At 47.6% G+C, this 230,686-nt stretch carries 189 protein-coding genes, 1 pseudogene, 1 riboswitch and 1 other annotated feature (2 of these 192 cut by a window edge); of the genes and pseudogenes, 38 read left to right on the top strand and 152 right to left on the bottom strand.

The window, feature by feature from the left end; all coding sequences use genetic code 11:
• From ACXX53_RS01905 to ACXX53_RS01915, 3 genes are all read right to left on the bottom strand, one after another.
• Positions 1–1,055: the start of an AraC family transcriptional regulator gene (locus ACXX53_RS01905; RefSeq protein ID WP_458566902.1), read on the bottom strand. It extends 1,318 nt beyond the left edge of the window; 1,055 of the gene's 2,373 nt are visible here — the first part of the coding sequence; its start codon is at positions 1,053–1,055; the stop codon falls past the left edge of the window.
• A gap of 163 nt (positions 1,056–1,218) precedes the next feature.
• Complete coding sequence (locus ACXX53_RS01910) at positions 1,219–2,715, bottom strand: leucyl aminopeptidase family protein (RefSeq protein WP_458566903.1); 1,497 nt, start codon at positions 2,713–2,715, stop codon at positions 1,219–1,221.
• Between the two features lie 63 nt (positions 2,716–2,778).
• Positions 2,779–3,783: an asparaginase gene (locus tag ACXX53_RS01915; RefSeq protein ID WP_458566904.1), complete on the bottom strand. Its 1,005-nt coding sequence runs from the start codon at positions 3,781–3,783 to the stop codon at positions 2,779–2,781.
• 237 nt (positions 3,784–4,020) lie between these two features.
• On the opposite strand from ACXX53_RS01915, the gene ACXX53_RS01920 reads away from it, so the two are divergent.
• Complete coding sequence (locus ACXX53_RS01920; RefSeq protein WP_458566905.1) at positions 4,021–6,285, top strand: helix-turn-helix domain-containing protein; 2,265 nt, start codon at positions 4,021–4,023, stop codon at positions 6,283–6,285.
• 67 nt (positions 6,286–6,352) lie between these two features.
• Here ACXX53_RS01920 and ACXX53_RS01925 read toward each other — a convergent pair whose 3' ends face one another.
• The 7 genes from ACXX53_RS01925 to ACXX53_RS01955 form a co-directional block, all read right to left on the bottom strand.
• The gene (locus ACXX53_RS01925; protein ID WP_458566906.1) at positions 6,353–7,945 is read right to left on the bottom strand and encodes an extracellular solute-binding protein; all 1,593 of its coding nucleotides are present in this window, start codon (positions 7,943–7,945) and stop codon (positions 6,353–6,355) included.
• A 123-nt stretch (positions 7,946–8,068) separates the two neighbouring features.
• The gene (locus ACXX53_RS01930; protein WP_458566907.1) at positions 8,069–8,980 is read right to left on the bottom strand and encodes a carbohydrate ABC transporter permease; all 912 of its coding nucleotides are present in this window, start codon (positions 8,978–8,980) and stop codon (positions 8,069–8,071) included.
• Positions 8,981–8,998: 18 nt separating this feature from the next.
• Positions 8,999–9,955, bottom strand: a complete 957-nt coding sequence (locus ACXX53_RS01935) for an ABC transporter permease (RefSeq protein ID WP_458566908.1) — start codon at positions 9,953–9,955, stop codon at positions 8,999–9,001.
• 648 nt (positions 9,956–10,603) lie between these two features.
• Entirely contained in the window at positions 10,604–11,926 is a 1,323-nt protein-coding gene (locus ACXX53_RS01940; protein WP_458566909.1) for a D-arabinono-1,4-lactone oxidase, read from the bottom strand.
• Complete coding sequence (locus ACXX53_RS01945) at positions 11,911–13,119, bottom strand: amino acid deaminase/aldolase (protein ID WP_458566910.1); 1,209 nt, start codon at positions 13,117–13,119, stop codon at positions 11,911–11,913. The genes ACXX53_RS01940 and ACXX53_RS01945 overlap by 16 nt, the downstream gene beginning before the upstream one ends.
• 248 nt (positions 13,120–13,367) lie before the next feature.
• Positions 13,368–15,356: an alpha-galactosidase gene (locus tag ACXX53_RS01950; protein ID WP_458566911.1), complete on the bottom strand. Its 1,989-nt coding sequence runs from the start codon at positions 15,354–15,356 to the stop codon at positions 13,368–13,370.
• Between the two features lie 96 nt (positions 15,357–15,452).
• On the bottom strand, positions 15,453–15,575 hold the full coding sequence (locus tag ACXX53_RS01955) for a hypothetical protein (protein ID WP_458566912.1): 123 nt from the start codon (positions 15,573–15,575) through the stop codon (positions 15,453–15,455).
• Positions 15,576–15,920: 345 nt separating this feature from the next.
• On the opposite strand from ACXX53_RS01955, the gene ACXX53_RS01960 reads away from it, so the two are divergent.
• Positions 15,921–17,111: an MFS transporter gene (locus ACXX53_RS01960; RefSeq protein ID WP_458566913.1), complete on the top strand. Its 1,191-nt coding sequence runs from the start codon at positions 15,921–15,923 to the stop codon at positions 17,109–17,111.
• Between the two features lie 318 nt (positions 17,112–17,429).
• Here ACXX53_RS01960 and ACXX53_RS01965 read toward each other — a convergent pair whose 3' ends face one another.
• Positions 17,430–18,905, bottom strand: coding sequence for a phospholipase D-like domain-containing protein (locus ACXX53_RS01965; protein ID WP_458566914.1), 1,476 nt, complete (start codon positions 18,903–18,905; stop codon positions 17,430–17,432).
• Between the two features lie 75 nt (positions 18,906–18,980).
• Positions 18,981–20,162 (bottom strand): cation:proton antiporter, encoded by a 1,182-nt coding sequence (locus ACXX53_RS01970; protein WP_458566915.1) that lies wholly within the window; start codon positions 20,160–20,162, stop codon positions 18,981–18,983.
• Positions 20,163–20,408: 246 nt separating this feature from the next.
• Between ACXX53_RS01970 and ACXX53_RS01975 the strand changes: the two genes are divergently transcribed.
• Positions 20,409–20,762: a winged helix-turn-helix transcriptional regulator gene (locus ACXX53_RS01975; protein ID WP_458566916.1), complete on the top strand. Its 354-nt coding sequence runs from the start codon at positions 20,409–20,411 to the stop codon at positions 20,760–20,762.
• Between the two features lie 80 nt (positions 20,763–20,842).
• Here ACXX53_RS01975 and ACXX53_RS01980 read toward each other — a convergent pair whose 3' ends face one another.
• The 3 genes from ACXX53_RS01980 to ACXX53_RS01990 all read right to left on the bottom strand — a co-directional run bounded on the left by ACXX53_RS01980 (position 20,843) and on the right by ACXX53_RS01990 (position 23,067).
• Positions 20,843–21,376, bottom strand: coding sequence for a YceI family protein (locus ACXX53_RS01980; RefSeq protein WP_458566917.1), 534 nt, complete (start codon positions 21,374–21,376; stop codon positions 20,843–20,845).
• A gap of 264 nt (positions 21,377–21,640) precedes the next feature.
• Entirely contained in the window at positions 21,641–22,261 is a 621-nt protein-coding gene (locus ACXX53_RS01985) for a DedA family protein (protein ID WP_458566918.1), read from the bottom strand.
• 254 nt (positions 22,262–22,515) lie between these two features.
• Positions 22,516–23,067 (bottom strand): nitroreductase family protein, encoded by a 552-nt coding sequence (locus ACXX53_RS01990; RefSeq protein WP_458566919.1) that lies wholly within the window; start codon positions 23,065–23,067, stop codon positions 22,516–22,518.
• Positions 23,068–23,230: 163 nt separating this feature from the next.
• Between ACXX53_RS01990 and ACXX53_RS01995 the strand changes: the two genes are divergently transcribed.
• Positions 23,231–24,208, top strand: coding sequence for an S-layer homology domain-containing protein (locus ACXX53_RS01995; RefSeq protein ID WP_458566920.1), 978 nt, complete (start codon positions 23,231–23,233; stop codon positions 24,206–24,208).
• 75 nt (positions 24,209–24,283) lie between these two features.
• On the opposite strand, the gene ACXX53_RS02000 is transcribed toward ACXX53_RS01995, so the two are convergent.
• The gene (locus tag ACXX53_RS02000; protein WP_458566921.1) at positions 24,284–24,559 is read right to left on the bottom strand and encodes a DUF3006 domain-containing protein; all 276 of its coding nucleotides are present in this window, start codon (positions 24,557–24,559) and stop codon (positions 24,284–24,286) included.
• The gene (locus ACXX53_RS02005; RefSeq protein ID WP_458566922.1) at positions 24,513–25,814 is read right to left on the bottom strand and encodes an MBL fold metallo-hydrolase; all 1,302 of its coding nucleotides are present in this window, start codon (positions 25,812–25,814) and stop codon (positions 24,513–24,515) included. The genes ACXX53_RS02000 and ACXX53_RS02005 overlap by 47 nt, the downstream gene beginning before the upstream one ends.
• Before the next feature lie 304 nt (positions 25,815–26,118).
• Here ACXX53_RS02005 and hmpA point away from each other — a divergent pair, with 304 nt between their 5' ends.
• Entirely contained in the window at positions 26,119–27,339 is a 1,221-nt protein-coding gene (gene hmpA / locus ACXX53_RS02010; protein ID WP_458567654.1) for an NO-inducible flavohemoprotein, read from the top strand.
• Here the strand turns inward: hmpA and ACXX53_RS02015 are convergent.
• The 11 genes from ACXX53_RS02015 to ACXX53_RS02065 all read right to left on the bottom strand — a co-directional run bounded on the left by ACXX53_RS02015 (position 27,297) and on the right by ACXX53_RS02065 (position 38,522).
• The gene (locus ACXX53_RS02015; protein WP_458566923.1) at positions 27,297–27,827 is read right to left on the bottom strand and encodes a Crp/Fnr family transcriptional regulator; all 531 of its coding nucleotides are present in this window, start codon (positions 27,825–27,827) and stop codon (positions 27,297–27,299) included. The genes hmpA and ACXX53_RS02015 overlap by 43 nt on opposite strands.
• A gap of 246 nt (positions 27,828–28,073) precedes the next feature.
• Positions 28,074–28,988, bottom strand: coding sequence for an N-acetylglucosamine kinase (locus tag ACXX53_RS02020; RefSeq protein WP_458566924.1), 915 nt, complete (start codon positions 28,986–28,988; stop codon positions 28,074–28,076).
• Between the two features lie 57 nt (positions 28,989–29,045).
• Positions 29,046–30,185: an exo-beta-N-acetylmuramidase NamZ family protein gene (locus ACXX53_RS02025; RefSeq protein WP_458566925.1), complete on the bottom strand. Its 1,140-nt coding sequence runs from the start codon at positions 30,183–30,185 to the stop codon at positions 29,046–29,048.
• An 82-nt stretch (positions 30,186–30,267) separates the two neighbouring features.
• Positions 30,268–30,972, bottom strand: coding sequence for a PIG-L deacetylase family protein (locus tag ACXX53_RS02030; RefSeq protein ID WP_458566926.1), 705 nt, complete (start codon positions 30,970–30,972; stop codon positions 30,268–30,270).
• A 2-nt stretch (positions 30,973–30,974) separates the two neighbouring features.
• Positions 30,975–31,943, bottom strand: coding sequence for an N-acetyltransferase family protein (locus ACXX53_RS02035; RefSeq protein WP_458567655.1), 969 nt, complete (start codon positions 31,941–31,943; stop codon positions 30,975–30,977).
• Between the two features lie 63 nt (positions 31,944–32,006).
• A complete protein-coding gene (locus tag ACXX53_RS02040) occupies positions 32,007–33,209 on the bottom strand; it encodes an anhydro-N-acetylmuramic acid kinase (protein WP_458566927.1) in 1,203 nt (400 codons plus the stop codon).
• 1 nt (position 33,210) lies between these two features.
• Positions 33,211–34,071, bottom strand: coding sequence for a carbohydrate ABC transporter permease (locus tag ACXX53_RS02045; protein WP_458566928.1), 861 nt, complete (start codon positions 34,069–34,071; stop codon positions 33,211–33,213).
• A gap of 20 nt (positions 34,072–34,091) precedes the next feature.
• Positions 34,092–34,994 (bottom strand): carbohydrate ABC transporter permease, encoded by a 903-nt coding sequence (locus tag ACXX53_RS02050; protein WP_458566929.1) that lies wholly within the window; start codon positions 34,992–34,994, stop codon positions 34,092–34,094.
• Between the two features lie 87 nt (positions 34,995–35,081).
• On the bottom strand, positions 35,082–36,527 hold the full coding sequence (locus ACXX53_RS02055) for an ABC transporter substrate-binding protein (RefSeq protein ID WP_458566930.1): 1,446 nt from the start codon (positions 36,525–36,527) through the stop codon (positions 35,082–35,084).
• 62 nt (positions 36,528–36,589) lie between these two features.
• Positions 36,590–37,504 carry an N-acetylmuramic acid 6-phosphate etherase gene (gene murQ, locus ACXX53_RS02060; protein ID WP_458566931.1) on the bottom strand — a complete coding sequence of 305 codons (915 nt, stop codon included), beginning with the start codon at positions 37,502–37,504 and terminating at the stop codon, positions 36,590–36,592.
• A gap of 154 nt (positions 37,505–37,658) precedes the next feature.
• Positions 37,659–38,522 (bottom strand): MurR/RpiR family transcriptional regulator, encoded by an 864-nt coding sequence (locus ACXX53_RS02065; RefSeq protein ID WP_458566932.1) that lies wholly within the window; start codon positions 38,520–38,522, stop codon positions 37,659–37,661.
• A gap of 349 nt (positions 38,523–38,871) precedes the next feature.
• Here ACXX53_RS02065 and ACXX53_RS02070 point away from each other — a divergent pair, with 349 nt between their 5' ends.
• The 3 genes from ACXX53_RS02070 to ACXX53_RS02080 all read left to right on the top strand — a co-directional run bounded on the left by ACXX53_RS02070 (position 38,872) and on the right by ACXX53_RS02080 (position 41,983).
• Positions 38,872–40,173, top strand: coding sequence for a 6-phospho-beta-glucosidase (locus ACXX53_RS02070; RefSeq protein WP_458566933.1), 1,302 nt, complete (start codon positions 38,872–38,874; stop codon positions 40,171–40,173).
• The gene (locus tag ACXX53_RS02075) at positions 40,170–41,183 is read left to right on the top strand and encodes an N-acetylglucosamine kinase (RefSeq protein WP_458566934.1); all 1,014 of its coding nucleotides are present in this window, start codon (positions 40,170–40,172) and stop codon (positions 41,181–41,183) included. The genes ACXX53_RS02070 and ACXX53_RS02075 overlap by 4 nt, the downstream gene beginning before the upstream one ends.
• A gap of 128 nt (positions 41,184–41,311) precedes the next feature.
• Positions 41,312–41,983, top strand: coding sequence for a hypothetical protein (locus ACXX53_RS02080; RefSeq protein ID WP_458566935.1), 672 nt, complete (start codon positions 41,312–41,314; stop codon positions 41,981–41,983).
• A 192-nt stretch (positions 41,984–42,175) separates the two neighbouring features.
• Here the strand turns inward: ACXX53_RS02080 and ACXX53_RS02085 are convergent, their stop codons facing one another.
• From ACXX53_RS02085 to ACXX53_RS02095, 3 genes are all read right to left on the bottom strand, one after another.
• Positions 42,176–42,685: a nucleoside kinase gene (locus ACXX53_RS02085; RefSeq protein WP_458566936.1), complete on the bottom strand. Its 510-nt coding sequence runs from the start codon at positions 42,683–42,685 to the stop codon at positions 42,176–42,178.
• A gap of 184 nt (positions 42,686–42,869) precedes the next feature.
• The gene (locus tag ACXX53_RS02090) at positions 42,870–43,970 is read right to left on the bottom strand and encodes an SGNH/GDSL hydrolase family protein (protein ID WP_458566937.1); all 1,101 of its coding nucleotides are present in this window, start codon (positions 43,968–43,970) and stop codon (positions 42,870–42,872) included.
• A 78-nt stretch (positions 43,971–44,048) separates the two neighbouring features.
• Complete coding sequence (locus ACXX53_RS02095) at positions 44,049–44,684, bottom strand: histidine phosphatase family protein (RefSeq protein ID WP_458566938.1); 636 nt, start codon at positions 44,682–44,684, stop codon at positions 44,049–44,051.
• Positions 44,685–44,897: 213 nt separating this feature from the next.
• Here ACXX53_RS02095 and yhbH point away from each other — a divergent pair, with 213 nt between their 5' ends.
• Complete coding sequence (yhbH, locus tag ACXX53_RS02100) at positions 44,898–46,052, top strand: sporulation protein YhbH (RefSeq protein WP_458566939.1); 1,155 nt, start codon at positions 44,898–44,900, stop codon at positions 46,050–46,052.
• A gap of 70 nt (positions 46,053–46,122) precedes the next feature.
• Here yhbH and ACXX53_RS02105 read toward each other — a convergent pair whose 3' ends face one another.
• From ACXX53_RS02105 to ACXX53_RS02120, 4 genes are all read right to left on the bottom strand, one after another.
• Positions 46,123–46,515: a gamma-glutamylcyclotransferase family protein gene (locus ACXX53_RS02105; RefSeq protein WP_458566940.1), complete on the bottom strand. Its 393-nt coding sequence runs from the start codon at positions 46,513–46,515 to the stop codon at positions 46,123–46,125.
• Between the two features lie 588 nt (positions 46,516–47,103).
• The gene (locus ACXX53_RS02110; protein ID WP_458566941.1) at positions 47,104–50,373 is read right to left on the bottom strand and encodes a UvrD-helicase domain-containing protein; all 3,270 of its coding nucleotides are present in this window, start codon (positions 50,371–50,373) and stop codon (positions 47,104–47,106) included.
• Entirely contained in the window at positions 50,366–53,293 is a 2,928-nt protein-coding gene (locus tag ACXX53_RS02115; RefSeq protein WP_458566942.1) for a PD-(D/E)XK nuclease family protein, read from the bottom strand. The genes ACXX53_RS02110 and ACXX53_RS02115 overlap by 8 nt, the downstream gene beginning before the upstream one ends.
• A 201-nt stretch (positions 53,294–53,494) precedes the next feature.
• Positions 53,495–54,382 carry a LysR substrate-binding domain-containing protein gene (locus ACXX53_RS02120; protein WP_458566943.1) on the bottom strand — a complete coding sequence of 296 codons (888 nt, stop codon included), beginning with the start codon at positions 54,380–54,382 and terminating at the stop codon, positions 53,495–53,497.
• Positions 54,383–54,607: 225 nt separating this feature from the next.
• Between ACXX53_RS02120 and ACXX53_RS02125 the strand changes: the two genes are divergently transcribed.
• Positions 54,608–55,657 carry a YeiH family protein gene (locus ACXX53_RS02125; RefSeq protein ID WP_458566944.1) on the top strand — a complete coding sequence of 350 codons (1,050 nt, stop codon included), beginning with the start codon at positions 54,608–54,610 and terminating at the stop codon, positions 55,655–55,657.
• Positions 55,658–55,979: 322 nt separating this feature from the next.
• Positions 55,980–56,594: a DNA-binding response regulator gene (locus ACXX53_RS02130; protein ID WP_458566945.1), complete on the top strand. Its 615-nt coding sequence runs from the start codon at positions 55,980–55,982 to the stop codon at positions 56,592–56,594.
• A 476-nt stretch (positions 56,595–57,070) separates the two neighbouring features.
• Here the strand turns inward: ACXX53_RS02130 and ACXX53_RS02135 are convergent, their stop codons facing one another.
• The 4 genes from ACXX53_RS02135 to ACXX53_RS02150 form a co-directional block, all read right to left on the bottom strand.
• Positions 57,071–57,262, bottom strand: a complete 192-nt coding sequence (locus ACXX53_RS02135; protein ID WP_458566946.1) for a hypothetical protein — start codon at positions 57,260–57,262, stop codon at positions 57,071–57,073.
• Positions 57,263–57,934: 672 nt separating this feature from the next.
• Entirely contained in the window at positions 57,935–58,609 is a 675-nt protein-coding gene (locus ACXX53_RS02140) for a restriction endonuclease (protein ID WP_458566947.1), read from the bottom strand.
• A gap of 79 nt (positions 58,610–58,688) precedes the next feature.
• Positions 58,689–59,282, bottom strand: coding sequence for a YqaA family protein (locus ACXX53_RS02145; protein ID WP_458567656.1), 594 nt, complete (start codon positions 59,280–59,282; stop codon positions 58,689–58,691).
• Positions 59,283–59,660: 378 nt separating this feature from the next.
• The gene (locus tag ACXX53_RS02150; protein ID WP_458566948.1) at positions 59,661–60,641 is read right to left on the bottom strand and encodes a phosphotransferase enzyme family protein; all 981 of its coding nucleotides are present in this window, start codon (positions 60,639–60,641) and stop codon (positions 59,661–59,663) included.
• A 184-nt stretch (positions 60,642–60,825) separates the two neighbouring features.
• Between ACXX53_RS02150 and ACXX53_RS02155 the strand changes: the two genes are divergently transcribed.
• Complete coding sequence (locus ACXX53_RS02155; protein WP_458566949.1) at positions 60,826–61,299, top strand: SRPBCC family protein; 474 nt, start codon at positions 60,826–60,828, stop codon at positions 61,297–61,299.
• Positions 61,300–61,393: 94 nt separating this feature from the next.
• Here ACXX53_RS02155 and ACXX53_RS02160 read toward each other — a convergent pair whose 3' ends face one another.
• From ACXX53_RS02160 to ACXX53_RS02180, 5 genes are all read right to left on the bottom strand, one after another.
• Positions 61,394–61,873: a DUF6530 family protein gene (locus ACXX53_RS02160; RefSeq protein ID WP_458566950.1), complete on the bottom strand. Its 480-nt coding sequence runs from the start codon at positions 61,871–61,873 to the stop codon at positions 61,394–61,396.
• A gap of 147 nt (positions 61,874–62,020) precedes the next feature.
• The gene (locus ACXX53_RS02165; RefSeq protein ID WP_458566951.1) at positions 62,021–62,980 is read right to left on the bottom strand and encodes a vWA domain-containing protein; all 960 of its coding nucleotides are present in this window, start codon (positions 62,978–62,980) and stop codon (positions 62,021–62,023) included.
• Between the two features lie 134 nt (positions 62,981–63,114).
• The gene (locus tag ACXX53_RS02170; RefSeq protein ID WP_458566952.1) at positions 63,115–64,236 is read right to left on the bottom strand and encodes an AAA family ATPase; all 1,122 of its coding nucleotides are present in this window, start codon (positions 64,234–64,236) and stop codon (positions 63,115–63,117) included.
• A 21-nt stretch (positions 64,237–64,257) separates the two neighbouring features.
• Positions 64,258–65,466 carry an MFS transporter gene (locus ACXX53_RS02175; protein ID WP_458566953.1) on the bottom strand — a complete coding sequence of 403 codons (1,209 nt, stop codon included), beginning with the start codon at positions 65,464–65,466 and terminating at the stop codon, positions 64,258–64,260.
• Between the two features lies 1 nt (position 65,467).
• Positions 65,468–65,947, bottom strand: a complete 480-nt coding sequence (locus ACXX53_RS02180) for a DUF6530 family protein (RefSeq protein WP_458566954.1) — start codon at positions 65,945–65,947, stop codon at positions 65,468–65,470.
• Between the two features lie 217 nt (positions 65,948–66,164).
• Here ACXX53_RS02180 and ACXX53_RS02185 point away from each other — a divergent pair, with 217 nt between their 5' ends.
• On the top strand, positions 66,165–67,607 hold the full coding sequence (locus ACXX53_RS02185; RefSeq protein WP_458566955.1) for a SpoVR family protein: 1,443 nt from the start codon (positions 66,165–66,167) through the stop codon (positions 67,605–67,607).
• A gap of 54 nt (positions 67,608–67,661) precedes the next feature.
• Here ACXX53_RS02185 and ACXX53_RS02190 read toward each other — a convergent pair whose 3' ends face one another.
• Complete coding sequence (locus ACXX53_RS02190) at positions 67,662–68,456, bottom strand: TIM barrel protein (protein ID WP_458566956.1); 795 nt, start codon at positions 68,454–68,456, stop codon at positions 67,662–67,664.
• 367 nt (positions 68,457–68,823) lie between these two features.
• Between ACXX53_RS02190 and ACXX53_RS02195 the strand changes: the two genes are divergently transcribed.
• The gene (locus tag ACXX53_RS02195; RefSeq protein ID WP_458566957.1) at positions 68,824–70,767 is read left to right on the top strand and encodes a heavy metal translocating P-type ATPase; all 1,944 of its coding nucleotides are present in this window, start codon (positions 68,824–68,826) and stop codon (positions 70,765–70,767) included.
• A 78-nt stretch (positions 70,768–70,845) separates the two neighbouring features.
• Here ACXX53_RS02195 and ACXX53_RS02200 read toward each other — a convergent pair whose 3' ends face one another.
• From ACXX53_RS02200 to ACXX53_RS02215, 4 genes are all read right to left on the bottom strand, one after another.
• The gene (locus ACXX53_RS02200) at positions 70,846–71,595 is read right to left on the bottom strand and encodes an amino acid ABC transporter ATP-binding protein (protein WP_458566958.1); all 750 of its coding nucleotides are present in this window, start codon (positions 71,593–71,595) and stop codon (positions 70,846–70,848) included.
• Positions 71,596–71,621: 26 nt separating this feature from the next.
• Complete coding sequence (locus tag ACXX53_RS02205; protein WP_458566959.1) at positions 71,622–72,266, bottom strand: amino acid ABC transporter permease; 645 nt, start codon at positions 72,264–72,266, stop codon at positions 71,622–71,624.
• Positions 72,267–72,378: 112 nt separating this feature from the next.
• Entirely contained in the window at positions 72,379–73,161 is a 783-nt protein-coding gene (locus ACXX53_RS02210; protein WP_458567657.1) for a transporter substrate-binding domain-containing protein, read from the bottom strand.
• Positions 73,162–73,429: 268 nt separating this feature from the next.
• A complete protein-coding gene (locus tag ACXX53_RS02215; protein WP_458566960.1) occupies positions 73,430–74,338 on the bottom strand; it encodes a helix-turn-helix domain-containing protein in 909 nt (302 codons plus the stop codon).
• 157 nt (positions 74,339–74,495) lie between these two features.
• On the opposite strand from ACXX53_RS02215, the gene ACXX53_RS02220 reads away from it, so the two are divergent.
• Positions 74,496–75,470 carry a phosphotransferase family protein gene (locus ACXX53_RS02220; RefSeq protein WP_458566961.1) on the top strand — a complete coding sequence of 325 codons (975 nt, stop codon included), beginning with the start codon at positions 74,496–74,498 and terminating at the stop codon, positions 75,468–75,470.
• A gap of 875 nt (positions 75,471–76,345) precedes the next feature.
• Here the strand turns inward: ACXX53_RS02220 and ACXX53_RS02225 are convergent.
• Both ACXX53_RS02225 and ACXX53_RS02230 read right to left on the bottom strand, forming a co-directional pair.
• Positions 76,346–77,920: an FAD-dependent oxidoreductase gene (locus tag ACXX53_RS02225; protein ID WP_458566962.1), complete on the bottom strand. Its 1,575-nt coding sequence runs from the start codon at positions 77,918–77,920 to the stop codon at positions 76,346–76,348.
• Between the two features lie 48 nt (positions 77,921–77,968).
• Entirely contained in the window at positions 77,969–78,130 is a 162-nt protein-coding gene (locus ACXX53_RS02230; protein WP_458566963.1) for a hypothetical protein, read from the bottom strand.
• Between the two features lie 387 nt (positions 78,131–78,517).
• On the opposite strand from ACXX53_RS02230, the gene ACXX53_RS02235 reads away from it, so the two are divergent.
• Positions 78,518–79,522, top strand: coding sequence for a LacI family DNA-binding transcriptional regulator (locus ACXX53_RS02235; protein ID WP_458566964.1), 1,005 nt, complete (start codon positions 78,518–78,520; stop codon positions 79,520–79,522).
• A gap of 353 nt (positions 79,523–79,875) precedes the next feature.
• On the opposite strand, the gene ACXX53_RS02240 is transcribed toward ACXX53_RS02235, so the two are convergent.
• The 4 genes from ACXX53_RS02240 to ACXX53_RS02255 all read right to left on the bottom strand — a co-directional run bounded on the left by ACXX53_RS02240 (position 79,876) and on the right by ACXX53_RS02255 (position 84,009).
• The gene (locus ACXX53_RS02240) at positions 79,876–80,892 is read right to left on the bottom strand and encodes a PfkB family carbohydrate kinase (protein WP_458566965.1); all 1,017 of its coding nucleotides are present in this window, start codon (positions 80,890–80,892) and stop codon (positions 79,876–79,878) included.
• The gene (locus tag ACXX53_RS02245) at positions 80,889–81,533 is read right to left on the bottom strand and encodes a bifunctional 2-keto-4-hydroxyglutarate aldolase/2-keto-3-deoxy-6-phosphogluconate aldolase (protein ID WP_458566966.1); all 645 of its coding nucleotides are present in this window, start codon (positions 81,531–81,533) and stop codon (positions 80,889–80,891) included. Before ACXX53_RS02245 ends, ACXX53_RS02240 begins: the two co-directional genes overlap by 4 nt.
• Before the next feature lie 100 nt (positions 81,534–81,633).
• A complete protein-coding gene (gene uxuA, locus ACXX53_RS02250) occupies positions 81,634–82,701 on the bottom strand; it encodes a mannonate dehydratase (RefSeq protein ID WP_458566967.1) in 1,068 nt (355 codons plus the stop codon).
• 42 nt (positions 82,702–82,743) lie between these two features.
• The gene (locus ACXX53_RS02255; protein ID WP_458566968.1) at positions 82,744–84,009 is read right to left on the bottom strand and encodes a glucuronate isomerase; all 1,266 of its coding nucleotides are present in this window, start codon (positions 84,007–84,009) and stop codon (positions 82,744–82,746) included.
• 308 nt (positions 84,010–84,317) lie between these two features.
• Between ACXX53_RS02255 and ACXX53_RS02260 the strand changes: the two genes are divergently transcribed.
• Positions 84,318–85,007, top strand: a complete 690-nt coding sequence (locus ACXX53_RS02260; protein ID WP_458566969.1) for an exonuclease domain-containing protein — start codon at positions 84,318–84,320, stop codon at positions 85,005–85,007.
• Positions 85,008–85,073: 66 nt separating this feature from the next.
• On the opposite strand, the gene ACXX53_RS02265 is transcribed toward ACXX53_RS02260, so the two are convergent.
• The 7 genes from ACXX53_RS02265 to ACXX53_RS02295 form a co-directional block, all read right to left on the bottom strand.
• Positions 85,074–87,029 carry an ATP-dependent DNA helicase gene (locus tag ACXX53_RS02265; RefSeq protein ID WP_458566970.1) on the bottom strand — a complete coding sequence of 652 codons (1,956 nt, stop codon included), beginning with the start codon at positions 87,027–87,029 and terminating at the stop codon, positions 85,074–85,076.
• Between the two features lie 206 nt (positions 87,030–87,235).
• Entirely contained in the window at positions 87,236–88,060 is an 825-nt protein-coding gene (locus ACXX53_RS02270) for an aldo/keto reductase (protein ID WP_458566971.1), read from the bottom strand.
• A gap of 84 nt (positions 88,061–88,144) precedes the next feature.
• Positions 88,145–89,068, bottom strand: a complete 924-nt coding sequence (locus ACXX53_RS02275; RefSeq protein WP_458566972.1) for an AraC family transcriptional regulator — start codon at positions 89,066–89,068, stop codon at positions 88,145–88,147.
• A gap of 255 nt (positions 89,069–89,323) precedes the next feature.
• Positions 89,324–91,852 carry an S-layer homology domain-containing protein gene (locus ACXX53_RS02280; protein ID WP_458566973.1) on the bottom strand — a complete coding sequence of 843 codons (2,529 nt, stop codon included), beginning with the start codon at positions 91,850–91,852 and terminating at the stop codon, positions 89,324–89,326.
• 218 nt (positions 91,853–92,070) lie between these two features.
• Complete coding sequence (gerQ, locus tag ACXX53_RS02285) at positions 92,071–92,472, bottom strand: spore coat protein GerQ (RefSeq protein ID WP_458567658.1); 402 nt, start codon at positions 92,470–92,472, stop codon at positions 92,071–92,073.
• Positions 92,473–92,789: 317 nt separating this feature from the next.
• A complete protein-coding gene (locus ACXX53_RS02290) occupies positions 92,790–93,218 on the bottom strand; it encodes a cell wall hydrolase (protein WP_458566974.1) in 429 nt (142 codons plus the stop codon).
• Positions 93,219–93,417: 199 nt separating this feature from the next.
• Positions 93,418–94,662, bottom strand: coding sequence for a hypothetical protein (locus tag ACXX53_RS02295; RefSeq protein ID WP_458566975.1), 1,245 nt, complete (start codon positions 94,660–94,662; stop codon positions 93,418–93,420).
• A 209-nt stretch (positions 94,663–94,871) separates the two neighbouring features.
• Here ACXX53_RS02295 and ACXX53_RS02300 point away from each other — a divergent pair, with 209 nt between their 5' ends.
• On the top strand, positions 94,872–95,687 hold the full coding sequence (locus ACXX53_RS02300) for a DUF368 domain-containing protein (RefSeq protein ID WP_458566976.1): 816 nt from the start codon (positions 94,872–94,874) through the stop codon (positions 95,685–95,687).
• 79 nt (positions 95,688–95,766) lie between these two features.
• On the opposite strand, the gene ACXX53_RS02305 is transcribed toward ACXX53_RS02300, so the two are convergent.
• The 17 genes from ACXX53_RS02305 to ACXX53_RS02385 all read right to left on the bottom strand — a co-directional run bounded on the left by ACXX53_RS02305 (position 95,767) and on the right by ACXX53_RS02385 (position 117,882).
• Complete coding sequence (locus ACXX53_RS02305; protein WP_458566977.1) at positions 95,767–97,128, bottom strand: FAD-dependent oxidoreductase; 1,362 nt, start codon at positions 97,126–97,128, stop codon at positions 95,767–95,769.
• 79 nt (positions 97,129–97,207) lie between these two features.
• Positions 97,208–98,875: a helix-turn-helix domain-containing protein gene (locus tag ACXX53_RS02310; protein WP_458566978.1), complete on the bottom strand. Its 1,668-nt coding sequence runs from the start codon at positions 98,873–98,875 to the stop codon at positions 97,208–97,210.
• 9 nt (positions 98,876–98,884) lie between these two features.
• Positions 98,885–99,520, bottom strand: coding sequence for a hypothetical protein (locus tag ACXX53_RS02315; RefSeq protein ID WP_458566979.1), 636 nt, complete (start codon positions 99,518–99,520; stop codon positions 98,885–98,887).
• Between the two features lie 84 nt (positions 99,521–99,604).
• On the bottom strand, positions 99,605–101,146 hold the full coding sequence (locus tag ACXX53_RS02320; protein ID WP_458566980.1) for an extracellular solute-binding protein: 1,542 nt from the start codon (positions 101,144–101,146) through the stop codon (positions 99,605–99,607).
• Positions 101,147–101,201: 55 nt separating this feature from the next.
• On the bottom strand, positions 101,202–102,080 hold the full coding sequence (locus ACXX53_RS02325; protein WP_458566981.1) for a carbohydrate ABC transporter permease: 879 nt from the start codon (positions 102,078–102,080) through the stop codon (positions 101,202–101,204).
• Positions 102,080–103,027: an ABC transporter permease gene (locus tag ACXX53_RS02330; protein WP_458566982.1), complete on the bottom strand. Its 948-nt coding sequence runs from the start codon at positions 103,025–103,027 to the stop codon at positions 102,080–102,082. Before ACXX53_RS02330 ends, ACXX53_RS02325 begins: the two co-directional genes overlap by 1 nt.
• A gap of 72 nt (positions 103,028–103,099) precedes the next feature.
• Positions 103,100–105,022, bottom strand: a complete 1,923-nt coding sequence (locus ACXX53_RS02335) for a hypothetical protein (RefSeq protein ID WP_458566983.1) — start codon at positions 105,020–105,022, stop codon at positions 103,100–103,102.
• Between the two features lie 408 nt (positions 105,023–105,430).
• Complete coding sequence (pgmB, locus tag ACXX53_RS02340) at positions 105,431–106,111, bottom strand: beta-phosphoglucomutase (protein WP_458566984.1); 681 nt, start codon at positions 106,109–106,111, stop codon at positions 105,431–105,433.
• Positions 106,112–106,197: 86 nt separating this feature from the next.
• The gene (locus ACXX53_RS02345; RefSeq protein ID WP_458566985.1) at positions 106,198–107,040 is read right to left on the bottom strand and encodes a carbohydrate ABC transporter permease; all 843 of its coding nucleotides are present in this window, start codon (positions 107,038–107,040) and stop codon (positions 106,198–106,200) included.
• A 13-nt stretch (positions 107,041–107,053) separates the two neighbouring features.
• Positions 107,054–107,953 carry a carbohydrate ABC transporter permease gene (locus tag ACXX53_RS02350; RefSeq protein WP_458566986.1) on the bottom strand — a complete coding sequence of 300 codons (900 nt, stop codon included), beginning with the start codon at positions 107,951–107,953 and terminating at the stop codon, positions 107,054–107,056.
• 61 nt (positions 107,954–108,014) lie between these two features.
• Positions 108,015–109,331: an ABC transporter substrate-binding protein gene (locus tag ACXX53_RS02355; protein WP_458566987.1), complete on the bottom strand. Its 1,317-nt coding sequence runs from the start codon at positions 109,329–109,331 to the stop codon at positions 108,015–108,017.
• Between the two features lie 22 nt (positions 109,332–109,353).
• Entirely contained in the window at positions 109,354–111,687 is a 2,334-nt protein-coding gene (locus ACXX53_RS02360; RefSeq protein WP_458566988.1) for a glycoside hydrolase family 65 protein, read from the bottom strand.
• Positions 111,688–111,911: 224 nt separating this feature from the next.
• Entirely contained in the window at positions 111,912–112,925 is a 1,014-nt protein-coding gene (locus ACXX53_RS02365) for a Gfo/Idh/MocA family protein (RefSeq protein ID WP_458566989.1), read from the bottom strand.
• 15 nt (positions 112,926–112,940) lie between these two features.
• On the bottom strand, positions 112,941–113,267 hold the full coding sequence (locus ACXX53_RS02370; protein ID WP_458566990.1) for a cupin domain-containing protein: 327 nt from the start codon (positions 113,265–113,267) through the stop codon (positions 112,941–112,943).
• A gap of 21 nt (positions 113,268–113,288) precedes the next feature.
• Positions 113,289–114,503: an MFS transporter gene (locus ACXX53_RS02375; protein ID WP_458566991.1), complete on the bottom strand. Its 1,215-nt coding sequence runs from the start codon at positions 114,501–114,503 to the stop codon at positions 113,289–113,291.
• 11 nt (positions 114,504–114,514) lie between these two features.
• Complete coding sequence (locus tag ACXX53_RS02380) at positions 114,515–116,737, bottom strand: alpha-L-rhamnosidase-related protein (protein WP_458566992.1); 2,223 nt, start codon at positions 116,735–116,737, stop codon at positions 114,515–114,517.
• A gap of 134 nt (positions 116,738–116,871) precedes the next feature.
• On the bottom strand, positions 116,872–117,882 hold the full coding sequence (locus ACXX53_RS02385) for a LacI family DNA-binding transcriptional regulator (RefSeq protein ID WP_458566993.1): 1,011 nt from the start codon (positions 117,880–117,882) through the stop codon (positions 116,872–116,874).
• Positions 117,883–118,218: 336 nt separating this feature from the next.
• Here ACXX53_RS02385 and ACXX53_RS02390 point away from each other — a divergent pair, with 336 nt between their 5' ends.
• From ACXX53_RS02390 to ACXX53_RS02410, 5 genes are all read left to right on the top strand, one after another.
• Positions 118,219–118,782 (top strand): class I SAM-dependent methyltransferase, encoded by a 564-nt coding sequence (locus ACXX53_RS02390; protein ID WP_458567659.1) that lies wholly within the window; start codon positions 118,219–118,221, stop codon positions 118,780–118,782.
• Positions 118,783–118,788: 6 nt separating this feature from the next.
• Positions 118,789–119,424 carry a phosphatase PAP2 family protein gene (locus ACXX53_RS02395; RefSeq protein WP_458566994.1) on the top strand — a complete coding sequence of 212 codons (636 nt, stop codon included), beginning with the start codon at positions 118,789–118,791 and terminating at the stop codon, positions 119,422–119,424.
• Positions 119,414–120,031 carry a DedA family protein gene (locus tag ACXX53_RS02400; protein WP_458566995.1) on the top strand — a complete coding sequence of 206 codons (618 nt, stop codon included), beginning with the start codon at positions 119,414–119,416 and terminating at the stop codon, positions 120,029–120,031. Before ACXX53_RS02395 ends, ACXX53_RS02400 begins: the two co-directional genes overlap by 11 nt.
• The gene (locus tag ACXX53_RS02405; protein WP_458566996.1) at positions 120,028–120,726 is read left to right on the top strand and encodes a response regulator transcription factor; all 699 of its coding nucleotides are present in this window, start codon (positions 120,028–120,030) and stop codon (positions 120,724–120,726) included. Before ACXX53_RS02400 ends, ACXX53_RS02405 begins: the two co-directional genes overlap by 4 nt.
• 85 nt (positions 120,727–120,811) lie before the next feature.
• Positions 120,812–121,825, top strand: coding sequence for a HAMP domain-containing sensor histidine kinase (locus tag ACXX53_RS02410; RefSeq protein ID WP_458566997.1), 1,014 nt, complete (start codon positions 120,812–120,814; stop codon positions 121,823–121,825).
• 28 nt (positions 121,826–121,853) lie between these two features.
• Here ACXX53_RS02410 and ACXX53_RS02415 read toward each other — a convergent pair whose 3' ends face one another.
• The 17 genes from ACXX53_RS02415 to ACXX53_RS02495 form a co-directional block, all read right to left on the bottom strand.
• The gene (locus tag ACXX53_RS02415) at positions 121,854–122,063 is read right to left on the bottom strand and encodes a hypothetical protein (RefSeq protein ID WP_458566998.1); all 210 of its coding nucleotides are present in this window, start codon (positions 122,061–122,063) and stop codon (positions 121,854–121,856) included.
• A 591-nt stretch (positions 122,064–122,654) separates the two neighbouring features.
• On the bottom strand, positions 122,655–123,644 hold the full coding sequence (locus tag ACXX53_RS02420) for a LacI family DNA-binding transcriptional regulator (protein ID WP_458566999.1): 990 nt from the start codon (positions 123,642–123,644) through the stop codon (positions 122,655–122,657).
• A gap of 128 nt (positions 123,645–123,772) precedes the next feature.
• A complete protein-coding gene (locus ACXX53_RS02425) occupies positions 123,773–124,753 on the bottom strand; it encodes a carbohydrate ABC transporter permease (protein ID WP_458567000.1) in 981 nt (326 codons plus the stop codon).
• A 6-nt stretch (positions 124,754–124,759) separates the two neighbouring features.
• A complete protein-coding gene (locus ACXX53_RS02430; protein WP_458567001.1) occupies positions 124,760–125,650 on the bottom strand; it encodes a carbohydrate ABC transporter permease in 891 nt (296 codons plus the stop codon).
• A complete protein-coding gene (locus ACXX53_RS02435; protein WP_458567002.1) occupies positions 125,643–127,952 on the bottom strand; it encodes a DUF5696 domain-containing protein in 2,310 nt (769 codons plus the stop codon). Before ACXX53_RS02435 ends, ACXX53_RS02430 begins: the two co-directional genes overlap by 8 nt.
• Positions 127,939–130,020: a YIP1 family protein gene (locus ACXX53_RS02440; RefSeq protein WP_458567003.1), complete on the bottom strand. Its 2,082-nt coding sequence runs from the start codon at positions 130,018–130,020 to the stop codon at positions 127,939–127,941. The genes ACXX53_RS02435 and ACXX53_RS02440 overlap by 14 nt, the downstream gene beginning before the upstream one ends.
• 12 nt (positions 130,021–130,032) lie before the next feature.
• Positions 130,033–130,908: a carbohydrate ABC transporter permease gene (locus ACXX53_RS02445; RefSeq protein ID WP_458567004.1), complete on the bottom strand. Its 876-nt coding sequence runs from the start codon at positions 130,906–130,908 to the stop codon at positions 130,033–130,035.
• A gap of 32 nt (positions 130,909–130,940) precedes the next feature.
• Positions 130,941–131,900 carry a carbohydrate ABC transporter permease gene (locus tag ACXX53_RS02450; protein ID WP_458567005.1) on the bottom strand — a complete coding sequence of 320 codons (960 nt, stop codon included), beginning with the start codon at positions 131,898–131,900 and terminating at the stop codon, positions 130,941–130,943.
• On the bottom strand, positions 131,884–134,937 hold the full coding sequence (locus ACXX53_RS02455) for an extracellular solute-binding protein (protein WP_458567006.1): 3,054 nt from the start codon (positions 134,935–134,937) through the stop codon (positions 131,884–131,886). Before ACXX53_RS02455 ends, ACXX53_RS02450 begins: the two co-directional genes overlap by 17 nt.
• Positions 134,938–135,026: 89 nt before the next feature.
• Positions 135,027–136,412, bottom strand: coding sequence for an ABC transporter substrate-binding protein (locus ACXX53_RS02460; protein ID WP_458567007.1), 1,386 nt, complete (start codon positions 136,410–136,412; stop codon positions 135,027–135,029).
• A 46-nt stretch (positions 136,413–136,458) separates the two neighbouring features.
• Positions 136,459–137,583, bottom strand: a complete 1,125-nt coding sequence (locus ACXX53_RS02465) for a Gfo/Idh/MocA family protein (RefSeq protein WP_458567008.1) — start codon at positions 137,581–137,583, stop codon at positions 136,459–136,461.
• 28 nt (positions 137,584–137,611) lie between these two features.
• Positions 137,612–138,367: a sugar phosphate isomerase/epimerase family protein gene (locus ACXX53_RS02470; RefSeq protein WP_458567009.1), complete on the bottom strand. Its 756-nt coding sequence runs from the start codon at positions 138,365–138,367 to the stop codon at positions 137,612–137,614.
• Positions 138,368–138,507: 140 nt separating this feature from the next.
• Entirely contained in the window at positions 138,508–139,743 is a 1,236-nt protein-coding gene (locus ACXX53_RS02475; RefSeq protein WP_458567010.1) for a glucoamylase family protein, read from the bottom strand.
• A 26-nt stretch (positions 139,744–139,769) separates the two neighbouring features.
• Positions 139,770–141,905 (bottom strand): beta-glucosidase BglX, encoded by a 2,136-nt coding sequence (gene bglX, locus ACXX53_RS02480; RefSeq protein WP_458567011.1) that lies wholly within the window; start codon positions 141,903–141,905, stop codon positions 139,770–139,772.
• 341 nt (positions 141,906–142,246) lie between these two features.
• On the bottom strand, positions 142,247–144,658 hold the full coding sequence (locus ACXX53_RS02485; protein ID WP_458567012.1) for a beta-galactosidase: 2,412 nt from the start codon (positions 144,656–144,658) through the stop codon (positions 142,247–142,249).
• Positions 144,659–144,999: 341 nt separating this feature from the next.
• Positions 145,000–146,271 carry a stalk domain-containing protein gene (locus ACXX53_RS02490; RefSeq protein WP_458567013.1) on the bottom strand — a complete coding sequence of 424 codons (1,272 nt, stop codon included), beginning with the start codon at positions 146,269–146,271 and terminating at the stop codon, positions 145,000–145,002.
• 195 nt (positions 146,272–146,466) lie between these two features.
• Positions 146,467–148,362 (bottom strand): PrkA family serine protein kinase, encoded by a 1,896-nt coding sequence (locus tag ACXX53_RS02495; protein WP_458567014.1) that lies wholly within the window; start codon positions 148,360–148,362, stop codon positions 146,467–146,469.
• 304 nt (positions 148,363–148,666) lie between these two features.
• Here ACXX53_RS02495 and ACXX53_RS02500 point away from each other — a divergent pair, with 304 nt between their 5' ends.
• On the top strand, positions 148,667–149,476 hold the full coding sequence (locus ACXX53_RS02500) for a DUF2161 domain-containing phosphodiesterase (protein ID WP_458567015.1): 810 nt from the start codon (positions 148,667–148,669) through the stop codon (positions 149,474–149,476).
• A 1,387-nt stretch (positions 149,477–150,863) separates the two neighbouring features.
• Here the strand turns inward: ACXX53_RS02500 and ACXX53_RS02505 are convergent.
• The gene (locus ACXX53_RS02505) at positions 150,864–152,072 is read right to left on the bottom strand and encodes an aminotransferase-like domain-containing protein (protein ID WP_458567016.1); all 1,209 of its coding nucleotides are present in this window, start codon (positions 152,070–152,072) and stop codon (positions 150,864–150,866) included.
• Between the two features lie 243 nt (positions 152,073–152,315).
• Between ACXX53_RS02505 and glpK the strand changes: the two genes are divergently transcribed.
• Entirely contained in the window at positions 152,316–153,803 is a 1,488-nt protein-coding gene (glpK, locus tag ACXX53_RS02510; RefSeq protein WP_458567017.1) for a glycerol kinase GlpK, read from the top strand.
• A 62-nt stretch (positions 153,804–153,865) separates the two neighbouring features.
• Here the strand turns inward: glpK and ACXX53_RS02515 are convergent, their stop codons facing one another.
• Positions 153,866–154,639, bottom strand: coding sequence for an alpha/beta hydrolase (locus ACXX53_RS02515; RefSeq protein WP_458567018.1), 774 nt, complete (start codon positions 154,637–154,639; stop codon positions 153,866–153,868).
• Positions 154,640–154,985: 346 nt separating this feature from the next.
• Between ACXX53_RS02515 and ACXX53_RS02520 the strand changes: the two genes are divergently transcribed.
• Both ACXX53_RS02520 and ACXX53_RS02525 read left to right on the top strand, forming a co-directional pair.
• Positions 154,986–155,396 carry a hypothetical protein gene (locus ACXX53_RS02520; RefSeq protein ID WP_458567019.1) on the top strand — a complete coding sequence of 137 codons (411 nt, stop codon included), beginning with the start codon at positions 154,986–154,988 and terminating at the stop codon, positions 155,394–155,396.
• A gap of 26 nt (positions 155,397–155,422) precedes the next feature.
• Positions 155,423–156,478: a phosphodiester glycosidase family protein gene (locus ACXX53_RS02525; protein ID WP_458567020.1), complete on the top strand. Its 1,056-nt coding sequence runs from the start codon at positions 155,423–155,425 to the stop codon at positions 156,476–156,478.
• 303 nt (positions 156,479–156,781) lie between these two features.
• Here ACXX53_RS02525 and map read toward each other — a convergent pair whose 3' ends face one another.
• The 3 genes from map to trmL form a co-directional block, all read right to left on the bottom strand.
• Entirely contained in the window at positions 156,782–157,528 is a 747-nt protein-coding gene (map, locus tag ACXX53_RS02530) for a type I methionyl aminopeptidase (protein ID WP_458567021.1), read from the bottom strand.
• A 240-nt stretch (positions 157,529–157,768) separates the two neighbouring features.
• Positions 157,769–158,017, bottom strand: coding sequence for an AbrB/MazE/SpoVT family DNA-binding domain-containing protein (locus ACXX53_RS02535; protein ID WP_458567022.1), 249 nt, complete (start codon positions 158,015–158,017; stop codon positions 157,769–157,771).
• 282 nt (positions 158,018–158,299) lie between these two features.
• Positions 158,300–158,764 carry a tRNA (uridine(34)/cytosine(34)/5-carboxymethylaminomethyluridine(34)-2'-O)-methyltransferase TrmL gene (gene trmL, locus ACXX53_RS02540; RefSeq protein ID WP_458567023.1) on the bottom strand — a complete coding sequence of 155 codons (465 nt, stop codon included), beginning with the start codon at positions 158,762–158,764 and terminating at the stop codon, positions 158,300–158,302.
• Between the two features lie 216 nt (positions 158,765–158,980).
• Between trmL and ACXX53_RS02545 the strand changes: the two genes are divergently transcribed.
• From ACXX53_RS02545 to ACXX53_RS02555, 3 genes are all read left to right on the top strand, one after another.
• Positions 158,981–159,421, top strand: coding sequence for a MarR family winged helix-turn-helix transcriptional regulator (locus ACXX53_RS02545; protein ID WP_458567024.1), 441 nt, complete (start codon positions 158,981–158,983; stop codon positions 159,419–159,421).
• A 2-nt stretch (positions 159,422–159,423) separates the two neighbouring features.
• On the top strand, positions 159,424–162,585 hold the full coding sequence (locus tag ACXX53_RS02550; RefSeq protein ID WP_458567025.1) for an MMPL family transporter: 3,162 nt from the start codon (positions 159,424–159,426) through the stop codon (positions 162,583–162,585).
• 148 nt (positions 162,586–162,733) lie between these two features.
• On the top strand, positions 162,734–163,447 hold the full coding sequence (locus ACXX53_RS02555; protein ID WP_458567026.1) for a response regulator transcription factor: 714 nt from the start codon (positions 162,734–162,736) through the stop codon (positions 163,445–163,447).
• Positions 163,448–163,553: 106 nt separating this feature from the next.
• Here the strand turns inward: ACXX53_RS02555 and ACXX53_RS02560 are convergent, their stop codons facing one another.
• The 5 genes from ACXX53_RS02560 to ACXX53_RS02580 form a co-directional block, all read right to left on the bottom strand.
• Positions 163,554–164,030 carry a hypothetical protein gene (locus ACXX53_RS02560; RefSeq protein ID WP_458567027.1) on the bottom strand — a complete coding sequence of 159 codons (477 nt, stop codon included), beginning with the start codon at positions 164,028–164,030 and terminating at the stop codon, positions 163,554–163,556.
• Between the two features lie 174 nt (positions 164,031–164,204).
• Complete coding sequence (locus ACXX53_RS02565; protein WP_458567028.1) at positions 164,205–165,830, bottom strand: hypothetical protein; 1,626 nt, start codon at positions 165,828–165,830, stop codon at positions 164,205–164,207.
• A gap of 25 nt (positions 165,831–165,855) precedes the next feature.
• On the bottom strand, positions 165,856–166,002 hold the full coding sequence (locus ACXX53_RS02570; RefSeq protein ID WP_458567029.1) for a hypothetical protein: 147 nt from the start codon (positions 166,000–166,002) through the stop codon (positions 165,856–165,858).
• A gap of 30 nt (positions 166,003–166,032) precedes the next feature.
• Positions 166,033–166,920, bottom strand: coding sequence for a carbohydrate ABC transporter permease (locus ACXX53_RS02575; protein WP_458567030.1), 888 nt, complete (start codon positions 166,918–166,920; stop codon positions 166,033–166,035).
• A gap of 22 nt (positions 166,921–166,942) precedes the next feature.
• Positions 166,943–167,911, bottom strand: coding sequence for an ABC transporter permease (locus ACXX53_RS02580; RefSeq protein ID WP_458567031.1), 969 nt, complete (start codon positions 167,909–167,911; stop codon positions 166,943–166,945).
• A gap of 415 nt (positions 167,912–168,326) precedes the next feature.
• Here ACXX53_RS02580 and ACXX53_RS02585 point away from each other — a divergent pair, with 415 nt between their 5' ends.
• Positions 168,327–169,070, top strand: a complete 744-nt coding sequence (locus ACXX53_RS02585; protein WP_458567032.1) for a molybdenum cofactor biosynthesis protein — start codon at positions 168,327–168,329, stop codon at positions 169,068–169,070.
• A 26-nt stretch (positions 169,071–169,096) separates the two neighbouring features.
• Here ACXX53_RS02585 and ACXX53_RS02590 read toward each other — a convergent pair whose 3' ends face one another.
• From ACXX53_RS02590 to metA, 23 genes and pseudogenes are all read right to left on the bottom strand, one after another.
• A complete protein-coding gene (locus ACXX53_RS02590) occupies positions 169,097–170,512 on the bottom strand; it encodes an extracellular solute-binding protein (protein WP_458567033.1) in 1,416 nt (471 codons plus the stop codon).
• Positions 170,513–170,621: 109 nt separating this feature from the next.
• The gene (locus ACXX53_RS02595) at positions 170,622–171,701 is read right to left on the bottom strand and encodes a dihydrodipicolinate synthase family protein (RefSeq protein ID WP_458567034.1); all 1,080 of its coding nucleotides are present in this window, start codon (positions 171,699–171,701) and stop codon (positions 170,622–170,624) included.
• Positions 171,701–172,717, bottom strand: a complete 1,017-nt coding sequence (locus tag ACXX53_RS02600) for an NAD-dependent epimerase/dehydratase family protein (protein ID WP_458567035.1) — start codon at positions 172,715–172,717, stop codon at positions 171,701–171,703. Before ACXX53_RS02600 ends, ACXX53_RS02595 begins: the two co-directional genes overlap by 1 nt.
• Before the next feature lie 128 nt (positions 172,718–172,845).
• Positions 172,846–174,210 carry a hypothetical protein gene (locus ACXX53_RS02605; RefSeq protein WP_458567036.1) on the bottom strand — a complete coding sequence of 455 codons (1,365 nt, stop codon included), beginning with the start codon at positions 174,208–174,210 and terminating at the stop codon, positions 172,846–172,848.
• 79 nt (positions 174,211–174,289) lie between these two features.
• Positions 174,290–175,384 carry a 3-phosphoserine/phosphohydroxythreonine transaminase gene (gene serC, locus ACXX53_RS02610; protein ID WP_458567037.1) on the bottom strand — a complete coding sequence of 365 codons (1,095 nt, stop codon included), beginning with the start codon at positions 175,382–175,384 and terminating at the stop codon, positions 174,290–174,292.
• 227 nt (positions 175,385–175,611) lie between these two features.
• Positions 175,612–177,036, bottom strand: coding sequence for a type I glutamate--ammonia ligase (gene glnA / locus ACXX53_RS02615; protein WP_458567038.1), 1,425 nt, complete (start codon positions 177,034–177,036; stop codon positions 175,612–175,614).
• 257 nt (positions 177,037–177,293) lie between these two features.
• Positions 177,294–178,235, bottom strand: a pseudogene (gene aroF, locus ACXX53_RS02620) (3-deoxy-7-phosphoheptulonate synthase); the annotation flags it as partial.
• A gap of 79 nt (positions 178,236–178,314) precedes the next feature.
• A complete protein-coding gene (locus tag ACXX53_RS02625) occupies positions 178,315–179,268 on the bottom strand; it encodes a 4-hydroxy-3-methylbut-2-enyl diphosphate reductase (protein ID WP_458567039.1) in 954 nt (317 codons plus the stop codon).
• 56 nt (positions 179,269–179,324) lie between these two features.
• A complete protein-coding gene (locus ACXX53_RS02630) occupies positions 179,325–180,812 on the bottom strand; it encodes a sensor histidine kinase (protein WP_458567040.1) in 1,488 nt (495 codons plus the stop codon).
• Positions 180,813–180,815: 3 nt separating this feature from the next.
• Complete coding sequence (locus ACXX53_RS02635; protein WP_458567041.1) at positions 180,816–181,502, bottom strand: response regulator transcription factor; 687 nt, start codon at positions 181,500–181,502, stop codon at positions 180,816–180,818.
• A 121-nt stretch (positions 181,503–181,623) separates the two neighbouring features.
• On the bottom strand, positions 181,624–183,240 hold the full coding sequence (locus ACXX53_RS02640) for a S1C family serine protease (protein ID WP_458567042.1): 1,617 nt from the start codon (positions 183,238–183,240) through the stop codon (positions 181,624–181,626).
• A gap of 203 nt (positions 183,241–183,443) precedes the next feature.
• On the bottom strand, positions 183,444–184,094 hold the full coding sequence (locus ACXX53_RS02645) for a response regulator (protein ID WP_458567043.1): 651 nt from the start codon (positions 184,092–184,094) through the stop codon (positions 183,444–183,446).
• Positions 184,087–185,187 (bottom strand): HAMP domain-containing sensor histidine kinase, encoded by a 1,101-nt coding sequence (locus ACXX53_RS02650; protein WP_458567044.1) that lies wholly within the window; start codon positions 185,185–185,187, stop codon positions 184,087–184,089. Before ACXX53_RS02650 ends, ACXX53_RS02645 begins: the two co-directional genes overlap by 8 nt.
• A gap of 6 nt (positions 185,188–185,193) precedes the next feature.
• Entirely contained in the window at positions 185,194–186,189 is a 996-nt protein-coding gene (gene liaF, locus ACXX53_RS02655) for a cell wall-active antibiotics response protein LiaF (RefSeq protein ID WP_458567045.1), read from the bottom strand.
• A 210-nt stretch (positions 186,190–186,399) separates the two neighbouring features.
• Positions 186,400–186,567 carry a hypothetical protein gene (locus ACXX53_RS02660; protein ID WP_458567046.1) on the bottom strand — a complete coding sequence of 56 codons (168 nt, stop codon included), beginning with the start codon at positions 186,565–186,567 and terminating at the stop codon, positions 186,400–186,402.
• Between the two features lie 126 nt (positions 186,568–186,693).
• Complete coding sequence (locus ACXX53_RS02665) at positions 186,694–187,287, bottom strand: 3D domain-containing protein (RefSeq protein ID WP_458567660.1); 594 nt, start codon at positions 187,285–187,287, stop codon at positions 186,694–186,696.
• Positions 187,288–187,915: 628 nt separating this feature from the next.
• On the bottom strand, positions 187,916–188,272 hold the full coding sequence (locus ACXX53_RS02670) for a DUF4870 domain-containing protein (RefSeq protein ID WP_458567047.1): 357 nt from the start codon (positions 188,270–188,272) through the stop codon (positions 187,916–187,918).
• 276 nt (positions 188,273–188,548) lie between these two features.
• Positions 188,549–190,513: a threonine--tRNA ligase gene (gene thrS, locus ACXX53_RS02675; RefSeq protein WP_458567048.1), complete on the bottom strand. Its 1,965-nt coding sequence runs from the start codon at positions 190,511–190,513 to the stop codon at positions 188,549–188,551.
• A gap of 412 nt (positions 190,514–190,925) precedes the next feature.
• Entirely contained in the window at positions 190,926–191,846 is a 921-nt protein-coding gene (ytxC, locus tag ACXX53_RS02680; RefSeq protein ID WP_458567049.1) for a sporulation protein YtxC, read from the bottom strand.
• 167 nt (positions 191,847–192,013) lie between these two features.
• Positions 192,014–193,165: a cyclic dehypoxanthinyl futalosine synthase gene (gene mqnC / locus ACXX53_RS02685; RefSeq protein WP_458567050.1), complete on the bottom strand. Its 1,152-nt coding sequence runs from the start codon at positions 193,163–193,165 to the stop codon at positions 192,014–192,016.
• A gap of 317 nt (positions 193,166–193,482) precedes the next feature.
• A complete protein-coding gene (locus ACXX53_RS02690) occupies positions 193,483–194,649 on the bottom strand; it encodes a trans-sulfuration enzyme family protein (RefSeq protein WP_458567051.1) in 1,167 nt (388 codons plus the stop codon).
• 3 nt (positions 194,650–194,652) lie between these two features.
• Complete coding sequence (locus tag ACXX53_RS02695) at positions 194,653–195,864, bottom strand: PLP-dependent transferase (protein ID WP_458567052.1); 1,212 nt, start codon at positions 195,862–195,864, stop codon at positions 194,653–194,655.
• 1 nt (position 195,865) lies between these two features.
• Positions 195,866–196,807 (bottom strand): homoserine O-acetyltransferase MetA, encoded by a 942-nt coding sequence (metA, locus tag ACXX53_RS02700; protein ID WP_458567053.1) that lies wholly within the window; start codon positions 196,805–196,807, stop codon positions 195,866–195,868.
• Between the two features lie 131 nt (positions 196,808–196,938).
• Positions 196,939–197,073, bottom strand: a riboswitch (SAM riboswitch).
• 567 nt (positions 197,074–197,640) lie between these two features.
• On the opposite strand from metA, the gene corA reads away from it, so the two are divergent.
• On the top strand, positions 197,641–198,576 hold the full coding sequence (corA, locus tag ACXX53_RS02705; RefSeq protein WP_458567054.1) for a magnesium/cobalt transporter CorA: 936 nt from the start codon (positions 197,641–197,643) through the stop codon (positions 198,574–198,576).
• Between the two features lie 75 nt (positions 198,577–198,651).
• On the opposite strand, the gene ACXX53_RS02710 is transcribed toward corA, so the two are convergent.
• The gene (locus tag ACXX53_RS02710; RefSeq protein WP_458567055.1) at positions 198,652–199,725 is read right to left on the bottom strand and encodes an HRDC domain-containing protein; all 1,074 of its coding nucleotides are present in this window, start codon (positions 199,723–199,725) and stop codon (positions 198,652–198,654) included.
• Between the two features lie 310 nt (positions 199,726–200,035).
• Between ACXX53_RS02710 and ACXX53_RS02715 the strand changes: the two genes are divergently transcribed.
• Positions 200,036–200,329 carry a DUF3055 domain-containing protein gene (locus ACXX53_RS02715; protein ID WP_458567056.1) on the top strand — a complete coding sequence of 98 codons (294 nt, stop codon included), beginning with the start codon at positions 200,036–200,038 and terminating at the stop codon, positions 200,327–200,329.
• A 785-nt stretch (positions 200,330–201,114) separates the two neighbouring features.
• On the opposite strand, the gene ACXX53_RS02720 is transcribed toward ACXX53_RS02715, so the two are convergent.
• From ACXX53_RS02720 to ACXX53_RS02770, 11 genes are all read right to left on the bottom strand, one after another.
• Positions 201,115–202,008, bottom strand: a complete 894-nt coding sequence (locus ACXX53_RS02720) for a 5'-3' exonuclease (protein WP_458567057.1) — start codon at positions 202,006–202,008, stop codon at positions 201,115–201,117.
• A 111-nt stretch (positions 202,009–202,119) separates the two neighbouring features.
• Positions 202,120–202,491 (bottom strand): arsenate reductase family protein, encoded by a 372-nt coding sequence (locus tag ACXX53_RS02725; RefSeq protein ID WP_458567058.1) that lies wholly within the window; start codon positions 202,489–202,491, stop codon positions 202,120–202,122.
• A gap of 52 nt (positions 202,492–202,543) precedes the next feature.
• Positions 202,544–203,509, bottom strand: a complete 966-nt coding sequence (locus ACXX53_RS02730) for an RluA family pseudouridine synthase (RefSeq protein ID WP_458567059.1) — start codon at positions 203,507–203,509, stop codon at positions 202,544–202,546.
• Positions 203,510–203,524: 15 nt separating this feature from the next.
• Entirely contained in the window at positions 203,525–204,115 is a 591-nt protein-coding gene (locus ACXX53_RS02735; protein WP_458567060.1) for a cob(I)yrinic acid a,c-diamide adenosyltransferase, read from the bottom strand.
• A 31-nt stretch (positions 204,116–204,146) separates the two neighbouring features.
• A complete protein-coding gene (locus ACXX53_RS02740; RefSeq protein WP_458567061.1) occupies positions 204,147–204,701 on the bottom strand; it encodes a bifunctional adenosylcobinamide kinase/adenosylcobinamide-phosphate guanylyltransferase in 555 nt (184 codons plus the stop codon).
• A 44-nt stretch (positions 204,702–204,745) separates the two neighbouring features.
• Positions 204,746–205,321, bottom strand: coding sequence for a hypothetical protein (locus tag ACXX53_RS02745; RefSeq protein ID WP_458567062.1), 576 nt, complete (start codon positions 205,319–205,321; stop codon positions 204,746–204,748).
• Between the two features lie 181 nt (positions 205,322–205,502).
• Positions 205,503–205,757 carry a Spo0E family sporulation regulatory protein-aspartic acid phosphatase gene (locus tag ACXX53_RS02750; protein ID WP_458567063.1) on the bottom strand — a complete coding sequence of 85 codons (255 nt, stop codon included), beginning with the start codon at positions 205,755–205,757 and terminating at the stop codon, positions 205,503–205,505.
• 148 nt (positions 205,758–205,905) lie between these two features.
• Positions 205,906–207,114 (bottom strand): aminotransferase class I/II-fold pyridoxal phosphate-dependent enzyme, encoded by a 1,209-nt coding sequence (locus tag ACXX53_RS02755; protein WP_458567064.1) that lies wholly within the window; start codon positions 207,112–207,114, stop codon positions 205,906–205,908.
• An 11-nt stretch (positions 207,115–207,125) separates the two neighbouring features.
• Positions 207,126–207,626, bottom strand: a complete 501-nt coding sequence (locus ACXX53_RS02760) for an Lrp/AsnC family transcriptional regulator (RefSeq protein WP_458567065.1) — start codon at positions 207,624–207,626, stop codon at positions 207,126–207,128.
• A gap of 230 nt (positions 207,627–207,856) precedes the next feature.
• Positions 207,857–208,267, bottom strand: a complete 411-nt coding sequence (locus ACXX53_RS02765; RefSeq protein WP_458567066.1) for a spore coat protein — start codon at positions 208,265–208,267, stop codon at positions 207,857–207,859.
• A 34-nt stretch (positions 208,268–208,301) separates the two neighbouring features.
• Complete coding sequence (locus ACXX53_RS02770) at positions 208,302–208,559, bottom strand: hypothetical protein (protein ID WP_458567067.1); 258 nt, start codon at positions 208,557–208,559, stop codon at positions 208,302–208,304.
• A 103-nt stretch (positions 208,560–208,662) separates the two neighbouring features.
• Here ACXX53_RS02770 and ACXX53_RS02775 point away from each other — a divergent pair, with 103 nt between their 5' ends.
• Positions 208,663–209,901, top strand: coding sequence for an NAD(P)/FAD-dependent oxidoreductase (locus ACXX53_RS02775; protein ID WP_458567068.1), 1,239 nt, complete (start codon positions 208,663–208,665; stop codon positions 209,899–209,901).
• A gap of 20 nt (positions 209,902–209,921) precedes the next feature.
• Here ACXX53_RS02775 and ACXX53_RS02780 read toward each other — a convergent pair whose 3' ends face one another.
• Positions 209,922–211,127, bottom strand: coding sequence for an MFS transporter (locus tag ACXX53_RS02780; protein WP_458567069.1), 1,206 nt, complete (start codon positions 211,125–211,127; stop codon positions 209,922–209,924).
• Positions 211,128–211,162: 35 nt separating this feature from the next.
• Positions 211,163–211,915 carry a polysaccharide deacetylase family protein gene (locus ACXX53_RS02785; protein WP_458567661.1) on the bottom strand — a complete coding sequence of 251 codons (753 nt, stop codon included), beginning with the start codon at positions 211,913–211,915 and terminating at the stop codon, positions 211,163–211,165.
• Between the two features lie 271 nt (positions 211,916–212,186).
• Between ACXX53_RS02785 and ACXX53_RS02790 the strand changes: the two genes are divergently transcribed.
• Complete coding sequence (locus tag ACXX53_RS02790; RefSeq protein ID WP_458567070.1) at positions 212,187–213,035, top strand: polysaccharide deacetylase family protein; 849 nt, start codon at positions 212,187–212,189, stop codon at positions 213,033–213,035.
• Between the two features lie 63 nt (positions 213,036–213,098).
• Here ACXX53_RS02790 and ACXX53_RS02795 read toward each other — a convergent pair whose 3' ends face one another.
• The 3 genes from ACXX53_RS02795 to ACXX53_RS02805 all read right to left on the bottom strand — a co-directional run bounded on the left by ACXX53_RS02795 (position 213,099) and on the right by ACXX53_RS02805 (position 216,613).
• Complete coding sequence (locus tag ACXX53_RS02795; RefSeq protein WP_458567071.1) at positions 213,099–213,632, bottom strand: hypothetical protein; 534 nt, start codon at positions 213,630–213,632, stop codon at positions 213,099–213,101.
• A 167-nt stretch (positions 213,633–213,799) separates the two neighbouring features.
• Entirely contained in the window at positions 213,800–214,219 is a 420-nt protein-coding gene (locus tag ACXX53_RS02800) for a DUF350 domain-containing protein (protein ID WP_458567072.1), read from the bottom strand.
• Between the two features lie 33 nt (positions 214,220–214,252).
• Complete coding sequence (locus ACXX53_RS02805; RefSeq protein WP_458567073.1) at positions 214,253–216,613, bottom strand: endonuclease MutS2; 2,361 nt, start codon at positions 216,611–216,613, stop codon at positions 214,253–214,255.
• A 263-nt stretch (positions 216,614–216,876) separates the two neighbouring features.
• Here ACXX53_RS02805 and ACXX53_RS02810 point away from each other — a divergent pair, with 263 nt between their 5' ends.
• Positions 216,877–217,239 (top strand): phage holin family protein, encoded by a 363-nt coding sequence (locus ACXX53_RS02810; RefSeq protein WP_458567074.1) that lies wholly within the window; start codon positions 216,877–216,879, stop codon positions 217,237–217,239.
• Positions 217,240–217,444: 205 nt separating this feature from the next.
• Positions 217,445–217,816, top strand: a complete 372-nt coding sequence (locus ACXX53_RS02815; protein WP_458567075.1) for a cupredoxin domain-containing protein — start codon at positions 217,445–217,447, stop codon at positions 217,814–217,816.
• 68 nt (positions 217,817–217,884) lie between these two features.
• Here the strand turns inward: ACXX53_RS02815 and ACXX53_RS02820 are convergent, their stop codons facing one another.
• The 4 genes from ACXX53_RS02820 to pheS form a co-directional block, all read right to left on the bottom strand.
• Entirely contained in the window at positions 217,885–218,493 is a 609-nt protein-coding gene (locus ACXX53_RS02820) for a CvpA family protein (RefSeq protein WP_458567076.1), read from the bottom strand.
• Positions 218,494–218,507: 14 nt separating this feature from the next.
• Complete coding sequence (locus ACXX53_RS02825; protein ID WP_458567077.1) at positions 218,508–222,329, bottom strand: hypothetical protein; 3,822 nt, start codon at positions 222,327–222,329, stop codon at positions 218,508–218,510.
• Between the two features lie 660 nt (positions 222,330–222,989).
• Entirely contained in the window at positions 222,990–225,428 is a 2,439-nt protein-coding gene (pheT, locus tag ACXX53_RS02830) for a phenylalanine--tRNA ligase subunit beta (RefSeq protein WP_458567078.1), read from the bottom strand.
• A 35-nt stretch (positions 225,429–225,463) separates the two neighbouring features.
• Positions 225,464–226,498 (bottom strand): phenylalanine--tRNA ligase subunit alpha, encoded by a 1,035-nt coding sequence (gene pheS / locus ACXX53_RS02835; RefSeq protein ID WP_458567079.1) that lies wholly within the window; start codon positions 226,496–226,498, stop codon positions 225,464–225,466.
• Positions 226,499–226,667: 169 nt separating this feature from the next.
• Positions 226,668–226,961 (bottom strand) — a binding site (T-box leader).
• Between the two features lie 153 nt (positions 226,962–227,114).
• Between pheS and ACXX53_RS02840 the strand changes: the two genes are divergently transcribed.
• Positions 227,115–228,377 (top strand): NCS2 family permease, encoded by a 1,263-nt coding sequence (locus ACXX53_RS02840; RefSeq protein WP_458567080.1) that lies wholly within the window; start codon positions 227,115–227,117, stop codon positions 228,375–228,377.
• A 64-nt stretch (positions 228,378–228,441) separates the two neighbouring features.
• On the opposite strand, the gene ACXX53_RS02845 is transcribed toward ACXX53_RS02840, so the two are convergent.
• Positions 228,442–229,509 carry a DUF4340 domain-containing protein gene (locus tag ACXX53_RS02845; RefSeq protein ID WP_458567081.1) on the bottom strand — a complete coding sequence of 356 codons (1,068 nt, stop codon included), beginning with the start codon at positions 229,507–229,509 and terminating at the stop codon, positions 228,442–228,444.
• Positions 229,509–230,686: the 3' portion of a GldG family protein gene (locus ACXX53_RS02850; protein ID WP_458567082.1), read on the bottom strand. It continues 214 nt past the right edge of the window; 1,178 of the gene's 1,392 nt are visible here — the last part of the coding sequence; its start codon lies beyond the right edge, outside the window — the gene reads right to left on this strand; the stop codon is at positions 229,509–229,511. The genes ACXX53_RS02845 and ACXX53_RS02850 overlap by 1 nt, the downstream gene beginning before the upstream one ends.

Raw genomic sequence — 230,686 nt, forward strand, 5'->3', positions numbered from 1 at the left:
TCCGCATACAGCCGTTCAAGCGGCCTGCTGTTCTTCCGTGAAAACCAATAGGCAAGCAGGAGAATAAGCGCAAGTGACAATCCGACGAGCGTGAAGGTCGTCTGCTTCATCTCCTCAACGCTCTTCAACACCTCCGCAGTAGGCTGTGCCGCAACAAACGTCCAGCCCGTCTTGGGTGATACGATCTGCGATACCAGCATTTCCTCTCCGACTACACGAGTTCTAAATTGCTCGCGCTCATTAGCTAGCTTGCTTATTAGCAATGCGGTTTCCTCTCTTGCTGGCAATGTGCCGCTAGAGCCGATTACTTGCTGATTCTCACCGACAATCTGAATCCACCCGCCATGCTGAACCGGCAGCAGCTTCTCAATCTCTTTGTGCGGGATAAGCGCAACGACTGCGCCTGGGTAGTAGCCTGGATAGCCTAACGATCTGACATAAGCGATCATCGGCTCTTTATTGATTCCATATTTCATTTCCACAGCGCCATAATAATCACGTGAATGGTAGGAGTTCAGAATCTTCTGTTCCCACTCATCCCGCGTCCAGCCTTCCACTTTCAACACATCATCATAAAATGTATCTATTAAATGCACTCGATCCGGCGATATGATCAGTCTGCTGTTCTTAAAAGCAATGAAGTAATCGAGCAGAAACTTATTGCTCGCACTATAATCACTTAGCGCTGAGCGCGTTGACATCACCTTAAACATGTTCGTGCCTTTGAACGGTTCGCGCACAACCTGAAAGCCTTTCACCTTTGGATGCTCGACCGTTTGCTGTACAATCGACTCCACCTCGTTCAAACGGGCATCCAGCAACACTTGGGCTTGCTGAAGCGTCTTGGCGTTTCGATTCAGCACCTCTTGCTCCAGCGCGTCGATGGTAGAATGATAAGCGAGCCAGCCCGTAAACAGTGTTAGCCCCAAGAACAACAGATACGGCAATAAGAAGCGCAGCCATATCCGGTCTATCCATTTGCGTTTCCAGGCTGCGCCGATCCGTTCGCTTATGTAACCGTTTCCATGATTGGTGGTGCGCTGCGGCTTTGACATGACTAGACCTCCTCTCGCCTGCTTCATCTGTTACTGCTAACACACTAGGTGTATACATATTTTAACATTTGATGAAGTGCTGTGATAGCTCCTGAATATCTTTACAAAAAAAGCGAATAACTTGTCAGTTATCCGCTTTACGAAGAGGTAATATGAGTATATTCTATTGCTGACTAGCTTGTTGGATCGCGTAATCAGCAAGCAAACGCGCGCCGTAACCGGATGCCCCCGCTTCCGCGTAGCCTACATCCGACTTGTACTGCGACGTCCCCGCCATGTCGATGTGAATCCACTTCATTCCTTCCGCTACGAAGCGGCGAATAAACAAAGCTGCGGTAATCGCGCCGGCAAGCGGCAATGAGCTCGTATTGTTGATGTCTGCATAATCGCTTCGCAAATAGGCTTCATACTCATCCATCAGCGGCATTGGCCACAGCCGTTCGCCGCATGCCTCACCGCACTGAACGAGACTGGCGCTCATATCCACATCACCCCATATGCCAGCGATGCCTAGTCCAAGCGCCGCGCCTACATTGCCTGTCAGCGTAGCGATATCGACTGCTTTAACAGCACCTAACGTTGCAGCGTGAAGCAGCGCATCCGCAAGGATCAGACGCCCCTCACCGTCCGTATTGCCGATCTGAACGCTCAAGCCGTTCGGATATCGGATAACAGCTGACGGCAGCACAGCCTTGGCGTCTGGAACATTTTCAACGACTGGAATCAACGCTGTAACATTCACCTTTGCTTCCATCGCGACTAGAATGTCCATTGCGCCGAGCACAGCCGCGGCGCCGCCCATATCCATACGCGCATCGCTTATATCCGAGCCGCTCTTCACGTTCATGCCGCCCATGTCAAAGGTAACACCTTTGCCGATCAAGGCCAACAGCGGCTTGCTCGGATCAGCGGCATAGCGCAGCTCGATCATGGCGGGTTCGTGGATGCTGCCCGCGCCGATCGTCTGAAGTCCGATCATCTGTCGCTCCTTCAGCTCCTCACCACGGTAGACATGTACTTGCACTGGTGTATCCTTGAACCGTTCGACGACTCGAGTCACCATTTCCGAAGGTACCAGCACGTTGGCAGGCTCGTTAACTAGATCACGAGCGAAAGAGTTTCCGCTGACTCGGATGTTCGCAATGCGCACCGCTTCATGCAATTGATCAGCCGTCCATTGCGGCCAATCAGTAGGATCCAGTATTAGCTTCACAGGAGCAGCCTGTTGGGAACGATACTGGCTGAATTGATACAATCCGAACAACCAGCCCTCCATCCATGCGTTCAACCAGGAGGTATCTGCCTGTTTAGCATCAGGACAAGCAGCGCCGGGCAGACAGCATACGAGTCTTACCGATTCTCGTCCTTCTCGTTGCGCAGTACGCGCAGCCTTGCCAGCCGCTCTCCTTACAGCTTCGCAGCTGCCGTCCGCTGCATATGAGCCCAAGTGCACGACGTACACGTCAGCTTCATCCTGCTTGCGGCTGCGATAGATCGTAACCTCTTCAGGCTTGCCAGCAGATGAAGAGCCTGATGATGCAGAGAATGGGTGCTGATCCTCACCAGTAATCGGCAGAACCAGCACCTCTTTGGATGAAATCGGATGCGAAGATGTTCCTATATGAATCATGTTAGTTTTAATCATGTTAGTTTTAATCATGTAATCGACAACCCTCTTTAATATCAACATTATTTATTGAACAGTGGAATGCATACTGATTTCCTATTCCCACTCGTATACCGCTTTGCGCATACCTACAATTCGACCGCCGTCATTGCGAATCTCATTTGGAACGAGCTTGCACAGACGATCAATCGTTTCTTGATTGTCATAACCGATGCGTTCCAATATGGTCGCGATAATGACAGGCCATACCGTCTCCGAGCCATCGGATACCTTCAGTGAGATTCCGATGCGCTCCTTGCGCAGGCCAATGCCGTACACTCCCTTGGCGCCGCCCTTAGCGGCAATGTTAGGATCCTTCAGCAATTCAGCGCATACAAACGCTGAGTCGGCGATCATCGTTGGATTCTCGTTCATCAGCTTTGCAATGTGCGACGCCGCTTCTCGGGTGCTTGCGTCTTCTATTAGATCTGGGCAAGCTAGCTTCAGATAAGCTGTGCCAATCGCGTGCAATGGCATCGCTTGAACGGGCAAGCCGCAGCCATCGACTCCTAATTCTATCTTCTCGCGTGGCACGCCTGCCAAGATTGATAGACCTTCTAGTATCTCCTGCTGAATAGGATGATCCGGCTCACTGTAAGTTGCTTCATCCCAACCTGCCAGCTTGCAGCACATAATCATTCCCATGTGCTTGCCTGAGCAATTATGGAACAGGCGGCGCTTATCTTCGCGATTGCGGTAGCGCTCTGCCTTCGCTTCTTCGTTCAGTGGATACGCTGCACCGCAGATAAGCTGCTCTTCACGAATTGCCGCCTTGCTCTTCATCGACTCAAGTGCATCAATATGATAAGCTTCGCCGCGATGAGAAGCAGCAAACAAGGAGGCTTCTTTTCCTGTTAAGCCGAAGGCTGCATCCACTCCACGCTTTATTGCCGGAAGCGCTTGGAACGGCTTAGCCGCCGAACGCAAGAACGTCATATGCTCTGGATCCCCGACATGGTGGATCACTTCGCCGCGATCATTTACGACACTGATTGCACCATAGTGCACATTTTCCAATACATCCGCACGATATTCATGAACCAGTACTTTAAAACCTTCCAATGCGCACACCTCTTTTATTTACTAGGTTTGCTGTCATGACAGCTCCCCCGTACATTTTAAATAATTCGAGGCTTACCGTTATCATTCCTTCTACTGAATTACCTGTAATTACCACTGTGAAAAAGTAACATTTTTCGCCAAAACCATATCACTTTTCGATAGAATATATAAGGATAACTATTTTTTATTGCGAGTAACATTTATATATTCTTCAAGGCTCATTAAGGAGGCTGTCAATTGAAATGGAACCGCTTTAAATCCAAAATATTGCTTAAGTACACGGTGTCATATCTTCTCATCTTTCTCGTTCCGCTGACCGTGGTGACGGTGACCGTCTTTAAGAACTCAGGGGATACGCTGCGTTCAGAAATCGAGCAGTCCAATCTGAATCAACTGACACAGGTTAAGATGTCCATCGATGAACGAATATCAAAGCTCAATGAAACAGCCGCCTTAATCTCATTCGACGAACAACTGACGCCGTATAATCTCCGAGACCCCTATTACAGCCGTGATGCCATAAAAGCATTAGATAGATATAGGGTAAACAATCCATCAGTAGAAGAAATATTTATATATATTCGAGGCGATGAAAATATCTACTCATCTCGGGGATTAACGAATACAAAGTCTTTATTTGAAGATACGTATCAATTTGAGAAATGGGCAGCCTCAGATCTGCTCCGAGAGCTGAACGAGGTCCAATATCCTTACTTGCGACCTGCGGAAAAAATGACTTCTTATTCTCGCGAGCAATCGTTGCTTGCCTATCTCGTACCTATAACACCGAATAGTCCGTATCCACATGCAACTGTCATGTACTTTGTAGATGAATCCTATTTGACAGGGCTGATGGATTCCATTTTGAACGATTTCACTGGAAACAGCTACATTTTCGATCAAAATGGGCAGATTCTTACTGAAAATAATCATGGCGATATATTGCCTGCAGAAGACCTTGAACAATTATCTGTACTTGAACCTGGTATTCACAGCTTGAAGCTGAACAATCGTATGCATTCGGTTGTTTCCGTACATTCTGAAGAGTTCGGTTGGACATATGTCACTGCGATGCCTAGCTTCCAATTTTACGACCGGATGATTCATGTGCAAACCTGGATTATCGCAATCTTCTTAATCGTTGTTCTGCTTGGCATCCCAATCGCTATCCGTGTTGCGAAGCAGCAGTACCACCCGCTTAAGGACTTGATGGAATTTGCGAAGCTAAATACGAATACAACCGTAGCGGATACAGTAAAATCACATAATGAATGGGATTGGATTCGGCAAACGATTAATGATTACAGCGCTCGTATCGATCTCCAAGAACCTTACGTTCGCAATCAATGCCTGATGCTGCTCCTCAAGCACGGCAAGCCGGATGATACCGAGATGGAGCAATTGATTCGTTCTCTCAAGCTCGAAGTGGACAATGGCCGTTACTTTGTCATCATGATGGCATGGGACACGCCTTCGGAGATATCTATGACGGATGAGGATCGCCAGCAAATCGCATCCATGCTGTATGAGCTTGAGCTGCCTACCCAGAAGGCGTATGCTTACGGCATTGAACAGTCTCATTCGGATCAGATCGCTATTATGATTAGCTTGGAACACGATCCCGAGCAGCCGCTTCCGCAGCGTAAAGAACAGATCGTCGAAACGATCAGAGCACTCGTGATGGAGAATTCGCATCTCATTCCTTCTATCGGAATCGGTACCAGCTATGATAAACTGGATGATCTGGTCGAATCCTACATTGAAGCTGCAACAGCATTGGAAATGCGAATCATCAGCGGCAATGGCAGTATCACTTATTTTGAGAAGCTAATTCATAATGCGGATGAGACGTATTGGATTCCGAAAAATGTACTGCTTAAACTTACACAAAGCTTGAAGCAAGGCAATGAAACGTTGGCCATTCATATGCTCGACACGATCATCCAAATGATACAGTCGCAAACGTTATCGGTAGCCCTCACTCGCTGCATATGCTTCGACCTGCTGAACACCATACTAAAAACGGCTTCAGAGCTCGATATGCACGATGTTGTAAATGATATTCCGAACATCACTTCTTTCGAATCGCTGACGGAATTGAAGCAGAAGCTTTCCTTATTAATGATGCAAATATGTGAGCAGTCCGTTCGCAAAACGGAAAGCGAACAGTATTCGCTAGTGGACGATATCGTCGCCTATATTGATCAATCGTATGCCGATTATACATTAAGCTTAGAACATGTTGCTCTTAAGTACTCCATCTCGACTTCTTACCTGAGCCGTACCTTTAAGGAACGGACAGGTTATAACTTTTCGCAATATATATGGAGGCGCCGTTTGGATGAGGTGATCCGTCTATTACTGACAACCAATGAACCACTGAAAGACATCATAACGCGTGTCGGATATCTGGATACACCGAATTTCATTCGTAAGTTCAAGAAGGAGACAGGCTATACACCAGGTCAATATCGGAAGCAATATTCTAAGCAAAATGAATAGCCGTATCTAAACCAAATCCCCGAGATAACCGAAGTTATCTACGGGGATTTGTACTATTGCAATACGATTAGTTAGCGTCCCAACGATCATATGCAGCTTGATAGATTTCTACCAGTCTGTCTCCGCCCATTTTCTTAACTTGAGCGAGGTAAGTATCCCATTTGCTCATTGGCTCTTGACCAGTTACAAATTTCGCTTCCATCGTCTTCACATAAGTGTCGAGGTCAGAACGCAGTTTCGCTACTTCTGTTTGCTCTTCTTGTGACAAGAATACGATTGGATAAGGTACTTTTGCGTAAGGAACCAATTTCGTTTCAGTTTGTTCATTGAGCCACTCGTCGAAATCGCCTTTCAAACCGTTATACAGCTCGTTAGTTACGAGACCTGGTGTAACGATACCATAGTCAGGTGTCATAGTTCCGCGGTATTCTTCGCGATCGCCGCCGCCTGGTACTGGAAGCCATTCTTTTTCTTTTGCATCTTTGTCTTTATACTGCCACAATGTACCTTCTGGACCATGTTCAAACAAAGTTTGTCCCTCATAGGAGTAATGGTAGTCAATCCAACGCATAGAAGCTTCTGGATTCTTGTTAGAGCTTGTGATTGCAAACGCACCTACTGACAGACCTGGATGCTTAGCAATTGTTGGCTCAGGTGACATAGGGCTTGATACAGGCTTGTACATTGGGTCAGTTTTATCTGGTTCACCGCCAAGCGTAAAGTACGCATGCCAGTCATTGAACAGACCTAACTGATTGTTTTCACCTTTAGCTTTCTTCTGCTCACCAGTTTGAGAGAACGTTTCTTTATCCAACAAGTCTTCGGACCACAGTTTGTTCATGAAAGTCAGATACTCTTTGTAGCCTTCTTCCATTGGTGTATAGTGAACTTTTCCTTCTTTGTCTGCGTAGTAGACTTCGTTGTAAATACCCCAAGATGAAAGCAACCACATACGAGTATCATCGAGCTTACCAGATGTAAATGGAATTTCGTCAGCTTTACCGTTGCCGTTAGGGTCTTCTGTCTTAACGCGCTTCAAGTATGTGTAAAGCTCATCAATGGTTTGAGGCTCTTCCATATTCAAAGCTTTCAGGAATTCACCGTTATACCACATTGGACCGCGGTACCATACTGCATCTAGATCAATACGCGGCAAGGCATAGATATGACCGTCTGGCGCTGTGATCGATTTACGGATGTCTGGATTCTCGTCAAGAACCTTCTTAAGGTTTGGTCCATAATTTTCAATCAGATCTTCTAATGGAAGAAGTACGCCCTGACCGCCATAGTTCACTTGCTCATCAGGCGTGATATTTGCAGCGTAGAATACATCTGGCAAGTCACCGCTTGCGAACACCAAGTTTTTCTTCGTATCGAAGCTATCCATCGGCGCGTTGCGGAATTCAACCTTGACATTTGTTAGTTTTTCCATTTCCTGGAATACAGGCATTTCTGCCCACTTTTTGATACCGGTATCCGGTCCCATCATGCTGATTGTGATCGGCTCTTCTACGATTGGGAAGCCTTCTTTTGCTACTTTGTCAGCAGAACCAGCTGCTGCTTCTCCATCTTTTTTGTCTGATGAGCCGCAGCCTGCAAGCAGACCGAACACCATAGTGACGGACAGCAACAATGCCCATGTCTTTCTCATTTTCTTCATTGCATTAACCCTCCCTGTTTTTCTTTTGCTACCGAAGACTGTCTAACATTTTTATAATAATCGAAGACTTAATGCCTTCAGTTATTATCACGCTAGGGTAATCTTTACGTATACGGGCTTCTATCAACCTTTAACTGAACCAATCATGACGCCCTGTACAAAGTAACGCTGCAAGAATGGATATACAGCTATAATCGGCAACGTCGATACGATCATGACAGCGTACTTAACTAGTGAAGCCACCTCTGCCTTGTTATTCATCGCTGTTGCCACAGATGCGTTAACTACCGCACCGGTTGTCTCTGCACTCATTTCCTGCAAGACGAGAATCTGACGCAAGACCATCTGTAATGGATACTTCGCATCATCGTTCAAGTAGATAAGGGCATTGAAGTAACTGTTCCAATGACCTACACCATAGAACAAGGCCATAACCGCAATGATTGGCGCCGACAGAGGCAATACGATCTTAATGAACAATCTCATGTTCGTACAGCCGTCAATGTAAGCGGCTTCTTGCAATTCTTTCGGCATCGTAGACTGGAAGAATGTGCGTGCTACGATAATATTCCATACTGACGCTGCTCCAGGTAAGATAAGCGCCCACATGCTGTCAATCAAGCCGAGGTTCTTGATAAGCAAGTAGCTCGGTACGAGACCGCCGCTGAAGAACATGGTAAAGAGGAACATTCCCATAAAGAAACCACGTCCATAGAAATCTTGACGGCTTAGCGCATATGCAGCAGGCAATGTTACTAGCAAGTTCACGGATGTACCGACTAACGTATATACAATCGTATTGCCATAACTGTTCCATATCGCCGGATTATCAAATACTAGCTTGTATCCTTCCAAGTTGAGGCCTTTTGGGAACAGCCACATTTCACCTGAGTTTACTAGCTTCGGATCACTGATCGATGCGCTCATGATGTACACCAATGGATAGAGCACCACGATAAGAGCCAAAGTCAAAAATATATAGTTGCAAGCCAGAAATATCTTATCTGTCTTTGATTCTTTTACTGCAATAGCCATGTAACATTTCCCCTCCTTCTACCACAAACTGTTTTCACTTGTACGTTTCGCAATGAAGTTAACGGTAACAAGCAAGATTGAGTTAACAACTGAGTTGAACAAACCGACCGCAGTTGAGAAGCTATACTGTGCATCGATCAAACCAGCACGATATACAAAGGTCGATATAACGTCGGAAGATTCCATATTAAGTGAGTTTTGCAGCAACAGGATCTTCTCGTAGCCAACACCCAAGATGTTACCCATGTTCAAGATCAGCAAGATTACAATAGTAGGAATGATTGCCGGAATGTTAATGTTCCAGATACGCTGCAAACGGCTCGCGCCATCCACAACAGCAGCCTCATGAAGCATTGGATCGACACCTGACAATGCAGCCAAGTAAATGATCGTACCCCAACCTGTACTTTGCCATACACCTGATAATACGTACATCGTCTTAAACCAAGCTGGGTCGGTTAAGAAATCAGGAGCATCGAAACCAAAGAACTCAATGATGTGAATAATGATACCTGTTGATGGAGATAGGAAAGTAATGATCATACCTGCCATTACAACGACTGAAATAAAGTGAGGTGCATATGTAACCGTTTGCACCGAGCGCTTAAAGAATCCATCCTTTATCTCATTGAAAGCTAACGCTAAAATAATCGGCAGCGGGAAGCCTACGACTAGTTCGTACAAACTGATACTGAGTGTATTCCAGAGCAAATCCCAGAAATAATAGGAATCGAAGAATCGCTCAAAGTGTTCGAAGCCCACCCATGGACTCCCCGTAATACCTTTAGTAGGGATAAAGTTTTTAAAAGCGATTTGAACACCATACATCGGACCATAATGGAAGATTAAGAAGTACAAAAATGCTGGAGCAATAAATAAGTACAGTTCCCAGTTCCGCCATATTTTCTTTTTAAACGTACTTTTCTTTTTAGGACTAACGTTCATTGAAAGGGCACCTTGACCATTTCCTTGCATCGCGTCCACTCCCTCCTTTCAAATTGCAACAATCTATCAGCATTAATCTGCAGCGCATGTCTTTTTTTAAGCCGCGGCGACTGCTAACGCTTACATTCCATATTGTAGGCTTCTTGTCCCACAAGTGAAATATGTCGAATACGTTCAGGGCTGTAAAAACGCCCGAAAACCGCGCCGCTATTGCAGTATACGCTTTCATAATTGTATTTGTACATCATATTTGACATGGTAATTATCGACATTCAATACTCGAAGGAACTCTAAACATGTCGATTTTTTTCTAAGATTTACATACAATTACTCCATTCTCACAGTTATTTTTGTTCGTATTTACAATCACAATCTCAGTTAATTCACCTTTTATAGTAGAGTTCCAGTACAATTAGAACGCAATCTAGGCATTACAGTCTATCTTTAATGATGTATTGGATATATTTGATATATTTCTCGGGAAATACGAATCGAATAATCGATTGTTATCGAAGCTAAACTCAACATTGTCATAAAAAAAGCCCCGCTTCTAACTCGAAGCGGAGCAAACCATTCTTGCTATTCATATGTAATATTTGTTCTGAGCTATTCGAACAACTCAAGAGATTCAAACGTCTGTTCAGCTGTAACCGTCCTCTTACTCCGATTGTCAGTTCATTACGCAACTCCGAACAGAGACTTTAAATAAGGATTAAGCAATACCCCTTTTGGATCCAAACTGCGGCGAACTTCTAAAAAATCATTCCATCGAGGATATAAGGATGCCAATTGCTCCGCCTTCTGCGTATGCAGCTTTCCCCAGTGCGGCCTGCCGCCATAGCTGAGGAGAATGTCTTCAATAGCCTTGAAATATTCCTTATAGGGCATCCCCTTGAACATATGAACCGCAATATAGGCGGAATCTCGCCCATACGCTGGGCTTATCCAGATATCATCGCCACGGACATAGCGACATTCAATCGGAAAATGAACAGCGAAGCGATGCTTCTCTACACATGCGCGTATGTCCTCAAGCGCTGGCTTCATCGCTTCGGCAGGAATATTATATTCCATCTCACTGAAACGAACTAATCTTGGCGTTGCAAACAGCTCATGAGCATAACCGACCTCTTCCATCATGGGTATAAGCGCAGCAGATAATTTGCTTGCTGGGGAAGTCAGTTTAGGGACTATTCGGCACGCTTGGGATAAGCACCAGAAGGAGTAATTCTCCAAAATGAGCTTATTAAAATGATTCCAAGCTCCATTTTTCGTCGGATGCTGGTTCGTTTCATTCATAATCTTGACCTGCACTTGATCCGTGTGCGGGAACCAGTAAAACTCAAAGTGCCGATTGTCTCTGTTTAGTGAGGAGAGTTCGCTTAATACTTGCTCATGAGTCATGCGATAGCTCTTAAAATGCATTCGAGAGGCCGGAATCACCTTCACTTGTACGTTGGTGATCACACCAAGCGCGCCAAGCGATACGAGCATCGCCTTGAACACATCCTGATGTTCGGCCTCACTGCATGTAATAACCTCACCGCTGCCTGTCACAGCGGTAATTTGTGCAATTTGCGTGGAAATAATTCCAAAGTCCGCGCCTGTTCCATGTGTGCCCGTACTAAACGCGCCGGCGATCGACTGCTTATTTATATCGCCCAGATTTTCTTGCGCATAGCCTCTCTTGCACAGTTCATCTCCAAGAGTATGCAGCTTCGTTCCCGCCCACACATCAGCCATTGAACGATCTTGATCAATGCCAGATATGCCTTGCATCTTGTCAAGTGATAGGTGAATATGATCTGTTTCCAGCAGCGGTGTAAAGGAATGGCCGGAACCCATAACGCGCACCGTTCTTCCACTGGCATTCGCTTCGCGAATAATTCCTTGCACTTCTTCTATTGATTCAGGATATACGAGCTGTTCTGGGGTGCTGTGGACGAGTCCTGACCAATTGCTCCAGGTACGTTGTTCTACCTTAATCACACAAAACACCATCCTTCTCCCCGATACGTCTTCATCGTGCCCGTTACTTGACCATTTGCGTATGTGTGCAGAACTGTAAATCGTTCACACAGCTCTCCTGCCTTGCTGTGGCGCATAAAGATCGGGTCGCCAAGCTTTAACGACTCCGTTCCTGTATAGTGAAGCGGCGTTTGCACTTCGCCCGCTCCTTCCATCGCCAGCAGTTTGGCTCCATCCGGAAGATAGGGCACAGGCAGCTTATCCGCCCCTGCTGCGCCGGAGCCGATATACCCTCCGCCATGGCAGGTATACACTTGCGGCTTCGGGCGGCGTACGATCTCAATTGCGAAGCCTGCGGCGGGACCGTTGCGGAAGTCTTTATAGTTGTCGAATAGGCCAGGCGAATAAAAGCCTGATCCGACCGTCACTTCCGTAACGTCTTCCTCTGCGCAGGTGGAGGCGATGCTGCCGGTTCCGCCGCCATTGACGAAGCGAACGGCGATGCCCTTCTCTCGCAGGCGCTGCAGTATTCGCGCTCGCTTCGCAGCGATCTCGACGATCGAGCGCCGCTTCATGTGGCGGATGAGCGCATTCTTCAGCGCCTTCCGCGGCGCCGCATCGCCGACGCCCGCGATCTGCGCTTCGTAGCCCATGATGCCGTCCAAGCGTACATATCTGGATGCGGCAATCCGTTCAGCCAGTTCTACTGCCGCTTCGACCGTCCTTACAGGTGAGCGCCATACGCCGAAGTGGATGCCGTATAAGTCAGAGGACATATCCACATCTAAGCATAACGGGATGACGACACCGCATTGTTCCGCAAGCTGCTCCAGGTGCTGAACCTGCTCCCATTCATCCACCATGAAGATGATCGTCTTGCCTTGCGTGATCATCCTTGCGGCTGACTTCACAGCCTCGGCTTCCCAAGCCGGATAGCCGATCAGCAGGTCATCCAAGCCGCGCTCGGCCAAGCATACCGCCTCGCGCGGTGAGTAGCACATCACTCCGCGAATGCGCGCATCCTGCCGCAGGATATACTGCAGCACCTCTACAGATCGAATCGACTTGCTGGCGATTCGAATCTGCTTGCTGCCGCTGCGGCGAAGGGCATCCTCGATATTGGACTGCAGGATGTCCATATCGAGGAAAGCATACGGCATTGGCACATGAGCAAATGCCGCCTTGTATTGCCCATACGACCTTCGGTTTAGCTCTAGCTCTGCCATATTCGGTTAACCTCCTATGCATTTCCGTCCTCTAACACTCGCTGAATATGCAATTGTTTCCATTTTAATCGATAACGAATGGAAATTCATTCTATTTTTTAGACCACCAAACTTAGCTAGTCGTGCACACACAAAAAGCCGCTCAACTGCATTTCTCTTACTCGAGACTGGCAGTTAAGCGGCTTATGCTTCAAGACTATTATCATGTAGTGTATTTTACAGCAAGCATCAGCTATGAGACCATGTTTCTATACTATAGGATCCATCACTTGCGATACGAATACGATATCGGAGCCTTCTTCTGGTAGATGAGAACAAAGAATCCCCTGCTCCATCAGGATCTCACCGGTCAACACTTGCTCTTCCATTCCGTCTAAGAATGTGAGCTTATAAACAGCATCCCGATCTAGACCAGTCAAGCGGAATCTACGCTCTGGCTCTGCCCCCTGCAGACGGAACAAGAACAATACGGCATCAGATCTATCCTTCGCCGTATATAAATAGCCATTCCACAGGTCGCCCCCTCCTTCACGCACCGGCTGATCACATAGACGATGCATGTCCTCATTTGCAACATATGTCCTAATCTTATCTTTGTATAATTGTATATGCTGCTTCAGCCGTTCAAGCGCCCACTCAGGCAGCTTCGGCAGCCGATATGACATCCCAAATCCATTCAACATATTCGCCCGCAGCATATAATCGAACCGATACATGGGCATATCATCCTCGATCGGATCCATACATACGTTATTGCCGCGATCTATCCGATTCTGAGACCATGTAAAATGAAAGATCGACGACGGATGCAGCATTAAGGACGCGCTCCAAAACAGCTGCAAATGATGATGTGTATAATCCGGATCGCTTAGAAAGGCTCCATGCGTGTGCTGAGCAATTCCGAGATCAATCCGATATCCGCCTGAAGAGCAGTTTTCCAGATAGACATGCGGGTACTGCTTGCGGACACGTTCAAGCAGTCTGTAATAGCCCCGATAGTGCTCATATAGTCCATCTCCAGCCCCGTGACCGTGATCTGTCTGATTGCATCCTGCCTTAGGATCCAGATTGAAGTCAAGCTTAATCCAATCTGCTTTATAATCCAAAATTAGATGTTCCAGCACACCGAACGCCCAGTCTACAGCGTCAGGATTGCCTAGGCATACATAGCCTATTGGTTGTCCTTCTCGTCTAGCGGCATATTCAGGGTGCTGCTCTCCGAGCTCCGCTTTCGCCCCAAGCGCTTCAATTTCACACCAGATTCCAAATTTCATCCCTTTATCATGCACATATTCAGACAGCGCCGCCATACCTGAAGGGAAACGTATAGAGTTAACCTTATGCCAATCCCCACGCTTGATGTACCAGTCTTCTTCCTCTGAAAATGCTGCATTCATCTTCTTGCTCTGTTCATCTGCTTCGCCAAACCAGCCAGCATCCACAACACATACCTCTACCCCAAGCTGTTCCGCTTGATCTACATTATCGCGAAAAGTTTGCTCGTTAATGCCCACATCTTCATAGGGCCACCAGTGATTCCAGACTACGGGCAGCTTATCATCATATGCAGGTTCAGGATACCAGTAAGTAATGCCCCAACGACCATATTCAACTGAGACATCGTCCTTCGTTCCATTTGGAATATACACGGACATGACATGAACAGCGTCTACTGTCTCACCCGGCTGCAGTATCTTATGGAAGTTCCACTGGTTCAAGCCGCCGCTTACTACATACCTTCCCTCGGCAGCAGGCTCAAACCTGGCGATCCAGTTCCCTGACCATGCAAAGGCACAAGCCAGTATGCCGCCTCCCTCTTCCTCCAAAGTAAAGAATGGATGAGAGCCGTATGAGGAGCGGCCTGAAGTTGATTCCATGATGTGAGTACCTTCCAAGCATGCACGAATCGGCGAAAACTCCTGTCCATTGCCGTAGCATTTATAGTAATCCAACGTATATTTGCCGCTCGGGATCGTATCATGAATAGAATCCAGCCGCTCCACTCGTATCGGTTCTGTAGAAGCATTCTTCACTTCGATCCATTGCTCCAGAACTCGGCTGTTAGGAAACGACTTGCAGCAATGTGTAACCACACTTGGACCACAATGATATTGAATGGTAGTGAGTTTAGCCCCTCTTTCTACTGTAACCGTATTCTCCGCACCCCATATGTATGCGCTGTCATCTTTCGTGAATAGTCGCCCATCGATTTGGACTGCAAATCCGTTATTCAACAATTCGTCTTCCCCTCCTCTTTCCTTCACTGTGCCTAATTTCAGCTTGTCTGAATGACATGTATCATCATTTCTTAATATTGAAACATACCAGCTTGTTCACTTTATATGCTGTGATCTCTTACACAGATCGGCGGACGTGAACAATTGTTTCAGCTTCACCTTCTTATCTGCCCACAACGGCTGTTCCAGCTTATACATCGGCATAATCTTGCTTGCCATAGCTTTTCCTAAATACCTACAGCATGTCCAGCCTGCCGGCTTCATCCACAATTGTGGGTACGGGAGAAGTATTACCTTTAAACTTTATCATACTTGGAATCCCCATCTCTTAAAATGTAATCGACACCCTGCCATCCGTAAGTATAATAGCTCCACATCGATTGATCCTTGTATGAATTCGTTTCGTTGCAACCGTCTACCTGCACATTATGGAGATGAATCGCCGCCATCTGAATAGCGCTTGCAATTTATAGTCATATTTTAACAATGCAATCTGGTAGAATAAATTTATAGACCTTGAACTGTCGATCAGAAGAACTAAATATTCGGGAAGGAGCCTCATCCATGCGCATATGGCAGGACTTTAAAGGCTTTATGAACATACGCGGGGCAAGAATACTTATCTTCATTCTATTCCTATATGGAATGGGCACTGGCATACTCGCACCGATGAACGCCATCTATCTGCAAGATTCCATTGGGCTCGAGAAGGCCCAGATCGCCAGCATCTTTGCATCCTCTCTGCTGCTAAATATGGTGCTTACCATCACGGTCGGCTTCTTCAGTGATCGGATGATACGCAAGAAGACGATTCCATTGATCGCATCGCTGCTGTGCATCACGGGGATACTCATCTACATGCAGGCGGATAGTTACGCTTCAGCACTCATCGGCATGATCATGGCTGTCGCGCCATCCGGCATGGTAAACGGGCAGCTGTTCGCGATGTCGCGCAATCATTTTACAAGATACGCTCCGAACCTGGTCGAGATCTCCCAGATCTGGCTGCGCGCTTCATTAAGCATCGGCTTCTTCCTCGGACTTCTCGTAGGCGCGAATCTGTTCCTGATTGCAACATTTCAGGGTGTGCTGTGGGGCAATCTGGCGGGGTATGCATCGCTATTCATCCTGCTGCTGTTCTATAAAGAGGTTACGATCGAAACAGCCGCCAAGAAGAGCGGCGGTGGAGAAGCCTTCTCGCTCCTCATGCTGTTCGCTATCCTGCTGTTATCCTGCGCAGACGCGATCCGCGGATTATATCTGCCGCTTGTCGTCAACAAGCTGTTCGGCGATCCGCGTCTCATGTCATACATATGGAGCATTCAAGCCGTATTCGAGCTGCTGTTCATGACGATGGCCGGCTACTGGGCGGCAAAATACGGCAGTAAGCCGATCATCTGGCTCAGCGCTGTGTTCGCGCTGGCTGTTTATTTAACTTACAGCAGCAGTACATCACTACTGAGCTTCTTCCTCGTACAGCCGCTGTATTCTTTCTTCGTATCTGTCTTATACGGAGTCGGAATGGGCTATGTCCAGCGGATGTTCATTCATAAAGCAGGCTTTGGCGCCAGCTTGTACGTATTCATCTCGCAGACCGCATCCTTGATCGGTTATTTTCTTCCTTTATTTATTGAAGGTGTAACACCGAGCATCTTCTGGATTCCGTCTGCCTTAATTATTGCCTCACTCGCATTGATGGGATATATTCTGATGCGAGATCGTACGCTTGGCGCCAACATGAAGATGAGCGGCTAATCTTTGCGGTTGAATTGGGACGCTGATCAGGTCAGGCTGCGCGCGCAAGGCCTGAGACGTAAAAAAATTACGTCTCAGCTTCAAAATCGGCTCGCCAGAAGGTTGAGACGCACAAATGTGACGTCTCAGCCATCAAAACCTCAGCGGCGAACCAAAAATAGGCCTGAGACGTAAAAAAATTACGTCTCAGCTCCAATATCGGATCGCCAAAGGGCTGAGATGCACAAATGTGACGTCTCAGACGCCAAAAAGGCTTGCCCTCATACATATAGGACAAGCCCCTTATAGCATCGCAAACGGTCATCTGCTATAACCACACTAAAGCAGAAATTTATACATCGGTGACAGAACAGATAATATTCCTACGCCAACCCTCTTGAATTCAGAGACTTCGCGCTCTGCCAGATCCTCATTAACTTCATATTTATTTTGTTCATTTACCAGGAGAGACTTGGCCTGGTACACATCCATCTGCTGCTCCAGCAGGTCTGCGAACTCCTCCCCATGTATAACCAACATGACCTCTGTGTTAATATAAGTGCTCCTGATGTCAAGGTTATAAGAGCCCACAATGGATAGCTCATCATCCACGACATAGGATTTGCCATGAATCGAGTGCTCCCCTTGGTATTCGTACAATTGAACCCCCGTACTGGCGATGCTCTCTCTTTCACCCACATAGCTAGAAAAGGCTGCCACATTCGGTGTGGAGGCTAGTGAATTCGTCAGCAAAGTATACTCATCGAGGTCGCTGCCAATCTCCGTCATCGTGTCCCGCATGGATGAATTAAGAACCGTATACGGGCTCTGTATCTTTACTTTGTCTTCCGCATTCAACAGCAGAGAGCTAATCTGATACCATACATACGGCTCCTTCTTGCCATTGTGGATCGGATTATGAATGAAGCTGATCTTATGAGTCGGAACGGTAACATCCATATAATCGAAACTTCCGTTGAATAGACTCGCCTTATTCGCCTTCAGTTCAGCATATTTATGCTTCAAACGAACCGCCTCTGCTTCGGCATCCCTTTGATGCTGTGCTGACAGATTACGATAAGGCTCCTTGCTTATGTCTAGATTCCATATTTCCTCAAAGTACTGTTTAACGGAGAATATAACGCTCTCCTTCACTTGATCCGTATCATAAGCTGTATTGTATACCAATACATCCCGATCCAAGCTTAAAGTCTTCTTATATCCTTCCGTATCAAAATATTTATCGCCTATGTTGCGTCCGCCTAGTATGAGAAGCTTGTCATCTGCAATCAAATATTTGTCATGCAGTCTGCCATTGAAGGTCCACGGTTTAAGAAACATAGGCTCATTATAAAATTTTAGTTCAATGTTAGGATGGATAGACAGCGCATGTGCAGCAGCTTCAGCATCCCTCTTCAAATGGTGAGCTACACCGTCTATGATAAATCGAACATGAACGCCGCGATCGGCTGCATCCAGCAATGCTCCCATGAAATATTCCGTACTATCGCCCCAATGTGTAGCGTAGCAGGATATCTCAATGGTGTCTTTCGCAGAATCGATGAGACGCAATCTAGCATCAAAGCCATCCTTACCATCTTCAACGATTCCCGCCCTGTCTACAGAGGGTTGATCTGTTCCGTAAAATTGCTCAACATTCGTGCTTTGACTAAATTCATCATTTACATCCAGATATGAAGCATAGGGAAGAATGCCAAAGGCAAGCACATACAGCATGTATACTGCTGCTAGAATGAATAGTACTTTACCTACATTATACTTTTTCAACGCCGCCTTAAATCTGTTCAACTTCAATGATCTTCCCCCGCTTATACTCTACCACGATGCTCATCATGAGTTATTATTACTTGCTCATATGAATTAGACGCCCTAAGCTTCTACTTCCCCTTCATTTATAATCTGCGGGCTTGACTGTCCTTTATCGCTCATCACAATCTTCAACAATGGAGGAGTCACTAGTGTAGTGATAATGACCATAATAACAACTGAAGTAAAATACTCCGGTTGCAGCAGCTTAGACTGCAATCCAGTTGCAGCGATAATTAACGCAACTTCTCCTCTTGATACCATCCCAGCGCCAATAGCTAAGGAAGAATGATTGTTGAAGCCTGTCAAACGAGCACCCAACCATCCACCTGCTAGCTTTGTGATTATAGCGACAACCGTCATCACGATCAGGAGACCGAGCTGCTCGCCAATCCCCGCGAATGATACATTTAATCCGATACTCACGAAAAATACAGGTACGAATATGCCGTATGCAATCGGCTCAATCTTCTTCTCTACCTCATGCTGGAACGGAGTTTGGGAAACGGCAATTCCAGCTGCAAATGCGCCGATAATGCCAGCCAGCTCCATCCAATCCGCAAAGTATGAAAATGAAAAGCAGACGATCAACGCCGCGCTAATCTTTGCCTCGGTTATACGAAGCTTAGACAGCCATTTCATAAACACAGGAACGACGAATACGCTGGCAAGCAGGATAATAACAAAGAACAGCACTTGCTTACCGACCAGGAGACCGATCGAGGTGTCCGAACCTTCACCCAGCAAACTCATAATGAAGGCTAGCAGAATGACCACGAGCACATCATCCACGACGGCTGCCCCCAATATCGTCGTGCCTTCTCGCGTACTGAGCTTATTCATTTCCTTCAGTACTTGTACAGATATACTTACTGATGTCGCGCAGAAGAGAACCGCGAAGAATAACGCATACGTCGACGTGAACCCGAACCCAATCGCAGTATAATATCCCCCGATAAACGGCATGATGATGCCGCCAACTGCTACCGCAAAGGATGATTTCCAATTTCGTCGCAGCTGATCCAGATCCGTCTCCAAGCCTGCGATGAACATAAGCAGAAGTACTCCGATCTCGGACATATAATGGATAAAGTCGTTGTTTTCGATCCAGCCTAGCACCGCAGGTCCAAGCAGAATACCAACGACGAGTTTGCCTAAGACAGCAGGCTGACCAAGTCTTACGGACAAGTCCCCAGCTATTTTGGTACTGAACAGAATTAAAGCAAGATACAACACAAATTCCATCTTAATTCTTCACACTCCTTATGGGTATTAATTGAAAAAAAGACAAAGAGGAGCCTGCAATGACAGGCTCCTCCAGATCAAACTAATTCAATTGGTTTTAATTATAATTAAAAATCCATGAATACTCAATATTATTTTCTCTTCTGGCAACAATTATCATTACATCAAATTGGATGCCGTGAAATATTGTTATATAATCACTAGTATAGCACTGTATAAATTATGTATAGGGGGCTCAGCCCGATAATGGATGCAGATTCTTCACAATGCAAGGTACCCGAAACCTTAAGTATCATCGCTGGAAAGTGGAAACCGACGATTCTGTACTATTTATATCGCAACGGTACGATGCGGTTTAGTGAGCTCAAGAATCAGATCCCGAATATTACGCAGAAGATGCTGACATCACAGCTCAGAGAGCTGGAGAAGGAGGATCTCATACAGCGAGAGGTTTATCCTCAGGTTCCACCTCGAGTAGAATACTCCATCTCTCAACACGGCAAGTCTTTGTTTCCGATCTTAGACGCGATGCACGCATGGGGTTTGACTCATCTCGAGCATATGAATACGAAACAATCGGACGATACAGAGGCATTATAATTATAGTCTGTATCTCTTATACCAATCGAAAAGCCGCAGACATCTCTGCGGCTTTCTGTCAATCTGAATCTATTATGTTATTAAGCTTGCTTAGCAGCCTCAACACCAATCGCAATCTTAACCGTATCCCCGATCAGAATACCGCCTGTTTCCAGAGCCGCGTTGTATGTCAGTCCATAATCGCTTCTATTAATACTTCCAGTACCACTGAAGCCGGCTTTCTCATTGCCCCATGGATCTTTGCCCGCACCTTCGAATGTCACGACAAATGTTTCTGAGCGAGTAACTCCGTGCAATGACAGATCGCCCGTAACATCGTAATCACCGTCTGCGCGTTTAACGATATTCGTCGCTGTGAAAGTCATCTGAGGGAACTTCTCGATGTCAAAGAAATCAGCCGAACGCAAGTGGTTGTCACGATCATTGTTGCGAGTATCAATACTCGAAAGATCTACTGAGAATTGAATGTCTGCTGTAGTTAGATCGCTCGGGTCTGCGTCTATTGTCGCTTCAAAGGAATGAAACGTTCCTTTCACATTGGCTACCATCATATGACGAATGGAGAAATCAAGACTGCTGTGCGCTGGATCAACTGACCATTTGGATTTATTCACTGTACATTACTCCCTTACATTAATTTTATCAGATAGTTACTTCCTGTAACTATAAGTATACAGCTCCTGCTTTGGTTGTGAAGTACGCACTTTTTTGTACGATAGTTACTTAAAGGATACTATTGCGTGAAGCTTGAGCTTAACTGTATATCTTATGGCAGAATATTTTATTCATACATAAAAAAAAGAAGCCGCACATCACAAGTCATATGCAGCCCCTCTATTATTCATGTAAACTACGATATCGTGTTAAACCTGATCCACTTACTTGTCTTTCTTGACAACTCGCTTGAAATAGTAGACAATTGCCGCGATAACAAATAATGCGACCAATACGTAAAGTGTGATGGATGAGTACGTGTCGATGTAACCCGCAATAACTTCCCAAGAAGCTCCGAAGAAGGCCCCCAAATAAACGAGCACGATGTTCCAGATGCATGTACCAATCGTTGTCAACAGCGTAAAGGTAATAAAATTCATACGTGCCATACCAGCCGGGATCGAGATGAGACTTCGCACGATCGGAATAAATCTGCAGAAGAATACGGTCGCTTTGCCTCGTTTAGCAAACCACCCTTCTGCCTTGCGGACATCCTCTACCTTGAGATGAAGCATACGCCCCCATCTGCTCTCCAACCAGCGTTCCAAGCGTTCTCTATTGAGGAACAGTCCGATGCAGTACAGCACAATCGCTCCAAATACCGATCCTAGCGTTGCAAACAAAATAACTCCCCAGACTTCCATGTTCGTATAAGTGGTCATAAACCCGCCGAAGGTCAATATGACCTCTGAAGGAATCGGAGGAAATAAATTCTCTACTGCAATGAGCAAGAATACCCCGAGGTACCCGTAATGGTTCATGATCTGAATAATCCAATCCTGCATTATTGAAATCTCCTTTACTGCGAATAAATGATATAGTCACACCAGCAGTTCTCCATTTCAAAATTTATCATATAAAGGATCATCATTTCAACCTACGCCGCTGAGCCCATGTTGAATCAGCAACTTAGCGTACTTTATCCCCGATCACATATCCATTAAAAAAGGGACGTCCCTTAGTTATGTACATAACTTGTTGAGACAATCCCTGTATCGTATGCATGTTATCTAAGACTATGAACTGTTCCTACTTTAAATTATAGCGATGTCGAATCAACAACCGTAAGCTTCTGCTCGATTGGCGTACGTTCACGCGGTTCAGGAAGAACATTCGGATAGCCCACTTGCAGAACACCGATGAGCTTCTCTCCGGCCTTAACTCCTACTTCCTCTAAAAAGCTAGGTGAGAAGATATATGGGCCTGTCTTCATGATCGATCCAATCCCTCTCTCCCAAGCAGCTAATTGAAAGTTTTGAATAAACATAGCTGCAGCGGTCTGATCCTCTTCCCGCTCCTTCTGGCGCGGATCTTGCTTCACGATAAAGAGCAGGAATGCTGGAATCTGGAGCAGAGGTTCCGGGTCGCTCTTCTTGGCTCCATTGTTGGCAATAGCGTTGGCGATAATCTGTTTACCCTCACCTGTGAACAGCACAACACGCCACGGCTCGCGCAATCCGTGATTGGGTGCCCAAGAGGCAATGTCCAGCAACTCGCTGATCGTTTCAGTAGGTACGGGATCTGTCTTAAACTGCTTGATGGAACGTCTAGTGCGAATAAGCTCTGCCATAGGATATGTTGTCGTTTGCATGTTTTCATTCCTTTTTTATCATGATATTGATATTCATTATCAGACTATTATACCTTACTTCATTAACAATTAAAATAGCTGCAACCTTTTTGGCTCGTTCACGTCAAAAATAAAACAAATTCCAAAAATTATGGTAAATTCACAATAAGGAGGAGTATCCACCATGAAGAAGCTCAAATTATGGCCTAGACTAGCTATGTTGATAATCATGGTCATCTGCTTCACGTTTAGCGGTACTGTATCGGCTTTCAGCGATGTGAAGAATGATCCCGAGAAAGAAGCGATCGAGCGTCTGCAGCAGCAAGGAATACTATCTGGGGACACATCCGGTTTATTTAAACCAGCTGCCAAGCTGAACAACGCATCCGCTATCGCACTAATTGTCAACGCGATGGATCTAAATCTCCATCACATTAAATTCGTGAAAGAGCCTAAAGCCAGCGACTATTTTACGAAGGTGAAGGATAACGTCTGGTACTCTCAAGCCTTCATCGTCGCCCTGCACAATAGTCTGAATCTGGATGAGGCTCTCGATCCTGCTGCAGAGGTATCCAGAGAACAATTCAGCCACTGGCTGTTTCAAGCGCTCAGCCGGAAAGGCGATTATGCTTGGAGTGAGGTGTATAAAATGATTAATGACGACAAGTCCATCAACCCTGCTTTTGCGGACAGCATTCAGAAGCTGCTGATCTCAGATATCGCCAAGCTGGACTCGAAGCAGAATTTTCGTCCGAAGGATACAATTACTCGCAGTGAAGCGGCAGGAATGATCGATAGAGCCTATCAATTTCTAAGCAAACATAATCCAAATGAGCCCATCGAAGAGAATCCATACGGCGTTAGTCTGACATCGGAGAAAGTTAACGATGATATTCTTCTCGTAACGATCTCCGCTACGCTGCCTCATCCGGGGTACGGGCTAGAAGTGTCCTCCATAGACTTTGACAAGAAGGAAGCCGTGATTAACTATCGGATTCTGCCGCCTGAACCGGGTATGTTTTATCCGCAGGTTATTAAGGAAGGGAAAGCGACGACCTATGTATCCTCCAGATATACTCCAAGATTGGGTGTCCTAGAGTCTGAGCTGCAGTTGATTCCTCCTCATCCAAATACACGTTCATCAGCTCCAGCAACGGAGTAAAGCCGTAACCCAAATACAGCAAAGGCTGTCGAGACTTCTCGACAGCCTTTAACTGCTTCATCGGTATTCACTATGTTAATCTTCCCATACATCATCCATCAGCTTCTTTATTTCCTGCGTTCGCCGCTCAGTCGCTGACTTATTCGTGATCCAGATTCCATTGAGAAATTCAACCACATCTCCTGAACTTACCGTTCGTGCGACTTGTTCTCTAGGGACATCCTTCATCACGCCTTCAATCTCTATGACAGCATATTTGTCCTCGAATCGATCAACGATCCCGATCACTTCTTGTTCCCTCCGATCATTGCGGTGTAAAGGAGACTTGCGCTTCACTCGACTTACCGTCATGCGTTACGGAGATATCTCCATTAACCGTGAATCCCTTGGAAGCTTTTCCAATCTCAAAAGTTAACGCAGCTTCTCCCTTGGCATTTGTGGTGCCTTCATAAGGAGTATCCTTCGATTTATAGTGCAGATTCAGCGCCACGTCCGCTCCGCTTACCGGCTTCCCCTTGCTGTCCTTCACTGTCACAGTTACCGTAACCGAAGAATTCTGCTTAGGTGTTTTGTCATCAATAATTGCCTTGACTGTTAAGCCGCCGTCAACCGTTTCCTGCTTCTTCGGTGCCGGTGCTATTGCTGCACTATCCGCCTTCTTGCTCTCCGCTTCGCCCGATGCAGCAGCCTGCTCATTCCATGGATTCACGGCAGCGGTAATTTTGTTTCCATCCGTCGTAAAGACGATATTTCCTTGCTCATCATTGCGATAAATCTTGATCCCTTTCTCATGCAGACGATTCAGCACTTCCTGCTCGGGATGACCATATTTGTTATCCTTACCAACCTGAATTACGGCATAGCTTGGATCGACCTTATTCAGAAACTGTGGACTTGTCGATGTCTTAGACCCATGATGACCTACTAGCAGAACATCGGATTGAATATCTTGACCTGAAGCTAACATATCCTTCTCGCTCTCTATTTCTGCATCCCCCGTAAAGAGGAACTTCGTCTGTCCGTATGTTAGATGAATAACAGCACTCATCTCATTTGGATCATCATAGGTATTGACTGGGGCGATCATCTTCACTTCAATACCGGGCTCCCAATCCAGCACCAAGCCCGCCTTCGCCGTCGTGACCTTCAGCCCCTTATTCTTGATGGATTGAAGCACAGATTCGTATGTTTTCGTGTTTGCTTGGATCTTAGGCATATATATTTTGCCGATATCAAAGTTGTCAATAACTTTGTCTAGTCCCCCGATATGATCCGCATCTGGATGAGTACCGACTAAAATGTCGATCTTCGAGACACCCATATGCTTCAAGTAACCTACTACCGTATCTTCCTGACTGTTGTCGCCGCCATCAATCAGCATCGTTTTACCCGTTGGTCCGATCAGAAGCTGCGACGCTCCCTGACCAACGTCGATATAATGAACACTAAGTTCTCCTTCCGCCTGCATACTGCCTGAAGCCGTGTTACCGCCTGCTTGGTCAAGCGGCTTCGTCTCATCCGCGGCGACTGAACAACCGGAAAGCAGCAGAAGGAGCAGCATGAACATTACAAACGGCCCTTTCCAGCGCCTATTGAAGCTTTTCATATCCTGTAATACCCCCTATTTCTTGATGTATACGCACTCTGCGCAGGGAGGATAACTCTGGTATAGAGTTTAGCCTTTATCACTCACTATTGTAACCTATGATATGAAACAATGTACATTGGTAGACATACACATACTTACTTTTCCGATCAGTTCAAATAAAAGCGAATAGGATAGCCTCATACGTTAATGGTCACAGATTGTTATTATTCAGTGTGATACAGATCACAATTGCACTTTCGCATGGATTCTATAATTTTTAATAGTTCATAAATAAACTATGCATGCGAAAGGGCGAATGAAGATGCTTAGTGAGAAGACGATACAAATAATTAAATCAACCGTTCCCGTGCTAGAGGTACACGGGCAGGCGATTACGAAACGATTCTATCAAATGATGTTTACCAATCATCCAGAGCTGTTGAATGTGTTCAACCATGCCAATCAGAAGCAAGGCAGACAGCAGGCGGCATTAGCGAACGCGGTATATGCAGCAGCCGCACATATTGATAATCTAGAAGCGATCCTCCCGGCTGTGAAGCAGATCGGACACAAGCATCGCAGCTTAGGCATTAAGGCAGAGAGCTACCCGATCGTCGGTGAGAATCTGCTGGCGGCGATCAAAGATGTACTTGGCGATGCCGCGACAGACGAGATTATCAATGCGTGGGCTGAGGCTTACGGCGTTATCTCAGATGCCTTTATCAGCGTAGAAGCCGAAATGTATAATCAAGCTGAGCAACAAGAAGGCGGATGGAGTGACTTCCGCGCCTTTACAGTCGCCAAGAAAGTGAAGGAAAGCGACGTCATCACTTCCTTCTATCTCGTACCGCAGGATGGAAAAGCTGTAGCTTCGTTTAGTCCAGGACAATACGTGACGGTTAAGATCAATATACCAGGTGAAGAATACACCTTTAACCGTCAATACAGCTTATCGGATGCGCCAGGCAAGCCTTATTACCGCATCTCGGTGAAACGCGAAGACACGAACCCCGACCTGCCTGCGGGCAAGGTTTCGGTTTACTTGCACGATTCCATCCAAGAGAACGATACCATGATGTTGTCAGCTCCAGCAGGAGACTTCACCCTTCATCAATCGGACGATCAAGAAGTTGTGCTGATCAGCGGCGGTGTCGGTCTGACTCCTATGATCAGCATGCTTAACACGCTAGTTGAACACCAACCGCAGAGATCCGTTAAATATATTCACTCCGCGATCAACAGCAGCGTACATGCGATGAAAGAGCATGTAGACGCGTTAGCACGCCAGCATCAACAGTTGTCCGTATACACCTGTTACGAACGACCAACTGAGCATGACGTATTCGGAACAGATTATCATAAGGAAGGATTCATCGATCAGAATTGGCTGCAGTCCATCATTTCTTCAACAGACGCGAAGTTCTATTTCACAGGACCGCGGCCATTCATGAAAGCTGTGTACCAAGCGCTGTTAGCGATAAATGTACCGGCCGAAAAAATTCATTTTGAATTCTTCGGTCCGGCAGGCAGCTTATTGGATTGAGCCCGCAGCAGGCGATTAACCGTTTCTCGACGCAAACCGATGAATTGCGCGATCTCATCCTGAGTTAATACATCCGTCAATTTGGCTGGAGCGATATAGCTGTCAAACCACTTCTGCAGCATCTCCAGCCTCTGCGCGGAAGTGACCTGAGTCAGCTGATCAATGCGCTGCTGCATCATTTTCAACTTGTCCTGCAGCATGATGGCGATGTCACAGTACTTCTCAGGATCCTGTGCCAGCATGCCATACCATTCCAGCGAGGTTATCATCTCGATCTCGCAGGGAACGAGCGCGATGGCTGTGCCATGATACGGATTAGGACTCACTAAGGAGTGGTGAGGAATAACTTCACCCGTGACGATAATGTTCATGAGAAGCTGATTCCCGTCTTCATGAATACGAATAATCTTTAACAAACCGCTCTTTACACGATATAAAGGACCGGTGTCCCCTTGATGAAATAACACTTCACCTCTATGCAAATGCATACTTATCACCTCGTTAGAAACAATGGAGCTATCTCGTATGTGGTTGAAACTACACGATGGGATAGCTCCTATATATGAAATTCATTAAGCAATACATTTATTATATTCGAGAACAGTCACTCTTCTCCAATCCACATACTTTTAAACGCAAAGAAGGACTGTCTGTTAGCCTTTAGTATGACTAATCGAACAGTCCGCAATATTATACAATCTATAGGAATAAGATTATACCCATCTTCTCTTGTGCTAACCTAGACTCTTCAACGCCATCAAGACAGCCCCGTATGAAGCATCCTTCTTCGGTGTCAAGCAATGTATATCAGGATAGTTCTGCATCAGCAGATCTATGAAGGCAGTTCGTACATACCCATTGTTGAGCAGCGCACTCCCGGCGATCGCAAGATCTCCTCGTTGCAGTGATAAGGCTTCTATGACGGGAAATGCCAATTCATACAAAGCATGAGCACTTTGATTCGCAATCTTCAACGCCGCTGGGTCACCCTTGGCGCATGCCTCTGAAAGAATCGGCGCTAGAGCCGCGATATCCTTCTTTTGTGTACCCTTGTCGTAGACAAAGCCAATCAGCTGCTGAACCGACTCCAGCTGCAGTTGGTCATATACCATTCGAGTGATCACGGTTTCGGGTATGCGGCCGTCATTCGACCGCACCACAGCAGAGATCAGATCACGGCCGATGCTGTACCCGCTCCCCTCGTCATCTATTAGATGACCGCAGCCGCCTGTACGGTGTATTTGACCGGATTCGTTATGTCCCAAGCAGATCGATCCTGTTCCCGCGATAAGAATGATGCCGTACTCGCTCTCATGTGCACCGTATAACGCGGTTTCATGATCTCCCTTCAGCAGCAGCCCGCCCCGGTAGCCGCATGTGCGAATCAGAGAGGTCAGTCGATCCCTGACCATCGGATTGCTGATGCCTGCCGTACCGATACAGATGTGTTCGCAGCGATCGAGATCTCCACATATGCTCGCAATCGTATTTACAATATCTTTCACATGGCGATGAATAATAGCCTCATCCGTTCCATTATAGTTAATGGCACCAGAGGTAAAGGTGCGTACCACGACTCCATGTATATCCGCCACCGTCACAGCCGTCTTAGTCCCGCCTCCGTCTATGCCGGCCACATATCTCTTCATCTCATCACGTTCCTCTCAAGCCTTTGCCTATGCGAGTTGATGTCAGTCATCAGTCACTTAATACAAATGATACTTCTGCTTGCGCTCAGCAAATTCCCTGCTCTCCTCGCGGAATTGTGCGAGCATCTCTGTCACGTCAATAGACTCATTTCGATACAGATTATCCCCGCATAACAGATCGATGAAAGGTCTGCCGTTCTCCCGAGCAGGAGGTAAGAAAGAGAATTCCTCGTATTGCTCCTTAATCGTATACATTAGCTTGACACCCGTGTCATAAGGCTTTAGGGAGCGCGCATCTGTAACGTGGAGCTGAACCCCGCCGCACAGCTCTCCCGTATGCTTCGAGAATGTCGGCTTAAAATAGGCAGGTCGAAACACGACTCCAGGGAGCTTCTTCTTGTTCATCTCGTCCGCCAGCTTCTCTGCTTCAATGAACGGAGCTCCGATCATCTCAAAGGGCGCTGTCGTTCCTCTGCCTTCCGATAGATTCGTCCCTTCAAATATACAAGTTCCCGGATACAGCAGAGCGGAGTCGAATCTCGGCAGTCCCATAGAAGGCATCACCCAGTGCTTGCCTGTGTCTGTGAACAGCATTTCTCGTTCCCAACCTGCACAAGGAACAACATGAAGGTTAGCGTTCCAGTTCATCTCGTCATTGACCATTAACGCGACCTCACCTGAAGTCAGCCCGTAGCGCACACATAAAGGATAGTTGCCTATGAAGGATTGATAGCCTTCCTTAAGCAAATTGCCTTCTACCGTCAAGCCATCCAACGGATTGAGACGATCCAGAACAACGAACTCCTTGCCTGCATTAGCGCAGTCCTCCAACGCATAGAGCATCGTATAGATGAAAGTATAATATCGAGTGCCTACATCCTGAATATCATAAACGACCACGTCGACAGCATCCAGCATCTCTTGGCTTAGCCGTTTCGAATCCTTTCGATATAAGCTGTACACCGTTACACCTGTATGCTGGTCTACATAGGTATCGACCATCGCTCCAGCGGCTAGATCACCTCGCACCCCATGCTCAGGAGAGAAGAGCGCAGTCAACTGATAATGCTCATGCAAAATGTTGATAGTCGATACGAAGTCGCGATTCAATCCGGTAGGGGCCGTAATCAGCCCCAGTCGCTTTCCTTTAAACAAGTGAGCGTACTGGTGGATACGATCAATGCCATTTTGGATCATATTCCGGAATCCCTCCCCATCTTATCGTGCATAACGGTCAAAATGACCGCAAATATACAGGTCACGGTCATTTAGGGTACGACTATAATTCAGTTTTAAGCACACGCATGCTTTCTTCCGGGATCATGAACGTTTCAGCATATTGCTTGCGAGCTTCTATCCCGCGAACTCTCGACAGATGCTTATAATATTCGAGATAAGGGAACGACTTGCTGCCTGTCACGAACCAATGCTGGGACACGGCCCGGATCCAGAGTTCGTATGCTTCTTCCGAAAAGTCCACGTAAATGTAGGGCTTATAACCAACAGCATCCTCCCAGTTCTCCGCATAGTACAATCTCGAAGCGAAGTGAGACGGCTTCTCCCGCTCGATCGTCGGCAAGCCCGCATAGAAGCGCGCGTCATTCACGATTCGATGCGTTGTCATATGATCTTTATGCATACTGTTCTTAAAATGCGTTATGAGAATATTAGGCCGAACGTCGCGAATGACATCGCATACTCTAAAGCGCAGCTCATCGTTGTCTGGAAGCTCGCCGTCAGGAATATCGAACACGATCGCTTCACCGCCTAGCATTTCGGCAAAGGCCTTCGCCTCATTCACTTTCTGCTCTCTGTATTCCGCTACGTCTCTCCCGGCAGGCGCTCCACGCTCGCCGGCAGTTAATGCTAACGTGACAATACGTCCGCCCTTAAGCGAATGGCTCGCTAATACCCCGCCTGCTGTCAGCTCCATATCCCCTACATGGCCGCCTATAGCTAGAATCGTTACTGGCTGATCACTCATCGTTACAGCTCCCTTCTCATAACTGAAAATTGCTTAACTATGGTAAAGCCAGCCTTCTCATAGATTCGAAGTGCTGGATTCGTACTGCCGGTATAGAGCGACATATATTCTGTGCCGATATTCTTAAAGGCCTCACACAGCTTGAAGAACAACAGACTGCCTAATCCATGCCCTTCATGATCAGGATGCACGCCGATTCCTGTGAAGTAACCGCGACCGTTCTCCTGACGGATGACAGGTCCCGCGAAGCCAACTGCCTTGCCTTGATGCGTTGCGATCACGACTGGCACACCGTTAGCTGTGCAGTCCGAGATCTCCCGCTGCCACAGCTTATTGTCGAAGCCTGCGAGCATCTCCGTTATGCCGCTGTGCTTGCTCGCGTCGAATAGCTCCACGCCGTAGCCATCCGCGCCTGTACGCGCTTCCTTCAGCTGTATCTCCTCTGGAATCGCGAACTCGGCCAGATGGAGATACATCGCGCATTGCCGCGCGCGCTCGTAGTACCCTTGCGACAGCAGAAACTCATGCAGCCTGCTGTCCACAGGCACGCCGGGAGCATTATTATGCTCATGCTGAGGCGTATTTGGTATGTACCATGGAAGCATCATCGGGTTAAAGAACAGAAGCTCCGCTTGCTGCTTCCCCTTCTGTCGAAAGCCATCTTCAAGTGCGTCAAGCATCATCCGATAGTGCTCAGATGAATTGCATTCACTAGCCAATATGATGCAGGTGATGTATCCTGCTACATTTCCGAGCGGCAGGTCATCGCCTGTGCAGCCGCAGGCAAAGCCTGTGACCCGATCCTGATCAAGCAAGACAAAGGTAAGGTTCAGATCGAAGTAAGGATTGTTCTCGAATATGCGCTGAAAGCTAGCTGCTGCCAGCTCCTTGTAGCCGTCTCGTACAGCTTCTTCATTCCACAACGCGATTACATCATTCATGTACTGACAATCCCAAGCTGCAATGTTCATCATTCGATCCCCCCTGATATCTCCAGAGCTGATACCACCTGGCAGCTTCGCACTCGCAGGAATCTAATACGATATTTTCCCCATAATGACCTGACGCTCCGCTCCCGTAACACTCGGCAGATTGTTAGGCTGCTTCCTCATCGTATAATCCGCGAGCAGAGCAAACGCGATGGCCTCCTTGGCATCGCTGTTGAAGCCGATCTGCTCCTGCGTCTTCACCTCTACGCCCATCGGCTCCAGCTCCTGCTGCAGCATCGCGAGCAGCACCGGATTATAGCTTCCGCCGCCGCCGACTAACATTAGATCAGCCGGATGCTGCTGGCGAATAAAGCTCCGATAGGCGTCAGCGATCGACCAAGCCGTGAGCATCGTGACCGTGGCCACAGTATCCTGTGGTGCGAGCCCCTGTTCACGCGCATAACGCAGCACTTCTTCGGCATACGCAGCGCCGAATCGCTCTCTGCCCGTCGACTTTGGCTGCGGCAGCTTGTAATACGCTTCTTGCTGCAGCCATTGAAGCAAACCTTCGTCGACACGGCCCGTTTTCGCGATCGCGCCGCCAACATCCATCGTCAACTGTCCCGGATATAGTCGCTCAACGACACCGTCAATCAGCATATTGCCGGGACCGGTATCGAAGGCATAGACCTGTTCGGGGGAGCAGTCAGCGGGAATAACCGTGATGTTGCCGATGCCGCCGATATTTTGCAGCAGCAGCGTCTGATTCGGCTTCCGATAGAGCAAGTACTCCGTAAACGGAACGAGCGGTGCACCCTGCCCGCCAACGGCCATGTCTGCGGCACGGAAGTCAGATACACAAGGAATCCCTGTTCGAGCAGCAATTATAGAGCCTTCTCCGATCTGCACCGTGTAATGCACATCATAGCCATACAACCGCACCGTATCCGGAGCATGATAGATCGTCTGCCCGTGAGAGCCGATAACTGCAACTTCACTAGGCTGTAATCCCGCCTTCTCGATGACGCACAGGGCAGCCTTCGCATACAGCTCTCCCAGCAGTACATTCATCCTGCCCACCCGATCTACAGTAGCTTGAGCAGGGTCGAATAACTCAAATATCGCTTGCCGAACCGAAGCCGGATAAGCAATATTTTCAAATGCCATCAGCTCAACAACCGATCGATCGTTAGACGATGGATCGCTAATCTGAATAACAGCCGCGTCAATACCGTCTACGGAAGTGCCTGACATGATACCAACTGCGTATCGACAATTAGCTCTCGCTGGATTATCGCGCTGCGTCATATCAGCCCTTCACCGCCCCAACGGTGACTCCTTCAAGGAAATATTTCTGCAAGCTGAAGAACAGAATGAACATTGGCAGCGCGGAGATCGCAGCACCCGCCATCATCGGCGCGAAGTACGTCGTATTCGCGAATCTGAAGTACTTCAAGCCTACCTGAATCGTCTGCATCTCCATCGAGCTCGTCATCAGGAACGGCCAGAAGAACGTATTCCAGCTGTCCATGAACGTAAGAATGGCCATTACGGCGAGCACGGTCTTGGATAATGGGAATATAATTTTCGTATAGATCTGGAATTGGTTGCAGCCTTCAATCTTCGCACACTCCAAGATCTCATTCGGAATGCTGCTCATAAACTGCTTCGCCAGAAAAATATTATATACAGTCACAATACCAGGCAATATCAAAGCGCCGTACGTGTCCTTCATATCGAAGATGTTGACCATCAGGATGTATAATGGCACTTGAGTCACCTGATAAGGAATCATCATCGCGACTAATAGAATCGAGAACAGGACTGCTCTTCCTTTAAAGCGTATCTTGGAGAAAGCATAACCTGCCATACTAGCAAAGATTACATTCGTAATCATGACAGTGGTTGCTATAAACAATGAGTTGCCAATCCACCTGAGCGAATGCTTGCTGTAGTCAAAGAAAAACTTATAGGAATCTAGCGATATCTTGGTAGGAAACAAATCATAGCTTATTGCCCCGGCTTCGACGGGATCGCCAAAGGAGGAAATGATCATGAAATAAATCGGGAACAGCGTTGCTAGAGCGAACAACAACAATACAGTCACGATGATCGTATTGCGGATATACTTTGCCTTTGCATTGCCTGTATGTTGGCTGTACAGCGACATATGGATGTCTCCTCCTCTCTTTAATACTCCACGTCTTTACCCAGATACTTAAATTGCACCAATGAAATCGTGGCGATAATACCCGCTAGTACGAGAGACTGAGCAGCCGCTTTGCCGAATTCAAAGTATTTGAAAGCGTTGTTAAAGATAAGCAAGCCTACCATGGTCGTGGCATTGTCCGGTCCACCGCCGGTCATCAGATACGCATTCTGGAACACTTGGAAAGAACCGATAACTCCTGTGACCAATAAGAACAATGTGGTCGGCTTGAGGCATGGGATGACGATATACCACAGCTTCTTCAAGAAGGATGCGCCGTCGATCTCAGCAGCTTCATAATACGTATTGTCGATTCCAAGCAGCGCAGCCAAGTAGATGATGATGCTCGTGCCGTGACTGGACAGCCAGGACATCAGCACTAAGGAGAACATCGCTGTCGCGCTTGATCCGAGCCAGTTCTGATTCGAAATCCCAAACTGGGCGAGAAGCTGGTTCAATATGCCGGTCGGCATCGGATCATAGATCCATAGCCAGACGACAGACAAGGCAACGCCCGATGCGACAGCAGGTAGATAATAGATCGCTTTGAAGGTAGTCTGCCATCTCTTCTTCAACGGAAGAATCAAAATAGCGACACCGAATGATAGAAGCAGATTCACTGGGACGGTTAACAAGGTGTACACGACGGTATTGACGATCGCCTTCCAGAACAGCGAATCGTTAAAGCTGGCCACATAGTTATCAAAACCGATGAAGGTAGAACCGAGCGGTTTATATTCCTGCAAGCTGATGACAAATGCACTGAGCACCGGATATGCGGTAAATAGTGCATACACAACTAGGGCGACAGCGATAAAAGCATATCCCCAAGCCCCATCGGTCATTTTAAACCGCCTCTTGCTTGACTTGGCAAGCTGGGTCATGTGACGAACCTCCTTTCAAGCACTCGTTTAATGAAAAATGTTCGGATAGCCGTATGAACATGCCACACGGCTATCCGAAACGTAAGCTTAGTCTTTAACTACTCCGTCTTCACCGAATGCTTGAATAGCTGCGGCTTTCACAGCATCATACATCGCTTCAGGTGTAATCTCATTCGCAAGCAGTGCCTGCAGCTTCGGAATGATGACCTCATCTTCGAGCTTGATTGCTTTCGCAGCCAGCTCCGTTGGGATGTCTGGACGAGCAGGAGTTGCATTAGCAAGCATCGCCTCAACAGCTGCTTTGTTGTCAGCGTCTCTCGTAACTGTCATGCTTTCTGCCGCTTTCTTAGCGCTATTCGTGATGTGTGCTACGAAGAGCTCGTTGTTCGTATGTGCCGCTACATTGCCGCTAGCAAGGAAGTACGCTGCTTTCACAACGTTAGCCTTGTGCTCTTCAGATGGCTCCTTCTTGCCACGGAATGTCACGAAGCCGTCAACAGCAGCGCTTGCTTGCTGCTTCTCACCAAGGAATGTAGGTACAGGCAACACAGTGTATTGTACTTCAATGCTATCTTTCACGGCGCTGCCGTCATTTGCTTTAATCTTGGCGTTGTTCTTATTCGCAGAGTTTTCGAATGTTGCCAGACCTTTACCTGTAATCATCGTTTGGCCTGTAAGGAACATATTCCAGCGCTTGCCGGCATCAACAGAGCTGAGCTCCTTCGGCATTGAGCCGTCGTCGATCATCTGGCGAACTGCTTTCAATACTTCCAGATAATTTTTGCTCGTATAAGCGTACTTAAGATCTTTCGTGAATGCATGCGGCATGCCTGCATTCTTCACGAGAATACCGAGATAGTCCTTACCGGTAACGCCCGCAGTCGCGAATACGAAGCCATAGCGTGTCTTGTCGCCTTCCTTGACAACACCCTTCTTGATCGCTTCACGGAACTCCTCGTAAGTCCAGCCATCCTTCTGAACCTTCTTCCAGTCAATGCCTGCCTTATCCAGGAATTCGCGGTTGCCGCCTAATGCATGGATCTCCATGTAAGCTGGGAAGCCGTACAGGCCTTCGCCTTTCTTCATGTATTCAAGTGGAACTGCGTCAAAGTCACTAATCATGTCTTTCGTTGCAATATCCTTGATGTCTATTAACATGTCTTGCTGCAGATACTTGGAGATGCCGTCAGAACCGATGAACGCAATATCAGGAGGAGAGCCCGCATTAACTTGTGTATCGAGCTTTTGAGTCATATCCTCCCAGCTTGCAGGTTCAATCTTCAGTGTCAAATTTGGATATAAAGCGTTAAAGTCCTTCTCTAGCTGTTCAAATGAGTCTTGGAACGTTGCAGAAACTGGAGGAAGAAGTGCTGTAATAGTGTCTTTCGCATCTGACTTGCCACTCTCGCCTGACTTGCCGCTTTCACCGCTGCCGGTGCTGCCGCTTCCGCTGCCGCCACCGCACGCTGCTAACACGGATAGTGCTAATGTTACTGCCATAACTGATGCCAATACTCGAAGCTTCATTTTCATCAAAATAACCCCCTTGATCCTATTTAAAGTTATCGTGAAACCGTACTCTACCGAGCCTCAAGTTAAGAAGTGCTGACATAATGGTGTATGGCTCTCTTCAAGCTGCCGTCGCTTGATTCCAACATTTGTTCAGAAGCAGCTGCATCCAAACCTGTCTTAATCATCATAATCGCTAACTTGCAGTTCATGGAAGCGTTTTCTAAATATTCAGCAGCAGTAGCGGCATCTACTCCTGTCGCCGACTGAATGATCCGTACGGAGCGATCATGCAGCTTGTAATTGCTAGCCTTCAAATCTACCATAAGGTTATTATAGGTCTTACCGAGTTTAACCATCGTACAAGTCGTTAGCATATTAAGTACTAACTTCTGTGCAGTGCCCGCTTTCAAGCGCGTAGACCCCATGATAACCTCGGGCCCAACGACAGGCGCTATACAGACATCGGCTGCATGCTCCAGCTTGGAATTGTTATTGTTGACAACACCGATCGTAGCGGCGCCCAGGCTCTTCGCCTTCTGCAATCCAGCAATAACGAATTGCGCGCTGCCGCTCGCTGTAATGCCAATCACGACATCCTTGCTCGTTACGCCGCAGCGTTCAATTAGTGCGATCCCCTCCTTCGCATTATCTTCAAAGCCTTCCACAGCTGTCCTCAGTGCGATATCTCCCCCAGCAATATGTCCTTGCACCAGCAAGGGATCTGTTCCGAAAGTAGGCGGACACTCAGATGCGTCGAGAACACCAATCCTGCCAGATGAACCAGCGCCGATGTAGAACATTCTGCCGCCATTCTTAAGGGCATGATGCAGAAGATCAACTGCCTTCGCAATTTGCGGAATAACGGCGGCTACAGCGGTCGGAACTTTTGCGTCCTGCTCGTTCATGAGAAGCAGCATTTGCTCCGTTGTACATTCATCTATCATGAAAGTCTTCTCGTTAATCTCTTCGGTTGTCAATCCCGCAAGGTACTCATCCATAGCTATCCTCCTATCAAAGTTTTCCATTTTTAATGCTATAGTAACGAAAAATTTCATATTGGTCAATATAGTTTGAAATTTTATTTTAGAATAATTCAACTCATAACCATAAAAAAACACCGGTTCCCTTGTGGGAAGCCGGTGTTGGCAAGCATTATTTGCGGTATTTAGTCGCGATGACATTGTGCGTCATCGTCAAATATTTCTTCACGTCATCGTACTCCGCGCTGGCAACACCAGCAAACAAAATATCAATAACCGTCAGCATCGCAATCCGCGATCCCATAGCGCCGCTTCGAATCGTGACTTCAGGTGTTGAAATATTGAGCACGATGCTGGCTTTCTCAGCCAACATGCTCTTATTGTATTTCGTGATCGCAATTGTGCATGCGCCATTCTTCTCCGCGAGCTCCAGCGCATCCAGTATATCTATGGTTTCACCAGAGTTCGAAATGAAGATCGCTACGTCGCCCTTCTCGAGCATCGTCGCGGCAGTCAATTGGCTATGCCCGTCTACATAAGCGTGGCATATCTTATTAATTCGAGAGAATTTCTGTTCCGCATCAATTCCGACCAAGCCGGAAGCCCCGATGCCGAAGAATACGATGCGCTTGCACTCGCGAAGCACCTTGACAGCACGGTCGACCTCGTTCTTGTCGATGACGCTCAGGGTGTCTTCAATTGATTTCATATTGTTTCTCGAAATGTTCGAGATAACGATAGACAGATCATCGCCAGGCTGAATATCCGTATATTGATCCTTCTCCTCATCGTCCATTGAGCCAATGGATGCAGAGATGCTGACGATGAAGCTGCGGTAGCCCGTATATCCCATCGTCTTGCAGAACCGCAGGACAGATGCGTCGCTCGTCTTCGTCAGCTGCGCCAGATTCTTGATCGATAGATGCGGGATGTCCTCTACATGGTCCAGCACGTACTCCGCGACAAGCCTCTCAACGGGAGTCAAGCTGTCCTTCATACCCCGAATCTTAATTAAAATGTTATCGTTGATTGACATATGTACTTTTACTCACCTCTGCATTCTGTGTGTATCATGCTCGATGCTGTATCTATGCTTTAAGCTGTATGAAACGTTCACTAAGCTGAACAACTCACCGCGATTGATTGTAATCAAACCTCAAAATCATTTTTATCATAAGCGGATTATCTCTGAAAAACAAGGATGTCTGTCCACTTGAAACAAAATAGATTTATCTGCTTTTGAAATTTTATTTCGAAATTAATTCACAATAATAATATTTTATTTCCAAAAGTTATTGAATATCTTCTTCTACCGGTGCTATAATAGCTCCGAAAAATGGTAATGATTAGTTCATTTTATTTCTCATAGAAGGGGCGTCATGTTCATGAATAACAAGTTGAAGATCGCGATCATCGGATCAGGCAGTACCTATACACCTGAATTGATAGAAGGCATGATTAAGCGGAAAGACAACTTGCCCATTGACGAGCTTGTCCTGATGGATATCGACGAGCGGAAGCTGGGTATCGTTGGCCGCCTATGCGAGCGTATGATTCAGGCTGCTCATCTCCCCTGCAAGGTTACGATGACGATGGATCTGGATGAAGCGCTGCGGGATGCTAGCTTCGTGCTGGCACAGATTCGTGTTGGCAAGCTGCCAGCGCGCGTGCTTGATGAACAGATCCCATTAACCCATAACATGATCGGCCAAGAAACCTGCGGCATAGGCGGGTTCTTCAAAGCTATGCGAACCATTCCGGTCATGCTTCATATTGCGGAACGCATGAAGGAGCTCTGTCCGGACGCCTGGCTCATTAACTTCTCTAATCCTGCTGGAATCATTACGGAGGCGTTGCTGAACCATAGCGAGGTTAAGATGCTTGGCCTATGCAATGTACCGTTTAATATGTTCAAGAGCATACGAGAAACGCTGCACCTCGAGGATCCTCGATTCACCTATATTGGGCTGAACCATTTGAGCTGGATAACCGCTATAGAGCAGGATGGAACGGATTATCTGAAGCAGGCTCTACAAATGGGACTCAACAGCGAGGCGATGAAGAACATTCCTTCCAGCGGCTTCAGCAAAGAGCTCATTCAGATGGTTGGAGCGATACCTTCCTCCTACCTCGAGTATTATTATTTCAAGAATAAGAAGCTGAACACGCTTCATGCTAGTGAACAAACACGTGGACAGAAGTGCATGCAGATAGAAGAGGAACTGTTAGCGATCTATGAAGATTCCGAGCTGCATACGAAGCCGGATCTGCTCTCCACACGCGGAGGCGCCAATTATTCGGAAGTCGCGATCAGTCTAGTGGATGCCATCTATAACGACAAGCAAGAGGTGCATGTCGTGAATCTGCTGAACAACGGTGCGTTAGACTTCATGGAAGATAGCGACGCCGTTGAAGTGTGCGCGATCATCGGCAAGGATGGAGCTAAGCCAATCAAGGTTCCTCACTTCGACAATCGCCATATCATCGACTATATGCGTATGGTAAAGGCGTACGAGCGCGAAACCGTTGCTGCTGCCGTCACGGGAAGCGAGGATACGGCCATGCGCGCGCTGCTTATGAACCCCTTGGTAGGCGATTATGATGCTGCTTATTCCTGTTTTCAGGAGATGAAGGAAGCGCATAAGGCATACCTCCCGCAGTTCTTTTCCGAGGCTGTGAAGTCATGATGGGCCTAAGCCGACAGTATGTCATCGGCGTTGACGGTGGAAACAGCAAGACAGATTACTTTCTGTTTGATATTCACGGCGGCTTCGTTGACCATATCCGTGCAGGCACTTGCAGCCATGAACAATTCAAGGATGCCTATGAAAGCTCCTACCGCATCATGAATGAGAACATTCAGCCCCTGCTGCAGCGTAATCAGCTCACGATGGCGGATTGTGCCGCGGGCGCCTTCGGCTTGGCTGGAGCTGATGTTCCTACGCAGAAGAGCAAGCTGCGCGAGGTGATCGAGCGAATCGGCTTTACCTTATATGCCGTGGACAATGATTCGTTCCTCGGCATTAAAGCGGGAAGCGAGAAGGGCTATGGCATCTGCTCCATCAATGGCTCCGGCACCTCTACCGGCGGCATCTCCCCGAGCGGGAACCGCCTTCAGGTCGGCGGCGTCGGCAGCGAGCTGTCCGGTGACGAGGCCGGCGGCTTCTATCTCGCGCGCAAGGTGATTCGCGCGGTGTATGACAGCTTCTACCGGATGGGGCAGCCGACTCAGATGACCGAGCCGGTTATGGCGCTGCTCCAGCTATCGGATCGAGCGGCGTTCATCGAGTGCGCGCTGGAAGGCGTGCTGAAGCGGACGCTCCCCAATACGGAGCTGATGCGGATTCTGTTCTCCGCTGCTGACAACGGAGATTCGGCAGCGCTCGATATCATCGACAATTGTGCGCAGCAGCTGGCCCGTTCAACGGTCGGCTGCATGCACAATCTCGACTTTGATCAGGACGTCGAGATCGTGCTGGCGGGCTCCGTGTGGGTCAAGGCGGAAAGTCCGCTGCTGCTGAATAAGTATAAGCAGGCGGTCGCGGAATTGACCGACCATCGCTGCCATTACATCATGCTGCACATACCGCCTGCGACAGGCGCTGTCCTATGGGCGTTGGAGCTTGCTTACGGGCATCCGGTAGATGCAGATACCCGCGAGCGAGTCATCAGCGCCGTCATGAGCCTGCAAACGTAGCAGCCCATGCCCTATTGTCAGGCGACGAAGAACGTCCCGTTACACTCTTATGAGTGCGAACGGGACGTTTTGGCGTTATGACGGCAATGCTGAATCAAACTAACCATTTCCAAGAGAGGATGATAGCAATGAACTTCGAAGAAGCACAAGCTTCGTTTCACGAGCACCATCTAGCAGCAAGGTCTGGTGAACGGCGCGGGCGTTTGGAACGAGGACAGCGGCACGCCGAAACCTTATTCCTGCGCAACGTGTGGTGGCCGCTGCAAGGCCATTTCCACGATCTTCATCCCGAGTATGAAGTTTTGGATTGGAGAGGAAGATCTTATTTCTCTGACTACGCATGGCTGCCGGGACATGTCAGGTTACTAATCGAGATCAAAGGCTACGCCTCTCACGTACGCGATATGGACAGGCAAAAGTATTGTAATGAGCTGAATCGAGAAACGTTCCTATACGCTATGGGTTATCACGTTATCTCCTTCGCCTACGATGATGTGGAACAGCGGCCCGAGCTGTGTTTGACCCTGCTGCGCATGGTGATGAGCAGACATCAGCCCTCTTCCACCTCTGTAACAAGAGCTCTCATGGCCGAGAAAGAAATGATTCGTTTTGCGATTCAGTTAGCTCGTCCCATTCGTCCAAAGGATGTGGAGCGACACTTTGAGATCAGTCATCGTACAGCGGTTAAGATGCTGCATCGCCTATGTCAAAAGGGTTGGCTATCGTCCGTTCACCGTGGCAAGGGAGTGCGAGTCGTTCAATATGAGCTAGCTCAGGATGTGCTGAAGTATTTTGACTAGTTGCTTAATGCAGATCGTGCAGTTAATTTACAGCATTCATTTTTATGGCACAGCTAACTGCATTTCCTACAGTTAATTCGCCCAACTTTCCGCCCAATCAACCAATACCTCTGAATTAGATGTACGATTTGCAGTTAATTCATCCCATTCCGCCATATGAAGCATAAATAACTGCACGAAATGCAGTAAGTCTCAAGCATATTGCAGAACCCATTTTTTAATTTGAGCTGCCACATCAGCTACGTCGGTATTCGTAGTATCTACGATCGGCATAGGCGGCGTATATTCTTTTTCCGCGTTATCTACCAACCATTTCGCAAAATTCTTATACTCTTGAATCATCTCATCCGGCCAGTTTCTTGCACGCAATCGTTTCTCGCGAGTATCATCATGGCAATGTAAATTCAGATAATAGACATGCTTAAAATAAGAATAGTCGGGGCACTTCTCGATATCCCACGTCATAGCAGTCCCACAAATAATCGTCTTCCGTCCGCTTTCAGCTGTATTTCGCGCAATACGCAGCCAGACGTTACGTATCTGCTGTTCATCTGTTACGCCTAGCTCGCGGAGATTATCGATATCGAAGATATCGTATTCCGGCAATATTTTGCGCAGCTCCGCAATAACGTAGGTTTTCCCTGAGCCGCTAGAACCCGTCACGATAAATAGGGGGATCTTCCGCTCCATGATCGAACTCATTTCGTTGCCCATTTACGACTCCACCTTTGCTGAAAATGTACCTGCTCCATTCATCTTATCTACACGGACAATCACGAACAATTGACTATATAGTTATAGTTAATTATTACGATCAGAACGCACAAAAGCGGCTTACCTCCCGACCTAACCGATCAGGAAGCAGCCGCTCTTTTCATTTTCTTATTTAGAGCCTTACCAGCTCAGCGATAATCGGAGTCAGCTTCTCCGCCATGCGCATAAATCCGAGGTCTGTCGGATGAACGCCATCTACAGTTGACTCAAAGTCTGTGCCGGCAATCTCTTCACCATCACAGAAATATAGATGCTCATCTCCCGCATTACGCAATTCCTCGATCAAGTCGATCTGGAACTGTTTGCGCTCTAGACGAAGCTCTTTGGCCTCTTTCTTCAGCACTTCGTCAGATATCGCAATCCTCGAGACTACCAGTATTGGCACTTCTGGATACTTCGATCGATAGATGCGAATAAATTCAGGCAGTGTCTGCTTGAATAGCGTTAAGTTAACGCAGTTTGCTTCATAATCCAACACGAGCAGGGCAGGATTCTCAATCTCGCAGATCAGCTTGGCGAGCTCAGGTTCTCCTTTGCCATTGCCAGAGAAGCCTAGATTGATATGCTCCAACGGTATCGTACGGCTCACGATGTTGGTATAAGCCATACCCGGTCTATTGGCGCATCCGCCTTGAGTGATCGAAGTTCCATAATAAATGACCTTCTTATCGCTCACGTATGGAATAGGCGCAGCAATTTCTGCCTCCCTGTTGAATCCGATATGTACTTCCTCCACACCCGAATACAATGGGAAATTCAGCGTAATATGCCGCATCTCAGCTTCCGGGATATCGATCAGCACGCACTCATACTCTTTATTGAATATGCTGAATCGAGTAGTCGAGTAATAACGCATATCGCCAATCGTGCCAATATAACAATCGAAACCGCATTGCCCTGTAGCCGGCATATGATCCATCAAGGAAGGTTCACTCAGCTTAACGCGCACACATAGCTTTGTCGCATTTGTTTGAAAACGAAGCTGCCCTCCAGCCGTACAATTCGCTAATAGATTAACCGGACCCGTGATGCCGTACTCATCATGTACAGGAAGTCTGCGGTAAGCGTGATCGCGCTCCCACCAAGCGAAACCCGCAATCTGTATGGGCTTATCCATTGGCGTCAGCCAGATCAATTCGGAATCAGACTGCTCATTGGTCTTCATATTCGAATCCAGATCGCTAATGCGTGTGACTTTCGTTGTATTAGACATGAAACAAGACCTCCATATCGTTATGTGAAATGAATGATATATAGTCTAAGCTTGTCGCTCCTCATGAGGCGGCACTTGCTAACGAACAGTGGGCTCTTCCTTATAATGCTGAATATCTCCATGCAGCAAAATATCAGGAATATGATCGGTCAGCTCAACCTTGCACAAACAAGCTGGATGTATATAAGGCGGATTCCAAATATCCCTCAGTTCCCGACCTTCAAAATAAGCCATCAGCACTTTAACGACGACGGTATGCGCGACAATTAATATAGTCTTACCTTGTTCCTCAGCAACGATCTGCTGAAGCTTACGAACGGCACGCTCAGATACCTCTTGAAAGGTCTCGCTCTTATGAACATGGAAATGTTCCGGGTCATTCCAAAAATAATGAAACTGCTCTTCGTCTTCACGCTCTGCAGTCTCTTGAGATTGGCCTTCCCAGACGCCAAGGTTAATCTCCTTCAAATCATCGCTTTCGATAATCTCCATGTCTCGCGGAGCGATAATGATTTCTGCTGTTCTGCGAGCTCTAGGACTTGAGCTTGAGTACACTGCATCAATCCGCTCATGCTGCAGGGATTCACCCAGCCACTCCGCTTGTCTAACGCCTAGTTCGGTTAAAGGAGAATCTTGATGACCCTGGAATCTGCGAGCAACATTCCACTCCGTCTGTCCGTGTCTCACCAACAATATGGTCGTTTTCTGCTTCACCATCCACCCTTCTTTCTATCCCAAATATTTCAATATCACCATATAGCTATTCGCCAGCATTTAGTAAATACCTTCATATTGCATGCTGTAACATCGGCAACCTTAATCTAGAATTACATCCTTCAGCTCCCTGCTCTCACATATCTCCCCCTCTCCTGAATACATTAAGTAACAACGCGCTTCGCGCGGTTTGAGCGCTGGGAGGTGTCAGGTATGGATAACAGCAGCTTCAGAAACTTTGTCGTGTCCCGCGAGGACTGGTCGCTGCATCGCAAGGGGTATCAGGACCAAGCCCGCCATCAGCAGAAGGTGCGCGAGGCGATCAAGCAAAATCTGCCCGATCTCGTAACCGAGGAAAATATAATAATGTCAGACGGCAAGCAGATCATTAAAGTTCCAATTCGCAGTCTGGATGAATTCCGTTTCGTATACAACTTTAATAAGAAGAAGCATGTTGGCCAAGGAGACGGCGACAGCAAGGTCGGCGACGTCCTCGGCACCGATAAGGAGCAAGGACCAGGTAAAGGACAGCAGGCTGGAGATCAGCCTGGCGTGGATGTAGTCGAGGCGGAAATTAGCATTGCGGAGCTGGAAAATATGCTGTTCGACGAGCTCGAGCTGCCGAATCTTAAGCCTAAGGATAAAGATCTCATCGAAGTGACGGATATTCGTTTCAACGATATCCGGAAGAAAGGCATCATGTCCAACATCGATAAGAAACGTACGATTCTAGAAAATATCCGACGCAATGCGATCGACGGCAAGCCGGGTATTCATCATATCAGCCCCGACGACCTGCGATATAAGACGTGGGAAGAAATCGTAAAGCCGCAGTCCAACGCGGTTATCATCGCGATGATGGATACGTCGGGCTCCATGGGCTCCTTCGAGAAATATTGCGCGCGCAGCTTCTTCTTCTGGATGACCCGCTTCCTGCGCCGCCAATACGAGAAGGTCGAGATCGTCTTTATCGCTCACCATACCGAGGCTAAAGAAGTGACCGAGGATGAATTTTTCACCCGCGGCGAGAGCGGAGGGACGATCTGCTCATCCGCCTACCTAAAAGCGCTGGATATCATCGATCGCCGGTATCCGCCTTCCAGCTACAACATCTATCCATTTCATTTCTCGGATGGCGATAATCTAACGAGTGACAACGAACGCTGCGTGAAACTCATCAAGGAGCTGCTGAAGCGCACCAATATGTTCGGATACGGAGAAGTGAACCAATATAACCGCAGCAGTACACTGATGTCAGCCTATCGCAATATCACATACCCGGACTTTATGTATTATGTGATCAAGGAGAAGGCAGAAGTGTATAAAGCGCTCAAGCATTTCTTCAAGAAGCAGCCAGTTGTTCAATAGTAATCGTGAACCTTAGGAGGACACACCCATCGTATACTGGTATATGGTGTGGTGTGTCCTTTTAGGTTACTTACTCATTTTCCGTACTCTTGAGCCAATCCCCAGTTCCGATCAGTTCAAGCTGTGAAGCCTGCTCCTCTAGGAAAATGTACGTCCAGACACGCATATCTCCTTGCTCCGTATGAACGGTGACGGACACACGCTCATACAGATTGCGAGGATCCCCCTTCGCATAGTAGTCCTCCAACTCATCCAACCGCTTCAGAGTAGGGGCATCTATCCGATACACCTCTCCTTGCACGCGTTGATGTCCTGACAGGGTTAGAGCAGGATAACCGCATCCGGTATCATACAACCTACCTCTCACATAAGCCTTTTCTGAAATGCATTCCGCATCCCGAAGCAGTCCCGCATTCACCTCATCTCTTCGCAATGTGCCGTACACAAATACTAGATCTATCATCTGATTACTCCCTCTCTGTGCTGTCTGTGGTCTCGCGATCTTCGGCTGATTCTACTGCGCTGTCTGCTCGGGAGTGGACACACAAGCCGTTATTTGTGACCAAAACCGCTATTTCGCCACATTCGCGGACCGTAGAGCCGCTATTTGACCCAAATCCACCGAAAATGGCTAGTTTTGATGCCAATAACGTCCTCTGTGTCCGCAAAACTCAAAATATGCCGCAAAAACCTAAAATAGCGTCTCCTGTGTCCGTTTCAGTAGGCTAAGCTACCTATTAACCACTTACTACCCAACGAAATAAGGCTTCCTGCTCGGTAGCGGACACACAAGCCGTTATTTGCAGCTAAAACCGCTACTTCGCCCTACTCGCGGACCGTAGAGCCGCTATTTGACCTAAATCTACCGAAAATGGCTAGTTTTAGTGCCAATAACGTCCTCTGTGTCCGCGAAACTCAAAATATACCACAAAAACCTAAAATAGCGTCCCCTGTGTCCGTTACACTAAGTAAAGCCGCCTATCAACCATTTGTTACCCCACTAAAAAAGGGAACCGGACAGCCAAGGCTATCAATCGGTTCCCGCCTCTACCTAGAGCACAATATATCGTCCTGTATCAATAAAATACAATCCCGCTTCCTTCACCGTTCCGCCAATCGTGCGCTCCCATTCATCCTTATAAGCAAGCACCTGCGGCTTGTAATACTCAACAAACTGCTGCTCTTGCGGCATATCGTACCGATCTGTCTTAAAGTCCACGATGACCCAGCCATCATCCTCCTCAAAAACGAGGTCTATGACACCTCGCAGCAGGGTAGGCATTGCCGAATCCGAACCGCTGACCTCATGAGGACGAGCAGTCATGAAAGAGAAATCGTGATATTTGCGCCGCGCATTCAAAGTACGCTTCCACAGCTCTGACTCTGCTACCTGCAGCACTGCTGCTTCTGCCGCTGAGAGCCACTCTGCTTCGAAGTCCTCATCCTTCTCTGCAGCCAAGCGGCAGAAGTCGTACAGATCGCTGCGCTCCATCCCTTCCCCCAGCGCCTGAAGGCAGCTGTGAACGAGCGTGCCGTACGCCATGCCCTTGCCGTCGGCGGAACGCTCCAGCACTATCTCGCTCGCCTCCTTCGTCAAGCCGGTTACGCCCGCGATCTGATAGCTGGGCTGCACGCTTGCCGCCAAGCGCTGCTGCCACTCAGCCAAGCTTCCCGCGACATCCGGGATCGCCGGCAGCTCCTCCGCGCTGACAGGCGCGATAGGTGGAATGTCCAGCTCCGACTGATTGCGCAGCGAGTCCGCGAGCAAGCCCCACGGATCGATGGCTGGACGCGTCGGATACTGGCTCACTATCAAGAGCTGCATCGCGCGAGTCGCTGCTACGTACAGCAAGCGTTCCGCTTCCGCGTGCATGAACTCCCGCTCCTTCTCGCCGCGCTCTGCCCAGCCAAAAGGCTGGGCCACGATCTCAGACGTGTACATGTCCCGCTGCCTCGAGATCGTGAAGTACCCGCGCTGCGGCTCCGCCATGCGGTCCACATGCTCTGCGGCATCGTGGTCCTTGTTGCCGCACGGGCATGCTAGCAGCACGACTGGAGCTTCCAAGCCCTTCGCCTTGTGCAGATTCATGATCCGCACAGCGTCGCCGCTGCCCGCGAACAGGCTCGAGGCTTCCATGCTGCCCCTCTCGGTCAGCTGCTGCAGCCGGCTCGTCAGCGCCTGCCAATCCACCGAGGCAGCCGCATCCCTTTGCAGCACCTCGAGCAGCTTGATCAATGTCCCGCTGCGAATGGCGCCTGACTCGCCGCAGGCCGCAGCCTGTACGAGTCCGATGTCATCCACGATGCGCATAAACGCCGCAAGCGCAGGAAGCTCCGCTGCCCAAGCCGCATATTGGCGCAGCTTGCCTAGCGCCTGATCGACCTTGCGGCCCTTTGCAGACAGCTTATCTGGGTCTGCCGCGATGTGCAGATGAATCTCGCAGCTCTCACAGCGGTAATGATACAATTCATCGTCGCTGATCCCGAACAGCATACCCCGAAGGACCGCTAACAGCGGGATGCGGTCTGTCGGGTCGCTGAGCGTCAACGCCAGCAGAGCCAGCGCGCGCAGCTCCTTCGTTACCGCTATACTGCCGGAAGTATCGGCAGCGATGCCGTACTTCTCTAGCCTCTCCGCGTACAGGTTGATATACTTGCGATACTTGAGCAGGATCATAAAGTCGCCCGCTCGTGCAGGCCGCATCATAGGCTTGCCGTCTGCACTGGCTCTCTCCGCGATCTTTAGATTGCCGGAGCAAGCCCAAGCTACATACCGCGCTAGCTGCTCGGCATCATAGTCCGCAATATGATCCTGCTTATCACGAACTTGCCCAGGGATGGTGACAGTATACACACCGTGCAGAGCGCCCTTGCTGCTCGGGTTGTTCCGCTGCGTAATCATTCGTACAAACGGAGCCTGGCTGTCAGTTGCAGCTCCAGGAATTGCAAATCTACTCTCGAATGCATAATTGACATAATCGCCGACCGACTTAACCGAGCGAAAATTGCGTGTCAGTTGCAGCACTTCCCCGCACTGCTCAATCCGCTGCTTTACATAATTGTAGGTGGATATATCCGCGCGGCGAAAACGATAAATGGCCTGCTTCGGGTCACCGACGACAAACAAGGAACCTTCTCGCGGCAGCTGCTTGCGCCAATCCGATTCCTTTGCGTCTGCTCCGGTCAAGAGCATCATCATCTCAACTTGAATCGGATCCGCATCCTGGAAATCATCGACAAACAATCGGGTATATCGCCGTCCGAAGTATGCTCTAACCTCTGGGTACGAACGCAGCAGCTCAGACGCCTTCATCAGCAGATCCTGAAAATTAAGCTTGCCAGCTTCCGTTCTCTTCTGTCTGCAATAGCGCACCGCAGGCAGGACGAAAGCGATCAGCTTCGGATGCACATACTCCCGCCAGCTCTGTAGAAAGGGCTTGAGTACATTAATTTTCCAATCCTGAAAATGCTGCTTAAACGCCTTGGCCATCTTGGCATCTGTCCAGCGATTCTGAGTCACATCCAGAGTACGGTCGAACAGCTTCGCCACCGACAGCACGTTCATGTCTTCCGCCATATCCTTGCTCCGCACATGACGCATCGCCTCCTGAATCGTCTTCTGCAGCGAGTCCCAGCCTTTCTCCGGCTCATTCGTGCCGATATATGGAGCAGCTGACTCCATCAATGAGAACAACGTATCACGAATCCGGTCAACATTCGGACGTTCGACTTCACATGTATAGATTTCAATATCCTCATATTCAGAGACTCGATTGTAAACCGATCGCAACACTTCAACATCGATCTGCAGCGCAGCGATCTCCGCTATCTGTTGAACGTCGCCGCGCAGGCGCATTTCCTCCAAATATTCATCCCAGCAGCGATCGCGAAACTCCTGATCCTCATCTTCTTCCATCTCGCGAAATGCGGGATCAAGCCCCGCCTCAATCGGACGTTCTCGCAGCAGTCTCCCACAGAAGGCGTGAATCGTCCCGATAAAGCACTCCGGCATTTGACGCAGCGCCGCTTCAAGCTTCTTACGCTCCTGTCCATTAACTGCCTGCGCCAGCTCCTTCTCCAACTGGATGCGGAATCTTCCCTTCAGCTCAGACGCCGCCTTATTCGTAAATGTTATCGCAGCAATGCTGCGCGCTTCCGCCCTGCCTGCCCGAATCAATGCGATCATTCGACCGACCATGGAGGTCGTCTTACCCGAGCCCGCCCCTGCTTCAACGAGAAATGTCGTATCCAAATCCGTCGCAATTCGATCGCGTGCAGCGGCGTCTTCCCTCATCAGATGTTCGGTGCTCACTTTAGACATATCGGTACACCTCCAAAATGTGGCGCAAGCGATCAGCATTTTCGGGAGCCTCTAGCTTCACTTGAAATTGCTCCGCATGACTTCCACATACATCCGCATAATTACACCATGCACAGCCTATCGGATCGCTTGCCGGCGGGTATAACCCCTCCCGCATCGCTTCCAGCATGTGATAAAGCAGATCGGCTAGATCACCTCTGCGCTGCTGCGATCGCGTTACTTCCTCGCCCATTCCGCGCTCCGTCGGAAACAAGTACGCCGAATCAACGACCTGCGCATCCACATCATAGCCCGTCTCAATCATCCACTGCTCAACTGCAGCACCGTACAGCGGAAGCTGCAGCTGTGTGCCCTTGGAGAAGCATTCATTTTGCTTATACATCTTGGGTTTGCCTGTCTTGTAATCGTATATCTTATATTGATGCGGTGCGATCTCATCGATCCGATCGACGATGCCTCGTAGAGGCAAGCTTATTCCATTCTCCAGCGCTAATTCAAAAGGCTTCGAATCTTGATGAAGCTGGAGCTCCGTTTCCTTATAGGTCGTGCTTGAAGCTCGCTTCCGTTCCCCTACTAGGAAGATCTGTACATCCTTGCGGATGCTCTCTGCTTCTTTGCGAAAAATGTGCTCGCTTGGCGCTGGTACAGCGTCTGCATATCGAGCGATGACGTTCTCGGTGATGTCGCGCAGCATTGAGGCATCATGGCTGATCGGACTATTCGAGGCTTGCTGTAGCTCCTTCATCGCCATCACATACTGATTAAAGATGTCATGAAGCAAGCTCCCCCGCTCCATCGCATCCAGCCACCTTGTACGATCGTAAACCGTGACCTCTTTCGCGCGAATGCCCAGCACTTCCTGATAGTAGTATTGAAGCGGACATCTACCGTACTGTTCCAGCTTGCTTACGCTGAAGGCATCTGAGTCCGCGCCTGGTTCACCAGGCAGCGCAATCGGGTACTGCGATGTGTCTATAATCCCATCGTACGGAGACACGCTTGCAGACAGCCTCGCCTGTGCAGCCTTCACTCCATCCATCAACAGCGGATATGCGGCATATAGGCTCTGCTGTGCAGACTTCAAGCCTGCATGCTCTGTCTGCAAAGCGCGCATCCAGACGTCAGTCGCTTCCGAATCCAATCCGGTCGGACTGCGATAATATCGCACAGCCTCTCCCATCGCTCGGTGCAGCGCGACATAATCTGCGTCGGCCTGCGCGGCGCTGCGTCGATAGGCTTGCAGCATTTCATGCGCTGGCATGTATTCCCTATGATCCGCCACGTTGTAAGAGCAATAGCTCAGCGTACAATGCCCCCCCAGCATGCCAAAGCGCTCATATCGTTCCTGCTGTCTTCGAGCCGCTATTTCGGAGCTCAGGCGCAGATTAGGACTGATGCGAGCGCGCTCCTCATCAAGCAGGACAGGATCTTGGCGCAGAGCCAACGACCAATTCGTCTCAGACATCCCCATGATGAAGCTGTATGGACGTCCGCTGTGCCCGCCGCCGTTCAAGGATGTTACATGAATCGCACCAGGTGCTGGAGTTGCTGCAACCTGAACCCGAATCCCCTCAACACTTTCCTGTATATAGAGCAGAGCCAATACACTGCTCATCACGATATCACCAGCTGCACCTATCGACTTCTGAAGCAGCTTTAACTGCTTGATAACCGATCCATCATACTTATCAAGCAGAACATACGATTCGACGAAGCGAATCAGCTCGCTAAGCAATCTGCTTGGTGAGTTGAGCGCTTCTTCTGTCAGCGGCTGCAGCAGCCTCTTGAATACGCGCTGCAGCAGGCTTAATACAGCCCGTCTTTCTTCAGAAATATGCTCTGCTTTCGCTAATTGCTCAAGAAGCGCGTATCGTTCTTTACCCCAACCGATCCCCGATTGCTCCAACTCATGAATGAGTAACGCCGATGAAATGCTGTTCGACTCGTCAACCTGAAAACGAACAACTCCTTGCTTCAAGGCTGTCAGAATCGGATTCAGATCGAATCCGGAACGCAGCCATTCCAGATACAGCTTCGCTGCTTTCCCTGCATTCATCACCCCAAGCGGCAGTCCATCTGCATAAGTGCATGGGATCCCTGTAGTTGCTGCAGCCGTAAATATTGCGGACACATTCGCATCATAATTAGAAGCGATAATCTCCACTTGATCCACCCGTAAATCCCTCTTCATGATACGGCGGATAACTTCGCGAGCTTCAGCAAGCGCCCCATTTGCGTGAAAGAATTCAATGGAGTCAGCATGAAGTATGAACTCCTGCTCCGCCTCAGGCGAAAGTGAACGTAGTGAACTACATTGCCCGCCCGTCGTGAGTATATGGAGCAGTCTTCTCTCGATCTCATTGCGAACCGCATGTTCATCAACGATGATAACGCCCTTTGACACGGTAAGCTGCGAGGCATAATCTAGGATTCGAGCCAGATCCACATAGCGATGCTGCTCCAGATAAGCCTCGTATCTTGTAAGCAGCTCCTTGACCAGCACGCCTTTGCTCTGCTGTTCGAACTGCCGCGGCTCCAGCTGCTCCGCCTTTACACCTGCTTCACGGAGCTCAACAACCGCTTGATGAAACACATTTGTTAACCCAGGCGTTAACACAATTCCTTGGATATAAGAAGCCTTGCCGGAAAGGGACATATCCTGAAGCAGCTTGCATACGATCCATTTCGATTCAGAGGATGTGAGATAGCTCAGCTTCTGTCTAGCCAATATCAGTCTGCTGCGCTCCTGCACCCATGATTCAAGTGTCCGTACTTCAGTATTGAAGACCGGACCATGGAGTCTCGTTATTTGTTCGAGCCATTGATGGCCCTGCGCATAACTGCTCACGAGCAGCCATTTTCGTTCGATCGGATTGCCGTTCATGATGTCGTACAATTGTTGAATGGTCGTATTCAACATACACGCATCAACGCTCCTCTTCATCTTCGGCATATGTTCATATTATTGTCTGTAATTTCGGCCTATGCCTAGTAGACTCTTGCTATTAAGAAATTGTCGAGGCGGCGTACCTTCCAACACAACAAAAAAGCCAGCATCGCACATGCACTACATGTCGTTGACTGGCTTGATCGTATTTAGATTCTAATCGATTAATTCCATTTAAATATCCAACTGACGCAGCTTCTGAAGAAATACCTTCATCGCCATAGTTGACGAATGCTTCGTACTTTGCAAAATATAAAACTGCCTAGCTGCACGAGGTCCTGCAATGTTCAATTGGCTCAGCTCGCCTGCTTCGAGCTCTCTGCGGATGACCCAGCGAGATAATATCGCGATCCCTAACCCCGCCATCACCGCCTCCTTCACACCCTGGTTGCTGCTAAACACGAAGCTTCGTTTTACATTAAGCTCTAAGTTCTGTATATATTGCTCGCAATAGGATCTTGTTCCCGAACCGCTCTCGCGCATAATCCACACCTGATGCTGCAGCAAGTCGGGATCTACCATCGGTATCGTGGATAACGGATGATTATACGGCGCAACTAATACCATTTCATCTTCCATAAAAGGCATCTTCACTTGTATATCCGGATAGTCGACTTGACCTTCTACAAGTCCCAGATCCAGTTCATCTCCGCGCACGGCTTGTGCGATGTCTTCCGTATTGGCTATCGTCGTCTGAATATCAACATGAGGGTAATCCTGCGAGAACTCCGCAATCAATCGCGGGAGTATATATTCGCCGATCGTATAGCTGGCCCCAATCTTCAATGCGCCTGTCACTTCATCGCGCAGCAGGTGAATCTTTTCCTTCGCTTCATCATAACGAGTCAACATCTCTTTAGCGCAATTGTATAGAATCTTGCCTGCCTCGGTCATCTTAACGTATTTGGATGTTCGATGCACCAGAGTTACACCGAATTCATTTTCCAGATTGCGAATATGTAAACTTACCCCAGGCTGAGACAGATTCAGTACTTTAGCTGCTCTAGAAAAGTTGCTTTGCTCCACTACAGTTACGAATACTTTCAGTGTGTCGACGATCATGCTCATTCCCCCTGTTCTTGCTTGTCAGCTTCCAAATGATGTGTAATACAAAGTTTACAGCTTGTACCATAAGTATTGTTAATACTTTAGATAGTATATCGGTATTTCCATTATGAAAGCATCCTCATTATAGTAATGGTTAAGCGAAGGATTCAAGTTCAATTTAAGTTGAGTGTTGGATTATTCGACTCTTATTACATGTTTTATACGGGAGATGTCGTTCATATGAGTTATGCAAACGATTATAAAGTAGTGAAACCGCAGCGTAAAGCAAGAATTGACTTTGCACTCGGTATTGGACTGACGCTGGCGATCTCGTTGGCGGCTAAGTACTTAGCCGGATTTCCATTTCTGAACATTATGGGGCAATTGGTCATCGCAATCCTAATCGGTATCACTTGGCGCGCAGTCATTGGTTTGCCTGAACAACTCGTCGCCGGGACCAATTATTCGAGTAAGAAATTGCTTCGACTAGGAATCATCCTCCTTGGGATGCGGTTGAATCTCATAGATATTGTAAATGCCGGACCAAAAGTATTTCTTATAGCTGTTATCGTTATCCTGTTTACCATACCTGTCGTATACGGACTGGCACGTTACTTCAAGGTCGAGAAACGCCTCAGTATATTGACGGCTTGCGGTACAGCTATCTGCGGTGCGGCTGCAGTTGTTGCGATTGCGCCTGAGATCAAAGCCAAAGACGACGAAACCGCGATCGGTGCGGCCCTGGTTGCTATACTGGGAACCATATTTACGTTGGCGTATACATTCTTGTACCCTGTATTAGGTTTATCTCCGACTGGCTACGGTATCTTCGCAGGCGCAACGTTGCACGAGATTGCCCATGTCATAGCAGCAGCTGATCCTATCGGTACCGAGGCTGTAGATATCGCGATTATCGTCAAATTAACGCGTGTCGCATTGCTCGTACCGGTTGCCATTCTCGTCGGGCTCTGGGCGAAACGCACGGATCCAGAGCGGAAGGATTCACACACGAAAACAACCTTGAAATCATTGCCTATTCCTTGGTTTATCGTCGGATTCCTGCTCGTCAGCGCATTCAACTCTCTTGGAATCGTTCCTTCACACGTCGCTGAAATGATCGTTACGTTGGCTTATCTGCTCATTGCGATGGCAATGGCGGGTCTCGGTCTTAATGTGGATCTCGTCGCCTTCAAACGCTTAGGCACGCGTTCCTTTGTAGCAGGGCTGATCGGCTCCGTGCTGTTATCGATACTCGGATTCGCATTGGTACATGTATTCGGGCTCGCTTAATGGTGGTTATTTAGCGCCCCCCCTCACTTCCCATGGTCGTATTCGATATTTTACGTTACAGAAAGCAAATACAGTTGTTTTATGGTAGGTATTATCTAAAAAAAGTCGAAATTTTTCCCTTTATTTAGGAGATTGGTTGTGCTACACTGAACTCATCTAAATAGTGGTTGTGAAGAACACACCGTCTAACCCTGAGGCTTTAGGTCTCTTTGTTGGCGGTGTTTTTTTATTACCTAGTCGAAGGGTGTGAGGATAAGTGTTTCAATCTATGTATGAAAGGTGGTATCAGGGGCACATCAAATTAAGCAGCGGCAATCGAAAAATGAGGCTAGTGGAAGGGCACGGTTATGCGGAAAAGTTATTTTTAGAGCGAGTATGGTTTCCTGCATTCAGAAGCTTTGATCGCCTGTATCCTGAATATGAAGTCGCCGACTTTCGTGATGGCAGCCGCTTTATCGACTTTGCTTATATCCGTTATCCGCTGCAGCTAGCCATCGAGATCGATGGTTATGGAACACATTCAGCAAAGGCTTCACGATGGCAGTTCTCAGACTCGCTCATTCGTCAAAATCATCTTGTCATAGACGGCTGGCGAATTCTTCGCTTCTCCTGCGATGATGTGGAGGAGAAACCTCGTATGTGTGAACAGCTGCTGCAGCAGTTTCTAGGGAGCTGGATCAGTGGTGAGCCCTCAAAGCTTGCTGATACATCGGAATTGTTGGAACGCGAGGTGCTGCGTTACGCCTTAAGCTTGAATCGCAAGATTCAACCTCATGACGTATGCGAACTGCTTAAGGTTAGTATAGACAAGGCCTATTCTATTCTGCACAGCATGCTTAGGAACGGCAGCTTGCTTCCAGGTGGCAAAGGTGAGAAGCGCACTAAGCTGTACGAGGTAAATAGAAGCTATATCGACAGGATGCGCTTGTTTAGTTAGATGACAACCTCCGGTACGCTTCTGGCGCTTCCCAGCGCTGTTACGGGGTAAAAACCTGTTACAGAACGTGCAGCTCCTCTTCCGCGATCCCCTCAAACGCGTGTAACACGGTTTTTACCCGCTATCTCACTCCAGCAGCCGCCTCCCAGCGCTGTTACGAGGTAAAAACCGGTTACAGACTGCGCGGCGATTCTGATGCGCACCCCATGCGCACGCGTAACACGGTTTTTACCCGTTATCTCACTCCGACAGGCGCATCCCAGCGCTGTTACGGGGTAAAAACCGGTTACAGAGCGCGCGGTTCCTCTTACGCGCTCCCCTCGCATGCGTGTAACACGGTTTTTACCCGTTATCTCACTCCGACAGGCGCATCCCGGCGCCGTAACGGGGTAAAAACCGGTTACAGAACGCGCGGCTCCTCTTTCGCGCTCCCCTCGCGCGCGCGAAACACGGTTTTTACCCGCTATCCCACTCCATCAGGCGCCTCCCGGCGCTGTTACGGGGTAAAAACCGGTTACAGACTGCGCGGTTCCTCTCACGCGCTCCCCATGCGCACGCGTAACACGGTTTTTACCCGTTATCTCACTCCGACAGGCGCCGCCTGGCGCTGTAACGGGGTAATAACCTGTTACAGACTGCGCGGCGATTCTGATGCGCTCCCCATGCACACGCGTAACACGGTTTTTACCCGTTATCTCACTCCAACTGGCGCTTCCCGGCGCCGTAACGGGGTAAACCTGTTACAGAGTGCGCGGCAAATCTTCCACGTACCCCTCGCGCACGCGTAACACGGTTTTTACCTGTTATCTCACTCCGACAGGCGCCTCCCAGCGCCGTAACGGGGTGAAAACCTGTTACAGATTGCGCGGCTCCTCTTTCGCGCTCCCCTCGCACGCGCGTAACACGTTTTTTACCCGTTATCTCACTCCAACAGGAGCCTCCCGGCGCTGTTACGGGGTAAAAACCTGTTACAGGGCGCGCTTCACCTCTTTCGCGCTCCCCTCGCGCGCGTGTAACACGGTTTTTACCCGCTATCTCACTCCGACAGGCGCATCCCAGCGCCGTAACGGGGTAAAAACCTGTTACAGACTGCGCGGCTCCTCTTACGCGCTCCCCTCGCACTCGCGTAACGCGGTTTTTACCCGCTATCCCGCTCCAACAGGCGCCTCCCGGCGCTGTAACGGGGTAAAAACCCGTTACAGTACCAGCGCAGCGTAGCGCAACTAGCTCGCCCTCTCACTCACACCGCGCCAAGCTCCCCCTCAGCGCCAGCGCATAACACAAAAAACTCCAGTACCGCAGCACATTCGCGGAACTGGAGTTTCATCATATCACTACGCTCAAATATCACTAGCGTACATTTGGATCCATTTGTACAAGGTCGCTCCATCAACTAACGTTATTGGTTTGTTCCGCACATAGTCCATGGCTTGAGCCGAGAAATGGCCTGCCGTAACGTAAAATCCTTGTTTTAAGCCCAGCTCAGCAAGACGTGAAGATAAATCCTCTACGTCCATAAGGCCAATCTCGGTGCCGTCTCCTAGGTTGCATTCGACCAGATACTGCACACTGCCCTTACGAAGGAGAATATCCTTGCCGCCATCTTCTACTGGATCAGTGGCCTCATTTCGATATCCCATAAGCACGAATAATTGGGCGACATATTGCTCAAAAACATACGGATCCAGCTCCATCAAACGTTCACGAGAATCCAAGTGACGCCATTCGTCTATAGCCCTTACAGCAAGTTGCAGCTCATCGCTGCGTTCCGCTTCCTCCTGGCGCCGCTTGATAATGCCTCGATACTTCATAAGCCCATAGACGGTCAGTAGTATGAACAAAAATACTACCGCCCATTCCAACAATGTCAGCCCATATAAGAAGTCTCTTGATTTATTCAGAAGTTCAATAATCTTCAATACTAACAAGCAAGTTAATAACAGTGCTCCAAATAAAAACGCAATTAAGACCTCTTGAGATTTATCACTGTATATTCTGCGTCTGCCGCGCGCCACAATGCATCCCTCCTATTCATGGATTATTGTTCCACAAATCAGAAAGATTTACACACGACATGTTACATTTCAATATATACTAGACAGGCTGGTCAGGTTCACTCTGCTTGATCTTTCGACTTGCCATCCTCCTCTTGGTGTACACGACTATCAACAAGATCGGAACCGCTATTAAAAAGATATAGATGGACACATTTTTAACCATGCCTTCAGCTGCCCGACCGTACAAATAGATTAAACCGCCGACCACATAGAACTTCACCGCTCTGCCGAATGCTGCATAGGCCATAAGCTTCCACAGCGGAAACTTCATGCTGCCCGACAGGATCGTGAACACCTTGAAAGGTATCGGTGTGAATGACCCGATGAGAATTGCAGCCTCGCCGTTCTTCTTAAACATCTTCGTAGCGCTGTCGATCCACTCTTGCTTAAGCAGCTTGCGAAGCACCTTTTCGCCTAACAATCTGCCGATCATATATCCGATTGGAGTTCCCATTAAGCAGGCGATATACCCAATCGTCGCCAACCACAGCGCATTCGAAGGATCCAACAAGCTTAACGACACTTGAAGTACAAATGCAGGTATTGGAAATATTATGGCATCAACGAACGAATGAATTGCTAAGCCCCAAGCACCAAAATCCATAAAGAAGTTAATAATATTCTGTACCAATTCGTTCATTGCCCCTTTTCACTAGATCGCATTGCTGTTGCACTCAAAAACCCACCTTAAACCATCAATCTAGTTGGGTTATATAATAAATTATACCTATTAATACCAAGGCGTACAACTAAAGAAATGCGTCAAAAGGTTAGTAAAAGGTTTCAATATCGTAATCTTTACGTATAACTTTTTACAAACTATTTACTTATAATACGTAATTGATCGAGCACAGCCCTTCAAGCGCAACACATTTAAATTTGAATATACAAATATACTTATCTTAAGAATATTATTTTTCCGGTATTAGTAGAACCTCATTTCACCATAAAACAAGACCGCAGGAACCTATCCTACGGCCTTGCACTGCTGAAATATACAGAGTACGGACTAAAATTGATAAAATATTCGTTCTCCCAATAGGAATGGCATGCAACGTTTGGCGCATAATTGCGGCATACGCTCACGCATCCACGGATGTACATCCTCATTTTCCATTTGAAATGCATAATAACCGAAAATACTTACAAGTATGAGTCCCTCCACTACCGTTAGATCTGCATCGCTTAATTGGCGCTGACCATAATACCCTTCGAGCAGTGCATCTCTCTTATCAGCCGGAACCATTGATGCTCCCATGGCAACATCCATAGCATAATATCCGTATCCAAAGAAGCCATAGTCAATAAAGCTGATATCTCCTGTAGGGGTCAAGAGTATATTGTTCTTTGCCAAATCAGCATGGATGATCCCCCATTGTTCCTCTGAACGACCTAGAGCTTCGAGTTGAGCATTAATCGCATGCATCGTCTTCTCCACAATTGCATAATCGGAAGGTGGAAATAACACCAACTCGACACCGCGGTGAATCTTATGAAGCATTACGATGTTGCTCTCGGTATCATAGTGCGGTCTTGTCTCAGGCTTCACGCGATGGTAACTTTGGAAGAAACGATGGAGTTCCGCTATTTTAGCCCCTATTTTCCTCACCAAAATGTCATCAGATACGTCATCCTTGTTCAGAATCTCCCCCTCAATCCAAGTGAGCAGGGAGCAGCAAACCTCCTTGTCACGGTATTGAAGCTTTGTGATATATTCTCCGTCGCAATTGCGAATGGGCGTCTGAACGATAAGGTTGGTTTGGTCTGCCATATCCTGCAGCATCTCTAGTTCACTTAATATACCGCTGTACGTATGCTGAAGATCGACCATATTCTCTTTCAAGGATTGATGAATACGAAATAAGTACGCGGCTCCGCTATTCGGATCTTCGACTTTATAAGTTCTATTTTCGTTGTGTCTAATAAATGTAATCTTCGGTTCATGAACTCCATATTTGCTTAGAATCTCGATCAGTACGTCATCCCTCACGCGGTAACATCCTCTCATTCTGAGTTGAAATAATAGTTCGTATAACTATAATCAATTCTTTGCGTTCCCACCAATTTCCTGCCCCATCAAACCTGTCAAGAAGAGAACTCGATTTACAAACACCAGCGGACATAAGACGTTATAATAGATAGAGAATTGTGTTTTGCTAAAAGGAGTACAAGATATGCCTACTATACATACATCCATTCACATTCATGCTCCTATTCAGATCTGTTTTGACCTGGCTAGAAGTATTGATATTCATATGGAATCCACATCTCAGACGCGTGAGCGCGCAATAGCGGGAAGAACGAGCGGATTAATTGAGCTGCATGAGACTGTGACTTGGGAAGCCGTTCATTTCGGTATTCGTCAGCATTTAACGGCTAAGATAACAGAGATGGAGGCCCCGAACTACTTCGTTGATGAAATGGTGTCAGGAGCGTTTAAGCGATTTCGGCATGTTCACGAGTTTATTCCGCAGCATGGCGGGACGATGATGCTCGATACCTTCGATTACACTTCTCCGCTCGGCTATATGGGCAAGCTTGCAGATGCAATGTTCTTGAAGAACTATATGAAGCGCTTCTTGCAGACTCGCAATGAGCATATTAAGAAGGCGGCGGAGGAGATTGTTAGCGGGAATAGGGGTATATAACTTGATTTCCTAATTTGCCCCACACATCTTCCAAGACAACAAAAAACCGGTCGAGAGATGTTCTCGCCGGCAAATATATCGATCAGAAAACATTTTAATATCCCATATCCTTTAATATTCTGGATAACATGCGCAAACGCTCGCCGATCATTTCATCATCGTCGCTCAGCGCTTGGCTGAACAGCTTAATATCTTCATTAATTCTCTCATTGTCCGTACATATAGCTACGGTCATGGCATCCCCCTGCAAACCAACCCGGTCGATAACGGGCTTTTCCGGGTCATATAAATCTTCGTAACGATAGGCTTCGCGAAAATGTTCCAAAGACCGACAAATTAGAATGGACAAATCAAGAACACGATGGAGAGGCAGCTCCTCCGATTGTCTTGACCATTTTTCACCCGTGTATCTCCATACCTTGGCCGAAATATCGACCTTGCCTCTATCGTTCCACTGGGCTAATCCCAGGGAAAGACCTTTCGCGTCCGTGTTCCCGGCCGTTCGTCCGTCAATCTTCTCATAATTTTCAGACACAACAACAGGTTTATGTTTTAACGTTGTAGGTATATTCATCTTCATTCCCTCATTCCGTTTATCAATTTACTAATTTACTAAACGACGGTTTCATCTTATCTTGAATTTTACTGCTAGTCAAATCTGTTATTGATTAGATCTAATGAATCACAAAACCCGCCAATGTATCAATTGACGGGCTCAGGATTACAAATACCGAGCAATAATCCGAACTAATTTTGCAGGGAACTCACGTAATTTCGTAATGTCCAAAAATCTTTCTTGACCATAAATCTCACTAATGACATCCTTATCTTGGCCGATTGCAGCCGCAAGGAAGGTAATGCCTTTCCGTTCATATTCCTCAATTGTCTGCTGCATATCTGTGACGGCATACCTTCCAGTATAATTGTCCATTGCTTTGGGCTGTCCATCACTAATGCTAATCAACAGCTTGGTCTGCTCTGGTGAAACAGCTAGCCGTTCCCCCATAATTCTAAGGGCCATTCCATCCCGATTATTGCTCCGAGCCTGAATCCGCATCAGCCTGAATCGATCGTCAGCATCCGGTTTATCGAAGTCAGCATAGGCAAAGATCGACATTTGTTCCATTTTAGAAACATCCGCAGTATCGCCATAGATTAATACAGGTATATTGCATATTTGACAAAATTCATACACCGCAATGACTGCCCGTTTGGCCGCTTCCAATCTCCCAAAGGCTGACATCGATGCAGATTCATCAACCCTTAGTCCAACCACAAGTGAAGGGGATTCGGATGGAGGCCGTTTTTTGGAAAAATACCTATAATCCCTGTACGCCACGTTGTCTGCCTGAAACTTACTACCATAATAACGATTTCGCTCAAATTCGGAAGACGTCTCATGTTCCAGTAGCGGAAGGGTCTTTCGGGCAATTTCCTGGACGACTGGCATAAGCTCCTTGCTTAGACGGACATATTCCGCTTGGAGTTCCTGATCGTAATCCGGACGGTGAACGATAAGCTTTACTCTATCATGAATGGATTCGGACACTATCACTCTTGCGGCCTGATTAAGCTTTTTACGAAAATCGCGCTCTTGTTGTATTGCCTCTTCAGACATGGGTTCGGGGTTGGCCTGATGATATTGCGGAGAACCATCTTCTTCGGTATCTGTACTTCTCATGTTAGTTGAGTCATCGGATACACGGGAAGAGCTTTCTTCACTATCGATAGACTTTTTTAGTGTGACCGCCTTATCATCTTCAATGTTCTCATTATCAACGGCAGTGGCGTCTATATCCCCCCATGGCTTGATTTCTATGGCATCATCGCGAGATTCTCGTTTTTTTTTACCTCACTCGTCACAGTTTCTAAACTGGTAATCAGACCATGCTTTTCGAGTGCTTCCTCCAAAATTCTGATTTCCTCTGAATCCGTAGTTATTTTGTAGATGACCTTATGATACAGAGACTCTTTGGCCGAGGCTCCTCCTGCAACTGCATCTGTCCAGTAGAATAAGGAACGCATGCCCGCCACACCCTTGATCGCATTGGCCCGGGCTGTTGAATCCAAAATCATAATCGTATCTGCCAACACGCTCAGTACCTTTTCATCCTGATAACCGGTTTTAACTTTTGCTCGTTCAACCATAACTTCTTTATTGGGCAGATCCATCTTCTCCGAGTGTTGGACTCTGTCCCGAAACGCTTCATTGAGCGGCCTCGCACCTGCATAACTTCGATTGGTTGTAATGACCGCAATGAAGTCCGGATGTCTGCGAATAATTTCAGTAGGAAGATTAATGCTGCCATCCAGTTCGAGCGCAGAGTTTAGCGTCATGAGTACCGCGGCATCCCGAATCACGTTAGGTTCTTGAATTTCGAGAAGATACCCTTTTTGATAGGCTCTGACGATCTCCGATGGGTAAAAGCGGTACTCCACAGCTTCACCGTTAGTCTGTTCCTCAGCAAGCTTCAGCAATTGCTTCATCTTTAATGCTGCTTGCTCCTGCGTAAGCCCCAATGCTTCCATTAAAATTTCTGTCGTGCTTTGAAAACCATCGCTTTCATATAGAGCTTTGAGAACGCTACGCTCTACAGGGTCCAGTTTCTCTAATTGATTAGAAGAAATTACCGGCAAAATAGCGCCAATAATATCCGATTTATCCATATCCGCAAAGCAGGTCACTTTCGTATAGGGCAACCCGAAATTAGCTGATAATGCTTTCGCTAATTGGGTTTTGCCGGAACCGGCATCCCCTTCTAACAGAATGTTGGTAATTTTCATTTCCCCGCGGTTCCAGTTCCGCTTTACTTCCTGACTAATGCGCCGTTCTTCCTCGCTAGTCTTATGAGATGCCGGCTTTTTCCAGACCAGCATTTTTTCTGCATCTGTTAATTGTCTCTCAGGTGACAAATAAAAATCTTTTTGTTCTTGCATTATTTTTCTCCTCCTTGCCTGTCATGCTGTCGGACCTGCCTCGGCTTTACTACTCTTTTTAACTACAATAGGGAGCAGAAAAAGCGCACCGATAACCACTAGCACACCACTCGCCGTAAATACTCCAAGTAAGGAAAACGTATCTTTCAGATAGCCGGAGATGAACATGCCGACCACCATCATTCCCATAAAAATAGGCGTAATCGCTCCTGATACCCGGCCAATAAACGCCCCTTCGGTGTTTCGCACAAGAAGCGTCTGAATTCCGCTTTGAATACAAGGGTAGAACAATCCGCTGATCACGAGCAAAACGATGGTCAGCCAGATTTGCTTTGACGCACCCATACTAACTGTACAGAAGGCATTGACAAGTAAACCGACCAACAGTAATAACTGTGGCTTCGCCTTCTTGGCGACCGCGATAATTGCGGCTCCGCCTACCAGCATGGCTGCCCCATTGGCCATCACGAGCCATTGCAGAAATTGTTTATCCCGCCCCAAATTCTCGATGACAAGGAAAATATGAAGCGGCTGAGTCAAGCCAGATGCCAAGCCGACTGCCAAGAATGTCATACTCAGCGTTCTTAAGGACTTATTAAACCCAATATAGCGTAGTCCATCCGTCAACTCCTTGATGAAGCCGCCTGCTTTCCCTGTCTTCGGTTCCTCCTCATCACGAGGAAGGGTCGATAAGATGAAGGAAGAACCAAGGAACATCGCTGCCGTCAAAATCAGAGAAACGTTAATACCAAACTTAATAAAAATAAACGTACCGATAACCGGCCCCAGCATTATAAAGACAGCGACCAGCGTTTGAGACATCGCCATGACGCCCTGCAATTGTTCAACAGGCACATGCCGCTTGTACAGTTTCATCGCCGAAGGCTGAGAAAATTGCGACAAGCTGGCAGAGACAAAGGATCCGATCAGAAGTGCAACCCAGCCGCCATTCATGACCGCCAGCAGCACGGCTCCGACGGACAAGCCGGACAACAAATCGCTCCATACCATCGTTCTCTTCGGCCGCCAACGGTCGGCAAAGGTCCCGCCAATCAGGCCAAATAAAAAGATCGGTGCAAATTCCGCAACCGAAATCAGTGATACATCAACCGGATTATTATGCGTCAATTCGGAAACATACAGAAGGACGGCATAATTCCGGATCCATATTCCCAGCTGCAGCAGCACCCGGGAGAGGATAATCGTTCGAACATATCGATTCGCAAACATTTTAATACCCCATATCGTTAAGAATTTGGGATAACGCGCGCAGGCGTTCGCTGATCATTTCATCATCATCGTTCAAAACTTGGCTGAACAGCTTAATATCTTCATTAATTTTTTCATTGTCCATAGAAACCGCTACAATCATGGCATCGCCTTGAAGAGCAATGCGATCGATTACCGGCTGCTGCGGATCATATAAGTGCTCATATCGATAAGCTTCTTGAAAATGAGCCAGCGTCCGACAGATCAGAATGGACAAATCAAGCACACGATGGAGAGGCAGTTCCTCCGATTGTCTTGACTCCTTTTCTTCCGTGTATCTCCATACCTTGGCCGAAATATCAACCTTCCCTCCATCGTTCCACTGGGTCAATCCCAAGGAAAGACCTTTTGCATCCGTGTTTCTGGCCAACCGCCCGTCAACATTCCCATAATTTTCTGACACAACAACAGGCTTATGCTTAAACGTAGTAGGTGTTAACATCTTATCACCTCTTCTTTTTTACTAATTTACTAATTTACTAAATTACTGATTAGAATCTTATCTTGAATTTCATCGTTAGTCAAGTCGATTTTCATACCCTTTTTTTGACCGGAACATGTAGGTGGAAGATAATACAACAGTCCCATATTGTTCATTTCCACTTCTTATCCGCATACATATGGTAAGAAACGCATTATGGGCACGGAGGGATCATGATATGAATCAAGACGATATGCGGCAGTTGGAACGGTCGATCGATGAGATTACGGAGATTGCTTCTGGATTCGGCCTCGATTTCTACCCGATGCGGTATGAGATCTGTCCGGCGGACATCATTTATACATTTGGCGCGTACGGCATGCCTACGAGGTACCATCACTGGAGCTTTGGAAAAACTTTCAATAAAATGAAAATGCAATACGATTTCGGACTCAGTAAAATCTATGAGCTCGTCATCAACTCCGACCCCTGCTATGCCTTTCTGCTGGAAGGCAATTCCCTCATTCAGAACAAGCTGATCGTAGCCCATGTACTCGCCCACTGCGATTTCTTCAAAAATAACTACCGCTTCTCCAACACCAACCGCAGCATGGTCGAGAGCATGTCTGCAACCGCTGAACGGGTATCGAACTATGAGCTCGAATACGGAGCGCAAGCTGTCGAGAGCTTCATCGATGCGGTGCTCGCGATTCAAGAGCATGTGGACCCTCAGCTTCACCGACCTCGCAAGCTGGATAAGAAGCAATACATGGAGTTGAAAACGCGTGAGCTGAAAGATAATCAGCCGAAAGCGCCTGGTCTCTACGACGATCTGTGGAACATGGATAGTACCGCTCAGGCCGCAAATAGCAGCAGTCGCAGCGATGCCTCAGAATGCCCATTCCCGCCGGAGCCTGAGAAGGATCTGGTCTGGTTCATTCAGGAATTCTCAACTGTGCTCGAGGATTGGCAGCGCGACATCATGTCCATGCTGCGCGAAGAGATGCTCTACTTCTGGCCGCAGCTCGAAACGAAGATCATGAACGAAGGCTGGGCCTCCTACTGGCATCAGCGCATCATTCGGGAGCTCGACCTCACGACCGACGAAGCTATCGAGTACGCTAAGCTGAACTCATCCGTCGTGCAGCCGTCGCGTCACAGTCTCAATCCGTACTATCTCGGCTTGAAAATATTCGAGGATATCGAGGAGCGTTGGAATAAGCCGAGTAAGTTGGAACAGGAGCGGCTTGGACGCGAATCTGGGCAAGGGCGCGCCAAAATATTCGAGGTCCGAGAGTTTGACTCGGATCAGTCGTTTATTCGCAACTATTTGACGAAGGAATTGACGGATAAGCTGGACCTGTACATTTTCGAGAAGAAGGGACCTGAGTGGAAGATTACCGACAAGTCGTGGGAGAACATTCGCGATCAACTGGTGTATGCACGGGTAAACGGCGGATTTCCTTACTTGGTTGTGCAGGACGGCGACTATCAGCGCACGGGCGAGATGTACTTGAAGCATCAATATGAAGGCATGGAGCTGGATCTTAAGTACTTAGAGCGCACGCTGCCTTACGTTTACACACTGTGGGGCAAGTCCGTGCATCTCGAATCGAAGGTTGAGGAGAAGAGCGTGCTGTTCACGTATGACGGCAAGAAGGTATCACGTAAATTTTTATAACCAAAGAGAGCCGAGAACCTATATGCCATAGGAACTCGGCTTTTGTCATTCATTTTATGACGAAGGAAGCATCCAAGCATACGCCTCACTGAAGCGGCGCAGCCCATCTGTTGGATCCTGCCCAGGCCGAGGCATATATTCCAATGTCAGCATATCATTATACCCTGCGGTGCGAAGCGCTTCGATCAACTCATCGTAATTCACTTCACCTTTGTCGAGCTCATGACGACCAGGATAGCCCGCAGCATGCAGGTAAGCGATCTGATCCAGATTGTCCGACATCGAAGCTAGTATATCCCCGCCATCTTCCGTCACGAGCTGGTGATACATATCGTACAGCAGCTTTACATGGTCACTGCCAACCTTTCGAATGATCTCGAATGCTTCATCTGATTCAGATAAATAATACCCTTGATGATCCACCTTCACATTCAACGGCTCAACAGCAAGACATACGCCCGCTCGCTCTAGCATCGGCACACACGCCTTAAGACCATCCACGACTGATTGATGCTGTTCCGCTCTCGATACTTCCGCTAGCTCAGGACCGACTTGAGTTATGACTCGACGGCAGCCGAGACGTGCGGCAACATCCAGAGTCTCCTCCAACCCACGAATATAGGCTTCTCTCTGTGTTGAATCCGTCAACGGAACAAAACGAGTGCAGATCGCGTGAATACCTACGCCAAGCTTGACTGCCTCCGACCGAATCTGTTCGATGTCACGATCCCACCAAGACCATAACTCAATCCAACGGAAGCCTAGGCGATGAACACGTCTCATGGCTTCCACGGTATCCAAGCCACCATTTCCACCATACACTGCATCTACACATACTGCTGCTTTCATACTCGTCCCCCTCCCTTTTTCTCATTCAAAATCAGCATATCGAATACAACCAGTATATCTAATAGTAAGCAACTGCTAAAGATTTCATGCTTGCAGAATGCAGAGACAAAGTACTTATTCAGTCGCCCGCATATGACAATGATAACCTATGTCAATTAGAATTTTTTTCAAGAAATATATATCTTAAATTGTGACCTTATGCTATAATACAACTAAGAATAAAGTTTCCTTTGTACAACAATTATGTACACCTGCAACAAATGATACTCATTCTCATTACATGCTGTTCCCGTTCGCGGGAGCAGCATGACGCATTTTAAGGGTACTAATATTAATTTTCATTCTCAATTGAAAGGAGCGTATGATCATGGCAATTGCCCAGCAACAGCAATCAGAAACCAAGTCTCAATCTCAGTCACAATCATCTCCAACTTCCACTAGCGGCAAGCAGCACTCATGGATTGCTCAATACGGAGAGCTCATCGCAGCACTTGCAGGAGGCCTGCTTACTGCGATCGGCTGGTTCTTGCACTCAGGATATCCTGCTGCAGGAATCACATTCTTCGTCCTCGCTTACATCATTGGAGGATATGCCAAGGCGAAGGAAGGCTTAGAAACACTCATTCATGAAAAGGATCTAGATGTAAACCTGCTCATGTTCGCCGCTGCAATCGGAGCCGCATCTATTGGATACTGGACGGAAGGAGCTGTGCTGATCTTCATCTTCTCCCTGAGCGGAGCCCTTGAGACGTTGACTATAGAGCGCAGCTCACGAGACATCTCGGCCTTGATCGATCTGAAGCCTGAAACAGCAATCCGTTTCTCGAATGGAGTTGAAGAAACTGTACTGGTTCAGGACTTGGCGGTAGGCGACATCGTAATTGTGAAAAATGGCGAACGGATCCCCGCAGACGGTACAGTGAAAGAAGGTGCCTCCTCTGTCAATCAGGCTTCCATTACAGGTGAAAGTATACCTGTCGATAAAGCGCCTGGCGACGAAGTATTCGCTGGTACTTTGAACGGTGAAGGCGCTCTGTATATCGAAGTAACGGTTTCCAGCGAATCTACGCTGTTTGCCAAGATTATTCGTCTCGTGCAAGATGCGCAGAGCGAGATGCCGAAGTCTCAGAAATTCATGGAGCGCTTTGAGCGCATCTATGCACGGGCTATCGTTGCGGTTACGATCTTATTAATTCTACTTCCGCCTTGGCTGCTCGGATGGAGCTGGACTGACACATTCTACAAGGCTATGGTCTTTCTCGTCGTCGCATCTCCGTGCGCCCTTGTCGCATCCATTATGCCTGCGATGCTGTCGGCCATATCCAACAGTGCGCGCAAAGGCCTGCTCTTCAAGGGCGGCGCGCATCTGGAGAATCTCGGAGGCGTTAAGGTTATCGCCTTCGATAAGACCGGTACGCTGACACTGGGTAAGCCAGCGGTTACCGATATTGTGACTTTCGGCAGCGAGAGCGAAGAAGAAGTGCTGGCCATCGCTTCTGCTATCGAAGCGTTGTCCACGCATCCGATCGCGCGAGCGATTGTGAAGGAAGCGGAGCAGCGCGGATTGAATTCAGAGCGCTGCTCCGACTTCCAGGCCTTGACCGGCCGCGGGGTGCAGGCTAACGTACGAGGCTTGATGTGGACGATTGGCAAGCCAGCGCTGTTCACCGCTGAACTCGAGAAGCAAGGCGCTGCCGCAGACATTCATCGACTGGAGGAGCATGGCAAGACAGTCGTCATTCTCGAGCAGGAAGGGCGCATCGTTGGAGCGCTCGCCCTGCAAGATCGCATCCGGCCGGAGGTCGTGCCGATGATCGCGAAGCTGCGCGGCTTGGGCGTTACGGTCGCTATGTTAACCGGCGACCAGAAGCTTACCGCTCAATCGATCGCTGAGGAGGCAGGCATCGACCGCGTATATGCGGAGCTGCTGCCGGAAGATAAACTCCGCATTATTAAGGAGCTTAAGGAGGAATTCGGCAGTGTCGCCATGGTAGGCGACGGCGTGAATGATGCGCCTGCGCTTGCAACAGCGACAGTCGGGATTGCAATGGGCGGCGCAGGCTCTGACGCTGCGCTCGAAACCGCCGACCTCGTGCTCATGAACGATGATCTGAATAAGATCAGCTTTGCGATCCATCTTGGCAGACGGATGAAGTCCATCGTGACACAGAACATTGTCTTTGCAGCGATCGTCATCATCTGCTTGATCGCTTCGAACTTCATCGCGAACATCCCGCTTCCACTAGGTGTAGTTGGGCACGAAGGAAGTACCATTCTCGTCATCTTGAATGGGCTGCGTCTGCTGCGTTAATCGTGAATTCCATGCAACAACAAACAAGACCACCGAGCATCCACATGGGATAATCGGTGGTCTTGCTACTTAACGTCTCTATTCCTCCTGCGATAATTGGCGCAGGAATCGCTGCGCCCGCTCTGTCGATGGCGCGCTAAAGAACGACTCTGGGTCGTTCTCTTCTACGATTCGACCGTCACTCATAAACACGATGCGATCCGCCACCTCGCGGGCAAATTTCATCTCATGCGTCACGACGATCATCGTCATGCCTTCCGTCGCAAGCTCCTTCATGACCTTCAGCACCTCGCCTACCAGCTCAGGATCAAGCGCTGATGTCGGTTCATCAAACAGCATGATATCAGGCTGCATCGCCAATGCGCGCGCAATTGCTACCCGCTGCTGCTGCCCGCCTGATAGACGAGAAGGATGCTCATCCTTCTTCTCTAGAAGCCCGACCTTGGACAGCAAGGGTTCCGCAATGGCAACCGCATCCGCCTTCGACATCCCTTTTACCGTGATGGGAGCCTCGATCACATTTCCAAGCACCGTCATCTGCGGGAATAGATTGAATTGCTGAAATACCATCCCGGTGTGAGCGCGAACTTGCTTCAGCGCCGCCTTGCGTTCCTTAGACTTCGTGCTAGCATTCCAGACTGTCGTACCGACTTGAATCTCTCCCCCGTCAGGCAGCTCCAATCCATTCAGGCAGCGGAGCAAGGTGCTCTTGCCTGAGCCGCTTGGGCCGAGCAGAACGACGATCTCTCCTTCCTTCACCGTCATGTTAATATGGTCAAGCACTAGCTGTGTGCCGAATTTCTTCTGTAAGTCCGTAACAGCAATCATGATATAACCGCACTCCCCTTCGTATCCTAGTAAGCCTTAGCCAGTTTCTTTTCGATACGGCTTAATATGGCTGAGAACCCTGTGCTCATGATCCAGTACATGATGGCGATCGCGATGTAAAATGGCATCGCCACATAGTACTGCGCGATTAGCAGCTGCGCAGATCGCAGCAGCTCCGTCGCCGTCACGAAGGAGACGAGCGACGTTTCCTTCAGCATGCCGATGAACGTATTCCCCATCGGCGGAATGGCGATGCGCGCAGCCTGCGGCAGCACCACGCGCTTCATCACCTGCCACGGCGACAGGCCAAGCGATGCTGCCGCTTCCCATTGCCCCTTCGGCACTGAAAGGATCGCCCCGCGGAACGTCTCAGACAAATAAGCACCCACATTGATGCTTAATGCTATATAGGCCGACGTAATGGGGTTCAGATTGATCCCATAATCCGGCAGTCCAAAATAAATAATAAATACCTGCACGATAATCGGCGTCCCGCGAATGATCGACACGTAAAATTGAGCAAGCAGCCGAAAAGGCTTACTTGCTTTCAATCGAACGATGGCGACAAATAGACCGATCAACAGTCCAAAAAACATCGATACCACCGTCAAATTGAGCGTCAAGTAAGCCCCCTGTAATAAAAATCCGAGGTTTTCTAACACGAGATCCATAATGCTCCGTTCCCCCTAATTAAACAATACAAGCGACGACAGCGCTGCTCTGTTTCGCTTAAAACCAACAGATCATGAACGCTATCGCCGCATCTTAACTTACATTAGTATATTACAGTGTTGGAGCAACACCAAACCATTTTTGATGGATGCTCGCCAGTGTGCCATCCGCCTTCATATCAGCAAGCGCCTTATTGATCGCTGCAAGCAATTCAGGCTGATCCTTGCGGATCGCTATACCAGCAACGTCTTCTTTAATCGGCTCTCCAACTGTTTTGATCTGCATATTGTTCTTATCGGCCAGCGGCTTCAAGGCAAAGAGGTTGTTAATGGTAGCGTCGATTCGCCCTGTGTTCAAGTCCATCAGAGATGTGAATACATCGTTGTAAGTCACAATCTCAAACTCTCCGACCTTAGGCTGCACAACATCACGCAAATACTTCTCATCATTCGTGCCTAATCCAACGCCTATTTTCTTCCCTTTAAAATCATCAACGGATTTAATCTCATTATTGTCGGCCTTCACGACAACACTCACCGCATTCTTAATATACGGGTCCGAGAAATCCATCGATTTCTTGCGATCCTCTGTAATCGTTACTTGGCTGACTAACGCATCGAATTTATTGCGCTGCAATCCTTCAATCAGACCGGAGAATTCACCTGTCACGATCTCTGCTTCCACACCGAGCCGCTTCGCGACTTCGCGAGCAATATCCGCATCATATCCGTCAATCTGCTTCTGTTCATTCATAAAGTTGTATGGCGGATAAGTGCCCATCATCCCGATAACCATCTTGCCATTCTGCTTAATCGTCTCAAGCGAATTCGCTCCTGCTGGAGCCGTACCCCCTGCAGATTTGCCTGCTGAGCAGCCTGCGGCTATAATGGTCATTATGCTCAATACGCTGATAATCAACAATCGTTTACTCCACAATCTATTCATAGTGCGCCCCCTAATGGTGTATATACCAACAAACGGATTTAATTCCTATATTCCGATAAGTGTAGTATGGATTATAACTCTTCTTTATGTTCATGACAATACTTTTCTCTGAAAATGTTTAAAAAATACCTTACCACCATTTTAGGTATTACTAAATTTGGTTTACCTTAAATAGAAAAGCCGCAACAGTCAGTATTCTGACAATTGCGGCTGCTTCTTATTTGACTAGCGGTCTTACCGGTCTAGCCTCTATATAACCTCGGTATCCCAGCGGTGCGAGCTGGAATCGCGGTGCGTCTTCATCTGCCCACTCAAAACCATATAGCTCAGGATTATAGGTGTTCATCGTACTCCACAATTCACCGATAGCTTCGCTGAACTTTTCATCGTCATACGGTTGACCCTGAAATACCATCATCTTGCATGGAGGCAGATCTATGATCTCGAATCCCTCCGGCACTGCTTCCGCATAGTCTGCCGCCATTTCCACACCTTGAACATAATGGGAAGTTCCCTCCGGCTGCAGATTAGCAGGTATCCACATTCCAATCGGCTCGTACAGCGCATCTTGGATACTGGTGAGTACGTCCCACACGTCACAACCGACCTCTTTACAATATTCAAAGTATTCTGCAGCCTTCATGCCCCGTTTCAGAATCACTTTTCTTGCCGGTCGATCAACGACTTGAACAAACACAGTGCTTGCCTTCTTCTGTTCGCTCATCTTTATCTCTCCTCCGTGCATAGTAAGGTAGTCTTCATGGATACGACTAGGAATAAACAGCTTAATGTCCGGAGTATGCTTGCTGTAATACAGAGGAGATACTCCAAATTGCTTCGAAAATGCTCTCGTAAAGCCCTCGTGGGAGCCAAATACGAAGTCAAATGCGACATCCACGATTCGTGCCTCTCTCTCTTGAAGCATCATGGCCGCATGCGACAGACGAAGAGCTCTTATATAATCGAAAGGCGCTTTACCTGTCAGTTCTTTAAATATTCTGGCTGAGTGCCAAGGTGAATAGTTTGCTGCTCTTGCCAGCATTTTCAGCGTGATCGTTTCCTTCAAATGGGTATGAATATAATCCTGCATCTGCTGTACAGCTTGAATCTTCTCCCATCGTTCCATATCCTCACCTCCTATTACAAGAATAGCTCATCCTCCAGCATCGCTTCTTGACTTACAGTGCGAACTCATGCGTTTCATATCTATATTAACTCTAGCGAATTTAACTATATTCTATAAATTCCATTGAAAATGAATCCACACTGTCTCATTATGGATTATGCAGCTGACTAAGTCATGTTTTCATCTTGTAGAGAAAGGCGGACAGGACTTGATGCATCTATTTCAGGAGGAGATAACGGACTGGGGTTCATGGGGAAATGTATATCAATCTATACCTGCATTCGCACCGCTCATTCAGGCAATCATGCTGAAAGAGACCGGAGTGGACTGCAAGGAGAGCATCGAACAGGTAACGCCTGGAACCAATGCGGTCTTTAAAGTAGGACCGTATGTACTGAAGATCTTTGCTCCGATTGAATCGGGGTTAAATACGGAGATTGATTATCATGCAGAACTTTCCGGTATGCGTAAAGCTCATGCGCTCGGGATACATGCACCTCGGATCATTGCGGCATCCAACATGCAGGATAAGTATCTATTTCGATACATCCTCATGGATTATGTTGAGGGGACTGCAGCAGGTGCTGCTCTGAAATCATGCGCTGAAACCGAACGAATGGAATTTGTGCGACAGCTCAGGTTGAATATGAGCAAGCTGAATATTTCAGCCTCGAATGAGCAAGAGCTTCCTAGTGTATACATAAGAGCCATGCATAATCCACGCTGGAACAGTTTTTCCAGTGTAGTTCGAGATCAAGTGCTTGCGCTGCTGCAAGCGTACGACACCTCAGAGCTCATTTACGTGCATGGTGATCTAACGGCCGATAATGTCATTATTAGCGGCGATGGCGACATTTATATAATCGACTATGCTGACAGCAGCATCGCTCCACTCGAGTATGAATATCCGCCCATTCTGTTTGATCTGTTCGACTGTGATCCAGACTTGATTCGGGCATTTGCTGGTGATACTGATCGTGAAGCTTTTGTGGAAAAATGCTTCTATGGCGTGTTGATGCACGACTATGGTGCGAACTTCGTCAAGCTGCTGCTAGAGAGGTTCACAGAGAAGGATGCATCGCAATTATCCGATATTCGCGAGATTAAAGCGATTATCGAGAGGCTTATTTAATGCAGTGGAGTCTGCGCACTTTTAGGTTCGAGACGTCGATTTCCGAAGTCTCAGCCCCGCTCGCGCCGCATTGAGCCGCTGAGACGTTCATTCTGACGTCTCAGATCTACAATGACGGGGTTGCTCGCGCGAGATTACTGGTTTTTTCCCCGTTACAGCGGGTGAAACTCGCTGGTTAGGTGAGTTAACAGGGTAAAACCTGGTTACAGAGTCGTGACTGTGTTCGGATCGGGAGGCCCCGCGCGTGCTAACTGGTTTTTTCCCCGTTACAGCACGCGAAACTCGCAGGTAAAGTGAGTTAACGGGGAATAACCCGGTTACAGAGACGAAGCTGTGTGCGAATCGGGTGGCCTCGCGCGTGCTAACTGGTTTTTTCCCCGTTACAACATGCGAAACTCGCATGTAACGTGAGTTAACAGGGAAAAACCCGGTTACAAAGTCGAGACTGTGTGCGCATGGAGAGGCTCGCACGTGCTAACTGGTTTTTTCCCCGTTACAGCGCACGAAACCCGCAGGTAAAGTGAGTTAACGGGGAATAACCCGGTTACAGAGTCGAAGCTGTGTTCGGATTGGGGAGGCTCGCGCGTGATAACTGGTTTTTTCCCCGTTACAGCGCGCGAAACTCGCTGGTTAGGTGAGTTAACAGGGATAAACCCGGTTACAGAGTCGTGACTGTGTGCGCATGGGGAGGCCTCGTGCGTGATAACTGGTTTTTTCCCCGTTACAGCGTGCGAAACTCGCAGGTAAAGTGAGTTAACGGGGAAAAACCGCGTTACAGAGTCGGGGTACCACAGTGATGGGGGCGCTCGCACAACAAAGGGGCCTTCCCTCAGGCGGCTTAGCGCATGCCGTCGAGAAAGCCCCTCAACTATCTATTATACCGCGTGAACCTTCGGCCATTTTAATTGAACGCCGGCTTGCACCAGCTGCGCTTGGAATGCTTCAAGCAATTCCCGCTGCGCGCGCACTTGGCGAGGGAGCACGTTGTTGTCGATGCAGAACGCCGTCAGATGTCCAACAGACTCGCCAATGTTCCACTCTACAGGGTGGAGGCGGTAACAGCCGTTCGTGATATGCGTCGTGCCGATATTTTTGCAAGCAGGAAGCAGATTGTTGACCCGCTTTGGAATAAAGCTGCCGAGCGGAATCTCAAACGGCAAGCTCGATACGTCAATGTAGTTGCGCAGTCCTGTGCTCGGATGCAGGTCAATCCGGTAGCAGCCGACGCCGACAGAGTCGTTGTAATCAGCCGCCCTGCCATCTGGTCTGCACGCTTCGCTCACATCCTGCTCCACTATCGTATATTCCGCCTGAATGCGGCGAGATTCACGAATGTACACGCTCTTCGCCAGACCGTCCTTCGTGCCGACGACATCTGCACGCAGACGTAATCCTGGGTATCCAGCACCGCCGTCTGAGCGCGGCGCTTCTGTCTGCATCCAGTACAGCAAGGACAGGCTCAATTGCTTCGCATTTTCCAAGTGCCGCGCACGTTCTTCTGGGCTCACATCGATAATCGAACCAAGCCAGTAGTCGTTGGCCGGCCAGTTAACAAGCGTAATATCGCTCTTATAGGTGCCTTCCGCATACAGTGTCTTATCTGCGATACGGCGATATTCCCATAAGGAGAAGTACACGTCATCAGGAAATAAACTGTATTGAACCGGTTCAAGTGTATGCGGCACGAGCCCCATCCAGCTGAGGTGTTGGTCAGGCCAGAAATCCGCTTTATATTGTCTCCAGAAATCATAGTTTTCCGGCTTCTCGATCGTATGGTCTTCGCCTTCGATATAATCCATCGCGAAGCAGTAGGTGAATGCTTGCATATCCTGTGGATCAGCCTCTCCATCCAGAGCGTGCGGCTCACCCGTTTGCGCCTTGGATTCAGAGCCTGTGACGTATTCAACACCAGCGAGCGGAAGCAGATCGCCCTCTTCGGTAGCATCGACGAAGTAAGGTGCTGTCAATACAATCTTGTCGCCGTCCGCCGCGCTGTGAACCGTAACCGACGCAACGTCATCTCCAGAAGTTTCAGCCGCACATGCTGTGTAGCCATACAGAATCTGTACTCGCCCGCTATTGACATGCGGAGCCAGCATCTCAAGCAGCACCGCAAGCGAAACGCGCGGTTCATGACTGATTCGGCTGACGATCGCGTTACCGGGATTGAAAGGCTTATAAGGATCAACCGATTCTGCAATCGGCATGACACGGCGATAATAATCGCGTACCTGTTGTCTAAACCGGCGATAGCTCGCGGTACAGCCAAATTCCTCTATCCAAGGATGCTCATCCGGTGGAACGGCCTGGCTCGTCAATTGACCACCGATCCAATCCGTCTCTTCTGTCATAATAACGGTCTTCCCCATCTGTGCAGCGGATAACGCAGCAGCACAGCCTCCTGTACCTCCGCCAATAATAATGACATCTGCACACATCGAATTCGTCATATCACAATCTCCCTCCACAGGCTTTAAATGATATCTGGCTTATGATTTCTATAACCACCGTTTTTCTGCAGCGTTGCCGTACAGATCTTGATATTCACTCGGAGTAATTCCTGCTGTTTTCTTGAAGGCTTTGCTGAATGAATGAACGGATTGATAGTGATTAAAGACGATACCTTGCTTCACATGGATTGGAATGTCGTCATCCATCATCGTTTTCTGGTTATGCCCTGATCCGAATCGTGCCTTCCTTATGAAGGACGATAGACTTGGAATCAGGCTTGTACAATGAAAAATTTCCAAACGGCGAATCCCATATGGCGTCCATACCGTCAGACTGATCAAAAATAGGTACCTATACTTTCTGTATCTATGGAAGATATCACATATTTTTTATCCTGTGAATGGATATCTTGTCAAAAATACCGATATTATGATTATAAGTAAAATATTATGGTATCGCCTTCAAATAAAAAGAACTCCCAAATTCCCTCGATAAGTGGATCTGAAAGTTCGAGTTACACATCATGTGTTAAAGGCATTTTGCTCAATAATCAAGTATAATGAAGAGTATTAAGTTTAGAGGAGCGTCACGATTCTATGGCGGTAACCATCAAAGATATAGCTAAAATATTGAACATTTCACATACAACCGTATCCAGAGCTCTGAACGACAGCCCGCTCATTAACGAAGACACGAAGGTCAAGATCAAAGCGCTCGCAAAGGAACTGAACTATGTCCCGAACTATAACGCGAAGAACTTGGTTCTCTGCAAATCACATAATATCGGTCTATTCTTCTCTACGATGAATCAAGAAACTTCTCACAGCTTTTTCTTTGAGACCGTTAGAGGGGTAAACAATAGTATTGGAGAAAACTACAATCTGGTCGTGAAATCGATCGATCACTATAACGACAACTTTACAACTATCGATTCGCAGCGTTTCGATGGGATCATTCTCATGAGTCAGAGTGAACAGGACAATTCATTCATCTACCATGTGTTAAGCAAGAAGATCCCTCTCGTGGTGCTGAATCGAGATATTAATGATAGTCAATTGATCAACATCCTGCCTGCGGACCGAAAGGGAGCATACGATGCGGTCAGCTATCTGATCGCGAAGAGGCATAAACGCATAGCAATAATTGAGGGCAAGAGCGGCTTTAAGGCGGCTGAAGAACGAAAAGAAGGATACATGAGAGCGCTGATGGACAACCATCTCCCTGTTGAAGGTGACTTGATGATAAAAGGAAGCTTTACCATGGAGAGCGGCTATACCGCGATGCAGCAGCTGCTTCAGATCTCTAACCGACCAACAGCTGTATTCTGCTGCAATGACGAAATGGCGGTTGGGGCTATGAAGGCTATACATGAAGCCGGCCTGCACATTCCGGACGATATTTCAATCATGGGCTTTGATGACAGCCCTTTTGGTTCATACATAACCCCATCGCTATCGACAGTCAAGCGATCGATCTGCAGCGTCAGTGAAGAAGGAGCGACGAGACTGCTGAAGATCATGCACCAGCCTAATTATCCTGGAGAGAAGATATTCATTGGCACGGAAATCATGGAACGAGCTTCAGTTGGCGAGCTCGATTAAGATTGGAGGCGGGTGGGATGGCGGAGATTGCGGGGATGGCAGACTAGCGGACACACGATCCCTTATTTGCTGACATTACCGCTTATTCGACGAGCTAACGGACCGTGGAGCCGTTATTTGCTCCAAATCAACCGAAAATGACCCCATCCGAAGCAAATAACGGATTCTGTGTCCGCCAAACTCCATATTTGCTCGATAATCCCAAAATAGCGGATTCTCTGTCCACTTCAACGGAGTAGGCTACCTCGCTGCTGCCTCTACTCGTGCAGCGCATAAAGAGCCTTTTTCCTGCATCCAGTCCGCTGATGAGATTCAGCCATATGCATAGGAAAAGGCTCTTCAATTACAACAAGCTATCGTTGAATCTTATACCCTTCGGTATTAAACGTGTCCTCGACCTCAGCAACTGCCGCAATAAGCGCATCACCTGGCATCGTATGCTTGATCGCCGCCGCTGCCGCACCGTACTCAACCGCATATGCGAACTCTCGTCCGGTGAGGTAGGCAAATAACACACCCGCAGCATACGCATCGCCGGTCCCGACTCGATCGATAATATCGAGATCATAGGCCTTGGAACGATACAGCACCTGTCCATCGAACAGCACACCCTGATAACGATTCCGCGAAGACGATATCATCTCGCGAATGCTGCAAGCCATTAACTGAATCTGCGGATATCGAGCCATAAATTTACGATAGAGATGCTCGATATAAGCAGCCTCCTCGCCTGTCACAAACTCGAAGTCCGGCTCTATACGAAGCAGATTCGTCATATCCAGATGCCCTGCAAACAGCACGTCTACCGAATCCAGTATGTCTAACATGCCGGCCCGCGCTTCTTCAAGTGTCCACAGCTTGCTTCGATAATTAACGTCGAAGCTCACGGGAATGCCCTTGCGCTTCGCCGCCGCAATGAACGCCTTAGCGATCTTTCTGGCATGCTCGCTAATTCCAAGCGTAATGCCCGACACATGAAACAAGGAGGCTCCTTCTAGAGCGCGGTCGATCTCAAACTCCTCAACCTGCGCTAACGAAACAGCCGAATTCGCGCGGTCATAGATCACTTTGCTCGGTCGAATCGAATAACCTTGCTCTAGATAATAGATACCTAATCTTCCTTTGCCTTGAACGATATATGAAGTATCTATTCCCGCAGATCGCAAAGCCTGCACCGCACTATCTCCAAGGGCATCCGCAGGAACCTTCGTAACATATGAGGCTGGGAGCCCCCAGCGACTCAGCGCGGTCGCAACATTGGCTTCGCTTCCGCCGAAGTGCACGTCGTAAGACTGACTTCCTGGGAATCGCTGATACGCCGGCGGCGAGAGACGAAGCATCAGTTCCCCGAAGGCTACGATGCGATTCATGCGATCCCCGCCTTAAGCCTGCTTCTCGCTTCGTTCACTTTTGCGACAAACTGCTCGGCGGTCGCTCGAATCTGTTCTGGGCTGCCCTTCGTCAATTGGCTGCCTGCACCAACCGCTGTGACGCCATGGCGTATCCATTCGCCGACATTGTTCAGGTCGACACCGCCAGTCGGCATGATTTGTGCGTGCGGAAGCGGCCCTTTAATGTCCTTCACGAAGGAAGGGGAGTAGGCGCTGCCTGGGAACAGCTTGATCACATCACAGCCGGCCTTCATCGCGCGAACGATATCCTCGATCGTCATGCACCCCGCCATATAAGGAATCCGATATAGATTACACATCTCCGCAACTTCCTGATCGAAATAGGGAGATACAACGAATTTTGCGCCTGCTAAGATCGCGATTCGCGCCGTTACCGCATCCAGCACCGTGCCTGCGCCAACGATTAAGCTTGGCTCCTCCTCGTTTAACTCACGGATAACTTCAGTTGCGCCAGGAATCGTATACGTGACTTCAATAAGCGGGATTCCCCCTTTCGCGCACGCGATTGAGATCTGCTTCGCTTCCTCTACCGTATTCGCTCTCACAATCGCAACTACCCCGATCTGTTCAACCATCTGCAGCACTTCGTATTTATTCAACACTATTCCTCCTCTATTTATGCAATAGGGGCAGTGCTCTTATACTAGGGTTCAGCCCCACAATGTCCGTAAACGATCGTTTATACCTCACATCCTCTATTTAGCGATTACGTTCCCGTTCTAGTGAATCCCATACTCCCCACAAATACATGATGCCGAGCGCGCGATCATACAGTCCGTAGCCTGGACGGCACTTCTCATTCCACAGATGTCTCCCATGATCCGGACGAACATAACCGTTGAACCCATTTTCGTGATAGGCCTTCACAACATCGGTGATATCGACTGAGCCGTCGCATGCGCGGTGCGATGTTTCTATGAAATCCCCGTTCTCATAGACGCGTACATTCCGAATATGCGCAAATGGAATGCGACTTGCAAATGTTCTAATGATGTCAGCCACATCATTATCGGGATTAGCGCCCAGAGAGCCTGTACACATCGTCAAGCAGTTGGACGGGCTGTCCACGAGATTCAGCATGCGCTGAATATTGGCTTTATTCGTAATAATTCTAGGCAGTCCGAAGATTGGCCACGGCGGATCATCCGGGTGGATCGCCATCTTGATGCCATTGACCTCTGCCACAGGAATGATCTGTTCCAAGAAATATTTTAAGTTGTCCCACAAATCGTCGAGGGAAACATCCTTATACTTTTCAAACATGGCACTCAGATGCTGCAAGCGCTCAGGTTCCCAGCCTGGCATTGTAAATGCTGAATTGTCCGCCACTTTATGTACCAGATCCATCGGGTCCATATCGTCAACGATCGCTTTTTCGAAAAATAGGGCTGTGGAGCCGTCCTCCATCTCCTTGAACAGCTCCGTGCGTGTCCAGTCGAACACAGGCATGAAGTTGTAGCAGATGACTTTAACCCCGGCTTGACCCAGCTTCTCAATCGTGCGTTTGTAGTTCTCGATATATCGATCTCGTGTCGGCAAGCCTAACTTAATGTCCTCATGAACATTTACACTTTCGACGACATCCATGTGGAAGCCATGCTTCTCGATGTGGGCCTTCTCCGCCATAATGCGTTCTAGCGGCCACTCGTCTCCAGCAGGCATATCGTGCAGCGACCACACGATCCCTTCTACGCCTGGAATCTGCCTGATCTGATCAAGAGTAACAGAATCATTGCCTTCACCATACCAGCGAAACGTCATCCTCATCTTGTACGCCTCCTCGTATCTAATCAGATGAATCTATGAGTTCTACTTCTTTACAAACCTCCAGAAATTGTTGGCTAACAGATCCTGAACATCCCGCTCGATCTCATGCTCCTCTAATTTCCAGCCCGTCCGCATAATGTCCTCGTACTTAGAGGTCAACACATCAGCAATAATCTCGCGTGAATGACTCCATTTGTACAACAGTTGCTCCAATACACGGCAGTCCGAATGCTGAGGAATGACGCTTGTGCCAAGCAGCTCGAAGCGCATCGCGGTCATTTCCTGAATCATGGACGGTACATTCAAGAACCACCAGCAGCCGAATACCATCAGATTGCGGAATTTGCGAGCAAGCACTGCCAGTTCATGCTGATTCTCGCGTGCCAGCATCGTGACCAGGAATCGATTGTGCGGAAAACGACGACATAGCCGCTCAACGGTCTCGATATCTGAACGTCCAAGCATGTCCCCGGCTAGCCGAAGCTCCGGATTCACATTCCGCTTGACGCCAATCATTAGGGCCATCGGGATATTAACCGCCGAGCACGCGGGTATGATGCAATGATCGATCAGCAGCGATCTCGTATCGTCAACAGGGTAAGCGAAGTCGCTCGGCAGGGAAACGGCCATGTAGAGCGCGTCCATGCGTCTTGCCCAATCGGTTAAGAAGCGGACAACCTCAGCGAGCGCATCGGTATCGTCAGCCGTGATCCGCTCCTTCACAACGTAGCCCCACGCTTGCAGCTTCTTATAGCTGTTAGGCCAGTCGTTTAGCAGCGGATCGATGCGCAGTGCCCGATGGAAACGGGCATCCTTCACCAGCTCGCTGTCCGTATCAGCCAACCAGAGCTCTCGCTCAGCATCATCGAACGGATCGTTGGTCATCACGACATCCTTAACATTCGCCTTCTCAAGTACGAAGCGAACAACGTCTTCAGTCGATTGATGATCATACCACTGGCGGTATGCTGCTAAGTCCCTTGTCCTCGTGTCGAGACCGAGCTGCTGCAGCGATGTCAACACGCCGCGGCAAGCCTCGCTGTAAGGGGAATGATCGAGGAACAGCGTCTGCCATATGTGATCGGCTTGCTCTCGTTTGGATAATGCCCAGTACTCTTCATAAGATAGCGAGGAATGGCGCAGCACTTCCGAGATCAAATAATGATACGTTAGCTGCTCATCCATACCGTACAGCAGTAAATTGTTGTATGATGGCGCATACAAATGCGTATGCATGTCTGTAACTGCTGTCTGCTTCACGGTTCTGAACACAAATCGTTTCAGATCAGTTGCATTGGATATGATCATGTCGATATGAACCTCCACCAGCGCATATTTTAAAATGTTAACGCGTGCATTTTTATTATTGAATATATCTTCTATATCTTAGTTATTAATGTATATCATATTGCACACGTTAACAATATTAAAAAATACTACTTATTCTCTTAACTGTTATTCTGCATATGTTCACAATATGCGGATATCTCTAATCACGTCATATGAAATGCCTTTGATAACCTATTTTTGTGGTTTACTAGTGAATTCCAATCCCTTTTGCTAGAAGGATGTGATACAATGGCACAATGCGAGGCGTACTGAAAGGAGGACCTAATATGCTAGCTATAGTCTACGATCTGGAGATGACCGTCACTCGCAAGAAAGGGCAAATATCTGAAATCATTGAGATCGGAGCCGTGAAAGTAACCGAAGAAGCGGGACGTCCGGTTATTATAGATCGATTTCAAGCGTTTGTGAAACCTTCCCTGACCCCCAAATTATCGCGTGACACGACTGCATTTACAGGCATCACCCAACAAGATGTGAATCAGGCAAGCGGTCTGCAGGATGTATTGGATCAGTTCATCGCATGGATCGATACAGATGAATATGCGTTATGTTCATGGGGCTTGGACGACAAGATCCAATTTATCAAAGAATGTCGGATGAAGAAGATCCCGCTGCATTGGCTGCGCAACTGCAATAATCTGCAGAAGCCGATCTCTACACTGATGGGACGCACAGGCAATCAACAGATTGGCCTCAAGCCGGCCTTAGAAGCTTTGAACATCGAATTTGTCGGTTCTCAGCATAGAGCCATCGATGATGCATACAATACGGGACTTGTTTATTTACACTTTGCCGATCGAATTGAATTGCAGCGCAATGAAACATCTGATCATGCCGAGTATGAATCCAATCTCATCTATCAAGACGCGTCTGATGAAGATACAGACGAGAACAACCCCTTTGCATCGCTTGCGATGCTTCGCTTCAATAACCCGGGCAACAGCTTGGACCGGTAGTTCACAATAATAAGTTATCATTCTTATCGTATGATGAACTGCCGGCCCATTGGGGTCGCCCTTGCTTTAATTAAGATTCATTTCTTTCCACTCTACCCCGTTTGGCAGCACTTCACGCACTTTCTCACGCACATGTTTATCCAACTGCATTTCCTTACCGAGTATCGCCACAACTCCATGATCTTCTCTCGAACGAATTAATCGTCCGATTCCTTGTCGCAGTCGAAGCAGCATGTAAGGCATATCCACTTCTTCAAATGGTGAAGCAGATGCTCGACGTTTGGCCGTATACACGGGATCATGCGGCGGGAACGGCATGGACCAGATGATCACATTGGATAACGACGGTCCTGGAATATCTAGACCTTCCCACAAGGTAACGGCACATAATATGCTATGCTCATCCTGCTGAAAGGCGGATATGATATGGCTTATTTCTCGATCACCTTCATACCAGAACTTCAGATTTGCGACATCAGGTCGATCTGTGATGAGTTGCTTGAATACCGCCATCTCCTCATGGCTTGGAAACAGGATCAGCGCTCTGCCTTCCGTTTGCTGCAGAAGCTTGATGGTGAGCTTGAGCTTGCTCTCTATTGACAGATCGCTTCCCGCAGGAGGAATGAAGAGCTTCATCTGCTCGGCATAGTCATAAGGCGATTCTACGGAAAATGATAAATAGTGCTCGATCCCCAAGCTGTCTGCTACATAGTCAAATGAACCGTCGAGCGACAACGTAGCAGAAGAGAATATGATCGGCTTCTGCTGCGAGAACACACGCTCCTTCAGTACTTCCTTAACCAGTCTTGGCATAATGACCAGCGTCAGACCAGATGAATCTTCTGTAAGCCACGAGATCAAGCCTTCGGATTGGCCGAATAAGCTCAGCGCGAGCCCCATCATCTCCAGGTGCTCCTCGACGATTCGCAGCTGATAGCTGTCAAGTGAGAACAGTCCGCTCTCAAATACGAGCTCTTCCTCAATCGCAGCAATCATCTCACGTAATCGGTTCATATCCGAGAGCAAAGCTTCATCGTAATGAATTTCTTTGCGGTCAGAGCCCGCAATATGCCGACTTTGACGGCTAAGCCGCTCAAATAAGCTGTCGCTGTGCATGATCGCTTCGTCTACTGCAACAGCAAGCTCTTCCCGTACTTCACCTTGGAGTAATCGCGAAACAATTTCCTCAAATGCCGAGTGCTTAAGCTTGTACGTCAATGCTTTCTGTGCGGCCGCTTCCAGCAGATGGCCCTCGTCAAAGATGACCGAGCTGTGCTCTGGCAAGAGCGGCAGTTGTCCTTCACGCTTGCGCCCCTCATAAGTCCACACATGCTCCATATAGAAATCATGCGAGCATATGATGAGATCCGTGGACTTGCGGTAATGTTCCCGCGATAACGTCTGCCCGCAGCGATGGCGCTTATCACACACGAGACAATCCTGGAATGGATCCCAGCCAATTCGCTTCCACTGCTCATCATTCAGATCTGGATATTCCTTGCGATCCCCATACGGATAGAAGGATTGCATCGTGTTAGGTGAGTAAACGAAGTCAGGAAGCTCCGCCTTGATTGCAAAATAACGCTCATCATCTTCCCCTTGGCCGCTGATCTGATCCAGCTTATTCAGACATACATATTGATCAGGCGATTTCCCTAATCGCGCATCGATCTGCAGATCCAGGTGACGCGCCAGCTTGGCGATATCACCTTCCGGCTTAACTAGCTGCTCAATTAGCGATTCGTCCGCGCAAGCGATGATCGCTGGCTTCCGGCTCTGTCTGGCATAGCACACGGCATACAACAGATAGACCAAGGTCTTGCCTGTGCCGACACCCGCTTCAGCGAATATCGTATTCTTCTCCGCAAATGCCCGCTCCATCTGAAACGCCATATAAATCTGCTCATCACGAACTTCAAAGCCCGCTTCAGGCAATAGGTCATAAAATACATCTGCTATCCAGTCGCTTACCTGCTGATGAAAGGATTCGGTCGGATTATATGCAAAAGGGTATCGTTCCACTACTATTCTAGCCTCCATTAAGACGGTACTTGATTCCATTAATCAAAACTTACTTCATAAGCATGCTCTTTAACAATGCTGGTCCAAACCCCTATTATTGCATACATTGATTTCAATACGCTACAGTAATATATTCTTATTTAATGGAAATAAAAAAGCAGACCCCCTGAATGAACTTCAGATGGCCTGCTATTGATATTATGATTCTAGACTGCGTTCATATCCTGCGGATCTGGTCCAACACGCTTGTCTTGGTTCAAGTCGCTAACTGCTTCCATATCTTCATTCGTCAATTCAAAATTGAATACATCGAAGTTCTCGCGGATACGAGCAGGCGTAATCGACTTCGGAATGACGATATTGCCAAGCTGCAGATGCCAGCGAATGATGACTTGCGCTGCAGTCTTATTGTATTTGCTGGCGATTGCCACAATCTGCTCATTCTGCAGGATGTCTCCGCCTTGCATCAATGGACTCCATGCTTCCAGGTAAATATCATGCTGCTTGCAGAATTCACGCATTTCGCGCTGCATCAAGCGTGGATGGCATTCCACTTGGTTCACCGCAGGCTTAATGCTCGTTTCTGACATTAAGCGCTCCAGATGGTGAATATGGAAGTTCGATACACCAATAGCACGAACGCGGCCATCAGCATACAATTGCTCCAGCGCCTTATATGTATCGACGTACAAGTCGCGCTGCGGTGTTGGCCAGTGTACGAGATATAGATCCACATAATCCAACCCAAGCTTGCTCGCGCTGACGTCAAATGCTTTCAGCGTTGCATCATAGCCTTGATCAGCATTCCACACCTTCGTTGTTACAAAGATATCTTCACGAGCGACCCCTGATTGCTTCAATGCTTTGCCTACGCCTTCTTCATTACGATATACAGCTGCTGTATCAATGTGACGGTATCCGGTTTGCAAAGCTGTCAGCACCGCATTCTCCACTTCTTGTCCTTCTGCCACGCGCCATACTCCCAAGCCAAGCTGCGGCATACGTACGCCATTGTTCAATGTAATGATCATAATAAACCTCCTAATGAAGTAGGGTTATAAGCTATTCCATATGATAATAGTATATGTTCTCAAATAATTGGAAGCAAATATGCTTTACATCAATACCGACTGCTTCTCACATGCTCGGAATTGTTCCTGATACTCGCTCGGAGTAACTCCTACCGACTTCTTAAACGCTTTGCTGAACGAATGAATGGATTGATAATGCAACGTTTCCGCTATCTTGGTTATGCTCAGTTGACCAGCTTCCAGCAGCTTCTTAGCTTGAAGTGTTCGTTTGCGTGCCCAATACGTTTGCAGTGTCTCTCCCATCTCTTCCCGAAATACATGCGACAGATGCGAGTAGCTGTACCCCAGAATCTCAGACATATGCTTGAGTTCCTTGGTCTTCAAGTTATGGTCATCCATATATCGAATCATTTGGTAGATCAGTTCTTTCTTCGAATCTATAGATGGAGATATATCCGTCCCCTGTTGATCCGGCAATGATTGCTCCGCGCGACAGATACGGATAATAATCTGACGCAGCAAGCTTTCCGCCATAGCGGGCGCGAACAAGTCTTCATTTGCCAGCTCCTTTAACAATTCAACTAACTGATCGTATAGCATTCCCGTATCTTTCCCTTGCAGGGGGCGCTCAACACTCGAGTGCATGCTGTCTACAATCTCCATTTCGATCGGGCTCATCCATTTATCTTGTATGTAAAGTGTAAGGATTCGCATCGGAGAGAAGGTGTTGCTGTTGATCAATCTCCACTTCGATGGAGCATCCACCAGAATATACTCCTGTTCATTCACAACCCATTCTTCATCTCCAACGGACAGTACACCCGCTCCAGAAACCATGTAGATCAATAGATATTCACTTTTCTTCAACGGATGACCTTTCATTTCATCAATTAAGCAAACATCCATCGCTTGATTCAGGATCATATGACCCAGCTTCAGCGGACGTTCCAAGTAGCTGTACTCGAACACAACTTGTTTATTGCGAAGATCAGATATGAAATCATCCATCCTATCCCTCCTTTGGTTTTTACTGTTATTTTGTTCGACGCTGCTTAGACCGAAAAGGTTTCTGTCTAGCTGCAATTTTAGGAAATAATTCATACAAATGTCCTGTTTCGACAGCATCTTCTGTTCGATTGCGTCGAATATTCAGTTAATTATTCTTATTCGATATCTCGATAAATCGGTACTAAAGGCCCGCAACTTTTATAAACACAAAAAATCCGGAAAAGACATTCGTCTCTTCCGGATTTTGCTTGATCATTAATTGAATACGTCTTTGAACAGGTTGTAGATCATCATTGCACTCTCTGCTCGAGTTGCAGTAGCCTTCGGCTCAAACTTACCGTTTGGATTGCCTTGAACCCAGCCTTTGCCTGCCGCGATGCTTACTGCTTCTTGAGCCCAACTGCTTATCGCATTAGCGTCTTTGAACTTCTGCTTCAGATTAGCTTGCGTACCATCAGCCTTTGCTCCAGAAGCTCTCACGAGCATCACGAGCATCTCCTCACGAGTAATTTGTGCGTTAGGTGCGAAGGTGTCCGCCGATATGCCTCTCGTTACATCAGCCGCATAAACTGCTGCTACTGCTTCTGCATACCAAGCGTTCTCGCTGACATCCTTGAACTTCGTCTTCACATTATCTGGCGCCTTCAACTCGAATGCTCTTGCCACGATAGCCGCGAATTCTGCGCGGGTGATCAAGCCATTCGGGCGATACTGTGTATCGTTAACGCCATTGACAATGTGCTTAGCAGTTAATGTACGAATCGCCATCGAAGCCCAGTGGCTGGATGGGACATCTGTGAATGACTTATTAAATTCATTTATTGCATATTCACCATTGCTCTGAAGGTTTGCTGTCAGCATATTGCCGCTGCGCTTACCGCCAACAAATGTGTCTGCCTTGTCCTTAACGATTGAATAGATTCCGAGGAATCGAGCATCTTTGCCTGTTGAAATCGGCATCAGCAGCTGAACCTGCTTCGAGTAATCCTTATAAGCATGTACTTTGCCGTTCTTCTCGATAACCGCCAGCTCTACCAGTACTACTCCGTTAGTCGTCGGCTTCAACGTAATTGAGAAATAATCGACTTTATCGGCCTTAAGCTCCAATTTATCCAGCATATCTTTAAGCATGCTTGCAGGAATTCTTAAAGTTGCTTCATCTCTCACAACTTCCAGTATTCCATCCGCCAACCACTCGATAGCACCAACAGGTACCAGCAATTCATGCTTGCCTTTCTCGAATGTAATGCTGGCTACACCATTCTTAAGCTGAAGCTGTTCTTTGGTTGCTTTCTGCTTGGCGCTATTGTCCACTGGAGGGAACCAGCCTCCACCGCCGCCAGTGTTTCCACCTTGAACGGTCAGTTCAAATGTCGCTTTGGTATCATCATATACAGCTTGAATTACTGTAGTACCATTAGAGGCACCAGTTACCTTGAGTCCGTCTATTTTGACGATATAAGAAGGATTTGCTGTTAATGTAACGCCTTCCTTGATCTCTAACGTCTTCAGATCTCCGCCAATCCAATAATCGGCGTATACTGCCGCATAAACGGATTCTTGAACGGAAATCGTAGTCTTAGGAAGCTTTATTTGTAAAGATTCAATGAGGTTTTCCGTGCTGTTGCTGACCCTAACCTTCAGCTTCGCTTGCTTCTCACCGTAAGTTGCCGTAACTACAGTGACGCCTTCTTTTACTGCCTTAACTTGGCTGCCGTCAATTTCAACGATGTTCTGAGGAGATGCTTCCAGTTTAACGAAGGAAGAGATGTCCTGCAGAACTGGACCGTATACAGCTTGCGTTACGACAGTGTGCTGTTCTCCTTCTTTAAGCCGCACATTTTCCTTATCCAGTTGGATGCCTGTAAAGGCATGAACCGTGACTGCTGGAACTTCAACTGCTTGACCTGAACCAAGTCCCTTGGCATAAGAAGAGACTTTGTATTTATGCTCTCCGACAGCAGGCGCATTAATGAGCAGTGATACTTCCTCATCTGCCTTCCCTTCGCCTTCCGCAACAATCGCTCCGTTCTCAGTTACTTCAATGACTGCATCCTGATCAGCTTTAACTTTAAGCTCGAAGTTAGAACCAGCAGCAAGATCTGCTGCTTTAACAGGATACACGACTTCTGTAACTGGGAGATCTGCTGGATCAACGTCAGTGGATACGGCTACATCATCAATATAGAATGATGCTGTATCTTCAACTGCGCTTGAGAAAAGTATTCTCATCGATTGCGCACCAGCTGGCGCGGTATTCTCGAGCTCAACTTTTTTCCAGTCATTTGAAGGACCGTCCACCACTGTGCTCAGCGTTTGATCATTAACAGAGATGACATCTCCATTGTTATCAAGGTATTGAACTTCGAATGCTATCTTATTGCTATTCTGTGGCTGCTCTGCATTCGTTGTTGATGTAGGATTAAAAGCATAGAAGTTAGCGCTTGTTACATATTTTCTTCCCGGCAGTACGTCGATCTTATCGGATTGCAGGGAAGCGTTAGCTGTAGTGCTTGTGTCTTTCAAATGTAAGCTCATGCTGCCTGATTTAAATTTCTCGGATGATACCGTCAGTGATGATTGCTCATCTTCTTTACTTGTCACTTCCCAGCCAGGAATCTTCTCACTGGCCTTCTCCTCAAATCCGCTGTTGCGAACCTTCAAGAGCGAATCCACTTTCGCCTGCTGCTCTTCTGCGAAGACAGGTTGCACGCCCCCGAGTCCCAGCACATTCATGCTAATCATGGCTACGGCTAGTGTCGCAGACAATCTTCGTTTAAACAATGATGAACTCTCCTCTCATTTGCTAAATGTAGTTAAGCTGATTCAACCTAGACATCAGCTCTCCCCTTATTGTATTGGAACTTTTTTCATATGTATTTGTCTTTCGTAACAGTCGATGTTGTTCAAAGTAGCAGTGATTGCGTTAGCCAACCTCTGCACACAGCAAAACAAGCCGAACCATTCGGTTGCGGCTTGCAGCTGGGAAAGCATACAGATTATTAAGACTGTTCGCTGATTCGAGTTGGAGGATTGCCGATAACACCAGGATATTGGTATGTGAGCGGTTCATCAAACGTGATGTAGTCAAGATTGATCATCAGCAGCAATATGCGTTGACCTGTTACAGGATCGCTAATAATGATATGATCGCGGCCAGCAGCTTCAAGCACGCCTTTGAATATTTTGGCATTCCATTGCGAGTTATTCTCATAGGTCATGTAGAAAGTGCCTACTTTGCCAAGGTTCAGACGCAAAATGTTTTCAACATATGACTGCTCATAGCCAGGTCCCGGAACAACGGTGCCGCCTGGCATGACGTAATCACCGCTGCTTACTTGCGGAGGCATAGATCCTGTCTGTGACTGCATGTGCATATGTGGATGCATCGGCATTTGCATCATTGGTTGCATCGACATTGGCATCTGTTGTTGCATTGGCATTTGCATCATTGGTTGCATCGGCACTGGCATCTGTGAACCCATCATTCCTTGAGGAACCATACCTCTTTGCTGTGTAAACATTGGCATACTGCTACCTCCCACTCTATTGCTGCAACCGCAATTTTTTGGATGTACTCCCACGAATCCGCCGCTTGCCTGCTGCGCCGGAAAATTGTAGGTCGTGTAAGACATTGTTGCTCTCTCCTCTCAGCACTCTGCTGTCTCTTGTTATTGGTCACACCTTATTAACACAATGCCGCATGTTAGGAAACATGCAATTAAAAACTATAAACTCGCGGGCAATCATCACCAGATGGAGCAAAGAAGCAGTGTGCTTTGAAACGTCCTGTATTTTCTTGATCGTACCAAGTTGGCGGACAGTCACCGACTGGTCGAAAAAACCATAATGCATTATTAGCAGGCCATGTGCGCTCGCCATTGATCGCTCTAGTCGCAAGTCGAATTTCCCTGTCTCTGGCACTTTGATAAAAATAGCTTTTCTGAACTGCTTCAAATCCTCCCGGATTCTGATATACCATATCCGGAATGCTGCGTATACCTATGAAGTCCAAACAATCGCCTAAGACACGATTAACGCCAACATTGCCTACCATCAGCATCCCCATCTCGCCTTCGCCTTCAGCCTCTGCACGCATGAGACGCGCCAACAATTTGGTGTCTTCCGAATTTGTTTTAATTACTGCCATGCCGCTCATTCCCCCCCTTTCACACGATATCAGTATATGTGTGTATGCCTATTTGGTTACAGGAACTTCCTACAGCATGGAGCAGCTAGTGTTCAAGATACTGTTGTTCATCATGCAAGCGTCCCACAATGAATAAGGCGGATTGCTGGAATGTGACATCCATGCAACCCGCCTTTATTGGCAGTTCTTTGACTATGTGTTATTCGTTATGCGTTTGAGCTGTGATGCTTTGTACTTGTCCGGAGGACTGGTATTGATTTGGAACAACATTTTGATGCGCGCCTTGGGTCTGTGAAGTTACACTTTGGACTTGTCCAGCTGGCTGATAGTTCGAATAAGCTCCAAGTTGATAGCCGCCAAAGGACTGATTGGCTGCATTCGAATAGTTATTAGCTGCCGCATTCATATAGCTGTTGTTCGCTGCGCTTGTATAGCTGCCGCTTGCTGTGTTCGCGAGGCTGCTGTTAGCAGCATTCGTGTAGCTACTGTTTGCTGCATTCGTGTAGCCACTGTTAGCTGCATTCATGTAGTTGCTGGTTGCTGCGTTCGTGTAGCTGTTGTTACCAGCGTTCGCGTAGTTGCTGTTTGTTGCGTTTGAATAGCTGTTGTTTGCCGCATTGGTGTAGCCGCCATAGGATTGAGCTGTCACGCTTGGCACGTACCCTGCCGATTGATAGCCGCTTGTCGCTGCATTTGTATAGTCAGCAGCTGCCGCATTCGTATAGCTGTTGTTCGCCGCGCTTGTGTAGCTGCTGCCCGCTGTGTTCGCGTAGCCGCCGTAAGCCGCATTCGAGTAGTTGTTGCTTGCCGCATTCTGATAGCCGCCATAGGTTTGCGCTGTCATGCTTGGTACCTGACCAGTTGCTTGATAACTGTTAGGCACTACATTCTGGTGTGCCCCATGAGTTTGCGCTGTCACACTTTGTACTTGTCCAGATGCTTGAAAGCTGTTAGGCACTACGTTCTGATGTGCTCCGTGCGTTTGAGCTGTCACGCTCTGTACTTGTCCAGATGCTTGAAAGCTGTTAGGCACTACATTCTGGTGTGCTCCATGGGTTTGAGCAGTAATGCTCTGTACTTGTCCAGATGCTTGAAAGCTGTTAGGCACTACATTCTGATGCGCACCATGAGTTTGAGCTGTGATGCTCTGTACTTGTCCTGCTGGATTAAATGAAGAATTCGCATAACCTTGAGCTGACATATTAGAAGCCTCGCTCGCAATACCACCGCTCAAGCTATGGCTTCCATATCCTGCAGATGCCATATTGCCGCCTGCATAGCCTCCTGCATAATTGGAAGTACCCATACCAGCTTGATTATAGAACCCTTGATTGCTCTGCGCTCCAGCATTATTGCCGCTATATGTACTAGCTACAATCCCGCCAGATAAACCTGCACCAAAGGCTGAAGCGCTACCTTGCTGCATGTTCTGTCCCTGAGACATTGTTATTCCTCCTTCAATGTGATAACACAGCCGAACCATAGCTCAGCTCTCGAAGTTAGTATGCATAATTGCTTGGGATATTTATGCACCATTCATTTCATTTACCACATTGAAAATGCCTTGTAAGGTTAGATATATACTTGGAAATCCCGAACATACAGTGTACAATCGATGTGAACAATTGATCGCGCAGCAAAGGAGATTCATGCATGTTTGAATGGAGCAACATATGGCGCGGGATGCTGATCGGTACGAGCGATCTGATTCCAGGCGTCAGCGGCGGTACAATTGCCGTCATACTAGGCTTCTATGATCGGCTGATCGCAGCGATAAGCGGCTTCTTCAGCAAGGATTGGAAGAAGCATATTGGGTTTCTACTTCCGCTTGGAATCGGAGTAGGCATTGCACTCGTACTATTAAGTAAAGTCATGAAATGGCTGCTCGAATACCATCCCCAGCCGACTTTCTTTTTCTTTATGGGACTTATACTCGGAATCATTCCGTTTCTGGTTCGAGCAGCGGACGTGAAGACCAACTTCCGTGCGGGACATGTTGGAATACTTATCGTTGCAGCTGTACTCGTCGCCCTAACTGGAGTATTTCGCCCTGATGAAGTGATGTCACAGACCATACCTCTAACATTGACCAGCGGAATCGGCTTATTCTTCGCTGGATGGCTTGCCAGTATGGCTATGCTGCTTCCAGGCATCAGCGGTTCGTTCGTATTACTGCTGTTGGGCGTATATCCAACTGCTATCGAGGCGTTATCAACGCTTAACATTCCGTTAATTATGGTGATTGGCGCTGGAGTCATCGTTGGCTTCGTCGTCAGCAGCAAGCTGATTAAGATGCTTCTCTCTCGGTGCCCTCATGTTATGTACGCCATTATCATCGGGATGGTGATTGGCTCTCTGTACGTCATCTTTCCAGGGATCCCGACGGAAATAGGAACGATTGTCCTCAGTGTGCTAACCCTGCTGCTTGGTCTAGGCAGCGCTCTGTATCTTGGAAAGCACGAATCCTAGACAACGCCAACCAACCTCTCGAGATCATCTGTCTCGAGAGGCTATTTGGGGTTCGCCTAAGGATAAACTACAATCAATCTCAAATCTCCAAATATGCACCTTGCTCCTTCAGTATCGTTTGCACTCGCTTGATATCTACATCCTGCACATCAACAGCATCTTTGACTGCGAGCGCTGCAGCAACCCCTCCGGCTTGACCTATGGCTCCCGTAGTCGGTGTGGTTCTCATCGCCGCCTGCGCCTCGAACGTCGCTGAGATGCATCTTCCGATCACAATCAGATTCTTCACGGTCTTCGTGATCATGCAGGAATAAGGAATGCTGTACATGCCGCCCCATTCCAGCTTCTGATACTTCGTTCCTTCTCCGTCAGGACTGTGTATATCAACCGGATAGCCGGAATGCGCAATCGTATCTTCAAACAGTCGCTGCCCAAGCAGATCCTCCACCGTAAGGGTATACATGCCGACGATTTGTCTGGAACTGCGCACGCCGATCGACGGACCTGTTGATTCTACGACAGCATGCTCAAAGCCCGGAATATACTTGCGAACGAAATATTCCAGCTCCCGGCACTGCCTGCGTCCTTCTATCTCCGCTCGGCTCAAGCTGAACGCATCTGTTGCATCATGACCGATGATCCGAGTCGTATTCAAGATCACTTCTCCTGCATTGTTGGTCTCGAAGAACAAAATGTTCTCCCTCGGGATCGATATCTCGCCTCTAGCCTTTGCCTTTTTGAACAGGCTGTCAAACCCTGCAATGGAAAGGCGAGGAGCTTTCTCAATTATTGATGTATCCCCTTTATAGTTCGGGAAGTCTTCCGGATGGGCATGAACGTAAGCCTTTACTCTCGGGATGTCCACATTATACATCTTCATCTTCAGCGTCAGTGGCTGCATAGCGCCATCCGATTCTCTGCCTTTCGTATACGCTGCTCCAGCACCGACAGACAGATCTCCGTCCCCGCTGCCGTCTATGAATACAGACGCTTCTATCTCGCTTAATCCGGACTTGTTGCATAGGGTTATGCTAATAATCCGTCCGTTCTCAGTCTGAACGCCGGTCAGCATTGTATGATAGAGAATATCTGCTCCCGCTTCCGTCACCATCAATTCTAGTTCATGCTTCATCGCTTCCGCGTCGAACGGGGTTACTGAATACGTAAAGCCTACGGTGTCGAAGATATGACCAGGAGACTTGTTCAGCTTCTTCAGCCGCTCGATCAACTGATCAGTGAAGCCCTTAATCACATGCTTCTCCCCTGCGTGAAAGGTCATCATGGGTCCTACTCCGTTTGCAGTAAGAGTGCCCCCTAAGAATCCATGCGACTCTACGATCAGCGTCTTTGCGCCTACCGCCGATGCTGCGATGGCGGCCATTGCACCTGAGATTCCGCCTCCCACTATCACAACGTCATACCTTTTATTAACGTTATTCATATCACTCTCACCTTTCGAATTCATCGATAAGCATTTGTAATATTCATAGCTGTAAATAAGTACTCTATCAGGCTTATTCCTACTCTATAACGTTGTTGACTCTGCATTTGGCCCGATAATCACCAGGCGTTAAGCCATGAGCCTTCTTGAACGTTCGGATAAAGTTCTGGGAGTTGTGATAACGAAGATGCTCGGCGATCTCAAAGATCTTCATGTCTGTGTCCTGCAGCAGCTCCTTCGCTTTATTCATTCGAAATAAGATGAGATAATCACTGAACGTAATACCCAGCTCCTCTTTAAACATTTGACTAAAGTGAGATGGCGGAATCTCAGCTATCTCTGCAAGCATAGGCTGGGAAAGATCCTCGTCATAGTGTTCGGAAATATAATGGAGTACGAGCTCCATCGTCTTATAGCTATGCTCCGTTCGCATCGATTGTATATGACCAGCTATAATTACAAACACATGCTGGTAGACCCAGTGCTGAATATGCTCCATCGTTTTCATTTCTCCTAGCTTGCCATACATATTGTAGTTAAAGAGTGCTGCTGCTTCTTCAGGTGCAAAGTTGTAGAACTCTCTTACGGCGTAGGAGATTAGCTGCGTGTACATCATTAATACTTGCGCAGCATGAAGATTCGGCGCTTCTCGAAGCTTGTTCGAAAACTGCTCCAGCAGCAGGCTTACTTCTTCTAAGTTACCTACCTTCATCTGCATCATGATCTGCTGCTCAATCTCATAGGGATACTCGTAGGTTCGATGTTCTTGCAAAGGCTCTACCTGATCCACGTAAATAACATGCCCAACGCCAATCACCAAGCGATATTGAAGCGCATTCCGCGCCTCCACAAACGACTTGCGTATATCGGTCCGTTCATAGCATCGGCCAATTCCAATAGTAGATTCTAGCTTCAATGCATGAGCAATGGCTTCCGAGATGTTCTCCCCATATTGAAACGCCGTATTCATCCTTGCTTGAGAAGTTGCGTCTCCATGGTTCATGATGATCACGAACTGATTAGGACCTATCTTGGTCAGTATGCCCGGCGATTCCTTCGGAATTATTTCTTCACATATATTAGTTGCTGCATAGACTAGCAGTTGAATATCTCGTTCACTTAGCTGCTCGTGGACATTAAGCTCAACACAGAAGGCCGTGTAATAGGGACTTATCTGCGGCAGATCAAAGTACTCAAACTGCTGCTCGATATCTTTCTTCCTTACGTGCTCTAGCAGCATCGTTTGGATAAAACCAGAAGCCAGAATAGGCTTCGATCGCTCCACCTGATTGTGCAAGGAGGTGTTGATCTCTTGAAGGGTATCCATATACGAATTAATAAACCCGATTTCATCCTTCTTGCCTGCAGACTCAGGCAACTGAGATTTACCGCGAATTCGATTAACAATCGAATTAATTCCATAATAGAAATTCCGAGATAAAAGTAAAGCAGCTACTAAGCAAATGACGATTAAGATAAAGCAAGCGATAAAGGTTATCTTCTTGATCTGATTAAAGTGCGGCAGCAATTCGGTCGTTGGTACGACGGACAAATAAGTCCACTGATTCAAAGGCGACTTCCAATAGCTGACTAGCATTTTTTTCTGATCCATATATTCATAAAAAGAGCTTTCAAACTGATGATGATTCAACACCTCAGAGACAAGCGGGTATTGAGATAGGTCATCTTGAAGTAAATCACGATTCCAATCTGAAAATACAGTGCCTGATGGAGTAACGATGAGCATTTCGCTTTGTCAATCACTATCCATCTTATTGTAAACTTCAAAAAAAGCACGGTCCTTTAACCGAACAATAATATAGCCTAAAGGCTTCTCTGCCGATATGGGTACAGCACGCACATATGTAATATTTTTGGCTTTACGGCGATGACTAGGGTGTTCATTGAGATCATCCACCCAAAAGTACAGCTCCTTATTCTGTTGAATCTTCTCATACAATAGCGGGTCCAAATATTGCTTAGCAGGACGGGGTCCTCCTTCGTAAAGAACGATCTGATCGGTTTTCGTTAGATACAAGGTGGCGGACTCTACATTATCTACTAGCACTTCAATTGTGCTCAATAAGGATTTCATTTCACGATATGTGACGTGATCACCCGTTACATTATCAGAAGTAAGAAACTTATCTAATGAGGTCGTGAATAGATGCTGAATAATATTTTTATTTAACGTAATAAGCTTATCATCAATACGCTGTTGAACCTGCTTTAATGTTTCGATCTTAGCTCGACCCAACTCCTGCTGCAGACTAGATGAAGTGATTGTGTAGGAGACCACACTAAAGATCAGAATCGGTATGATGGCAATTAAGCAGGTGCCTATTATAAATTTCAATCGCAATCTGCTAGTGAATGATAGCCACTTCAACATGTCACTCCCTCGTATACAGTGGGTGAAGATAAAATTAGGAAAAGAGGGAGAAGTCGGCTCCCTCTTTCCATTTATTGTCCTTTATTACTTATTCTTAGCATACCATTCATTTACTTCTTTTGTCATTTGTTCGCCGCCCTTGCTCTTCCATTCCGCTACAAAAGCATCAAACGAATCGATCGATTTTTCACCGGTTACGACTTTAATGGAGTACTCCATAGCAAACTTTTCGAGATCGGCCATTTTCTCTTGCATCGTCGGTGTTAAGACAGCAACCGCAGGATTCGTCACACCGAGCTTTTCGATCTTCTTCCACTCATCCAGTTGAGCTTGCGCGACTGCTTCAGGAGCACCTGGTGTCGTATAGTAAGGGTTGAATTTGTTGTGTGCGACGAGGTTGAGCACTCCGTCAGCCTTGTATTGATCTGTCAATACAGGGGCTCCATTCACCATATTATGGTGAACTCCTTCAACTCCTACACGTTTGAAATCAAGCGCATCCTGTGTTGCCTGCCAGTCCAGAACCTCCATAATCTTCTTCAGCTTCTCATCCGAAACCTTAGCGTTAATGACCCAGTGACCATAGAAGCCGTGGGATTGCATAACACCGTACTTGCCGGTTGGACCAACTGGCGGATCGATCATGATAATCTCTGCTTTAGGATTCAGCTTTTGAGCGTCAGCCACTTCTTGACCGTAGTTTGTAACGCCTGCGCCTATCATAATCCCCATCTTACCAGCAATAAACTTCTCATGAACTTGAGAATAATTCAATACAGGAAAATCCTTGTCAATAGCACCTTGCTTATACAGGTTGGCCAGCCAATTCAGCGAATCCTTGCGTCCTTGACTTACCAGCCAATTCTCTAGCGTGCCATCTTCCGAAGCTCTCCACATATTCCCCGCATCAAACGCCATCCACAGCTGATCCAGGAAGGTGAGCTGCTCACCAACTGCGATTCCAAATGTATCATCCTTTCCATTTTGATCAGGGTCCATCGTCGTGAATTTCACAGCAACATCAGCAAATTCCTCTACTGTCTTAGGAATTTCGAGGTTTAGTTGATCTAACCAATCTTTACGAATGAACACGGTGCTTGTTTGAAGGGGACGTGTTCTTGGGATGGAATACAACTTCTTATCTACCTTGACGTTATCAAATGTTTGCTGAGGTGTTTCCATAATGTTTGGATATTGAGTAACGACAGAATCCAGCTCTTTAAATGCGCCTAGACGAATGTATTTGAGAAGTTCTGGGTCAGGATATGTCGTCCATACCATAAGGTCTGGCAGCTCTCCTGAAGCAACGGTGAGTCGAGTCTTCTCCAAATAACCGCCTGATGGAATGGCAAGAAGATCCAACTCAACATCCAACTTGTCTTCCATCCACTTCCAAGCTTCACTCTTCTGCGGCGCATCGCCGTTAAGCGGATACATCATGCTAATCTTGAGCCTTTCCTTAGGCTTATTGTCTGTCTTATTGTCTGGCTTAGTTGTCTGCTCGGGCTTTGCTTCCGTTCCTTCACCTTTAGCATCCTTCGTGCTTTCCCCGCCGCATGCCGATAGTAGAGACAGCATGATAACTGCGACTAGCATGAACGCGAATTTCTTTCTGATTTGGTTCACGATTACCCCTCCTGTAATGAATGATCTATCAGAAAGGCAAATGTCCTAAAAACCATTAGCCTTTTACTGATCCAAGTAATACCCCTTTAGCAAAGTGCTTCTGTAAAAACGGATAGACGAATAGGATAGGTACGGTCGCTACGATAATGGCTGCCATTTTAATCGTCGTCGGCATAATTTCCAATGCTTCATTTGCAATTGCTGCTTGGAATTCTTCTGTTGAGCCTTGAATAATCATCTGTCTCAATATCACTTGAATCGGCCATAGCTTGGAATTGGTTACATACATAATAGATGAAAAGAACTGATTCCAGTGGCCTACAGCGTAAAATAGAGTGAATGTAGCCATCGCCGGCAACGATAACGGGAGAACGATGCGAAATAGAACCCCCATATTGGTACAGCCGTCCATCTTCGCGGATTCTTCCAGTTCTTCAGGAATCCCTTGAAAGAAGTTCTTCAATATAATTAAGTTGAACGCGCTAATGCCGCTTGGAATAATGACCGACCAAAAGGAATTAAGCAATCCAAGCCATTTCATGACGAGAAAGCTTGGAATCATCCCGCCTGAAAAAAGCATGGTGAACAATACGAGGAACAGCATCACTCGTCTGCCCTTTAATCGCTTCTTGGATAACGGATACGCCATAAGCACAGTTAACACGAGATTGGTAAGAGTGCCGACAGCCGTTAGTGATATCGTCATCCACAGTGCTCTAGTAAAGTGCGAGTTGTTTAGAATCAGCTTGTAGGAATCAAACGTAAATGTTTCTGGCCATAGAATGAGTCCACCTCGCATGACCTGCTCCAGCGGTGATAGCGAGACGGCTAGAATATACCAGAAAGGAAATAATGTGATTACCGCGCAAAATATAAGCACTACATAGTTCAAGCCATCAAAGGCGATCTCTCCACGGCTGCGAATCTTAATCATTAGTAAACTCCCTCCTCGCCAAACACTTTCGCTAGTTTATTAGCAAGTACGACGAGTATTAAGCCAATAACGGACTTGAATAGACCAATTGCAGTCGTATAGCTGTAGTTCCCTCCCACAAGTCCTTCTCGATAAACATAAGTTTCGAACACATCGCCTACACCATATGTTGTCGCGCTCAGCATAAGAAAGATCTGTTCAAATCCATTATCAAGCACGTGACCTAAGCGAAGAATGAGAAGAATGAGTATCGTACTGCGAATCGCCGGCAGCGTAATATGCCAGAGCTGCCTCCAGCGATTAGCACCATCCACTACTGCAGCTTCATACAACTGAGGGTCGACACCTGAAAGTGCCGCTAGAAAGATGATCGTTCCCCAGCCTGCTTCCTTCCATATGCTCTGCAGGATAATCAAGGGCCTGAACCACTCACTTGAGGTTAAGAAGTTCTGCGCTTGTCCGCCTATTTTCACAATGTATTCGTTTACAATTCCATCATGAGTAGACAGCAGCAAGTATGTCATCCCTGCAACGACCACCCATGAAATAAAGTGCGGCATATAAATAATCGATTGAACGATGTTTTTGAAATATTTTTTGCTTACTTCATTAAGCATTAATGCCAAAATGATCGGCACCGGGAAGAAGAAAGCTAAGTTAAGCATGCTAATAGCAAGGGAGTTGCAAAAAATCGACCAAAACCCATCATAATTCCAAAGTGTTATAAAATGCTTTAAGCCTACCCATTCACTTCTCCATATCCCTGCGAAAGGATTATAATCTTGAAACGAAATGACAATCCCCCAGATAGGCAGATAACGAAATAGCAGGAAGAAGATAATGCCTGGAATTAACATGAGATATAAATCTCCGTCGCTGAATACACCAAGACGTGATCGACGTCGCTTAGGCGATGGCGGAGTGATAATAGAAGTACCCTGCTGCATACGCTCGGCTCCTTTCTTAGAGGTATCTCGTGTACACTCATCATAAGAGCTGAACACGGGCTGGATATATAATCATTTAAAAAGATTATCTGGTAACGTGAGGCGAAACAGCTTGTTGCTTCTGTTAAAGTAGATGCGATGCTCCGCATCAATCGCGATATGGCCGACAATATCATCGGTGAAGGTGCGATGCTCCAGAGTATGAGGATCTAAGATGGTAATTCGCCGTGCTAACGTGGTGTACAACAGCCCGTTCTTGCCCCAGCGAACACAGATGGGCCGCCACTTGCTATAAGCATAAGCGGTAGGGTAGACAACCTTGCTCTTAACGACCTGATACGTTTCAGGATCTATTGCGAATAGGGTACCGTCATCAGCTCCCCAGATTAAGCCGTCCGGACCAAGCGACAATTCACCTATCATGAGCGGCTGTTGAACAGCATCGGGAATATGAGGAACAAACTCAGCTATCTTCCTCTTGTTCTCTACATCCCAAACAAATATTTTGGCTGGCCCCTCAACAGGAGGATTGCCAAGGCCTCCCCATACCGATGAGCTTCCGAACACATAACCATTCCAATAGGCTAGACCTAGTATGGATTGATTCTCTACCACCTGCGGAAACGTTTCCAGCGTTTCAGCTTCAGTGTCCCATACTGCAAGCGCACCACCGTGCCGTCCGTAATCAGGCACTGTCCCCGAGAATACATATCGGTCACCTGCAATCATTGTGAACGGTCGATCCTGTTTATGCTCAATCTGTCCTATCCAATCAGGATTGCTACCTTTGAACCAATCAAAATGCAGCTGCTTCTGTGGATCATATCTGTAGAGATGAGCATGCGTATAAGTGCCGAAGTATACCTGTCCGTCATGAAACGTCATGCCTTCTGTTTGCGGAAACAATCCGATCGTCCAATCTATCTTCTGTGACACTGGATCATATTTGGTCATCCCTCTATGATAGCCGCCTATGTATAGACAACCATCATCAGGACTTACCTCGAAGCATGTTAGCAGCAATGACTGAGGTTCAATTTTGAGCATACTACGCATGATACTCAGATCAGATAGACGAATAATGGCTTGCTCAGCGTTTACAGTAACGAGTGCGATATAATCTTCATTTTCATACTTTACCCATTCCAACGCCTTGCAGCGTCCAGTCGGCAGACCGCTATCGATGATCGTAACAGAGGTTCTGAGCTCCTTGTGCCAAGCGCAAAGTGTATCTCCAGCCTTATACAGTAAGAGCTTGGCGTCCTTCGGATGAGTAACCAACATCAGATTGTCGAAGTCAAACTGATCGATCAGCTCGTAGGTATCTAAGTCATAGACATACATATGGATGAAGTCTGATGCCACAAATAAGAAACGATCCACTATCCAGAGCCGGTCCAGAAAGCCAGATGTATGGGACAGCTTCTCAAGCATGATTTCCTCCTTCACTTGTGTGCGGAGGTTATATCGCATGAGGTACTTCGTACTTCCTGTGCTTAGATACAGCCAGTCTTCATCCCGAACGATGCCGCGAAGATAATCCTGTCCTTCTAATATCGTCCCGTAATCCTGATACTGCCCAGTTTGACGATCATAAGAAAACAACTTCGATTGGGGATAGGTTCCACCCCATATACATTGCTCATCAGGCACTAGATTGATCACCCATGGATTGGAAGGATTCTCGCCCAGCTGCTCTAGTTGTCCGGTAGTACGATAACGATATAATATCGAATCTATTGTGCCGCTGAAGTAAACCTCTCCTTCAGGAGTGCAGCAGATGCCCCATACACAATCTATTGGCGGCAGCGCTTGTGAAAACAGCAGCTTACCTGAAAATAACTCAAATTCATAAAAAACAGCAGGACTTCCATTGCTAATAAAGCAAATAGAGCTAGTTCCCTGTTCATGACGAATTGCTGCGCCTTGTCCAAAGCTAGCATGGACCATCGCTCCCAGATCCTCTACATACAATTCCTCAGTAATCACATTCATCAAGCCTCCTTATCTGTACTGCCCCCATTGTATGAGCCATGAGCTGTCACGGTAAATAATCAGTTAAGATGATTATCCAACACATAAATGAGCTTCCTGTAATAGAGCGGTTAGCTATCTACAAGGGCCGGGAGCGGACACAGGAGCCGTTATTTGACCCGAATAAGCCGTTTAGTGCTAGTTTTGAAGTAAATAGCGGCCCCTGTGTCCGTTCAAGGGCGGGTCATACGGCCTTACTGTCACCGTATGTGCTATCGGACAAAAAAACCGCTTACCCAGTCTCATCGACTAGGTAAGCGGCTTCTTATTGGTGTAGAAACAAACAACCTAAATAACTCAAAACAGCCCCTTAGGACCTTTAATCCTGAGAGGCTGTTTACTGGCCTTTATGTAACATCAATTCAACATTCACTTTGAAATAAATGACTCCTCTACATTCAACAAGAACGATAGCGTTAATGAAGCGGTTGTAGGCAGCACAATATCAGCACCCGAAGGCTTCAATACATGCTCTTCGCCAATTCCGACCGCAACCATGCGCGCAGCTTTAATCGCCTCTACTCCTGCTTGAGCATCCTCAATTCCAATGCATTGCTCAGGCCTAACGCCAACAGCTTCAGCCCCGCGAAGGAAAATATCTGGCGCTGGCTTGCCATGCTTAACCTCATCTGGATTGACGATGTAATCGAACATCTTGGTTAATTGCAAGGAGTTCAGGATCTGCGGCGCATTCTTGCTAGCGGATGCGACAACCGTGCGCACTCCTGCTTCCTTCAATTCAAGCAGCAGCTCCCGGATGCCCGGGTAAGTATCCTCAGGAGTTACCTGCTCCAGCAGCTTAATATACTCCTCATTTTTCTGAGTCGCCAATGTCAGCTTCTGTTCAGGAGTATATTGATGCTGGCATTGGCTATGACGCAGAATGCGCTCGAGCGACTCCATGCGGCTGACGCCCTTCAGCAGCTCATTGAACTGACGGTCGATCTCAATTCCAAGCTGATCTGCAAGCTGCTTCCATGCTATAAAATGATATTCCGCTGTATCTGTAATAACGCCATCTAGATCAAACAGTACGGCTCTAACATCCATACATAGTTCACTCCTTCCATCCAGCCGACAATCGTGCCGGATCCCAAGTCCAAGCCTACAACTTTTAAATGAGTCAATGAAACCTGCTATCCTTTCATCGCAGAAGAAATCGAGATCCCTTCAATAAAGTACTTCTGCGCTACGAAGAATACGATCAACACTGGCAGCATGATAAGAATAGTCGCGGCCATCAGCATGTTCCATTCAATGTTGTACATGCCCTTGAACATGGATAAGCCTAATGCGAGCGTATAGTTATCCGTCGAGTTCAGGTAAATCAACGGACCTTGGAAGTCATTCCATACCCCCATAAAGGTAAAGATCCCTACTGCGATTAACGGCGGCTTACTGAGCGGAAGCATGATCTTGGTGAAGATGCTCCAACGGTTCGCCCCATCCATGAATGCAGCTTCATCCAAATCCTTCGGAATGCCGCGCATAAACTGACGAATCAAGAAGATGTTAAATGCGCCGCCGCCGAAGAAGGCAGGTACGATCAATGGCAGGAACGAGTCCACCCAGCCAAATGATTTGAACAGCAAGAACATCGGAATCATCGTTACCTGACCTGGCAGCATCATCGTTGCCAATAGAACAAGGAACAGTCCCCGTTTTCCTCTAAATTTAAATCTGGCAAATCCGTACGCACATAACGCGGATGTGAACACCGTACCGATCAGCACCGGAATGAGAATAATAAGTGTATTACCTAAAAATTTGAAGAACGGTATGGCTGTAACGGCATCTTTATAGTTGCTCCATTGCCACACTTCTGGGAAGAAATTGTCGGCAAACACTTCAGCAGGCGTCTTCAGTGAGACTGAAAAAGTCCATAATAAAGGAACTAATATGATAGCAGTCCCGACGATTAAGATGAGAAACGCGATCATTTTAGCTATATTGTTTTTTAAATACAATTTGAAGTTCATGATCTATTCCCCCTCAGTCCCTATCATCGTCGCCATTGTAATAAACCCATGCGGATGAGCTCTTAATTACAAGCAGCGTGAATACTAATATGATTGCAAATAAGATCCATGATAGTGCAGAGGCATATCCCATCTCATAGCTTACGAACGCCTTATTATATAGGAACAAGTTATAAAACAAGGTTGAATTCAACGGTCCGCCATTCGTCATCACGAATGCTTGCGTGAAATATTGGAAACCACCGATTATCCCCATTATCAAGTTGAAGAATATCGTGGGAGATATCATAGGAACGGTCACACTTACAAAGCGGCGAATAACTCCTGCCCCATCCAGTTGTGATGCTTCATACAATTCTTCCGGAACTCCTTGCAGACCTGACAAATAAATAATGATTGTATTCCCTACTCCCCATAGACCCATAACGATAAGAGCACTCAGCGCATAATCCGGGTCCTGCAGCCAAGCCGGTCCTTGAATACCAATGAGTGCTAACGCACGATTCAATAACCCATATTCTGGATTCAAAATCATTAACCACATCATCGAAACCGCAACTGCCGGAATGACTGAAGGCATAAAGAATGCAAGTCGGAAAAATTTCATTCCTCTAGTTCGCATGTTCAACAGCATCGCAGCTAATAAAGAGGCGATCTGATACAAAGGAACTGACACTAATGCAAATACAAACGTAACCTTCAAGGATTGATAGAACAATTCATCATGAAATATATTTTTGAAGTTTTCCAAGCCTACAAATTCGATAGAATCTAGACCCGTTATTACATCCCACTGACTGAATGATAGAACTAGCGAGAAGATCATGGGTCCGATCGTGAAGATCAGCAACCCTAGAAACCAAGGCAGAATAAACCAATACCCAGTGCTTTCTGAACGAAGTTTGCTTTTCATAGCGACCTCCTTGAAGATAGAGGGTGAAGCTGAACCATCGCAGCTTCACCCCATGATTAGCTTACTTCTGTATTTTGCTGTCTATCGTTTTGGCTGCTTCGTTCAAAGCGTCTGCTACAGTCGCTTTATCAAGCAGAATCTTCTCCATAGCCTTATTGAATTCTTCAGTGAAGATTGGGCCGTAGCCAGACAACATCGTAACTGGCTTCTTAGCATAATCCATCATATCGATTACAGCTTTATCCGCAACTTCAGTCTTCTTCACTTCTTCCAGCTCATCAACTGTAGCTGGCAGAACGGTACCGCCTTCAGAACGAAGCTTCTGTGCTTCCTTACCGGACAACCATTTTACAAGCTCATAAGCTTCTTGTTTATGCTTGCTGTTAGCGTTAATCGCCCAGCTTGCGGAACAGATGATACCGTTGCGGCTTCCATCTTTACCCATAGGAATCATAGCTGTGCCATAGTCGATGTTGGAGCGATCCAGGTCGTATTTCACCCAACGGCCTGTTGTCATCATCGCGAGCTTATCCGTCATAAACATCGAGCTGTCTCCGCCCAATGTCTCCGCATCCTGAGGTGTCGGAGATACTTTATCCGCTCCCTTGGACATCGCTACATAGTCTTCAACCGCAGCAATTGTCTTCTCGCTGTTCATATAGCCTTCAGCTTTCGTGCCGTCCTCGTTTGAGATGTCTGCACCATTCGACCATAAGTAGGTGTATACGGCATATTCCCATTTGGCTGCGTTATAACCGAACTGCGTATATTTGCCGGAGTCATCCTTCTTCGTCAGCTTCTTCGCAGCATCATTCAGATCCGCCCAAGTCCAATTATCATTAGGATATTCCAATCCAGCTTCATCAAACAGCTTCTTGTTATACCATAAGGAGAGCGGATTAAAGTCTTTAGGCAGATAATACTGTTTGCCATTAATATTGCCCTGCTCTAATATTGCTGGATGAAAAATATCCGTTTTGAATTCTGGGTCATTAGCAAGATAATCATCCAGAGGCTCTACTACGCCTTTATCCACATATTTATAGTAGTCTCCTTCACCAATCAGAAACACATCTGGAGCATTGCCTGCAGCTAGAGAAGTCGTGAGCTTTGTCCCATAACCATCACCAGGAACCGGTTCGAACGTGACTTTAATGTTCGGATGCGCTTTGTTAAACTCTTCCGTTAATTTGGCCTCAGGATTATCTCCTCCAGGCTCGCCCCACACTGTGAATTTCAATTCAACAACTTCATCCTTCTTCTCAGGAGTCGTAGCAGCTGGGTCTCCTGCTTGTGTAGCATCGTCCTTACCACCACATGCCGATAATACAAACGTTGACATCATCGTTACCAATAACAAGACAGCTAATTTCTTCATTCTTAAAGACCTCCCTGAGTTCTTAGAGTTGAATATAAAGCTCTTTATGGAAAACAACGTTGTTACCTCGGATAATAAGTTCTACTTGCTTGTCACTTGCGGATTCAATCCTGACTGTATCGTGCGTCATCTCTACATCCATTCGAACGCCCTGCCAGTACAGAGGGAAGCTCAATGCGGACCAAGTCTTAGGCAATCTTGGATTCAAGTGCAGCGTGCCACCCAGCATGCGCAGTCCGGCAAAGCCCATGACTACACATTCCCATATCCCCCCAATCGAGGCGGTATGAATTCCTGCATCGGAAGAGTGCGGGTTTGGTCCTAAATCGATTTCGGTTGCCTTTTGGAACAGCGAGTATGCCAATTCATTGTCGCCAAAGTCGCCCGCCAGAATGCTGTGCGTCGAGAGCGATAACGAGGAATCGTGCAATGTCTTCGGCTCATAATACTCATAATTCGCTTGCTTTACCGCTGGAGTAAACTTATTCTCCAACAGGAAGAAGAGCATCATGATGTCCGCTTGCTTCGAGATCTGCATCTTGCACACTTGATCCAAGCTGTAATCATAGAACAAGCTGCCTACTTTCTTCTGCTGCTTGTACTTCGTCAGATCGATCGTTTCTAAGGTGAGATAAGTATCATCCTGCGGAACGATCTGATCTTCATTTGGCTGCGGCAGATAGATCTGATTGATCTTGCTAGTCCACGCCTCGTAAGCGGATTCAAGATCGAGTGTTCTGCCGATTCGCTCCAGCAGTTCAGGTCGAGCAGCCGCCAGTTCCTCATAATATTGAATGGCCAATTCTATATTGAAATGTGCCATGTAGTTCGTGAACGCGTTATTGTCTACATGCTCTTTATACTCATCTGGACCGATAACTTCGTTGATGTGGTAGCGCTTACGATCTTCGTTCCATTCTAAACGGCTGGCCCAGAATGTCGCTGTATCGAATAGAATCTCATAGCCGCAGCGGTCCATGTAGTCCTGATCACCAGTGGCCTTGTAATAATGCCATACCGCATACGCGATATCCGACGTTATATGCTGTTCTATAAATCCAGACCATATCTTCGTCTGCAAGCCGGTCACGATGTCTACCGCACCCCATACTGGAGTAACCTCGCCATCGGTTGGCCACGCTGCTTCCCAAGGGTACATCGCTCCCTTGTAGCCATTCTCCTTCGCTTTGCGGCGCGCGCCCTCTAGACCTTGATAGCGATATTCGAGCAATGATCGTGCAATCTGCGGTTGGCTGTAGATAAAGAAAGGCAGAATGAATATTTCCGTATCCCAGAAGGAATGCCCTTTATAGCCTTCACCGCTAAGCCCTTTTGCACCGATCCCCATTCGATTATCGTGCTCTGGAGCCATAACAACGAGATGATAGATTGCAAAGCGGATTGCAAGTATATCAAACGATTGTTCGGTCTTAATGTCAATGCTATATTTTTCCCAGATACGTGCCCATGCTAGCTTGTGACGTTCAAACAGCGCATCATAACCTTGCTCGTCTGCCTGCTTCAGCTCCTGAAGCGCTTTCTCGCGCATGCTGGAGAGATCATAAGCTTCAGCAAATTCTTTATCACGGCTAGTATGAATGCTGCTCACTTTGTGCATCGTGAACGTTTCACCTGCACGAACCGATTGCTTGTACTCAATCGAGATCTTGCGGCGATCGATTTCCATCTTAGGCGTCGGATCAATCGCAGCTCCATTAAGCTGAAAGCGATGCGCAGCATGTACTACGAAGTCTACCTTCGATTCTGTCGTCGTTTGATTGAGCTGCATGATTCTCTTGTCAAAGATCCGCTTCTCACCTTCATGAAAATGTTGACTGCCTGAGTTGGCCAGTTGTGCGTTAATGCCTGAACTAATCGTAAACTCAATGTCATCATTCAGAGGTGTAATCTCCAGCTTCATTCCGATCACATGGAGCTGGTCCAACGATACAAATCTGCGGAACATGAAGCGCATTCTCTTGCCTTCAGCGTTCTCCCATATGAAAGTTCTGACTAGTTCTGCGTGCCGCAGATCAAGTGTACGTGAGTACTCCTCAACCTTGCCGTTCTCTAAAGAGAAGCGATGACCATCTATAAACATATCCATTCGAGTCACATCTGCTGCATTCGGAAGCTCCGTTACTTCGAATTCGTCAAACTTGTTGAACGTTCCATTTACAAATACATTTCGCTTCTCACCTATGTAAGGTTCTTCTGTTGCCGAACGAAGTCCCATGTATCCATTGCCTAGCGACATGACTGATTCGCATTTAGCAAGATTCAAAGGATCAAACTTATCTTCACTGAAAGCCCAGTTCATTAATTCACCTGAACACTTCTTGTTGTAATTTAGCATAAGTCACTCCTTAATCCGAAAACGATTTCGCTTTCTGTAATAAAAAACGAAAACGATTTCGCATTATCCAAAAAAATATTTTTTGTATTTCGAAAACGTTTTCATTTCGATTATAGCATCCGATTTTATTTCTTGTCAATGTAATTAATCTTTCATTTTTATAATTTAAAATTGGTAAATGTTGTGGTTGAAATACATCAAACTACATCGATCAAGTTCTACTATTATACAAGCATAGAAGACGGCATAATTGTTTGCTTCTGTTTGGATGATAGATCTGTCGCGAGCAAAGTCGCCATCGTATACAGATTGTCTGCGCCAGAGATCGACGGCTGACGATCTTCACGAATGGAAGCTGCAAACTCGGATAGGACGGCATCAACAGACTCCTTTTCAAGCTTCAAGGTGTTAAGCTTGGTAACCTGCCCCTGCTCATCAACCATGTATACACCATGTCCTTGCCCCATATCCGCAAGATGCAATGAGCCTTGCTCGCATTGAATACGCCAGATGCCTTCCCATGGAGTCGCTAAGCCCTTGCTGAGCAAGCTGCCCGTATAGAATGCGGATAGCCCGTTCTCATATTCAAACATTGCATGAACACTGGGCTCGCCTGCATAACCGCTGTCTGTTGCATTCCAAGTCTTGCCCGTTAGGCTTGCTATGTTCGAATCCAATAGATAACGAATCATATCGATGTGATGTACCGCCATTTCCATAAGCATATAATGATCCATCTGACGTTGATAAGGCTTGCCGTCATGATAGTAGTAGAATTGTCCATCTACAAACTGAGGCTTGCCAGCGATCTCGCGAACGATAGCATCCTTCAATGTTACGACTGTCGGGAAATAGCGGTAGTTCTGATTGACCATAAGCTTCAGATGCCGCTCGTCAGCGATTGAAACGAGATCCTTCGCTTCTTCAAGTGTAACTGTAAACGGCTTCTCCACTAAGACGTGCAGGCCATGCTCCAATGCACATTTGCATATTTCATAATGAAGCGGCGATATGACTGCGATAAATACGGCATCCGCTTCACACTCCTGGAAAGCTTGCTTATAGCTAGAATAACAGTTGGCCTCGTTTACTTGAAAGGCTGCCGCTGCTTGCTTCAAGCGCTCTTGATCAATGTCCACTAGCCCTACGATCGAGAAGTCAGTTGATGGGACAATGACATGTTCAGCGATGCCATACCCATGAGCGCCTAGACCTACCTGAATGATCTTATACGTCATCTGAATAGCTCCCTTCTAGTTGTGTTCACGATGAAGATGACCGATTACTCCGTCTGCAGGCATGATTCCATACAAATATACGGCTATCATATCTTCAGTCACGATAAGCGAGTGTTCATCGCCTTCCTTTGTCAGCACCATATCCCCAGGACCGATCTCATATGTATCACCCTCTGTCGTGCAGGTTCCTCGGCCGCTGATAATAATCCAATATTCGTTGCAGTTATGATAATGAAGCTCAACCTCTTGTCCAACCTTGAGCATATTTATGCCGTATTGACTTACTTCACTCCACTCCGGAAATAACTCTCTTGGCTGATGATCCATTCGAATAACTGGCATGCAATCTCCTCCTAACAATAATTATAAATTGGTTTGAATGTTATGAGTATCAATTCTATTATATAAAAAGATGCGGTATATCCCATAACTGATCAAACAAAGAATCAATCCGACAATGAACAACGTTCTAATCTGAAAGGCTTCCATCACCCAACCGTACAGCACCGAGAATCCAATTCCAAACAGCGATTGTATGGATGCGAGCAGACCAAAAGCTGTATTCAGATTATTCCTGCTTACCGTTTGCAGGACAAGACGCTTGCCCACGATGAAGAGCAGCGGGTATGTCAATGCCTGCAAGATGCTTAGCGCGAGCACAACGACGAGCGAATAGCTCGTCCAATGCAGAATAAATCGTAGTGCATAGGCTAGGAGCATGAACAACATGATACTCCGCAGCGAATATCGATTAAATATACGATCAGAGTAGATAAATAGCGGTATTTCACATAGAGTCATTACCAGTGTATACAACCCTAGATAGCTAGAGTCTCCGCCTAGCTCTTGAATAAACAGCGGCATAAATCCGAAGATACCCTGGCACTGACCAGCAAAGGTCAAAAAGAGCACAACAGCAATAAACAGAGATCCAAACATTCCTCGGTACGATCCATTCACACTATGATTCTCTGCCTGATTGGAGCTGTCCGATTCACCACTCTCCGATACACACCCTGCTTGTGCTTCAACTTGAGCTGGTGATTTTGTCGAATACCTCATGACCGCGATCATCACCGCCATCGGAATGATGAACAGCACTGCATACAAGGGAAACATCGCCTCGAAGCCGAGCCATCCGATTAAGGTTCCCGATACGAGCGAGGAGAGTCCCCAGCCAAGCGAGCCTAACCCGCGAATGAATCCAAATCGAGCCGCCAGACTTTGATTGCCCGTAAGCGCCCATGTTTCACTTAATAGGGTAATTGGAGATTGCAGAAACACAACAGCTAGAATGAAATAGACACGCCAAGCGTCAGGAACTGCGTTAATGCTGAATGAGACACCGATCATCAGCAGCATGATGATGACTAGCAGCTTCGGAACGGAGACGCGATCCGCTATCGCGCCCCAGAACAGCTGCGCTGCTATGCCCACTATGCCGGACAGCGCTGTAAATAGACCTATTTCAAATGCAGTGTAACCCGACTCACTGAGATACAGCATAATATAGACGCTGTACACGCACATAGCGAAGTTAACACTGGAATAATAGAAAGAATATTGTTTAGTATTCATACTTCATTCATTTAAGCTAGTGAAAGTTCGATCATCGTATCGGTAGATCGATGTTCTTGTCCATTCCATACGACAACAACTTCATAGCCCGCTTCATTCTTCACTTCAATGCCCAGCTTTCCATCCGCTGCACACAGCTTGATGTCGAACCTAGCATCGCCTACGCGCACTTGCTTCAACGTCACGGTCTTGCCATACCATTCAGTTGGCAGATTAGGTGCAATCGTAACCGATCGTTTATGCGCTTCCGGTTGAACGCCAACGAAATGCACGATGGTTGGAACAGCCATTGCATATATCGTCCATGCCTGTACCACACACCCGTAATCAGGCGACATTTCGCTCATCGAGCCAGGCAAATTCTTGGAGAATGTGCGGCTCATTCGTTTAAGCAGATCAAGCGCAGCATCGGCTTCTCCGTACATAGCTTCTGCAACAGCGTGAACACCCGTGCTAATGGTCATCGTAGCTTGCTGGAATGTGCCCGACAGATAAGAACCATACTCGCCGATGAAGTCGGAATTGCGCATATTCTGAATAGCGAGCTTCCCTTTATCCAGATCCGCGATGCCCGCTTCCATCGGAGTTGAGATGACCCAGTTCTTATTAATGATCCAGCCTAGATCTACATTCACATCTTCAACGCGTGCAAGCTGCCGCTCTAGATAGCTCCGATAGCCTTCAATACCATTCTGTTCAGCCATGGAGACCATGAAGTCAACCTTCTCCATCACATCCTTCTTAGGCGCAACAGCATCCGCATACAGCTGCTGCTCTTCATCCCAATAAACATCATTGATCGCTTGAACAGCACGTTTCGCGATCTCATCATATCGAGCAGCCTGCTCTTCATCTCCCATCTCCGTGCATATTAACGCAAGAGATTGCAGCGCTTTCGCTGTATAAACTGCGGAATCAATCAGCTCCATATTCAGGCCGGCAATCTCAATGATGCCATATCCGGAAGGAAACAGGTCGCCGTCAGGGTCCATCTCATGAAGAAGCCAATTCATGCCAAGCTTGCAGTACTCATAATTCTCAAGCAGCAGCTCCTTATCTCCTGTCCAGCGGTACATATCCCACACCATGCATATATAATGAGCTGTCTCCTGCGTATTACCAGGGTTCGAGACTGCCCCCATCGTCGTGATCTCATGCACGATTCTCCCATTGCCATTATGGCGTTTCGAGGAGTCCAGCAATAAACGCATCGTATCCTTCGCAAGCTCATGGTCGCCAATCGCGAGCACGCCTTGCAGAGAATAGGAATTATCACAGCCGAACCACCATGGATAAGTCGGACTGCCTGCTGTTAAGCCGCGACCAATCCCATCTACCTTCTGCACGAGCCATTGGTTGTTCCATTTGAGCCATTTAAATATATCATTGAATTCGGTTTCGCCCTCAACTTCTAAACTGGATCGAGCTTGCACCGACTCATAAACTGCCAGCTTCTCTTGATACAAGCGCTCATGATGGTTTGAAATGGTATTGTAGGTCTGTTTGCATTCCTGCTCTGATTTATAGGAGCCTGCAATGAATAAGTTAAAGGACAAGCGCTCGTCAGCCTTAAGCGTAACCGTTGTTTCGAAGCGCATACCGCATCCATTGCCGCTCGTATATTCTGGACCGTACAATTCCTTTCCGATCTCATAAGCTTCACCCGGCAGGTCCGTACCTACTATCGCATACCAGTCATGATCGCAATCTTTTGCCAACATTAACCGATTATGAACCGCTTTCACTTCATCCTGCGCACCGTCAACGATACCAATCTCATCAGAAAACCACACTGGACGCAAATCCGTACGAGCGAGCAGCTCGAGCTTTAAACGAGTCTCGCCCTTGGCATAATTGTGTATTTCATAATGAGTAACAAGTCCCTTCTCGAGCTCCGGCGCGAACTGAGTTCGCTTAATCTCTACTGGAATGTGCCCTAATCCCGCATCATAACGAAATGAATTGCCCCAAGGGTACGTTTCATATTCGTCTGCTTTCGACCACACTGAGATGTTGCGATCCAGGTCTGTAACTCGAAGCCAGAATCCATCCAACAGTTTAATCGGATGCAGCCATATGCCGCCCATCTCATTCGCTATGTGATGTCCGAAGTCCGGGAAGTATCCATCTTGTGTGCCCGATGCTTTCATGTATTCTCCTGATGTCAAATAAACATTATACGGATGCCTGCTGTTCATGCGTCGCACGCCTGTTAGCTCCTTATTGTTATACATGCCCATTTCCCCTTATGGTTGGTATGATGTCTGAAGTATAAGGTCTGCGAAAACGATTTCGATTCTTATAAAAAAATAGAAACCGCCTTCAAATGCACAAGTTGAATCGTGTTCCGAAAACGTTTTCTATTTGATTATAGTTCTTTGATTGACTCTCTGTCAATAACCCTATACGGCATCATGATATGCTTTCCCTTTTCCTCTTTCTCGAGAATGCTAATCACCTGTTCGCACGCTCTATAGGCAAGCTTATGAAAGTTCTGCTGAATGGTAGACAGCTTAGGCGTCGTATAGCTTGACAGCACGATATCGTCAAAGCCCATAATCGATAGATCTTCAGGGATACGGATTCCCAATTCACGACAACGGTTCATAAAGCCAATAGCCATCAGATCAGATGCGAAAAATAGGGCTGTCACATCCGGGTTGTTCTGCAGATAGGATTCCGCCAAATCATAGGCCGATTCTTCGAGAAAGTCCGAATAAACAACGATGCTAGGGTCATAAGAAATTCCTTGCGACTCCAGCGCCGCTCTATAGCCTTTCATACGCTGACGGCTGACTACCGCAAAGTCATGACCGTTGATCATGCCGATTCTGCGATGGCCCTTCTGAATCAAGTATTCAACCCCAGCCTTCGCCGCGCTGACATTATCGGTTGATACCGAGCCTGTATGCTCACCCTCCATGTCCGCATCCAGCACTACGCATGGAAAGTCACTATTTACAATTTCCAGAAAATAAGGGTCTGTCGTCTTGAGCCCGGTAATAACAGCACCTGATATTTTATGATCCTTGCAAAATTTCCAATAGGACATATTCTTCTGTTCCGATAAGCTTCTTGTGTAGATAACTACTTCGTATTGATTAGCGACCGCCGCAGCGTAAATGCCGCTCATCATTTGGAACAGCACCCCGTCCTTGCCATTGGCAAACTCAAAGTTGGAGAAAATAAGCGCAATGGATCTGGATACCTTCTGCTTTAAATTTTTCGCAAGCATATTCGGGGTGTATTTAAGCTCTTCCGCTATCTTAAGAACTTTGCGACGAGTATCCTCACTCACATCAGGATAGCCATTCAACGCCTTCGATACGACCGTAATCGATACGTTAGCCTCTCTTGCTACATCTTTAATCGTTACCACCTGATCACCACCATCTTCATTCATTGTTAACAAGCTTAAGTTAATTTTTACATACCAAAGTGTATTAGAGCAATCTTTTTTCGATTCACTACTCTAAAGTCTCAGCTAACATCCATTATTTCACTGTTTATCGTAAGCGCATACAAAGAAATAAGCAAGCCTTTCGAGATTACAATTCAGGCACTCCGAAAAATGTACAAGTTCCTCAGCAACCTCCCAGCGGTCAAGTATTTCACTTTTCCGCTCCCCTTCAGAAATTATTCAGAAATTTCTTAGCTCGATCCGCAGAAATATTTCTTAGGATAAGGGTACTCAACTGAAGGAGGAAAATTTATGATGGAACATATTCATGAGAAGCTGTTGTTTCTATACAAATTTTCACGTGCGCCCAAACTAATCGGCAGCCTAACGCCAAGCTCGAGTTTTCTGGCCCTAAAGATGATCGAGCAGGTAAATTGGGATCAGGTCCAGCATATCGCTGAGCTTGGGGCGGGTACCGGTGCCATTACCAAATATATCGATGCAGCCAATTGGGAGAATGCGAAGGTGCTGTTGTTCGAGCAAGATACGTCCCTGCGCAGCAAATTAGCTAAACAGTTCCCTGCGTTTTCCTGTTACGCCGATGCATGTAAGCTCCAAGATGCGCTGCGTGCCGAACACATCGAGCACCTGGATTGCATTTTTAGCGGACTGCCGTTTTTCAATTTTCCGCAGCAATTGCGCTATCAGCTGATGAATCAAATCACGGCTTCCTTGAAGCCAGGCGGCTTGTTCATCGCCTTTCAATATTCGCAGCAGATGAGGAAACTGCTTAGCAGCTTGTTCGAGATAGAGCACATTCATTACGTCCCTTGGAATATACCGCCGGCATTCGTATACGTATGCCGCCAAAGGGGTTGATACCGGATGAAACAAAAGCTTATTGCCTATTCCCCATTGGCCTGGCTCCTTGCTATTCCAATCTTAAATGTGTTCTACGGTATCCTTAATCAAGGGAGCCCGCATGTCACTCAATTGATCACCGCATGGGATCATTTCATTCCTTTCGTACCTTCTTTCATTATTCCATATCTGATTTGGTACCCGTATATCTTCTTGATGCTCGTCGTTTTTTTCCGGAAGGACCGGAGCGTCTATTATCGCAGCCTGACACTTACCTGTATCGGCCTCGTCATATGTTTCCTCATTTATTCGATATTCCAGACGATGATGTTACGGCCGGAAATCGGCAGCGATGGCATGCTGAACTGGCTAGTCCGTTTCGTGTATTCGACAGATGCGCCCTATAACTGCTTCCCAAGTATCCATGTGCTGACTAGCCATATCGTCTTGAAGGCGGCCTATCAATGCAAGCTGAGTAGACGTGCAACAACAGCGACATTCATAACCTCCTGGATGATCATTTTATCCACCTTGTTTGTGAAGCAACACGTCTTGATGGATGCTGTTGGAGGTATTTTACTGTCGGAAATGCTCTATTATGTGATCGGGCGTAAAATATTCGGGTTTCGCAAGATGGAGCGTGTCAGTCATGAAATATGAGGCGTTGTTATGGTTCATTCAGCATTTCGGTTATGCAGCACTGTTCTTCGCTTTGTGGCTCGGCATCGTCGGCATGCCGATTCCTGATGAGGTTGTCGTGATGACAGGAGGGGCTGTGACGGCAAACGGTCTGCTTCACACTCTTCCCGCATTTGTTCTGACCTATTTAGGCGTTGTCTCCGGATTATCGTTAGGCTATGTGCTGGGCCGCTTGCTTGGAAGATCGGTGCTCGATCGCTTGCGCAGACGGAATAAAATGAACAAATATATTGATTTATCTGAGACACTTACGCATAAATATGGTAGTTTCTCCTTATGTATAAGTTATTTCTTTCCGATTCTACGTCATGTCATGCCTTACGTAATTGGACTTAACCGGATGACGTTCAGACGCTATGCCTTGTTCTCCTTTACATCGGGATTGGTCTGGACGGCGATCTTTTTCATCGTCGGCCGATTTGTCGGCGATCATGTGCAGGAAATCGGCGAATTCGTGTATCGTTATGGATTAAAGCTGCTATGGATACTGTTCGTGGTTGCTATCGTATATTTAATCATCCGCTATACTTCGAATCTGCATAAATGGCAAGGGAGAGATGAAGCATGACTCAGAAAGTGCTTGTCGTAGATGATGATCCGGAAATTCGCGATATCGTTCATATTTTTCTGCGAAATGAAGGGTTTCACGTATTAGAGGCTGAGGATGGCATGCAGGCCTTGGACATATTGCAGCGCGAAACGGTTGATCTGATCATATTGGATGTGATGATGCCTAATCTCGACGGGATGAGGGCATGCTTCAAGATCCGTGAAACGTTGAACATCCCGATCATTATGCTGTCTGCCAAAGGCGAAGATATCGACAAGATCACCGGACTCACGACGGGAGCAGACGACTATGTCGCCAAGCCGTTTAATCCGCTGGAGCTGATCGCACGGGTGAAGGCCCAGCTTCGCAGGCAGAAGCTGACGGGAGGGAGCAGCGGTAAGTCTGTGTCTGACAGCGGGATTATCGAAATTAACGAATTGATCATAGATAAACATCGCCATATTGTGACGGTGCGCGGCAGAGAAGTATCGCTTACACCGCTTGAATTCTCCATTCTAGAGCTGATGGCGAGCCACCGCGGTCATGTGTTTCATGTCGATAAAATATACCAGAGCGTATGGAAAGAGGACAAATTTCTATCCGATAATACGATCATGGTCCATATCCGCAATATTCGCGAAAAAATCGAAGACAACCCGCGAGAGCCGAGGTACATCAAAACCGTCTGGGGAGTGGGATATAAAGTTGAATAATAATTGGAAGAGCAGGATCCTTTCCAAACTTAGCGGAAGAAAAAATATTCGAATTCGAATGTTCTGGGCAGCTTTGCTGAGCTTTATGATGATGATAACTTTAATAGGGCTTCTCAATCTTGTCGACAATAGTTTGTTTGGGACGCTCGGTGATTTCATATTCATGGTTGCTTCATTTATGTTTTTCTTCTTTCTGTTCACGCGACCCATGGTGCGTTATCTGCGGATGCTCGCCGATGGTCTCTTGACCATCGCGGGCGGAAATCTGGACTATCGGCTGCCGATATCCAATGAAGATGAGCTAAGTGAGGTCGCGAAGAGCATCAATTATATGGCCGAGCAGCTGCAGGACAAAATGGAGCGTGAGCGCCAAATCGAAAACTCCAAAATGGAGCTGATTACGAATGTTTCGCATGATCTGCGTACACCGTTGACCAGTATTATAGGCTATTTGAATTTATTGAAAAATGACAACTACGAGAATCTCGAAGAACATAAGCGCTATATCAACAACGCTTACAATAAATCGCAACAGCTGAAGAAGCTGATTGATGATTTATTTGAATACACCAGATTAACGAGCGGATCGACGCATCTTTCTTTTACGAAGATGGACTTGACCGGTTTGCTTACACAGATCATGAATGAATTTGAACCGATTGCTCTGGAAAATTCACTTACGGTTCGTACGATTCACGATTCTAAACCCATCTACGGTTATATCGATACAGAGAACATGGTCCGTGCGATCGATAACCTCTTGATGAATGCGCTCAAGTTTTCGATCAAGCCCGGTGAAATTACGGTGCGGCTGTCCGTGGAAGAGCCGTATATTTATTTTGCGGTCGAAAATATCGGTAAACCGATAGCGGAAGAACAGGAAGAGTTGCTGTTCGATAGGTTTTATAAAGCAGATCCGTCGAGAAAAGACAATCACGGGCAGCCCGGCGCTGGTATGGGACTGTCGATTGCCCAAAATATCGTTGAACTGCATGGAGGGCGACTCGGGTTAAAGCATCACAACGGACACTTTATATTTTATATGGAGCTGCCCCGCATTTCAGAGAGAAGCGAGAGCATTGGGCTTAGTCATGTTTAAAACAATGTAATTCAAAATAGATGACCTCTCATCCTGTTAAGTGAGATGAGAGGCTGACTTTTTTCATATCCAGCCCATCAAGACAGCTTTCTAATCCTCCATTCTTGTCCAATTGACGAAGTTCATGATCAAACACATTGATCGTAAATTGCTGTGCTTTATTCAATATTCGTGAAAGATCCTCCACAATAACTTGGTGATGTTCAGCAGCATTTCTATAGCTGTTTGCTATGAACAAAGGCAGCCGCTCCTTATACTTGTGTAAATAAGCTTGATAGTACATTCAAAGCTTACGTCAACCCCGGCTTCTATTAGCTGAGTGATAGCAAGACCGTATAACCCGCGCTTGAACGGACACAGGGGCCGCTATTTCATGATTTCGGGGTATTTTTTGAGGGCTTGCGGACACAGATGACGCTATTTGCTTGGAATCTAGCTCTAAACTGCTTATTCAGGTCAAATAACGGCTCTACGGTCCGCTAGTATGGCGAATTAGTGGTGTTTGCTGCAAATAGCGGCTCGTGTGTCCGCTCCCGGCTAAAAGTTGGCAGAAGGATATTAGTAAGATCGATAATTAGGAATTTAACACAGAAGAGGATACGTGGACATGCGCAAATGGTGAAAAACTAATTTTCATTCGCAAAAGTAAGGAATGCACTGAGAGCACAGCAGTCAGGGCATAGCCTCTGAAACTGTTGTTTTTTTTGTTTTTGAGTAATTACGTAAAAAAGGAGCTTGCCCCTTAGGTAGAATAAATCTACTTTTGGGACAGCCCCTATAGCACTTGCTGCCTAAGCTCAAATATACAATTGTCGTACAATCTTGTTTCTTACAAAGGTTTGCAAGAATCGCGGATGATTAATTCAGTCTTCATCTGAACATACTGCTCCGCTGGGTGTCCCTCTAATCTCTGGAATATTAACCTGGCTGCAGCTGCCCCGCGTTCAAACTTCGGTTGTTTAATCGTCGTCAAGGCAGGTCTAATATGCTGCGCTAATTCAATATCGTCAAAACCGATAACGGAAATATCGTTTGGTACATCAATTCCGGCTTCGTGAAAAGCCCGAATCCCTCCAATCGCCATCTCGTCGTTCGCAAAGCAGATGGCGCTGGGAAGACGACCCTGAGCAATCAACAATTTAATAGAGTTATAGCCGCTCTCCATGTTGAATCCACTTAAAAAGTAGGATTGAGCTTTATGCCCGAGTCCATGTTCTTCCATCGCCCTTACGTACCCTTTATGACGCAGCTTCATCAGCCGAGACTCCACAACACCGCTCACATAGGCGATATTCTTATGCCCAAGCTCAATTAAATATTCCGTGGCTTGATGGGCTCCTGACTCATTATCGACGTCAATGGAGGTAATATACTCATGCTGTATGATCCGATCGAGCAGCACGATTGGAAATGACTGCCGCGCCGATTGGCTGATGATTTTTTCACTGATGTTATGAGCAAGAATAATGGCTCCATCGGTTCTCTTCTCCGTTAAATACTTGACCGCTGTCGAATGATCTCCCCCCATTGCACTGCAAACAACAAGGTCGTAACCATTAAACACCACCACTTCTTGAATGCCCTGCACCAGTTCCCGATAATAATGTCCAGCAAGGTCCGTTACCGTAAATAATATCGTTTTGGTACGATTCCGTTTTAAATCAGAGGCAAACCCATTTTTTTTATACTCTAATTGATCCGCCGCTTCCAACACCTTGTCCCGAGTTTCCTTGCTAATTTTGGGACTGCCGTTCAAGGCGTATGAAACGGTAGAAATTGAAACTCCTAGCATTTTTGCTATATCTTTAATGGTTGCCATATATTACCTCTGGTTTACTGTTAATATTATGAAAATCATATCCTAACCGATTCTCACTGTCAAATTTCTATTATACACTTAAGTAGATATACTCGTAAGCGGTAAATTTGCGTATATTCGTTGCGCGCTCATTCTCCCGTAATACCAGTCTTATCAATGACTTCGACAAACCATTTCTGTGCAAATAGATATAAGAATAATAACGGCAATATGATCAGCACGGTTCCCGCCATCTTGATCGATTCGTTAATGTTTGCCGCTGGGTTCGCCGTCATTTGGACTGAGGAGAACACTTTTTTGTACGAGTCTTCGAACGTCTGCAGCTGCAGCGGAAGCGTCGTCATACTATCGCCCAAGTATAACGAAGTCATATACGTCTCGTTCCAATTCCACACAAATGAGAACAGAAAGACAACGACGATCGCTGGAACCGAGATCGGCAAAATGATCTTGAAGAAAATTTTGAAATGCCCGTAACCATCAATTTGCGCCGCTTCTTCCAACGTGTCTGGTATCGTTCTGAAAAACTGCGTGTAAATCAAGATGAACAATGCACTCTTCAGTCCTCCGGCAAGAAGGGCCGGTGCGACAATCGGCAGCGGCGTTCCCAACATGCCGAACTGTTCAAACAGGACGAACAAAGGGACCATAACCACTTGAGTCGGAATGATGAACGTCAACAGCATCAATCCGAATAACACCGTTTTGCCGGGAAACTTAAATTTAGCAAATCCGTAACCGACAAGAGCACATGTTACCGTTTGGGCTATTGCCGGCAGCAGCGATAACAGGATCGAATAGCCAAGCGTCTTCGGATACTCGAGAACCTCCCACGCTCTGGCGTAGTTGTCCCAATGAATCGATTTCGGCAGCCACATGACTGTCGGATCGAGCAAATCTTGAAGCGATTTGAAGCTTTGCGAGATCATGTACAGAACTGGGTATAAGTAGACAAAGCCAATACTGATCAGCAGAGCATACGTAATCACCTTGAACAGCAATCCGTCACTGCCTTGTCGTCCCATCACAATCTTTTTCGCTTTAACTGCCGCATGGCGGAGCTCAAATGGCCGGCCTTTTCTAGAGCTAAGTACGTTGATCTTCTTCACGACCGATCACCTCCTTACCTTTCGTACGGATTTGATACTGTAGTTTTCGTTTCTGCCCAAGACCAACATGACCAGGAGAAGCACGACGAATATGATGGCGAAATAGATCCAGGCAAGCGCTGAGGCATAACCGAAGCCTGTGTCCACTTGGAACATCTGATCTTTAATTAATGTAATCACTTCGTTCATCGAGTTCGTAAACAAATCGACTATGGTGTAAATGATGTTGACCAGGATAAACGGTTTAATTTCCGGCAGCGTGATCTTCCAAAATATTTCCCAAGGCGATGCACCGTCAATTTGTGCCGCTTCATAAACCTGCGTGTTCACCTTCTGCAATCCAGCCAAAAAGATTAAGATCTGTACGCCGGAAAACCATAGTATCAGAATAAACTGCTCGATGATGGCGATAAGCGGCCCGGCCAATGCAGGACTCAAATTGTTCTGTACGAGTTCTACTACGCCGTACCGTTCGACGAGCGGAATCGTCGTTGCCCCTTGGTTAAACAGTTCATTAATCACTTGTCCGCTCGTAATGACGACCGGCAGGAAGAAGATGGCGCGAAAGAATCCTTTGAACTTGATCGGCTGGTTGATGAGCAGCGCCACAAAGAGTGAAAACACGATAACGATCGGTACCATGACGACGACTTCCTTCAAGAATCCAACCAGCACTTCGATAAACTTCGGATCGGTAAGAAAAGCGTATTGATAATTGCCCCACCCGAGCGCTTCAGTCTCTATACCGTCGGTCGTGATGTACACTTTATTGAAGCTCATAAACAAGGAGTAGATCATCGGATACGCCATGAACAACATAAAGCCGAGTACCCAAGGTGAGATAAACAGGAGACCTACGAATGTTTTTCGATTTCTTCGGAAAAACGACTTATTCATGGTCTCCCCCCTTGACAGCAAAATCCTGACCCTGAACTGTGATTCCATCAACTTGAACCGGTTGAGAATTATAGTTCACTATAATTTGAACGCCGTTAGAGTATGTAACGGAAACGACGCCCCAATCCCACACTTGACGATCGATCATTTCAGCGCCCTTCACTTGGCTCAGCGCCTCATTCATTTGCTCGTACACTCCATTGACCTGTCCTTCCCAATCCTCGAACGAAGAAGTGAATAGGGAGCTGGAAGGCGTATCCTTTAGCTTCCAAGACGGCTCATGCGTTAAGTAATACGATGGATAAGCTCCATACTCGATCATTCGCAGCATCTCTTCCTTCGGGCTGGCGTAAAAATTAGCGATCGGCGCGTAGTACTCGATATAACCGTGCAGCACGATCTGCAGGAAAGGTACTGTATCCGTTGCGAACATGAACTGAGAGGAGTTCATCGCCACATCGAATATTCGGTCAGCGTGGCCCCACATATATTCATTAGGTTCATACATCGAGACCCCTTGCATGCCGTCCTTCAACGTTCCTGCAAGATTCTGATACTGCTCGGCTGACTGCTTTCTCGTCATTTGGTTAGCGGTGTTGTAATCAGCGAACAGTGTGCCAGGCGTCTTATCAACGGCCAGATGCTCGATGCCAAGCTGATTAAACTGCTTGAGATCTTTCCCCGCTATTTCTGCAGCTACCTTCGGATTCATATAGTTTATTTTAGAAATTTCACGCAGCTTATCGGATAAAAACCAGCTTTGGTTCTTCAATTCAACAATTTCGTTGGAAGGCTTCCGAACCGCTTCATTTCCAACGGAGAAACCCTTTTGGCTGCCATATGCCTGTGTATAATCGGCATGCAGGTATAGCGGAATCCCCATCTCCTTCAGATCTTGCTGCAGCTTCTCCAAACCGTCATTTCCGCCCAGCTTCTTTTCCGCTGGAAACTTGCTTGGATTGCTTCCGGTCAGGCCGCCGCTGCCCCAGCCTCGGTACACCGCCACAATGTCATTGATTCCATCCGCTTGAAATTGCGTAAAGATGTTCTTCGCCTGATCGAAATCAGTCATCGGTACGAGCTCTGTTCCGACAAGTCCCGGTTCCACTTCCGCACCGAGCAGCTCGATCCGGATCGGCATGTCATTGGAAGTCACCTCTTGTTTGGCGAGTACACCGCGATCGACCAGATAATTGCGGTATGTCTTCGCCATTCCGATGTAATCCGCATCATCATCAGATAAGAACATATAGCGGAGCTGCTTGTCCTGCGTGTCCCGCTCCTTCTCGAACATCACGAAGCCGCCCATATTTTTGCTCGTAGGCTGATAATACGGTTCGCGGAATACAAAGCTCGCACCTACCCGGTAAAAGTCCGTGTTGATTCCGCTAGGATAAGCGATAATTTGCGCATTGTACTTACCGTCTTCGATCACGGTTACAAATGCATTCTGCTTCACCCCGTGCACGATGCCGAACACGGGAATCCGGACCTCCTCTGGATCGTTCCAGCCTTCCGACGTTTGAATCGCCTCGTTCGTTCCGTAGATTTTACCTTTGTAAGGCTCGTCATAATGCATATGTGCATTCTGAAAACGGATGAGTGCTCCGCTTCCATCTGGAATGAAGATATATCCCGGCACGGAGTCCTTATATACCGCTCCGAAGAACGGATACATCTGAACGGAAGCGAGCTTATACTTCCCTTCCTCCTTAACAGACTCATTCGACAAGTACACGACAAGGCCATCCTGCTCAAGACGCAGCTCGAGAGAAAAACTGACCTGTATTTTATTCAATTGAAACGTCCCGCGGATTCCACCTTCGACTGGAGCCGTTTCCGTCACCTGTCCGTCTAACGAGAAGAAGGTTCCTTCCTTGGCAAGCGAATCTTCCCCGAAGTATTCGACCATAAACGGAGATCGCACCGTTCTTTTCCACTCTTTGTTCAATTCCGCCTTATTCATCTCTTCTTCAGAAGGAAACGAACTCCACACATACCCGCTGCTCTTGTCCGTTACCGTAAAGGAAAATGTTGCTGGATCCACATGCAGCATTAACTTCTCGTTCTCGGCCACGAGCTCAAATCCGCTCGGAACCTTTCTATTTGGCAGCTCCGCTGTCATAGGCGTTTCGGGAGCTGTATAAGAGTTCACTTTGTTCTCAATCGTTTGCGGCGCTGTTTCCTGCTGCATCACAGGCGTTGTCTTCGCTTCATTATTACTGTAAGCGGCTGCGATGGTTGTAGCGAAAACGACGAAGCAGATAAGGCAGGCGAAGGACATCTTTTTATAAATGGACACGCAACTTCACCTCCTGGTAGATAGAAACGATGAAATCTGTTACCTGATTGGATAAACCGAATAAGATAAAGGCAATCATGCCCATTACCGCAATGCCGAATATCGTAAGGCCGATATTTTTGAACGATTCGCCGATTTCATAACCGTGCACTTCCTTCACTTTGATGAAGATAAGCAGAGCGCACCAGATCACAATCGCCATATTCGCAAAGTCATAGACGACGATCTCCATTTCGGTAAGCCCTTTGGACAGTATCGTTACGGGAACGGTAAAAATGATATAAGGACTCATGGCATAAATAGTTCCCTTGTACACATCTTTAAATTTACCTTCTCCGTCGTTGATCGTACTGACAAGGTAATTCGATACGACCCAAGCAAGCAATGGGATCACGATTATGCATACTTCAGACAACAGATTGACTTGTTTCAAGTCGACATTGGAAAATAGGAAGTTGGTCTCAAACACTTTAAATAAATGAACACCTACCATGACCAGCAGCAGGATTGTCGCGGAAAGCACCGAACCTTTCTTCTCCGCTTCTATCTCCCAGTAGCCGTCAATCGGGTGCCGCAGCATCCGGAACACTTGCAGAAGCTGAGCAACCAGCGTCCTGCTCCTGAATGAACTCCACCTTTTCACAATCGCATTCGCGATACCGTATTTGCGGTGCAGAGCTTTAAATATATACCACGCCACGATAGCGATAACAAACCCGATCATAAATTTCGACGCATTGCTCATTAGCCAAGTGCGGCGAATCTCCCAGTACGCATCGGAATAGTACGTCTTGTTATTCGCTACTTCAAATTGTTCCAGCGCCGTAGCATAATCTTCTTTCTTGAAAGCCGCCATACCGATGCCGGTGTGGGCTAGATCAAAAATGCTGTTCAGTCTCAGCACATCCGTCCACGGTTCCTCACTTTGCACGTATTTTCCGTCCAAATAGTAACCGATTGCCTCATGAACGAGACCGGTAAATTCAGTCGGTTTTAAGATTTGAAAGTTGTTTCTTTGCTTATCGAGCACGTACAGATTACCTTCTGAGCTGACGGCAATGCCGGAAGGAGATTTAAACAAGCCCATCCGCTGGTTTCCTGTGTCCGTTCCTCCGAACATAAACAACAGATTACCGTCCCGGTCATATTCATATACCCATCCCGATTCGCTGTCTACAGCGAAAATGTTACCCATCTTGTCGACGGTAATATCTGCAATCGACGTTTTATAGTTGATAGAGTATGATTTGGACGGCAATAGGTTTTTGCCAGCTACGTTTAAACGTTTAATTTCTTCGCTCTTTACGCCGACCGTACTCGTATAGACGAGCCCTTCATCATCTATCGCCACATTCGTTGCTGAAGGCGGAAGCTTCTTGATCATCCTGTCCAACTGAGCATCGGTATAGAATTTTTTTTGCAAATACCGTTTCAAGTCGAAGCCTGTCTGATTCCCACCGAAAAAACCGAGAAATTCGCCTTCCTGACTCATTTGAATTAATCCGTGCACAATCCCTTGTCCAACGATGTACAGATTGCCCCGCTTATCGACAATGACTTTAACCGGTTTAAATAGATTGTCTTTCCCGTACAAAGCGGAGTCCGGTTTTCCGTATTCTTTCACGACGTTACCTTCTTGATCGAAGCACACGACAGCACCTTTGCGTTCGTCAGCGACATAGATAAGTCCGTCGTCCGTGACGAATACGCCAGTCGGTTTCTTTAACACATCCTGTCCAAAAGAACGTATGTAGCGACCTGACGAATCGAACACGACAATTCGGGAGTTGTCCGAATCCGCGACGTAGACGCGATCCTGATTATCAATGAATATATCTTCCGGACTGGATAGCGGTATTTGAACAGCTTCACCTGTATCCGGGTCTATCTCGATAATCTCATAACCGTCGACGACACCTACTGGCTGATAGGCGGTTTGCGTTTGCACGATATCGTAATCGCTCGTCAAAGTCAGCGTTGTATAAGGAACTTGAGCGAACGCCGCAGTCGGACTGAATAGGAGCAGGACGGCCATGAGCAAGAATATAACCTTTTTCATTCGATTCATTACACGCCCTCCTTATTTCAGACCTGAGTGTGACATCGTATCGATCACTTTACTTTGCATGAAGATAAAGATGATCAAGTTAGGGATGAACATAATGAGTGCCGCTGCAGCAGCCATCCCCTGCCCTGCAACCTTATTGCCCATGTTGGATGACAAGGAGCTCATATAGAACGCGAACGTCTTCATACTTTCGCTGTTCATGTATATTTGCGAAGTTTCCGTGTTGTTCCACGCCAATTGAAACGATAAGATCGCTACGGTTGCAAGCGCCGGCATTATCATGGGGATAATCATTTTAGTGAATACGGTAAAATTGTTCGCCCCATCAATCTGCGCCGCCTCGATTAAGGCATCCGGAACCTGATCAATAAACTGTTTGATGAGGAACAGACCGACCGGCATAGCCAGCAACGGAAGAATGTGCCCCATCATCGTGTCGGTCAATCCCAACTTGCTGACGATAAAATATCTTGGAATGGTAACCGCCGCTGGCACGAACATGATCGCGATAATATTCATTTCAAACAACAGTTTCTTTGTCTTGAATTTCAATTTAGATAGAGCAAATCCAGCCATCGCACTGATAATAATGCTGAAAAATACGACACAAACTGTCACGACGATACTATTGAACAAGTACCGTATCATCGGAATGGCCGTTACACTCGTCGCTTCGAACAATTGAACGAAGTTATTCCATGTCGGCTTCTCTACCCAGAAACGCGGGGGGAATAGAAATAACTCATCCATCGGCTTCAACGACTGTGTGAAGATAAACACGATCGGAAGGATCATGAAGAAGGATAACGGGATCAGAAACAAGTAAAACTTGAACTGACTTCGATCAAACCTGCTTGGATTAATTTTACTTCCTTGGAATGAAGCCATCGTCGCTCACCTTCTCTACTAATTTCGCATCATCAATCTTTTTCTCCGAACAGCCTCCAACAGAATTTAGATAATCCGTACACGACGATGAGCAGCACAACCGAAACGGCGGATGCATACCCCATGTCGTATCGTATAAATCCATAGTCGTCGATATGGTTGATGATCAATTGACCCGCATATTGCGGTGTTGGATTCGATCCTGAGAGCTGAACCCCGATCGCGCCGGCCTGGAAAGTGCCGACAACAGCCATTACCGCACCGAACAGCATCTGAGGCTTCATATTCGGAATCGTGATATACCACACTTCCTGCAGCCTGTTCTTAATTCCGTCGATGTAGCCAGCTTCGTACTGCTCTTTGTTGATATTGAGAATACCGGCCATCATCGCTAAGAATCCTACACCCATGCTGTTCCACAGCGTGACAAGGATCATCGTCCACATAATATAATCCGGAGATTGCAGCCATTGGATCGGCTCGTTGATCATGCCAATGCTCATTAGAAAATGATTCAAATAGCCGGTTGCGTCGCCGCTAAATACGACCAGCCATACAACAGCCATCGCGACGGCTGCCGTCATGGAAGGCGAGTAAATGGCCAACGTCATGAGCATGCGCGATTTTTTGGGTATCTGCGTAAGCATCCAAGCGAGAAAGAACGATAGGATATATCCGCCGGGACCGACAATCAAGGAAAATTTAAAAGTGTTCGGCAGGACATGCATCATAAAGACGTTATCCTGCGTCAGCAAGTTTACATAGTTTTTCAGACCGATAAATTCAGGCGGCTGAACGGTATTAAAGTAAGTGAATGAGAGCACGATGGCGGCAATTACCGGGATGACTATAAATAATAGAAACATCACTACGAAGGGACCGACAAACAGATACGCGCTCAATTCCCTTTTAAGACCAGCCTTGAAGCTGGACTTCGTTCTTGATTTTGGCTTCAGCTGTTGATTTAATGGATTGCTAGTTGCCGTGTTCAACGTCATCCCCCCTTGCACCGTTGTATTCGATTGTCGGAACCGTTATGGTTTGTACCGTTTGTCCGTTCACGATATAACCGAACTCTTCCAGCTTCTTCTTGATCTCACGGTTAGCTAATAGAACCGCGTCCTCCAACGCCTTCCGCTGATTGTCTCCATCAAAGACTACTTTATTCCACGCATTGCTCAATTCCCGATCAAGCATGTAGTCGCCTGGAATATGCGGAATGTCCTTCAGCCACTCCCACTGTTCAAGGATGACTTGAATATCTTCTTCCGGCCAAGACAACTGTTCGAAAGCGTTCAGATTGGACGTGTTCCAACGATAGGATGAACCATAAATCGTTTCCATTGAGTTGCCGAAGATCACCTGTGTCTCTTCAGATGTCCACCACTTCATAAATTCCCATGCTTCTTCTTGTTTACTGCTGCTGTTAAACATAATGACCGACTGTCCGGTTCCCGGAGCCCAACGCACAACCTGTCCGTTCTCGTCCTCTATTCCAGGATATGGAGCAATCTTCCACCATCCGGCTAATTCCGGCGCCGCCGTTGTCAATTGAATGTACGTGTTAAAGTCGGAGATGCCGATCGGAAGGCTTCCTTCCCGGAAATGGTTATAGAAGTTCGGCACTTGAAGCGGCAAATTATAGATCGTGAACAGATCCGTCATCAATTTAAATCCGTCCAGCGCCTCTTCGCTATCGATCGCCGTCTTCATTCCGTCTTGGGTGAACAGTTCTCCACCCTGCTGATAAATAAACGGTGCTGTCAATCTGAACGATTTCATCGCACTCGCATCAGACAACGGAACAAAGAAATTCATACCATATCGCTGCAGCTTAGGCAGCATATCGAGTACATCTTTCCATGTATCCGGTACTTCCAGCTCGAGCGCATCCATAATATCTTGCCTGTAGAACAGCACCCAAAAGTTTTGAGTTTCCGGCAAAGCGTACTGCCCTTCATCAAACGTTAACGGCAGTAAGGCACCTGGTGAGAATCGTTCATTGATCTCTTCAAAATCAGGGAACTTCGTTAAATCGGTTAACGCCCCTCTCAAGGCCAAATCGTAAGGCAGCTGCTCGTTGACCCCCATGGCTAGATCGGGAGAATCGCCAGCCGCATTTGCTAGAATCAGCTTTTGCTCAGAAGGCATAAGCGAAAACGACACCTTTATCCCTGTCTTAGGTGTAAACTGTTGATCGGCCAGCTGCTGCATGAGCATGACGTATTGTCTAGGCCGGTTCACCCATATCTCGATGGCATCCTCATCATCGCTCGAGAATTTCGTGTAATCTGTCGTAAAGGTTTGGATGAAACCAGCTGCCGATGCCTTCAGCCCTTGCCAATACGTCGCGGTAGGCGAAGGCAGCTTTTGACCGGAATAAACGTAAAACTTGTCCAGTTGAAGCGGCTGGCTAGGCAGTGTTGTCAACAAATCTCCGAGCTTCTGTGTGACCGAACCTGATCCTTGCGCCAGCTGAGCGAAACGAACAGGAATTTCTTTCGGTTCAAGAGCAAGCTGCTTCAATTGCTCAGAGGCCAGCTTCAAGTTTCGAGCATCGTCCGGCTTCTGACCGCTTAACTGCTCCAGATACGCATATTGCTCGTCCAATCGTTCGGCTAATCCGTTTAACTGATCAATAACATCAGGAATTTGCTCCGTGATGTCCCAATCTCGATACACATCGAGCGTATTCCCCGTCGCCATTTGGATTTGCAGCGAGAGGTCATTCACATCAGACATGACTTCTCTCACGGTGCTAATGACTTGCTGATATGGCGCGGCATTGGCGATGAGCTTCATTTCATGCTCGCCTTCCGTTAGATAGAACCGGTAAGGTGCCCCATTTTTATCCGACAATATTTCGTTCTTCCAACTGGAACTATAGGCAAAAGGATAGTCCAGCATTTCGATAAAGGGAACCTGCCCGTCTAACTCGATCGTTCTGAATACGGGCATATTGATTTTCAAATTTTGCTTATATTTGAAAGCGATTTCATAATAACCTGTTTTCGCGACGTTTATTTTCCAAGTTACACTCTGGCCGCCATTCTTCCATGTATCTGCTCCAAGTGTGTTCAGTGTTATGAGCCCGCTGCGATTCGGCGTTACGCTCGGATCAGAGCTGGCTGCGACCTGAATGGAGGAGTCGGATTTCGTATACGGATGCTCCGCCTCATATATAGATAGAGACGATTCTCCATCTACCCCGTCATTAATCTGCGAGTAATCCTCGTAAGTTGGTACTACTGTAGGAGAACTGATCGTGACATTGCCCAATACGACGGGTTCTCTCACATACACCATAGATATTTCATTCTTTCCTTTCTTCAAATGAAACTTCAATGGTTCGTCAAACAAATAACTGGCGTCCTTCAAGCTTTCCTTCTGCCATCCGGCCTCTTCAACAGGATAGGAGAATAAATCGTTTCCGATCTCGTCACGGTCGAATTCCGCATTCTGGTCCTTCCATTTCTTCGGAAATACAACTCTTCGTGCTTCAAAATACGGGAATTTGCCATTGATCTTAATGCCTCGTTCAACTGGTGTCATCTTTCCCGGAAGCGTATAATAATCTATCTGCATTTCGTACAGCCCGTCTTCAGGAACATCTACAATCAATTTCACTTCATCGTTGTCCTTGTCCCACATCAACACAGGCTGCTCCAGCTTTTCGCCATTGAGCTCAGATTGCAGAGAATCTTGCTGCTTCACGATAAATTCGGAAGGGGGAATGACCGTTTTAAATGCGGTCTGCTGAGACTTTACTTCCGTGCTCCAACGGCTTAAGCTTGTCGAATAATGCTCTTCCACAACATTCTCGGTATGTCGCGCAGCATTTGATCGTTCTACCGTTTCGGCGGCCGAACGGTTTCCGTCCTTCCCGTCAACTCGCATGGATTCGAGAAATGCCTTTGTTGGGTCAGGACCGTCGGCGTTTGCAAACGGCAGTTGCCCCATCGGTTGATTCAATGTAACAACGAGTAGAGCAAGAACAATAAGAACAGCTGTAGCCATCTTTTTTCTCATGGGCCGCTCCTTCTAACCGTAATGTTGGATGTCCTCTCTCCCATTTCGGGAAAGAGGACATCACTCATACCTGTTTACAATTTATGAAACTACTTGTTAGCGGCCGCTTCGATCTGCTTCCACGCGTCATCGTTGATCGCCATCGCCTTTTTCTGGAACTCGTCTGCAAGATCTTCCGGCTTGGCCGTTCCTTCTTCGAACTGCGTCATGTATGGATTGATCATATCCATTACTTGCGGATATCCCGGCACTGACTTATGAGCATCAATAAATCCGTTTGGAATCATGTCTACAATTTCCTTCATGCCCTCCGGCACGTCCTCATGGTTCAGATAAGCATCCCAAAGCTCTTGATCCTTAATGATCGGCATCGAGCTGACCGATTCTTCTACTTCGAAACGGTTCTGCCAGCCTTCTTTGGAATAGCTCATCCACTTTACAAGCTCGAACGCTGCTTCTTTATGCTTGGAGTTCTTCGACATCCCGATATAGTCGACCACGAGCGGTACTCTTTGTCCTTCTCCTTTAGGAAGCGGCTTTACAACATATTCGAAGTCCAAGTTTTTCGCGTGTCCTGGGAAAGCCCAGTTGGCATCCAAGATCATACCTACCTTAGATACATTCCATGGCGAAACGTCTTTACCGTACCACTTCTCACGTTCTTCCGGAGTGTAGGCATCAGGTGTAACTTTGTCTTTATAGACCATATCGTTTACAAGATTGATAGCTTCCGCATAGGCAGGGTTGTCGAAGTTATATTTCTCCCCATCCCAAGTCTTCCAACCTAGTGAAGGATCGATTTGGGAAGCAAGCATATCGCGCAGTCCCCAATGACCTGACATCCCGAACTGATGTTCATTGTATTTCGTCAGCTTCTTCGCAATCGATTGGAATTCTTCGATCGTCCAGTCATTAGCAGGAATTGGAATGTTCTCCTTCTCAAACATATCTACGTTAAGCAGCATGAATTGCGCAAACAATCCGTGCGGCATGGCATACTGCTTCCCGTAATAGTTGGCCGTCTGCATGACATTGTCGTAAATTATTTCCGGACTATATTCAGGATCCTTCTCCAAGTAAGGCGTCAAATCTTCTAACCATCCGTTAACGACGCCCGGAGCGATGTCAAACACCCAAAATACATCGGGCATTTTTCCGGCTGCGGCTGCAGCTGACAGCTTTTCGTTCCATGGCCATGTAATGGATTCGTCGCGCTTGACCTTGATGTTTGGATGTGCAGCCTCAAACGCTTTAATTCGTTGATCTTCGACCTTTGGATCAGCCCAGGATGCGTAAGTGATCGTTACAACTTCATCGGATTTGGTCTCTTCCGACTTATTTTCAGTTTGAGCGCTTTCTGTACCCGTATCCTTCGATTGGCTGGAATCCGTACTGTTATTGCTGCTTCCGCATCCCGACAGGAACACGCTAAAACATAATATGAGAGCCATTGAAAGTGAATAAACCTTTTTCATAATTCTCCTTCACCTCTTCTATATAATGAAAATCACTTGCTAGCAGCTAAATGTCTAATGAACACGCAGCGGACATCGCGATCACTTCTTCTGCTGTCACTTCTCGGTTCAAACGATCCGACAAGTACACACCTTCGCTAATCAGCATCGTCTGCAGGGCGATCTCTGGAGTCGGCAGCAAGTCGACTCTTCCCTGCAGCGCAGCGATCCAATGATGCTGCGACGAATCGTAAGCATCCGGATTGTCCTGCAGTTGGTGCCAGCGGTAATTGGCTGCTCCCAGATCGAAGTGGCCGTCCATATCCATCCCGCATACGTTCGTATGGAAACTGAAAGGCACATGCTGTCCATTCACATTGCCTGGGAATCGGACGCCACCCAGCGTACCCGCCAGACTGTCGCCTTCAAATTCGTTCATATGAATCGCCCAAGATTCGATAATATCCATCGTCAGGCCGCCTTCAAAACGGACAAATCCAACACCGAGCTCCTCCACGTCAAAGCCGCTGATCTGTCTGCGCTTCTCATCCATATCCAGCTCTTGATAGATTTTTCCGGTAATGGTGCTTACTTTCGGCATCTGAAGCAGATAGAGCAGGCGGGAGATGTGGTAGACTCCCATATCGAACAAGGCGCCGCCGGCAGCGACTTCCTTCTGATTGAAATATTTCGTTGCGTAACCGTCAACGTACGGTCTCCCCCGGCGTCTGAAGCCGGAAGAACGAACATGGTATATCCGGCCTAGCTTCCCTTGATCAATCAACAATTTCGCTGCTTTCGTCTCCGGTGCAAATAGGAAACTAAGATGGATATGCAGCTTTTTGCCGTATGCCTTGGCCGCTTCTAGCATCGATAAACCGTCCTTGTAAGAGCCAGCGATCGGTTTCTCGCAGTATACATGCTTACCCGCTTCCAAAGCGGCAATCGTAGCTGGGGCATGGAGATTGTTATGCAGCGCAACATCGATCGCATCGATGTCGTCGCGTTTCAGCATCTCGCGGAAATCCGTATAGATATGAGGAATGCCGAATTGTGCCGCTACTCGTTGCAGTTCTGGCTCATCGATATCGGCCGCTGCCACGATCTCGACACCTTCGATGTTTTTGTAATTCTCTAAATGAACTTTTCCGATGATGCCTACGCCGATGATGCCTATCCGAATCTTATTCATGAGACCACTCCTCTTCGAATATCACCCGCTACAGGTTAAGCCACGTATTGCGAGCGGTTGCCAGCTGCCACGCGACTTGGCTGTATTCGTTCTTTTCTGAATGATGCTCAATCCCAAGGACGCCTTTGTAGTTCGCGTCTTTCAGAATTTGCAATTTCTCTTCGCATGCTGGGATCACCCAAGCGGCCAGATGTGTATGAAATGCATACTGGGCAGTTAAACGGTCGCCATTCTCTTTGTCGACGTCCCAGTTATCAAAGTGGAGCAGTATCCCGAATGACGGATGATCTACAGCCTCCACTAATTTCTTAATGTTTTCCGGTACGCGTGATATTCCCCAATGGTTTTCCGGTCCAACCTTAAAGCCGCAGCGTTGGCCAATTTCGCAATACTCCTTATATCGCATCACGATGTATGCCAATTGCTCATCTGTCATTTCCAGTCCGTGGCCGCCCATATCGATTCGGACCGTTTTCGCGCCTAGTATTTCCGCCGCACGCAGGTTTTTCAGCGCATTCTGATAGTTTTCTTCCCGCTTCTCCTGCGTCTCTTCCCATAAATGCGCGCCATCAACGCACAGGTTCGCGAGTGTCATCTCTTTCTCGTCCATCGCTTCTTTAATTTTCAATAGATATTCTTCTTCGTAGCTCGTTAACATACCGCTCCATATGTCGGCTGTGTTCAGGTGATACCGGTACTTTACTGTTTCTAAATAACCAAAAACGTCCATCATGCCCCGTCCTGCTAATCCGTGAAAAGAAAAAGATGCAATTGAATAATCCATTGTCTACTCCTCCTATCAATCCATTCCTAGTGAAAAAATAGATTTGACTAAGACCACCTGTTTCTTACGGTTTCTAATATTGCATGCGGTTACATACAGTTAAAGGATTCCCGGCGTCACCACCTTTCCTATGACCCTTGTTACAGCTTCTTCGTGAACCCGGTCAAGGCGATCCCGCTCTGTACGAACGGATTATTCATAAACGTTTTCCATACCAACTCCGTCCGGTAATTCTCAATCATTAAGAGCGTGATCCCTTTATCGATTCCGATTACATCACTCGCTACCCAAGCCGGCGACACGTCGAAATTATAAGCATCCTGAAATCCATAGGTCCCCCACAAGGAAGGAATGGTCGAGTAATGCATCAATGCTTCGATCGATTCATCTGGCGTGAACACGATGGAACCGGCCGCGCCGCAAGGAGGAATGGTACTATCGACGAAATCGTGTTCATTGATATTTGGATCGGCCCCGTAACCGCCGCTGTACCCTGTCGGTCCATCACAAGCCGTTAACCCCCATGAATTCGCTCCGAACGTCTTGTACTGTTCAGAACGGTCGATGCAGAATTGTCGGCTTGCGAGCGATGCGAGAACAGAATTCTGGAACCAATCGATTCCGTCGCGATCGACTTTATCCCTTAGATCAAACCACGCATGGGAAAACTGATAGACAAATATCGCCCCTTGACTGCTATGTATAATCGGGCCGATCTCGCCGTACGTTCCGAACCAGCGTTCAAACTGATAAAACATTTCCGGATCGATCGGGTGTGTCGGCGATGCCGCGCCCAGAAAATACATCATGAACTGCTCTGCGTAATGATCCCATTTTCCAAAGTGCGCGCCCTTCTCGTCGCTGTAGCCCATATAGAACTGATTCGTTTCCGGATTGCAATACCAATCCCACTCCACCTGCTCATAGAGCTGCTGCGCCTTCGTTTTCACCTCGCCGCCGAAATATTCGCCGGCAGATATAGCCCCGCATATGAGAATCGCCGTATCGATAACCGACACTTCGCAATCCCTGTATTGTCTTGCTGTGTTCATATCTAAAAAGTGGAAGTAGAATCCGTGGCGTCTATCAGCATGTTCCAGCAACGTGTTCAACGTACCTAATGCACGTGTATAAGCGGCATCTCTATCAACCCAGCCCCGCTCGACGCCGATCGTATAAGCTGTCAATCCGAAGCCAATCGAGGCGATGCTGGCCATATCCGGCCGCCCAGGCGCACGGTCACGGATCAATCCATAGCCAGGACTATCAGGAACCGTATTCACTTCGTTCCAGAAGAAATCGAAGCATGACCTGCTCTCTTTTTCTAATAGCTGCTGAACAGAATCTGACAATAATCTTTCATTTGAAATAGACATTGTTCGACATACCTCCGTTTAACCAACTAATAAACTTCCAATCTTCCTTCCAGCCCTTCCTCCGAATGAGGCCCGATCCATAAAGTGAAGTATCCAGGCTCTACGATCCGCTTCCCTTCCGGTGAAATAAAGCCTAGGCTTTCGTCATCAAGGGTGAAAGTGACTGTCTTGCTTTCCCCTGCTTTCAGGTTGATTTTCTTGAAGCCTTTCAGTTCTTTGACCGGTCGAGTTAAACTGGCGAACTCATCGCAAATGTATAACTGCACGATCTCCTCTCCGTCACGGTCGCCTTTATTCGAAACTCGCACGCTGACGGCAGCGCTTTCACGAATGCTTATCCGTTCTTTGGTTAGTGAAAGATCGCTGTACTCGTATTCTGTGTAGCTTAAGCCGTATCCAAAAGGATACAGTGGCGTATATTCGCAGTCCGCATATCTTCTCATCTGCGGTCTGCCTGTTTTCTTCATGTTGTACGAGATCGGCACTTGGCCGACCGTACGTGGAATCGTGACGACCAGCTTGCCGCTCGGGTTAACATCTCCGAACAGCACATCGGCTACGGCAGCGCCTCCTTGAATTCCCGGATGCCATGCCTCCACAATAGCCGGAACATGATCCTTCAGCCACGGTATCGACAGCGGTCTGCCGTTTATTAACACAACGACGACCGGTACGCCTGTTGCATAGACAGCTTCCAGCAGCTTCTGCTGAGGATCCGTCAAGTCGAGCGACACTCGGCTGTTGTTCTCACCGCTCATGTCCGCTGTTTCTCCAACTACGACTACAGCGATGTCCGCTTGTTTGGCGGTTTGCTCGGCTTCGGCAAGCTCCGCATCCGACCCTTCCCATATGTCGCATCCTTTGGCGTAAAGGATATCCGCCTCTTCAGACAGCGCTTCTTGAATGCCTTGAAGTACAGATACAGCGTCTTCGCTTCTGCCTTGACCGGCCCAGCAGCCGAGCAGCGCGTCTCGGCGATCGGCTAGAGGTCCGATGACAGCGAGCTTACGCACTGATTTGGACATTGGAAGCAATCGATTTTCATTTTTGAGCAGAACAATCGATTGACGCGCCATTTCTCTTGCCGTTTCTACATGAGAAGGATTCATCATAATGGAATCAATCAGCTGCGGATCGGTGTACGGCCGATCGAATAGCCCCAGCGCAAACTTAACTCGCAAGATCCTGCGGACCGCGTCGTTGATCACCTCTACGGACAATACCCCTCGCTCAATTAGAGCGCTTACATTTTCGCTATAGACTCTCGCGTGCATATCCATATGCACCCCTGCGACGGCCGCTCTCAATGCCGCATCTTCTCTTGTTGGAGTGTATCCGTGCTGCACCAGCTCGTCGATGGATTCCCAATCGCTGACGACGAATCCAGGGAATGCCCATTCCTTCTGCAATACATCGCGCAGCAGCCAACGATTTCCCGTACACGGAACACCGTTCAAGTCGTTGAATGCCGACATGATCGTTCCGGCTCCCGCATCCAACGCGTGCTGGAATGGAGGGAAGTACATCTCTCTCAACCGCGCTTCGGATGCGTCGACGGTGTTGTAATCCCTTCCCGCCTCGGCTATGCCGTATGCGGCAAAATGCTTCGGGCAAGCCGTAATCCAAGGCCTATCCGTCCATCCGTTGCGCTGAATACCAGCGACTCTAGCCCGAGCGATCTGTGATCCTAAGTATGTATCCTCGCCAGCCCCTTCGGCGATTCTGCCCCAACGGGGATCCCGGCAAATATCGACCATCGGCGCAAATATCCAATGGATGCCTTCTGTCGAAGCTTCCAGCGCAGCAATTGCTGCCGTTTCCTCCATGAGGGACAAGTTCCAGCTGCATGCTTCTGCAAGCGGAATCGGGAATGTCGTTCGGTAGCCGTGGATGACATCATCCCCAATGATAAGAGGAATTCCAAGCCGCGATTCTTCTATCGCGATCCGCTGCAGCTCATTGACATGGTCTGCACCTCTGAGATTGAGGAATGATCCGATCTTCCCTTCGCGAATCATCTGGATGTCGGTATCTTTCAACGATCCGCGTTGGTTCATCTGCCCGGTCTTCTCATCCAGCGTCATCTGAGCAAGAAGAGCATCTATCTTGCGTTCGTTTTCCGGATTGACTTGAAACCGATTCAGTTGACTTTCCATAGTCATAACGCATACACCTCGCACATTAAGCTGTGATTCTTCCTACAGTTCTTATTGCTGGGCTTGCGACTGATAATAGAGCATCTAAAGTAATACGATGTCAAAAATTATGTAAATTGGTTTGTTTTTTTCAATAATAAGGTGGGAGTAAGTAGAAACGTTTCACTTTACACATAGTATCACACTTCGAAAAAGATGAAAAGGCTTACAACTGAAAAAGACTCGCTTTATTTTCGAATTCAGCTGAAAACCTTCTCGATATTGGCAATATTTATGACGATAATACAGGATTTATATTATTCCATTGAAGAGAACTATAGTGAAAATAGCTTAGGTTTAGTGAAATTTCAATAAAATTGAATTGTGAAATGATCATCTACCTTGGCATGCTTGCATGAAGTGATCAGCAGCGAGTCCCCATTTCTCTCGACGGTATAATCATCACTTGGGACAAGGCTGCGTTTCGTTTCAATAGAGATCACATCCTGCGCTTGCGTAAGTCGGAATCCGATAGCCTCTGCTGTTACGCTTGTGATTTCTGCGGTGGAATAAACGATCTTCACGTCACCGAATGTCACATTCATCGGCAGCATAACCCCGTCATTACTCTGCAATAGCAATTTTCTACCGTCAAACAAGGCGCTGCCGTGTTCTTCGACCATTAGTTCCTTATCAAAGCTATCCAGATTGATCATATGAAGAAAACGTTCACCCTGTTGATTCGCCGTTGACGTCATGAAGATCCCATGCTGCGCAAAGTCATGACTTAACGCCGCCTTGGCTCCAAGTCGTTCCAATGCTTCTTTGAACAATGGAATGTCGCAATCGTAGCTCGTTGCAATCACGATCGCTCTTCCCTTTCCGACCTTCGCTTCAAAGCCGCATACTTCACCACTACCGTAGACACTTATTATCGATTCAGTGTCACCAGTCTTAAATAACTGGGCGAAGTTCGCTCGAATCTCAGGACGAGGAGCAGCCCAACCCTCCGCGCACACAGACAGGTAATGTTCAGGTCCAGAAGTAACTGTCCCTGCCGGTACTACACTGAGCGCATCAGCCAGAATCGTACACGGCATGCCTTCCATATCAAACAGCGGAACCTCGCCGTAAAGCAATACACCGCCGCCTTCTCGCATGTAATCAACAAGCTTCTGTTGAACTTGAGCGTGTAAATAACGGGCAGAAGCAATGGCCAGCACTGGCGTTGTACGCGGATCCAGCGTCTTGTTCTGGATATCGACTGAGCCAAAACGGTAGCCGCCGAGAAGCATAGCGCGGGCCATAATCTCCCAACCGCCATAACTGCGATTACTTTCGATATTTTGGATGATGTCATTCATTTTCGCGCTGCCTGGATAGCGGTATTCAGTCATGAAGTAATCCGGAATAAAGGCGAATGCGACATCATCGCGCTCTTCATCCATCGCGGCAATTTTGTTGGAAACCGCCATCATCGTTTGAATGACTCGGGCCATCCGCGGATAGGTATAGTTGATTTCACCTTCAGGGTTAATAGGAGCCGCAAAGCCATGTCGCTCCCCGGTAAAAGCGATTCTGTCATTTCCGTCATAAGTCTTTGGAGTCAAGCGATAGTTAATACCGCCGGAGAACAGATAATAGTTCAACATCCGATTGCCCTGCGCAATACACATTCTCGTCTTAAAATCAGCAGCGGACGTATCGTATCGGCCCCCGTAAGTGCTGCCGTAGTTGCCGTCCCCACATTCAAATTCGAGAGATGTAAGAGGCTGATCTGGAAGGTGGACAGCATCCATAAAGCCGTTGATCAGGTACAGATCCTGAAAGTTATTCATCGTTAAATTGCCAAAGTATATGTCGGAACCGGACATGTAACCCGGTGCTTGGGTGTATGATTCGTATAATTGGCTGATGCCGATCGGGAATCCAAAACCGCGTCCGCCTCCCGTACCGTGAATGTTCACGAGAAACGGAATGTCGGTAACGCCGGATTCCTCCGCATAAGCCCGTAATTCCGCGACGTAGCGAGCAAAGCGATTCCGCATAAAGTGCCCAAGATCATGAAGCAGTTCAGCCGCATATCCTTCCTCCGGCGAACGTAACGCAGTCTTTCGCGCTTGCGCATCGTTAAGATCGAATGGATATCGCCCTTTCAATGTCTCTGCATCATATTGTTTGTGCAGCCAGCCAGCGAAATCCGCAAGCAAGTGATCGGTCAAATCTGGACTATTACTGCACCAAGCAAGCATTCCGATCTCATTGTCGAGTTGAACTGCAATAGTGTTGCCGCCCTTCGTATACAATCGTGGCGCAAGGACAGCCATAACTTCGGCATACCAGTTGCGCGCCTCCTGCAGAAAGCCGGGAGCCATATAATCAATCGTTCTCGTCGGCGCCGGTTTGCCGTCCCAGCCGACCGGAATGATGTCCGGATGCTTCTCGTAAACCCAATACGGCAAGCCCTCATTCTTCATTTCCGCCATAATGAACGGACCTGGGCGTGCGATAAAATAAAGATCGTTGTCTTTACACATATCGATAAATGTGCCAAGATCCAGCTCCGGGCGAGTGGCTCCCGTCAAATCGACCTGACCTTCGAGCGGCTCGTGACAGATCCATGGAATATAGGACGCTACAGCATTGCAGCCAGCCGCTTTCAGTTTAGCAATGCGGTCCTGCCAATCTTTGCGTTCGAGGCGAAAATAGTGGATCTCCCCACACATGATTAGCTGGGGCTCTCCATTCATGATGATTTGCTTGTTCCGAATATCGATCATTTCGCATGCCTTCCCCTCAATTGGATTCGAGTAAACGCTTCCACAAAATCATGTTACTGCTAAGACTCGTTACGGAGCAGACAGCACAACACGAAAACCTTGGTTGAAACGTTTCACTTTAGCTTAGAGTTTAAATCAACAAATGCCCGAAAGCAATACCGTCAATTGTTACCGATTATTCCTGCTGTTTCCACCAAAGTGGCCATTCGCGCGGGATAACATCAGCTTTCGCTTTAGAACAAAGAAAAGGATAGAGCCTCGGATGTACTCCTAGAACTCTATCCTCTATCGATTTAATATCTACTGTAAAACCGCTATCATTTCACTTAAGCCATTGTTACTTACGATTTAAGTGGAATGATACTATTTTCGATCTGCTTCATGGCCTCGTCTCCTATTTGACCCAATCTCCATACAGCAGTCCCCTTTAATTGATATCGCTTTGCGAGACCTATCTTAGCTTGAATAGATTGAGCATTCTCACTGCCCATCGATATTCCCAACAACAGCTTATCTTTAGGCACTTCCTTAAGAGCAAGCTTGATCGCTTCGTTGACTTTAGCAAGCGGCTCAGGAGCGTGTTCGCCCTCATATGCATATGCCATGATGATCAGATCATCTGCCAACGTGGCCAGCGTCTTGTAATCATACCCTTGATAAGCACCGTTTAAAGGATGCAGCACAAGCGTCAGCTTGAGGTCAGCTGCCTTCGCCTGTTCAGAAAGCAGCTTCACAAAGTCATTATAGTCCTTCTTGGCCTTAGTCTTATCCCCTGACAATCCCAGCCCTTCAAAGTCAAGCACTATCCCTGCAAAATGGTTATCTCGAGCTAACTGAATGATGTTCTTAATTGCTGCCGCGCGCAGCTCTTCATCCTCTAGCATCTTCGTCAGTTCACCCTTGACATCGCCTGCAAACACCATTAAATAGGGGCTCGTTCCACCTTGCTCCGCTTCATTGACGATCACCTCTGGTGTAATATCACCAGCTGCTGGCGGCCAATAGAAGTCTCTGCCTTCCGTCGTAAGCGTGCCCTCTTCCGTGAGCCGCGCCCAACCAAACGCGACCATATCGAATTGCGAGATAAGATCCCGCTCCTTAAAAGAAGAGATGGCGTAGAACGCTGCACTATACATCTCCTGAGGCGGAGATTGTATCGAAACCGTCTTGGTCGATTGATCCCAATTCACTTGCGCACCGAACTGGGTGCTGAAGAAGCTCAACGGTATATAGCTCGTTCCTGCTTTGGAGAATGGAGCGATCGCAAGCTCAACTTGTTGCCCATCAACGATGGCTGTCTTCTTATTCAGCTGCAAGATTACATTCTTGCTCCCTTGCTTTGTCTTATGTGTAGCTGTGATCGTTTGCAGCTCCTGATTCCATTGAACAGAAATGTTCATCGCTTCTGCAATTCCACGGAACGGGACCATCGTATAGCCATTTGTAATGATAGGCTCAGCTGCAAATTCGAGCGGATAACCATCAAGCATTATAACCGTTCGCTGCGATTGGGTCGCCTGTGCTGCCGAGGTCTCTTGTGGAAGTAGAAGTCCGATGAATAACGTAATAATTAGCGTGGTAACACATATGTAGACATAACGGCGTTTAAACAATATTATCCCTCCAATATTGCTAGACTAATAGATAGAGCTTATTCTCTTATCATACATCCCGTTAACAAATACTGATAGAGAGCACTAAGACCTAGACAAAATGGACGTGAATACTAATCCTTATATACATATAGATTCAAGGGCCGCTCCAAAGCCATAATCATGGCTTTTGGGCAGCCCCTTTGGGTATAACATTTAACGATTCAACAAGCTGCCTACATATCGCAGCAGTTCGTTCGCGCACACTGAGCAATACCCATGCTCATCGATTAAGCGCGCCGTCACTTCATTAATTCGTTTCAATTGATTCTCATCCGGAGTCTTCGTGGATGTTGTAATCTTCACGATATCCTTCAAGTCAGCAAACAGCTTCTTCTCAATCGCTTCGCGCAAGCGATCATGGCTCGTATGATCAAACTTCCGACCTTTGCGCGAGTAAGAGGACAACCGGATCAGAATTTCTTCGCGGAATGCCTTCTTCGCATTCTCCGATACACCGATCTGCTCCTCGATGGATCGCATCAGACGCTCATCCGGATCCATTTCCTCATCCGTGAGCGGGTCGCGAATCTTCTTCCAATTGCAGAACGCTTCGATGTTGTCGAGATAGTTCTCGAACAGCGTCTTCGCCGACTCCTCATAGGAATACACGAACGCCTTCTGCACTTCCTTCTTCGCTAATCCGTCATACTCCTTGCGTGCCACAGAAATGAAGTTCAAATACTTCTCCCGCTCTTCCTTGCTGATCGACGCATGCTGATCCAAACCATCCTTCAATGCACGCAATACATCCAACGCGTTAATGCACTGAAGATTCTGCTTAATAAGAGCACTCGAAATCCGGTTAATGACATAGCGCGGATCTACGCCAGACATACCTTCTTCCGTAAATTCACTCTGCATTTCCTTCAGATCATTTTCCTTGAAGCCCTCCACTTCTTCCCCATCGTACATCCGCATCTTCTTCAGCAGGTCGACGCCCTGCTTCTTCGTTTCCTTCAAACGAGTCAGGATAGAGAATATCGCGGAGGCGCGCAGCGCGTGCGGTGCTATATGGATATGCCCCATATCGCTTTGACGGATCAGCTTATGATAGATCTTCTCTTCTTGAGTCACTTTCAGGTTATAAGGAATTGGCATGACGATCATACGCGACTGCAGCGCTTCATTTTTCTTATTTGAAATAAAGGCTTTGTACTCCGATTCATTCGTGTGAGCGACTATAAGTTCATCCGCCGAGATTAACGCGAATCTTCCAGCCTTGAAATTCCCCTCTTGAGTTAGCGACAGTAAGTTCCACAGAAATTTTTCATCACACTTCAGCATCTCCTGGAACTCCATCAATCCTCGGTTTGCTTTATTCAATTCACCGTCAAAGCGGTAGGCACGCGGATCGGACTCAGAGCCGAATTCGGTTATCGTCGAGAAATCAATACTTCCCGTGAGATCCGCAATGTCCTGTGATTTAGGGTCTGAAGGACTGAACGTTCCGATGCCGATTCGATTTTTCTCTGAAATGAGTACCCGTTCAACCAGCACCCGCTCAATATCTCCATCATATTCGGTATTAAGTCTCATCTGGCAGGAAGGACACAGGTTACCCTCAATGCGAACACCCAATAATTGCTCGACTTCCTCACGCAGCTCCGTCGGAATCAGATGGAGAGGTTCTTCGTGCATAGGACAGCCTTTAATGGCGTACACAGCCCCTTCCTCCGTACGTGAAAACTGCTCCATCCCTCGTTTTAGAAGCGTGACAATTGTCGATTTACCACCGCTGACAGGGCCCATTAACAGCAGAATTCGTTTGCGAACATCTAATCGCTTTGCTGCAGAGTGAAAGTATTCTTCAACAAGTTTTTCGATAGCGCGATCCAACCCGAATATTTCTTGTTCAAAAAATTTATATCGAGTATGGCCATCACCCGCTTCTGCTCCGTACGATGCGATCATTTCATACACGCGTGCGTGTGCGGTCATCGCTGGTCGAGGATCCTGACGAAGAATATCAATATAATCTTTGAACGTCCCGGTCCAGGCTAACCGTTCGCTTTCGGCGCGGTGCTCAGCAATCCGTTTGAATATATCCATCCCCGAAAACCTCCCATGCTCCCGATTTGCAACTTAATCCTCCATCGCCGTCATCTTCTATCTGCTCGTTCTGGTTGCACGAACGCTATGATTCTCGACAAGCAGCTTGATGCAAAGCAGCTCTTTACTCAGCTTAAATTCGATATCAAAGTGTACTACATACCTATGCGAAGGGAGTGGATTAGTTTCACGAAATTTTGCGCACATGGCTCCATATCATGAGGGAGTTGGACAGATTCTTCGATAACTGTCGTGATATAATGGCAGAAGGACTGTGTCGATTGAACATGGAGGTAACAGGCATATGAGTGAAACCAAGATGAAGGAGCGACGCAAGGAAACCGATCTGTATCTCCCGATCAAGGGCTATTGGGAAGCGCGCGGATATCATGTCAAGGCGGAAGTTCGTCATTGTGACATCGTCGCCCTTCATCCAGATGATCCTGAAAGTCCGGTGATCATCGAATTAAAGGCTTCTATTAATCTGACGCTCGTGCTGCAAGCGCTCGAGCGTCAGAAGAGCTCAGCGGCTGTATACATTGCTGCTGAGCTAAAACGCGGACAGGGCGCCGGCCGCAAGCGGCTGAACGCTATAGCCGTCCTATGCCGAAGATTGGGCATAGGCTTGATGACGGTGACGTTCTACGCGCGCAAGCCTGCGTTTGTAGAGGTGCACTGCACGCCGCATGGCGACAGCGGCGTGCTGTACAGCGCGGCCGCAGCGCAGCCTAAGCGTATGCGTGCGCGCACCTCGCGGCTCGTGCGCGAATTCGACGCGCGCAGCGGCGACTACAACGTCGGCGGCAGCACGAAGCAGCCGCTCGTCACGGCCTATCGCGAGAAGGCGCTGCGCGTCGCGGCTGTGCTGCAGGGCGGACCGAACCGCCCTGTCAAGGTACGCGACGCTTGCGGCGTTGGCGACGCCGCGGCCATTCTGCAGCGCGACGTATACGGCTGGTTCACGCGTGTGGAGCGCGGCATATACGCGCTCACACCAGCCGGCGAGGTTGCGCTCCGCACCTACGCCGACGTCGTAAGCGCAGCCCTAGCCGCCGCCCCGTTAAACATCGCTCCGCCGCCCGAACGCTCGCTCACCCATGGGCCGCGGAAGTAGTGAATCAGTCCTCCCCTCCCTTGAGTTCCTCAAGCAGTCGGAGGACTGATTCCTTTTCCCCGCCACCTATCACTTGTTTACTTGTATTTCACGCCTTCTCACTCGTCACCTCGAACGCAGGCACATCCTCCTCCGACTCCATTTGACCATTATCCCATTCGCTCAGATAGCTCCGATCCTAGTGCTCTACACTTACCGCCATTCTTTAATCTCTTCTCGCTAGTCACCTCGAACGCAGGCACATCCTCCTCCGACTCCATTTAACCATTATCCCATTCGATCAGATAGCTCCGATCCTAGTGCTCTACACTTACCGCCGTTGGTTCATTTCTTCTCACTAGTCATGCGAGCGCAAGCACATCCTCTTCTGACTCCATTTGACTATTATCCCTTTCGCTCAGATAAGTCCATCCTGAGGCCTTGGGAGATTGGCCAAACGCTTCTTAAGAGGTTCTCTCTGGGCTGAGAAAAGATTCTCATATTTGATCAATCGTGCCTGTATCGCTGACATTTCCACAACGAGCGCCATCTACATACTTTCCCACTCGCTCAGTCAGTGCCTTACCTGAGTCTTTGGGAGAATGGCCAAACGCTTCTTGAGAGGTACTCTCCAAACAGAGACTCGAGTCTCCTTTTGATTAACCGCACCTTTATCGCTGACGTTTCCACAACCGGCGCAATCTACATACTTTCCCTTTCGCTCAGCTGGTACCTTTCCTGAGTCTTTGGGAGAATGGCCAAACGCTTCTTAAGAGGTACTCTCTAGGCTGAGACTAGATTCTCATATTTGATTAATCGTACCTGTATCGCTGACATTTCCAGAAATAGCGCCATCTACATACTATCCCACTCGCTCAGTCAGTGTCTTTCCTGAGTCTTTGGGAGAATGGTCAAACACTTTCTGAGAGGTACTCTCCAAACAGAGACTCGAGTCTCCTTTTGATTAACCGCACCTTTATCGTTGACGTTTCCACAACTGGCGCAATCTACATACTTTCCCTTTCGCTCAGTCAGTGCCTTTCCTGAGTCTTTGGGAGAATGGCCAAACGCTTCTTAAGAGGTACTCGCCAAACAGAGACTAGAGTCTCCTTTTAGATTGATCGTGCCTGTATCGCTGACATTTCCACAACGAGCGCCATCTACATACTTTGCCACTCGCTCAGTCAGTACCTTTCCTGAGTCTATGGGAGAATAGCCAGACACTTCCTGAGAGGTACTCTCTTGCCCAGAGCAAAGGGGTGAATGGCTAATTGGGCACACCGAGGCGATATTGACATTGATATAGGGCAGAGCAGCTGAGCGCGACATAGGTTGCGAACACTTATCTGCAGGGTGGAGGGTATGATGGCCATTTCAAGTAATATCAGCATGTAAAAACGCTATCAGCTTACACTGAATAGCGTCCTAGGAACTCGCTCATGGCCTCGCTCAATCGCTCCATGCCGCGATGGATGATCGCAGGCTCTGCAAATGAGAAGTTAAGCCGAATTGTATTTTCTTTCTTATTACTCACGTAGAATGCTTCTCCCGGCACGAAGGCAACCCCCTTGCTAAGCGCGCATTTAAGCAAGGCTTGCGGTTCCAAGCCGTCAGGCAGCCTAACCCAGATGAACATTCCGCCCTGCGGCAGCTTCCATACGGCGTCCTTCCATACTTGATCATGCTGAAGGAAACTCACCATCGTCTCCATCCGTTCTTTGTATGCTTGTGTGATCTTACGAATATGCTCATCAATTGAGAAGGAGTCCAGTTTCATCAGCTCCGTCAATATGTGCTGGTCCAAGACACTGGAATGAAGATCTGCGGACTGCTTGCCGCGCGCCATCATCCGGATCACTCGCTTATCTGCTGCAGCCCACCCTGTACGAAGACCTGGCGCTATAATTTTGCTAAATGTACTCGAATATACTACAGTTCGATCCTTCACAGTTCCTTCAAGCGCGGCAATTGAGGGAACAGCTTCACCACTATAGCGAAGATCACTATAAGGATCGTCTTCAAATATTAAAGTTTGATACTGACGACATAGCTCCAGTAAAGCCATTCTCCGCTCTAGAGTCCACACTCGTCCAGTCGGGTTGCTGAAAGTCGGTACTACATATACAAACTTAGGCTTATGGGCCCTCAGCTTGGCTTCTATGTCCGATGGAATCATGCCATTTTCATCACTCTTTACGCTTATGATATTAGCTCCATACAGCCTCAACACCTGCAAACATGCTAGATATGTAGGATTCTCTACCAACACGACATCTCCAGGATCAATCATCGTCTTTGCTAACAAATCAATGGTCTGCTGGGAGCCTGATGTGACGATAATCTCATCTATTTCTGCTCTAATGTTGCGATGAGTAGTCATCCAGTTTGAGATTATGTGACGAAGTGCTAAAGAGCCTTCCGTTATACCGTATTGGAGCATCTGTGGTCCTTGAAGGAATACGCGTTCTGCAGCTTGCTTAATGGCCTCTATCGGAAAATGCTCTTCCGCAGGCAGTCCCCCAGCAAATGAAATTAGATCCTGACCTTGAGTCAGTGTCAATGTATCGCGCACCGCTGAGCTTTCCAGCCCTTTCATCCGACTCGAAAATGCATACATCCCGCACCCCTCCATGCCAATAATTCAATATTCGATACATTACAGCGAAATTTGATGCCCTTGTGAACCCAATCTTCAATTATGGAGTCATTATTCAAATAGTTGTCACATGTAAGCGCATCCGTTATCATATTAACCATAATATCAATTCTATGCGCAGGGTTATTCCCGCATTATTTATCAATGATAATGACACCTTGAGCCCCCTGCTCTTAATAGTTAGTCTATGAGGAGGAACGTCATGTGAGCAGTTATATCTTATCTATCGATCAAGGAACTACGAGCACAAGAGCAGCGCTTGTAGATACTCAAGGCTGTATTATCCACATTGCACATCAAGAAATCAATCAGATCTATCGTCATCCAGGGTGGGTGGAGCATGATGCCGAAGAATTGCTCTCCTCCGTTAATATCGTCATCGCTCGCTGCTTGGAGGAAGCTAGCGTACCGCCGTCCTCTATTGCAGCTATAGGCATTACGAATCAACGAGAAACCACCATCGTCTGGGATAAATCGACGGGCAAGCCGATCGGAGACGCAATCGTATGGCAATCGCGGCAGACACAACCGATCTGCCAAGCACTAAAGGACGCCGGCTTAGAGCATCTGTTTCGTGAACGCACAGGGCTTGTAATTGATCCGTATTTCTCGGGGACGAAGGTAGACTGGCTGCTGAATCAGCACGAGGGAGCTCGAGAGAAGGCCGTTCGAGGTGAATTGCTATTCGGTACCGTTGACACTTGGCTGATCTGGAACCTTACCGGCGGTAAGACGCACGTCACTGATCGATCGAATGCCTCTCGAACGCTCATGTACAATATTCATACGCACGATTGGGACGATGAACTGCTCGAGCTGCTTAACGTGCCGCGAGCGATGCTGCCTACAATATGCGGCAATGCGGAATTGATCGCTTCCATATCCGGTCATCCGCTTCTCCCGGATGGAACGCCGATCAGCGGCGTCGCGGGCGACCAGCAAGCTGCCTTGTTCGGGCAGGCATGCTTCAAGCCTGGAATGGCTAAGAATACATACGGAACCGGCTGCTTCCTGCTGATGAACACGGGAACCGATGCCGTCGTATCTGATCACGGCCTGCTGACATCCGTCGCCTGGGAGCTTCACGGACAAGTAAGCTATGTGCTCGAGGGAAGCATCTTCGTTGCAGGCTCTGCCGTACAATGGCTGCGCGACGGAATCAAGCTGATTCAGACCGCTGGGGATTCCTCCACGGCGGCAGCATCTGTCGCTTCGTCCGAAGGCGTCTACGTCGTACCTGCTTTTGTCGGACTCGGAGCCCCTTATTGGGAGAGCGATACGCGCGGAGCAATCTTCGGCCTGACGCACGGCACGAATGAATCACACCTCATTCGCGCGACACTAGAAGCCATCGCCTATCAATCAAAAGATGTTTTGCAGGCAATGGAGCAAGATGCCGGCACCTCGCTATCCACACTCCGTGTTGACGGAGGTGCAACCGCGAATGATTTCCTGATGCAATTCCAGAGCGATATCCTGGACGTTCCTGTGCAGTGCGCATTGAATCAAGATACTACTGTGCTGGGCGCGGCGTATCTCGCTGGTCTCGGAGTCGGCATCTGGAAGGATGTTTCGGAGCTCGATGCTTGCTGGCAAGCGAGCAGGTCCTATTCACCACAGATGGCCGCGAACGAACGCGAGCAGCTATATGCGGGATGGAAGCGTGCGGTTCGCGCTTCTATCGCCTACTAATACAACAAAGAGGCTGTGAGATTAAGCGTAATACCCGCTTACTAATCTCACAGCCTCTTTACTTATTTCAATGGAAGCCACTTCAATACATGTTGAATGTGCTCGTCCCAATATTCCCAGGTATGGTCACCTGGACCCTCATGGTATTCATGCTCGATACTCGTATCACGCACAGCCTCAAGGAAATCCTGATTCTCTGCATACAGAAAATCCTCCGTACCGCAGCACTGATACAGTTTAGGCTTCGGCCCTTCGGCTTTATCACAGGTTTGGAGCAGATGCAGCAGATCTTCCTCAGTGCCCTTCGGACTTTCTTCACCATAGATAAGCTTGAAGTCGTTCGAGAACAAGGCAGCATCCTCGCGTCGAGCCACATTCAGCGCGCCTGACAAGCTCGCGGCTGCCGCGATTGAATCAGGCCGGCGAAGCGCCCACTTGAATGCGCCGTAGCCTCCCATAGACAAGCCTGCGACAAATGTATCTTCTCTCCGTTCAGACAGCGGGAAGAATTGACGTGACAGCGCAGGCAGCTCTTCCGATAAGAACGTCCAGTAACGGTATCCGTACTTCATGTCCGTGTAGAAACTGCGATGGACCTGCGGCATTACGACCGCGATCCCCATCGATGATACGTAGCGCTCGATTCCCGTTCGACGCAGCCAGATGGAATGATCGTCTGACAAGCCATGAAGCAGATACAAGGTCGGATACTTCCCCTTGCGCGCTGCTGCACCTTCCAGTCCAATCTGACTAGTCGTCTCCTGCGGCAATATCACACTCATCGTTGTATTAAACCCTAACGCTTCTGAATAAAAATGACACTCCATTAAAGCCATAGTACGTGCCCCTCCGCTAGAAAGAATAATAGCAATAAATATGTACAGCATAGTCTGCTATCTTTGGTTGTACGGTACTCTACGCAAAATGTCAATGAACAATCTATTTATTCCCCAGCAATACTATTCATCTTTCATTCATTCCCATTACTTACCTTCCTTAAAAATAGTAACTTCCAACTGCTTACACTCGTCTAAAACAAGAGGCTATTAAACTGTCATCTTAGTCTTTTGGAGGAGATATCTCCTTCTTTTTTTGTCAATATAGGGCAAACATGATAGAATAGTAGGACAATTTTGAAGTAAAAGAGTCATTATTAGCCGACTTTTGTCAGAGGTGATTGCAATGAATTCTGCTGTAGAAGCCGAGCAAACAGCTACGCGCAGGGGCAACAAGAAGAACAAAGAGGTTCGTCCAGCAGCCTTCTTGCTCTTCTGGGCCATTATGATCGCGATTGGTGTCATAACAGCCTATTACTACAGTCAACACATGAAGCAGTCGATGCTTCAAGAGCTTGAAGCACAAACTGCCGCACAGATTCAGGAAGTACAAGCTTCTTACGAGAAGCAATTGAAGGATATTGATGCTAAGCTTACTCAGCTTCAGAGCAAGGTAGATTCCTTTAACGAGCTGCTGACCTTTACCAAGGATAACGCATCCGATAAAACAGACAACAGCAATAAGCTGTATACGCAGCTGAACCAAGTGATGAAGCAGATGGACGCTCTCAAGAAGGAGATGGATTTACTGAAGTAAGCGTGAAGTAAGAAAGGGTATGCATAATGAAAGTCAAAGTGATCAATCGAACCTTTATGATGATTACAGCGCCGTTTATAGGAATGATCATCTGGATGTTCATCTCTTCTTTAACGGTCGCAATGGAGCCCGTCAGTGTGGAGCTTCCCGCTGCAGACTCCATATATGAGAAGCAAGCCGCCATATCACAAGAACTGGATAAAGCCGCTGACATAGCCTCCTATACGATAGACTCCGTCAAACGTGTCTCCACACTGTACACAGAGACGACGAACACGATGAATCAGATCGTCAATACTGCATCAGCCCTAGCGAAGCGCCCGGAAGCTATCTATAACAAACGAATAACAGCCAAGCTCGGCACCCCTGTCGATCGTGTGAACAGCGACAGAATTACAGCTGAGCTGTACAAGCTGCATCAACCGACTTATTCAGGGTATGCGATGAAGGTCAAGCTAAAAGACCCTAAGGCGATGAAAATGACGCTCGGGAAGGATAAATTCGGCGGGGCAGAAACAACACTTGAAGCTGCGAACCGTTACGGTGCAGTAGCAGGAGTGAATGCTGGCGGATACGCTGAGAATGGCGGGAAAATATATCCACTCAGCACGACGATGATGAACGGCAAATATCTGAACGGCTTTGAGCCCAGCTTCAAGGACTTGTCCTTTGTCGGTTTGAACTCAGTCGGTAAACTGATTGGCGGAAAGTTCTACGATCAATCCGATCTCGACGATCTCAATCCGATCTTTGGCGCCAGCTTTGTGCCGCATCTGATTAATGACAGTGTCATGCTGCCAATACCAGCCAAGTGGAGCAATTCACGCGCGCCGCGTACGACAATCGGAAATTACAAAGATGATCAATTGCTCATTATGGTTGTCGATGGCTATGATGAGAAGGGCGGTTCCGGGGCAACACTAGAGGAAATGCAGCAGAAGATGCTCAATCTTGGAGTAACAGATGCTTATAATCTTGATGGCGGGGGTTCTTCTACGCTCGTCTTCAAAGGCAAGGTAGTTAACCATCCGTCTGACGGTCAAATGCGTAAATTACCAACGCACTTTTTGTTCTTTGAATAATATTATGGCATCATTTTATAGTGCCGAACCAATACTTATGGATAAACATTACATAATTCACATGTTTTACATTTATTTTTTGGAATGAATTGGGTATAATGTTATCAATCCATTGGAGGTGTGCACTTCATGTCAATGACATTCGTCATTATTATGCTGGTTCTCGTCATGTTTCTGCTTGCCATCTTCACTGCCGGCTATAACGAAGACAAGACAAGCGGTTTATAAGCGCTCGATTTAAGAGAAGCCTCCCTTCACAGGGAGGCTTCTTTCCTATCTCAGTATAAATGCTTGCTCTGTCGCTTATAGCTGCGTCAAGATGATCGGGCCTTCCGCTGTAATCGCGATCGTATGCTCATACTGTGCAGATAACCCTCCATCTATTGTTCGAGCAGTCCATCCATCTTTATCGACTTTCGCATGATAGCTGCCTGTATTCAACATTGGCTCAATCGTGAAGACCATGCCTTCCTTAATCCGTGGACCTCTTCCAGCCGGGCCGACATGCGGTACTTGCGGATCTTCGTGCATCGTTCGCCCAATGCCGTGTCCGATGAATTGACGAACAACGGAAAAACCTTGTGATTCCGCATACTTCTGAATCGCGAAGCCGATGTCCCCGATTCGGTTTCCGATAACGGACTGCTCGATACCAAGAAACAGACATTTTTCAGTTGCCGTGAGCAGCTTATCCGCTTGCTCCGAAACTTGGCCAACTCGATAGCTCCAAGCGGAGTCAGACAATCCTCCGTGAAGATTGACGACCATATCGATCGTTACGATATCGCCTTCTTTCAGCGGCTCATCTTTCGGAAAGCCGTGGCAGATCACATCATTAACGGATGCGCAGGTTGCATAAGGAAAGCCGTGATATCCTTTTTGCTCCGGCGTCGCCCCTCGATCTCGCATATATTTTTCAACAAATTGGTCAATTTCGGCTGTTGTGACACCCGGCTTGATCATCTGCTGAAGCTCCTGATGGATCTGAGCCAACAGCTTCCCGGATTTCCGCATATGCTCGATTTCTTCTTTACTCTTATAATAGATCATTTTCATTCCTCCTTCTCCCATCATAAACCACGTCATGATGTAAGAGACAGTTCTTAACGTATATGTTACTCCCAAAAAAGTGCTAACGGACCGAATTCATGCTGCACTATTCTCTATTCTACCAATAATTAAGCTCTTCATGTATGAAAAAAACATAAAGAAGAGGCATTCCCCGTCATTAGCACACGCTAATGGGGCTGCCCCTAACTTTTTACCTACCCCATCCGCACGATTCACGACCTAGCGCGGCAGATGAGCCATATCCATCATACATTGCGTACATATGTGACGTTCTTTAAACTCGGAGACCTCTTCCATTGAACCGCAGAACACACATTTGGGACGATAACGTTCCAATATGATGTGATCACCTTGAACCAGTATTTCGACAGGATCCCCTTCGTTCATTTGATAGCGCTTGCGCAAAGATTTTGGTAAAACAATGCGTCCCAATTGATCGACTTTTCGGACAACACCGGCAGGTTTCATCAGTTACACCTCTCTCGTATAATTTCTCTCTTATGATTGCGTTTGAGAACTCTGCCCCTATTAATTCGCTAAATGGGCAGGAATCCCTGCTGAAAAAAGTAATAAAAACTCATTTCATGTCATTTATATCGAAAAAGTGTACTTAATGCTCCACATTCACATGCTATGTCACTGCAATTCAATAAAAAAATAAACGAATCAGATAAGAAATCATATTGGGGTTCTAGTAGACAAGTCCTATCTGATTCGTCATTTAGCTAGTCATTCATACCCTAGCTGGAATCACGACATTCCGGGATAATCCAGCTGCCGCAGCGCTTCATATACGATGATCGCTGCTGAATTGGACAGGTTAAGCGAGCGAACCTTATCCGTCATCGGCATGCGTATACAGGTCTCGCGATTCATGGCAAGCAGTTCCTCAGGCAATCCCTTCGTTTCCTTGCCGAAGACGAAGAAGTCGCCATCCTGGAACTGAAAGTCACTGTAGCGTTTATCTGCTTTCGTTGTCGCATAAAAAAAACGCGCTCCCGCGTACTTTTCCTGCACTTCCAAAAACGAGTCATGATATTCAATCTGTACGGCATACCAATAGTCGAGTCCCGCACGCTTCAACGTGCGATCATCCGTATTAAACCCGAGCGGTCTTACCAAGTGCAGATGAATGCCCGTTGCCGCGCATGTACGCGCGATGTTGCCTGTGTTCGCCGGAATTTCCGGTTCAACCAGCACAATATGTAGAGCCATCTGTGTTCACCTCACATTCATCCTTATTATTATACATCATATGGCAACGCATGTCAGTTTACTCAGATTAGATAAAGCTTCACATTCAGGATTAGAAACATTTTTAATAATTTCATCATTTTGTCATTAAATATTATTTCATTGTAGAACTATTCGCGTATAAAACTAATATGGTAATATATTCTAAATGAATCATGAGATGCAGGAGTGACCCCTATGAGCAATTATAAACCGCATATTGATCGTTACATAGCAGCCCATTTCACCGTTACCAAAAGCATCTCCTTGATAATCGAACAGCTGCACCCGAAAGACATTACAAGCGAGCAGTTTCAAGTGTTAAACATTTTGCATGAACGCAAGAGCTGTACCTCTACCGAATTAGCAGCCGTGTTCTTGGTTGGCAAGAGCTCCATTACCGCTATCATCAATCGCTTGGTCGATCGCGGTCTCGTCTTGCGCACTCCGAATCCGCATGATCGTAGACAGATTGACCTCTCATTAACAACGGCAGGTCTGGATTTATTTCAACAAGTTGAAGCACAGCTTGTCGACATGATCTCTAAATGGTTAGTTCATTTTGAACAAGAGGAGATCGAGAGCTTCATCTCCAATTACGAGAAACTGGCTCACATTATTAGCAAAGGGAGTGTATAAGGATGAAAATGGTTTTAAAGGCGAGATGGTTTATCATGCTCGTCTGGGTCATCATGGCCGCAGCGCTCATGCTGACCGCCCCTTCGTTGAGCGAGTTGGTCAAGGAAAAAGGCAATCTAACCGTGCCTGAAGAGTATTCTTCCGCACGAGCAGCACATCTGTTGAACAAGGCAGCCGCCGGTACTGGAAAAGAGCATGAGGCGTCCATTGCTCTCGTCTTCCATCAGCCTGAAGGCTTAACTTCAGAGAGCAAGGAGCAGATCCAAAAGACTATTCAGGATCTCGAGCAAAATAAAGCGAAGCTTCATGTCGTCTCAATCCTAAACCCCTACAGTTCCCCAGAGCTTGAACAGAAGCTAGTTGCCAAGGACGGCAAGACGGTGTTGACTTCGATCACGATCTCAACTGCCGAAGTCGATGCCAGAGAGGTTCAAGCTGGGTTGAAGCAAGCATTGGAATCATCTCCTGTCGAACACTATATGACGAGCAACCATCAGATCGAACATGATCAGATTGTAAGCTCGCAGGAAGGTCTCAAGAAGTCGGAATTCATCACACTCCTCTTTATATTAACGATTTTATTCGTCGTATTTCGTTCAGTCGTAGCTGCGTTTATTCCTCTGCTGACAATTGGACTGAGCTATCTGATCTCCCAATCGATTGTGGCTATACTCGTAGACACCGTAGAATTCCCATTATCCACTTTCACGCAAATCTTTATGGTAGCCGTACTCTTCGGTATCGGTACCGACTACTGCATCCTGCTCATCAGTCGCTTCAAGGAAGAGCTCGCACAGCATGAACATACATGGGATGCGATAAGCGCCACTTACCGTTCGGCTGGCAAAACGGTGATGTTCTCCGGCCTAGCCGTACTGATCGGCTTCTCCGTTATCGGCTTATCGCAGTTCATTCTGTACCGTTCGGCAGTGGCAGTAGCCATCGGCATCGCGGTCATGCTGCTGGCGATTATGACCGTTGTTCCATTCTTCATGGCCGTGTTCGGCAAGAAGCTGTTTTGGCCGGCTAAAGGATCATTGGAGCATCGCGAAAGCCGAATATGGGGCGCTGTCGGCTCCTTCTCCCTTAAGCGGCCTTGGGCTGCGCTGCTGATCGTTGCAGCTGTGACGATCCCGCTTATCTTGACGCACAGCGGTAAAGTTTCGTTTAACAGCCTAGAGGAAATTAGCGATGACTATGAATCCGTCAAAGCCTTCAACATCATCTCAGAGAGCTTCGATCCTGGTGAAGCAATGCCGACCCAGATCGTAATTAAGAGCGACAGCGCGCTGTCCATCTCGGAATATACGATCTTAGCTGAACGCGTCAGCCGCGAGCTCGCCAAGGTTGAAGGCGTAAGCAGCGTACGAAGCTTGAGCCGCCCGGCAGGCGAGCCTATCGCTGAGTTTCAAATCTCGGAGCAAGCCAAGAGCCTTGAAGAAGGCTTGAATCAAGGCAAAAAGGGCCTGAACGAGATTCAGACTGGATTATCGCAAGCGGCGGCTTCATTAAAGACGAATGAGCCGCAAATCAAACAGGCGGTGGACAGTGTCGGCGAGTTGAACAAGGGCACCACCGCATTAAAGTCAGGTATCCAACAGCTGAACACCGGCCTCTCGGAGATTGAAAAGGGCATACGCAGCGGCTCCACAGGCGCAAGCAAGCTGAAGGACGGCTTGCAGCAAGCGAAGCTCAGCGCGCAGCAGCTAGCGAGCGCGCATGAGAAGCTGCTAGCCAGCTATCGCCAGCTTGGCGGTGGACTCGAGCAGCTTCAGCAAGGCATTAAGCAGATCGAGACACAACTGGGCGGAGCCTCACAGGCGCTGCAAAGCCTTAATGAGCGTTTCAGCAATCTGGAGAGCCGTTATCCCGCTCTGCTGACGGATGAAGATTACTTGACGATTCGCGGTACGATCAGCGAATCAAGCAAAGGCTTTGAGCAGCTGACAGCAGCCTTATCGCAGTCCTCCGCTAGCCTTGCGCAGTTGAGTGAAGGCATGAAGCAGGCGAATGCTGGATATGCGGAAGCTGCTGCCGGGCAGTCGCAGCTCGCGGGCGGGCTTAGCTCCATCGTGGCAGGACTTGAGCAGCTGGCATCCGGGCTGGATGAAGCGGCCTCAGGACAACAGCAGATCGTGACCAAGATCCCGTCCATTGTGACGGGGCTTGAACAGATTCAGAATGGGCAGACACTGCTGGCAGGCGGCTTCTCTGAATTCAGCAGCCAGCTGAATGAGCTTACATCCGGACTCGAGCAGAGCGCAAATGGCATCGGGCAGATCTCAGGCGGGCTTACATCAGCCAACGATTATTTGCGGCAGATTCAATCATCGTCTGACAGCGAGCTTGGAGGCTGGCTCGTTCCGGATGAAGCGCTGCAGAACGAAGCCTTTATGCAGGCAGCAGATATATACTTGTCTAAGGATCGTAAATTGATGACCTTGGACGTCGTATTTGCGGAGAACCCTTACGGCACACAAGCGATTGATCAAGTGGATCAACTTCAGACCGCCGTTGACCGCAGCTTGAAGAACAGTTCGTTGGAACAAGCAGAAACCGCAATCGGAGGGGTATCCAGCACCTACAACGACTTGAAGCATATGTCTGGCGAGGATTACAATCGTACCGTAATGCTCATGATGGCTGGTATTTTGCTCATCTTAATCGTGCTCATGCGTTCATTTATTATGCCGCTGTACTTGATTCTGTCCTTGCTTGTCACCTACTATGCTTCGCTCGGAGCGACAGAGCTTGTCTTCGTAGATCTGCTCGGCTATTCCGGCATTACATGGGCAACGCCATTCTTTGGCTTCGTCATGCTGATGGCGCTCGGTGTCGATTACAGCATCTTCTTAATGGACCGTTTCAATGAGAATAAGCAGATGAAGGTTAAGGATGCTATTCTATACGCCATGCGCAATATGGGCACGGTTATCATATCGGCGGTCGTCATTCTGGGAGGTACCTTCGCCTCATTCTATCCGTCCGGCGTATTGTCGATGATGCAGATTGCAACCGTTGTGTTAACGGGCTTAATCCTGTACACTTTCTTGCTTCTGCCATTCTTCATTCCTGTGATGGTGAGAATGTTCGGATCCGCCAATTGGTGGCCGTTTACGGCAAAGGAGCAGAACAACCCGCAGCAAAGGAAACAGAGCGCGTAATTGTTGCAATACGATAGTTGTCCGACTTGAATCGTAAATTTAACACCACGTTTACGTTACTTTAACATGACGCTGATAAACAACCTTCATAATGGAGACATCTGTTATTTCTGAAATGGGGATGGGATGTTATCCGTAGGAGGTCACGATGAAGCCTAAAATATTGGTCGTTGACGATGAACCGTCAATCTCGACTCTGATCGAGTACAATTTGAAATTAGCTGGCTATGACGTATTATGCGTTTTTAACGGCGAAGCCGTATTTGATGTGCTGCCTCTATTTCGACCGAATCTGATCATCCTGGATCGCATGCTTCCAGAATCAGACGGCTTCGAGGTATGCCGCAAGCTGCGCGAGCAGCAGAATATGGTTCCAGTTATTATGCTTACCGCAATACAGGATATTGAGGATAAGATCGCCGGCTTAGATATCGGGGCTGACGATTATATGACTAAGCCTTTCAGCTTAGGTGAGCTGTTGTCCAGAATAAGCGCAATCCTGCGCAGAGTTCGCTCGCTGCCTGCATCAGACGGCGGTCAAGTGTATGAGATCGGCAATCTGACCGTTAAAACTGATTTACGGGAAGTACTGCTGGATGGGCGTGCGATCGAGCTCACTCCGAAAGAGTTCGAGCTTCTGGCTTTCCTCTGTCGTCACCAAGGCAAAGTGTTAAGCCGCCAACAGCTGCTTCATGAAGTGTGGGATTACCACTTCGTCGGCGATACCCGGATCGTGGATGTCCACATCAGTCACCTGCGAGATAAGCTCGAGAAGAACGCTCGCAATCCGGAGTATATCGCGACGATTCGTAACGTCGGATATAAGCTGAAAGAACCGACCAAGCTGCACAGCTTAGCCTAGCATTATTTCTATTTCTTATTTTCGAATCGAGCAGGAGGGGGCGCCTAGCCCCCACTCTCACACCACTGTATGTACCGTTCGATATACGACGGTTCAAGGTATAACCCTAAATTTTGCTCACATTCGCATTCAGAATATTCCTGCATTTTCTAATTTTTTGTTTGATTTCCCGATTATCAAAAAAATAAACCTCTGTACCTGCCCATATAAAAACCCAACACACAATGCTTAAAACTCCTGCAAGATAGGCATAAGAATTTGAATACTTCAAGAATATCACCCCAACAATAATACCAAGCACAAACAAAATAATAGCCTTTTTTACATTTCTAGCATATGTATATTCTGCTTCGTGCAAGATGTCGGAAAATGTGTTAACCGTGGCAGCCTGCAATGACTTTTCGTCAAAATCATTCTGACCTAAAATAAATATTTCTACTTCTTTTCTTCTACCGCCGTGTAGCTTTGACATAATAAAATCTTCAAGATCAGAGCTTAGGTGAACATCATCTAAGCTATGGTATCTTGCGAACGGAGTATCCGTTTCATCCAAATAGATATTAATAGTTAATTCATCACTCACATTAACCATCCTTTAACTCCAATGTACGAGTTGAAAGTCAACCTTTTATCAGTATGGTCAATATAGCAACAATTCTTACGAGAACGCCGAAAAAACCGGAGTTTTTCTGCTTCATCTAACATACACAAGAAGGGCGCCTGCAAACGATGCAAGCGCCCTTTCTATACACAGATCTTATTGATCAAAAGTAATGGTCTTGCCATGCGCAGCGCCAGCTTGTTCTGCATAATGCGCAAAAATTGCTCCCCCGCCATAAGTGGTCATCAGCTCTTGACGGTACTTAGGCCAGTTGGATGCGTCTTTTTCATCGAAAATGATCTTAATTTGGAACTGGTTCATATTCTTACGAAGTGTACCAAGGTCCATGCCTTCTTTAACAGTCATCGAAGTTCCTACGCCTGGAACGATCTTGTAAGATTTCACTTTCTCTACGATTGCACGGTCACGATCCGTTTCATTAGGATCTACAACTTCCAAACCATAAACATCAGCAGCTCGCGGTGTGAACAAGCTGTAGATCTCTACAAAGTTGCCTTGATCGATGATGTCTGCTTTGTACGCATCTTGGTTAACCATGATCTTGTTGCCGTCTCGAGTATAATGCTTGCCTTCAATACCATACTCAGTCAACAAGAAGCCTTCTTCCCCCATCAGCCAATCAACGATCTCAATGGTCTTAGCTACTTTTTCATCAGAAGATTTGGAGCTGATCATGAATGGGTTGCCAGGTACTTTCTCAATCCAAGTACCTGTTGAAGCAAATGGGTTAAACGGCTGCCAGTCAACTGTTTGTACTCCTGTTACAGCTTTTGTTTGTACTTGCAGGCCATTAGGGTTGTTATCGAATGCAATGTTTTTAGTTGCATCCTGAATGATGCCGGCTTTGCCCTGAAATGCTTTCTCCAGATGCTGTCCGGACTTGTTCAATAACCAATCGGGATCAACAACCTTCAATGCGAGCATTTCTTTCACTTCGTTCAACACTTTCTCCATGCGAAGGTCAGTACGCGTATCGATGAACTTGTCGCCTTCCAGGATGAAGTCGCCGATCAAACCGTTCTTCACATACTGCGGGAAGTCAAGTGACATATTAGCTCCGCCGCCGAACGTAGTGAAGCCGTAAGTGTCATTTTTCGAGTTACCGTCTGGGTCATCAAAAGTAAAGGCTTTCATAACATTGATCATATCATCATAAGTTTCCGGCATTGGCAAACCAAGCTTATCCAACCAGTCCTTACGCACATAATAGGATCTGTAAATTTGCTTTTCAATCGGAACGGGTGCACGTGCAAATTTGCTTTGGACTTGGTAACGATCAAGTTCATCTTGATTCGTCCAGTACTTGAAGAAGTTAGGCATCTTCTCTGGAGTTACGAGGCCAGTCAGTTCTTTTGCTACGCCGTCTTTAATGTACTGGTTCGAGGCTACACCGTCAGAGTAGAACAGATCTGGTATATCATTAGAAGCAACGTAAGAGTTCAGCTTCGTCTGGAAGTCAGTACCTGCTTGCATGTTTTCAAATGTAATTTTAACATTAAACTTCTCTTCGATTGCCTTCTTAACGAAGTCCTTATCTTCACTTGGCAATTGAACACCGTTATAGCCTGGTACAAACCATTTTAGTTCAATTGGTTCCGCCTTTGGCGGGTCCGTCTTTGCCTCTGTCTTAGGTGTTTCCGTCGTTGGCGCAGGTGCAGTTTCCTTTGGCGTTTCGGCCTTGCTGCATGCTGACAACATCAGAACTGAGATCATCATCAACGCAAGCAGCATGTTTAACCATGCTTTCCCCTTCATTTTCAATGATTAGCCCTCCCCCAAAATGATTTCAATCTTGCAGTACCAGCAAAGCTTGTAATGCGATGACTTCCCTTTTGATATGTCTTGATGCTGCCGTTACCCTGCCTTCAGCTGCTGGATGATTCCCCCCAAACGCATTCAGCATCTGATAACGGCAAGCCGATACGATTCGCACGTATACAGCCCATCTATTAAGGTCAATGACTTAACCTTTGACTGCACCTAACAGCATGCCTTTCACAAAGTACTTTTGTAAGAACGGGTAAATGATAAGAACCGGAATGATCGCTACCACTACGGTTGCCATCTTGATCGTTTCAGGAGGCAGCGCATTCAATTCATTGACAGGCAGCGCTAATTCCTGACTGACGCTCGGTGACATAATCATATTTCGCAGCACGACCTGCAGCGGATACAGCTCCGGCTTATTTAGATACATGATGCCTGGAAAGTAAGCATTCCAATGGTTGACACCATAGAACAGAGCGAGCGTCGCCATAATCGGCATTGACATTGGCAGAATGATTCGAATAAGTGTCGCCATATCGCCGCAGCCGTCAACCTTCGCCGCTTCTTCAACTTCACTGGGAAGCCCTTCGAAGTAGGTCTTCATAATAAGCAAGTTAAAGGTTGAAACCAAGCCAGGAATGATAAGCGCCCACATCGTATTCATAAGGCCGGTTGCCTTTACCGTCAGGTAGAGCGGAATAATCCCACCTGAGAACAGCATTGTGAATACGATTCCCAGAAGCACCACATTGCGTCCAGGCAGATTCTTTTTCGATAATGGATAAGCAAGCATCGTAGATATAATCAAGTTTAGTGATGTACCAATTACCGTGATCTTGACCGTTGTCCATAATGCTTGAGGAACGACTTTGCTGCTGAAGATCGTGTCATATGCATCCCAGGTGACTTGGCTCGGAATGATAACAAAACCGCCTTTAGCCAACACTTCGGAATAAGGAGTGATCGATACGATCATGACGTACAGTATCGGGAATAGCGTAAGTAATCCAAATATGCTGAGTATCGTTATAATGATTCCATCGACAAACTTATCTCCTATGGAGCGGCCTATGGCTTGATTCATGATACTCCCTCCTTATCAGCGCTTACCATATGCCGGATCCCCCTAGCTTCTTGGCTAGACGGTTAGCTCCAATGACGAGAATAAGTCCGATTACGGATTTGAATACACCCATCGCTGCAGGCACACTGTATTCCATCTGCTCAATCCCTCGCCGAAATATCCAGGTATCGAATATGTCTCCAACCTCGTATGACCGAACATTTAGGAAGATATAGATTTGTTCGAAGCCGGCATCCATAATGTGACCTATTCGCAAAATGATTAACAGAATGAATACATCGCGAACACCCGGAAGCGTAATATGCCATAGCTGCCGCCATCTGCTCGCTCCGTCTACAACAGCTGCTTCATAGAGCTCATGATTGATTGTGGCTAATGCCGCCAGGTAGATGATAGCGCCGAAGCCTGTGCTCTTCCATATATCAGTTAGAATAATCAGTGGTCGGAATGCCGCAGCATTCTGCAAAATATCAATCTCGCCAAGTCCTAAATCGCGGAACAAGGTTGTAACTAAGCCGGAACTTGGTGAAAAGAAGGAAAATACGATGCCGTAAACGATAATCCAAGATAAGAAGTGAGGACCGTAAGTGAGTGTCTGGATGGTGCGTTTAAACCAACGAATTCGAATTTCATTGAGCATAAGCGCAAGTATTAAATCTGGGAGCATGTTGAACAGGATTCGGTAAATGCTGATGATGAGTGTATTTTTCAGGAGAATTCCAAAGTCAGGCGATGAAAATATCGTGTGGAAGTTATCAAACCCTACCCAAGGGCTGCCCGTTATACCTTTTAATAAGTTGTAATCCTTAAAAGCAACTACCAATCCAAGCATCGGGACATAATGATAGATTAAATAATATAGAATGCCCGGGATCATCATAAGGTATAGATATCGATATCTGAGCCAAATGCTCTTTCGCTTCTTAGGCCTAACCCTCTCTGTATATGGACTAGGTTGCAGCGCTTGCGCATCGATGACGGGATCGCTCAATAGGATTTCCTCCTTTCGGATGAAGAACATTCGATCCGGACGAGAATATGCTCGAGTATAATCCTCGAATCCACTAGTTCTACAACTCTGGCTCCTCCATTAAAGCTTTGGATGATTCTCATAAGATGTATCCCAGCCCCCTGATTCTTGTCTGATTTACATTCAAGATTGTAGTATGTCGACGTCCATATATCAGATGTATTTGTGATGCACCAATTATATAGTCGTATGAAAACGCTGTCAATATTAAAATTTGAAATATTATACAGTCAAAAACTGTGATTTGAACTAACATACAGCTTTATAATTTCCATCTGATTCCCCCTCATATATAGGCTTTTCGCTTAAATGTTGTGATAAACTGGTAGGAGCATGAAGTCAGTTCCATGTATAGTGGAAAGATTGGAGGAAATGTGTGAAATATAGTGTGCATTGCTTCGCAGGGTTAGCGGATCTTACAGGACAAGCTATTGTAATTCTTGACTCGAATCAAGCTTCTATGTCTGTCGCAGACATCAAGAAGCTGTTATCCGAACTGTATCCCAACGCTGCTCACGCGTTATCACGCGCGTTCATGGCTGTTAATCAAGAGTACGCCACAGATGATCGCATCGTTCAACCCACGGATGAATTGGCGCTCATCCCGCCTGTTTCCGGCGGAGAGGGTCATATAGAGGATTCTTCCACTGCCGAGCCGTCCATTCAAACAGAACACGGCCGCTATGTGCTTACATATGCACCTATTCATGTAGACGAGCTATCCGCTTATGTCGCGCATCCCGATCACGGGGCCGCGCTCACATTTGTCGGTACTACGCGAGAGCATACGGGTGGCTTACGCACAATCCGGCTGGACTACGAGGCATATGCTCCGATGGCTATCAAGCAGCTAGCTGCCATAGGTCAAGATATCGGAACACGCTGGCCAGGTACGAGCTCTGCTATCACCCATCGGCTCGGCACCGTACCTATTGGTGAAGCAAGCGTCGTCATCGCTGTATCATCGCCGCATCGCGCAGAGTGCTACGAAGCCAGTCGCTATGCTATCGAGAAGCTGAAGCAGGTTGTTCCGATCTGGAAGAAGGAAGTAGGCGAAGACAGCGCCGCATGGGTCGAGCCGCATCAAGGAGCATGGAACCCGCTTAGTCCGATAAATTAATACTTGTACAAAAGAAAGACACCAGCTTATTGGCTAGTGTCTTTCTTTTGTACAGAGCTCGAATTACGATCTAGGAGCTCCGCCAATTGCTGATGGAGTTCTGCTTCCTCAATAATGCCTGCCCAGTACTGCCTTAACGAACGCCGGAACAAGCGCAATTCCTCTAAGCGAAGACCAAGCTCCGCATGAGTGCGGTAGGAAGGGAACGTCTCTCGATACATTCGATATCGAGACGGCCGATACAACGGATCTATTTCCGGCTCTTTCACGTCCATCTTCACCGGAATACTTAAAGTGTGCTCCCGAATAAAGGCTTGAGCTTCCTCTGACGCTAGAAAGTCCGTGAATCTCCGTGCGGCTTCCTTAACTCGAGAACGCCGGACAACCGCCGCCCCGATCGTCAGCAGCAGCGTTTTCTGTGGTTCTCCCTTATGCAAGGATGGAACAGGTGAAATATTATATGAAAATGGCGCATCCGTCAGTTTATTCAAATTGTAGTAGGTAGCGAGTATCATCGAGACCTGTTCATTCTGAAACAATTGAATCGTATCATCATTTTCCTGAGCTATATATACCGGGAATATTTCACTGTTTCGAACAAGCTTGCTGAAGATGCGCAGGCTTTCCATCATACGTTCAGATAGGCGTACCTTGCCTTCTGCATCACGTGTAGTTTCCATCCCACCCTGCAGCAGAAAGACTGAAAACCGATTCTCTGAAGCAGGCATGAAATATATCCCGTGTCTTCCACGGTGACGAGCTAATTGTTCTGCCGCATGAATTAAGTCTTCCCAACTCCAGTAGCTGTCCGGTTCGGGTATTCCCACTTCCTGAAAATGATGCGGATTATAGCAAAGAACAACAGGAGAGAAGGTTATAGGACGCACCTTTAAACTGTCCTTAACGACAAACGCGTCTTCTATAATGGGGTAAACCGATCGATCATTTTCCAATGAGTCCAAATAATCCGACCAGCCATTCTCAAGCCACTCTTGAAATTGCAGGCTGTTCAGCATCACGCCATCCAGCATGCCATTCATGATCAGCTCATGTGAGGAGCAAATATAATTATTATAGTCAAGCGTGATTCTTCGAATTGCGATATCTGGATTCTTCTCTTCAAACAGCTGAATCAATTCGTCTATTCGTAGATCTGTAGGGAGAGTAGAGCTGCAGCCCCAATGTACGGTCACCCGTTCACGAGCAGGTTCATTTACCAAGCTGCCAACGCGATCAATCTTCGTAATCAGCCCTTCCTCTACCAGAACTTCAAGACCTTTACGAACTGACTTATTGCTCAAGCCGAACTCCTTCGCGAGAGCGCTTTCAGAAGGAAGGTAGCTTCCTGATTGGCGTATGCCGCTATGTATCTCGGTACGCAAGGCATCAACCAATCCGTTCAATTTTTCTTGAAATGTTTGACGGTTCGAAAATCGACTCATGATTCTCCCCTTTTTTCGTTCAGCTTAATCGTAGCTCTATTTTGAGGGAAGAATCATGAGAAGTCAATTTATTAATACATCAGATGGGAATCAACTACTAATCATATTTTTACAAGGAAAGACCTGATTTCCAAGCTTGCAGATTCTTCGCTACGAATTCATCATCCGTGAGATGAGGATAATCGCGCGTTACTCGATCCAACTCCTCTGCTTGACCAGGGGACAGCGTCTCATTCGGATTCAAGCACCATGTCCCTTCCAGTATGCCTTGGCGGCGAAGGATCTCATGAATTCCTGGAATACAGCCATGGAAATCATGGCTAACATCAAACACAACTCCGTTGCTGTCTGTCAATTCCACATTTCGTGTCAGCCACTCTTCTGAAATACTTCCTGTCGCTCTTGCTGCCTTCAGCTCCTCAAGCATCTGAACCGCTTGATTCGTCCACACTGCCCACTGGCCAAGCAGACCGCCGACTATGCGTTTCTCTACCTGCTGTCCATTGATGTTGAAGCGGAACTTCGTGAGCAGATCGTTAATGATGTTGTCATCATTGCCTGTATAGAGCGCAATCTCATCACGACGGGACGAAGCACATACCGCGCGCACGACATCAATCGTTTGATAACGGTTGAATGGAGCCATCTTGATCGCCATAACACCCGGAATCTCAGCAAACTCACGCCAGAAGTCGAAGCTCAGTATTCGTCCGCCTACAGCAGGCTGTAGATAGAATCCGAATACCGGAATTTCCTCAGCCACCTTAGCCACATGGTTGATCAGCTGAGACTCACTCCAGCTTCCAAGACCGCCAAGGCTAAGTAGACCAGCGTCGTAGTTGTATGATACAGCTGTAGCCGCTTCACCCAAGGCTTGCTCCGTCGGGCCGCATATACCTGCTACTTTTAAGAAAGGACGGTCCAGCTTAGCTTGTGATATTTCTTCAGCCGCCAATTCCAGAACACGTTCATAGAGGCGATGCTTCGGATCACGAATTTCGAATTGTGTGGAGTGAACACCGATTGCGATACCGCCTGCTCCAGAAGCTGCGTAATAGCGAGTCAGCAAGCGCTGTCTAGCTTCATCTAATTGTCTATCCGCATTCAAGGCAAGCGGATGCGCTGGAATTGCAAGTCCTGCTTGCACTGCTTGTTTAAGTTCCGGGCTCCATTCTTTACGATTAGCCATTAGAATTTACCTCCTCGCTCTTGGAAGTGCGTCGGTTTGTTGATCGTTTCTCCATCAAGCGCTACCCACTTCGCCGTCCATTCGATCATCTGCTGCAGCGATACGCTAGGATAGCCGTATTCCTTCATACAAGCTGACGAGTTGTTAAGCAGCGCGTTCTCGGATTCAACGCCTTCGAACTTAGGCTCTATGCCCAAGAGCGCTCCCAACTGTTCTGCAGCGTAACGAACGGAGACAGTTTCCGGTCCCGTTACATTCAAGATTTGCGGCGGAGTATTGCAGCGAAGCAGTGCGCGCAGCGCAATCTCGTTCGCATCGCCTTGCCAGATGCAGTTGAAATGACCCATTGCCAGATTGATAGGACGCTGTTCCTTAATCGACTTCGCCAGCTCCAGCAGCACACCGTAGCGAAGATCAATCGCATAGTTCAAACGATACATCAGCATTGGCGTTTTGTTCGTCTTGCTAAAATGTTCAAAGACTCGTTCCCGACCAAGGCACGATTGAGCATACTCACCGAGCGGAGAAGGAGGCGTTTGTTCCGTTGCACCACCGTATGCGACTGGAAGGAACGGATATATATTTCCAGATGAGAATACAACAATGTTGGAATTGCGGAAACGTTCAGACACTCTGCCAGGCAAGTAGCTGTTCATCGCCCAAGTCAAGCTTTCGCTTCCCGTTGTACCGAATTTACGTCCAGCCATATAGACAATATTCTCAACATCAGGCAGTGACTTCAGGCCTTCATCATCAAGCAAGTCACAAGCGATGGTCTTAACTCCGATCTGTTCCAGCTGTTCTCTTAGTCCTGCTTCCGAGAAGCGAGAAACTCCATAAACCGTCTTGTTCGTTCCAGATGCTTCGATCGCTCTCACAGCCAATCTCGCCAAGTCCGGCCCCATCTTGCCGCCAACACCAAGCAGCATAATATCACCATTCAGTTTACGAATATCTTCTACTAAGCGAGATGATGGCTCAGACATCTTCTGTTCCAATTGTGCTAGCGTTTCCATTTCGTTTCCCTCCTGTTCATATCCGTCGCATCACTGCAATCGTTTTACAACTTCAGTGTAATAGACGCAATCATTTAAAGACAAATCTATTAATCGTCCATAAATAACAGGAAAAATACAAAATTGAACTATCTCATCGCATCATGCAGAAAGGAAAAACGGTAAATATTTTTAGGGCGTCCGCGCTCTACCTTCTCACTGCCGACGATGCTTACTAGATTCGCATCCATCCATTGCACTAGCAAACGATGCGCAGATCGAATCGTAATCGACAGGATAAAAGCCAGCTCGTGAACATCCATGTCGAGATGTCCTTTTCGCGACACATGCGCGATCAGCTTGCTTAGGTACACGCTGTTCATGCCTGCCTCATTAGCCGCGGCCATCAGTTCTACATCCGCAAGAGAGATCGTAGCCTCAAGCGGCATCGTCATCTCCAAAGGACCAACTATCGTTCTGTCTTCACGTACGATGTAACAGCCGTTTCCACCGGCTGATTGCGCGACATGCAGCGCTTGTCTGGCGTGGGTTCCACTTTCATTGGCCGATCGTCCGAATCCGATTCCAACACTTAACGTGATGCCTAGATCCCGAAACAGCTCCGGAGCTAATCCGAGAACCTTGTAGCCATGTGTTTGACGTTCAAATATGCCGCGTGTCGTAAAAAACAGATACTCCGCTCCACCCAGATGTGACATAGAGCCATCCAGCGACACCACATAATCCAATAGATGGCGGTATAGCTCCAATCTTAATCGCTGAACTTCATGCTCCGATCCAAGCTTAGCCAACACCTGATCCATCTTATCGACATGAATAAGTCCAACTGCGATTTGCGCTTCTTTGCTCTTTCTCGATTCCGTGGATAGGAGCGCTCGCTCTAATGCGACGACCAAATTCGCTTCAGTCGGAGCCAATACCGCATGCGGTATCGCCTTCTTCTCCAGTTGCCTCGAAACAGCATAATCAGAAGTAATCGCCGCTTGCACCTTTCCCGCTTCATAGAGTGCAATATGTGCATCTGCTGTTGCCTGCGCTGTCACCTTAGTTGACATCTCACCATCCGTTACACCAGACAACACGTGAAACTGATCTTCGTCAACCTCCAGCTCCTTTAACCGGCGCTTCAGCTTAGACTGTTCTTTAACATCAATCGAGATGATTTCGCCAGCATCTAGGACATGCCTCATCTGAAAGAGAGCCTGAACAAAGCCCGTGTCCGTTAACGTAATACCGTGAACGGGAATTGCAGACTTCGTAACCATTTGAATAGGCGCAAGCCAATCCGCTTCCAGTATCAGCAGCACCTCATTATGCTCCATCAAGCGCTCCGCATGCTGTATAGCCTCATGGATATCCTCCGCCAACTCCATTTCCGGACGAAATGTAGGAAATGCACGCAAAGCACCCGTCACTCGCTCCAGCATCGGCGGCGTTCCTATTATTCCAATTCCGATCTTGGTAGCTTCATCCTTCACGTTATAGTTAAGCATCTCTAATGCCTCCTTATAGAAAGAGCAACCACGCTTGGCTATATAAACCATAAACGAGGTTGCTCTCTACTATAACATATTAGCTATTGATTTGTTGGAAATGCTTCATAAATTGAGCTAAAGCTTCACAATTTTCATGTGGTACAGCATTATAAATAGATGCCCGCAGGCCGCCGACACTGCGATGACCTTTAAGACCGATAAAGCCTTCTTGCTCCGATGCTTTGATGAATGCTTTCTCCAGCTCCTCATTGGCAAGACGGAATGTGACGTTCATCCGGGAACGGCTGCCTGCTTCCGCAACTCCACGATAGAATCCAGAGCTGCCGTCGATCGCATTATACAGCACGTTCGCTTTCGCTTCATTCATCGCTTGTAATCCAGCAAGTCCACCGCGTTCTTTAATCCAATGCAGGACCTGATTCACCATGTAAATGGAGAATGATGGCGGCGTGTTATATAGGGAATTGTTCTTCTTATGGATGCTGTATCGCAGCATAGTCGGAATCGACTTCGGACTATCGGTCAACAGCTCGTCCTTCGCGATCACAACCGTAACGCCTGAAGGACCGAGGTTCTTCTGAGCGCCCGCATAGATCATGCCGAACTTCGAAACATCAACTGGACGGCTTAATATATCACTTGACATATCAGCGATTAACGGAGTATTTCCCGTGTCTGGATAGGTCTGAAATTGTGTGCCTTCAATGGTCTCATTGGAAGTAATATGAACATACGCCGCATCAGCGGGAATCTGATCGCAGCTCAGTTCAGGGATGCGTTTGTAGCTGTCCGCTTCAGAAGAGGCAATGATGGCTGTCTCGCCGATCAGCTTCGCTTCCTCAAGCGCTTTGTTAGCCCAGCTGCCTGTTTGTACGTAAGCGCCCACTGTGCTCGGCTTCAGCAAGTTCATCGGAATCATAGCGAACTGTGTGCTTGCTCCGCCTTGAAGGAATAAGATATCATAGCCATCCGGAATGGATAGAAGTTCTTTCAGCAATTCCTTCGCTTCATTATGAACTCCTTCATACACAGCACCGCGATGTGACATTTCCATAATAGACATGCCGTTACCTCGGAAATCAACGAACTCTGCCTGCGCAAGTTCCAACACTTCTAATGGAATTGCTGCAGGTCCCGCGTTAAAATTTAATGCTCGCTCTCCATGTGCCATTGCTCTCCCACCTTCGATTTCTAGTCAAGATTTATTCGTTATGATAACAGTTAATGCTAAGCTCTTCAAGCAGTTAACGTAAAAAAGCATCAAAAGTCCGCATTGAAAACACTTTCATCTAAAATAGTAATTTAGTATTACTCGATGCAGAAAAAAAGTGCCCGCATTCATCTGAATGCGGGTGACAAGATAAGGGAAAAACGAGAACCATCTGAACATGTTCAGAACTAACAATCGAAATAAAGGCTGTATTCCTGCGGATGAATGCGAATCGCTACAGATTTCGCTTCAGTACGCTTGACTGAAATATAGTTGGCTATGAAATCATCCGTAAACACGCCGCCTTCCGTTAAGAAGTCGTGGTTCGCTTCCAGCGCATCCAGCGCTTCTTCCAACGTGCCTGGCACACTGCGGATTTCTGCTTTCTCCGCATCGGATAGCTCATAAATATTTTTGTCGAATGGGCCGTATCCAAGTGCTGTTGGATCCAGCTTGCGCTTGATTCCATCTAAGCCAGCCATCAGCATAGCCGCAAATGCCAAGTACGGATTCGCAGTGGAGTCAGGCGTACGGAATTCGATTCGACAGCCTTTAGGCGTGACTGCAGCGACCGGAATACGAACCGCAGCCGAGCGGTTACCCTTGGAGAACACGAGATTTACTGGCGCTTCATAGCCTGGAACGAGACGTTTAAAGGAGTTCGTGCTCGGATTCGTCAGTGCGATCAGGGACGGAGCATGATACAGGATACCGCCGATATAGTGCATCGCGGTTTCACTTAGGTTCGCATAAGCCCCTTTTTCATAGAACAGAGGAGTGTCGCCATCGAAAATGGATTGGTGAACATGCATTCCGCTGCCGTTATCACCAAAGAGGGGCTTCGGCATAAAGGTAGCCACCTTGCCAAACATACGCGCTGTATTGTGTACGATATATTTATATTTCATCAGATTGTCTGCTGTAGCAGTCAACGTATCAAAGCGAAAATTAATCTCTGCTTGGCCTGCAGTCGCCACCTCATGATGATGACGCTCGATGCGCAAGCCTGCTTCTTGCAGCAAGCGGCACATCTCACTGCGTAGATCCTGCTGTGTATCAACTGGAGCAACCGGCACGTATCCACCCTTGGTGCGAATCTTGAATCCGAGGTTGCCGCCCTGTTCCTTGCGATTCGTATTCCAGGACGCTTCTTCGGAATCAACATAGAAGGAAGCGCTGTTCATCGTGTTCTCATAGCGAACATCGTCAAATATGAAGAACTCAGACTCTGGCGCGAAGAATGCTGTTGTACCTACGCCAGCCGTTTGCAGATACTCCTCCGCTCGCTGAGCGATGCTGCGAGGGTCACGCTCATAACGTTCTCCATCCGGCGTATAGATGTTGCACATCACGATCAGTGTCGCATGTGAGGTAAATGGATCCACATATGCCGTTTCAGTATCCGGCATCATCACCATGTCAGATTCTTCGATGCCTCTGAAGCCTGGAATGGAAGAACCGTCAAATGCTACTCCGTTCACAAATGTTTCTGCCTCAACCTCTGTGGCTGGCAATGTGATGTGATGTGCTTTTCCGCTTAGATCAACAAAGCGGAAATCAACAAACTCGATACTTTTCTCTTTAATAATAGTTAACACTTGGTCGATAGACATGCTAATTCCTCCCCATATCCGAACATTGTAACCACATCATCAGCCAAATGTTCCGTTTTGTAACTTTGTTAATCACATTATAAAACCATTTATTCGCACCGTCAATACTCATGTAAGGTATTTTTCTATCCAATGTCATGTTTCCTAACATAATATTTTTTTCAGCATAAATACTTTGTTTTATGGCTATGAATATATAACAAACAGCCGCCCCGCGACGAGTAATCCGCAGGACGGCTGTTATCTATTGCTATGATTTAGTTATTCCACGCTTCAAAGTAAGACGCATCTTCCTTATGCGTATTGAATTGACTGCCGCATATGGATGCTAACTGCTCTAGCTCTTTCAACAAGCGGGCGAATTGATCCGGGAATAAGGATTGCACACCATCACCTGTCATCGAATTATTAGGATCTGTATGCATCTCAATAATCAATCCATCCGCGCCCGCCGCAACCGATGCCTTCGCCATAGGCTCCACTAGCTCGCGTCGGCCAGTTCCGTGGCTTGGATCAGAAATGACAGGCAGATGCGTCAACTGTTTCATCGCTGGGATAGCAGCCAAGTCCAGCGTATTGCGCGTATAAGTCTCGAAAGTGCGAATGCCGCGCTCACAGAGCATTACGTTCGGATTGCCTCCAGCTAGAATGTACTCGGCAGCATTCAGCCACTCATCATATGTTGCGCTGAAGCCGCGCTTCAGTAGTACCGGGCGATTCGTTTGCCCCAGCTTGCGCAATAGATCAAAGTTCTGCATATTGCGGGTACCAACCTGCAGAATGTCAGCATACTCCGCACAGATATCAACATATTCAGGCGTCATGACCTCCGTTATCGTCAGCAATCCGTGTTTCTTGCCGGCATCCGCCATCATCTTCAGCCCTTCAACGCCTATCCCTTGGAAGCTGTAAGGTCCAGTCCGCGGTTTAAAGGCGCCTCCTCGCAGGATCTGTCCGCCTGCCGCTTTAACCAGACGAGCAATCTCGTCGATCTGCTCTGGCGACTCAACTGCACAAGGACCGCCCATGACGACAAGATTGCCGCCTCCGATGCGAACATCCCCAAGCTCAATAATTGTATCCTCAGGATGATAATCACGGCTCGCCAGTTTATATGATTTGGAAATCTTCACTACCTTCTCAATTCCTTTCATTTGCTGCAGATGCTCAACAACCGCAGGTTCTACATTGTCAATAACAAAGAACCAGCAGGATGAACACTTGTCTTGTACCCAAGCATCATCCTGCGGGTTCTTATTTTTCTTCAGACATCACAGCCTATTTATCGCCGGCTTTTGTACGTACAGCAGGAAGCAGCTTCTTCATATTCACAGTCCGAACCTTTTCCCAAGTAGACTCGTCCTCAGGATCATACTGCTCCAGGAAAGTAACAACTTCCTTCGTGATCGGTGTTGGAGTAGACGCGCCCGATGTGACACCTACAACCTTCACACCTTGCAGCCAGTCCAATTCCAGCTCAGACAAATCAGAGATTCGATGCGCCGGAACTCCCGCGATCTCTTCCGATACTTGAGCGAGACGATTCGAGTTGTTGCTGCGCGGGTCTCCAACTACGATAAGGAGATCACATTCTGAGGCTTGATCAGCAACAGCTTGCTGACGCAACTGGGTAGCCATACAGATCTCGTTATGAATCTCCGCGTGCGGATACTTGGCAATCAGCAGATTCATGATATTCTTAATATCCCATTGGCTCATCGTGGTCTGATTGGTAATGATGATCTTATCATTCTCTACGTCCAAGCCGCCAATCTCATCTTCCCGTTCTATTAAGTGCACCTTGTCCGGAGCGACGCCGATTGCGCCTTCTGGCTCAGGGTGACCTTTCTTGCCGATATAAATGATCTCGTACCCTTCAGCCGTCTTCTCACGAATTAGATCATGCGTACGAGTCACGTCTGGGCAAGTAGCATCAACCGTTGTCAGGCCTTTCTCGCGAGCTTTCTTCCGCACCTCCGGCGATACGCCGTGTGCTGTGAAGATTACGGTCCCTGACTCCACTTGATCTAATATATCCAACCGATTGGCACCGTCTAGCGTAATGATGCCCTCTTCTTCGAACGCATTTGTGACATGGCTGTTATGCACGATCATGCCAAGTATATATATTGGTCGCGGCAGGTCAAGATTACGGGCCGTCTGCTGAGCCATGACCATGGCATCCACAACACCGTAACAATAACCGCGCGGCGTTATCTTAATGACATTCATACACACACCTGCTTTCAATGGTAGTTCCCTAACATTTCGGGAGTACTGCCCTTCTATTATACGTCAATAATCTCAGTCACGTCGACCTGTACCAAAGGAAGCCAGATTAGAAATGTAGTTCCTTCCCCTGGCTTAGTAACAACCTCAACTGAACCCGAGTGCTCATCTATAATCCATTTTGCAATGGAAAGACCAAGTCCTGTACCCGAAGTTACACCGCGGGAGACATCTGCACGATAGAAGCGCTCGAAAATATACGGAACTTCTTGCTCATTCATCCCGATCCCCGTATCTTGAACACGAAGTCCAATCAGATTGTCTTCATGAATCGCGGTTAAGGTTACTTTGCCGCTTGGTGTATATTTAAACGCATTTTCAATAAAGATGAACAGCATCTGCTGCAAATAATCCTTATTGCCGTTGACATACAATCCTTCCAACTCAGTAAAGTCGTCAAATATCCAATCTGCCTTCCGCTGCAGGAATTGTGCTCGACGTACGACTTCCTCCACCAGCGGCTTAATTGCGACATTTTCCTTGTCCATCATATATCCCGCATCAGCTCGTGCCAGCGACAGCATATCGTTAACGAGGCGGCTCATTCGACGCGCTTCATCCGATATGTCCTGAAGTGCCTCCATGGACATTTCTTCCCGTTCCTGTTCCGTCAGCGGCGATGGCTCAGTATCCCTTACCGACATGCGCCTCAACAGATCCACATTACCGCGAATCGTGGTAAGCGGAGTTCGAAGCTCATGCGAAGCATCCGATACGAATCGGCGTTGGGCGCGATACGCTTCATCAAGCTCGTTATAGAATATTTCCATACGCTGCAGCATGTTATTGATCGTCTCCGTCAGCTGACCGATCTCATCCTCAGGCGGTCCTTCTCGCGGGATGCGCATGCTAAGATCAGCGCCCTTCTGAACACGATTCGTCGCACGTATTATATTCTCGATTGGCCGCAGCGTCTTCTGCGCTAAGAACAGACCTAGAGAGAAGGCCAATACGACTGTCATCACTGACGCTACGAACAAAATATCTCGCAGCGTGCGCAAGAACGAAGCCTGCGCCTCCGAAAACATGCCGACCTGAACGGCGCCGATCACAGTGGTCTCCTTCGTTAACGGATTCAGATATTCGATCGGTTCTTCGTAGATTAGAAACTCGCCCAGATCACCAATATTCTCACGGCGGAATCCTTCTATAATCTGCGATGGATTCTCTCGCTTGCCAAAGCTCAAATCCCAACCTTCCAGATTACTCGATTTGGTCGTTACGCCATTCGTAAAGTTGTAAATAAACATGTACAGATAGTCATCCGTTATGCGCTTGTTGTCGAAAGCGGAAAGGTCTAAATTCAGACCATTCTGAAAATCGACCGACATTTGTATGGATATTTTGTTCGCAGTTTTCGTAATGCGATCTTCCAAATCACCATACAGAGTACTATCCAGAAAGATGTAGATGGTTATACCGAATAATAACAGCATGCAAGCAACTAACGAAGAATACCATAATGTAAGACGGAGTCGAATTGACATACCTTATGATTCTCCTCTAAGCACATATCCTGTCCCACGAATCGTTTGTATGATCCGCTTGTCGCCAAACTCCTCCGTCTTCTGACGAAGCATAGCAATATATACCTCTAGAACATTCGATTCACCGCTGTAGTCAAACCCCCATATCTTCTCCATAATGACATCTCGCGGCAGCACCCGCTTCGGATTCTGCATAAACAGATGCAGCAGCTCAAACTCCTTCGCTGTCAGCTCAATATTATGCTCTCCGCGCTTAACCTCCCGTGTATGAAGATCAAGAAGCAAACCATCATATTCTAAGCGATGATTGCCATTATCACTCTCTGAGCGACGGCGCAGCAAGGCTCGTACGCGTGCTAACAGCTCTTCGAGAGCGAACGGCTTCACTAAGTAATCGTCTGCACCAATATCCAAGCCCTTAACACGGTCCTGCACTTCATCCTTAGCAGTCAGCATCAGCACAGGCACAGCACTGCCCGCTTCTCGCATACGCCGGCATACTTCCCAACCATCTACTTCAGGCATCATGACATCCAGAATCAGCAGATCCGGCTCGCGAACGATCATTTCCTTCAAGCCTTGCGATCCATTCGTCGCCGTATTCACTTCAAACCCTTCAAACACAAGCGCTCTTCGAAGCATGGATATTATTTTTTCATCATCATCAACGATAAGTATATAGGGGCGCATTTTTTATATGTCATCCTCTCTCAAATAGCTTCACTTGCTATTGTACCATCTTCGACACCATTTGCGAAAAAAAGAGCTGCCTCTCGGTCTACCCAAGAGACAGCTCCTCGTTTATATTGCATTATTGCTCAGTAGGTTGGAATTTGTTCTTGTCGCCGATCTTAACATCTACGTCAATGGATTTTTTGTTGCGCTCTACAGTTAATGTAATAGTATCGCCAACCTTCTTACTCTGCACCGCTTCGATTAGTTCTTCTTTCGTCGTGATCTTCTTGCCATCTACTTTGGTAATCACATCATAAGCTCGCAAATCTGCTTCATATGCTGGAGAACCGAACAAAACTTGGTATATAAGAGCTCCCTCTGTATTAGGAATGCCAATCTGGTTCGCGACATCTTCCGTCATCGTGTACAGAGTAGCACCAATGAATGGAACCGGTTCTTTTGGAATTTCCTTGTTCTCTTTCAGATTATCGACTACTTTTGTAATTGTGTTGGAAGGAATCGCGAATCCGATACCTTGCGCTTCCTTAGATACCGCAACGTTCATACCGATAACTTCACCATTCATGTTCAAGAGCGGTCCACCCGAGTTACCTGGGTTAATAGCAGCATCGGTCTGAAGCAGATCGTTGTAGGTCTTCACTTTACCGTTATCATTAACATCAATGGAACGGCCTTTAGCGCTCAACCAACCAGATGTTACACTATGGTCAAAGCCTGAAGGGTTACCAATCGCAACAACCTGTTCGCCTACTTCTGCTGCATCCGAATCGCCAAGGCTAACAGTAGGGAAGCCTTTACCATCTACTTTCAGAACAGCCAAGTCAAGCTCAGGGCTTCTGCCCAACACTTTTGCTGTCAGCGGCTTTTCATAGCCTTCGATCGTAACTTGTACAGCTTCGCCGCCTTCGATAACGTGATTATTCGTTAGGATGTAGCCATCCGATTCAAAGATGAAGCCTGTACCGATTCCAAGCGGCTGCAGCTTCTTGGAATCCTTCGGCTGCGACTCCTGATTGCCTCTGTCACCGTATGAATCACCGAAGAATTGACGGAAGAGCGGATCCTCCATCCACCACATGTTGCTCGAGTTATTGCTTGGAGTTGCAAATGTTTCGATCTTAACAACAGCAGGACTTGCTGACTTCACGACATCGGATACGGAGTTCATGGAATGAGCTCCCGATGAATTGTTGGATACCGTCTGCGCGGTCCCGTTCGCACCTCTTGCGGAATCTTGAGTACTTCCACCAGTAAATAGATTCGTGTAATCCGCCGTGAACATGAGGCCCGAGATTACGATCGCGCCAGCCAAGAAAGAAGCAACGATTGATTTGAAGGAAGCACCCTTCTTCTCATTGGAAGGTTTGAAATTCCATTTGCCTCCATCGGATGGAGCAGAGCCTCCATTGCCGCCAGCACCATTACCAGTTGCTCCGCCAGGTCCATAGTTAGCATAGCTTTGACGAGTCGTACTTGAGAAAGGCATTGGCTTTACGGGTGCAGGCTGCGTTACTTGAACGTCGCTCGCTTGACCGTTTCCATCTACAGAAGTAGTTGCTTGTGCTTCTCCGCCCTTACCGGACTGATATGGGCCATAAGCGAAATAGTGTGATTTAGTAGTTTCCGATTGATCTGTTTCCGTTGTGTTTGATGGATTAGTAGATTCAACACCATTCATTTGTGTATTGTTATCCTGATCAGATGTTGAGTATGATTTACGTTGGTCTTCCATGATGAACCCCTCCTGAGGAATGTATGTGAATTGAATGTATAAGTAATAACCTTATGTCTATATAATGAACCCCGAACCTTAATTCTACATTAAAATCATCATAAAACGTGATAAATGATGAGATCATTCTTCCCATCATGTAAAAAAAGCTTGCGCTCCAACTGAATGCTGTCATTGGAGGCAAGCCGTATGAAAATGCTAAATTAATTCTTAACCAAACCGTTGCGGTGCGCGTACACAGCTAGTTGTGTGCGGTCCTGAAGCTCACATTTCATCAATAGATTCGATACATGTGTCTTAACTGTCTTTATACTTATATGAAGCTCTTCAGATATATCCTTGTTGGTTTTGCCGTCGGCAATGAGCAAAAGCACTTCTTTTTCGCGCTCTGTCAATCCCTCATCATCCGGCTGCGCAGCCCGTTTACGCAGTCCACGCGACAAGGCTTGCGATACATCACCGTTCATCACCGGCATGCCGCGGCACGCTCCACGAATCGCACAGATAAGATCCTCTGCGGATACTGTCTTCAAAACGTAACTGAGAGCCCCCGCCTGAATGGCGGCAACTACTTGTTCATCTTCCATGAAGCTGGTCAGCATGACGATTCGCAGCTTCGGAAATCGCGCAATTAGCTGTCTAGTCGTCTCTACACCATCCATATCCGGCATCATTAGGTCCATCAGCACTAGATCCGGCAGCTGATCAGGATTAGCGCTGATCTTCTTGATTGCTTCCATCCCCCCGCTTGCTTCACCGGCAACCTCGATCTCTGGATCGAACATCAAATACGTGCGCAACCCCAGCCGCACCATCTCGTGATCGTCAACGAGAAAAATGTTCATTTTACTCATCCGTTTCGCCTCCGTCCAGTTCCTCTGCCACATGCTTAATTGCTGGTTGGTCTCTCTCTTCTTCTACTTGTTCAAATAAAGGTATATGTACTCGAATGGTTGTTCCTGCTCCAGGTTGGCTAATAATGTCCATCGTCCCGCCCAGTTTATCGCACCGTTCTCTCATTGTAGTTAATCCATAGCTTCCCGCATGGGTGTTCTTATTGATGTTGAAGCCCTTGCCGTCGTCCGCAACAACGAGCAGCACACGCTGCTCGATTTCATGCAGCGACAAGTTTACATGCTTCGCTTGAGCATGCTTCACCACATTGGCCATCGCTTCTTGAATCATTAAGAAGCACTGATGCTCCTTCGCTTCAGACAGCCCTGCATTCAATTGGATCTCAATCTTCCCCTGCAATCCGTTCTGATTGCAATAATCCGGGAACCAACGTTCCAATGCTTGCTGCAGCGTTCTTCCGTCCAGCTCGATCGGACGGAGCTGTGCAATCAGTCCTCTCATCTGTCTCTGCGCTGAATGCGAGATCTGAATCAACTGGCTCACAACCATATGAGCCCGCTCCATATCCATCTCCATGACCTTGGGAAGCGATGAAGAAGCCATATGCATAGCAAATAGCTGTTGGCTGACCGTATCATGCAGATCACGAGCCAATCGCTTGCGTTCTTCCTGAACGATCGCTTCGCTTTCACGCTCATGATCAACGACCTGCTGTTCCGACAGCTTTTGAAGCAATTTAAGCTTATGCTCCATCGTTTGAATCATAACATTAAAGTCCGAATATACTTGAAAAAAAGCATCTTCATCATTATCCCGAATCCGAACGGACCAATCGCCTTTCGTTACCTGCATCATGCCTTCATGCAAAACATCCAGTCTGCGCTGCAGCCGGACGCCCGCAATATATCCTGTTAGGATGGAAACGATGAGTACGGTTACGATGCCGAATACCCACCAATTCCATCCTTCATACCACATACCGTTAACCAGCCCTAGCCATAGCACACTTATGATAACACAACCCGAGACAATGAAGGTAAGGAGCAGTTCCCATTTGACACTTCGGGCATTGCGAAATAATTTCTGTACCATAGTATACTATCCCACCTTCTTCACTCTTACATCACCGATGAAGGTGCTGACAACGATGCGAACTTTCTTGCTTGCATCATGATAATACGGGGATTCAACGTTAGTCGTCCTCATGAATCCACTTTCCTTCTCATCAAGTACACGCACATCGCCAATAAATGAACTGGATGTAACAGTGACGCCAAGATCCATATCGCGTGGTATATATACCTTTACGTCGCCGATAAAGCTGGAGACGGTAATCTTAGTCTCCCCGTATGGAACTTGAGCTTTCGTCAGATCGATCGTCGAGTCGCCGATAAAGTGAGAGATATCCATTGGTCTCAGTTCCCAATAATCCTGTCCGATGTGAAAGTCACCGATAAAGGTTGACTTGTTAATCTTATTTTTCTTGGAGCCGTGACTACCTGCGCCCATCCCGAACTCGAACTCCCATGAAGTGGTTGAGCTTTCCTCATTAGTTCCTTTTTTCGGTTTGCTTGAGGTCTCGACATCTCCATATACCTCTTTATTGAATATATCCTTCGAATAATCAACATCCTTAAATGGATCGGGGTAGTTAGGATCGCCGTAGTCTGGAATGGATGAAGATGCTGGAGCCTGATTTGACATCTTCTGCTCTTGCTTAAAATCATCATTCCAGTTCTTATTGTTCCCTTGCCAATCGCTGTTGTTGCTTCTAGACTTCCGCGGCTTGAACAATACCCATAGACCACCGACTATCAGACCAAATGGAAGCGCATAGCTCATGAAGTCAGACCAGCTTAATGTAATAATATTGAGATTTCTCAGTAAATAGTAAACACCTATACCTAGCGGGAATATCCCCCAGAATCCCCCTTGGAGCAGACCGCTCAGCCCTACAAACACCAATATGAGCGGCCAGAACGTACGAATCATTTCACCAAGGTCAAAGCTAATATATCCCATCTGCTGCAGCAAGAAGATTACACCAGCGCCGATTAGAATAAAGCCTAACATCCATCTCTTTCCTAGATTCATATTAATCCCTCTCTTTGAATATTGCTTTCGTTTATCTTATATCTGTATTGTATAGCACACACAGCCAAGTAAACAGCGGCGAGGGATTGAACTTGGCATCAGTCTCTAGACTGAGCTGCTGTAAATAGAATCCAATACAAGCATGCACAAAGAGACTGCCTGCAGGCAGCCTCTTACTTCCATTATGTCATCATCGAATCTGAGACGACATTATTGTTGAGCATTTTGGTTTTGGCCTTTAGATGCTTTATTAGATACACCAGCAGTACCTTCGTTTTCAACTGCAAACTCAGCGTCGAAGTTTTGATTTGCTTGGTTCTGACCGAACTGCTGCTTTCCAACCTGTTTGGAATTATACTTCGAACTTTGCTTATTCATCACATTTCACCTCCCTCGTGCCACACCATCCGCATTAGAGCGGCTAGTGAACATTCCGAGAAAACAACTGTTTCCCCAAGAAGTATTATGCGATGATCCCAAAGTCGCTATGCATGGGCAAAACTGTTAAAGCATCGTCTCTGGAATCCTGTGATGCTTCATAACAGCTTCATTCAGCTCTTGCAGAAACTCCTCTGTAATCTTTCCGTTGCCCTTCTTAATGACCTGCACGTCGACGTTTTTCTTGCCCCACTGCGAATAGACCTGCTTTGTTGTATCAAAATATAGATCGATCTTCTTTCCTTTGATGGCTGAACCAATGTCAGCTACGATCCCATACCCATAACCCGGCACATAGAGAATGGTGCCAATCGGAAATTCTTTAAGGTCAGCGGCAATAGTGGAGACGTAGTCGCGTCTTACCTTGACACCGGAATACGTTATTCCATACTCTGGATGACCCGGTTTCTTCCCTGTCGATTCAACGCCGGCTGTATAGCCAGTAGCTGTAACCTCAACTTCATTCAATACTCGCGTTTGTTCCGGTGCGAGTAGATCATCCGTGAACAGTATCTTGCTATTAGCAGCTACTGCGTTCGTCTTAGCAGCGGAATCTGGATTGGCAGATTGAGTATTAGTTGGTGTTAATAAAGAGGCCAATCTTGAAGCATTAGCACCAGGCATGTCGACATAAACGAACAGATTCGAACGCAATTCCATTTCAGGATTCACTGCTGATTCAAGTTTATTGCTTCGGTTCAACATCTCCATTACTTCATACGCATTGACGTTATTACCTCGCTGCAGCTTCTGCAATCGAACCTGTTCCGAAATTACATGCTGTGGCATACCGCTCCATAGAGCAGATTCGTATATCCGATCTCCATAAATGATACTGTCTGTACGCATACGATCCCAATCATTCATCTCAGCGAATGAATAATTATCTTGCTGTTGAATGTGAATGGCCTTCTGTATATTCCAAGTTGATAAAGCGGCTTGTAATTCATCATTGGATGCTTGCGCGTAAGCGACTTGTCCATAACCCGTGATCATCAATAAACCTGTTACGGCGATTAGACATCCCGTTTTGAACGACAACCTGCTGTATTTCACGATCCTGCCACTCCGCTTCTTTAATGTGTTATTGCTGTTCCCCTTTTCAAATGTAAGCATTTGGTTATCCCCTCCTAGTCGGAAGGATGTCCGCTATAGCCTACAATTATTCATAATCGACAAAAATAGAACGTCTACGACATAAACAAAACGGCGACCGCACTCTGATTGTTAATCAGGAAACGGTCGCCGCTGCGTTTAAATCATAGATCAATCGATGCTGTCTAGAGCATCACATCCTATTGACTTGTTTTTCTGCTATATCACCAACTATTGGGAGCTTGAACCATTTTCCTGAATACGCTTTCACCATAAGCACGATCCACAGAATGACACCTATTGGATAAATGACAACAGATAATATCCACCCTAATATCGGTATAAATCCTAGTACGATATTCAGTACGAAGAGTCCTCCAAACACAAGCAATGACTGCATCGCATGAAACTTAATGAATCGATTGTTCTTTTCTAGTATTAAGAAAATGATTCCCGTAACCGCTCCAAGCAGATAGCATAATAAGCCTGCAATATTCTGATCCAGACCTGTAGAAGACTGTTTGTTATTATTCAGATTCCTCTGATTCAAACTTACCACTCCTTGAGTAATATATTTTCCTCGCAATAATGCTATGAGAGTTATTGGTATAATATTCATCTCATTCTATATGCGATACTACTCAAGATAGTTTTCCTCTTATCTCACTGCCTCTTGCCTGCCTTGGTTGCTGTAACGGGTGTTTCAGCCACATGAAAAAGAGGCTTGTCCCTAGGTAGAGTAATCTACCTGTGGGACAGCCCCTCATATCATACGGCGTACTTTCTACGCTAACAGCGAGAAAGCCCCCTTATGCTTCAATAATGCTTATTCCTCAGAAGACTTAGCATCCGGCACTTTGCGTGTACGAATCTCTTCGTCCAGCATTGCGATTGCATCGGACAGCGGCATCATGCCGAGATCGCCGTGACCGCGCTTGCGCACGGAGACAGAACCGTTGTTCTTCTCGTTCTCACCGACAACGAGCATGTAAGCCATCTTCTCAAGCTGCGCTTCACGAATCTTGTAGCCCAGCTTCTCATTGCGAAGATCTGCTTCTACACGAATGCCCGCTTGACGCATCTGTTCTTCCACTTCCTTCGCATATGCTTCATACGTAGGTGAAACTGGCAGAATCTTCGCTTGCACGGGTGCGAGCCACAACGGCAGCGCGCCTGCGTAGTTCTCCAGCAGAAATGCAGTCATACGCTCCATCGTACTGATAATACCGCGGTGGATAACGACTGGGCGGTGCTTCATGCCGTCTTCGCCGACATATTCCAGCTGGAAGCGCTGCGGAAGCAGGAAGTCCAATTGAACGGTACCCAATGTTTCTTCCTTGCCAAGTGCTGTCTTGATCTGTACGTCAACCTTCGGACCGTAGAACGCAGCTTCGCCTTCTGCTTCGAAGAACGGCAGACCGAGCTCGACAACAACCTCACGCAGCATGCGCTGGGACATCTCCCACATTTCATCGTCCTGATAGTACTTCTCTGTATCCTGCGGATCGCGATAAGACAAACGGAAGCGGAATTCCTTGATGCCGAAATCCTCATATACCTTCTGCAGCAGATTGATTACGCGCGCGAATTCATCTTTAATCTGATCCGGACGAGCAAAGATATGAGCGTCGTTCAGCGTCATTCCGCGAACGCGGTGCAGACCAGTCAAAGCGCCGGACATCTCATAGCGATGCATCATGCCTAGCTCTGCTATACGAAGCGGAAGATCACGATAGCTGCGCAGCTCGCTCTTGTACACCATCATATGGTGAGGGCAGTTCATTGGACGAAGAACAAGCTCCTCATTATCCATCGCCATTATAGGGAACATATCCTCTTGATAGTGATCCCAGTGCCCTGAAGTTTTATACAGCTCTACATTAGCCATTATTGGTGTATACACGTGGTTGTAGCCAAGACGTTCTTCCATGTCTACGATATAGCGCTCCATTGTACGACGAAGTGTCGCACCATTAGGCAGCCAGATCGGTAAGCCTTGACCCACTTCTTGAGAGAATGTGAACATCTTCAATTCTTTGCCGAGCTTGCGGTGATCGCGTTTCTTCGCTTCTTCCAAGTAATGTAGATGCTCCTCAAGCTGAGCCTTCTTCACGAAAGCTGTACCATATATGCGCTGCAGCATCTTATTCTTAGAATCGCCTCTCCAGTAAGCGCCAGCCAGGTTCATCAGCTTGAACACTTTCAGCTTGGATGTGCTTGGAACGTGAGGTCCACGGCAAAGGTCAAAGAATTCGCCTTGCTCATAGATCGTAATCTCCGCATCTTCTGGCAGATCGTTAATGAGCTCCAGCTTGAGCGGATCGTTAATGTCTGTATACACACGCAAAGCTTCTTCTCGGGTTACGACTTGACGGCGGATCGGCAAGTTTTCGTTGACGATGCGTTCCATCTCTTTCTCAATCTTCGGCAGGTCTTCCGGTGTCAGCGATATATTCATATCGATATCGTAGTAGAAGCCGTCTTCAATGACAGGTCCGATACCAAGCTTTACGTCTGCATCTCTGTACAAGCGTTTAATGGCCTGAGCCATTAGATGCGCAGAGCTGTGACGGATCACTTCCAGCCCTTCTTCAGAATCAGGCATAACGATTTCTACAGAAGAATCTGCTTCGATTGGCGTGTACAAGTCAACCACCTTTCCGTTCAGCTTGCCTGCTACTGCATTTTTCTTCAAACCGCTGCTGATCGAACCTGCAACATCTTCAATTGTAGTGCCTTGCTCGTATTCGCGAACAGCACCATCTGGTAAAGTAACTCGTACCATAGACATGTGTAAGCTCCTCCTTATACGCTAAATTAGCAACAAAAAAACACCCGCCCTATAAAAGGGACGAGTGTTATGTTATAACCCGTGGTTCCACCCTCATTCAATATATACATAAGCGTCTATGCTTCGCTTGCGCCATATATGGTGAAGCCGCATTCCAAGTATATATCCTTGAGCATTCTATAACGGGAATGAACCGTTGCATGATAATGAGAAGCGAATCCTAGCAGCTTCCGTTCCCATACAAAGCTCCGAAGGGGTAAATGCAAGTAATCGCCGAAGGGACTTTCAGCCGAGATCCCTCTCTCTGGACGGTTACAACCCTGCATCCATGGCTTCGTCAACGCCATATTGCTTGATGTAATTCAATATGGCATATTATATGCGATAACATCCCTGTTGGTCAAGGGCAATATCATGTGCATTGATCCTGTGAAGTCCAGTTTGGATTTAGAAATGCGGCGCACGATGGGCAGTAACCGCATACATGAACTCTGGCTTCAAATATTTGTTCAATCGTCTTGATCACTTGAGATTCTGGTTCACATGTGTGAATGACGATATGGCCTGGGGAGACATGAATAAGCGTGCTCACAATCATATCCTCCATTTCCATATCACAATCGATCGTCTCGACAACCATCCCGTCCATAATATGGGATGATTCCAATGGAAGCCACTGCTCATTCAGCAGCGTAAATTCGTGTCCGCCCTTATGAACGAGATGAGCTAACGGTATTTTGGTGTCCTGTATAAACACAAAATATTTTAACAAACTGATGAATTCCTGATACTGTCGTTCCAGCACATACTCATCCATGGCATATGCTACAACTTCACGGAGTTCTGTCACATAGCTGTCCAATCGAAACCGGATAAACCCATCGATGTGGAGCTGTGTATGTTCCTCCAAATAATGAAACAACACTTTCCGAAGCTTCATACAGCGCCGTTTTCGAGCTTCATGGTGAGTGCTGTCATCCATGCCGTTCAAGAGTTGGATGCAATACGCTTCAATCTTCTCTACATCAGACGGATCGATGTTTTTTTCTTTCTTGATTAATTCACGCAGCAGCGGAAGCTCCTTCACAGATAAAATGTATTCTGCAAGCGCTCTTGCAGCGCGATTCCACACATCCTGAGCTTGTAAAGCCAACTGGAAACCAGGGAGTCGACCTGAGCAAGTAATACTTGCCGACGAACCGGAATCAAACTTTTCCAATATAACGCCATTCGCCTGTGTATGTAAATCGTCCATTTCCTGCATCAACAGCCGAGACAACGATTCCAGCTCATTTCGAGCTCCATTCGATACCGATATGGTGAACAGCTCCATGAACTCACTCCTTTCTGTTCCTTATTCAGTATATGGGGGGGACGAAACAGATATACGAAGTGAGTATTGGTAATCCGAAGGAGCTTATATTGTCTGGCTTTTACATAGAAAAAGCGCAACGAGGACAGATTGCTCTGCTCCCCAATGCGCTTTATTAGATCGGTATATTAATTTTGCATAATAAAGTCCCGTTCAATCGTGTTCTGATCTTCATCAAATACGCGAAGAATATTGTATTGCGTATCACGCTGCGCAGGGATCTTACCCGCTTCACGGATATGGTCAAGAATGCTGCCGATGTTTACTTTGTGAGTCGCTCCAGCAGCAGACACAACATTCTCCTCAATCATCGTGCTGCCGAAGTCATTGCAGCCATACGAAAGCGTCATCTTGCCAATTTCCGGTCCCATCGTCACCCAAGAGGATTGGAAGTTCGGAATATTGTCCAGGAACAAGCGGCTGATCGCGAGAGTCTTCAAGTATTCTTCCGGCTTGACACGCTCCGCCTTCTTGATGGCTGTGTTGTCCGGTTGGAACGTCCATGGAATGAAGGCAAGGAAGCCTTTCGAAGGATACTTGCGCTCTATGCATTCATCTTGCGCAATACGCGTACGTTCCAGATGAAGCGCCCGCTCTTCCATCGACTCACCGAAGCCGATAACCATCGTCCCTGTTGTCGACATCCCTACCTGATGAGCAGTCTGCATCACATCCATCCACTCGCGCCATGTGCCTTTCAGACGGCTGATCTTGCTTCGAGTGCGGTCGTCCAGAATCTCTGCTCCACCACCCGGCAATGAATCTAAGCCCGCTTCATGAATCTGGCGGACAACTTCTTCAAGCGATAAACCGTCAGACACAGTCTTCATCTTCCAGATCTCCGCTGGAGAGAAGGAATGCATCGTAATGTTAGGGAAGCGCTTCTTAATGTTGCGCAGCAGCTCTGTATAATATGAAAATGGCAAATTCGGATTCGTTCCGCCCTGCATTAATATTTCTGTTCCGCCAACATCTATCGTTTCCTGAATCTTCTGGAAGATTGCTTCATCAGGAAGCACATATCCTTCCTTCGATCCTGGAGGTCGATAAAAAGCGCAGAAGCGGCAGTATACGTCGCATATATTCGTATAGTTAATATTTCGGCCGATAACGAAAGTTGTAATCGGTTCTGGATGCCACTTCAACATGACCTGATTCGCGGCATGCCCCATCTTCTCAATCTGATCGGATTCAAACAAAGTGATACAATCATCCGTAGTCATGCGCTCTCCGCGCAATACTTTATCCAATATGCGATCCACTGGAGATATCATCGTCATGGTCACTTCCCCTCTATGTTATTTTATACACAGGATGGGTCTACTCGAACCGCCCTGCTTATGCCTCTAATTGGTCTATACTCTTTCAGCTCATTAATTATGGTAATATCATGCAATAATGATTAAAGTCAAAGAACCATTACCCATCGTATCACAGTTTATCCATATTGTTAATCACTTGTTGTTCATCGTATGACGTATGCATGATGGAATTATTCCCATCGCCAAATAGCCGTTTCAGCACAAAACAGGAGTCCAAGGGCCACCCCTTGGACTCCTGTTCATTAGCTGCCACGAATGCTTCGCCTCAGGCAGCATCACAATGCTTGATCGAGATCCTCGATCAAGTCTTCAATATGCTCCAAGCCTACAGAGAAGCGTAGCAATCCATCCGTAATGCCGCGCTCATGACGCACAGCTTGCGGCATAGCTGCATGCGACATCATTGCTGGATAGGATAAGATGCTCTCAACAGCGCCTAGGCTTACGGCAACGAGCGGCAGCCGAACTTGATTCAGCACCTTCTTGGCACGCTCGCCAGAGCCGACATCAAAGGATACAACGGCGCCGTATCCTTTCGATTGACGCTCATGAATCTCGCGATGTGGATGGCTAGCCAGCCCCGGATAATAGACATTCGCAATATCCGATCTGCTGCTTAACCACTCAGCCAATCGGCGAGCGCTCTGCTCGCTGTGTGCCATCCGCGCCTCGAGCGTCTTCATACCGCGCATTAACAGCCAGCTATCTTGTACGCCGAGCACGGTACCGAGCCCATTTTGCAGCGCCTTAACTCGATTACCCAGCTCCTCATCATGAGTAACCGTTAATCCAGCCAGCACATCGCTATGTCCGCCCAGAAATTTCGTTGCGCTATGAAGCACGATATCAACACCCTGCTCGATCGGCCGCTGGTGATAAGGGGTCATAAAGGTATTATCCAATAAGGTGATAAGTCCCTTCGACTTCGCCCAAGCGCACACGGCGGCAATATCTGTGATCTTAAGCGTTGGGTTGGACGGCGTCTCCATCAAGACGCCTCTCGTGTTCGGTCGCAGCGCCGCTTCCACTCGATTCAGATCGGTCATGTCCACGAACGTCGTTTCAATCTGCAATCTGCTGAGAATTGTAGATAATAAACGATAGGTCCCTCCGTAGACATCCTCTGTTACGATCAGATGGTCCCCAGCGGAGAATAACAGTAATGTCGATGAGATGGCCGCCATGCCTGAAGCAAAGGCGAAGCCTCGAGTCCCGCCTTCCAATACAGCAATATATTGCTCCAGCGTTTCGCGCGTCGGATTGCCGGAACGAGAATAATCATGCTTAGGGGGATTATAGATGTCTTCGTGATGAAAAGTTGTCGCTTGAATGATGGGCACGCTGGATGCCCCTGTATGTTCGCAGATCTCACCGCCAAAGTGAATCAGCTTGGTCGCGAAGCGATCTGAATTCGGTTGCGTTGGTTCATTCGATTGGCTCATCTTCTATGCCTCACTTCCTACCGGCTGCTGTTCCTGCTGCGATACTTGCTCCTGTGCACAGCGGATCGCTTGATCGAGATCCGCTATCAGGTCATCCACATGCTCGATGCCTACCGAGAAGCGCAGCAGCTTATCATCCACGCCGACAGCATCGCGCACTTCCTGTGGAATGTCCGCGTGCGTTTGAACGGCGGGATACGTCATCAGCGATTCGACGCCTCCCAAGCTTTCCGCGAATGCGATCAGCTTGATCGAGGATAGGATCGGAGCGACGTAACGAGCATCCTTCAAGCGGAAAGAAAATATGCCGGTATTGCCCGAGCATTGCTTCTGCTGAATCTCGTATCCTTGATGCTTAGGCAGCGCTGGGTAATAGACCGTTTCAACCGCTTCATGCGCCTGCAGCCATTCCGCGATGCGAATGGCGTTATATTCATGGCGCTCCATTCGCAGTGCCAGCGTCTTCATGCCGCGCATGAGCTGATAGCTGTCCGTCGGTCCAAGACATGTGCCGATGGAATTGTGCAGGAAGGCCATTTCCTCGGACAGCTCTTTGCCCTTCGTCACGATGATGCCAGCTAGCACATCATTGTGTCCGCCTAGATACTTAGTCGCGCTGTGAACGACGATGTCAGCACCAAGCTCAAGCGGACGCTGAAAGAATGGTGTCATCAGCGTATTATCGACGATCGTGAGCATGTCATGCTTCTTCGCCCAGCTTGCCGCGGCCTCGATGTCCGATATCATCATCAGCGGATTCGTAGGCGTCTCGATAAACACCGCGCGAGTCGCTGGAGTTCGTAGCTTCTCCATCGTCTCGAGATCATTCGTGTCGACATATGAAGCTGTGATGCCGAATCGAGCAAGTATTCTTTCCAATATTCGATAAGTGCCGCCGTACAGATCCAAGGAGGCAATCAGATGATCACCCTGACTGAATAGAGCAAATACATTCTGGAGCGCGGCCATCCCCGAGCTGCAGGCGAAGCCGGCATCGCCTTGCTCCAGCAAGGCGGCGGCATCTTCAAGCACTGCTCGAGTCGGGCTCTTCGAGCGGGAATAATCATATCCCGTGCTCTGCCCGAGCCCTGGATGGCGAAATGCTGTCGCTTGATAGATCGGAAAGTTGATCGCTCCCGTCTTCGGGTCTTGGATGGATCCGATCTGAGCTAGTTGACTTTCTATGCGGTAGGAGCGTTCATCTCGTTCGATCATATTAGATACCGGCTCCCTCTTTGCGAGATTTAGCCGAGCTGAGAACATACGGTGTCTCTTGATATACGTAGTAGTTCAGCCAATTCGAGAACAGCAGATTAGCATGTGCTCTCCATGTGGAATATGGTGTTTGACTTGGATCGTTATTCGGGTAGTAGTTGATCGGAATATCCATCTCCATACCCTTGGCTATATCACGATCATATTCCCATTTCAGTGTATAAGGATCATACTCGGAATGACCCGTAGCAAATATCTGCCGTCCATCCTTGCTCGCAATGAGATACACTCCTGCTTCTTCCGACTCTGACAGAATGATAAGGTCTTCTACCTTAACGATATCTTCCTTTCGAACCTCCGTGTGACGGGATTGCGGAACAAGAAAACGTTCATCAAACCCGCGTGTGAGTCGAATATTCTCGGCTGTTAGAGAATGTGGAAACACACCGAAGCATTTCTTCTCAAGCGGAACCTTAGGGACACCGTAATGATAGTAAAGGCCTGCCTGTGAAGCCCAACAGATATGGAACGTTGAAGTCACATTTTCTTTCGACCATTCCATAATGCGGCACAGTTCTTCCCAATAGGTAACTTCTTCGAAGTCCATCTGCTCGACCGGAGCTCCCGTAATAATCATGCCGTCAAACTGCTCTTGCTCAATATCCTCAAATGTCTTATAGAAGCTAATCAGATGTTCAGCAGATGTGTTCTTGGATACATGTGTCGCAGGATGGAGCAGCGTCACATCCACCTGCAGCGGCGTATTGCCGATCAAACGAAGCAATTGCGTCTCCGTCGTTTCTTTCGTCGGCATTAGATTAAGAATAACAATTCGCAGCGGCCGGATATCCTGCTTATACGCGCGGGATTCAAGCATGACGAATATGTTCTCCTGAGTCAGTATTTCTTTAGCTGGTAAAGTATCCGGAATTTTAATCGGCATGACGTTCTCCTCCTTTGGAATGTGGTCTCAAATGAGACAATCAACTTGACAGGCATGGAAAGGACTTATGATCGCAAAAAAACCTTTCTCAATTCTTGAGAAAGGTTCATGTTAATAGAATTCATGCGCCTCTCTCATCTGTCAGCCCGTATCGGGATCTCCCCCATTCGGTTCTGCAAGAATTAGCACCGCTGCTTTATAGCTTGAGCTATAAGCCGGTTGCCGGATTTCATCGGGCTTGTCCCTCCACCTGCTCTTGATAAGATTGCCGTTGCATATTTAGTTCGGTCTTCATTTGGACTTGGTAATAATTTAAAGCATGCATGAGCATCCCGTCAAGCACTAATTCACAAAAATTTGAATTACTCCATATTCTAATTAAGGAATTGGTTGGCACAATATTTTGGTTGAAAGCCATTTTCATGAGGGTTATACTATACAAGTGCTTGGCATAGTCAAGCAACTAAACTTCACTAATAGAGGTGAATTCGGATGGATGGCGACCCGAGGCCGCGCCTAGGTATGAGCAAACAACCGAAAACGACGATTCGACGAGTGTGCAGGACTTGTTCAAGACCTGACGATTGTCGTCTGCCTGCATGGGTATCATGCACAGGCTGAGTAAGTCTATCTACCTATAACCATAGGGACCGACGCTAAGCCTAGTGTATGCGCGTGTCCGATGTGTACTTACCACGTCACACCTCGAGCTAAGATTCCCCATGACAACAAGGACGGCTTCGTTTGTCATGATTCATCCTCCCTCGCATGAATTGTCATTACAATGACAACACAAGCTACCTATATTATGGTGGCGAGAAGGAGTGGTGAACATGAAGATACGTCTCGTCCACGAAGGTGTATTTACACCTGTCGAAGACATTCAACTCACATTAACCCCGCCCGAGCAAGGTTTTTATTGGATCGACGCAGATTTAGACGATCTTGTTGTGCTGCAACCGCTGTTTAACATGCATGATCTTGCCGTTGAGGACTGTCTAAGCGAAGATGAACAGCGTCCAAAGATGGAGATTTATGAAGATCACTACTTTATAGTGGTAAACAGCATTCGATTCGATGACGAAGAAATCTTCTTGCGTGCACTCAATATTTTCTTAGGCAAGCATTACTTAATTACGGTTACAAGACAAAAGATCAACGAGCTCCGCACCATCAAACCCCTCTTATGGGAACAAGAAGTAGATACGTCGGATCGTATGCTTTATATTCTTGTCGATACGGTAGTGGATAGCTACTTTACGGTTGCTGATCGCATTGAAGCGAAAATCGATAATCTTGAAGAAGTCGTGCTGGTAAACGCCAAGAAATCACATCTGAACGAAATCATTAATCTGCGAAGCGAAATTCTGTGGCTGAAGAAGGGTCTTGGACCGCAGAAGGATGTGATCTTCGTGCTATATAACAAAGATCTGCGTTTGATTGATGATGATCTGCAGAAATATTTCCGAGACATTTATGAAAATGCCGTCAAAGTGGCTGAAACATTCGAAACGTTCCGCGACCTGATGGCGAACTTACGAGAATCTTATCATTCCAGCACTGCCAATCGCGCGAATGAAATTATGCGCGTATTCACCGCAGTAACAACGATCTTCATGCCTTTGACCTTTATTACCGGATTCTACGGAATGAACTTTGATTTTATTCCATTTCTACACCAGGAAAATGGGGCTGTCTATGTTGGCATCTTTATGCTTATTCTTGGATTGACCATGTTCTTCTGGTTTCGCAAGAAGGATTGGCTCTAAACGATTAGGTATCATTCAGAGGGGCATTCCCTTCATCCTGGTTACACGCCTCGATGATAGGGAATGCCCTTTGCTTTATGCGCTTTGTTGATTGCTTGCTCGTTTGCGGCTAGTTCTCGACGATTGTCCACTTGCTGCCGAGTCCATGGTAAGACGCAGCAGACGAATGCGCTCATATCGGCGCTGCAGCTCCGAACCAGTGCCCGTCAGCGCTTCTTCGCCGTATATGCGTACGAACACTGGCTTTAAATACTCTGGACCAAGCTCAGTCAAGGCATTGCGAATCGCCAGAAGCTCCTCCTCTGGAGTATCTGCCAGTTCTATGTTTACAAATGAAAGCACGTCATAGCCTTCTTCAGCTAAGGTTTCGATGCGCATCAGCAGTTCACGACGATCCACCTCCAGCCGCTCCATTAGCTCTCCAGCGCCCAAACCGTCGCGCACCCCCTCCAGCAGGACACGGCGCTGCATTAAACGGCTTAACTCCGCATCCATCTTCGTCCGTTCCTGTTCGTATACCCACTGGACAAATGCAGTCTCTGTAACCGCCCCTTCCACCCAATCGAGCGGAAAGCTGGTGCTGCGCTCTACCGTCTTCGTAATCGCTGTAATCGCATCCGCGAAAGATTTCACCTTGGCTTCCCCGAAGCCCGGGAGCTGGCGGAGCTCTTCTGCATTATGCGGTACGAAGGCGCTCACCAGACGAAGCATCCGATTCGTCGCGATCCAGTACGGCGCTCGTCGCAGACTGCTTGCCGTCTCTCGGCGCCATTGCGCAAGCCGCTCGTAGAGCTTATCATCGGAATGCAGCTCGCCATAACAGCTGATCCATTCATTCCGTTCCTTCATCCGCCGCTCATGAAGATTCGTATCCGGCATAAATCCAAGCGCCGGCTGATAACCTTCTCGCAGCAGTCGTGCAACTCCCCCGCGAAGCGCTGCCCGCATCTCCATCCATACGCTTCCCTCATACCATGTACCAGACGTGTCTACATCTGCTGCTTGCTGTGCCTCATCATGCCCAACTGCTTCATCCGGCTCCCACAGTACAATCCACTTTCCTGCTTCTTCACCTGCACTCAGCAGGCCTGAGCGAAGGCTTTCACCTTCAACCTGTTTTTCCATTCGTGCCATCCATACAACTTGCATATCCCATACCTCCATATGATCAGTTTCACAACGAGACAACAGAGTGAGGAGGATGAGCTTCTATAGGAATAGAAAAGCACCCCTTCGACGCCTTCTGCCGTCAAAGAGGTGCTTCCTCGTTCTAGTTATGAATTAATAACATTATAGCACGATACTCTTATCTGTCAATGTTTGGAATATGATAGAGTTGATAGAGTTGATAATAACTAGGACCACACTTCCAACATATGGTGACATCCATTATAATGATGAGTAGGATTTCAACGCTGTGTTGATGAATTGCTGTGTTCACTGAAGAGGGGGCATCAAGATGAGCCAAGATCTGGACTTTTTATCCGATCATACAGAAGATACATCCTGCCGCTTCGTCACCTTTATCGGCGAAAGTATGCGTCGGTTCGATCTATGTGTGACAACAACGAGCCGTTTCTACGGCAAGAAGCTGGTTATGGATCTTCAGACGGGTTTGACTGCGATTCTAGGTCAAGACGACTTAGAGGAAGAAGGATACTTGGAATCCTTCTATAAGCTGACGGAGGAGGAAGCTGAGGATCTTCGACATTTCTTGTACATGGTAGTTGAAGAGGCTCACTTCACCGACTAATCTTTACAGTTCAGCTTGAATAAGTGCGGTTCGTGAGGCTATTTGCTGGACCGCTCCTTCATGGATGCTATCCATGACAATAACCTCCAGTATCGCCATTCGTGCGGTGACGGAGGTTTTTTAGCTTTCATCAATAGATACCATCTGGTAACCCTACATAGTTATCAGAAGTTTCAAAGGGACAACCTTTTCTTATACGTCTTAACCGGCACAATCACCTCGGCATGCTGGAAATTTGCCCGAGACGTCGAAAATTTGCATCTCAGCTCCAAACCCAGCTCGCACGGAGGCTGAGATGTAGAAAATCGACGTCTCAGCCTTCATAATCGGCTTCGCAAGCCGAATATCATGCCTGAGACGTCGAAAAATTGCATCTCAGCTCCAAATTCAGCTCGCTCAGGGGCTGAGATGCAGTAATTTGACGTCTCAGCCTTCATAATCGGCTTCGCGAGCCGAATATCATGCTTGAGACGTCGAAAACTTGCATCTCAGCTCCATATTCAGCTTGCGCTGGGGCTGAGATGCAGATAAACGACGTCTCAGCCTTCGAAATCGGCTTCGCGAGCCGGATATCATGCCTGAGACGTCGAAAACTTGCATCTCAGCTCCAAATTCGGCTCGCTCAGGGGCTGAGATGCAGAAAATCGACGTCTCAGCCTTCAAAATCGGCTTCGCGAGCCGGAATTCTGCCCGAGACGTCGAAAAATTGCATCTCAGCCTCCACAGCCCGCGTGCGAGCCAAAAAAGGCTTGTCCTAATACTTATAGGACAAGCCCCTCAGGCACTTATGATGACTGCGCGATACCAGTCAGCGTCAGCACACTTTTCATCTCCAGTCGCTCACAGATGGAAACGACGCTCTCCGGATTCGGAGCGAACCGGCAGCTATCCACTTCACAGCTGATCGGTACATCACAACGAATACGAGCAAGCTGGCGAGAAAGATGCAGCATCTCCATATCCGCTTCAATCTTCGCGCGAACTCCCTTCGCAAGGCTTGTCATATTGGCAAGGACACCTTCGATCGAGCCATGCTCATGAATCAGCTTATGGGCTGTTTTCTCACCAATTCCGCGTACACCTGGATAATTGTCCGAAGTATCGCCCATCAGGCCTTTCACGTCAATTACCTGTTCCGGCGTCAGTTGACGTTCTTCCATCAAGTAGTCCGGGGTATAGATAGCATAATTGCCATGACCCTTCTTCATGATGATGACTGTTGTATGTTCATGAACCAATTGCAGCATATCATGATCCCCGGTAAGCACATATACATCGTGTTCATCACGATACTGCTTTGCCAAGGTGCCGATGCAATCGTCTGCTTCATATCCTTCACTCGACACATTCGGTATGTTGAACGAGTCCATCACTTCACGTATGAGCTCAAACTGCGGTACGAGATCCTCCGGACATTCCGGACGATTCGCCTTATAATCGCTAAACTGCTCCGAGCGAAATGTCTTGCTGCTCAGATCCCAGCAGCATGCGATATGGGTCGGTTCGAACTTCTCAACCACATCCCAAAAATAACGCATAAATCCATAAACCGCATTCGTCGGTGTTCCATCCTTCATACGGCGAATGGAGCCACCGTATGCTGTCGCAAAGTAAGCTCGAAACAGCACCGCCATTCCATCAACCAACAATAAACGAGATCGATCTTGTTGCTCAATCATCAATATATGGCTCCCTTCTATATCATTAATTCGACTCTGTAAAGTATATCACAACTACGTAGACTGAAAGCTGTCGCATTCTGCCAACGTTAGTTCAGATTATCTATCAGCTCAATGAACGCTTGCTGCAGCCCAAGCTTCCTGATAAGTTTCTTCCTTGAAGCCTACAGTCACTCGCTTGCCATCTGTTACGATCGGACGCTTTAGCAATCTTCCGTTAGAAGCGAGCAGTTCAATCCGTTCTTCCTCCGTCATCGTTGGCAGCTTGTCCTTCAGATTCATGGCTTTATACACTTCGCCAGATACGTTAAAGAATTTCTTCAGCTCCAACCCGCTCGCTTGAACGAGACGCTTCAATTCGGAAGCCGAAGGCGGCGTATCGAAGATCGGAATCAATTCCAGCTCATGCCCTTGCTCCTTCAGCCATTTGACCGCCTTGCGGCACGTACCGCATTTGGCATATTCATATACTGTCAACTTCATGTTCATCCCCCAGTTGCAATCTTGATCGAGATAACCGTCTCACTATCAACCTTCATTGATATGTCAACAAACGCTCCAAGCGCACCAAGTCATCCGGCAGCGGTGCTTCGAACGTCATGCGTTCACCAGTCATCGGATGAAGGAAGGACAGCTCACCTGCATGCAGCGCGTGGCGTTCCATATCCAGCTGCACCCTCGATTCAGGATTATAGAATCGATCGCAGAGCAGCGGACAACCGATATAGCGCATATGCACGCGAATCTGATGCGTGCGCCCTGTTTCCAAAACGCAGCGTACTTTGGCTGCGTCAATCCCCTCTGCCGTGCGGTAGACTGCGATCGTTTCATAGTGCGTGATAGACGGATAGCCGTCTGGTCTTACGACACGCAAATGCCGCTCCACGTCATCACGATCGATAGGCGCATCTACCGTACCGGCTTCTGGCTGCGGTATTCCTTCTACATATGCCGTATACCGCTTGTGCACCTCACCTCGCTGCAGCTGCTCAGACAGCTGCTGATGCGCAAAGGCGTGCTTAGCGATCAGCAAGACACCGGAAGTGTCCTGATCCAGCCGGTGCACAGGCCGAAAACGCGTCTGCTCGCCTCGGCTGCGCCAATAGTGCACAACGCCGTTCGCCAGCGTGCCTGATGGATATCCCTTCGTCGGATGCACGACGATGCCTGGTGGTTTATTCAGCACCAGTATGTCTGCATCCTCATAGATGACATCAATCGGAATCGGCTCGGGCGGAATCGTCTCCAGCTGCTGCTCCGCAATTCGAATTCGCACCACATCTCCGACGGACAGCGCCTTATGATTCCACAGCCGCTCCCCATTCACCGTTATGCCGTCAGGCATCTGCTTCAGGCGCGTAATCAGCCTCCTGGACATGCCCAAACGCGACAACATAACAGTACGCAGCAGGATGCCGTCTTCATCTCCACCTACTGTATAGGTCAAGGAAGCGGCATCCCATACCTGCTGTTCTTCTTTCGAATCATCATGCTCCATCATGAATCGTAATTAACCTCAATTCTCATCCTTATGATCTTTCCGTCGGAATACAATCGCGCTGCGAGCGTATTCAATATCCGGTACGCCCGCGAGAGCGTTGGCTCGACGAGAAGCGGCGAAGAAATAATCCGATAAGCGGTTTACATATTGCTTTACCTCAGGATGAATCTGCTCTTGACGCGCGAGCGAGACAATCTGTCGTTCTGCTCGCCGGCATACCGTTCGGCATACATGCAGCGCTGCGGCAAGCGGTGTTCCGCCTGGCAGGATGAAGCGCTGCAGTGCCGGATTATGGCGCTCGTGCTCATCGATCCACTGCTCCAGCCGTTCGATCATCTTCTGATTCACCTTGAACACAGCCCGACCCTGCTTCTCTTCTGCAAAGGCTAAGTCTGAGCCGCAATCGAACAGCTCGTGCTGAATTTCCAGCAGCTGCTCAGCGAGCTCCGCTAAGCTATCATCTTTGCAGTGGGTAAGAGCTGCGCCAACAAATGCATTTAATTCATCCAGTTGACCATAAGCTTCAACGCGAAGATGATCCTTGGAGACGCGCCCGCCCTTGAGAGACGTCATCCCTTCATCGCCCGTTCTAGTATATATCTTCATTCTTCTTCCCTCGCTCAGCAATATTTCATTCCTATCGCTCGCTGCGGCTGCGAAGCTCTATCGCCATGCCGGAAGACATCCAGAACCATTGATGACTGTGCTTAGCTGCATGGCGATTGAATGCCGCGAGCTGCTCATGAAAGCAGCGCTCTTGATCAGACATGAACGGCGTCAGTGACGCAGGCTCATTCGAAACGATGAACAGCATGCCCTGATAAGAAAAAGCTGCGTTCTCAAGTTGCTCGCGATAAGCGCTCATCCGTTCGCGATAAACCTCAATTCCCGCTTCTGTTTGCATAATCAGTCTATGACAGGATGCTAAATAATCTGCAACGCTCTTAATAACGACGACACGACGATCAGCACGAAACAGATTGGATTCCCGATTTATTCGCTCCAACACAGCTGGCAATTCGATATCACTCGTTACGGTCTTCCAGCGAAAGCTTCCGTTACCCGGCAGATCAACTGGAAGTAAAGCATGACCGACTGTTACGACAAGTCCTTCACGGCCAAATGACGCAGCATAGCGGAGTATGTAAGAAGTCTTGCCACTTCCTACATGGCCAGTAACTCCGATTATCACCTGTCATCCCTCCCGTATCAGTCTTGCCCTAGTTCTTATATACATTAAGGCTTCTCTGCAAGCAACTGCATGATTTTCACCGATTGCTCCATGTTAGGTGTTGTTCCCGGTATAGCAACAAACCATTCTTCTTGTACGAGTCCGTGCTTCTCCATTAACGGAAGCTTAACTGTCGGCAATGCATATAGGTATTCACCTGGATGATCGACATACTTCTCTTCTTTCTTCTTAGCGCCATCTACCTTTTCAACCCAGTATCCATCCATTACACCTTCTTCATATTGGGCCTTATCGAAGTAATCATCGAGTGGCATATGAGCGCCATTTTCAGTATAGTTCTTAATATCTTTATACGGCAGTACAACAATTCCGTCTTCTCCAGCAGCATATTCAAGCATAATCTTTGGAGCACTGTACAACGGAGCTGATATGACATCTACTGTGAACTCGCCGTTTAACTTTTCGTTCAAATCAGCTTCCAATGCGGTGATACTCGCTTCTGGGATTTGATATTCATGCGACATAAAGATATTAATATCCGCTTTAGGACTACCACAGCCAGCTAATACAGAAACAAACATGAAGACAACAATCATTCCCATCCATTTCTTTCTATTCATAGAAGTTCTCCTCTCTCTCTATCAATTCAATACAATCTACTTAATATGTTTCATGATACCACAAACAATCACGCCAGAAAACGAACGTGAATAGAACAAGAAAAGGCATGCCTAATTGATTATCAATTGGCATGCCATAGTTATACTTTAATAGGTCTTCCTATATAAACAAAACGTACATTCAGACATTGGATTTCATATATTCGTTAATCTTAACATCCAGTGCGCTGCTAATCTCAATAACATTCTTAGCTGTAAACGAATTCTCCTCTTGAACCAAGAGCTCCATCTGCTTGCGCAATACGCGAATCTCATGTTCAAGATCAACCAGTCTGGATGATACGTTTCTTGCTTTGCTAGACCACATAGGTTGAGTACGGTTATCCCTTAACAATTGTCCTGAATAAGGTGACAATGTATAGTCCGAACAAAACAAGCCACTTCTCCTCCTTCAAATGCTGAACCTGATATCGTATGCGCTATCGATTATCCTATATTTATCGATAAATAATTTGAATATATCACGTATATTACCATGGTTTCAGTTGGAAAACTAGTGGTTTTTAGAATTATATACTATTTTTTCACATTTCTTGATTGATTTTGCGGATAAATTTACCGATTCGTTCGATAGCTTCCGTCAATTGAGTGACAGAAGTCGCGTAAGAGCAGCGAAGGAAGCCTTCACCACCTAGACCGAATACAGTGCCAGGAACGGCAGCCACCTTAGCTTCATATAGCAATCGCTGTGCGAACTCTTCGGAAGTCAGACCAGTCGATTGGATAGAAGGAAACGCGTAGAAAGCCCCTTGAGGTTCATGACATTCCAATCCAACCTCTCTGAAGCCCTTAACGACCAATCGTCGGCGCATATTATACGCCTCCATCATACGATCCTTCTCTTCATGTCCATTCTTCAGCGCTTCCAGGGCAGCGACCTGCCCCATAATCGGTGCGCACATAACCGTGTACTGATGGATCTTCAGCATCGCAGAGATCAACTCACGATGAGCGCACACATACCCCATCCGCCAGCCAGTCATCGCAAACGCCTTAGAGAAGCCACTGACTAAAATCGTCCGATCCTTCATGCCAGGTATTGAAGCAAAGCTTACATGCTTCTGGTCATACGTAAGCTCAGCATAGATCTCGTCCGAGATCACGATCAGATCATGCTCTTCAACAAGCTTGGCAATCGGCAAATAATCTTCATACGTCATGATACCGCCTGTTGGATTGCTTGGATAACAAAGAATAAGCACCTTCGATTTAGGTGTAATCGCTGCTCTCAGTGATTCTGCCGTCAGCTTGAACTCATCCTTCGCAAATGTCTCGATGCCTACCGGCACGCCTCCGCCAATGGATACGATCGGCGAATAAGAGATGTAGCTAGGCTCTGGAATCAGAATCTCATCACCAGGCTCAACAAGTGCGCGAAGCGCCAGGTCGATGGCTTCAGAGCCGCCTACCGTAACGATCATTTCCTTATCCGGATCATAGGTTACGTCGAATGACTCGTGAAGATATCGCCCAATCTCCTCACGCAGCTCAGGCATCCCTGAGTTGGATGTATACCGTGTCATGCCGCGCTCCAAGGAATACACGCAGGCTTCACGCACATGCCACGGCGTGCTAAAGTCCGGCTCACCTACGCCCAGTGTTATAATGTCTTTATTTCCGCTTACTAGATCGAAGAACTTGCGTATCCCTGATGGTGGAATATCCCGTACCAGAGGGTTTAGATATCGCTCCATCGGTCTTGTTGATTCCTTAGTGAATACTTCATTAGTCATATTCCATCACCTCACGGAGAAATTACAAGGCGGTGGTCGTCCTCATGATCTTCGAAGATGATGCCGTCCTGCTTATACTTCTTTAATATAAAATGCGTCTTGGTTGACAGCACAGATTCAATTGGGGACAGCTTATCCGATACAAAGTTTGCTACTTCACGCAAGCTCTTTCCCTCTACCTCAACCAAGAGGTCATATGCTCCCGACATCAAATAAACGGACTTTACTTGTGGAAACAGATAGATTCGTTCCGCAATGCTGTCAAAGCCTCTGCCTCTTTCCGGCGTAATCTGAACTTCGATCAGCGCAGTTACTTTCTCATCGTCAACCTTACTCCAGTTCACAACTGTGGCGTACTTAACGATGACATGATCAGCTTCCATTTCCTCAATCGCTGCACGCACCTCATGTTCTTCTGCTCCAAGCAGCGTTGCGATAAGATCAGGAGTGCGGCGCGCATCCTCCTTGAGCAAACCCAAGATCTTCAAGTTTAACTCGCTAAGTTCCTTCATTATTGCCCTCCCACGATTTATTCCGCTGTCAATTATGCCATTAATCGATATTCTCCATGCGAAACAAACCGATTTGTGATATGCAATTATGATACACCTATTGTATCTTCATGCCAAGAACCTGACTTGCATTGGACTCTAATAATTTGCCGCTTTAATGCGTTCAACCTATCTAAAAAAAGATCAATCAGCGCTGGCTGATTGATCTTTTTACGTAACCCGACCATTGTCTACATATACGAATGCCCGCCGGAAGTGTTATAACGCTGATCTTGCCCTGCGGATTGATTCTGGTTGTATGAGCTAGGATGCGCTGCATGCTGTCCCTGATTCGATTGCCCCAGCTTCTGCTGTACAAACTGCTGACTCTTTTGCTGCATCTGCTGATTCTGCTGATAAGCCTGCTCTACCGATTGCCGCAGCGCAGGTGAAGAAAGTGAGTACATATTCTGTTTCTGCATCAAATTATACAGATCGCCTTGCATGCGCAGCGTGCTGTTCGTCAGGTCCGTGAACATTTGACGGACAACAGGGCAATTCGCTTCAGTCGCTGCTGTCACATACTCTCGAACCGTCCTCTTCAAGTCAGCTAGAATCGTGTACATAAGATCTTCTTCTTGCATAAAGTTTGATGTATTCATGGGCTGTTCTTCTGGCTCCTTTCGAATAAGATTGTTATTGCTGCATATTGCTTTGCTGAGGATGGGTCGGCGCCATCTGGGTGTGATGCTGCAGAGCATTCAACAAGATGCTCATGTGCTGTTGATGAACCTGGACCATACTTGACAGCGCCTGCGCATTGTTTGATTGAGCGATGCAGGCAGCAGTAGCGGCGCATTGCTTCAACAACAGATCTTCGTTAGACAAAGAATCTGTAATATACTCCAGTTCCTTCGGCGTTAACGGCTTTGCATTCATTCCTGGATTGTGCATATCTTACATCTCCTTTCGTGCATGAACATGATGTATTATGCTTCAACAGATGGGGAATTATGTAATCGTTACCCACCAAAGTTAAGGAGAGGAGATCATTCCCATGGATCTGAAGTCTGGTACATTCCCTTGGATAGGGACCCTAGAGCCGAAATACACCTATCCTACGCTGGATGAAGATCTTAAGTGCGATACCGTGATCATCGGCGGCGGGATGAGTGGAGCGATACTAGCTTATGAATTAAGCAAGCAAGGCCAACAAGTTGTGCTGCTAGAGAAGCATGCGATTGGTACCGGCAGTTCTTCTGCGAATACGGGTTTACTACAATTTTGCAATGATAAATCAATATCTTCCTGCATTCATACCTTTGGAGAGAAGCACGGCATTAGATTCTATCAATTATGCAAGGAAGCCATTGATAAGCTGATCGCCCTTAAAGATGAACTGCTATTCGACACTCAGCTCATACTTAGAAGCAGTCTGTATTATGCCAGCTGTGAGGATCATGTTAAGCTTCTGAAGCAGGACTATGACATTCTTGTTCGTAACGGCTTTCCTGTCGAGTGGTGGAACGCTGAAGATGTCGAGCGGTCGTTTGGCTTTAAGAAGCCTGCCGCTATCGTTTCGCATGGTGATGCGGAAGTGAACGCATTCCGCTTTATCCATGCCCTGCTGCTGACAGCAGTAAAGCGTTATGGACTAAGAGTGTATGAGCATTCCAAAGTGAACCGTCGCACCAATACTGCAGATTCGATCGTCGTTACTACTGACGGCAGGCATCATGTGACAGCTCAACACGCTATCTTTGCTATGGGCTATGAGACGCAAGAGCTTAAGCGTGATCGCAATGCGAAGCTCGAAAGCACATTCGCAATCATGTCTGAACCGATTGAAGGACTCGATCAGGTGTGGCATGAACGCATGCTCATCTGGGAAACGGCGCGACCTTATTTATACATGAGAACGACGCCTGACCACCGCATCGTAGCGGGCGGACTAGATGAGTCGACCATGAATCCTGCGGAACGAGACCGCATGCTTCCACAAAAAGCGAAATTACTAGAACAAGAGGTCATGAAGCTGTTTCCATCGCTTGCACCGATTCGATTCTCACATGCTTGGAGTGCAGTATTCTGTTCTACGCATGATGGCTATCCATACATAGGCGCACATCCCGACTATCCGCGATGCTATTTTATTGAGCCCTACGGGGGCAACGGAACGGTCTACTGCATGATTGCGGCAGAGATTATTCCTGCCTTAGTCACACAAGGCAATCATCCTGATGCAGATCTGTTTCGCCTTGATCGATCACCGCACCCGTCACCATTTTCCGAATAAGCTATGGAAGATTTCTCGTGCTAAGACTTAGCAGCCCTTCTCGATGCAATCAGATTCTTCATGAACCATGCACTTGCTACTGGGACGCAGCCGATAATCGCCAGAAATAACACGATGACATGTATCTCAGTGGACCAGCTGACGACCATAATAAATATTCCGATTGAAATGATTCGACCAACCAATAACCCGGATTCTCGTACAACGGTTAGTTCCACGCGATTCTGAGCCGCTTGATCGCTCTCTCCCATCAAATCAAACGTGACAGAGGTCATCGGTATCGTAAAGAAAGGAGAAGCAAGCGCCATTCCGATTCCGAATAGCAACAGGTTAAAGTAATTGACTCCGAAAAAAAGAGGAATAACGGTTAAAGCCATGACCGTAGATCCCCACAGCATCCCATTACCTCGATAGTGTGAGCTGAGCCATTTGCCAACAACATAAAATGAAACCAGAGCCGCGATTGAGGTGAACAGCGTATAGTTCCCTAGCTTGACCTCATTGGTTGTAGCTACGAACACGATTAGCCCTATTAAAAAGCCGTAAGCTCCATCACGTACGCCCTGAAGAGCTAATGCCAAGCTCGTTACTCGCCATGGGCTCTTAGCATCCTTCCAGACACGCAGGGGAATGGACCAATCATACTGTCCTTCCGGAGGCCGCTTCTTCAGCCAAAAGCTAAGTACAACCCCAAAAGCAAAAATGATCAAAGAAGCGGAGAACATCAACTTATACCCTCTGCCGCCGAATGCACCTATTAGTAGACCTGATGCCCAAGGAGCAATCATCGATGAAGCTGAGCCGATCAACCCTACCCAGCCATTAAAGCGATCTCGGTTATCCGCGTTTGTAACTTCAAAGTAAACGACATTAAAGGACAGCCAGAAGGCACCCAACGCCGCGCCCATCAGCAGTCCTAACAACCATATCCAATTCACGGCATCTTTCCCTAAGAAGAGAACAACAGCATAAAACAGACCTGCTAATATGATGCCGGTACGCAGAACATTCATTTTATTGTGTTCCTTCACCCATTTGCCGCCAATGACAAAAACTGCTCCTAAAGCGAACTGCTGCACTAACGCAAACCAGCCAATAAGGGAGTAATCCGGCTTTACCTTCCACAGAAAGACGTTTACAAACGTTCCAGACAATGCGTTAGCGCAGGCAAATAAACCAAATACGATCAACAGCAGCCATGATTGACGATCTAGACGAGCTTGCATGATACCCCCTCCTCATTTCCATATTTGCTGGAGCATTATTTGGAATCGGATTGCGAATCAACAAGCTGTGACCCAGAATGTTTGAGCAGTTCAGTGACAGTTACAAATTGAAAGCCTTGCTTCTTAAGCTCAGGCAGTATGATCTCCAGCGCCGCCTTCGTCTGCGAACGACCGCTCACAAAATCGTGAAACAGCACAATATCCCCATTGCGCGCATTATTCAGCACCTTCTCCGTAATCCGATTCACACCAGGCAAGCTCCAATCCCTTGTATCTTGATGCCAAGACCACATAATCGACTTCAGCGGGATACTCTTCGCCGTATTTACGATAAGATCGTTGTACATCCCCCCAGGAGGTCTAAACAATGTGGGTTCGTAATTAGCCGCTGAACGTATGGCCTGTTGTGTCTGCTCCAGCTCTTGTCGGATCCTCTGTTCACTTGTATGGCGATCAAAGTAAACGTGGTTATACGTGTGGTTAGCGATCTCGTGTCCATCCGCTAATATGGTTCGAACAAGCTCGGGATATCGAGCTACTCGTTTTCCAATTACGAAGAATGTGCTTTTCGCTCCATATTGATTAAGCAGTTTCAATATCTCGGTCGTTTGACGCGGATCTGGACCGTCGTCAAAGGTCAGGGCGATCAGCTTCTGCTTGGTCTTGACCTCCCAAATAATATCCCCCCGCTTTTCATAATAAAGCCTATCCTTCTTGGCAGGCGCGCTGTATGCGGGAGTGCAGATTAACATGAAACATAGCGTAAACATGACCATCTTTTTAAGCATATCGTTCTCCTTACTCACTGTGATATCGTTCCCAATAAGCTGGGATGCACAGACTTCTTGCTGTAGATCAAATGCGATTGTATTATTTTGCGTCAAATAGCTTATTTCAGTCATGGCCATTTATTGACACTACGGTTAAAAGCAAATCAGCTTGTGAAAGGTATAAGTGAGCAGAATTGCAGCTATATACAATATAACGTCCATCTAAGATTGGTTGCCGTGAATGGTTATCATTTAGGGATAGAAAATGTTCAAAGGAGCCGCTAATGCGATGTTACGTAGAGGAATTGCAGTATTATTAGCATTTATACTTGTCTCAGTTGTTTTCCCGATTGCCGTGCATGCGAGCGCCAAGCCATTGTACAAGGATTCTGTTGCTGTGCTCATGTATCATCACATTCACGATCAGAATAAGAGCTCGAGCACAATCGAAACGAAGCTGTTTCGAGAGCAGCTTATGTATTTGAAGAAACGGGGATTTCACTTTATCTCGATGAGGGAATTTCGCCAGTATATGAATGGAGCTAAAGTACCTCCTAATGCGGTGCTGGTTACATTTGATGACGGATATGAAAGCTTCTACACCCATGTATATCCGATCTTGAAGGAATTCAATATTCCCGCAGTAAACTTCTATATTACCAAGCATTTGAAGGGAGCGTATCCTAACGGTGTACCTCATATGCGGCAACATCATTTGGCTTATTTGAAAAATAATCAGCTTGGAAACGAGGTCCAATGTCACACGCATAACATGCATCATAAACAGAACCGTAAATCAGTAGTGGTTAGACAGTTGGCCGTATCAGCCACAGAACGAGAAAGCCGCCAATCCTACCACCAACGCTTAATCACAGATACGTCAACCTGTATAAAGCTGCTGTCCCCGTACAATAACAACCCAATCGACAGTCTGTCTTATCCATTCGGTCAGTACTCAGCAGAAGCGTCCCGCTTCATGCGCATGTCGGGTATTCGGTATGCATTTACGATTGAGCCAGGGCTCGCTGTCCGATCTGCACATACGATGTTCATTCCGCGCATCAATGCAGGGAATCCCGCTATTACTCCCGCTATGCTGGTTAATAAGATTGCCGCACAAGTGACTCGCAGAAATTAAAACGCCAGAGTTATGGTCTCAAATGAGAACACAGCCCTGGCGTACTTTGAGATATGTCAGTAATTATTGATCAGATTCACTTAACTGGCGAATCTGTTCCTTGAGCGAATCACGTTCATCTTGCCCTAGACGTTTCGTCACTTGGAAACAGGAAGAGCACACATATACATCTAATTGAAATGGAGCCTGCACCATTCCTGTCTTGCATCCTTCTCGGACATGCGGCTCAAACGATTGCTGGCTCACCGTCTCGCGGCCAATCAGCATCATATATTCTCTGCATTGTGAGCATTCCGGTACATCCAACTGCTCCTGCAGCACCCGGTCCACGCCTTCTTGATACTTCATATCATCTGCAGAGGCGAATAGCATCGCTTCGTCTCCCCATCCGAAGTTAGACCAACCCTTCTCCTCAGGTTCATCCTGTTCATCTGCAGCATCTTGCTTCATGTCATCCTCGTCTACCTCAATCGGTACATTCAAGGAACGATATTCTTGCAATTCATTATGACAGTATGGGCATTCTTCTTCTGGACCAAGCACCTCATCCCATACTATTTCCGTAGAGCACCATGGACAGACTGTATGTGTTGTCATGTTTCATTCACCTTCCATTGTCAATCTTGACTAAATGTTTATCCAATATACGATCCCAATGATAAAAAATACTGCGGCCAATGCAAATAATGTCCCCCACAAATATTTCATGCGCAGTCTTCCTCCACCTTAAAGTCGATAGCATCAAACATACAAGCCAGCGTTCATCACTTCAAACTCGCGCCAATAATGTAAGACAACGACACGGATATAACCATTGCGAGCAATCCAACTGCTCGATTATCCTTCGATATCTCCTTATCCAAACGAAAGAAAGGCATCAGATATCCGAACAAGAAGTATGCAATCAACAACAGCACATATCCGACTATCGCCCAAGATAAGGATGCGTACAACGATTCATGAGCTTCTATACCGAAGCGAAAAATGTTGCATATACCGAATATTTTTCCGCTAGTAGCCATGGCGACGCTGATGTTGCCTTTCTTGATCTCATCCCAGCATTTATAGGGGGTGACCAATTCAAAGATCGACAGCAGGATCACCAAGGCTAAACATGCTACTGAAAAATAAGCGGCCATCGCAAAGTAAGGATTACTCAACCATTGCTCAATCACCTGTCCCATCCTTCCCCTCCCATCGTCAACATGGAACGACCGTTACTTAATCTCCGCTACTGTAACCCCTGCTCCGCCTTCACCATAATTGCCTAGTCGGAAGCTCTTCACGTGCTTATGTCTGCGCAAAAACTCCTGAATTCCTGTGCGGAGCACACCAGTGCCTTTGCCGTGAATAATATAGACTTGCCCCAGGTTGGACATAATCGCTTCATCCAGAAAACGATCCACTTCCATGATCGCCTCTTCCAGATTCTCACCGCGCAGGTCAAGCTCTGTCCGTGTATTCTCATCTCGGGTACGCTTAACCGTTGTTGCCGTCTGCTGCTTCTTGACGGGCTGCGCTTGAACAGGAGTAACGAGCTCAAGATCATCCTTGCTGACCTTCATCTTCAAAATGCCAAGTTGAACTACGGCTTCGTTATCGCTCATCTCAACAACATGGCCCTTCTGATTCAAGCTGTAGACCCTCACTTCATCTCCAGGGCCGATCTTACGCGGCGCTTTGGCAGGACTCGCTGACTTTACACCAAGCTTCTTGGCTGGCGCTGCTTCATCCAGACGTTTGCGCGCTTCGGTCAGCTTATGTTCCTTGTATTCGGCGCCTTCCATAGCTAGCTGGCGAAGCTCTTGAATGATCTGCTCCGCTTCCTTGCGCGCCTTGTCAACAATGGTCCGCGCCTCTTCTTCAGCGCGTTCAACACGCTTCTGCTTATCAGCCTCGAACTTCTCCTGCTGCTCCTTCAAGCCGCGCTGAAGCTGCTCATTCTCTTTCCTCAGCTGCTCTGCGGATGCATGCTCTTCTTCCGCACGCTTACGGTTCGATTCAAGGGAAGCGATCATCGTTTCTACGCGTGTATCTTCTTCCGTAACCTCGCCGCGCGCATATTCAATAATAGCTGTGGATAATCCGAGTCGCTCTGCAATCGCAAACGCATTGCTTCGTCCAGGAACGCCGATCAGCAAGCGATAAGTAGGACGCAATGTTTGCACATCGAATTCCATACTCGCATTAATGATGCCTTGGCGCTCATAGGCATACGCTTTGAGCTCAGGGTAGTGTGTCGTAGCGATAATTCGACAGCCCATTGAATGCATATGCTCCAGAATGGAAATCGCAAGCGCCGAGCCTTCCGCAGGATCTGTACCGGCTCCAAGCTCATCCAAGAGCACGAGGCTCTTAGGCGTCATTTGTCCTAATATTCGGATGATATTCGTTAGATGGCTTGAGAACGTACTAAGACTCTGTTCAATGCTCTGTTCATCGCCAATGTCCGCATATATTCCGTCAAAGACGCACATCTGGCAGCCTTCGTCAGCCGGAATAAACAAGCCTGACATCGCCATCAGGCTCAGCAGACCTACTGTCTTCAGCGACACGGTCTTACCACCTGTATTCGGTCCTGTGACGATGATGGATGTATAGGAGTTGCCTAGCTCTAGATCAGTCGGTACAACCACGTCACGCGGAATTAATGGATGACGACCGCGCTTCAGCTTGATGAAGCCGCGATCATTCATAATCGGCTTCGCGGCTTTCATCTCGAAGCCATAACGCGCCTTGGCGAACATAAAATCAAGCATGCCAACGAGCCCTGTATCATACAACAGCGCTTCAGCTTGTTCGCCAACGAGATCTGTCAAACGGGACAAGATCCGTTCGATTTCCCGCTCCTCACGCAGCTTCGTTTCACGAAGCTTATTGTTCATGGCCACAATTGATTCCGGCTCGATAAACAAAGTCGCACCAGAGCTTGATTGATCGTGGACGATACCGCCAAAGTGAGAGCGGTATTCCTGTTTAACCGGAATAACATAACGGTCATTGCGTATCGTCACTAGCTGCTCCTGAAGCATCTTCGCCGTACTCTGTGAGCGAATAAGCGATTCCAGCTTCTCACGAATACGCGTCTCTCCGATTCGAAGCTCACGGCGTACTGTAGCAAGCTCTGCACTCGCCTGATCAAGCACTTCACCTTGTTCGTCCACACATTGGCGAATGGCATCCTCCAGAGGCTTCTGCTCACTGAATTGCTCCACTACATGCTTCAACAGCTCAACAGGTTCTTCATCATGCACACTTTCAATATGTCTGATCAAGCGTCGAGACGCATTCGTCAACGCCGATATGTCCCATAATTCAGATGGGCTCAAAATACTTCCGATTCTGGCACGCTTTACTGCTGGGCGAATATCCTTTACACCCGCAAACGGAGCTCCGCCTTTCAGACGATCAACCGTTAAAGCTTCGTCAGTTGCTTGCAGCCTGCGCTTTACTTCATCCAGCATGATGCTTGGTGTGAGCTCCAACACCAACTGCTCTCCTAATGATGTAGCTGTATGCTTAGCCAGGCTTTGCAATATTTTATCATATTCTAAAGTTTTAAATATTTTAGGATCCAATCGCAGTCACGACTCCTTTCGTCAAACTCATTATAGCCGAATCAAACCTTAAGAGCTATGTATAGCTGTGTCGGCTAGGTTATGTTGTCCATGCATACATAGTTCGTACAACCCGGGATACACTAATTGTTGCACAAACTGTCCCCTTAATAATCAAGAATGATTGAACTGTGAGCGAACTGTACAAATAATGGCGAGCTTATATTCAGAAGCTTACCTTGCTCACTAAGACAATCAAATTTAACACAGAGGAGGTTAATGATATGAATTTTCTCGGTCATGTAGTTCGATTTATCGTATCCGCTCTGGTGCTGATGTTCACATCATGGCTTGTACCAGCCTTTTCAGTCGGTGGTTTCTGGAGCGCCTTGTTCCTTGCATTGATTATCGCGCTTATCGGCTGGGGTATCGAAGCATTATTTGGTACCCGTGTGACTCCGTTTAGCAGAGGGGTCGTCGGTTTCCTCGTAAGTGCCCTCGTTATATACGTCGCGCAATTTTTTGTCGGCGGTGTCAGTGTATCGATGATCGGTGCGCTGTTAGCGGCGCTTGTAATCGGTCTGATTGACCTGTTCATTCCGATGGGCGCACCATACGATCAGAAAGAAAATAAGGAACAAGTATAGATCTAAACAAGCATAATTTGTCGGTGATGTAAATCACAAAAATAGCGATCGTCACATAATTGTAACATCATCCTTCCAATATTCGACAGGATTTCTAGGTGTGAATGCGTATATTTATTTCATATACGATGATTCAGCCGTTCTGTTGAAGCTCATTTCACGGACAATGGCTGGCCGTAGAAGTGACATGGGAGGATGCACTATTATGAACAAGAAAGTAACGATCGCTGCAGCCATGATGGCACTTGCCTTAGCGCTGACAGCATGCGGCAGCGAGAATAGCGCTTCATCTGCTGAACCATCTGCAAACGAAACGGCTGCTTCTGAAGTTGTCATTAAAGCCGTCAATTATAAGTTCGAGCAAGAGGAATACCGTGTCAAAGCTGGTGAGCCCATCAAGTTTGTGTTGGAGTCTACTGGCAATCACGGACTAAAGATTGAAGAATTAGGGCTCGAGCTTTCCCCTAAAAAATCCAGCCAGGTTATCACTCCTAAAGTTGGGACATACGACTTTAAATGCAACATATTGTGCGGCCCCGGACATAACGGAATGACATCAAAGCTAATTGTCGAGTAAACTGCAATGCGCAAGCCGTTCGCTCTTTTGAAGCAGAGCGGGCGGCTTGCGCATATATGGTTCAACCTTTACAACCACTGAGCCCATTGAACAGCCTCTGCAAACCAGATCGGCAGCCATTCTCCCGTTTTCGCGAACCAATAAGAATCTGCTGCAAGCGAACGTACATTGCCACTTGGCCAAGCCATCAGCAGAATGTATATGATACACCATAAGCATATAAATTGTCCGATGCCGAGCAGAGCTCCTGTGTATCGATCGAATCGTCTGATTGGGCGCATCGATGTCATCTTAGTCAACAAATGCCTAATCAGCCATAATCCCAACAGGATAAAGGCAAACAGTATGCTAAAGGCGATGACAGCATGCAGAACATGCTGTGATGCGGCCTCACCTTGCTCAAGCGCACTGATCGTTGATGAAGTGGATACCTCGTTCGTAAATATTCGTTTACGGACCCAAGGTATCAAGTATTCATAATTTTTCGCAGCGATGATAAATGCAGCCGCATAACCGAACAGCGACAGAACCAGCGAGCGCAGCCCTCTGTATGCGCCCCAGATGATGCACAGGATCAAGCCGATTAGTATAAGCCAATCCAGCTCGTTCCACGCTGCGAACAAATTCAATACAGAATTCCATATATGAACCAATTGATTTACAACAGCTTCCCACATCTCAGCAGTCCATCCTACTTACCAAGATCCATCATTTCCAACCATTCGTTAAACTCACTCTTAAGCTTGCCGTATTCATCCTGCAATGCTTTCAGATCCTGTTCAACAGCCGCAGCCTTCTTCTGCTCCAGCTCACGTTCGATCATCGAGAGTCTGTATTGGTGAGATATCATTTCAAATTGCTCCTGCAATTCCTGCAGATCCGCTTCATTGATGGTGCTTGTCGCAGCCGCTGCTTCTCTGGCAGCTGTCTCAAGCTGAAGTTGAGCTTCTTCAAGTCGTTGCTCCGCATCTTCAGCCAATGCTTGATAGCGAGCCGTACTATGAGCGGCTTCTTCATAAGCTTCTCTAAGCCCGTCCAGCTCCGCTTTCGTTGACGTAAACTCGGCTTGAATCTTCGCCAATTCGGTACGAGCATCTGCAAACTCGCCATTCATGTGCTCGATATCACTCGTTGACTTTTCGTGCTTTGCCTGCAGTTGATTTATCCGTTCTACTTGAGCATCTCTCTCTTGTACGGTTTGCTTCAATTGTTCTCGAATCGATGCTGCCTCAGTTTCCAGTTTAGTCAGCTTGTTGGCGTAATCTTCTTCAAGCTTGCGCGTCTTGATCTCCATATCGTGATTAGTTTGAGCCATGGACTCATCCACTTTTTCCTGCAAATCATGCACACAGCGTTCCATTGTTTCAAGCAGCTGACGATGGTAAGCTTCCTTCGCCTCGGCAAGCGCTTGTTCGTGTACTTCCTGCTCGCGCGCTGACGCTTCACGCGCTTCGTTAAGCTGCGCTTGCAGCAATATGTATGCGTCGCGATCTGCTTGAGTCTGCGCTTCCAGCTGCTCGATTGTTTCATGCTCAGCTTGCATTTGTGCTTCTAGCTGCTCACGCTCCTCGCGTTCAGCCTGCATCCGCGCCTCCTGCTGTTCGCGCTCTTCCAGCGCTGCCAGTACCTGCGCTTTTAGCTGCTCACGCTCTTCGCGCTCCGCCTGCATCTGCGCCTCCAGCTGCTCGCGCTCCTCCAGCGCTGCCAGCACCTGCGCTTCCAGCTGCTTGCGTTCCTCGCGTTCCGCCTGCATCTGCGCCTCCAGCTGCTCGCGCTCCTCGCATTCCGCGTGCATCCGCGCTTCCAACTTCTCGCGCTCCTCGCGTTCCGCCTGCATCCGCGCCTCCTGCTGTTCGCGCTCTTCCAGCGCTGCCAGCATCTGCGCCTCCAGCTGCTCACGCTCCTCACGTTCCGCCTGCATCCGCGCCTCTAGCTGCTCGCGCTCTTCCAGCGCTGCCAGCACCTGCGCTTCCAGCTGCTCACGCTCTTCGCGCTCCGCCTGCATCCGCGCCTCCTGCTGTTCGCGCTCCTCAAGCGCTGCCTGCACCTGCGCTTCCAGCTGCTCGCGCTCCTCGCGTTCCGCCTGCATCCGCGCTTCCAGCTGTTCGCGCTCTTCCAGCGCTGCCAGCACCTGCGCTTCAAGCTGCTCTCGCTCCTCGCGTTCCGCCTGCATCCGCGCCTCCAGCTGCTCGCGCTCCTCGCGCTCCGCATGCAACCGCGCTTCCAACTGCTCGCGCTCCTCGCATTCCGCGTGCATCCGCGCTTCCAACTTCTCGCGCTCCTCGCGTTCCGCCTGCATCCGCGCCTCCTGCTGTTCGCGCTCTTCCAGCGCTGCCAGCATCTGCGCCTCCAGCTGCTCACGCTCCTCACGTTCCGCCTGCATCCGCGCCTCTAGCTGCTCGCGCTCTTCCAGCGCTGCCAGCACCTGCGCTTCCAGCTGCTCACGCTCTTCGCGCTCCGCCTGCATCCGCGCCTCCTGCTGTTCGCGCTCCTCAAGCGCTGCCTGCACCTGCGCTTCCAGCTGCTCGCGCTCCTCGCGTTCCGCCTGCATCCGCGCTTCCAGCTGTTCGCGCTCTTCCAGCGCTGCCAGCACCTGCGCTTCAAGCTGCTCTCGCTCCTCGCGTTCCGCCTGCATCCGCGCCTCCAGCTGCTCGCGCTCCTCGCGCTCCGCCTGCATTCGCGCCTCCTGCTGTTCGCGCTCCTCCAGCGCTGCCAGCACCTGCGCTTCAAGCTGCTCACGCCCCTCGCGCTCAGCCTGCATCCGCGCTTCCAGCTGTTCGCGCTCTTCAAGCGCTGCCAGCATCTGCGCTTCCAGATGCTCACGCTCCTCGCGTTCCGCCTGCATCCGCGCTTCCAGCTGCTCACGCTCCTCGCGCTCCGCCTGCATCTGCGCTTCCTGCTGTTCGCGCTCCTCCAGCGCTGCCAGCACCTGCGCTTCCAGCTCAACGCTTGCTTCCTGTTCAGCCGTAAGCTTGTCCGCAAGCTGCTCTCGGGCTTGACGCTCAGTCTGCAGTTCTCCCTGCGACTTCTTCAGCGCTTCTTCCCACTTAGACTCGGTCTGAGCTTTCTGTGCAACAAGCTCATTACCTCTATCCTCAAGCTCCTTAATCAGCGCTTCATAGGTTACTCGGTCTTCCTTCGATTGCTCTATCGCTTCAGCCTGACGCTCTAGATCTGCTTCCATCAGAGCAGCCTTCGCCTGCATATCTTCGATTTCCTGATTGGCTTCGTCACGAGCACGCATCAGTCGCTCCATCTCAACCTGCCGCGCACGGTCTAGTTCCTCCGCTCGGCTAAGATGACCTTCGAGCTGTTGGATACGATTCTCCGCTTGCTTCCAGCTATTATCCCACTCATCAATCATTGCAGCTTCATGCTCGTCTCTAGCAAGCTTCAGCGATTCCAATGCTTGATCATGCACAGCTTGGAGCTCTTCCACTTCTTTCTTATGCGCAGCTTGAAGCCCATCAATTGCCAGCTTATGCGTACGCTTCAACTCTTCAACAGCAGCAGTATGCGACTGCTTAAGCGAATTAAGCTCCTGTACGGCGGCGGACAGCTTCTTCTGCCACTCTTGCTCCTTCTGCTTCAGCATAGCAGCGTGCCGCTCCGCAGCCCCTTGAGCTGATGAGGCATGCTTCGACTCCATCAGCTTCAGCGCTTCAGCCTGCTCTTGCTTCAAAGCATCGATCATCGCTGTATGCTGGACAAGAGACTGATCAAGCTCTTGCTTATGTGCTGCTTGAAGCTCATCCACAGCCGATTTATATGCCTTCTGCTCCGCTGCCAGCTGCGCTTCATATTGCTCGGCTGATTCGACAGCAGCCTTCTCCAAGCTATCCTTTACAGAAGACAATGCTTGCTCATGCTGCTTATTCAACGCGGCTACTCGATTAGCAAGCTCCTGCTGATGTTCCCGCTTCTCCTTCTCCAACTGCTCGTGGGAACGATTGAGCTTCTGCTCGCCTTCCAACAGCTTGCGCTTCAAGTCTTGTTCTCTGCTGTTAAGCGTTTGTACTTTACGATCCAGCTCCTTCTGCTGCTCTTGCAGCTTCATGAGGCGCTCTTCGAGCGCTTGCTTGTCTGTCTTCAATTGATTCGCCGTATCTACCGCTTGCTTCTCCGAAGCAATCAGTCGGTTCAGCTTTACTTCGTGCTGCTGATTCAATTCCTTTAGCGACTCGGCATGTCGACTCGACAGCTGAGCTTGCTCTTCTTCCAAACGCTGAGCCGTTTCCTTCAGCATCCGTTGCTCTTGGTTCAGCTCACTAAGCTGAGTGCTAAGCAACTGATTATTGTCCTTGAGCCGCTGCACTTCTTCGGCGATATGTACTGCTGATAGTACGGCAATGCGCGGGATATCGAGGCGCGGGTTAGCTTCAGCGATTCCTCGCATATGCTCGTCCACAGACTCTGCAATACTCCGCATATATTCCTTGCTTGTCGTACCTATAATTTTGTATTGTGAACCATATATCTCAACTGTGACCCGATGTTTATCAGATGAGGTCATACGTACGTCCTCCTTATAACCGTTTCCTATATACGAGATGACAATCGTCATCTAATGCTGTTCTTGTGCGATAATTCCAACCTGCTGCTTATGCGAATATCAGACCCAAGTGGACATACGATCCGTTATTTGCCGCAAAACCGTTATACTGCCATACTTGCGGACCGTGGTTCCGCTATTTGCACGAAATAAGTAGAATAGCATGCAAACGGAAGCGAATAACGGCTTCTGTGACCGTTAATGTCCAAATAATGCCGTTATATTGCAATATAACGGATCCTGTGTCCGTTTCAACGGGGATGATCGCCTAACGATAAACAAATTTTACTGACTACCGCTAATTGTCACCACTGCTTCAAACATATTCTCACTTAGCACTCAGCGCCAGCAAGGCATTGGAATTATGAAAATAACTCTTTTCTTCAAATCTATTTTAATCTCTTGTAATTGTTCGATACCCATAAGTATATTTCCTCCTGCTAAGCCCCAAACTTATCGCTGTAACAAGGGAAATATTTGTTGGATGAGCCTACTCACGGTACCCCTACTACCATCTTGTATGATAACGGCAAAAAGGGCAACCCCCTCCCCCCAGCATATGTAAAAACAATATCTGGATAAGAATGGGTTGCCCTCTAAAACACGGGTCACGCCTACCTATTATTTTCTTAATTCTACGCCTTCAGCCTCTAGCGCAGCAACGACACGGCCGTGAAGCTCCGTAATCTCTTCGTCCGTAAATGTACGGTCCGGATGACGATATACGAGCGAGATCGCTACGCTCTTCTTATCAGCAGCAATTCGATCCCCTGTATAAACATCAAATACTCCAACTGAATCCAGCAAGCTGCCAGCTTCAGCTTTCGCCTTGTTGAGCAGATGCCCGATCTCAGCTCCACGATCCATCACGAGCGCCACATCACGCTCAACAACCGGGAAGCGAGGAAGCGTACGGTACTCGATCTTGAAGTCAACAGCGTCGATGATCGGCGCGATAAGCACTTCTGCCACGTAAGTTTCACCAAGATCCTTGCTCCGCTGTACATCTGGATGGATCTGACCCACAGTACCGATGAGTTGCTCGCCTTCGCCATTGCTCAGATAGACGGAAGCAGAGCGTCCTGGGTGGTAGCCTGCTGGACGATCAGCGGCATAACGGATTCGATCTGTCAGCCCAAAGTGTGCGAACAAGCTTTCCAGCGCCCCCTTCATATCATAGAAGTCAACCTTCGCAGCTTGAACATTCCATTGAGAAGCGGAGCTCTTTCCTGTCATCAGCATAGCCAGCACCGGCGTCTCTTCCGGAAGCTTAGACAATGTATCTTCATCCGTCATATAGACGCTGCCAATCTCGAACAGCGCAACATCTTCAATCTTGCGATTGAGGTTATAGGAAGCTACATCAAGCAAGCTAGGAATAAAGCTTGTACGCAGCACGCTGCGATCCTCACTCATCGGCATGGACAACGCAACTGGCTTAACATCGCCTGACAACGCCGTAAAGAGAGTCGTATCAGCAGGATGCGTGAAAGAGTACGTGATCGCCTCATGAAGACCGCCTGCAGTCAATACACTGCGGATTTCGCGGCGGATGCGCTGCGATGTCGTCAGACGACCAGGTGTCGTTGCTCCCTCGATTGGTGTAGTCGGAATGTTGTCGTAGCCATACAACCGCGCAACTTCTTCGATCAGATCCACATTCAGCGTAATATCGCCGCGGCGCGCAGGCACACGCACTTCAAATGTATCACCGTCAGCCAGCGTCGCATCGAATCCGAGGCGGTTCATAATGCTCTGAATATCTGCCGCTGTGAGCGCTGTTCCCAGCATCTGGTTCGTCTTCTCAACGGTCAAATGAATGATAGTCGGTTCCTGAGAAGCGTTCTTCTCCTCAACGATACCAGCAGAGATAGTGCCCCCTGCCAATTCGCGCATCAGTTCCGCAGCGCGGTTCAGCGCAGGAATTACCGCTTCAGGGTTCACTTCCTTCTCGAAGCGCTGTGAAGCTTCCGAACGAAGACCCAATTGACGGGACGTCTTGCGCACGATACCGCCATCGAACTTCGCGGATTCGAGCAGGATGTTGACCGTTCCATCTGTCACTTCAGAATTAAGACCGCCCATCACGCCTGCAAGCGCGACTGGCTTCTCTCCATCTGTGATGAGCAGCATATGCGGCTCCAGCTTGCGCTCTTGATCGTCCAGCGTAACAAGTACTTCATCCTGATGAGCCATGCGAACTTCAATGTGGCCGTTAGCAAGCTTATCTGCATCGAACGCGTGCAGCGGCTGACCGTATTCGAGCATCACGAAGTTCGTAATGTCCACAATGTTGCTGATTGGACGAATGCCTGCAGCAAGCAAGCGATTCTGCAGCCACAGCGGGGAAGCGGCTACTTTAATGCCGGAGATATAGCGGGCAGCATAATGGCTGCAGCCTTCCGGCGCGCTGATCTTAACCGAGATATGTGCGGAAGCAGCGTCGCCCGCTTCTTCCACCTTGCTCTCTGGCAGCTTCACTTCACGATTAAGAATAGCGCCTACTTCATACGCCGCGCCCAGCATACTCAGACAGTCGGAGCGGTTAGGTGTCAGATCGAACTCCAGCACATGATCGTTCAGCTCCAGCACTTCAGCAATGGCTGTTCCGATCTCTGTGTCAGCTGGAAGTACGAGAATACCTTCCTGCATTTCTTTAGGCAGCAGCTTGTCGTTCATGCCAAGCTCTTTCGCTGAGCAAATCATACCCTGCGATTCAACGCCGCGCAGCTTCGCGCGCTTGATCTTCATGCCGCCTGGCATAACAGCGCCGATCATGGCTACCGGCACCTTCTGTCCAGCGTCCACATTTTTCGCGCCGCATACGATCTGCAGCTTTTCTTCCTGACCTACATCCAATGTACATACACTGAGCTTATCAGCATCTGGATGCTGTACACGCTCTACTACATAACCAACTATAATATTGTCGAGCCCTTGATTGCGGTTCTCTACTACATCGATTTCGATTCCCGCTCGAGTGATCATTTCCGCCAATTGCTCCGCATCTACGCCAGAGAGATCGACATATTGCGATAACCATTTATAGGATACGTTCATCGTTTGTCCCCTTCCTTTCTCTTCGTCCCTGAACCTTACAAGCGATCAAACTGCTGCAAGAAACGGACATCATTGGTATAGAAATGACGAATATCGTCAATGCCGTATTTCAACAAAGCGATCCGTTCAACGCCCATGCCGAACGCGAAGCCGGAGTACACTTCAGGGTCATAGCCGCCCATCTCAAGCACCTTTGGATGCACCATACCGCAGCCGAGAATTTCAAGCCAGCCTGTATGTTTGCACATCCGGCAGCCGTCGCCGCCGCATTGCACACAGGTTACGTCCACTTCAGCGCTTGGCTCTGTGAACGGGAAGAAGCTCGGACGCAGACGAATCTGCATGTGCTCGCCGAACATTTCACGAACGAACTCCAGCAGGGTGCCTTTCAGGTCGCTCATACGAATGTTCTTGTCGATAACCAAGCCTTCGATCTGATGGAACATGAAGGAATGCGTTGCGTCGTCGTCATCGCGGCGGTATACCCGTCCAGGGCAGATAATCTTAACTGGAGCATCGCCTTTCATCTTCTCCATTGTGCGAATCTGCACAGGTGAAGTCTGAGTACGCATCAGAATATCTTCTGTAATGTAAAATGAATCCTGCATGTCGCGCGCAGGGTGGTTCTTCGGAAGGTTCAGAGCTTCAAAGTTATAATAATCGCTCTCTACCTCCGGTCCTTCAGCTACTTGATAACCCATTCCGATGAAGATATCCTCGATCTCCTGGATAACTTTGTTCAGAGGATGAACCGCTCCGCTTGCCAATGGACGCCCTGGCAAAGTAACGTCAACCTTTTCGGTTTGCAGCTTGCGCTCTGTCTCCTCGCGAATGAACGCTTCCTGCTTCGTATTGATTACCTCTTCAATCGCGCTGCGCACATCATTGGCCACTTGACCGATAAGCGGACGCTCCTCCGCGCTAAGAGCTCCCATCCCGCGCAGTATTTCTGTGAGCTCCCCTTTCTTGCCCAGCACCTTGATGCGTAAATCGTTCAGCTGCTGAATGTCCTCAGCACCTTGCAGCTCCGCGAGCGCACGATCGCGCAGCGCTTGCAAACGCTCCTTCATCTTCAGTTCCTCCTTTAGTTCCTAGCAATTTTTCAGAAAAATAAGCCAAATACGAAAAACTTCATTCGAAGTATTTTCAACATTATGCGGCCGCTAATTACGGCAAATGTATTGCGATTAGAAATGGTCAACAGCTTCTGTAATCGCAAAAAAGGCCCTCCCGTCTCCATAAAGGGACGAAAAGACCGTGGTACCACCCTAATTAGACATCAGCTTGCATCGTATAAGCAGTGGAAGATCCACTAGATATCGAGCGCTTATATGTCTCACTCAGCACGACGATAACGGATCGCTGCCGGGATACTCTACAAGAATGGCGGACTATTGGTTAGTCTCGGCTGTTCGTTCAAGCTCCTGCTCCGGAGTGAATTTCGGCAAGTCCTACTTCAAGGATGCTCTCAATCTTCGGCAACCTTTCCCTGTTAAGCGGTACATGCTTACTTGTCTCCATCACTGCATGTCAGTTCACTCACACAATGTGTAAGTATAATATCATGAATACCCCTTATTATAAGCAAGATTCGCACTTTTATGCAATAGGCATGTTCTCGCGCCTTTCGTGCAACACTAAAGAAGATATTTTCTGGTATTGCACGGTTAATAAGGAGGATCACTTATGGTCAATTGGCGGAACGAGATCATAGCGGGCTGCGTGAGCTTTTTCGCGGTTATGTACATTATCATCGTAAATGCTACAATTCTGGTGGACGCCGGAATTCCACTGCAAGCGGGAATGATCGCTACCATTATAGCCTCCGCCGCAGGAAGTATTCTGATGGGCTTGTGGGGAAAGGCGCCTATCGTGCTTATACCAGGTATGGGCATTAATGCGATGTTCACCTACACGCTCGTTAATGGTATGGGACTATCCGTCTACCAAGCACTGTTCACCGTGACTGCTTCGGGTGTGCTGTTCGCTATTATTGTATTCACTCCGCTCCTAAACAGATTGCAGTCCGCACTGCCTGAATCATTGCTTGAAGCCGTTACCGTCGGCATTGGCCTACTGCTCGTACTTATCGGATTGAGCAAAGGCGGCATTATCACTTCGAACCCAGCCAGCATCATCGCACTGCGCTCCTTTGCTGAGCCTGAACCGATCGTCACGATGATAGCTCTGCTTATCACTAGTATCCTCTATATTCGCAAGATTCCCGGCGCGCTGCTGATCGCCATCGTGCTGGGCACCGCGCTTGCTTATGCGGCGGGAATTCGCCCAAGTTCCGGCATATCCGGGAACATCCAAGCCGGTTGGAGCGAGTACGGCGCGGCATTCGGGTCACTTTCACCAAGCGGAATGCCGTGGCTCTCCTTTGCGGCAGGCGTATTCGCGCTGACACTTGTGCTGTTGTTCGAGCACATCGGACTGCTGCACGCCCATCTACACACCAGCGGCACTTCGGATCGCATGCGGCCTGCCCTGCAGGCATCTGCGATATCCGTTATATTCAGCGGCATCGCCTCCACCAGCCCGACGGTTTCCGCGGCGGAATCCGCGGCGGGCGTATCGGCGGGCGGCCGTACCGGTTGGACAGCCATTACAGCCGGCCTGCTGTTTATCGTCAGCCTGCCTACTCTGCCTCTCCTGCTGCTTATTCCGGATCAGGCAGTTGCGCCTATTATCATTTTTATCGGTGGATTAATGATGCCCCCTGTACGCAAGATACCATTCGAGACGCTGCATGAAGGCATTCCCGCCTTCTTCATCATTGCCTTTATTCCGCTTATGAACAGCATCATCGACGGAATGGCCATCGGATTTGTCAGTTATGCGGTGCTGCATGTGGCTGCAGGTAAACGTAAAAGTCTGCCGTCCACATTCTACATCATCGCGCTGCTATTTATCGCGTATCTCATTCTGCAAGCCTTTATTGCTTAGCGCGCCTTATTCAGACACAAGGAAGAGCCTCGCACGGCCATAGTCGCGCGGGGCTCTTCAACAATTATCCCTTATCAGCTTCAGTATCCGATTGCTGAGGCTGTACATCCTTCTTCAGCAGCTCATCCAAGCTATGCTGAAGATCGTCTAATTTTTCCTTCGGAATCGCGATTGCCCATTCACTTCCTTCTGGGACAATCCATACGTTATCTTCTACGAGATAGCCCTTATACTGCTTCGATTGTATGTCTGACATGGAGGAGCCGTCCAGCTTGTCCATTGTGATTGACAATGACATCACTTCTTTGCCCTTCACCACTTCAGACGCTAAACGAGGCAGCTCTGTAGCAGACTGGAATCGAAGATCATTCAGCCATGCCAGCACATCGGTTGCTTCAAGCTCCTTCTTATTGATCTTCCATTTCAAGGAGTCAGACTGCTCAGTTCCCTTAGATTGATCCGAGGATTCAGCTTGTTCCGATTGACCGGTTTGATCTGCCGATTTCGCTTGCTCTTCACCAGCCTTCAGCTTAACCGCGCTGTAGCTCTTCTCATTCATGCTCCATTCGAAATCCGTTACTTGGTCGGATACGAATTCAAACGGTTCATTCGCTGTAAAGTTAAGCACGTCTTTATTCAAAGAGGCAACCTCATATTCATCCAGTGCGTACACATTACCGCCACCCGCTTCGCTTCCGCCTAAACGAGCATAGACTTCCCCAGCTATCGGAGCCGCATCTCCAATATCAAGCTGTATCGTCTTCCCATCTTTCAGTGTAACCTCATAAGAGGCGGATGGTGAACTCAAACCGTACTTCTCTAGATCAGCCGCTTGTTCTTCAACCAACGATTGAAGGGACAGCTCAACGAAGTTGTTAATCCAATTGTCTACACCGTATTGGTTAATCGGATAAGCTTGAGGAAGCTCCATCTTCCAGTTCTCATTATCCTTTACAAGCTTAACCTCTTCTTTCGCTTGTTTAAGCGTGAAACTTGTGATCTGATCAGCTTCCACCTTCAATAACGGGACATCTTCAGCAGACTGTTCACGGAAGAAATCTTGACTCGCAGCATACCAGAATCCACCTACACACAACACAACTGCAACAAGGGTTGGCATCCACTTTTTCATCAGCCTTTTCTCCTTCTCCACCACAGCACAGCCCCGATCATAAGCAGCACCAATGGGAACAACACGACAGTCGTGGTAAGGATCCAACTAGCCTGAGTCGGTGTCAAATAAGCAAGCTGATAAGCATCATTCTGGCGAGGTCTAATGGTTACCTGGTTATCCTTCTCCTGCAGCCATGCCACACTATTCAAGGCAAAGTCGCGATTTCCCTGCGTGTAAATGTCGTCATTCAACAGATTCGTCACGCTGCCCATCACAACAGCCTTAGGCTTGCCATCCGTCGTGCTGACTGCATACCCAAGATTGAATGGACCTTGCAAATCCTTGTCGTCATTAGCAGAGCCTTCTCCTGTCATCAAGCTCTTCAGATCTGTCTCGCCATAAGCTTTATCCGTCGTCTTCATGATCGGCTCTACATTATATGCCGCACCTTCTCCTTCTACCTTCTTCAAAGGTACTGCCAATGATAGAAGTGATACCTTCTGATACTCCTCCAGCTTAGCGGTGATATCATGACCAGCATACTCCGGCACAATCGTAAATGGATCGTGCAGAATGCTCTTCTTCGGCTCTACAACGACCGCTGGTTCGTACTGAACGCCGAGCGTTCTTAGCAGAGAAGACAGGTTTGGCCAAGCATTCGCCATGTCCTCATTGAATCCAAGGGATATATACAGCTTGCCGTCGCCTTTCACATACTCCTCCAGCACTGCAAGCTCCTTGCTGCTAATATCCTGATTCGCGCCGAGCAAGAAGATGGCATCTGCATCTTTTGGTATAGCGCCTTCTTCGTACAGATTGAGCTCGCTAAGCTCCACATTTTCCTGCGCCAAGCTTGAAGCGAACACACTCATTTGCTGAAGCGGCGCTTCTTCATGTCCAGTCAGCACATAGCCTTTGGTTACTTTATCATCAACCAAGCTCTGAATAGCTGCAGTCATCTTCTCTTCACCAGTGAACTGATACTCTCCAGGGGCTTGACCCAAGTTGAACATTTCATATAATCCGATTACATTCCGCTTATCCCCGCGTTCAAACACGATCGAACTGCTCGAGAGCTGATACTTCTTCGCCAAGGAAGGCTCCTGATACAAATCGTATTTCTCATACTTAATCTTGTTGCTCGCTTGTGCATACTGCTGCGCGATATCCTCTACTTCACGAGTCAGCATCGGAT

It is taken from the genome of Paenibacillus marinisediminis (assembly GCF_054343325.1).

Excerpts from the sequence above, each read along its gene's own strand:
- ACXX53_RS01910 (WP_458566903.1), bottom strand. The coding sequence starts at position 2,715 with ATGATTAAAACTAACATGATTAAAACTAACATGATTCATATAGGAACA.
- ACXX53_RS01925 (WP_458566906.1), bottom strand. The coding sequence starts at position 7,945 with ATGAAGAAAATGAGAAAGACATGGGCATTGTTGCTGTCCGTCACTATG.
- ACXX53_RS01930 (WP_458566907.1), bottom strand. The coding sequence starts at position 8,980 with ATGGCTATTGCAGTAAAAGAATCAAAGACAGATAAGATATTTCTGGCT.
- ACXX53_RS01935 (WP_458566908.1), bottom strand. The coding sequence starts at position 9,955 with ATGCAAGGAAATGGTCAAGGTGCCCTTTCAATGAACGTTAGTCCTAAA.
- ACXX53_RS01940 (WP_458566909.1), bottom strand. The coding sequence starts at position 11,926 with ATGGTGTTTTGTGTGATTAAGGTAGAACAACGTACCTGGAGCAATTGG.
- ACXX53_RS01945 (WP_458566910.1), bottom strand. The coding sequence starts at position 13,119 with ATGGCAGAGCTAGAGCTAAACCGAAGGTCGTATGGGCAATACAAGGCG.
- ACXX53_RS01955 (WP_458566912.1), bottom strand. The coding sequence starts at position 15,575 with ATGGCAAGCAAGATTATGCCGATGTATAAGCTGGAACAGCCGTTGTGG.
- ACXX53_RS01960 (WP_458566913.1), top strand. The coding sequence starts at position 15,921 with ATGCGCATATGGCAGGACTTTAAAGGCTTTATGAACATACGCGGGGCA.
- ACXX53_RS01970 (WP_458566915.1), bottom strand. The coding sequence starts at position 20,162 with ATGGAATTTGTGTTGTATCTTGCTTTAATTCTGTTCAGTACCAAAATA.
- ACXX53_RS01975 (WP_458566916.1), top strand. The coding sequence starts at position 20,409 with ATGGATGCAGATTCTTCACAATGCAAGGTACCCGAAACCTTAAGTATC.
- ACXX53_RS01985 (WP_458566918.1), bottom strand. The coding sequence starts at position 22,261 with ATGCAGGATTGGATTATTCAGATCATGAACCATTACGGGTACCTCGGG.
- ACXX53_RS01990 (WP_458566919.1), bottom strand. The coding sequence starts at position 23,067 with ATGCAAACGACAACATATCCTATGGCAGAGCTTATTCGCACTAGACGT.
- ACXX53_RS01995 (WP_458566920.1), top strand. The coding sequence starts at position 23,231 with ATGAAGAAGCTCAAATTATGGCCTAGACTAGCTATGTTGATAATCATG.
- ACXX53_RS02000 (WP_458566921.1), bottom strand. The coding sequence starts at position 24,559 with ATGACGGTAAGTCGAGTGAAGCGCAAGTCTCCTTTACACCGCAATGAT.
- ACXX53_RS02005 (WP_458566922.1), bottom strand. The coding sequence starts at position 25,814 with ATGAAAAGCTTCAATAGGCGCTGGAAAGGGCCGTTTGTAATGTTCATG.
- hmpA (WP_458567654.1), top strand. The coding sequence starts at position 26,119 with ATGCTTAGTGAGAAGACGATACAAATAATTAAATCAACCGTTCCCGTG.
- ACXX53_RS02015 (WP_458566923.1), bottom strand. The coding sequence starts at position 27,827 with ATGCATTTGCATAGAGGTGAAGTGTTATTTCATCAAGGGGACACCGGT.
- ACXX53_RS02020 (WP_458566924.1), bottom strand. The coding sequence starts at position 28,988 with ATGAAGAGATATGTGGCCGGCATAGACGGAGGCGGGACTAAGACGGCT.
- ACXX53_RS02025 (WP_458566925.1), bottom strand. The coding sequence starts at position 30,185 with ATGATCCAAAATGGCATTGATCGTATCCACCAGTACGCTCACTTGTTT.
- ACXX53_RS02030 (WP_458566926.1), bottom strand. The coding sequence starts at position 30,972 with ATGAGTGATCAGCCAGTAACGATTCTAGCTATAGGCGGCCATGTAGGG.
- ACXX53_RS02035 (WP_458567655.1), bottom strand. The coding sequence starts at position 31,943 with ATGAACATTGCAGCTTGGGATTGTCAGTACATGAATGATGTAATCGCG.
- ACXX53_RS02040 (WP_458566927.1), bottom strand. The coding sequence starts at position 33,209 with ATGACGCAGCGCGATAATCCAGCGAGAGCTAATTGTCGATACGCAGTT.
- ACXX53_RS02045 (WP_458566928.1), bottom strand. The coding sequence starts at position 34,071 with ATGTCGCTGTACAGCCAACATACAGGCAATGCAAAGGCAAAGTATATC.
- ACXX53_RS02050 (WP_458566929.1), bottom strand. The coding sequence starts at position 34,994 with ATGACCCAGCTTGCCAAGTCAAGCAAGAGGCGGTTTAAAATGACCGAT.
- ACXX53_RS02055 (WP_458566930.1), bottom strand. The coding sequence starts at position 36,527 with ATGAAAATGAAGCTTCGAGTATTGGCATCAGTTATGGCAGTAACATTA.
- murQ (WP_458566931.1), bottom strand. The coding sequence starts at position 37,504 with ATGGATGAGTACCTTGCGGGATTGACAACCGAAGAGATTAACGAGAAG.
- ACXX53_RS02065 (WP_458566932.1), bottom strand. The coding sequence starts at position 38,522 with ATGTCAATCAACGATAACATTTTAATTAAGATTCGGGGTATGAAGGAC.
- ACXX53_RS02070 (WP_458566933.1), top strand. The coding sequence starts at position 38,872 with ATGAATAACAAGTTGAAGATCGCGATCATCGGATCAGGCAGTACCTAT.
- ACXX53_RS02075 (WP_458566934.1), top strand. The coding sequence starts at position 40,170 with ATGATGGGCCTAAGCCGACAGTATGTCATCGGCGTTGACGGTGGAAAC.
- ACXX53_RS02080 (WP_458566935.1), top strand. The coding sequence starts at position 41,312 with ATGAACTTCGAAGAAGCACAAGCTTCGTTTCACGAGCACCATCTAGCA.
- ACXX53_RS02085 (WP_458566936.1), bottom strand. The coding sequence starts at position 42,685 with ATGAGTTCGATCATGGAGCGGAAGATCCCCCTATTTATCGTGACGGGT.
- ACXX53_RS02090 (WP_458566937.1), bottom strand. The coding sequence starts at position 43,970 with ATGTCTAATACAACGAAAGTCACACGCATTAGCGATCTGGATTCGAAT.
- yhbH (WP_458566939.1), top strand. The coding sequence starts at position 44,898 with ATGGATAACAGCAGCTTCAGAAACTTTGTCGTGTCCCGCGAGGACTGG.
- ACXX53_RS02105 (WP_458566940.1), bottom strand. The coding sequence starts at position 46,515 with ATGATAGATCTAGTATTTGTGTACGGCACATTGCGAAGAGATGAGGTG.
- ACXX53_RS02110 (WP_458566941.1), bottom strand. The coding sequence starts at position 50,373 with ATGTCTAAAGTGAGCACCGAACATCTGATGAGGGAAGACGCCGCTGCA.
- ACXX53_RS02115 (WP_458566942.1), bottom strand. The coding sequence starts at position 53,293 with ATGTTGAATACGACCATTCAACAATTGTACGACATCATGAACGGCAAT.
- ACXX53_RS02120 (WP_458566943.1), bottom strand. The coding sequence starts at position 54,382 with ATGATCGTCGACACACTGAAAGTATTCGTAACTGTAGTGGAGCAAAGC.
- ACXX53_RS02125 (WP_458566944.1), top strand. The coding sequence starts at position 54,608 with ATGAGTTATGCAAACGATTATAAAGTAGTGAAACCGCAGCGTAAAGCA.
- ACXX53_RS02130 (WP_458566945.1), top strand. The coding sequence starts at position 55,980 with ATGAGGCTAGTGGAAGGGCACGGTTATGCGGAAAAGTTATTTTTAGAG.
- ACXX53_RS02155 (WP_458566949.1), top strand. The coding sequence starts at position 60,826 with ATGCCTACTATACATACATCCATTCACATTCATGCTCCTATTCAGATC.
- ACXX53_RS02160 (WP_458566950.1), bottom strand. The coding sequence starts at position 61,873 with ATGAATATACCTACAACGTTAAAACATAAACCTGTTGTTGTGTCTGAA.
- ACXX53_RS02165 (WP_458566951.1), bottom strand. The coding sequence starts at position 62,980 with ATGAGAAGTACAGATACCGAAGAAGATGGTTCTCCGCAATATCATCAG.
- ACXX53_RS02170 (WP_458566952.1), bottom strand. The coding sequence starts at position 64,236 with ATGCAAGAACAAAAAGATTTTTATTTGTCACCTGAGAGACAATTAACA.
- ACXX53_RS02175 (WP_458566953.1), bottom strand. The coding sequence starts at position 65,466 with ATGTTTGCGAATCGATATGTTCGAACGATTATCCTCTCCCGGGTGCTG.
- ACXX53_RS02180 (WP_458566954.1), bottom strand. The coding sequence starts at position 65,947 with ATGTTAACACCTACTACGTTTAAGCATAAGCCTGTTGTTGTGTCAGAA.
- ACXX53_RS02185 (WP_458566955.1), top strand. The coding sequence starts at position 66,165 with ATGAATCAAGACGATATGCGGCAGTTGGAACGGTCGATCGATGAGATT.
- ACXX53_RS02190 (WP_458566956.1), bottom strand. The coding sequence starts at position 68,456 with ATGAAAGCAGCAGTATGTGTAGATGCAGTGTATGGTGGAAATGGTGGC.
- ACXX53_RS02195 (WP_458566957.1), top strand. The coding sequence starts at position 68,824 with ATGGCAATTGCCCAGCAACAGCAATCAGAAACCAAGTCTCAATCTCAG.
- ACXX53_RS02200 (WP_458566958.1), bottom strand. The coding sequence starts at position 71,595 with ATGATTGCTGTTACGGACTTACAGAAGAAATTCGGCACACAGCTAGTG.
- ACXX53_RS02205 (WP_458566959.1), bottom strand. The coding sequence starts at position 72,266 with ATGGATCTCGTGTTAGAAAACCTCGGATTTTTATTACAGGGGGCTTAC.
- ACXX53_RS02210 (WP_458567657.1), bottom strand. The coding sequence starts at position 73,161 with ATGACCATTATAGCCGCAGGCTGCTCAGCAGGCAAATCTGCAGGGGGT.
- ACXX53_RS02215 (WP_458566960.1), bottom strand. The coding sequence starts at position 74,338 with ATGGAACGATGGGAGAAGATTCAAGCTGTACAGCAGATGCAGGATTAT.
- ACXX53_RS02220 (WP_458566961.1), top strand. The coding sequence starts at position 74,496 with ATGCAGCTGACTAAGTCATGTTTTCATCTTGTAGAGAAAGGCGGACAG.
- ACXX53_RS02225 (WP_458566962.1), bottom strand. The coding sequence starts at position 77,920 with ATGACGAATTCGATGTGTGCAGATGTCATTATTATTGGCGGAGGTACA.
- ACXX53_RS02230 (WP_458566963.1), bottom strand. The coding sequence starts at position 78,130 with ATGATGGATGACGACATTCCAATCCATGTGAAGCAAGGTATCGTCTTT.
- ACXX53_RS02235 (WP_458566964.1), top strand. The coding sequence starts at position 78,518 with ATGGCGGTAACCATCAAAGATATAGCTAAAATATTGAACATTTCACAT.
- ACXX53_RS02240 (WP_458566965.1), bottom strand. The coding sequence starts at position 80,892 with ATGAATCGCATCGTAGCCTTCGGGGAACTGATGCTTCGTCTCTCGCCG.
- uxuA (WP_458566967.1), bottom strand. The coding sequence starts at position 82,701 with ATGAGGATGACGTTTCGCTGGTATGGTGAAGGCAATGATTCTGTTACT.
- ACXX53_RS02255 (WP_458566968.1), bottom strand. The coding sequence starts at position 84,009 with ATGATCATATCCAATGCAACTGATCTGAAACGATTTGTGTTCAGAACC.
- ACXX53_RS02260 (WP_458566969.1), top strand. The coding sequence starts at position 84,318 with ATGCTAGCTATAGTCTACGATCTGGAGATGACCGTCACTCGCAAGAAA.
- ACXX53_RS02270 (WP_458566971.1), bottom strand. The coding sequence starts at position 88,060 with ATGATCATTACATTGAACAATGGCGTACGTATGCCGCAGCTTGGCTTG.
- ACXX53_RS02275 (WP_458566972.1), bottom strand. The coding sequence starts at position 89,068 with ATGGATGATTTCATATCTGATCTTCGCAATAAACAAGTTGTGTTCGAG.
- gerQ (WP_458567658.1), bottom strand. The coding sequence starts at position 92,472 with ATGATGCAAATGCCGATGCATCCACATATGCACATGCAGTCACAGACA.
- ACXX53_RS02290 (WP_458566974.1), bottom strand. The coding sequence starts at position 93,218 with ATGGCAGTAATTAAAACAAATTCGGAAGACACCAAATTGTTGGCGCGT.
- ACXX53_RS02295 (WP_458566975.1), bottom strand. The coding sequence starts at position 94,662 with ATGTCTCAGGGACAGAACATGCAGCAAGGTAGCGCTTCAGCCTTTGGT.
- ACXX53_RS02300 (WP_458566976.1), top strand. The coding sequence starts at position 94,872 with ATGTTTGAATGGAGCAACATATGGCGCGGGATGCTGATCGGTACGAGC.
- ACXX53_RS02305 (WP_458566977.1), bottom strand. The coding sequence starts at position 97,128 with ATGAATAACGTTAATAAAAGGTATGACGTTGTGATAGTGGGAGGCGGA.
- ACXX53_RS02310 (WP_458566978.1), bottom strand. The coding sequence starts at position 98,875 with ATGCTCATCGTTACTCCATCAGGCACTGTATTTTCAGATTGGAATCGT.
- ACXX53_RS02315 (WP_458566979.1), bottom strand. The coding sequence starts at position 99,520 with ATGTTGAAGTGGCTATCATTCACTAGCAGATTGCGATTGAAATTTATA.
- ACXX53_RS02325 (WP_458566981.1), bottom strand. The coding sequence starts at position 102,080 with ATGATTAAGATTCGCAGCCGTGGAGAGATCGCCTTTGATGGCTTGAAC.
- ACXX53_RS02330 (WP_458566982.1), bottom strand. The coding sequence starts at position 103,027 with ATGCAGCAGGGTACTTCTATTATCACTCCGCCATCGCCTAAGCGACGT.
- ACXX53_RS02335 (WP_458566983.1), bottom strand. The coding sequence starts at position 105,022 with ATGAATGTGATTACTGAGGAATTGTATGTAGAGGATCTGGGAGCGATG.
- pgmB (WP_458566984.1), bottom strand. The coding sequence starts at position 106,111 with ATGGATGTTAGAGCCGTACTGTTTGATCTAGATGGCGTTATTACAGAT.
- ACXX53_RS02345 (WP_458566985.1), bottom strand. The coding sequence starts at position 107,040 with ATGAACTTCAAATTGTATTTAAAAAACAATATAGCTAAAATGATCGCG.
- ACXX53_RS02350 (WP_458566986.1), bottom strand. The coding sequence starts at position 107,953 with ATGAAAAGCAAACTTCGTTCAGAAAGCACTGGGTATTGGTTTATTCTG.
- ACXX53_RS02355 (WP_458566987.1), bottom strand. The coding sequence starts at position 109,331 with ATGAAGAAATTAGCTGTCTTGTTATTGGTAACGATGATGTCAACGTTT.
- ACXX53_RS02360 (WP_458566988.1), bottom strand. The coding sequence starts at position 111,687 with ATGCTAAATTACAACAAGAAGTGTTCAGGTGAATTAATGAACTGGGCT.
- ACXX53_RS02365 (WP_458566989.1), bottom strand. The coding sequence starts at position 112,925 with ATGACGTATAAGATCATTCAGGTAGGTCTAGGCGCTCATGGGTATGGC.
- ACXX53_RS02370 (WP_458566990.1), bottom strand. The coding sequence starts at position 113,267 with ATGCCAGTTATTCGAATGGATCATCAGCCAAGAGAGTTATTTCCGGAG.
- ACXX53_RS02375 (WP_458566991.1), bottom strand. The coding sequence starts at position 114,503 with ATGAATACTAAACAATATTCTTTCTATTATTCCAGTGTTAACTTCGCT.
- ACXX53_RS02380 (WP_458566992.1), bottom strand. The coding sequence starts at position 116,737 with ATGTATAACAATAAGGAGCTAACAGGCGTGCGACGCATGAACAGCAGG.
- ACXX53_RS02390 (WP_458567659.1), top strand. The coding sequence starts at position 118,219 with ATGGAACATATTCATGAGAAGCTGTTGTTTCTATACAAATTTTCACGT.
- ACXX53_RS02395 (WP_458566994.1), top strand. The coding sequence starts at position 118,789 with ATGAAACAAAAGCTTATTGCCTATTCCCCATTGGCCTGGCTCCTTGCT.
- ACXX53_RS02400 (WP_458566995.1), top strand. The coding sequence starts at position 119,414 with ATGAAATATGAGGCGTTGTTATGGTTCATTCAGCATTTCGGTTATGCA.
- ACXX53_RS02405 (WP_458566996.1), top strand. The coding sequence starts at position 120,028 with ATGACTCAGAAAGTGCTTGTCGTAGATGATGATCCGGAAATTCGCGAT.
- ACXX53_RS02410 (WP_458566997.1), top strand. The coding sequence starts at position 120,812 with ATGATGATGATAACTTTAATAGGGCTTCTCAATCTTGTCGACAATAGT.
- ACXX53_RS02420 (WP_458566999.1), bottom strand. The coding sequence starts at position 123,644 with ATGGCAACCATTAAAGATATAGCAAAAATGCTAGGAGTTTCAATTTCT.
- ACXX53_RS02430 (WP_458567001.1), bottom strand. The coding sequence starts at position 125,650 with ATGAATAAGTCGTTTTTCCGAAGAAATCGAAAAACATTCGTAGGTCTC.
- ACXX53_RS02440 (WP_458567003.1), bottom strand. The coding sequence starts at position 130,020 with ATGAATCGAATGAAAAAGGTTATATTCTTGCTCATGGCCGTCCTGCTC.
- ACXX53_RS02445 (WP_458567004.1), bottom strand. The coding sequence starts at position 130,908 with ATGGCTTCATTCCAAGGAAGTAAAATTAATCCAAGCAGGTTTGATCGA.
- ACXX53_RS02455 (WP_458567006.1), bottom strand. The coding sequence starts at position 134,937 with ATGAGAAAAAAGATGGCTACAGCTGTTCTTATTGTTCTTGCTCTACTC.
- ACXX53_RS02460 (WP_458567007.1), bottom strand. The coding sequence starts at position 136,412 with ATGAAAAAGGTTTATTCACTTTCAATGGCTCTCATATTATGTTTTAGC.
- ACXX53_RS02465 (WP_458567008.1), bottom strand. The coding sequence starts at position 137,583 with ATGAATAAGATTCGGATAGGCATCATCGGCGTAGGCATCATCGGAAAA.
- ACXX53_RS02470 (WP_458567009.1), bottom strand. The coding sequence starts at position 138,367 with ATGGATTATTCAATTGCATCTTTTTCTTTTCACGGATTAGCAGGACGG.
- ACXX53_RS02475 (WP_458567010.1), bottom strand. The coding sequence starts at position 139,743 with ATGTCTATTTCAAATGAAAGATTATTGTCAGATTCTGTTCAGCAGCTA.
- bglX (WP_458567011.1), bottom strand. The coding sequence starts at position 141,905 with ATGACTATGGAAAGTCAACTGAATCGGTTTCAAGTCAATCCGGAAAAC.
- ACXX53_RS02485 (WP_458567012.1), bottom strand. The coding sequence starts at position 144,658 with ATGATCGATATTCGGAACAAGCAAATCATCATGAATGGAGAGCCCCAG.
- ACXX53_RS02495 (WP_458567014.1), bottom strand. The coding sequence starts at position 148,362 with ATGGATATATTCAAACGGATTGCTGAGCACCGCGCCGAAAGCGAACGG.
- ACXX53_RS02500 (WP_458567015.1), top strand. The coding sequence starts at position 148,667 with ATGAGTGAAACCAAGATGAAGGAGCGACGCAAGGAAACCGATCTGTAT.
- ACXX53_RS02505 (WP_458567016.1), bottom strand. The coding sequence starts at position 152,072 with ATGTATGCATTTTCGAGTCGGATGAAAGGGCTGGAAAGCTCAGCGGTG.
- ACXX53_RS02515 (WP_458567018.1), bottom strand. The coding sequence starts at position 154,639 with ATGGCTTTAATGGAGTGTCATTTTTATTCAGAAGCGTTAGGGTTTAAT.
- ACXX53_RS02520 (WP_458567019.1), top strand. The coding sequence starts at position 154,986 with ATGAATTCTGCTGTAGAAGCCGAGCAAACAGCTACGCGCAGGGGCAAC.
- ACXX53_RS02525 (WP_458567020.1), top strand. The coding sequence starts at position 155,423 with ATGAAAGTCAAAGTGATCAATCGAACCTTTATGATGATTACAGCGCCG.
- map (WP_458567021.1), bottom strand. The coding sequence starts at position 157,528 with ATGATCTATTATAAGAGTAAAGAAGAAATCGAGCATATGCGGAAATCC.
- ACXX53_RS02535 (WP_458567022.1), bottom strand. The coding sequence starts at position 158,017 with ATGAAACCTGCCGGTGTTGTCCGAAAAGTCGATCAATTGGGACGCATT.
- trmL (WP_458567023.1), bottom strand. The coding sequence starts at position 158,764 with ATGGCTCTACATATTGTGCTGGTTGAACCGGAAATTCCGGCGAACACA.
- ACXX53_RS02545 (WP_458567024.1), top strand. The coding sequence starts at position 158,981 with ATGAGCAATTATAAACCGCATATTGATCGTTACATAGCAGCCCATTTC.
- ACXX53_RS02550 (WP_458567025.1), top strand. The coding sequence starts at position 159,424 with ATGAAAATGGTTTTAAAGGCGAGATGGTTTATCATGCTCGTCTGGGTC.
- ACXX53_RS02555 (WP_458567026.1), top strand. The coding sequence starts at position 162,734 with ATGAAGCCTAAAATATTGGTCGTTGACGATGAACCGTCAATCTCGACT.
- ACXX53_RS02575 (WP_458567030.1), bottom strand. The coding sequence starts at position 166,920 with ATGAATCAAGCCATAGGCCGCTCCATAGGAGATAAGTTTGTCGATGGA.
- ACXX53_RS02590 (WP_458567033.1), bottom strand. The coding sequence starts at position 170,512 with ATGAGTCGATTTTCGAACCGTCAAACATTTCAAGAAAAATTGAACGGA.
- ACXX53_RS02595 (WP_458567034.1), bottom strand. The coding sequence starts at position 171,701 with ATGGCTAATCGTAAAGAATGGAGCCCGGAACTTAAACAAGCAGTGCAA.
- ACXX53_RS02600 (WP_458567035.1), bottom strand. The coding sequence starts at position 172,717 with ATGGAAACGCTAGCACAATTGGAACAGAAGATGTCTGAGCCATCATCT.
- ACXX53_RS02605 (WP_458567036.1), bottom strand. The coding sequence starts at position 174,210 with ATGCTTAACTATAACGTGAAGGATGAAGCTACCAAGATCGGAATTGGA.
- serC (WP_458567037.1), bottom strand. The coding sequence starts at position 175,384 with ATGGCACATGGAGAGCGAGCATTAAATTTTAACGCGGGACCTGCAGCA.
- glnA (WP_458567038.1), bottom strand. The coding sequence starts at position 177,036 with ATGTCTATCGACCAAGTGTTAACTATTATTAAAGAGAAAAGTATCGAG.
- ACXX53_RS02625 (WP_458567039.1), bottom strand. The coding sequence starts at position 179,268 with ATGAATGTCATTAAGATAACGCCGCGCGGTTATTGTTACGGTGTTGTG.
- ACXX53_RS02630 (WP_458567040.1), bottom strand. The coding sequence starts at position 180,812 with ATGTCAATTCGACTCCGTCTTACATTATGGTATTCTTCGTTAGTTGCT.
- ACXX53_RS02635 (WP_458567041.1), bottom strand. The coding sequence starts at position 181,502 with ATGCGCCCCTATATACTTATCGTTGATGATGATGAAAAAATAATATCC.
- ACXX53_RS02640 (WP_458567042.1), bottom strand. The coding sequence starts at position 183,240 with ATGGAAGACCAACGTAAATCATACTCAACATCTGATCAGGATAACAAT.
- ACXX53_RS02645 (WP_458567043.1), bottom strand. The coding sequence starts at position 184,094 with ATGAGTAAAATGAACATTTTTCTCGTTGACGATCACGAGATGGTGCGG.
- ACXX53_RS02650 (WP_458567044.1), bottom strand. The coding sequence starts at position 185,187 with ATGGTACAGAAATTATTTCGCAATGCCCGAAGTGTCAAATGGGAACTG.
- liaF (WP_458567045.1), bottom strand. The coding sequence starts at position 186,189 with ATGAATCTAGGAAAGAGATGGATGTTAGGCTTTATTCTAATCGGCGCT.
- ACXX53_RS02660 (WP_458567046.1), bottom strand. The coding sequence starts at position 186,567 with ATGAATAAGCAAAGTTCGAAGTATAATTCCAAACAGGTTGGAAAGCAG.
- ACXX53_RS02665 (WP_458567660.1), bottom strand. The coding sequence starts at position 187,287 with ATGGAATTGCGTTCGAATCTGTTCGTTTATGTCGACATGCCTGGTGCT.
- thrS (WP_458567048.1), bottom strand. The coding sequence starts at position 190,513 with ATGTCTATGGTACGAGTTACTTTACCAGATGGTGCTGTTCGCGAATAC.
- ytxC (WP_458567049.1), bottom strand. The coding sequence starts at position 191,846 with ATGGAGCTGTTCACCATATCGGTATCGAATGGAGCTCGAAATGAGCTG.
- mqnC (WP_458567050.1), bottom strand. The coding sequence starts at position 193,165 with ATGACGATGATATCTCCAGTGGATCGCATATTGGATAAAGTATTGCGC.
- ACXX53_RS02690 (WP_458567051.1), bottom strand. The coding sequence starts at position 194,649 with ATGAGCCAATCGAATGAACCAACGCAACCGAATTCAGATCGCTTCGCG.
- ACXX53_RS02695 (WP_458567052.1), bottom strand. The coding sequence starts at position 195,864 with ATGATCGAACGAGATGAACGCTCCTACCGCATAGAAAGTCAACTAGCT.
- metA (WP_458567053.1), bottom strand. The coding sequence starts at position 196,807 with ATGCCGATTAAAATTCCGGATACTTTACCAGCTAAAGAAATACTGACT.
- corA (WP_458567054.1), top strand. The coding sequence starts at position 197,641 with ATGAAGATACGTCTCGTCCACGAAGGTGTATTTACACCTGTCGAAGAC.
- ACXX53_RS02710 (WP_458567055.1), bottom strand. The coding sequence starts at position 199,725 with ATGCAAGTTGTATGGATGGCACGAATGGAAAAACAGGTTGAAGGTGAA.
- ACXX53_RS02715 (WP_458567056.1), top strand. The coding sequence starts at position 200,036 with ATGAGCCAAGATCTGGACTTTTTATCCGATCATACAGAAGATACATCC.
- ACXX53_RS02720 (WP_458567057.1), bottom strand. The coding sequence starts at position 202,008 with ATGATTGAGCAACAAGATCGATCTCGTTTATTGTTGGTTGATGGAATG.
- ACXX53_RS02725 (WP_458567058.1), bottom strand. The coding sequence starts at position 202,491 with ATGAAGTTGACAGTATATGAATATGCCAAATGCGGTACGTGCCGCAAG.
- ACXX53_RS02730 (WP_458567059.1), bottom strand. The coding sequence starts at position 203,509 with ATGATGGAGCATGATGATTCGAAAGAAGAACAGCAGGTATGGGATGCC.
- ACXX53_RS02735 (WP_458567060.1), bottom strand. The coding sequence starts at position 204,115 with ATGAAGATATATACTAGAACGGGCGATGAAGGGATGACGTCTCTCAAG.
- ACXX53_RS02745 (WP_458567062.1), bottom strand. The coding sequence starts at position 205,321 with ATGAATAGAAAGAAATGGATGGGAATGATTGTTGTCTTCATGTTTGTT.
- ACXX53_RS02755 (WP_458567064.1), bottom strand. The coding sequence starts at position 207,114 with ATGACTAATGAAGTATTCACTAAGGAATCAACAAGACCGATGGAGCGA.
- ACXX53_RS02760 (WP_458567065.1), bottom strand. The coding sequence starts at position 207,626 with ATGAAGGAACTTAGCGAGTTAAACTTGAAGATCTTGGGTTTGCTCAAG.
- ACXX53_RS02765 (WP_458567066.1), bottom strand. The coding sequence starts at position 208,267 with ATGAATACATCAAACTTTATGCAAGAAGAAGATCTTATGTACACGATT.
- ACXX53_RS02770 (WP_458567067.1), bottom strand. The coding sequence starts at position 208,559 with ATGCACAATCCAGGAATGAATGCAAAGCCGTTAACGCCGAAGGAACTG.
- ACXX53_RS02775 (WP_458567068.1), top strand. The coding sequence starts at position 208,663 with ATGGATCTGAAGTCTGGTACATTCCCTTGGATAGGGACCCTAGAGCCG.
- ACXX53_RS02780 (WP_458567069.1), bottom strand. The coding sequence starts at position 211,127 with ATGCAAGCTCGTCTAGATCGTCAATCATGGCTGCTGTTGATCGTATTT.
- ACXX53_RS02785 (WP_458567661.1), bottom strand. The coding sequence starts at position 211,915 with ATGCTTAAAAAGATGGTCATGTTTACGCTATGTTTCATGTTAATCTGC.
- ACXX53_RS02790 (WP_458567070.1), top strand. The coding sequence starts at position 212,187 with ATGTTACGTAGAGGAATTGCAGTATTATTAGCATTTATACTTGTCTCA.
- ACXX53_RS02795 (WP_458567071.1), bottom strand. The coding sequence starts at position 213,632 with ATGACAACACATACAGTCTGTCCATGGTGCTCTACGGAAATAGTATGG.
- ACXX53_RS02800 (WP_458567072.1), bottom strand. The coding sequence starts at position 214,219 with ATGGGACAGGTGATTGAGCAATGGTTGAGTAATCCTTACTTTGCGATG.
- ACXX53_RS02810 (WP_458567074.1), top strand. The coding sequence starts at position 216,877 with ATGAATTTTCTCGGTCATGTAGTTCGATTTATCGTATCCGCTCTGGTG.
- ACXX53_RS02815 (WP_458567075.1), top strand. The coding sequence starts at position 217,445 with ATGAACAAGAAAGTAACGATCGCTGCAGCCATGATGGCACTTGCCTTA.
- ACXX53_RS02820 (WP_458567076.1), bottom strand. The coding sequence starts at position 218,493 with ATGTGGGAAGCTGTTGTAAATCAATTGGTTCATATATGGAATTCTGTA.
- ACXX53_RS02825 (WP_458567077.1), bottom strand. The coding sequence starts at position 222,329 with ATGACCTCATCTGATAAACATCGGGTCACAGTTGAGATATATGGTTCA.
- pheT (WP_458567078.1), bottom strand. The coding sequence starts at position 225,428 with ATGAACGTATCCTATAAATGGTTATCGCAATATGTCGATCTCTCTGGC.
- pheS (WP_458567079.1), bottom strand. The coding sequence starts at position 226,498 with ATGAAGGAGCGTTTGCAAGCGCTGCGCGATCGTGCGCTCGCGGAGCTG.
- ACXX53_RS02840 (WP_458567080.1), top strand. The coding sequence starts at position 227,115 with ATGGTCAATTGGCGGAACGAGATCATAGCGGGCTGCGTGAGCTTTTTC.
- ACXX53_RS02845 (WP_458567081.1), bottom strand. The coding sequence starts at position 229,509 with ATGAAAAAGTGGATGCCAACCCTTGTTGCAGTTGTGTTGTGTGTAGGT.